The organism is Halochromatium sp. NSM3 (assembly GCF_059621085.1).
This window is the reverse complement of record NZ_JCAQIA010000001.1, coordinates 1-229,489: the sequence shown is the minus strand read 5'-3', so window position 1 is coordinate 229,489 and position 229,489 is coordinate 1. Positions and strand designations below refer to the sequence as shown.

The window sequence follows — 229,489 nt, the reverse complement described above, 5'->3', positions numbered from 1 at the left end:
TACGTGTTAATTCTGCCTCTTCTTGCCTTTTTCCGCAAGGCACGATCAATCGCGCCGAAGAAACGCTGTTAGTGCAAGCCAATAATAATGTAGCGAACGATGCTGTTTTCAGAAAAATTGTATTGAATACGCATAGAAAATATTCGATTACTTTTTTACATTGCGAATATCGACTTCTTCTTGTCTAAGTTTTTTGTGCAGCGGGATTCCAGCTCGCGATAGACAACATCCCAAAGTTGCCCCCGAAAGTCGGAAATCCTGCTATTTGGGACGAGATAATAGTCCCAATAGAAGCGATCAACGACATTATCCCATTGTTCGCGATCGAAGGGATTACCGAAAAGGTCGCAAATGCTGTATCCAAGCGCGGTGGCAGTCTCGTACAGAGTCATGCGGTCGTGGCCATAGGCGGTATAGGACGAGAGGCCATATTCGACGGAGACGATCGGCTTGAACTTGGCCAGAGTCTGAGCGGCACCGAGCAGAATGTCGATCTCGGCGCCTTCGGTGTCGATTTTGATGTAGTCAAGGCGTTCGCCGATATGCTCACCGAGGGCGTCGAGCGTTGTGACATCGACGGCGATGGTCTCGAGCCGTTTGCCAGCGGGATCGTTGTAGAGGCGCTCGCGCAGACCGGATTCCTCGGGAGCGGTCTGGTTGACGACGAAGTCCATCCGCCCGCTCTCGCTGGAGAGCGCGTAGGGCAGCACACGAACACCGGGCGCGCGCCCGAACTCGCGTTGCAGCGCATCGCGCTGCTCAGTCAAGGGCTCGAAGATAACGACCTGACGGCAGCGAAGTTCGTTGACGAAGACGCGGGCATGGCGCCCGGCATGTCCGCCGATGTCCAGCACACAGCTCTCGGAACCAAGAAAACAGCGATAGCCTTGTTCAAGGACGCATTCCCAATCGAACGCGAAGGGCCGGATGGCGCGCTCCTCGAACCCAATGATCACATCCAAGGGCAGCATTTGCTGGGGCTCCAGGGCTAGGGCTGAGTTTGACCGTTGCGCCGTTCTGCGCTGACGAAGTCGCGGCGCTGTTGGTTCGGGCACGCCGATGTTAACGGTGCGGGTTCAGGGTTTCCACCCCTTGACGGTCATCGAATGTTCATCAATCGGACATCTCACCGTGATGATGTACCGAACGGCGCGGCTTAGGCTGTATGGTGCTCATCACGCCAGGCATGGCGAGCCCACGTCTGCTTTCTCGATCGATCACCGGAGTCTATTCCAGCCATGAACCGATACATTTATGCTAACGCTTGTTCACAAGCGCCAACACATGCACGCTCATGTCTGAGCGAGGGTGTATCTACTAGCCCTTTTAAGGTGTGTCGCTCTGTACAGTACTATTTTGGGATAGCCTGAGCAGTTACGCGCCCGCTCGCCAAGAGGCGGCTCGCGGGCTTTGCATGCCAGAGGAAGCTCGTGCTCCCCTCAGTGCTGATTGTCGATCGCCTCAGGGATCCCGGTAGGCTCACCGGTTGGCACCATCCAGTGCACGTTCAGCGGCGGACGTACTGTGGCATCGCGGCCATGGATGAAGCTCTGCTCGCGCACGATGGTGCGATAAGCCTTGTTCAGGGTCATGGCGCGTCCTGGCGAAGGATAAAGTAGCACAGCCAGGTCTTGGTGCAGTGCCTCCACCGAGGCGGGCCGCAGGCTGCCATCAAGGTTGAAAAAGCGCGCACGGATCTCGGCATTGGCGCGAAACTCGTCGCCGGCACCGTTCTCGCGCAGATAGCGCGTGTACTCGTACTCACCGTCGGCGGTCAGGGGCTCGGGAATACCGCGCAGCCCATGCTGCGACCAATGGAACCACCCTTGCTGCGAATGACTCGCATCGAGCTTGCGCGGGAAGGCGAAGGTGGTATCGGTGGTGCCGCCAAGGATGCCGTGGCAACCGATGCAAAAGGCGGTCTCCTCGTAGGTCTGCGGCCGCAACTGACCATCCGCGTCCTCGATGAAGCCCTGATAGACCCAACCCTGACCGTTGCTCATGCCGTGCTCCAGATCGCCGGCAAGCTGGCGCAGGCGGTCCGGGAACGCCCATTTCTCGACCTCGTCGGCATGCACGATGCCGTCGAGTGCCGAGTAGTCGACCCAGCGCAGCTTCTTGCCGTAGCGCAGCTCCTTCATGCGTGGGGTCAGCGCGGTATCACCATTGGTATCGGTGCCGACGTAGCGCACGCTATGCAGAAACGAAGTCCCCTCTGGATAGAGCCCGGCCGCGAGATGGATCTCGCCACTCTCAAGCAGGGTCTTGCCGCGACCGACATAGGACATGGCGCGGCCCTCGCGCGGCGCCCAGTCGTAGGTAACCTGGGTCGCGGTGCCGAGCTGGCCATCCTTGTCCAGATCCACCCCCAGCGCGACCTCGTCGGTCGGCTCGATGGCGACGTCGTTGCGCATGATCAGCGCCTCGACGATGGCCAGGTTGAGCGTATAGATGTCGCGATCGTATTGACCGGCGTCATCCTGACGTAGCGACTCGGGAAGGCGGATCAGGACGTCGTCGGTCGAGCCATTGGTCGGCCAGAAGGTGCCGAGAAAAGGATAGTAGCCAAAGGCCCGCCAGCCGGTATCGGTACCGCTCGGGTCGCGATCGAAGCCCTCGGCGTCGAAATCGAACCAACAATCCGGGGTGTAGCCGCTCCAGCGGCCATCGCCGTCATAGTCCCATTCAGCGGGCAGGTTGCGCAGCCGGTCGGCCAGGATCAGATTGCCATCGGCATCGCGATAATTGTCGACGTTGATATAGGCGTGCATCTCTTCGTCGCTGATTGCGGCGACCTCCGCGCTCCGATCAACGAAGAGATTTGTCCAACGATTCATTTCGGCATAGGCCGCGAAGTCGTAGGCGAGCTGCAGATCGTCGTCGTTCGAGTAGTTCGGGGCATCGCTGGCCTGATGGCAGCTGTAGCAGGGATTATGTACTTCGCCATCAAGATCGATAGTGTTGGTGTAGCACTGCGACGGGATATAGGCAGCCTTGTTGACTAGGCTGCGACTCAGCAGGTCACTAGCGAGGACAGGACTCGGCATCGCTAGGCTCAGGATTAGGCCGGCGCCAAGCGCGCTCGCGGTATGGGCTCGATGGCCAAGCGGGTACATGCGTGCTCTCCAAGGATCGCAATAGCGGAACGGAAAGAAAAAAGGGCCTCGTGTGTGCGAGGCCCTGATCGTGGATATAGCCTGATTTGGTTCGTGCACCGACGCACTGTGCTCCCTTGTGCTGATCACTGTGCTTGATCAGCACCCGGGAGCGAGTTCCGGAAGGGCCGTTCAGGGATTGGTCGGGAACGCCGGCATCGGGCCGATGTAGCCGTTATAGGCGCGTCCCTCGTCCTCCTCCATCAGCATGTCCTGGTCACTCTCGCCATAGGGGTGCTGCACGACGCTCGAGATGTAGGCGAAGCCGTTGATGTCGGGATAGAAGTACGGGGAGGTCGTCTCCGAACCATAAGGCGTGGTCTGGATGCGGGTCAGCCGCTCGGTGTTCAGGTTGTAGGCCCAAATCACATCGTTCTGATGCCCGCTGCCGGTATCTTCGCCAATGATCAACGTTGCATAGCCGGGGATGAAGGTGATGTTGTCCGGATTTGCGATTGCATTCAGGTCACAACTGTTGTTTACGAACGGACCATCCTCGGCGTAGGCCGGGATCGGGCTGTTAGGATCATCGGCCTGGGTCATGCGGCCCGAGACCAGGCCATACATGTTGGTCGCAACATAGTCGTCGGTCAGGTCCAAGGCGTAGACGGTGCCACAGTGGTTGAACGGCAGGCGGATGTGGTTCGGGCCACCCACATCATAGGAATCCCGTGGCTCTCCCCCGCGCATGAAGTCCTCCATGCCCTGATTGACTTCGCTCATCGCGATGTAGAGGGTGTTGGTCTCCGGGTTGTGGGTAATGCCCTCCATCTTGCGGAACTCGGTGGTCGCACCAAGCATGGCCGCGTAGCGGCGAGTCTCGAGCCGCGAGGCAGCGACCTCCATACCGTCGCGCAACATCAGGCACTCGTGGCCCCAAGTGGTATTGACCGAGCTGTAGCCAGCCGGGCACTGGTCGTTGACCGGGTCGACGGCATCGAAGATCTGATCGAAGGTGATGCGCGAATCGATCAGGCTCTTGACCTGGCTTGCCGTCGCTGGACCCATGTTGATCCACTCGATATTGGCGCTGCCGCCGTTCTCAGTTCCGGTCTGGACCCACTTGGCGGCATACAGGGTGCCGCTGCTGAGATCGCCGGCATTATCGGCCACGAAGCGCCAGAGGCCGACATTGGTGCCATCGTCAGAAATATAGACGGTCCGCTGATCGGGCATCACGTAACCGAGTTCGACCGCAGACCGACCCATCGCGTAATGCTTAGCGATGGCGACATTCTCGGCAAAGGTGCCGGCACCCATGTTGTCATCAGTGATGGCGACCTCGGTCACGAAACCGACGTTATACGGAGTCGGGTCGGTTGGGCTGGTGAAACCGCGCACGAAGCGATTCCAGTCGCTCTGGTTCAGTTCACCCGTGGCCGGATCCCAGAGGCGTGCATTCGGCTCGTACTCCTCACTGCCCAGGTGGGTATTCCAAGGCGTGACGCTGCCAGCGCAGTGCTGCCAGAACAGACCGAGTGGGGTCGCGTCGATGGGCTTGGTGTCAAGCGGTTGCAGCAGGCCGCTGATCGGATCTTGATCAAGCTCGGTGACGTAGACGGCGCCAGGCTCGTACTCGAACCCGGAGACCGCGAACAGCTTGTCGCCGTGCGGGATCAGTGACGAGAAGTCATTATCGATCGAAATCTTGAGCGAGCCATCCTCCATGATGAGCGGATCGCCGTTCATACCGAAGACCTGACCAAAAGTGCCGGTACCGATCTGATCGCCGCTGCGCGCGATGGTATGGAAGCCAATGGCGTAGCTATCCGCGCCGATTCGGACCTCATCAGAGGCGAGGATAGCGCGCTTCTCGGCGTCGGTTTTCGGCACCGGGACGCTAGCGAAGCAAAGCTCCTCGGCGCTTGCCGACAACTCATCGTTGGCTTCGGCTTTGGCCGCATCTGCAGCGCCAGAGGTACCCGTGACACCAGCCAGCAGTGCAGTCGCGGCATTCATGTCGTAACGGCTGCAGAGCGCTTCGGCGGTTGCCGTGAAATACTCCGCGACCTCACCGCGATTCGCAATGACATCCGCGTCAACGCCCGTCGCGCCGTTCAGAATATCAAGCGCAATCGCGGCCAAAGTCGTCTGCCGTCCCCCCTCGTTCAAGCCCGAGTTATTGGTGCCGTTCAGCAGATCCAGGTAGAACGCACGTCCCGTCTCATCGGCATTGCGGCCAAATGCCTGCTGATAGAGCCCATTGATGAGATCAGCTTGATTCAAGGCGCCATAACGCTCTTGAAACTCGGGAGAGTTGCCAAAAGCATCGATGACCGTGTCGAGGTTACCCCCCATCTGGGTCAGAATGTTGGCCCAGTATTTCAGACCTTCCGGGTCTGCTGGCCGGCCATAATAGGCAATGAAGGCGTCTTGAATTTCGGATTCATAGGAGCTGTTATGGCCGTCTGCCATTGCAGCGGAGAAACCGGTCGCAAGCGTTGCGGCGCTGGTCAGGAGCGCGAGGTGTTTTATCTTGAAGATCATCGGTGGCTACCTTTTGATCAAGGGTGGCTAGTAGAAGCCCTTCAAGAGTACGCATCAATGATGACGATAAGGTTGCGCTCCTGTGACGATCCGTTATCGCTCTGCGCTACCATCCGTGTGCGGCTAATCCCTGCCGTCTATACCCATGCCATGACCGAATCATAGGCGGCGAGGGTTTTGGCCACGGTGTGCTCCCAGGAAAAGTGCCGTGCTCGCTGCAGACCGGCCGCAATAGCATGCTGGCGCAGTGGCTCATCCTCGACGAAACGACGCAGGCCGGTGTTGATCGCCGAGACATCTAGCGGGTCCACCAAGAGGGCCGCGTCACCGGCAATCTCGGGCAGCGCGGAGACCGCCGAGGTTAGCACCGGCACTCCGCTGGCCATGGCCTCGAGGATCGGGATGCCGAAACCCTCGTACAGCGATGGCAACGCAAAACCAAAAGCACCCGCATAGAGCGCTGGCAGCTCGGCCTCCGCCACATAACCAAGCCGACGCAGCAGCGCGCGCCGCTGCAGAGGTTCCGCCTCGGCCTGCAGCGCATCACCCCAGCCATGGCCGCCCACCAACACCAACGGATAGCGGGCCTGAAGACTGGCGGGCAAGCCAGCGAACGCCTGCACCAGCGCGCGCAGATTCTTACGCGGCTCCGGAGTCGCAACCGCAAGCAAATAGCTGCCATGGGACAACTGATAGCGCCGCAATACCGCCGCAGTCTCATCAGGGCCGCGCGGATGGAAGCGTGCATCGACCCCGTTGGGTGTTACTCGGATACGCTCCGGTGCTACCCCGAGCTGTTCAATCAGCTCATTGCACACGAACGCCGACACCGTCAGCAGCAAATCCGCGCGCGCGAGCGTTTGCGGCATGCCGCTTTCCATGATGCGGCGCGTCTCGGGCTTGAGGGTCTGCGGATAGTGGAGCCAAGCCAGATCATGAATGGTGGCCACGCTGGGACCAGCGAAGGGACGCAGCACGAAATTTGGCTCGTGATACAGACTGCCCGACGGCGGGCGCAGACTGAGCCGCCGCCAGTGCCGAGAGGCTGATCCGGGGGCATAAGGGATCAACAAACCTCGCACGCGCGCATAGCCCGGGATGGTATGTAAGAGTCGGCGGATCGATGCTGGGGCCAGAGGTCGCTTGGCGGCGCCCTCCGTCAAGAGACGGCCGCTTGCCACTCGCTCTAGCCGCAGCTCAGGCCGTTGCTGGGTGATACCGCGATAGAGCGCCCAGCCATAGGTGCCGATCCCGCTTTGTGGACCGAGTAGGGCCTCGGCGCCGAAAATCAGACGATTCAGCATGGGGGTCGCAACATCTTAACAACCACCGGCTGACAGTCCAGATAGTGAGCTAAAACTGGAATCAGCAATCATTCGCGAGTCGCCGTATTTCCTCGCCAAGCCCATACTGCGGTGAGAAGCCTAAATTGGCACCAATCGCGCTGGCGTCGTACCAGGCATCGGCTGTGAGCTTCCGCAGCGTCTCCGGGGTCAGCGGCATCGGGCGCCCACTGCTGCGTTCGATGACTGCGCCCAGCCGAGCTGCGGCCCGCAGCACAGATAAGGGTACCGTCCAGCTCGGAATCGGCCGGCCGAGGGCGAGGCAGGTTTGCTCGTAGATCCAGCGGGTGGAATAGGCCATGCCATCGGTCACCAGAAACAGTCGGCCAACCGCGTTGGGGTGCTCCGCTGCGAGCAACGCCGCAGTGACCACATCCTCTACATGGATCGCGCTGCGGTGGTTGATGCGCCGAGGCCAGGGTGGGAATCGGTGCCTGGCGACGGCGGCAACGATCCGCGCTACATTGCCGTCGATTCCCGGCCCGTAGACCATCGGCAGGCGTAAGATAGAAACGGCGAAGTCATCCCTGTTCACCGCTAGCAAACGCTGTTCGGCGGCAAGCTTGGCACGGCCGTACTCGGACGTCGGCGCTGCGGGCTTGGTTTCGTCGACCGACCCGGAGCGAGCATCGGTCGTCTCTCCCATGGCCTTGACGCTGCTGACGAACAGGAGCCGCTTGACCGATGCGTTCAGGGCCGCGTCGAGGAGATAGGCCGTGCCCTCGGCGGTGACGTCTTGATGCGTCGTCGAGTGCTCGGTCAGGCTGAAGCGGTCGCCGCTGATCGCGGATGGACTGGCGAGATGGAAGATCCCATCAACGCCCTGGAGCACCCGAGCCAAGGTCTCCGGTTGGCACAGGTCGCCTTGGAGAAGCCGGACATTCGTTTCCGGCCACAGGCATGCTGCCCGCCCGGGGTCGCGCGTGAGGACGCTGACGTGGGCGCCAGCACCGATCAGGGTGCGCACCAGGTAACGACCGATCCGCCCGGTTCCGCCGGTCACCAGCACTGGCATACCAGCCCAAGGCTGTGTTGCTGGACGTTCGGGGATCACCGCTTTGTCGCCTTTTTCCATGCCCACCGAAACGGCTGCAGGACGAGCCACAGACCGAAATGGAGCCAGATGCCCGCGTAGATGAGCAGTCGGAACGGCTGGACATAGTCTCGGGCTTGGAATTTACGAAAGAAGCGACTCATGCCCCGGTGCTTGTGCCAGGCCACGGACAGCCCATGGCCGACGCTGCAGGTGCCTTTGTAATGTATGACATCGGCATCGGGCACGAAGTAGATCGCCCAGCCGGCCTGAACGAAGCGCACGAACCAGTCGAGGTCTTCGCAGTGGAGGAAGTAGCCTTCGTCCAGAGGTCCGACCTCTGCGAGCGCGCTTCGGCGCACCAACATGAAGGCGCCTGAGATGGCATCCACCCGCGTCGGCTGCAGTGGGAGCGCTTGATCGAGGATTTCGACACCGAGTCTGGACGCTAACCCTGGCCAGAGCCGGTGCAGGCCGGTGAAACGCAGCAAGGCAATCCAAGGATTGGGAATGACCCGCCGACTCGCGACCTGCTCCGAGCCGTCTGGGTTGCGCGTGACGCAGCCGGCCATGCCGACATCTGGTTGTTCTTCCATGAATTGCAGCATCCGTTCTAGGGTATGGGGTCCGACGAGACAGTCTGGATTCAAGAACAATAGATAGGGCGCCACGGCCTGCTCCAAGGCTCGATTATTGGCGCGCGCGAACCCCAGGTTCGCGCGGTTGCGAATGATGCCAAGGCGCAGATCATGGTCGCAGCGCTCCTCGAGGCGTAACAGGCTGTCATCGCTGGAGCCGTTGTCGCTGACCAACACTTGCACCGAGTCGTAGGACGTCAGCACGGCCTCGACGGCCTTGGCCAACAGCGAGCCGGCATTGAAGTTGACGATGATCACGCTGAGTTGCGTGCCAACGCCCTCATGCTGGGGAGAGGGCGGACGGCTCATACCGGCTCGGCCTCCGATTCACCTAGACCGACGATGGCGGCGAGTGCCTTGCGGGCCGTAGCGAAGCCGAACTGTTGCTCCATGACCGCCAGACCGCCTTCGGAGAGGCGATGCCAGAGGGCTGAGTCCCTGTATCCATCAAGTAACGCCGAGGCGAACTCCGCCGGCGTTGCCGCGATCAGGGCCGACTCGCGATGCACCAGGGCCATGCCCTCGGCGGCCTCCGGGGTCGCCACCACTGGCAGCCCCGAGGCGAGGCTGATGCTGATCTTGCCCTTGACGCCAGCGCCATAGCGAAGCGGCGCCAGCGCGAGCCGGCAGCCATCGAGATAGGGCTCCAGATCCGGCACATGCCCGAGCACCCGCACATTCGCCGAGGCCAAGGCGCGCACCCGTGGCGGTGGGTCGGCACCGATGATCGAGCAGTGCAAGGCCGGTTCTTCCAGCAGCACCAACGGCAGCACCTCGCGACAGAACCAGAGGATGGCATCGGTATTCGGCGGGTGGGCGAAGGCGCCGACGAAGAGCAGACCAGCCCGCGCGCTGAAGCCGCGTTGGCGTCCGCGCAGGGCGTGGATATTCGAGAGCACCCGCACATCGACCCCCGGCAGCTCATGCGCGAGCAGGTCTCGCTCATAAGGGCTGACGACCAGCCCCAGATCAGCCCGCCGGATCAGGTCCAGCTCTTGATGCTTGCGCCGCTCGGCGGCGGCGCGCGCCGAGGCGCTTCCGGTCAAGGTCGCTAGGCGCGCCTCGCGTAGGAAGTGCAGATCGACGGTGTCATAGAGCAGCTGCGCCCGTGGGCAATGCCGCCGCACCGGCTCCAGCAGCCGGCTGCCCGCCTCGATCCGACTCAGGATGACTAGGTCATGGAGGCTGCCCCAAGCCCTGAGATAGCCGCTCAGGGACTTGACGTAGGGACGATAGAGCACCTCGATCCCACGCTGCTGCAACCTCGAGACATAGGGTTCGGGCGCTTCTAGGTTAAGCGCAGCGAAGGTAGGCTTGAAGCCGAGTTCCTGCAATAGGGTCAGCAGGTTGGCCATCCGCAGCGAGCCGGATTCCCGGTCTGGGGTCAGCATGTAGGTGTCGACGATCAGCGCGCGGCGGCGTACATAGCGTTCCTTCTGCAACTCCAGCGCCTCGCCGCGCGCGCCATGGGCGCTCAAGACCTCGCGCCAACGCTGCTCGAACACCTGCTGGTGGGCGCGCTGATAGCGTTTGAGGCCCGTGGTCTCATGCTCATCGGTGCCACAGCTGCTGCCTTCGAGATGGACCACCCAGGCCAACGGATGATAATAGACACGGGCACCGCTGGCCCGCACCCGAAAGGCCAAATCCGCGTCTTCGTAGTAGGCGGGTGCGAAGGCTTCGTCAAAGCCGCCGAGACGCAGGAACAACTCGCGACGGATGGCTAGGGCGGCTCCGGAGACGTAGTCGACTTCACGCAGGTAGCTGTACTCGGGTCGGCCAGGGTCGTCGAGGTGGCCATAGTTCCAAGCCGAGCCATCGCGGAACAGGATGGCGCCGGCCTCTTGCTGACGACCGCTCGGGTAGATGAGACGGCTGCCGATGATGCCGGCCTCGGGCAGGGCCGCGAAACCGTCGACCAGCGCGTCGAGCCAGCCGGGTTGGACCAGGGTGTCGTTATTGAGAAACACCAGGAGCGGGGCCTCCGCCGCCGCCGCGCCACAGTTACAGGTGCCGACGAACCCGAGGTTGCGAGGATTGCGCAGCACCGTCAGCCCGCTCGCGCGAGCAAGCTCTTCGGCGGTCTCGTCGCTGGAGGCGTCATCGACGACGATGACTTGGAAGCCGACCCTGGTCGCATGTGACTGTAGCGCGCTCAGACAGCGGTAGGTGTGCGCATAGCCGTTGTAGACGGGGATGATGATCGATACCGCTGGCGGCACGCCGGGCTGAAAGACCAGTGGGCGGTAGGGTAACGGCACCGCCGGCAGAACCGGCCGCGCACAAATTCTAGCCGGGGTCGTGCGCAGCCGCCGCCTCATCTTGCCGAGCAGCGTTGGCCAGCCTTCGGTGGCCAACACCTGCCGTGCGCGCGACCAGTAACGCCCCCAATGCGCGACCAGGCTATCGCCCATGATAGTAACCCAGTACCTCGTCAACGGTACCGGTCTTGGTAATTCGCCCGTGCTCGAGCAGCAGGGCCTTATTGCACAGTTGGCGCAGCAAGGGCGGGTTGTGAGCCGCTAGGACCAGGATCGAGGCCTCCTCGGAAAAGCGCGTGATCCGCGCCTGGGCTTTTTCAATGAAGGCGGCATCACCGGTGCCTAGCCCCTCGTCGACGAGCAGGATGTCGGGGCGAATCGAGGTGCATACCGAGAAGGCGAGGCGCATGCGCATGCCGGTCGAGTAGGTGCGCATGGGCAGGCCCAGGAACGAGCCCAGGCCGGAAAAGTCGGCGATCTCGTCGACCTTGTCGTCGATCTCGCGGCGCGTGAGGCCCAGGTACAGTCCGCGCAGGACGATGTTCTCGTAGCCGGTGCTGTCCATGTCCATGCCGAGGGTGATATTGAACATCGGCACCGGCGTGCCTTCGATCTGGACGGAACCCGTGCCCGGTTCGTAGATACCGGCCAGCACGCGCAGCAGAGTGCTCTTACCCGCGCCGTTGTGGCCGATCAAGGCGAGGCGGTCGCCATGCTCGAGCCGTAGATCGATCTGGTCCAGGGCGCGGATACCGGTCACTGCTCGCGCGCGACCCTCGGCGACCACCTCGCCGCCGGTTCCGCTGTCGGCGCCACCACCGAAGAGGGTGCTCTTCAAGGAGCCGCGCGCGGCGTCGTAGATGGGAAACAGCACCGTGACGGCGCTTAGTTCGATGAATGCCACTGTTTAGACCCAATACGGGATGCGCCAGCGGTAGACCGCGAAGAAGGCGAAGGCCACCGCCCAGCCGACCAAGGTGACCGCGAGCGCAACGAGCAGGTTTTCCAGACTCGGTGGTTGGCCGAGTAGCGGCGCGCGCACCAGCTCGAGAAAATGGTAGAACGGATTGCCGGAGAGCAGCAGAGGGCGCCCTGGTAGCATGCCCGGCTCCCAGATGATCGGGGTTAGGAAGAAGATCAGCTGCATGCTGCTTTGCAGCATCAGCGGGATGTCCCGAAAGCGTGCACTCAGCAGGCCGAGCAACAGACCGACCCAGAGCCCGTTGACGAGCAGCAGCAACAAGCCCGGCACGGCCAGCAGCGTCACCCAGCCGAAGCCGATGCCGAACCAGATGGCCAGGCCGATGAAGATCCAGATATTGTGGAAGAAGATGATCAGATTTTCCCAGACCATCCGCAACACATACACTGACAGCGGCGCCGTGAGCTGCTTGATCATGCCCCCGGAGCGCAGAAAGACCCGCGCGCCATCAAGGATGGTCGTGGACATGAAACTCCAGACCAGGAAACCTGCAGCCAGGTAGGTGATATAGGAATCCAGGGCGCGACCGAAAATCTTGCCATAGACCAGCCCCAGCGCGCCGATGAAGATCCCCATCGAGAGCGTGATCCAGAACGGGCCGATCTTGGAACGACGGTAGCGCTGGCGAATATCATGGAGGCCGAGCACGCCCCAGAGTTCGACGTGGCGGAAGCCCTCGCGCAGATCCCGCGCGGCGCGTTCGCGATTGTGCGCGTTGAAGCCTTGTCGGAACTGGGCGATGAGCCAATGCTGCTGTCTCTTCACGAATGCTCCTGCGGAAGCCAGCCGCGTATTCTAGCCATGTTCATTTCCTTTCTCTATCCGTTTCCGCTGCGCGGGCTGCGTGCACCTTTCCTCTGGGTGGCCTTCAAGCAGATGGGCGATCTCGGTGCGGATCAGGTGGCCTTCATCGCCAGCGATGACTATTTCGTCGATCCTGAGCACTATCGGCGCATGGGCCGCTTCGACTGCCATGCGCCGGTGAATCCCGAACTCGGGTTTCGTGTCCCAACCCATGCCGAAGCCGATGGCTTCGCCAGGGGGCTGATCCCGGATCAGCTCTATCAGCGGCTGAAGGCTCGGTGTCTTTCCGATACCCTGGTCTGGCGTCATCTGATCACCGAGGTTGACGACGCACTCGTGGATCTGATCTGCCAGCAGGTCGAGAGGCTGAGCTGCCACGAACCCTGCGAGGCGCTGCTGACCTGGTGCAACTATGCTAGCCTGAGCGAGGCAGCCACGCGCCTCGGCCTGCCGCTGTTGCATGGCGAACTCGGCCCCTTGCGCACGCCCTGGTACCGACCGCTTGGCTACTTGGATTTCAACGGCGTCAACGGTCACACTGAGGCGGCCGCTCGCTGGCGGGCGAGTGCGCCCTTGGCGAATGCGTTTGCCGATATTCCCGCGCTGCGCGCCGCCTTGCGGCTTTATCCGCTGCCGGACCCAACACCGGCGGCTATCGACGCGCGGCTGGGTATCCCGCTGCAGGTCGAGGATGATTCGAATGTTCTGGCCTATGGCAACGGCTTCGATATGTGGCTGCTGATTCAGTACGCGCGGGAAAGGTATGAACGCGGAGATCTCTTGATCCGACCCCATCCGGGCGCGCATCTGTCTCCAGGCGGGGATCTTCGTATCGATGATTCACCGGATTCGGCGGCCTTCGTCAGTCGCTGTGAACGGCTGCTGACACTGAACTCCAGCGTCGCCGTCGAGGCGATGCTGATGGAGCGACCGGTAAGCATCCTCGGCGATTCACCGGCCCGCCACCTTGCTGGTCATGGCCTCGGCGATGCGCGAGTGGCGACGTTGGCCGAGCTAGAATTTCTATTGCTGAATTATTTCGTGCCCTATAAGCTGCTGTTCGATGCCGAGTATCTGCGTTGGCGGCTGAGGCGACCCTCGGAAGCGGCGATTCGCGCGCGCCATCTGCAAACCATGAATGCCTTGCCGTCATCCACATTGGATAGCCTCCACCATCAGGGCGATCGTATCAAGCTACTCTAATATTCAAGAATTTCTATATGGAGCTGCATCCCATGCCAAGCCAGCAAGCCATCGAGCAAATTCAGTCCATGTACATCGCCTACTATGGGCGTCCAGGCGATCCGGCTGGAGTCACTTATTGGGCCGAACAATGGGACGCGGTTGGCGGCAATCTGGATGCCATCGTCGACGCCTTCGGCTACTCGGACGAGTACCTACAACGCTACGGCACGATATCCGATGCAGCGTTGATCGATGCCTTCTATCAGCAGACGTTCAACAGGGCAGCTGATGACGCCGGTTTAGACTTCTATCTTGGTGAACTCGCCAACGGCCGTATGACGCTGGCCAGCATTGCGAAGAATATCTGGGATGGGGCCACGGGCGCGGATGCTCAGATCGTCTCCAACAAGCTTCTCGCAGCCGAAGCCTTTACCGCTCGGCTCGAAATCGAAGGTCGGCTCTACACGTTCGAGAGCATTGATGCGGCGGTGGCAGCGCTGGGCTTGATTGGCCCAACACCTGATAGCTTGAACCAGGGTCAAATCGCCTTGAATGCCTTGGTCGATGCGCTGCCGCAAGAGATTGAGCCACCCGCTGCCATTGAGCCGACCGACTTGGAGCAGTACCATCTTGAACTCATCAATCAGATGCGGGCCGCGCCAGCAGAGGATGCCTCCCGCTTGGGCATCGAATTGAACGAAGGTCTTCCCGAGGGCACCCTCTCCGCAGCACCACGCCAGCCCTTGGCATTCAATCCAGCACTCACCGAGGCCGCGCGCGAGCATTCAGGCTGGATGCTGGAGACCGATCGTTTCAGCCACACCGGCGCGGGCAACTCGACGGCGGGGGATCGTATCGAGACCGCTGGCTACACCGATTGGCAAACTTATGGGGAGAATATTGCCTGGAAAGGCAGTGCCGCCCCGTTGGACGATACCGGCCTGCTTTCCAATTGGGTACTGGAATTGCACGATGCGCTGTTTATCGATGAGGGCATCGCTGGTCGTGGCCATCGGGTCAATTATCTGAATCCGGAGTTCCGCGAGATCGGTGTTGGCATTCTGACAGGGGACTTCCAAAGCTATCATGCGATGATGTTGGTGAACGATTATGCCAGTCGCCAATCTACCCAGGATTTTCTCACTGGTGTAATCTATCAGGACTTGGACGGTGATGCCTTCTACACCCCTGGTGAGGGGGTCGATGAGGTGTTAATCCGAGCGATCGGTGCCGATGGCCTTTATGAAGCCTACTCAATGCGTTCGGGTGGCTATCAGCTTGAGCTGCCATCAGGTGACTATACGGTGCAGTTTCTCACCCCAGAGGGTGCGGCAATCTGGGAGACCGAGGTCACCCTAGCTGGCGTTAACGAAAAGCTGGATTGGATACTTTAAGGGATTCTATCGGAATCATCTTGTAGAACAGAGACAACATACTTAGGGTGAGAGGCCCTTTTGCAGTCGGATGTCTTTGCAACCAATGACCCTGTTTCATGCTAGAAAACGCCTCGTGACGCTGATCGCAGCGCTTGGCCTCACCGGCTCGATGCTCGCCTGCGACGCTGTTCCATCCACGGATGCGCGTTTGGCAAACGCGCTGGCGACTTCAGCACCATCGCCGACACCACCACCAAGCGCCCCAACTAAGCAGGGCTTGGCGAACCCCGCATCGGTGAACTGCACCAAGCTTGGCGGGACGCTGGACATTCGTACGCGCCCCGATGGCGGCCAGTATGGTGTCTGTGTGTTCGAGGACAATCGCCAGTGCGAGGAATGGGCATTGCTGCGCGGCGACTGTCCTGAAGGTGGCATCAAGATCACCGGCTACGAGAGCGATGCCCAAATCTACTGCGCAATCACCGGTGGCGAGGTCGACAGGCAGGCTGGCATCTGTCTAAGCGCGCACGGCAAGCGATGCGGGCTGGACGAGCACTTCGCCGGTCGCTGCCCAGGGGCCTGACAGCCGTCTTGAGCATGATGCGCGGGTGAAAGAGCGCCATGGCGCCGCGCACCATCAGCTCCCCCTCGAGACGGGTGCCAACCATAACCAACTGACCAGGATAAACTACACTACCTGAGCGGGGGCGATTCTAGACGATTTCAAACGAGGGGATCTGGTATGAGCAGCATCAAACCTTGGGCGGCAGCGGTGGTTTTTATTTCGTGCCAGATCCTGCTGTGCTGTTGGCCGCCTACAGCCAGTGCCGATTTGTGTACGCCACGGCAGTTTGATGCGCAGGAGCGCGAGGTGATGCGCGCCTATATCGCTTACTACGGACGCGCGGCCGACGCCGGTGGTCTAGCCTATTGGGCTGAACAACTGGCAGCAGGCGGTGGCGATCTCTCCGTGATCATTGAGCCCTTCGGGGCCTCTGCGGAATTCAATGATCGCTACGCCATGCTGGATAACCGGTCGCTGATCGAGAATCTCTACCGTCAACTCTTCGGGCGTGACCCCGACGCGGCTGGATTGGCGTTCTATACCGAAGAACTCGCAGCAGGGCGAATGACCCTGCAGACGATCGCGCTCAACATCATCTACGGTGTGCAAGGCGACGATGTCGCGGTGGTTGCCAACCGTCTGGCCGCCTCAGAGTACTTTGTCTCTTGCCTAGAGCAAGGCGTTTTCGACTATCCAACGATTCCGGTGGCCGTCAGCGTGCTCAGTGCCGTGAGCAGTGCGCCCGAGAGTCTTGCCGACGCTCGGGCTGGAATCGATGGCCTCGCCGATGTTGCGGGTAACCAGCCACCTTACGCGGGACCGCTCTCGTTCGTTGCCAATGAAGGCATCCTGTACGTCGAGGCTCAACTGATTGGCTTCGATCCAGATAACGACATCGTCAGCTTCCAGCTCTTGTCTCCGGCCAATGGTGCAGGCTATACAGATGCCTATGTCGGCAGCCAATCGGGGCGTCTCTACCTCACGCTCGATGGCAGCTCGGAGACGGTTGAGGTCCGCTATAACGTCTCCGACGGCCAACTCTTCAGTGAACCGGCGAGCCTCGTTATCCGCATTTCCGCCGCGACTGAGGACAAGGGCACCGGGGCCGAAGAGGTGGATGCGGCGACCTATGCGAGCTTCAACATCGTGCGCCCTTGGGGTCACTTGCTCGGCGCACCGGGATCGGAGCCGACGATCCCGCGTGCCGTTGACCTGAGCGCAAACTTTCCCATCCCGGGCAATCAGGGAGGGCAGGGCAGTTGCGTCGGCTGGGCCACAGGCTACGCGATCAAAAGCTACTTCGAGAAACGCGAGATCGGCTGGGATCTCAGCCGCCGCGAGCATGTGTTTAGCCCAGCGTTCATCTTTAATGCCATCGCGCTACCCGGATGTGAGGGATCCTATCCGCACGAGGCACTCAGCCGGCTCTCGACGGTCGGTGCAGCCACCATGGACAAGATGCCCTACACCGATCAGGAGTGCCGTACGCAACCCAGCGCCGAGGCACTGCGCCAGGCCAACAACTTCCGCATCCAATCGTGGGGAACGCTGCGCACAGTGGCCGACATGAAAGCGCAGCTCGCGAATCGGCGGCCGGTCTTGCTCGGCATCGAGACTTACCCGTCCTTGAACACGCTCAGTGGTCCAGATGCCGTCTACAATAATTTCTCGGGCAACCCCCAAGGCGGACATGCGGTAGCCATCACGGGCTACGACGATGACCGCTATGGTGGAGCCTTCCGCGTGATCAACTCCTGGGGTACAAACTGGGGCGACGGCGGTTACTTCTGGCTTCCCTACAGCGCCGTTTCAGACCCGCGTGTATTCATGGCTGCATACAGCGTCGAAGATAGACCCAATGACGAGTCGCCGCTCGATCCGGTCGATCCACCACCACCCCCACCAGCGCTCGATTTGCCCAATCTCGAGGTTCTGACCTGGTCGGCGAACTATGATCCACGTCCTGGAGGAGCGGGAACGCTGGAGTTTGAAATCGCTAACACCGGCACTAGGGTCGCGCCTGCGGGGGCCTACGTCAATCTGATGCTCTCTCTTGACGAGCGGATTACCGGCGACGATATCTTTGTCATCTATGAGCCCATCCCCTTTGATTTGCAGCCAGGCGGATCGGCTTACCGAGACGCTGCGAATGCATTGCAGTTCCAGTTTCCAGATACCCTAGCCCCAGGCACTTACCTCATGGCTGTTTGGGTCGATGATTTAGACAGCGTCATCGAATCGAATGAAGACGACAATGTCTCTTTCGGCGACCAAGTGCAGATCGAGAGTTCGCTACCAGACCTCGTCATCGATAGCTGGTATGCGGAGTGGCAGTTCGGCGCCGGTAGCCTGACTTACGAGATCGTGAATCAGGGGGCCGGTACCGCCAGCGGCGGCTGGGACGTCAACTTGATGCTGAGCGCCGACGATGTGCTCGGTAACGGTGACGATCTCTACCTCGCTTACGAGACCACACCCTTCCCGCTCGCACCGGGCGAGTCTGTGTATCGCGATGGGAGCAGCCCGCTCAATTTTTCCGTCGACTGGGTAGCGCCAGGCCGCTACTTGATGGCCTTGTGGGTGGATGATTTGAACAGCGTTGCCGAATCCAATGAGCGCAACAATGAGTCGTGGGGCTGGGAGGCCGTCTCTTTTGGTATGCAGGGACAAGCGTTAGGGAGTTCGCCGAGCGAACCAAGCCGACAGTACAATGCCCGTCGGCTGCCAGAGAACGCCCAAGTCTATCGTGTCAGCATCCATCCCGATGCCAATGGGTCGCCGGAAATGCAGGTGCTTGGACAAGCGAGCGAGAAGAAGATTAGCGGCCCACAGCGCGGAACAGGTGAGATCTTGCCGAGCAAGACCAACGCCGCTGCCAATCCGCGCCTGTTCCCGGTACATCAAGCAACACCAATGTCCCTGGAAGAAGCAAAGTGAAAGGACGCTCCGTCGTCCTATCCTCCTCTCGCCCCAAACAATTCTTAAGAAGGTTAACTGGGGCAGGCGACACTTATCCTGAAATGAGGGATCACCGCGCAGAGAATAACCCGACTGATGAATAATAAACCTGACATCGCCGAGACCCTCGGACGCTTCCATCAGTCGATGCCACGCCTGGTGGGTAGGATCAAGAACCGCTTCGGCACGACCGCGTCCCAACGTCCATCAGGGCCAACCTTATTGGAATTCCGCGATCGAGCGAGCTACGAGCAGTATCGGTCCCGCAGCGCCGATATGATCGCTGAGCGTCAGCGTGTGACCGAAGCCTGCAAGCAAGCCGGCGAGCGTTTTCATATCCACGGCTATTGCGATCCCTGCGAACAATTCGTCGACTTGCGCGTCGATTACCAGGGCACGCCAAACGCGAGGGCGAGCGGACAACCGAACTGGCGTGAACGCCTCGTTTGTCCCTGTGGGCTCAATAACCGGATGCGAGCGGCCATCCATGTCTTTCGCCATCATTGTCGCCCGCGAGTAGATGATCCGATCTATATCACCAAGCAGGTGACGCCGCTGTATCGGTGGTTGGCCAAGCATTACGCCAACGTCAGCGGCAGTGAATATCTCGGCAAAACGATCCCATTTGGGACTCAGCGCGAGGATGCTGTTCGCAACGAGACCTTGACCGCGCTCTCGTTCCCGATCGAGACCTTTCAATACATCCTGTCATTCGATGTGCTCGAGCATGTGCCGGGCTATCAACAGGCCCTCGCTGAACTGCATCGGGTGCTGCGTGCCGACGGTGTGCTGTTGTTTTCCGCGCCGTTCATCTCCGCCCATGCTGAGACCACGATCAGAGCCCGTCTCGATGCCCAGGGGGAGATTGAGCACCTGTTAGCGCCGGAATACCATGGCGATCCCTTGAGCGATGCCGGCTGCCTATGTTTCTATCATTTCGGCTGGGATCTGCTCGACACCTGTCGTGCTGTCGGCTTTCGCGACGCCTATGTGGTCGCGCTCTGGTCGCGTAAATTTGGCTATTTGGGGCCGGAACAACTCTTGTTCATCGCACGCAAGTAGTACGAGCACGACATCGACCCGTTCAGAGCGACAATGCGCTTGCCCCGCCGTTCTCGACGAAGCGCCAAATGCGGTCGGCTTGCAGGTTTTGATGCTCGGTCACGTTGCCAGATGGCCATTCGATGCGAACGCGCTCGATGTGCGGGTGCGGACCCAGGCCGACGTGCAGGCGCCGGAAGTCTTGGACTCGCCCGTGGCTGCCGTTGTCCATGATGCGAACCTGGCTGACGCCGCCGGCGGTGATGACGACCCGAGCACCGATGCCGTTGCGATTCGACTCAGTTCCAACCAGATCCATCTGTACCCAATGGTTGGCGTTGCCCCGATTGCGAAAGAGTTGATCCGGTCCATTCGCGAAGGGTGGGAGTTCGTGGCCGTTGCGCACGAATAGATCGAGGAAGCCATCGAGATCGTAATCCGCGACCGCGACGGATTCGCCGAGCCCGACGCTGCTGCCAGCCGCGCCCCCAGCGAATGGTACGCGGCGGAAGCGGCGATTGCCGAGGTTCTCAAGCAGGATATTGGAACGATTCCCCAGATAGTCGCTGCAGACGAGATAAAGGTCGATATCCATATCATTGTCGAAGTCGCCACTGGCACCGGCGAGACAGTTGTCGCCCTCAATGTCTAGTGCGCGTGCTGGGCCGAACCCTTGACCCAGCCTGTTCCACTGCACGAACTGCGGCAGGGCGCGCAGCGAGGGATCGAAGCCCTCGACCTCCAGATCCTCGATGGAAGCATCGCCACGAAGCTCCAGGTTGACGGAATTCCAGCGCGTTGCGCGCAGCTCCACGCGCCATTCCCGTGCATCCTTGTCGTAGCCTAGGAAGAGACCGGCCTCGCCCTCGGTCAGACCCGCGACCGCTGGGTCTTGCGCAGAGAGCTGAACGGGCATCTCGGCGGGTGGGTGTCCGGTCTCTCCAATAAAGAGTTGACCCTTGTCCCACCAGTGGCGTCCGCGTGGATAGGGCTGGACGCTAAGTTGGTCAGGGCCGCGAAAACGGAGCAGGACGTTGCGATCGGCATCGGCTTGTAGCCGCGCAGATATAAGGTCTGGACCGGGTTGCGCAACGCTCGGCGCAATGAAGCCTCGTACGTACACAAGATCAAGCGCCAGATCATTGTCGAGATCGGCGATCAGCAGGTCAGCGACCGAGTGACCAGGCAGTTCGGTCAGACCCAACTCGGCACTAACGTCAATCAGCTCACCCTCGCGCGCCTCGTGAACGAACAGCGCATGCGGAGGGCCCGTGACCAGATGTTGGATGCCCGGCTCTCCCAACTGGCTCAGATTGGCGATTTCCGAGGCGTGCAGGAATTCCAAAGGCTGTCGCGGATACTGCTCTTGCTCTGGATCCCAGCGAAACAACGACGGCGGTGCGTCCGGACGGGCAGCCGCAGTGATGATCAGGTCCAACCAACCATCGGCGTCCAGATCGAGCCACAAGGGTGAGCGCGTGCGCATACGCCCGGCGTCGACACCAAACTGAGCTGCACTATCTCGCAGCATGCCGTCGTCATTCAGATACAGCGCATTGGGATCCTCGGCTTCGCCTCGACCGGCACCGGAGACCTGGATGAGATCTTCATCGCCATCATTGTCGAAATCGGCCCAGGCGGCAGCATGTCGATCCGAATAACGGATGGGAGAGACCTGCGCTTCGGTTTGATCGACGAGCCGCCCATCCCCCAAGTTGATTAACAGGCGTTGAGGGCTATGGCCGCTCGCCCAAAGATCGGGGCGCCCATCGCCATTAGCATCGCCCCAGGCTGCGCCATAGCTTTGGCCTTGGTAAGGCGGAATAACTACTTCCGTGGTTGCATCCTCGAACCAAATAGGATTAGGCCCTCTATCTTGCTCGGGAACATCGATCGTCAGAAAGGCGAGCGCAATACCTATTAACAGGACAGAGGCGAAGAGCCATGTCCCGAGACGAGCCTGGAATTGGATCATTGTCGTCCAGGTCGCTCTTCGACTGGCACCTCAGGCTCACCGATAGCCAAAGGAGCGAAAGTCGTCGGCATAGAGCGTTTCCGCAAGAGCGCGCGTCTCTGAGGTGAAATATGCCTGATAGGCTCCACGCTTACTCGGATTAGTGTGCGGTAGATGCGGAGGGTCGATGCGCAGATGCTCGGCTACCTCTGCCATGTCATCAGCGAGGGCTTCAAAGCGACAAACCTTGTCCAAAGGCTCATCTTGTGAGCTTTCTAGGAACTGAGCTTGGGAGCCCGTCGAACGGGTACAGTTGCGGCGATCTTTGTCGAAATAGGCAGAGTTCAGAAACTCACTGAGATCCTTACACTCCTTTGCTGGAGCAACACCTGGGTGATCCCATTCCTGATAGAAGTAAAAGGCCGATACCAGTCGGTCGAGTGGATGCCGGACAATCGCAAACTTATAGTAGCTATTCCAGATGTCCGAACCGACGATCGTTTTGACTTGGCTAGCAGGGGAGTGCTTGTGCAGCTTAAACCGCTGCCCATAGATGGCTTGAATCTGTTCGCCGTAGTGAGTACCGCCGAGTTCAATATCATTCCAGCCGGTGTACTCACTGAGCCAGGAAGTGACAGAGGTTCCCGCCGTCTTAGGCACATGCAGGAAGATGAACTTGAGGCTGTGATTGATGATCATCGGAGCTGTGTAACATCAAACCCCATGCTTATTACATAAGGTCTCAAAGCGTCTCTTAGCCTGTGAGTAAATCTTCTCATTCTCCCGCTGTGCCCAGCTGACCTCGTTGAGCAATCCCTGTTCACGGAGATAAGCAGTTGCATTCTCATATTCGCTGGCCCGATTGAGTCGAAGCTCAGAAACTTTTTTTAGGATTTCATCCTCACATTCGTGCTGAAATATCTTGAAAAACAAGGCGACACTCGCTTCGAATTCCTCGGTAATTCCAATATAATCCAGGTCATTAACATTAAGACCACCGAGCATATAAGGGTATATATCACGATATTTCGGCATCATTGCAAACTCTTCCAATCTGATGCCGTCGGGAAGTCGCTCGTTTCGGCTATTACCGATATTTCGAAGGTAGTGAAAATAATGAGAAACAATTCGCTCCGTGGGGTTACGAAGCATAGTCGCGAACCGAATCTTCTGATTTAACCCTTGATATTTTGATAATACGAAGTGACCAAAAACGATTTTAGTCTTTTGATTTAGCCCACGGGATCGAAGTTCTTGCAATCGTTGTCGTCTGCGAAAAACATGCTCTGGTCGATTCGACATTGGGATGTCGTCATAATCAGTAGCCAACGTTTCTTTGTACGCTTCCTCGAGCAAGAATCGTAGTGTTGTTCCGCCAGCTTTCAGCATGTGCAGAAAGGCTATCATCTCCCGTTTCGCTCATGGGAGCAGATCAAGCCGGAGGTTCCCATCCCCAATAGTATAGGTCTTGCCGTTGAGTTGAAACGACCGACCCTCAAGTGCTTGCTCAAGTACAGCATCAGAGAATTCGATTGTACTTATGCAACGAACAGTCACATTTTCGTCATCGATATTTGATATCGAGATTTCAGAGTAGTAACAGCTAGCCGCTTTTTCCGTGGTCTTGAATAAGACGTGTTTATAGGAAGCAAAATTCCTAGCAAGCTCTCCAGTAGCGGTTAGCGCGGGGCCAATGGTCTCTGGATCACTACTGACGGGGCTGACTAATTCTACGAGAACTTCCGCCGGTATCTCCGGCCAACTACTCGGGAGCTTTTCAATTTCCGTGATGTAGTAACGCGCAACCTCGAGGCGGTTCGTTACTGTCTCGGCATCTTCGTTTACTGCACCAAAGACAACGTCCAAGGCGATCGTCTGTAGACTGGCTTTGTCAGAAGCGAGCTGATCAAGGTAAAAATTAAGACCTTCAGGCTCTACACGACGGCCAAAAAGCTGATCAAATAGACCTGTGACAAGTTCTTCGTTAGACAAGGCGCCATAGCGCTCTTGGAACTCTTGTGATTCGCCAAAAGCCTGAATAATAGCTGTGAGGTCACCCCCAGCAGCATCAAGCTGTTGACTCCAAAATGCGAGGCCAGCGGGATCGGCCGGTCTTCCGTAATATGCAAGATAAGCTTTTAATACGAGGTCTTCGCTTTGAGAGAAAGGGCGTGTGTCGGCGCTAAACGCTAAGTGTGCACCAAACAGGATTGGGATTAAAAGGAGAGATGATAGCAGAATATTGCGAAAAAGCATTAAATTTTAGCCAGTGGAATAGGACGATGGTGCGTTAGATCGTTGATCAAGAGACATCACCGCTATGCGGCCATCACAAGTCTATGGAGAGTGAAGCTTGGTAAACCTATAAAGTATGGTCTCCAGTCAGTTCCTGTAATGTTTTCTCCAATGCATCAATGTTAATCTCGGCTGAATCTGGACCGGAAACACTGTCAATCCAACGCTGCTGTGATTTCTCTAACCACTCCTTACGTAAAGAAGAGATTAAAGGTTCCTTGACTTCCTCGAACGTTTTTTCCTGAGCCGGAATTTTTTCAACAAGTTGAATAAGATGGACACCGTATTCGGTGACCACTGGATTGCTAATTTCTCCTACAGCCTGTAGGTTAAATGCAACCTGTTCGAAAGCTGGTACCATTCGACCTTTGGCAAAAGGATCTAGCAATCCACCTTGATTTGCGGTAGATGGGTCATCGGAGCGTTGTTCTGCGATATTAGAGAATATAGCTCCCTCTTCGAGTTCTTCAAGTAGTTTTTCCGCCTCCTTTAGCGCAGAATCTAAAGAATCTTTATTATTATTCGTTTTGAGGAGGATGTGTCTAACCTGAACGGTTTCAGATTTCCAAAATTTTTCGGGATTTGCGTGATAACGCTCCTCGGCTAGTTTCTCGAAATTTGGTGATTCTTGCAGAAGTTTATGCCGCTGAGATTCGATTGCAGCCTCCGCAAGAACCGACTCCTCCGCCCTCTTAAGCCTTAGGCGGACAATGTTGTCGTTATTCAGGCCTTCGCTCAACGCAAGATTAGCTAGCACCTTACGGCGATACAACTCATTGATTAGATCGGTAATGTACTTCGTGCTACCCGTTCCTTGGGAGCTATGTTGAGGTTTATTTGCCTTGAACTCAGACTCCACATCTTCCTTAGTAATGACGACCTTTGCTTGTTTGCTTTCGATCAAAAAAGATTCGGAAGCATAACTGTTAGCAAGGATGCAGCACGCTAAGAGAAATATAATTTTTCTAAACGCTTTACTAGACATTTTAGAATCCAAATACATCCACATTGAAAGCCTTTATTGCGGTTACAGACCGTCAAGCTACCAGGCATTCATATACATACGGCAGTCAATAGTGCGATTACAATCTTCTGCAGACACTTCATTGCCTTGAAAATTTGTTGTTGAGCCCGTCGCCTTGAATTTAAGGTAGAGACTCTCATAACTACCACTAGCACCAGTAGTATCGAGGAACTTGCATCCAGGATTATCTATCCCAGGAAACTGAATAGGTCCGGAAAAAGCGATGCTTTTGGTTGGTTGCAAATAAAAGCACTTTGGCTCTAATGGGTTCATATTGCGACTGAGTTCCTCATCGGGACGATCTGACAACCCAAATATATAGGAGCCAAATTCATCCAGGGTTTCTGCAGTTCTTAGCCTCACGGTCGGCTTGATTGGTTTACCATTGTTAGTACGAAGTCGCGACATATAGGTGATATTCCCTTGAAGTGAAGCCGTCCAATCGCATTGAGGCTTCACATCTACTAACGGATAAGATTCAGGTCCACAGCCCCAGTGGCTCTCCCCATCATCGTTAGGCGGCGAAAAAATCGCTATTGTATAATTTTCTCTGTCTGGGTGGAACAATGGTTCGGATACACGACCGGCCAATTCATCTTCCAGGGTATACCAAGCCCCATTCCAAGTTTGGCCAAAACAATCAGCACCCCCGGCCACAGGATCACATCCACCATTGTTGTTATTTCCATTGCCGTCATCGTTGTTACCCGGCGATATCAACACTGTTAGCTTTGCCTCGGTTCTAGCGTTCTGGCTATCTTTAATCCAAAAGACAAATGTATCCGTTGCAGAATGTGTCAATGTTGAGGGTGGCGAATACACAATCTTTTGTTGCTGTATACGTGCGATCCCCTGTGTTTCGCCAACCGCTTCGACCGAATCAAGTGTTATAGAATCACCCGGATCAAGATCTATTGCAGCAGCCAGTACATCGATTGTTATGCTGGTGCTGCTAGCAGTTGCATTTGCTTGCTGATCACTGATTCTCGGTGGAGTATTTTCTCCAGAATCTCCGCCTTCAGGTACTATCAAAAAGCTATCGGTTTGCCGGATGGCAATGTTCTCTCCATTGAGATTCAGAGTGCGGCCTTTGAGTGCTTGCTCTAGGATTTCATCAGGCACATCAACAGAGCCGTTACACTCAATGGTTGCTCCATTTGCCTCGATACCCGAAACAAGGATTGAAGAATAGGTACAGCTAGCAGCCAGAGAGCCAGACTGATCAAATAGATTAGCAATTTGGGATTTAGCACCGGACGGGGATACCAAGACCAAGGCTGAGATGGCAGAGATAATGGTATTTCGGTGCATGAGTGACTCGTTAAGGATATGAAAAAAGCGGAATATGATGGCTAGATTGCAGAATTAAGTTTGGACGACCTGTGGCCTCCTTCCCTGGAGACCCGGTTTAAGCCTTCATCCGAGGCTAGGCTCCGCTAAAACTTGCTTTACGGAGTCGGCTGGATGATCGTTCGCTGAAACGCGTGCTCCGAAGTAACACCATAGGTGCGAAGCGCATTTCCGACCACTCCATTGTTCAAGGTTTTCATCGAAAATCCGATTGTTGGAAGACCCTCGAAAATGATCCCATTATTGCTTTGGATTGAACCTGCATTTGGAAAGCCGAGGCGCATCCAGCCTGAATCAAATCCGGCCTCGCGATCCACAACATAGTTGTGCTGCGATGAGAACAAGTCATCCGAGCCGAAATTCAAGATCTGTGACTCGTCGCAGATCGAATTTGTTGGGATGGGCGTCACAGGCGGCGGCGAGGGTAGCACCTCCCCAGTCGGCGTAATTGGAGAATTTTCTTCCCGGTCATAGTAGTCGAAATCGACCGTGACACAGGAAACGCCATTCCTGTAGAGCTGCTGAAACGGCGCGACTGGTGCAGAGAATGCGCCGTCATCTACATAGAAGTTTTTGGTTGGAAATGTCACGACCCAAGCGGTCTGGGTCTGTGCAGCACCACCCACTGCATACTCGTTGATCACATCGGTCGCGGAAAATAGGCTACTAACGGCTTTAGCACCTCCCTCGATCTGTCCAGTGAAATCCGCAGAGATTGGTATGCCATTCGCGATCTGAGCCGATATTTCGGGGAAGGCGAAATTAAGGTTCGGCGTTTCCAACTGCGGCTCTGCATTAATGTCTAGGGGGCTCGGATTGTTCAGAACCTCAACAGTGTTCGGGTTGAAGAAGTTTGACAGCATCGAGATTGGCATCCCCCCGGCAACACCTTCATCAACTTTGATTAAGTTGGCGGCTACCTTCAGGATATTTAGAGGCTCACAATACTCAGCCCTAAATGCGTCATTTCCAGTAACAGCAGCACCATTAGGTGTTGTAGTATCGTTACACTGCATCGGCCCAGATCCCAACGCCGTCACCGGGTTGAGAACTGGATTATAGACTCCCGCCAGGTAGGCGCAATTCTGAGTGGGACCGTGAACTGCAAGACTACCCAGCTCGCTCTCATTCGGGTTAGGCGAGGCAACACCCATCTCGATAACTTCGATATAGCCTTCCTGAGCCCGTTCAATCGACGTTGGACCACCATCAGGAGGCAGCACCGACCCACCCGCATAGGCGATGTTCGTCATATCAAGCTGTTTGATATCACGGCCGTCTGCGGTTTGACCGACTACAACGAAGCTTCTCTGCCTGTCGCTTCCAACCCAAGGTGCGGTACAACTCGTGTCTGCGGTTTGGATGTAGGGCGTTTCACCATCAGCGCCCATGGAGACGGTCGCCGTCCAAACATCGTTGGGTGACAGGAAGACGTTGAAGTCGCGAGCGTCTCGGCTGTTCGAACCCTCCCGGAAGCGAATCTTGAATGCGACCACGTAACGATCAGAGGTGTTGACAACGCTGATATTCGTGTCGTAATTATCCCGAACCGTGTAATAAGGAACGAGAGCCACTTCGCCCAGGCCTGTGTCAGAGTGGCTAACAGCAAACGCGGGCGCCGATGCACCTGCCGCCAGTGCAGCCGCGATGGCAACCGCTGTCTTTTGTCGTGTAAAGCTAAGCTTCATTTCAGGTCTCCCTTGTAGGGTTTACGAAACGTGAGAACCGGAGCCGGTGATGCAACGTCTGGCAGGAGCGGGGGCAATCCAACACACGCAGCCCAACGCACGATGAATATAACCTAAGACCGTGATGGCGTACAGCCATAGCCCAGGGCAGCCTATCCATCGATCGCGTTAACGCGACATCAGTCACGCACATACCACCAGTCTCCTTCGGAGGCGATCCATCGCTCTTTCAGGGGCCGGCGGTTGGTGTAGGTGTCGCCAGTGGGCATGGGCGCCTCATATTCCAGCAACACCTTGACTTCCGCCCGGTCTCCAGTCTCCGACACATCCAAGTGCTGGACTTCGGCGCCGAGCCAACGAACGGCACTACCGAATTGGGATTGAAATTCTTGGGGGGTCATTGTGTCACGGTAGCCTGGCGTCTCATATTTGTAGGCTGCGGCAAAATCCCCCTTGGCGAGAGCCGTCCAGCGTGCCTCGACGCGCTCCCAGAGCCGAGCTTCGGGCGTGCCGGCCTCTGGTTTCTCTTGCTGCTTGGCAACCGATTTATGGGGCTTCACAGGGATGGAGTCCTCGCCATCGCTGGCCTGCCGCGCCTTCGCCTGTTTCGGTCCGCTCTCGGCGGCATCGACTGCTGGTTCCTGCTTTTCATCACCGATGGCTGACAAGCTGACCAACAATGCTCCCATCAACGCGGCTATCAAAACAGAGGCGACTTTGAGTTGGCCGTTACTTGTCATATGCAACACTAAGTATGTCAGCTAAGCGGTTGTCGTCAAGACTGATTGTGATGCCCACGGATCACAGAATACAGGTTTTGCCTTACCTTGGGACACCTTTGAAATCTAGCAAGACTGTGCCCGTTTCGCAACTCTATTTTTTTTGCGACGGTTAATGGCGGTATCTGGCCTCAAAAGCAACCAATAGCAAGCCGCAAAAAATGCTTTATCTTTTTGATTTAAAAAGACTTAAGCCGCATCATGATGGCTTGTTGCGGCTGTTGCGCTAAAGTCACAACATTTAGGTTGCGAGCGTTTAGCAGATCGAATCCGACGCAGGGTCGCCAATGCCACCTCAGTCGAGAACTGTTCGCGAATGCGCTCACGGCCATTTTCCGACAGCCGATCCCAAAGGCTGTCATCGGTATAAAGGCACGACATTGCGGCCATGAAGGCCGCTGGCTCATCGGCGACTAGGATGTCGCGTTGGTGCTCTAGCGCCATGCCCTCGATGGAGACGGAGGTTGCGACGACTGGCAGGCCCACAGCGAGACTCTGGTTGACCTTGCCTTTAACGCCGGCGCCATAGCGCAGCGGCGACACCGACAAGCGGCAGCTGGCGAGCAGCGGCTGCAAGTCCGCAACATAACCGAGCATCTCCAAGCCGGCGGCTTCACCGAGGCGGCGCAGTTCCAGGGGCATCCGGCTACCGACAATGTAGGTTCGCGCATCCGGATGGTCCTCGCGGAAGGCGGGCCAGATCTCCCGAGCGTAGAACTCCACGGCATCGATGTTAGGCGGATGCTGGAACCCACCGACGAACAGAATATGTTGCCGTCCCGCAGCTGGGGCCACTTCATCGATCGGATCATGCACGTTGCTCAGGATCTCAACACGAGTGCCAGGCAGTTCGCGGGCGAGTTCACGTGCTTCGATATCACTGACGACCAAGGTTATGTCGCTGCGCTCAGCGATGCTCAATTCCTCGCGATAGGCCAAATCCGCAGCGACGCGCGTGCTCGGATTCTGGTCCAGCTCGGCTTGGCGTCGCAAACGTAGATAGTGGAGATCGATGGTATCGAAGATCAAGCGTGCCTGCGGCGCCACCCGGCGCACCTGATCGACATAGCGGATGGCGATGTAGTGCCGACAGAGCACGATCACATCCTGATGAGCACCTTCAGTGTCCAGATACGCGCTGACGGAGCTGGTGTGGGGCGCTGACTGGACCTCGATGCCGGCCTGACGGAGCTGATCGGCATAGGGCGCTATGGCTTCCAGGTTGTCGGCCATGAAGGTGACCTTGCAGCCGAGTTCTCGGAGTAGCTGCAGCAGCCTCCAGGTTCGCAGCGAGCCGGAATCTTGATCCGGCGTCAGCATGCAGGCCTCGATCCAGAGCACCCGGGGCCCATCCACACGGTCACGCTCGCGTTCCGGGCAAACGCCGTTGTCCAAATGGTGCTGCAGTCGGATGGCCCATTTTTGGCGGAAAAGGTCACGGTTGCGGACCTGATAAGCCTTGAGACCGGCGGATTCATCGGTACCGTGCGAAGCCCCCTCGAAGTGAACGACGGTCGCAGCCGGCTGATAGAGCACGGAGTAGCCGCGATCGCGCAGTGCCAGGCAAAGATCGGTGTCCTCGTAATAGGCGGGCGCGTAGCGCTCGTCGAAACCGCCAAGCTCCCGAAACAGGGCGGTCGGTACCATGAGGCAGGCCGCAGAGCAATAGTCGACCTCGCGCACGTAGTTGAAGCGCGGATCCTCCGGATGCTCGCCACGCCCCCAGTTCCAGGCCGAGCCGTCCTTCCAGACGATCCCGCCGGCCTCTTGCAGGTGGCCATCGGGATAAATCAGCCGCGCGCCGACGGCACCGACGCGCTCGTGTTCGGCGAAGGCGCGGTGCAGGGCGTCGAGACAGCCCTCGAGCAGCAAGGTGTCGTTGTTTAGAAGCAGCAGATACTGCCCCCGCGCCTGCTCGGCGGCCCGGTTGCAACTGCGCAGGAAACCGAGGTTTTCGGCGTTGCGGATCAGGGTCGGGCCTTCGATCGCGGCCAAGGCGTCGGCGGCCGGCTCTGGGGCATGATCATCGATCAGCAGCACCTCGATGCCGAACCCAGGCGGGTGCTCGGCCAGGCTCTTCAGGCAGGTGTACGCAAGCTCGTGCTGACCATAGCTCGGGATGATGATGCTGACCTCGGGGTCGTCGACCACGGGCAGCGCAAGTGGGCGGATATCGTCGTCCACCTGATAGTCGACAGCAAGCCGTGGATCGATGCGGACTGCTCGACCTTGGCGGCGGCGAATCTCGGCAGCTAGCCCCCGCCAACCCTGCTCCGCGAGCAGTCGGCGCGCCAGCGCCAGCCCACGGGGCAGCCGGTTGGGCAGCGCGCGAACTGTCGCGGTCATGGTCCGGCCGTGCTGTACGGTCCAGCGCAGTGGACCGGTCATACGCCAGAAGGTGCTCTGCTGCAGCTCGTCGTTGCGGGCTTGCAACGCATTGATCTTGGATTCGAGGTGCTGAACATGGCGTCGATGGGCGCGGTCGAAGTTGCCAAGAGAGCGTTTCAGCTCGGCGACCTCGGATCGTTGTTGCTCGACATCGGCAAGCTCACGCTCCAACTGGGCGCGCGCTTCGGTCATCCCGCAGATCACGCCATGCTCGTAAAGCACCTGCACCGGCGGTGCCAGGTCAGCTTTATGGTGCGGGGGATAGAACTGGCTTGCGGCAGGTTTGATTGGCTCCACCGCTCCAACCGGCGAGATCGGGGCTAAGTAGCGATCGACATACTCGGTCTCCGGCAGGCCAAGACTTAAGGGCATCACTGGCTCGTTGGCTATCCTCAGCGCATAGGCGCACGGCAAGTGATCGAGCTGTGCAACCATTGCCTGCCCGTCGATCTTGGGTGGCAGCAAGATCGCTTCGGGATAGTCGCGCAACCGCTCGCCGATAGCGCCGATGTCGAGCGCGACAATGGGCAGGCCGGTGCGCATCGCCAGCGAAAGCGTGTAGGAGAAGGTTTCCGGGATCACGGACGCGAACAGGAAGGCGTCCGGGCGCTCGCGTTCGAGGATTGCTGGCAGGTCCGGCTCGGCATATTCGCCATGGACACTCAGGTTGGCTTCCGGCCAGAGGGGGACTCGGCGGCGGATCGCGCCAATGACACGCAAGTCCAACAGCAGGCCCTGACGCGCGGCCTCGATCGCCGCAGCGGAGACCAGGCTAAGGCCCTTGGCATCGGACAGGCTGCCGAGCAAGAGGATCTTGCGCCGCGCCAGGCTGCGCCGCGTCAACGGATAAGGCCCCAACCCCTTGGCCTCTGGATGCGGCCAGGTGACGAGCGGGAGATCGGGTCGATAGCGTTTCATGCGCGCCGCAACATCGGCGCAGGGGGCGATGGCGCGCTCGGCAGCGGCGAGCCAGTCGAGGAATCGCGTGCGCCAGGCGCCGATATCAAGCCCCCAGGGATGCGGCCGTTCGGCGATGCAACGCTCGCACACTGCCGGGTCCGAAGGCTCGCCGCAATAAGTCCCCGAGGCATCGACGAAGTGCAACTGCGGGCAGACCGGCAGATAGTCGTGCAGGGTGACGTCGTATGGCAGTCCAAGAGTCTCGGCAAGTCCCAGAATCCAAGGCGGGAAGCCTTGGACATGATGATAATGCACACGGCTCAGCCCGAGCGCAGCCAGCAGTTCGATCCAAGAATCGGTCTCATCGGCCACTAAGGCCCGATAGATGGCCAGGTCTTCGCCAGCGCGCAGCCACTGTAGGACAGCCATACCGCCGCGTTGCGGCTGTAGTGACAAGACCTCGGCTTGATCGGCCAGCGCTGAGGCAAGCTGCTGCACATGGCGATCGACACCACCTCCCCAGTTGTGGCTGATGAACAGCAAGCGCGGGCGGGTCGAGCCACAGAATCGGGCCAGATCGACGGCACGGCGGAAGGGTCGCGGCGGGTCGCGCTGGAAGAAATCGGCGACGAGCTGGGGATACTCCGGAAAACGCGCGTCGATGAAGCGCTGAGCGGCTTTGCGCCGGGCGGCACCGGTGTCTTGGAACGACACCCCGCCCTGATGACGGACGAAGACATCGGCGCAGAGCAGATTGCGCCAGCCAGCGATACGCCCGCGCATGCAGTAGTCGACTTCTTCGCCGTAACCGGCGCCGAAGCTGTCCTCATCGAAGCCCCCGAGTCCTTCGATGCCGGCGCGCGTCATGTAGAGACAGAAGCCGACGCCGGTCGGCAGCTCGACGATGGCGCCGGCATTATGGCGCCGGAATAAATCATCAAGGGCGGCGGTGTCCAGATCGGACGGCAGCGCGTTCTCCTCGCCGATACGCGGATAGCTGCAAATGGTCGCGTTGTTGGAGAAGGGCGTGACGGTGGCGATGCGGTAGTCCGTTGCGGCACAGGCATGCAGCCGATCGAGCCAATCGTTGGCGACCTCGGTGTCGCTGTTGAGCAAGACCACATCACGTTCGCGGTGCAGCCACATGCCGAGATTGGCGGTGGCGACGAAGCCCCGATTCTCGGGCTGGCGAATCAGTTCGACGCGGGAATCGTCGACGAGCGTGTCGAGATACTGTCGCAGCTCGGCGTCCGGCGAGGCATCGTCGATGACGATGACCTGATGCGGCGTGCGTTGTGGCCAGCCCAACACCGAGTCGATGCAGGCGCGGGTTTCCTCGGCGCCTCGGTAGACCGGGATGATGATATCGACAACGGATTCCATCAGGCTCATTTCTGTACCACGCCAACCACCTGCTCGCCATCGACGACCACGAGCAGGGTAATGTGATGCTCGGCCATCAGCTCGATGGCCATGTGCATGTTGCTATCGACGCCAATGGTCACCGGCTTTGCCGTCATCAGATCGGCGGCGGTGCGACTGAAGAAGGTCTGGCGGTATCGCTGCACCGCGCGCCGCAGATCGCCATCGGTGATGACGCCGACCACCTGGCCGCCCTCGTCGCTGACCAGCGCAACGCCAAGACCGCCATCGGTGACTGCCGCGAGCACCTGATCGGCACTCGCGTGCGGCGCGATGAAGGGCAGCTTGTCGCTGCGCATCTCGTCACGCACGCGCTGCAGCAGGCGCCGGCCAAGACTGCCGCCGGGGTGGAAACGGGCGAAGTGGTGGGCCTGGAAATCGCGCGCCTTCATCAGGGCCACCGCCAACGCATCCCCCATCGCCAAGGTCGCCGTCGTCGAAGCGGTCGGGGCGAGCTGCAGCGGACAGGCCTCGCGCGCGACCCGAACCGAGAGATGCGCGCGACTGTGCTGGGCCAGGGTGGAGCGGCTGTTGCCGGTGATGGCGATGATGCTGTTTCCGTTCTCTTGCAGGAACGGCAGCAACTTGAGCAATTCCTCGGTTTCGCCGGAATGGGAGATGGCGACGAAGAGATCCTCGGGCGTGACCATCCCGAGATCGCCATGGAACGCCTCGCCGGGATGCATGAAGAAGGCCGGCGTGCCGGTGCTGGCCAAGGTCGCGGCGATCTTCTTGCCGATGATGCCGGATTTGCCCATGCCGCAGACGATGACGCGACCTGTCGCCGCGAGGATGGCCTCCACGGCCTGCGTGAAACGCCCATCGAGATTCGCCTCCAGCCCGGCGATCGCCTCGGCCTCAATGCGAAACACCTCGCGCGCGATGGCCGCGTGATCCTGCCTCATCGCCATGGTTTGAGCTGGCGTGGTCTCACACGGCGCGTTTTCATCCGGTGCGGTTTCACCAAGCGTAATCTCACCCGACGCGAACCTGTCGTCAAAAACGCGGATCAAGATTCTTCACCTTCCGCCGAAAGTCACGCGTCACCGCGTCGATGTCGTGATCGCCGGCGATCACTCTAGGCGTGAGCACCACCACCAGTTCGGTGCGGCGGGCAGTTTTGGAGGTCTGCCCGAACAGCGGCCCGATGATCGGCGCGCGGTAGAGCCCGGGAACACCGGATTTACCGCTCGAGGTATCGTCTTGGATGAGGCCGCCGAGGACCACTGCTTGGTTGGAGCGCACGGCCACATTGCTGGTGATGGTGCGATTGCGAAATGAGGGGCCGCGGGGGCCGTCCTCGTTGAGCACCGAGCTGACTTGCTGGTCGATCTGTAGCTGCACCATGCCACCTGGGGTCACTCGGGGTGTCACCGAGAGCAGCACGCCGGTTTGCCGGTATTCGATCTGATTGAGGATGCGGTCGTTATCCGAGAGGCCCTGCTGTGTGGTGGTCAGGATCGGCACCTCATCGCCGACCTCGATCTTGGCTTCCTGGTTGTCCATCACCATCACCGTCGGCGAGGACAGCACGTTGACCAGGTTATCGTCGGCCAGTGCCGAGAGGGTCGCCCTGATGGTGCTCGGCTGCAGCACGACCGACCAGTTGAAGCCGGGGAAGCTCGGCGCGGGCGTCTCGCTGTTGCCCTCGGTGAGGGACGGGCGGCTCTGGTAGCCGTCGACCGCCGGCCCCTTGAAGCGCCACTGCACGCCATACTTGAGGTTGCCGGTGAGCTGGATCTCGACGATGGTCGCCTCCACCAGCACCTGCAGGGGCACGATGTCGAGCTGCTTGAGTGCGTCCAGGATCTTTTTGTAATCGCGCGGGCTGGAGCGCACCAGAAGCGAATTGTTGACGATGTCGGCAACGATGCTCACTTCCGAGGAGAGGGTCACCGTGCTCGCGCTGGAACCACGCGCGGCCGAGCGCATTGATCCGCTGCCGGAGCTGGAATCGCCTTCCCCGATCGATGCCTGCTCGCGCCCCGGCGCGAGACCGCCGACGCTGCGGCTGCTTCCTCCACGACTCGCGCCCTCCTCGGAGAAGAGCGTGGTTAGGATATCGGCCAGGTTTTCGGCATCGCCATGGCGCACACGGTAGACATAGAGGCGCCGGGCCGAGGTTCCGGATGCCTCCGCCAAATCCAAGCGTTTGATCCAATCCTCGATGCGGGCCAGGTAGCTCTGCTGCGGCGAGACCACCAGCAGCGCATTGGCGCTTTCGACGGTGACGAAACGAAACAGCCCTTGCGCCGAGTTGACCGCTTCATCGGCGAGCAGCGTTTCGAGCTGCGTGACCACATCGCCAACCTTGGCATACTCGAGAGTGAAGAAGCCGACCGAGAGACCGGCCATCCAGTCGACGTCGAACATCTGGATGGTGTCCAGCATGCTGCTCATCTCGGGGCTGGTGCCGGCGACGACGATCAGATTTCGGAGCGTGTCGATGCGAACGATGCTGCCTTCGGGCGCGAGTGGCTCGAGGATGTCGGTCATCTCGGCCGCGCCGATGTATTGCAGCGGCACCACCTGGACGCTGTAGCCCTCGGGTAGGGCCCGCGAGGAGCTGCCAAGCTGGGGCACGACGCGTCCTTGCCTGGCGTTATTGACTGGCACCACTTGGTAGCGCCCGCCGCGCTCGATCAGAGCGGCGTTGTTCATCCGTAGCAAGGTCTCGAGCGTGGGGATGAGCAGATCACGGCTCAGGGGGCGGGCCGTGGTCAGGGATGCGGTGCCTTGCACGGATGGGTCCAGCGTGTAGCTGACCTCGAGGACATCGCCGAGGATGATCTTGACGACTTCACGGATGTCGGTGTTATCGAAGTTCAAGGACACATCGGGACCGGAGCCCCGGTCTGCCGAACTCTGGGGGGCGGCAACCGGCCGCACGAAGGTTCCGGTACCGCTCTGCAGCGAGTCCTCGGCGCCAGCGGGGGCATCGTCACCCAGGGAGATCCCGCCGGCGGCGCGCACCTCTCTGCGGGAGCCTGTCAACGGCTCCTCGACGTTGACATGCCCTTCGGCCTTCGAGATCTCCGCCGTTGGATCCCAGACCAGCGACTGGCAGCCCGGGAGCGTGAGTAAGAGCGCAAGGACGACGAGCAGGCGCGGGAGCCACGCGGATCGCGCCCAGGAACGCCTGATGGGATACCGGTGCTGGCTCTGGATGCACATGGAACAGTGGCGAGAGATCATCGGGAGACTGGCGCGGGACCGGCAGCGGATGTTGAATGGTTCCGAGCCGGCGCCCCGCCCCGTTGTTGGACGGGTTGCCTTGACCGTGACGGTGAGGAGGACGGAGGTGACGCAGAATAATCGAGCAAGTCTAACGTTTCCGTCGTCCCTTGTCGTTCCATCAGGATGCGATCGGTCTCGATGCCCGCTACGGTCCAGCCCTGATACTCCTCGCCCAGTCTCAGCCGCACGAGTTCGGGCCGGGCCGGATCCTTCAGCCAGACCGATGCCTCGCTGGGCGACAGGATCAGGGTCGCGCTCACATCGAGCTTCTCCAGCTCGGCGACCTCTTGGGAGAGATCGTCGGCGTTCAGATCGACGGGCTCCTCGGTCGGCGGGCGCCGCTCCGGGAGGAACAGCGGCCGCTCGATGACGGCGAGATACTCGTCCTCGGGCCGCAGCATGGGGATCGCCTGGTTGGGATCGGGCGCGGCCGGCGCGCTGACCAGATCGGAGAGTCCGGCGCCCTCCTCGGCCTCGGGCAGCGGTGTGCGCCAATCCAGCCACTGCAGCAGCAGGCCGGCCGTCAACAGCAGGGCGAGGCCAAGCAGCAGGCGCTTCATCCGGTCGTCCCCAAGAAATAGCCGAAGATGTCGAGTCTCACCGTCAACTGATCCTGCTGATCGGGCCTCGGCGCTCCGCGCACCGTTTGGCGCCCTCGGCGCTGGTTCGAACTCGCTTGCGAGCGGATCGACATCTGGTCGATCAGGAGAAACGGACGCGCGGATTCGACCCGGTAGAGGACATCGAAGAGCTGATCCGTCGTTCCTTGGAGCTGGATGCGCACCCGCACCCGTGGCGGATCGTCTTTTTCATCGCTTGGCAGCACCTGGGCGCTCACCGGGCGCGCACCGGCATTGCGCACCATGTCTTGAACCTCGCTTTGCAGCTGGGCGCCGGCAATGGCCGGGGTATCCGCATCGAAGTAGTAGGCCTTGAAGGCGTCGTTCGACTGCTCCTCCTCGAGTGCCTGGCGCAGCGTGGGCAAGGTGGCCACCAACCGTTGATAGTGCTGCAATCTGTCAAGATCACCTTGGATTCCGCGCTCCAGGGTCTGCATCCGCTCCAGCCAGACCAGGCCGACGAGCGTCGCGAGCGCGAGCGGGACGAGGACGATCGCCGCTAGCACCGCGAGACAGAGCCTGCGTTGGCGCTGGCTAGGGCTGGAGCTGGAACTGGAACTGGAACTGGAACTGGAGGCGAGGCTGCCAGCCGCGCTCATGGGGTCAGCGGCGCTCATGGCGACTCCATCGAGCGATAGTCGAGGGCGATGTGGAACCGCTCATTGCCGCTGGCATCGATCTGCATCACCGGTGAGCGAAAGGTGACGTTGTTGATCCCAAGGCCACGCTCGAGGAGACCGATCAAAGCCGTCGCCTGCGTCGACTCACCCCGGATGTCGACGGCGCCGTCGCGATAATTCAGCGTCTGCACCCAGGTCCCATCCGGCAGCAGCTCGGTGAGTTCGAGCATCAGCTCGGTCATCCGTGGATACTCGCGCTTGCGCTCGAGCACGGCGACGCTGCCGAGGCGGGCACGCTCGAGCGCTTCGCGCACCTCCGACACTTCCTGGGCCTGGGCGCTCAGCCCGCGCAACGCCTGCGTCAGCCGCTGTTGCTCGTGTGCCCGTTGCCAGAGCGGCGTGATCAGCACGGCGGCAAGGAGCGCGACTACCAGCAGGCCCAGCAGCCAGGTCAGTATCCAAGGCAGGCGTCGCGGACGCGGGCGCGCCTCGGACGGCAGCAGGTTGGCCTCGGGCCAGGCACCGGCCCAGGTCAGCTTGGTGACAGGCGTGGGCGCTGAGCGTAGCGATGCGAGCCAGGCGCTCGCGCGCTCGCGCTGACAGAGCGCGAGTTCGACCTCGATTTTACCCCCCTGCCCGAGCAGCGTTGTGACACGTGCGTCGAAGAAGACCTCGGCGGGACTGAACGGGGTCAGCCGATCGAGTTCATAGGTCAAGACCTGGCGCAGATGGTCGCGCACCTGGGTCGGCAAGACCAAGCGCCGCAAGAGCACGACCTCCGCTGGCAGCTCTAGGATCGTCCTGCGCCAGGTTTGTTTGCCACCGGCGTCGATGGCCAGCACGCTATCCGAGGCGTGCGGATCGATCACGCTCAGCAGTTGTCGCTCGCCAATGATGTCGCGAAAGACCTCGGCCGTGTCGCCCCGTGGCGCGATGACGAGATCAGGATGACGCGAGGCCAGCCAGATCCTGGGCCCGCGCGGCAGGCAGTCCAGCCACTGCCGCCGCCAGCGCGCCAGCACGAGGCCAAGGCTCGATGCACTCAGCGAGGGCTGTTTGAGGCGAGAGAGGGCATCGGTTAGGGCCATGCAACGGCACCGTCGTCGGGATTTGAGCCGGAAGTTGAGTCGGGATCCGTGTTCGCCGCCTTGGCGCCGAAACGTTGCCACAGCACCTCGAACGCGGCTGGATTCGCCGGCTCGACATGGATCAACGCCTCCATGGTCGGGCCACCCCCGCCGGAGCGCTGATGCGTGATCTGGAGATGATAACGCGGACCGCCCCGGTCCAGTGGCGCGCGTTGCCCCTCGTCATCGTCGACGAAGAGCCCTTGAAAGCGTTCCTCGACGAGGTGCTGAGCATCCTCGAGCGCATAGCCATGGAGCGCCACTAACACGGGCGCGGCGGCGAAGGCCTCGTCGATCTGGCCTTGCCCCTGCTCAGCCCCTTGACCTGCCGAGAAGGCCGCATAGGGGTTCGCCCTGCTGGATTCGACCGTCAGATAAGGGGCGAGCCTGGCATGGATCGAGGCCGGCATCCCAAGCACCTGGCGCAGCTCTTCGACGCTGCGGAAAGGCCTGTCGCCGGCGCCATAGGGCAAGCCGGCCGAGGCGTAATCAGCGTCCTCGGCCCCGTTGAGACGCGCGAGATCGTTGTCATCGCGCCAGTCGAGAATGGCGTCGGCAAGCTGGTCGCGCTGCAGTTCATCCGGGCGCTCGGGGTCCTGTGCCAGCTCGATCAAGGTCAGCAGTTGGGTTCGCTCAATGGTATTCAGGTCGAATTTGGAGCCTTCGTTGGAGAGGGTGACGATGAAATCCTCCCCGTTGAACCGAAACGGTTGTGCTCGGCCATCCGGAATCCAGGTTATCGCTGCGTCGTCGAAGGTCGTGGCCGGCGTGCTGAGAAGGTCCAGCGCCACCAGATTCAAGATGCCAGACGCATGGGCGCGAAAGCGTGCACGATCGAGCTGGTTCGCGGTCAGCGCGCCCTCGGTGCGCTGGATCTGGGTCAGCGCGAGCGCGATGACCGTGAGCAGCGCGAGTACCCACATGACCAGCACTAGCGCAATTCCACGCGAGTTTGAGCGCGGTGGATGCGATGCTAGCGAATGCGGCTCAGCGATCCTGATCACGAATCACCTGCGGGCCGGGCAGCCTCACCAAGGCCGCTGGCCATTGCTGCTCCGGCGTGCTCAGGGTCAAGCGCACGGCCTCCGGCAGCGCGCGTTGATCGATCCATTCCTCGGACCACTCGCGCTCGAAACCGCCCGACAGCCGGCCGAAATACTCGAGTCGAAAACGCTCGACCTGCGGCAGCAGGACTGTGCGGCCATAGGCGCCTTGGGCAAGGTCACGGTCGAACGGCCCCTGCTCGGCGCTCGAGCCAACGCCCTCCATCAGCGGCTCCCAGATCGGATTCTCAGCGCCGTCGTTCAAGACCTCGTCATGCAGCAGCCAGCGGGTCAGGACCAGGCGCGGATACTCGCCAGCCTCTTCCAGGTTGAGGCGCAGGATATAGAGTCCCGGGATGCCGACATGGTTCGAGAGCGGCGCGACCCATTCCAGCGCCTCGGCCTCACCGGCGAAGACCGACCGCTCGACGCCATCGACGACCAGCGTGAGCGCTTGGGTCTGGCGCAACGCGCGCTCGATGAGGTTGCGCGCGATGCGCAGATCGGCGACCCGCTCCGAGACCGTCTCCACCGCTTCCCAGCTGCGCGAACCCAAGCGCAGCCCGGAGAAGAGCAGCAGCGTGATGAGACTGATCAGCGACAAGGCGATCAGCAGCTCGACCAGGGTGAAGCCGCGCGACGCTCGGGAGCGCATCAAAACGCTTCCCCCAGACGAATCGTTCGCAGGCTCACGCGTCGCGTCCCGCGCACACTCGGCCAGGACGCCACCGCAGTCACCTGATAGGGCTGCAGCGGTGGGGCCTCGCCAAACGCATCCTGGAATGGACCCTGTTGCGGTTGATAGGGTTCGATCGCGATGATCCAATCCATGCCCTGCTCCGGGTCGCCGCTGTAAACGCCTTCTTCCAGCGGCACATCGACACCGACGGCGTTGAGCTTGGCCTCGGCGAGCGCGACCGCGCGGCTGTAGGTCTCGCTGATGGCGGTCGTGGTCATGGCCTTGGAGAAGATCTGCAAGAGTACGCCCATGCTAAGGGCGAGGATCGCGAAGGCGACCAAGACCTCGAGCAGCGAAAAGCCCCGTTGCTGTCGCGGCCTCCGCTGCTGTCGCGGACCAATCCGCCGAACTCGAAGGCCACTCGAACGGTTCATCATTCCGGTTCCCAATCAGCGACCAGGATGCGGCCTGTCAGCCAGTTGACGCCTACCTGGTAGCCACCCTCGCCGCGCTTGAGGATCAGGCGGCCGCCGGAGGAGGTGCCGTCGGGAAAGAAGCGGATACCGCCGATGCGCTCGCTGCGCAACTCATCTCGTGCTGTGACCAACTCGATGTCGATGCCGTCGGGCAAGGCTCCCGTGCGCGCCTGGCCCTCGATCCGATACCGGCCGTTCTCGGTATCGAGCAGCCAGACCGCGTCGGTGCCCTTGGCGATGGCGATCTCGCGCGTCTGGCGCAAGGCGCCGGCGGCGCGACGGGCGCCGGCCTTGAGTTCGACGCCCGGCAGGGCGGCGGTGATCAGCGGCGGCGTGAGCGTGAGCAAGAGACCGCCGATGGCGAGCACGACGATCAGCTCAACCAGGGTGAAGCCCGTGGCAACGGTCTTGCAGACTTTCCAACCCACCAGCGTGCTTGGGCCGCATCGACTCAGGTGCTTTCCCAGCTCTTGATGTCTTGGTTCTCACCCTCGCCACCCTCTTGGCCATCGGCACCCAGCGACCAGATATCATAAGGACCGTTCTGACCTGGCGAGCGGTACTGATAGTCGTTACCCCAGGGGTCTTTCGGCACCTGAGATTTCTTTAGGTAGGGGCCGTTCCAGTTCGGGGTGTTGCCCGGATCGGCGACCAAGGCCTCGAGTCCTTCGTTGGTGCCAGGGTAACGGCCAACCTCCAGCCGATAGAGATCCAGCGTGGCGCCAAGGTCTTCGATCTGCAGCGCAGCGGTCTTGGTCTTGGAGCTGCCGAGGAATTTCATCACCTGCGGTCCGACCAGGCCCGCGAGCAGGCCAAGGATGGCAAGCACGACCAAGAGTTCGACCAGAGTGAAGCCGCGGCTGTTTCGTTGGGACTTTGAGCATCGTGTTGGGAGCATGAGATCAATCTTCATGGTTGAATTGAGAGGGTGCATAGCGTTCGAACAAGTGCAGCGCCGTCGGCCATTCGGTGACGGCATCCGGCCTCCTAAGCGAGCAACTCGGAGACGCAAAGGGTAAAATCTGGCGCCTGTCGCGACTGCAACAGATCCCCGGCGCGTGCCAACCAAGTGTCCCGATAATCCTGCCCATCCGGATCGCGATTGACTTCCACCACGCGATCTTGAAGATTCACGATCCAGACTTCCACGATGCCATGTTGGGCATAGAGTGGCCGCTTGACCGAGCGGTCATAGCTCAGCGAAGAATCCGCGACCTCGATCAACAGCAGCACATCGGCCGCGCGCGGCTTGGCCTGCTTGTAATAGTCCGAGCAGAAACGCAGCAGCATCAAATCCGGCTCGGGCTCGCTGTGGTCATCCAAGACCAGCGGGCTTTGCACCGACACGAGTGCATCCTTGACGCCACTGCGATGGATGAGATGATTGAGTTGGGTCGTCAACCCCGCATGCTCGTCGCCAATGGGTGGCATATCAACCAGTTCCCCAGCGATCAGTTCAATATGATCGTCTTCAGAAAAAATGCCCGCTTCAGCCATCCGGTGATAATCGGCGCGACACAGCCGGTGGCGCTGGCGGTCGAGAATCTGCCGATTCAGCGGCTTTTCCGGGCGAGACAGGGCGATAGCTTCCATCAATGTAGAACGCCTCTCATTGCGTGGTCTGACAAAACCTCACTAAAACACCAGCTCATTGGCGCCGAGGATCGCCATCAGGATGGAGATGATGATACCAGCGACGATGACGCCGAGGCCGATGATCAGCGCCGGCTCGAGCAGGGTCAGCATGCGCTGGACGCTGGTGCGGGTCTCGCGGTCGAAGATGTCGGCGACCTTGGCGAGCATGGCATCCAGGGTACCGGATTCCTCGCCGACACGGATCATCTGCAGCGCGAGCTGCGGCAGCACGCTGCGGCTGGTCAGCGGCTCGGCGAGGCCGCGGCCATGTTTGAGATCTTCGGCAACCTCGTCAAGCCCATCGCCGATCTTGCGGTTGTTGACCACCTCCTTGGCTAGTTTGAGTCCACTGAGCAGCGGCAAGCCGTTCTTGAGCAAGGTGCTTAGCGTGTGGCAGAGGCGCGCGGTCTCCATCTTCCAGATCAGGTCGCCGAACAGCGGCAAGCGCATCACCCGATAATCGAAGCGGCGGCGGTTGTCCGGGTTCTGCAGCCAGCGCTCCATTACCACCGCAACCAGCGCGACCAAGACCAGCAACGCCCACCAATAATCGCGGAACAGATCGCCGGCGCCGACGACGATGCGCGTCGGCGTCGGGAGCGCCGCGCCCATGTCCTCGAACAGCACGGTGAACTGCGGCACCACGAACACCAGCAGCATGATCACCGACAGCCCGGCGATGACAAGCAGGATCATCGGGTAGACCAGTGCCGAGGTCACGGTGCCGCGCAGCTCGGCGCTGCGCTCGAGATAATCGGCCAACCGCCCGAGCACCTGATCCAAGGCGCCGCTGGCCTCGCCGGCGCGCACCATGTTGACGTAGAGCTTGGGGAATTGGCCGCCTTGCGCCTCGAGTGCCGTCGAGAAGGTGGCACCGCCGCGCACCCGCTCCTGCAGGTCGCTGAGCACACGGGTGACGTGCTCCTCCGGGGTCAGCTCGGTGAGCACGCCGAGCGAGCGATCCAGCGTCAGGCCGGATTCGAGCAGGGTCGCGAGCTGGCGGGTGAGGCTCTCGATATCCTTGGCCTGCAGGCCGCGCTGGCGCCGGCGCGCGAGTTGGGCCGTGAGCCCACCGGCCGAGCGTGTCTTCAGCGGCAGTAGCCCTTCAGCCTGCAGGCGGGCGATCAGCGCCCCTTCATCGGCAGCCTCGCGCTCGCCTTCGACCTCCTCGCCATCGAGCCTGACCGCCTTGTAGTAATAGCGTGGCATCCTAGGCCTCAGTCTGTCGGTCCAGAAGGCCGATGCGCCCGCTGATGCGGCCGCTGATATGGCCGGCGGAGGCGGGGGTCCGGGGCTCTGCGGCAAGAGCGCGCAAGGCGCCTAGTTATCCTCAGCGACACGAATCACCTCCTCGACGGTCGTGCGGCCATCGACGGCCTTGCGCAAACCGTCTCGATACATCGTGGCCATCCCTTCCTCGACCGCGATGCGATGGATCTCGCCAGAGGTGGCATGGCTGAGCACCGCTTGGCGGATGCGGTCTGACATCAGCAAGACCTCGGCGATGACCAATCGTCCGCGATAGCCGCTGTGGTTACAGGCCTTGCAGCCGACGGCGCGGTAGAGCTGCAGCGGCTGGTCTTTTTTGAAGCTGCCTGGTTTGAGGGCGGCTGGGGCGGTGGTGGTGGCGCCAGCAGGTTGCTCATCCGTGCGCTCCCGATTGGCAGGCGATCGACGCCAGCCGAACCAGGATCGCATGGAAAAATGCCTTTTGGACGCTTTGCCTTTGGCCTCGCTGTCAAGTCCGCCATCGGCGCCGTCATTAGCGCCAGCCTTGTCGCCGCCATTGGTGCCAGCCGGCGCTCGATCCGCCTCGCGTATTTTGGCAGTCAGCTCGGGCGGTGGCGTATAGGGCTGCCGGCACTCGGGGCAGAGCCGGCGCACCAGGCGCTGGGCGAGGATGCCGTTGATGGTGCTGGTGAGCAGATAGTCCTCCACGCCCATGTCGAGCAGACGGGTCACGCCGCTGGCGGCATTGTTGGTATGCAGGGTCGAGAGCACGACGTGGCCGGTCAGCGCCGACTGCACCGCGATACGCGCGGTCTCGAGGTCGCGCATCTCACCGACCATGATGATGTCCGGGTCCTGGCGGACGATGGCGCGCAGCGCGCCGGCAAAGGTCATACCGATCGCCGACTTGACCGGGATCTGATTGATGCCAGCAACCTGATATTCGACCGGATCCTCGACCGTGAGGATCTTGTTCTCTTGCGTATTGAGCCGGCTCAGCGCGGTGTAGAGAGTGGTGCTCTTGCCGCTGCCAGTCGGGCCGGTGACGAGGAAGATGCCGTAGGGCTGTTCCAGCACCTTGATCAGCCGCTCGCGCGGCGGGCCGTCGAAGCCGAGCGCGTCGAAGTCGAAGCTGACGCTCTCCTTGTCGAGCAGACGCATGACCACGCTCTCGCCGAACATGGTCGGCACGGTCGAGACACGCAGATCGAGTTCACGGCCCTGGATGCGCTGCGGGATGCGCCCGTCCTGCGGCAGCCGGCGCTCGGCGATGTTGAGCTTGGCCATGATCTTGATGCGCGAGATCACTGCGGCGGTGGAGCTGACCGGCGGCGACTCGCCTTCCTTGAGGATGCCGTCGACGCGATAGCGCACCTTGAGCTGATCGGCGAAGGGCTCGATGTGAACGTCGGAAGCGCGCGACTCGACCGCGTGCTGCAGGATCTGATTGACCAGCCGGATTACTGGCGCCTCGCTGGCCAGATCGCGCAGATGCTCGATGTCCTCCTCGCTGAAGTTGCCGAGTTCGGCCTGCACCTCGGCTTCGGCGTCGTCGTCGACCGGCTGCTCGTAGACGCGCTCGAGCGCGGCCTGGATCTCGGTCGGCAGGCCGACCTGCAGGCTGATCTGCTTGCCAGTGGCCATTTGCACGGCCTTGGGGATGAACGCATCGAGTGGGTCGGCGACGGCCAGGGTGAGCCCCTGTTCGGTCTCGGACAGCGGCATGATCCGGGCGTCTTTCAAGAAGCGCAGACTGAGCTGCTCCTCGGCGATCGGCTCGTCCGGATACTGCTCGCCGGTGATCAGTTCCAAGCCCAGCACCTCGGCGCAGGCCGCCGCCATGTCGCGCTCCGAGACCAGCCCCAGGCGCACCAGCATCAGGCGTAGCGGATCACCGCTACCCTCGGTGAGCTTGCGCGCGCGCGCCAGATCGCCCGGCGTGCATTTGCCGCGCCGCTGCAGGGCCGCGATCAACTGTTGTTCCGGCGTTGGCCCCTGCGTCACACTCAAGGCTGAATCCAGATCCAAGTCCGACTCCGGGCTCAACTCGGAATCAAAAAGCGTGTCGGAATCCGGGGCTGAATCCTGAACTGAAACCAGTTTTGATTCGGTGACGTGATCCAATGGCATCGGCTCAGCCGTGACTGCCACTGTCTCGTCGTTCAGCACCAGAGAGGGTTCGCGTCGAAGCGCTTGTCCTTGGTCCATCATCGCGTATCTCTGTGGTCTGGATCAGGTGTTGGCTCGGCTATCGGGCCTTGGCCGGGGGATTGACCGAGGGACTGCACGGGGCACGGCGGCGAGGCCTGCCATTCCGGCACCAATTGGTGCAGCAAGCGCAAGAGCGGTTCGGGCTCGACCCCGTCGACGGCCACGCTAAGACGCTTGAGCGCGGCCTCGACCGCGTCGGCATCGATCCACGCGCGGCGCGCGGCGCGGATCTTCGCATGTTCGGTCGCGAGTAGATCCTCGCGCTCGTAGAAGAGTTCCTCGTAGAGTTTCTCGCCCGGGCGCAGGCCAACGTATTGGATGTGAATATCGTGTCCGGGTTCACGCCCGGCGAGGCGGATCATCTGTTCGGCCAGGTAGCGAATCTTGACCGGCGCGCCCATGTCGAGGACGAAGATCTCGCCGCCGGTGCCGATCAGTGCCGCCTGCATAATCAGCTGGCAGGCCTCGGGGATGGTCATGAAGAAACGCTCGATCTCGGGATGGGTCACGGTCACTGGCCCGCCCTGCTCGATCTGGTGCCGAAACAATGGCACCACGCTGCCGGCGGAGCCGAGCACATTACCGAAGCGCAGGGTGATGAAGCGGGTGCTGGAACGCTGGGCGCGGGCCTGGCAGAGCACCTCTGCGGCACGCTTGCTGGCGCCCATGACATTGGCCGGATTCACCGCCTTGTCGGTCGAGATCAGCACGAAGCGCTCGCAGCCATGGCGATCGGCGCAGTCAGCGACGACCTCGGTGCCGAAGACATTGTTGCGCACCGCAGCGCGCACCTGACCTTCGAGCATAGGCACATGCTTGTAGGCGGCGGCGTGGAAGATGGTTTGCGGGCGCTCGCGCGCGAACAGGTCTTCCAGCGCAACGCGATCGGTGACGTCGACCAGGTAGAGGCCGTAGTCGGGGGCATCGGCGCGGGCCGCGAGTTCGAAGTCGAGCCGGTAGAGGTTCAGCTCGCCATTGTCTGCGAGCACCAGGCGCTTAGGTCGCGCGGCGATGATCTGCCGGCAGAGTTCGGAGCCGATGGAGCCGCCGGCACCGGTCACCAAGATGACGCGATCGGTGAGGCCCGCGTGGATGGCCGCCCAGTCGAGCTGCACCGGATTACGACCGAGTAGGTCGTCAATCGAGACCGGCCGCAACTGATGGATGGTGATGGCACCGGAGAGCACGGTCTTGAGCTGAGGCACGGTGCGAAACGGTTTGCCGGTGCGCTCGCAGAGTTCGACCAGGCGCTGCATCTGGGCATCGCTGGCGGTGGGCACCGCGAGCATGATCAGGTCGATGCCAAGCGACTCGACCAGTGCCGGGATCTGCTCCGAGCGGCCCCTGACCGGGACGCCGTGGATGTCGCCACCTTGCCGGCGCAGCTTGTCGTCGACGAAGGCCACCGGATTATATTGATGGCTGCGATCGCGAAGCATATCGCGCACCAGCATCTCGCCGGCGCGGTCGGCGCCGACCACTAGCACCCGCTCGCCGGGACGCAACCCGAGCTGATGGTCCTTGAGGCGGCGATAGAGCAGCCTGGGGCCGGCCAGGCCGATGAGCTGGAAGACCAGGAATAGCGGCGGCACCGAACGCGGCAGAAATTGGTTGCGGCTGAGCAGGAACAGGATCAGCACGACCAGGAAGCTGGTAACCGTGACGGCCTGAGCGATGCGCGTCAGATCCGGCAGTGAAGCGAAGCGCCAAACGCCGCGATAGAGGCCGAAGGACGAGTAGACCAGCGCGCAGATCAGCATCACCAGCGGCAGCAGCTCCCAGGCGGCGCTCCAGAACGCCGCCGGCACCTCGCCAAGGTTGAAGCGCATCCAATAGGCGCCGATCCAGGCGATCGGCACCCAGAGCAGATCATGCAGGAAGGCGAGGAAGCGGGAGCGCAGCCGCTCGAACCAACGCGTCGTCATCGGCTGGGATCAGGCTCAGGCGCGCGCGAGGCGCTCGGCCAGGCTCACGCGCAGATGGATGAGGACGAAGATCAGCGCCCAGCCGGCGACGAGCCACCATTGCTCGGTGCTGTTGAGGGTGGGCGCGGCGACGGCGGTGGCGGCGGTGGCGGCGATCAGTGCCAACGCCCGGTGCAGGGTGCGGCGATGGCCCCAGCCGACCAGCACCAGGCGCTGATAATGATGGGAGCGGTGTGCCTCCCACGGGCGCTCGCCGTTGATGACGCGACGCAGCAGGGTCCAGGTGGCATCGACGATGAAGGGCGAGAAGATCAGCCAGCCGATCCAGAGCGGAAACAGGCCGGCGCTCGCGCCCCAGAGGCTACAGCCTCCAGCGAGCAGGCCGAGGCTGGAGGCGCCGACATCGCCGAGAAAGAGCCGCGCTGGCGGCCAGTTGCCGGTCAGAAAACCAGCTGCGGCCGCCGCCACGGCGGCGCAGCAGGCGGCGTAGAGGGGATCGCCGGCGCTGTAACCGAGCAACGCCAGCGCGGCGAAACCGATCGCGGCCATGCCGCCGGCGAGTCCGTCCATGCCATCCATGAAGTTATAGAGGTTGATCATCCAGAGACTGTAGAGGAGGGTCAGCGGCAAGGCGAGCAGGAACGGCAGAGGAATGCCGGGTCCCGGCAGGCCGAGCTGATCCCAGCGCAGACCGCCGAGCCAGAGCAGGACCGCAGCCAGCAGATGCGCCAGCAGTCGCAGCCGACGCGAGACACCAGCGCGATCATCCCAGAACGAGACGACGGCGACCAGCAGCAGCGCGGCGCCGAGCCAGGGTAGGGGGGGTGACAGCATTGCCGCCGGGCTGTCGGCGAGGGAGGAATGCACTGCCGTCACGCTGCCGCCGGGGCGTGCGATGAGTACCGCGAGCAGCAGTCCAGTCAACAACCCTCCCAGCAACCCTCCCAAGAGCGCGATACCGCCCGTGCGCGGGATCGGGCTGTCGTGCAATGAGCGCTCGTTGGGATGATCGAGCACATGCAGCAGTGGCAGGCGAGCGCGCACGAGCAGCGCGGTCAGGGCCGCGCTGAGGAGAAAGGCGGCGAGGGCCACGGCAGCCAGTGGGAGCAGGCCGGCGCCAGTCCCAGCGCTGGTGGCGGCCATCACGCTCCGGGGCGCATCAGCTTTGCTTCGACTGAAGCGCGCTGCTCGGCATCGAGCAGCAGCTCAATGAGCTGCAGCGCGAAGTCCATCGCCGTGCCCGGACCGCGCGAGGTGACGACCTTGCCGTCGATGACCACGGGCTGCTCCAGCAGCGTGATCTCGGGATAGCGTGCCGCGTCGATGGCGCCGGGGAAGCTGGTCGCCGAACGGCCGTCGAGCAGGCCGGTGCTGGCGAGCACTGCGGGCGCCGCGCAGATGGCCGCGCTCCAGCGATCGGCAGCGGCCTGGCGGGCGAGCAGATCGTGGATGCGGGTATCGCGGTCGAGGTTGGTGGCGCCCGGTTGGCCGCCGGGCAGCACGACCAGATCGAAGTCGTCCTCGGCCACCTCGTCGAGATCGACGTCGGCGACCAGGACGGTGCCTCGGCTACAGGTCACCGGCCCCGGATCGAGGGCGGCGGTGACGACCTCGAGGTCGGCCCGGCGCAGCAGGTCGATCAGGGTGACGGCCTCCAGCTCTTCGCAGCCAGGGGCCAGTGGGATGAGCACGCGTGGCATCGTTTACCTCCGGATGATAACGATTTGCTCAGGGTTTCGACTATTATGAGCCAGCTGGAGGCATTTGCGCTGACGCGATTTTCGACGAGCAGGCGCCGGCAACATCCGGCGCAGCCCATCACGCGCACGCTCGATCAGGCCCACACGGCCCGCCGCAACCAAGGCGCTGAGCAGCAGCGCCACACCCAAAGGCCAAGCGAAGAGTTCACCGACCGGGCGAAAGGTCTGCTGATCCGATTCGACTGGCTCCAGTTCATCGAGCAGCCCGTAGATCCCCTGCAGCTCGCGTACATCGCGCGCGCGGAAATAGCGCCCGCCGGTCTGCTCGGCGATGGCCGAAAGCGTTGCCTCGTCGATCGGATTGCGGCCCATGCTCAGGCCGAAGGCGCCAAATCCAGCGCGCGGGTCGGAGCCAACACCGATGGTATAGATGCGCACCCCGGCCTCATCGGCGAGTTCAGCCGCCTTCAGCGGCGCGATACTGCCCGCAGTATTGGCGCCATCGGTCAACAGCACCAGCACGCGCTCCTCGGTCGGCTGATCGCGCAAGCGCTTGAGCGCGAGCCCGATCGCATCACCCATCGCGGTCTCGCGGCCGGCCAGCCCAACGGCCGATTCGAACAGCAGCGTGCGCGCGGTCGCGCGATCGAAGGTCAGGGGCGTCTGCACATAGGCCTGCTGGCCGAACAGGATGAGTCCCACGCGGTCGCCCTCGCGCCGCTCGATGAAATCGCCGGCAACGGCCTTCACCGCCGTCAGCCGATCCACCACGCGGCCGCCGATCACCATGTCCTCCTCGGTCATCGAGCCCGAGATATCGACCGCCAGCATCAGATCGCGGCCAGCCATCGGCAGGGGCACCGGCTCGCCCAGCCATTGCGGGCGCGCGGCGGCAAGCACCAATAGCAGCCAGGCGAGTACCGCGAGCAGTAGCGGCCAGCGTCGAGGCACTGAAGCGATCTCAGGCTGATCGGCGCTCAACAGCTGATAGAACGGCACCCGCAAGGCCGCCATGTTCTCCGGCTCGGCGCGCGGTAGAGCGAGCCGCAGCAGCCAAGGCAACGGTAGCGCCAGCAGCATCCAGGGCCAGGCGAACTCGATGTCGATCCCCGGCGTCAAACCCGTTATCCAGCCATCCATCCGTCTCGCCTCCGGTGGCCATGCGTCCCGTCGGTCTTGGCTGAATGCATCATCGTCCGCTGCCCATGCCTATCCATCAGCGAGTCGCCCCATCAGCTATTCCTCCGCAGCCAATCACGCGCGACTGCCAACAGTGCTTGTTCGTCGATATCGGCGATCTCCGGTGCATAGGCGCCCTCGGCCAACGCCCGGCCGGCGCCCCGGGCGAAGCGTCCATCACCGCCGCTGCAATCGAGAAAGGCGACCCAGGCATCACCCGTTAGCGCGGCCACCTCGGCACGCGGATAGCGGCTCAGGGCCACTCGCTTCAGCAGCGCCGAGACCGCCGCAATCAACGCCGGCCCCCGCAGCCCGCGAGTCTGAAGACGTTCGAGTTCGCCTAGGATGCGCCGACGTCGGCGCCACTGTCTGTATCGACGCCAACCGAGCCGCCCCAGCCAAAGCGCCCACGCCACTAGCAGCGCGAAGAGCAGCCACCAGCCCGGCGCCGGCGGCCAAAAACCTGGCTCGGCAGGCAGATGGATATCGCGCAGATCGAGGCTCTCGCCGATGCTCGTGGGCTGATCCGCCCCTGGCGCCGAAGCAAGTACAGGAGGTTGCACTGGTTGCTCTGGCTGCAACGACTGCACTGCAGCGGGGACTGGCGCATCGCTTTGCGCTGATGTCGACATCAGGCTTCCCCGAGCGGTCGACGCGCCGGCTCGACCTGATCGCCGAAGACGCCTCCCCGCCCCTTGCCGCCACGGCTCGCGAGCAACTCGCTCAGGCGCTCGAGCGGATCATCGGTCGTTAGGCACTGCAGCAGGCCAATGCCGTTCTCGACCGTCAGCTCGCGCACGCGTTGATGATGTTGAGCCAGCGTCCGGGCATAACGTTCGCGCTCGCCGCGCGAGCGGGTATCGAGCACCGCCCGTCGCCGCCCGTCACTGATCCCGTAGCGACCCGGCGGCGGCGGGGCCAGCTCGAGCGGATCAAGCAACTGAATCGCATTGAGATCGCTGTGCTGGGCTAGGCGGCTGAGGTGATGCTTGCTGTCGGCATCGGCGCTGTAGAAATCCGAGAGCAGAAACACCAGGCTACCAGGCCGTGCGACCCGGCGCAGCCGCATCAGCGCTGCGGTCAGACCGCTGTTGCTGTTCTTATCTTCATCCACCTGCTTGCTAGCCGCTTGGCTAGCCTGCTGGGCAACAGCTTGAGCTGCCCTTTGAGCATTGGGCGACGGAGTTTGAGCAACGGTTAGCGAACCCGTGCGAGCAGCAGTTCGGCCGGCGCTCGGAAACAGGGGCTCGCCACCAAGCAGGTCGCGATCAGCACCTGGCTTGCCAAGCGCCATTTCTGGAGCGCCGGCCTGCACCAAGGCGCGGATCAAGCGCATCTGGCTGCGGCGCCCGCCGGCTGGTGACAGCTCTTGGTGCTGCCCCCTAGAGCCGTCATCGCTAAACAGCAGCGCGCCGATGCGATCGCCGTGCCCGATCGCGGACCAGCCAATCAAGGCCGCGAGGCGCGCCGCCTGTACCGACTTGAACACCCCCTGGGAAGCGAAGAACAGGCTCGCGCCAAAATCGACCAGCACCACCACTGGCCGCTCACGCTCCTCATCGAAGACCTTCACATGCGCATGGCCGCTGCGCGCGGTGATGCGCCAATCCATGTTGCGAATGTCATCGCCCGGCTGATAGTGGCGCGACTCGCGATAGTCCATCCCGCGACCATGGAAGCGTGAGCGATGCGCGCCAGCCAAGGCCGAGCGCGCGCCCGTCACGCGCGCCAGGCGCAACCGTTCCCCGGAGGCGCGCAAGGCCACCAGTTCGTCGGCATCGACGCAGTAGAGACGCTCGTCGGCGCTGAGACTCATCACCACTCCAAGCCAACCTCAAACCATCGGCACCTGACGGATCAACCGCGCGACCAGCGCATCCGGCGTTAGCCCCTCGGTCTCAGCGGCATAGCTGAGCAGGATGCGATGGCGCAGCACATCGTAGGCGACCGCATGGCAGTCATCGGGCGTCACATAGTCACCGCCGCGCAGCCAGGCGCGCGCGCGGGCACAGCGATCCAGCGCGATGGTCGCGCGCGGGCTGGCGCCATAGTCGACCATGCGCGCGAGGCCCTGGTCGTAGGGTGCCGGGTTGCGGGTCGCCAGCACCAACTGCACCAGGTATTCCTCAAGATTGTCGGCCATGTGCAGGTTCATCACCTCGGCGCGCGCCGCGAAGACCTGCTCGCGGCTGATCACCGGCGGCGGTTCGGCCTGCTGGCGCAACTGCCCGCGCGCCTCGGCGCGGGCGATCGCGAGGATGCGGCGTTCGGTCTTCGGGTCCGGATAGTCGACTCGCGCCTGCATCAGGAACCGATCAAGCTGCGCCTCCGGCAGCGGATAGGTGCCCTCCTGCTCGATCGGATTCTGGGTCGCCATCACCAGGAACGGCTCCGGCAGCGGATAGGTGCGCCCGCCCACCGTGATCTGGCGCTCACCCATGGCCTCGAGCAGGGCCGACTGGACCTTGGCCGGTGCCCGGTTGACCTCATCGGCGAGCACCAGGTTATGGAACAACGGCCCGCGCTGGAACTGGAACTCGCCGGTCTCGGGCCGATAGATATCGGTGCCGGTGAGATCGCCCGGCAGCAGGTCCGGGGTGAACTGCACGCGCTGGAAATCGCCCTCGATGCGCCGCGCCAGCTCCTTGATCGCGGTGGTCTTGGCCAATCCCGGCGCGCCCTCGACCAGCAGATGACCATCGGCCAACAGCGCGATCAGCAAGCGCTCGATCAACCCCTCCTGGCCAACAATGCGCTCGCCTAGGTCGGCCCGGACCTGTGCAAACGCCTGCTGCGCCGCACTGCCTGCCGCCGATGCCCCATCGCTCATCGCCATCACCTGTTCTTCTGTTGCACAATCGAGTCGAGACCTGTCGGCAAGTAAGGATACGGGTTCAGCCCTTACCAGCAACCGAACCGAAGATTACCAACCGTTAAGATTTCGCCGTGCCCAAGGCAATTTCATCGGCGCCAAGGGTGGCGGTGATACCATCGACGCGCCCGAACGACTTGGAGCTTGACCATGGCGCCTGTTGACCCCCGCTGCGACCTCATCTACGCCATCGAACGCTGGAGCGAAGGCTATTTCGAGATCGGCCCCGGTGGCCATCTCTGCGCCCGGCCGCAGCCCGGCTCGGCGACACGCATCGACCTGGTCCAGCTCGCCGACAAGCTGCGCGATGCCGGACTCTCATTGCCGGTGCTGGTGCGCTTCGACGACATCCTGCGCCACCGCGTGCATCGGCTTCAAGGCGCCTTCGCCGCCGCCATCGCCGCGCACGGCTATCAAGGCACCTATCGGCCGGTCTACCCGATCAAGGTCAACCAGCAGCATAGTGTGGTGCGGGCCTTACTCAGCGCTGGCGGGCTTGGGCTCGAGGCCGGCAGCAAGCCGGAGTTGATGGCGGTACTGGCGCTGGTGCCGCCCGGCCAACCCGTCATCTGCAACGGCTACAAGGATCGCGAATACATCCGCCTGGCGCTGATCGGCCACCGCCTCGGACTCGAGGTCTATATCGTCATCGAAAAGCCCTCGGAGCTTGATCTGGTGTTGGAAGAGGCCGAACGGCTCGGGGTCGAGCCGGCCATCGGCGTGCGCATTCGCCTCGCCGCTGCGGCCGCTGGCAACTGGCAGAATAGCGGCGGCGACAAGGCCAAGTTTGGGCTCTCGGCGAGCCAGCTGCTAGCGTTGGTCGAGCGCCTGCGCACCGCCGATCGTCTGCACTGGCTGCGGCTGCTGCACGCGCACCTGGGCTCGCAGATCCCGAGCCTCGACGACATCTGCGCCGGCGTCGCCGAGCTAGGCCAGTTCTACGCCTCGCTGCATGCACTTGGCGCCCAGCCGCGCATCCTCGATCTCGGCGGTGGGCTCGGGGTCGACTACGAGGGCAGCCACACCCGCGCCTTCTGCTCGATGAACTACCGCGCCGAGGACTACGCCGAGGCCATCGTCACCACCCTGGCCAGGCTCTGCGCCGAACGGGCACTACCCGAGCCGGACCTGATCACCGAATCCGGCCGGGCGCTGACCGCCCATCATGCGGTACTGATCACCGATGTCGCTGATCGCGAGCGGGCGAGCGATGGCGTTCCAACCAACGGAACGCGCCTGTCGCTCGATCCGGCTTCATCGGCCGCGCCAACGGCGTCGCCCCCTCCGCCTAAACAGGACCATGATCCCCGCTCGCATCACGCGAACAGCGCACGGCAAGCAGCATCAGAAGCCGAACTAGAGCGCCTAGAGTGCGCGCTGCGCGAGGCCACCGAGGCCCCGGTCCTGGCCGTCTACGAGGAGGCCGCAGCCGCAGTCCAAAGGCTGCGCCAACGTTTCGCTGCCGGTCAGCTCGGCCAGCTCGGGTTGACCGCGCGCGCGCGCGCCGATGAGCTGTTCATCGCCTGCTGCCGCACCCTGCGCCCGCGCCTCTCGCACGCCAATCGCCGCCAGCGCGCGGTGCTCGAGCAGATCGACGCCCTGCTCGCCGACAAGCTATTCTGCAACTTCTCGCTGTTCCAGTCGCTGCCCGATGTCTGGGCCATCGATCAGATCTTCCCGATATGCCCGTTGCAGCGGCTCGACGAGGCACCGACCGAGCGCGGTGTAATCCATGACCTCACCTGCGACTCCGACGGCTGCATCGCGCACTATGTCGATCAAGACGGCATCGAGGCCAGCCTGCCGGTGCATACCTTCGATCCGCAACAGGAGACCTACCTGCTCGGCTTCTTCCTGGTCGGTGCCTATCAGGAGATCCTAGGCGACATGCACAACCTGTTCGGCGACACCGATGCGGTCGCGATCGAACTCGATCCCCAGCAACCCGAGGGCTGGCGCCTGCTCGAACTCGAGCATGGTGATTCGGCCGATGAACTCTTGGCCACGGTTCACTTCGAGCCGCGCGCGCTACTGGCCCAGTATCGCCGTCGCCTCGACAGCGCCGCGCTCGAGCGCGAGACGCGCGAACAGCTCTACTCCGAACTCAAGGCCGGGCTCTACGGCTACACCTATCTCGGGCGGCTGTAGTCAGCGAGATGCTGCCGTCAGTGTAAGGCGGTAGGGAGCTGGAGAGGGCAGCAGCCACTCGAGCAGCCGGATGATGCACAAGACGGCGCCGACCACCCGGAGGAGCTGGCAGTAGATCGCGGCGTGCGCTCGCCTGCTACAATTGTGGCACATGACCACTGGAGCCACAGCCATGAGCACATCGATCCGAATCGACGATCAGTTGTATGAAACCGCCAAGGTGCGCGCTAAAGCGGAGATGCGCTCCATCCCCCAACAAGTCGCCTATTGGGCCAAGATCGGTCGCGCAGCGCTCGATAACCCCGATCTGCCCATTGAGTTCGTGCGCGACACCTTGCAAGCCATGGAAGAAGAATCCGAGCGATTCGAACTACCAGACGCGCAAGACTGATGCAGATCAGGCTGCAACAGCGCCCATCCTTCAAACGGGTCTACAAAAAGCTCCACGCCAACCAGCGCGCTGCTGTCCACGCGGCCATTCGCGACATCCTCACCAATCCCCCCCTCGGTGAAGAGAAGCAGGGAGACCTCGCTGGTGTCAGGGTATTCAAATTCGACTGCGTCAATCAGCCGTTCCTACTGGCCTACTTGGCGAGTGAAACGACGCGCACCTTGCTCGCCATCGGCCCCCATGAAAACTTCTACCGAGACCTGAAGTGCTAGCCCATGCGCCCATTGGCCTACGCGCCCGTTGGCCTCAGAAGCAAGGCCTGCAACTGCTCGGGCGACTCAAGCAATGGGTTGTGGCCGACACTGGGTAAAAGATGCAACCGCAGCGCTGGCCGCCAGCGCCCGATTTCGCGCGCCAGCGTGCTGAACTTGCAATCCTCGGCGCCGGCGATCCAGTGCAGCTCGCCGGAATATTGGATGATCGTCTCGCGCATGGCTGGCATCTCGGCCAGCCCATGCACACGCAACGAGGCCGCGAGCCCTACTACAGGTTGGCTCAAGCGCTGTTCGCGTTGCCGTGCCAAGCGCGACGCTGGCACCGACGCCTGCGTTGCGAACAGCGGAAGGGCTTCCCAAGCATCGACGAAGGCAGCAATGCCTTGTTGCTTGAGCCGTTCGATCCAGCCTCGATCGGAGGCCCGGCGGCTCGCACGCGCCTGCGGATCGGCCAAACCGGGATGCGCGGATAGAATGATTGCGGTACGGAAACGCTCTGGCGCCAGTCGCAACAAGCCGAGCGCCAAACGACCACCGAGCGAATAGCCGACGATGCGATCGATCGAGGCCGGCAGAGCCGCGAGTAACCGGTGCAGTGCCTCATCGAAGGCACCGTCGGGCGCGACGCTGCCGCCATGTCCCGGCAGATCGACGGCCAAGGCTGGCTCCGTCTTCGGCCAGCAGTCGAGCCAATCCTCGGCCAGTCCGGTGAAGCCATGCAGCAACAGAGTGCGTGGCGACTTCTCGGCTGCGCGGGGACCATGAATCCCACGGAAGCCGTGGTCGGCTAGTGTAGAAAGCATTGCAGAGTGCGTCGCGGTATCAGCCTCAGTCGATTGCATCGGCATCTGCTCGCCTCGGTCGGCCTGTGGGATCCGTGATCTCCCCCGTGGTCTCGCCGGGCGCTTCCCAACTCGCGGGCAAAAAACCGCTTCCCGGCCGATCCGGCAACCGCATACGCCCCACCTTGATGACCGGTGCCGCGCCCAGATCGACTGCAAGCCAATCGCTGGTGGCAAGCCCGTGCGCGAGCGGCGAGCCGGTGGCGGCCGCGAGTTGAGCACTGCTCCAGAGTCCAGCGGCGGATTCGATCAGACTGGTGATCACCACCTCTAGGCCCACGGCCTGTGCCCGCCGCGCCAACGCCAAGGTCGGGCGCAGGCCACCGATGACCGCCGGTTTCAGCACTAGGCGGCGCAGCGGCAATCGCTCTGGAGCAAGCCGCCAGCCGCGCATTGGCAAGGATTCGTCAAACGCAAGCGCGATAGGAGTCCGCGCCTGCAAGGCGCGGAGCTGGGCATCCGTGGCGTCGGCGCAAGGCTCCTCAAAAGATTCGATCAGGCTCGCGACCGGCAGCAGATCGTCTAGCAGCTTGCGTGCTGTTGTCAGGCTCCAAGCACGGTTCGCATCCAGCCGCAATCGCGCACCGATTGGCAGCCGCGCGCAGAGACGCTGGATCGCTGCTAGCTCCCGATCGATGGGCGCCACCCCGACCTTGATCTTCAACACTCGAAAGCCTTCCGTCAGCGCCTGATTCAGCGCTTGGTCAAGCACTGCGGGAGGCACGTTGGCAACCGTGCCGAGAGCCGCGTTCAACTCGATCTCCAGGTTCGGCTTCAGCCCCGACGTTCTCAACCCATCCGTCTTCAGCTTTGGGCCTGAGATCAAACCCTGATGCCTCGAAGCCGACTGCTCGGGCTTATTCAGCATCGCCAGCGGCTTAGACAAGCTTAAGGCAACGCAATCTAGCCCATTGATCAGGGACTCACGCAGCGGAAGACCACAAAGACGCGCCGAAAGGTCCAGCAAGGCCACCTCCAGCGCGGCATCAGCGGCCGGCGTCGCCGATGGAATAGCGCCCTCGAGCACCTCGAGCTGTGTCTTCAGTGTGGAGCGGCTGTGATCCCTCAGCCAAATGGACAAACGCGCTGCAGCAGCCGTTGGCGTTTCGGTCCCAGCCTCCGGCAGCGGCGCGCAATCGCCATAGCCGTGGCACCCCTCGCAGCTCGCGCGCACCAGCCAACCCTCGCGCGCGTGGCGAATGCCATGCGCCGTGCGCCAAGGCCGGCGTAACGGCAGCCGATAAGGTGTTAGCCTGAGCTGCAACAGCATTGCTTTACGCAGTTAGATTGCTTCACGCAGTCAAATGGGACGCTGATCATCGCCCCCGTTCTAAAGGGGCCGCCGCCAAAGGCGTCGTTAGGCCCTGAGCAGCAATCCCACCCCGAGTAGTAGCGTCAGTACCAGCTGATACTGACCGGTGCGAGCCAACAGCTGATTCAGCGCGCGCCCCTCGCTGCGCCAGAGCTGGCGGATCAGCAGCGCGGCCAGCGGCAGTGCGAGTAGCAGTGGCCAGCCCTGCAGCGGCAGACTGCCCAGCATCAGCAGCGGGACCGGAATCAACAGCAACACCGCGTAGACGACGCGCGCCGCCGGCCGGCCAAGCAGATGGCAAAGGGTGCGCCGACCAGCGATGCGATCGGTCTCGAAATCGCGATAGTTGTTGAGCAGCAGCACCGCCGCAGCCGGCAGCCCGAGCGCGATGCCGAGGGTGATGGCCTGCGATGAGAGCGTCAACGTCTGCAGATAATAGGTACCGCCGACGGCGGCAACGCCGAAGAACGCGAGCACGAACAGCTCCCCATAGGGGCCATAGGCAATCGGCTTGGGACCGCTGGTGTAGGCATAGCCGGACGCGATCGCGGCAACACCGAGCGCGAAGATCGGCCAGCCACCGCGTAGCACCAGCAGCAGCCCGAGCAGAAAGCTGGTCAGGAACACCAGATGCGCGGCGCGTTTGACCTGCGCCGTGGTAAACCAGCCCTGCGCTGCGGCGCGTGGCGGTCCGAGTCGATCTGCGGTATCGGTGCCACGCTCGAAGTCGGCGGCATCGTTGTGCAGATTGGTGCCGATCTGGATACCAGCCGCCGCGAGCAGCGTCGCCAGCGCAGTGAAAAATGCCAACTGTCCGCTCTGGGCCACCGCCAGGAACAACCCCGCCAGCACCGGCGAGAGCGCCAGCGGCAGGGTGCGCGGCCGCGCCGCCTCGATCCAGCGACGCAATCGCTGGCTGGGGCTCGATGCACCGCTGGATGGCGCGGATTCGAGACTGATCGGGTCCATAGCGAATGCCTGCGGAGATCGAATCTGTTAGGGACGCCGCCGAAACGGACCAAAGTCCGGCGCGCGCTTTTCGAGAAAGGCATCGCGTCCCTCTTGCGCCTCGGCGGTCTGATAGAAGAGCCCGGTCGCGTTCCCGGCCAGCTCTTGGATGCCGGCTAGGCCATCGCTGTCGGCATTGAACGCGGCCTTGAGCAGACGCAACGCGGTCGGCGAGTGACGCAGCATCCGTCGACACCAGTCGATCGTGGTCGCCTCCAGCTCGGCGAGGGGCACCACCGTATTGACCAGCCCCATCCGCAGCGCCTCCTGGGCATCGTACTGACGGCACAGGAACCAGACCTCCTTGGCGCGCTTGAGGCCAATGGTGCGCGCCATCTGCCCAGCGCCGAAGCCGGCATCGAAGCTGCCGACCTTGGGCCCAGTCTGGCCAAAGCGGGCGTTCTCGGCGGCGATGGTCAGATCGCAGATCAGGTGCAGCACATGGCCGCCACCGATCGCGTAGCCGGCCACCATCGCCACCACCGGCTTCGGCAGCGTGCGGATCTGGCGCTGCAGCTCGAGGACGTTCAGATGCTCGGTGCCGGCCGCATCGCGGTAGCCGCCCTCGCCGCGGATGCGCTGATCACCACCGGAGCAGAACGCCAGCTCGCCGGCACCGGTGAGGATGATGACGCCCACCTCGGGGTCCAGATGGGCGCGATGGAAGGCATCGATCAGCTCGAGCACGGTCTCCGGGCGGAACGCATTGCGCACCTCGGGGCGATTGATGGTGAGCTTGGCGATGCCCTCGGCGCGATGCATCAGGATGTCCTGATAGCCGGGTTCGGTCTCCGCCGCCCAGGCGATCGGCCGGCGCTGTTCTTGCTCGTCGTTCATGCGTTATCTCTTGGTCAAGGCGCGCGATTGACGCCTCCGTGTCAACGATCCACGAAGGCCCGGGGTTTCTTGCACATCTGAACCGGTGCCGCGCTCGATTTGGTTGGCTGGCGCCTTGCCGGACAGGGCACCAAGCATCAGTCAGGCGCTTTGGGGAATGCGGCTGTTCGTACCTGCTCCCAGAAGGCCAGGTGCGCACGGCGACTGGCCTCGGGGTCGATCAGGCATTCGATCAGACCCGGTCCGAGCCCGACCTCGCCCAGGGCGCGCTCCAATTCATCGCCATTCTCGACCCGCCAGTGCCGCAAACCACCGAGCGCGGCCAGCGCTTGGAGGTCGAGCGCTTGCGGCGTCTGCCAGAGTCGCTCGTAATCGGGCAGTTCGCGCTGCGGCAGATAGTCGAAGATATGGCCGCCGCCATTATTCAGCACCAGCAGCGGACGGTCGAGCCGCGCCGCCAACAAGAGCCCGCTGAGATCGTGGCAGAGCGAAAGATCCCCCGCCAGCCCCCAGCACGGCAGCCCCGCCTGATTGAGTCCGGCCAGGGTCGAGAGATAGCCATCGATCCCACTCGCCCCGCGATTGCCGAGCAGTGTCACCTTCCGCCCGCCAGCGCGCCACCAGGTATCGAGCTGGCGGATCGGCATCGAATTGGCGCAGAACAGGGCCTCGCCGTCGGGGATCGCGGCTTTCAGTGCCTGGATCACCCGCACCTCGCTCCAGGGCCATGTCGGCGCCTGCTCAGCTTGATCAGCGCCAGCCTGTGCCGCCCTAATCACGTGGGCCGACTGTCCCGGTTGAGCCTCTTGATGCGCTTGTGCGAGGCTGGCGTCAACGAGTCGCCAAGCATGCTGCTCGGCAGCACGCCAACGCGCTAGCCAATCGTTGCGGGGCTTGACCAAACCCTGGACGCGAAGCGCATCGCAGACCGCTGCGGCCGGGTATTCGAGCTGGAGCAGCGCATCATGGCTCGGGTCGGACCAGACGCCGGCTTCGGAGACCAGGATCGATGGCACGCCCTCGAGCCATTGGCCGAGCACCTTCGAGACCGGCGCGCGCCCAATGCTCAGCACCCAGTCCGGGCGCAGCGCGCGCGCCACGTCTGGGTTGCGCAAGAAGGCATCATAGGCGCTGATGCGAGTCTCGGCGAGCGCGCCGCCGCGTAGCCCGGAGAGCGGATCGACGAGCACGGGCAGCGCCAGGGCTTTGGCGCAACACCAGAGCGCTTGCGACAGACTCGGCTGCGTGGCCATGCTGATTGGCGTGCGCGGCTCCGCGCCGGGGCCGCAAAGGATCAGGCCTCGGCCGGCCGGCCAATCGAGGAGCTTAACCTGCATTTTAACCGTGCCGAGGCCTGCCTGAGGCATCGGCTCAATAGTGTCGTTCGCCCTAACGCCCGGACCCGAGGCCCCAGGATCGCGGGGCTGTACCGTCGCTTCTGCTTGAGGATTCGATTGAGCGGCGATCACCCATTCAGCCAACGGCTCGGCGCAATCCGCCTCTGGCACCAACGGTTCGTCGAACGGCAGATTCAGATGCACCGGCTCCGGTCGCGTGCTGCTGCTGACCAGCGCCACGCGACGGCCCAGCGCGTACTGCGCCTTGAGCGCCGCTGGCGCCGCTTGGGGCAAGCCGGGATCATGGAAGGCGCGCACGAAGGCCCCGAAGAGCCGCGTCTGATCGATGGTCTGATTGGCCCCCCAGCCGTGCAGCCGTGGCGGGCGATCCGCCGACAGCAACAACAATGGCAACCCGGCCTCGGAAGCTTCGATCACGGCTGGATACCAATGCGCTGGCGCACTGCCCGAGGTTGCGAGCAGCGCCACCGGGCGCAGGGTCGCGCGCGCCAGTCCAAGCGCGAAAAAGGCGGCGCTGCGCTCGTCCAGGATCGGAGTCAAACGAAGCCGACCAGCGGCCTCGAGGCGCTGCGCGGCGATCAGCAGCGGCGTCGAGCGCGCGCCCGGCGAGAGCACCAGTTGCTCCAGCCCTGCCGCGACCATCCCCTCGAGCAACGCATAGGCCCAGCGCAGGTTGAGGCAGCCGGCCGACATATTCGATACCGCATGCGCGGCTGGCGCATCGCTCGGACTGGCGGCTGCGGCCGCCGCCGTGCTAGAGGAATCCGCCGTGCTGGAGATAGCCGCATCCGTTGGGATTGGCGGTTGCCGCGCTGACTGGCTCATGCGTACTGCAATGCACTGAGCATGGCGCGCAGCTTGGCCTCGGTCTCATCCCACTCGGTCGCGGGCTCGGAGCCGGCGACGATGCCCGCGCCCGCGTAGAGTTCGGCGCGGTTGCCACAGATGCGCGCGCAGCGCAGCAGCACCCACAGCTCACCACTGAGATCGGGCTCCAAGGTGCCAGCGGCACCGGTGTACCAGCCGCGCTCGAACGGCTCGCCCTGCCTTAGCCAAGCGCTCGCGCCATGTCGAGGTTGGCCGTTGGTCGCTGGTGTGGGATGCAGACGTTCGGCCAACTCGAAAATATCGACCCCAGCCTCGGCACGGGCGCGGATCGGGCTCCAAAGATGCTGGGCATTGCTCAGCTGCATCAGCTGCGGCTCAGCCGGAGCCCGGATGTCGCTACAACAAGGCTGCAATGCCTCGCGGATCGCATCGATCACGAACCGATGCTCACGCAGATTCTTGTCCGATGCCCGCAACGCCTTGCCAAGGGCCGCATCGGTGGCGGTATCCTCGTCGCGATCTGCGGTGCCGGCAATCGCATCGACCTCGAGCGAGCGGCCCTGCTGTCTGAGCAGACGCTCCGGCGTCGCGGCGATGAAGCTCGAGCCATGCCGACGCAGGTTGACAACCTGACAGGAGGGAAACAAACAGCTCAGCGCACCGAGCAGCCGATCGACATCGAAACCGCAGGTACCGGTCACATCCAGGCGCCGCGACAGCACCACCTTCTGCAGTGAGCCGTCGTCGATCGCCCGCAGCGCCGCACCGACCAGCTCCGCCCAACCCGACTGATCCGGTTCGGCGAACTCGCGGCTGAGACGCGCCGCCATGCGCGGCCCTTCGACCGGGCGATAGAGCGATGGCACCAGCGCATCGAGGGCCGCGCCCCAGCGCTCCAGCAGGGCCTCGGGCGTGCTCGGGCGGGGCGCCGAGAGCACCAGCGCGGCCGTGCCCTCGCTGGCCCGCACACCGATCTCGGGCACCCAGAGCAGCGCATTCGGCAGATGATCCTCGATCATCGGCGACGGATCGGGGCTGGCCGCGAAACCGAGCATGGCAAAGGCCTCGAAGCCGGTCTCGTCGGGATCGGCCCGATACCAGCGGGCACGCAGTGCTCGCCCCGAAGCGGCCAGATGGCGCAGCCGATCAGCGCCTTCCGCGCGCCATTCGGCGGCCGTGCCATAGCCGGTGCGCAGCTCGTCCCGGTGCACATGTCGAAATTGGAACTGCGCCCCGGCGAGCTGCGGCAGCGAGCTGGGCACCCGCGGGAGCGCGAGCAGCAGCGAGACCAGACCCTGCCCCGTATCCTCGCCCGCATCCTCACCGGCACCTCGCGCCGAGGCGAGCGGCAGGCTCTCGATGCCCTCGGCGAGCCTGGCCTTCAGTTGCTCGAGCACTTGCCGTGGAGCGAGCACGTCAACGCGCGTCCTGAGGTTGGGCACGGCTTGGCATGAGCCGCCATGCCGCGTTGGCCGGGGCAAGCTGGCGCTGGAACCAGAACCGCGTGCGGCGCAACGCCTGCCGCCCTGGCCTCAACCCTGCTCCGCCCAAAAGGCATCCAGCGCCGCGACGCAATCGGCGGTGCGCTCCCAGTGCGGAATACCCAGCGTCGGCTCGATGCGCACCGCTTTCCAGTTCGGAAGACTAGCGACGACCGAGGGCAGCAGATCGAAGCCAACATTGGCATCGCGATCATAAAGCACGAGCACCGGCACCTGGATCTTGTCGTACAGCGTCTCGGTCGCGTCTCGGGTAAATAGCTGACCGGCGAGGAAACGATAGGGCGCATGCCGCGCGCCGGGCTGGTGCGAGGTCGCATAGGCGTAATCGACCATCGCCTCCGGCGGCTCGCCCACATAGCTGCGCTGCAAGAAGTAGCGGATGCTCGCACGCTTGGTGAGCAACTGATACAGCCCCTGGCCGAGTCCGGGCAGGGTGAAGACCCCATGCATCGCCCGGCCGACGCCGCCGGAGGGCAGCTTGCGCGCGCTAAAGCCGGTCGGCGAGAGCAGGGTCAGGCTCAGGAAGCGCTCGCTGGCGCTCAGCGCGGCGCGCGCGGCAAATTCGCTGCTGAGCGAGAAGGCGATCACATGCGCCGGCTTCTGCACCACGTTGGTCAAGAAGGCGTTGATCGCGTTGGCATAGAGTTCCGGCGAGTAGGGCCGATCGCTGCGGTCGGAGAAGCCGAAGCCGGGCAGCTCGGGCACATAGACCCGGCGAGTGGCGCAATAGTGATCGTAGAGCGGCTTCATCTCGAAGGCGCTCGGGGCGGCGTTGATGCTGTGCAGCAGCACCAAGGGCTGGCCGTCCTCGGGCCCGCCGACGTAATAACTGATCTCTTTCAGATGCGAGGTTGCAAAGCAATCGCGCGTGGCCTCCAAGGCCTCGGGCAGTTCGACCTGCCGGCGCATCGGTGCCTCGTCGCCCCTTCTGTGCTGGCCGAAGCCGTCATCGACACGCGCTCCCGTGACTACGGACATGGGATTCACCTAATACTTTAGAGTAGCGGAAGTTTCCAGAAGCAGCCCTTCAAGGCCGGTTCGACCAAGCGTGCCGGGCGCGGATTCAGTCGCGTGCGAACGGCGCCGATCCCTCATCGGCGACCTCGACCAAGACCTCATTGCGGCGCAAGAACCCAGGCACGAAGGGGGCATTGTAGCGCGCGAAGATCGGCGCGCCGATGATTGTTGCGCCGCTCGCCGCGAGCGCCTCCAAGAGCGCGGCCTCCTGCTCACGGTAACGCGCCTCGTCCCAACCGCCGCGATAGCGCCGGACGGCCATCAATCGCGTCGGTAGCCGCTGTAGCGAGACCCGCTCGTCGACCGGCGCCGGCAGGTAGGACAGTGGATATTCCTTCGGCATGACGAACTGGACTCGCCAGGCCCGCTCCGCCGCTGTCGCTGTGAGCGCGGATGCAGACGCCTCATCCAGCGGCTGCTGATTGACTGGCGCCATCATCGGCAGGTTGCGCTCGCCGCGATTGCCCCCCTGGATGTAGCCGACGAGCGGCTCGAAGGCATGCTTGCTGGCGTGCTCGAAGTCGGCGCTGACCTGGACCTGGGCGACAGTGAAGGGTGGGTAGCGGCGCAGCTCGAAACCCTCGCCCTCGGCGACGACCTCGAAATCGGGCTCTGGCAATGAGACGAGCGCAATGGCTATCATCACCAACGGGATCAGGGCCGCGATCGCGATCAGCACTTTGCGTGTCATGTCAAGCTTCAAACCGGTCTGTCAACGAGCTGACCGGCGATTCAACCATGCCGAGGGCGCGCGTGCGTTGTCCACCGTCAAACGGGCGCGGGCCGCGCGCCTGCTGATCGGTGCGCGAGACAAAAAAACGGCCGCTGCAACGGAGGGGTTCCGTCGAGGCGGCCGAAGAGGCTTGCTGCCCAGAAACAGGTGTGATTCGTGCCGGTTATTGATCTTGCGGTGTAGTCGCGATGATCCCCTCATCGCGCGCCATGCGGGTCTTGGACGAGGCTCGATCATCATGTGAGACCAAACCGATCAAAAAGCCTCCGCTCAGCAAAGCAAGAAGCAAACCACTGACCGTCAACGCATCGAAACTCATAATGACTACCTCCGTTTCTTGCATTTGAAGAGATGCTCGACGTCCTTGTCGCGGACCCCGGCGCTTAGCAGTGAGTATCGCCGCAGCCAACGTCCAGCGTATTTCAGCATATACTTATGCTGTTACAGTGTGTAACAACAAGCCCCAGAGAACACCCCGGAATTGGCCATGAACAGCGACGACCTAAGCGCGAAGACGCAGGTACTCGTCGTGGACGACGATGCCTCGCTGCGCGAATTGCTCCAGGACTATCTGCAGCGCGAAGGCTTCAAGGTCAGCGGTGTTGCAGATGGCGTCGCCATGTTCGCGTGGCTCGGTGAGCGCGAGCCGGACATCATCATCCTCGACCTGATGCTCCCCGGCGATGATGGCCTGACCCTCGCCCGGCGTCTGCGTCAAAAGACCCAGGTGCCGATCATCATGCTCTCGGCGCGCGGCGATGAGATCGATCGTATCGTGGGTCTCGAGGTCGGCGCCGATGACTACCTGGCCAAGCCTTTTAACCCGCGCGAGCTGCTCGCGCGCATTCGCGCCGTGTTACGCCGCCCCGCCCACAACGGCAGCGATGGCGCGGGCGCCAGCCAGGTCAGCTTTGGACCCTATCGCCTCGAGCTGGCCAGCCGCCGGCTGATCCGTGACGGCGAGAGCGTGGCCCTCACCGGCAGTGAATTCGATCTCTTGCGCATCTTCGTCGAGTATCCCAATCGGGTGCTCGACCGCGATCGCTTGCTCGATCTGCTCAAGGGCTACGAGCGCAACCCGTTCGACCGCAGCATTGATGTTCAGGTCGCTCGCTTGCGGGCCAAGATCGAGCCAGAGAAGAAGACCCCCTGCTATATCCGCACCGTGTGGGGTCGCGGTTACATCTTCACGCCTGCGGGCGAAATCTAAGCCCTGGTGATGCGCCTGCGTCTGCCGCTCGGCTCGCTCTTCACGCGCGTGCTGCTGACCTTGGTGCTGAGCTTCGGCAGCTTTGCGCTGATCACCTTCGGCTCCGCGCTCTACTACGTGCTCTACCCGGTGGTGCAGCGCTCCACCGCCGATCTGGCCGCCTTCATGGAACTCTCCGCGCGCACCCTGGCCCTGCTTCCGGAACCGGCGCAACAGGATTATCAAGCCAAACTGCTTGATGAGTATCAGGTACGGCTGCTGAGCGGCTTGGAGCCGCCGCAGGGGCTCGACGACTATTTCTATCCCTATGTCTTCCGCTTGAGCCAGGCGCTGAGCCGGCGCATGGAGCAACCGGTCCACATGAAGAGCAACCTGATCGACGGTCGTCGCTGGTTCTGGGTCGATCTGCAGACCGCCTCGGGGACCGTCTGGGCCGGCATCCCGCGCGATCGCATCGGTACCCGCCCAATGATCGGCGTGGTCGTCATCTGCGCGCTCGCGGTCTTGCTGGTGCTACTCACCGCCACCATCCTGGCCAGACGCGTCACCGCTCCGCTGACGCGACTCTCGCAGGCCGCCGAGGAGGTCGCCAAGGGCCGCTCGCCGCAGCCCTTGGCCGAAAGCGGCCCGCGCGAGCTGGCCAACCTGGCGCGCCAGTTCAACGAGACCAGTCAGCAGGTGCGAGAGTTGCTGGCCGACCGCACCGTGCTCCTCGCGGGTATCTCGCATGATCTGCGCACCCCGCTGACCCGGCTGCGGCTCGCGCTCGAGATGCTGCCCGAGGAGACCGATCCCGCGCTCCGTGCCCGCATGCAACGCGATATCGAGGAGATGAGCGCGCAGATCGGTCAGGCCGTCGAACTCGGCGGCACGCTTGGCGCCGGCGAGCGCCACCGCGAAGACCTGACACAGCTCATCGGCGAGGTGGTCGGAAGCCGACCACGCATCCTGTGGCGCCCGCTCGGTCGCTGTATGCACTCGGTCAACGCGCAGGCACTCAGGCGTATCCTCGGCAATCTGATCGAGAACGCATTGCGCTACAGCAACGGCACCGTCGAGATCCGTCTCGACTGCCGCCACCAGACACCGGCGTTGTTCGTGCTTGATCGTGGCCCCGGCATCCCGGACGACGAGCGCGAGGCCGTATTCCGACCCTTCTACCGGCTCGAACGCTCACGCAACCGCAACACCGGTGGTTCCGGGCTCGGCCTCGCGGTCGCGCGCCAGCTCGCCATTGCCAATGAGATGGAGATCGAACTCGCGAATCGCGACGACGGCGGCCTGATCGCCAGCATTCGGCTGCCCATGCCCCACGCTGGCGACGACACCGAGGCTGTGCACTAACGCGGGCGATCGTCGTTCACGCGGTCGTTCACGCGGGGCACCGGATCGCACCGCCCGATGCGCCACGGCGCTGGAGGGACATCGTTCCCGGCTCAGGGTCGGCGACATCCACAGTTGACGCACCGAGCCACGACACCTAGATTCAGCGAGGCGTGCGTGCTAGTTCATGAGCACACGCAAGCCCCCGATCCGATCGAGCGCCCCTCCAGAGGCGTCCGCCAGAGGAGTTGAGACCAATGCTACAAGCGGGTGACCAGGCCCCCGAGTTCTCCCTGCCCGATGCCGACATGGAGCGCGTCAAGAGCGCCGATCTGTTGCGCGAGTGCAGCCTCGTGCTCTGCTTCTATCCCAAGGACGACACCCCGGGCTGCACCATGGAGGCGCTCGAGTTCACCGATCTACAGCCCGAGTTCGAGGCCTGTGGTGCTACCATCGTCGGCATCAGCCGCGACACCTGCGCCAGCCACGGCGCCTTTCGCGACAAATACGGCCTCACCATGCGCCTGCTCGCCGACACCGATGGTGAGGTCTGCCAAGCCTATGGCGTGCTCCGCGAGAAGGAGAAAAATGGCCAACGCCTACTAGGCATTGCCCGCACCACCTTCATCATCGACCGCGACGGCATCATTCAATATGCCCTCTATGATGTGGTGCCCAAGGGGCACGCACGGCGGATGTTGGAATTGGTCCAGAATACTTTGGCGCCTTAATCAGCGACGAGTGATTAGCCACCGCCCAATGCCAACAGCCACCACCGCCGCATTCGAGCTGCTATTTGGCCGCAGACCCAAGGCCGAAGAGCAGCATGCAATCCCTGCCGCCCTCGCCGAAGAGATCACCCGCAACGCCCCCCTGATGGATGCACTGCTGCAGCTACGCCGAGCACAGCGGAGCAGCGAGCATTCAACACTCGGGATACTGATGCAAACGCCGACCTCGATCGCGTTACAGCACTGCGAGCGTCTCGACGAGGCCGCCTATGAGGCGGCCTATGCAACAGCTCTCGAAGACGAGGCTGCCCTCATCATCGGCCAGCGCGAGTATTTGCCACAGCACAAGGCGCGCTTTCGCGAACTCTTCAATGCGTGCACCTGGCTGCTAGCTAGCCGCTCCAACCCAACCCTCTTGGAATTCGGGGCATCAGAGTTCTCGGCCTTCTACAAGCAGCTCATCCCATCGCTGAGGCTCCATCTCTCGGATCGACCGACGCCTCCGGATTATATCGGCTTCACCGAAGAGGTTTGCCGCAAGCGATTAGGCTGTGATGCCTATTTCGCGATCGACCTCGAGCAGCCAGACAGTCTTTTGGGCAACTCCGGCATGCCTCGGCAAGGTTACGACTGCGTCGTCCTTGCCGAGGTGCTCGAGCATCTGGTAGTCAATCCGGTCGAGCTTCTCCGCGCGCTCCTCGCGCTCCTCAAGCGAGGCGGCGTTCTCTACCTCACGACGCCGAACCTGTTTCGCGCTGAGAATCGGGAGAAATGGTTGGCACTGGAGAATCCCGAGCAGGTTTTCCCAGCTGCAGACGGAAATTGGGATCGACATCACCATCACCGTGAGTATGGTGCAGCCGAGCTCCTACGGTTCACACAAGAAGCGGGCGGTCAGGTGATTGCTTTTTACTACTCCGACTGTTGGGACCAACATCCCGGCCTTGCCGAGGACGAACGCGGTAATCTGGTTTTCCTGATCAGTCCAGCCTAAAGAGCGCCACCCCCGAAACGTCCAGCGCCGCATGCACAACCAGCAGCTCACCGATTATGGGCAAGGCGCCATTCTCTACGACTTCCTGCACTGTCGAGGCGGTGCCGAGCAACTGACTCTCGATCTACTTGACACCTTTCCTGGCGCCGATCTCTGGGTCGGCTACCGCGATCATCGGTGGTTTCCGGATCAGCGCCTTGCAGGCGGACGCCTGCATAACCTTCAGCTTCCGGCGCGCTTTCCGGGTGGCCGCACCCTGCTCGGCTTGCTCGGCTTTCGCTTCGCGACTCGCCGTCTCCGCCACTCCCCATGGGCCATCTTCAGCGGCTCCACCACCGTGGAGGCCGTGCATCATCGGCGCCAAGGTCATAACCTCTATTACTGTCACACCTTACCCCGTTTCGCCTATGATCTTCGCGCCTATTACGAGGCCCGGCTGCCACTTTGGGCTCGGCCTGCGCTCCGCGCCGTGGCCGCCGTGATGCGCTACCGCTATCAAAAAGCACTGGGAAAGATGGATCTCGTCATCGTCAATTCAGAGAATGTTCGCGGCCGTCTGCAGCGCTACCTCGGCCAGGATGCCCGCGTCATCCACCCCCCGTGCGATGTTCATGGTTTTGGCTGGCGCGGACAGGCGGACTATTACCTCTCAACGGCGCGTCTGGAGCCCTACAAGCGCGTCGATCTGCTGATCGAGGCCTTTCGGTATCTCCCGCAACATCAACTCCGAATCGCCTCGGGCGGCAGCGACGCGCGTCGTCTCCGGCGACTCGCGGCCGGCACCAGTAACATCACCTTCACCGGCTGGCTCGACGAGCATGCATTGCGTGACCTGGTGGGCAACTGCATTGCCACCTTGTACATTGCCGAGGATGAGGACTTCGGCATGTCACCGGTGGAATCGATGGCTGCGGGCAAACCCGTCATCGGCGTCGCCGAGGGAGGGCTTTTGGAAACCGTGATCGACGGCACGACGGGACTCTTGATCGCAGCTCGACCCGATCCAGACAAGATCATCCAGGCGGTTTGCGCACTGGACGCTGAGCGCGCGCGCGCCATGCGCCATGCCTGTGAGCGACGCGCCCAAGACTTCACCAAGGAGGCATTCGCCAAGCGCATGCGCCAGGCCGTGGCCGAGGTCATGGATGCCTGAGCCGCGCGCCACCCAAAAAGGGGCTGGGGACAGATGCCAAGAACACCGACCCCTTCGCGTTCTACAGGTCTACCGAACCTATTTCCCCGATCCACAAGGTGGACTCCAGGAAGCGATTCGCCAAGGCTGCCTGGCGACCCGTCCCTTTGGCATCCAGCATCGCATCTTCACGCTGAGCCCCGCCGCAACCCCACAGATCATCCGCCGGCCGGAGGGTCTGGTTTATCGGGCACACCAACTCATCGAGATCACCTCCTCGGGGTTCTCCCTCTCGGCGTTGGCGCCTTTTCGCGCGCTCGTGGAATGGGCGGATATCATCCATTATCACTTTCCTTGGCCGTTTGCCGACCTGCTCGATCTGATCGGGCAGGTGCGCAAGCCTAAACTCGTCACCTATCACTCCGACATCGTGCGCCAGCAGGGGCTCCTGCTGCTCTATCGGCCCTTGATGAGTCGCTTCCTGAAGGGCGCGGACCGGATCATCGCAACCTCTCCGGCCTATGCGGACTCGAGTAAGATCCTGCAGGCCTATCGCGACAAGCTCGAGATCATTCCTCTCGGTCTTGATGAGCACGCCTATCCCGAGCCAACCCCATCGCAAGCCAAGGCGACGGAAGCGGAATGCGGCCGCGATTACTTCCTCTTCATCGGCGTGCTGCGCTACTACAAGGGCCTCGATACCCTCATCCAGGCGGTGCGCGGTACCTCCTTACGCGTCGTCATCGTCGGCGACGGACCCGAGGGGCCTAGACTGCGGCAACTCGCTCGCGAAGACCCCCTTCTCAATGTCCATTTCACCGGCATCGTCAGTGATGCGGCAAAGGTCGCGTTAATCCGTCACTGTCGAGCCATCATCTTTCCTTCCAACGCTCGCTCCGAGGCCTTCGGCATCACGCTGGTGGAGGGCGCCATGCTTGGGCGCCCGCTGATCTGTACCGAACTCGGTACCGGCACGACCTACATCAACCGCCACAACGAAACCGGCCTCGTCGTCAGACCGAACGACGCCGAGGCGCTGCGCAAGGCCATGCAAAGACTTCACGACGACCGCGCGCTGGCCGATCAGCTCGGTCGAGCTGGACGTCAGCGCTTCGAACAGCTGTTCTCGGCGCAGGCGCTCGGTTCTCGTCTCGCTGAGCTGTACCAGCGTCTGGCGCGGGCACACAGGACGCACTAGCGCTGGATGCGATCAGACGAAACGGGGTCAGACAGAATCAGGCAGTGTCCGGCAGCCGCAGCCGAGCCACCGGCTCACCACCGATCAAATGTGACTGCAGGATTTCTTCCAGATCCTCATTGTCCACATAGGTATACCAAATCCCTTCGGGATAAACGACGGCCACCGGCCCCTCGCCGCAGCGGTTCAGACAGCCGGCGGTGTTGATGCGTACCCCACCCGGACCCGCAATCTCCAGCTCCTTGCTGCGCTTCTTCAAGAAGTCGCGCGACGCCTGGGCGTTACACTGTGCACAACACTGACTGCCGTCGGCTCGCTCATTGACGCACATGAACAGATGATGTTTGTAATAGGACACAATCAGAGGCTCCATGATCGAAGTGATTGGCCAGCACCGCCGGCAACAAGCCTAGAGCGTGCGGCCCGAACGCCAACATCGCAACGCACGCTCATCCAAGACGCCGATCGACCATGAGGGACAGATCCGACCCCCAGGTCGCCACCCTGCTCAGCTTAGCCGACCAATGCGTGAAGTGTGGTTACTGCTTGCCGCAGTGTCCAACCTTCGCGCTCGCGCACGATGAAGGCGAATCACCGCGCGGGCGCATCGCGCTGATCCAGGGCTGGCTCGGCGGTGAGATCGACGATGGGCCAAGGCTCGCGCGGCATCTGAACAATTGCCTCGAATGCCGCGCCTGCGAGCCGAGCTGCCCCTCCTTGGTGCGCTACGGCGCCCTGATGGATGGCGCGCGCGCATTGCGGGAACAGCGCCGCCCGCGCTGGCGACGCTGGCTGCGACGCGCGGCGCTCGGTCTGCTGACCCGGCCCGATGGCCTACGACTCGTCGCCATGCTCGGTATCGGCTACCGCTGGCTGCACCTACCGAGGCGATGGGTCGATGGCCTCGGCAGGGTCTGGCCGGGCATCCGCGTACTCGATCCCCTCGCGCGCGCGCTGCGCTGGCCAAGACCGCCCGCTTCGTTCGGGTCCGTCCAGGCCGCGCCAGCCCGAACCGCATCCGCTCAGCCTGCGTCCGCCCGATTCGCATCTATCCAGGCCAAGATCGATGCAACCAGTCACCGGCCGATTCTGTTCTGCGGTTGTGTCGCTCGCCTGACCGACCAGCCCTTGGAGGCGGCCGCGCAACGGTTGCTCGCGCGTCTTGGCCATCCGCTCGAGGTGCCCAGCGACCAGGTCTGCTGTGGCGCCATCCATCGCCACAACGGCTATCCCCAGCAAGCCGATCAGCGCCTCGCGGTCAACGCACGCTGTTTTGATAATCGCGTCATCATCGGGCTCGCTAGCGCCTGCGTCGCCGAGCTGCGCGAGCACGGTGGGTTCAACGCCATCGAGGTCTGCCGCTTCTTGGTCGATCAGCCTTGGCCAGCGGGGTTGCGGCTGCGGCCCTTATCGGCCACGATCGCCGTGCACGAGCCCTGTTCGCACCGCAATCAGCTACGCGATCAGGGCGTCATCTATCAATTATTGCAACGCATCCCTGCGGCCACCCTGACCCCGCTCCCCGGCAACGACACTTGCTGCGGCGCCGCTGGAACCTATCTTACTGAGCATCCAGAGACCGCGCTCGCCCTAGCCGCGCCCAAGATCGACGCCTTGCGACAACTCGCGCCAGACTATCTGGTCACGACCAACACCGGCTGCGCCTTGCATCTGGCCGCGCGTCTCCGTGATGCTGGCCTCGCGATCCCGGTCTTGCACCCGATTCAGCTCATCGAGCAACAACTCCCCATCGACGCCTAAGGAGCATCCACTCTCTATGAACACCCGTGATTACAGCCCCATCGATCATGCCCTGATCGGCATGGACCAAACCCTGCGCACGCTGTTCGGCCGCCCAGCCGTGACCGAGCGGACCAACCCCGGAAAAGCCCAGCCCGAGGTCGATCTCACCGACCAGGAGCGCCGACACATCGGCCGCCTGATGCGGATCAATCATACCGGGGAGGTCTGCGCGCAGGCGCTCTATCAAGGTCAGGCCCTGACCGCGCGCGACGCCGCCGTGCGCGAGCGGCTCGAGCGCTCGGCCCAAGAGGAAAACGATCATCTCGCCTGGTGCGAGGAGCGTATCAAGGAACTCGATGGCCGCAAGAGTCTGCTGAACCCACTCTGGTACGCGGGTTCATTCGCGATGGGCAGTGCCGCTGGTCTCGCTGGCGATCAATGGAGCCTCGGCTTCGTGGTCGAGACCGAGCGCCAAGTCGAGGATCACCTCGACGAGCATATCACCCAGGTTCCGGCCGATGATCACCGCACCCGCGCGATCCTCGAGCAGATGAAGCTCGACGAGGCCCATCATGCCCAAGTCGCTCAGGTCGCCGGCGGTGCCGAACTCCCCGAGCCGGTCAAGCTCGCGATGCGCGCGGTCTCCAAACTGATGACGCACGGCACCTATTGGGTCTGAGCCTCTGAGCCGATCCGCTCACTAGGGCATCTTCCAGGTCTCGATCTCGCGCGAGAGATTGCGCCCGTAGAAGATCTCCATCATCTCGCGCCGCACCAAGCGCTCGATCCGCTCTTGTTCCTTGTCCGAGAGGTCCGCAGCGGTGACGCAAAATAGATAGTCACTCAAGTCGAAGTGGTTGACGACCATCTTGGTGTGGAACAGATTCTCCTGATAGACGTTCACGTCGATCATCTGGAAGCGATCCTTGGTGTCGCGCGAGAGATAGTTCTGGATCGAGCTGATGTTGTGGTCGATAAAGTGCTTGCGCCCGCCGATGTCACGGGTGAAGCCCCGCACGCGGTAGTCCATGATGACGATATCCGACTCGAGCGCGTGGATCAGATAATTCAGCGCCTTCAGCGGCGAGATCAGACCGCAGGTCGAGACGTCGATATCGGCGCGGAAGGTGCTGATGCCGCTATGCGGATTGCTCTCCGGATAGGTGTGGACGGTGATGTGGCTCTTGTCCAGATGGCCCACCACGGCTTCCGGAAAGGGTCCGGGCGTGGCGGCATTCGAGACATCCTCCTCGCGCACCGCTTCTTCGGCGATCAACATGGTCACCGAGGCGCCTTGTGGCTCGTAGTCCTCGCGCGCGATATTGAGCACATTGGCGCCGATGATGTTGGCAACATCGGTCAGAATGCCGGTCAGGCGCTCGGCATTGTAGGCCTCGTCGATGTAGTCCAGATAGGCCTGACGCTGATCCGCCGTGCTGGCGTAGCAGACATCGTAGATGTTGAAGCTCAAGGATTTGGTGAGGTTGTTGAACCCCTGTAGCTTCAAGCGTTTATGCATCTTCGGCATGACTTAACCCTCCAGCGGCGGGCGCGAAAGGCGCGATTCTAACCCCTCAGCCATCCGCTTCGCGTAATTCATAATCGTGTGTCACGGTCGCGGTCGCGCCGAGCATGATCGATGCCGAGCAATACTTGGTGGCGCTCAGCTCGATCGCGCGCGCGACGCGGCGCTCGCTCAGCCCCCGACCCGTGACGATAAAGTGGGCGTGAATTCTGGTAAACACCTTGGGATCGGTCTCGCTGCGTTCGGCGCTGAGTTCGACCACGCAATCGGTGACCTCTTGGCGCGCCTTGCGCAGGATCAGCAAGACATCGAACTGCGTGCATCCGCCCATGCCGAGCAAGAGCATCTCCATCGGTCGCGGCCCAAGGTGATGTCCACCCGCCTCGGGCGGTCCATCCATCATCACCCGATGGCCACTGCCAGACTCACCCTCCATCGCAGCCCCATCGACCCATTTGACACGTGCCTTCATCCGTCCTCCCCTTCGATCGTTCAGACGCGTTGTGCGCGGTCCAGATTCATGCTGGCGAAGCCTAGCACGGATCATGCCTTGGCCAAGACTTGCTAGACTCAATCACCCACTGTCGACACGATGCGCGAGCCCATGCCGAGTCAGCCGCCCCAAGAACCATCCTGGATCAAGCCGTTTTTGAGCTATTGCCACACCAAGCACTATGACAAACACGTCGACTTCATTCGCAACGGGCAGCCCGCAGAGAGCCTGTACTACCTGATCAGTGGCTCTGTCACCGCCCTGCTCGAAGACGACCATCGCCATGAACTCACCTTGGCCTATATCAACAAGGGAGAATTCATCGGCGAGATGGGCCTGTTCCAGCCCATGACCACGCGCAGCGTCATCGTGCGCACCCGCGAGCCCTGCACCATTGCCGAGATCGGCTACTCACGCCTCCAACAGTTGCTCCACCGCGAACTGCGCGAGCACGCGCTTGGGCTGCTGTTCGCGATCGGCGAACAGCTCGCGCAGCGGCTGCGCCAAACCAGCCGCCAAGTCGGCGATCTCGCCTTCTTGGATGTCACCGGCCGGATCGCCGGCGCTCTGCTCGAACTCTGCAAACAGCCAGACGCCATGACCCATCCGGACGGGATGCAGATTCGGATCACGCGCCAAGATCTGGGCCGCATGGTCGGCTGCTCGCGCGAGATGGCCGGTCGGGTCCTGAAGGCGCTCGAGGAAAAGGGACATATCAGCGTGGCCGGCAAGACCATCGTCGTCTTCGGCACCCGCTGAGCCAGGACAGGGGCTCGAAAGCGCCTCAAGCCGGGCGCGGCCCAGGCCGAAGCCCACCTCAGGCCGGGGCGAAGAGCCTGCCGAGGGTCTGCCCCGGATCGGCGGTGCGCATCAAAGACTCGCCGACCAGGAACCCATGCACGCCCTGCTCGCGCATGAGCGCGACATCGGCGCGGGCGTGGATGCCGCTCTCGGTGATCAGCAGCCGCTCCGAGGGCACTTGCGCGCGCAGGTTCAGGGTGGTCCGCAGGTCGACCTCGAAGCTGCGCAGATCGCGGTTGTTGATGCCCAACAGGCGACCCGGCAGCGCCAACGCGCGCTCTAGCTCCCGCGCATCGTGGACCTCGGTGAGCACGTCGAGTCCAAGTTCCGCAGCCAATGCGCCGAGTTCGGCCAGGGCCGCGTCCTCGAGACAGGCAGCGATCAGCAGGATGCAGTCGGCGCCCATCGCCCGTGCCTCGATCACCTGATAGGGATCGACGATGAAGTCCTTGCGAATCACCGGCAGCGCGCAGGCCGATCGCGCCGCGCTCAGATGCGCGTCATCGCCCTGGAAGAAATCGCGATCGGTCAACACCGACAGACAGCAGGCACCGCCGGCGGCATAGGAGCGCGCCAGCCAGGCCGGATCGAAGTCTGCCCGGATCAGCCCCTTGCTCGGACTCGCGCGCTTGATCTCGGCGATCACCGCCGCATCGCCGGCAGCGACTCGGCGCTGCAAGGCGGCGGCAAAGCCACGCGGCGGATCGGCCTCGGCCAGGCGTGCCTCGAGGGCGGAACGCGGCAGCCGTTGCTTGCGTTCGGCGACCTCCTCGCGCTTGCGCGCAACGATGCGCTTGAGGATATCGGGCGTCGCGTTCATAGGGTCTTGGCCAGCGCAATCAGGGCATCGAAGCGCTGGCGGGCGGCACCGCTGGCGATGACCGCATCGGCCAAACGCACCGCCTCGGCGAGCGAGTCCGTGATATCGGCCGCGTAGATCGCTGCCCCGGCATTGAGCACGACGATATCGCGCGCGGCTCCGGGCTGGTTGTCCAGCACCTCCATCAACAGCGCCAGACTCTGCGCCGGATCCTCGACGCGGATCGCGTCCAGGCTCGACCGGCTCAGGCCAACATCCTCGGGCGCGAGACTATAGCGGCTGATGGCGCCATCCTTCAGCTCGGCGATATCGGTGCGCTCGGCCACGCTGATCTCATCGAGACCATCGCGCGCGTGCACTACCAGCACATGCCTCGAACCCAGGCGTTGCAGGACCTCGGCCAAGGGTATCAACAAGGTCTCGGAGAACACCCCGAGCACCTGGTGTCGCACGCCCGCCGGATTCGTCAATGGCCCGAGCACGTTGAAGATCGAGCGGATACCCAGCTCACGGCGCGGCCCGATCGCGTGCTTCATCGCGCCATGATGCGCCGGCGCGAACATGAACCCGACACCGACCTCGCGCACACAACGCGCCACCTGCTGCGGCGTCAGATCCAAGCGCAGCCCGGCGGCCTCGAGTACATCCGCCGCGCCCGACTTCGACGACACCGAGCGGTTACCGTGCTTGGCGACATGGCAGCCCGCTGCGGCGGCCACGAAGATGCTGGTGGTCGAGACATTGAAGGTGCCGGAGGCATCACCGCCGGTGCCAACGATGTCGACCGTCGGTGCGAGCCCCGCGAGATCGACACCGGTCGCCAAGCCACGCATCACTTGCGCCGCAGCGGTGATCTCGGTCACCGTCTCGCCCTTGAGCCGTAACGCCACCAGGAAGCCCGCCACCTGCGCCGGTGTCGCTTCGCCGGTCATGATGGCGTTCATGGTCGCGGTCATCATCTCATCGTCGAGATCATGGCCATCGACGACCCGGGCGATCGCCTGTTTGATCGACATCGTCAAGGATCTCCTCGTCGGGGACAAGCAGGTTGCCTAGGGTAAACCATGCGCCTACTTGCCAATACAGAATTCGCTGAAGATACGCCCGAGCAGTGCGTCCGAGCTGACCTCGCCGGTGATCTCGGCAAAGGCCTGTTGCGCCATGCGCAGATCATCGGCAACCAGCTCCGGCGGTGCCGTCGCGCGCCAAGCCGCGCGCGCTTCCAGCAAGCGGTCGAGCCCGTTGCGCAGAGCCTCGACATGGCGGCGACGTGCCGAGAATTCGCCGGCGCTCGCGCCTTGATAGCCGGCAACCGCCTTGAGATGGCGGCGCAGCGCATCGAGACCGGCACCGGTCAGGGCCGAGCAGCCGATCTCGGTCTGGCCCTCGGCCGTGGTCGTCGTCCCCGCCGGGCGTGCGCTGCGATCGATCTTATTGCGCAGGATCGTCACTGGCACCCGCAGGTCCAAGCCGAGTTGGTCAAGATGCGCCCGCGCCGTGCCCTGCTCGGAGGGCGCGGTATCGTCGATCAGCACCAGCAGATGATCGGCCTGCTCGATCTGCGCGCGCGCGCGCCGAATGCCCTCCTGCTCGACCGGATCGCTCGACGGGCGCAGGCCGGCCGTGTCCACCAACCGCAAGGGAAGACCGTCGATTTGGATCTCGGCGCGCAGCAGATCGCGAGTGGTGCCTGGAATCTCGGTGACGATCGCCGCATCGGTGCCGGCGAGGGCATTCAGCAGGCTGGATTTGCCGGCATTGGGCGCACCGGCGATCACCACCAACAGCCCATCACGGATCAGCTCGCCTTGATGGGTGCTCGCCAGCAAGGTCTCGCAGGCCTCGATCAGCGTCGCGAAGTCGGCCTCGCCGACCCCAAGATCATCGAGATCCTCGTCGGGAAAGTCCAGCCCGGCCTCGATCAGCGCGCGCAGGCGGGTCAAGTGCTCGACCAGCGCCTCGACGCGGCGCGAGAAGACACCCTGCAAACTGCGGCTGGCGAGGCGAGCCTGGGTCTCGGTGGCGGCCTGGATCAGATCCGCAATGGCCTCGGCCTGAGCCAGATCGAGCTTGCCGTTGAGAAAGGCGCGCTGGCTGAACTCGCCAGGTCGGGCTGGGCGCGCGCCCAGCTCCAGCACCCGCGCGAGCAGAAGATCGAGCACGCGCGCGCCGCCATGTCCCTGGAGTTCCAGCAGATCCTCGCCGGTGAAGGAGCCGGGGGCTGGAAACCAAAGCGCGAGCCCTTGGTCGATCACCTCGCCATGGGCATCGACGAAGCCGCGAAGTACCGCCCGGCGTGGCTTCGGCAGGGTACCGACCAGCGCCCGACCAATCCCGCCGGCGGCGGGCCCGGAGAGTCGAACGATGCCGACCGCACCAGCACCTGGCGCAGTCGCGATCGCGGCGATGGTCTCGCCCGTCATTTCCCCTTCTTGGCGCCGCCCCCACCATGCGCAGCGGCCTGCTCGACCTTGCGGGTGATGTACCACTGCTGCGTGATCGAGAGCAGATTGTTCACCGTCCAGTAGAGCACCAGGCCGGACGGGAAGAAGGCGAAGAACACCGTGAACACGAACGGCAGCGCCATGAAGATCTTGGCCTGCATCGGGTCCGGCGGCGGCGGGTTCAGCTTCTGCTGCACGAACATGGACACGCCCATGATCAGCGGCAGGATATAGAAGGGGTCGGGCTCGGTCAGGTTATCGAGCCAGAGGATGAAGGGCGCATGGCGCAGCTCAACGCTCTCGAGCAGCACCCAGTAGAGCGCGATGAAGACCGGGATCTGCACCAGGATCGGCAGACAGCCGCCGAGCGGATTGATCTTCTCCTTCTTGTACAGCTCCATGAAGGCCTGGTTCAGCTTCTCCTTGTCATCGCCATAGCGATCCTTCAGGGCCTGAATGCGCGGCGTCATCTTGCGCATGTTGGCCATTGACTTATAGCTGGTCTCGGAGAGCTTGTAGAACGCACCCTTGATCATGATCGTCAGGATGATGATCGCCCAGCCCCAGTTGCCAACGATCGAGTGGATCGCGTTCAGCAGCCAGAAGATCGGCTGCGCAAGGATGGTCAGCCAGCCGTAGTCGACCGCCAGATCCAAGCCCGGCGCGATCTCGGCCAGCCGATCCTGGAGCTTGGGCCCGGCGAAGAGCTGACTCTCGAAGGTATGGCTGGCACCGGCCGGGATGCTGAACGCGGGCGAGTAGGCACCGATGATGTAGCGGCTGTCATTGTCCACGACCTTGGTGTAGAAGGTCTGCTCGACGCCGGTTGGGGGAATCCAGGCCGCCATGAAGTAATGCTGGATCATCGCCACCCAGCCATCGGTGATGGTCGCGTCCAGCGACCGCTTGCTCATGTCACCGAAGGATTCCTTTTTATACTTCACCTCCGGGCCATAGTAGACACCGCCGGTATAGGTATGGATGAAGCTCGACTTGTTCGGGTCGTAGAGTTCGGTGCGTTTCAGCTGTTCGTAGTCGCGCACCGAGATCGGCGTATCACTCTGGTTGATCACCTCTTGGCTCGCGTGGATCAAGTAGCGTCCGCGCTCGAAGCGGTAACGCTTGACCACCCGCAGCCCGTTCTCGCTCTCCCAGAACAGCTCGACCCGCAGCTCGTTGTCGCCCTCGGCCAGGCTGTAGCGCGTGCTCTGCGGGGTGAACACCGCGTCATGGGTCGGCAGTTCGCTGTTCGGCCCACCGAGCAGCCCCGATTGGACGATGAACAGATTCGGCGTCGTCGGCTTCAGCAACTGGAACGGCTGCGTCGGATCATCGGCCTCCTGCTTGTAGTCGAGCAGATGGAGCGATTGGATAGTGCCACCACGCGCCGAGATCTCGGCGTGCAGCACATCGGTCTCGACGATGATCGGCTCCGCGCCCAGGGCATCATGGCCACCGGCGCTTGAGGCACCGGGCGCGGCACTGATGGTCGGCGCTTCAACGGCCGGCGCATCCGGTGCATCGGCGGGTGGTCCGGAATCCGGACTGTCGGACGTCGAGCCGGCGGAGGACGTCTCCGTCATCTGCGGTTCGGCAGCCGACGGCGTTCCGTAATCCTCGACCCAGGCCTGGTAGATCAGGAACAGGACGAAGGCGAGGGCCAGGATCAAGATCAGGCGCATGTTTTCCATGAGGGGGCGTCGACCTGCGCTAGCGGTTGGTGGAGGGGTGAGAGTCAGGGGTCGGCGACGATGCGCGCGCGGGTGGCACCGGATCGACGCCCCCCGGATGCCAAGGATGGCAGCGCAGCAATCGCCGGCAGCCCATCCAGGTGCCGCGCAGCACCCCATGCTGCTCGATCGCCTCGAGGGCGTATTGCGAGCAGGTGGGGTAGAAACGGCAATGATTGCCGAGCAGCGGGCTCAGGAAGAGCTGATATCCGCGCAGCAATCCGCGAGCGAGGCGGCGAGCGATCATCGTGCTAACTCCTGCCAATGCTTCGCGAGCGAGGCTCTTAGGGTGGTGTTGTCGGCATCCACGGCTGCGCGGCGACAGAGGACCACCAGATCAATACAAGGCAGATTGGCCCGGGCATGGCGGAAACTGTCACGAATCACGCGCTTGATCCGGTTGCGGGCGACGGCGCGCGGCGCACTGCGCTTGGAGATCGCCAAGCCAAGCCGAGCGGTCGGGGTCGGTTCATCGCCGGCCGCCCGATCGCAGGCGCACACCAGGACGGTGAAGTAGCGGTCCGCAGAACGTCGCGCGCCGGCGAAGACGCGGTCATAGCCTCTGGAGTCCAGCAAGCGCGCCGAGCGCGGGAAGGCGAACGACGGCCCGCGTGACGACTGCGGTGCCTGATCATGATCCGTCTCGGCTCGCGCCTGCCGGCTCGACAAGGCTAGGGCGTCAACCGCGCACGGCCCTTGGCACGGCGTGCCTGCAACACCTTGCGGCCATTGCGCGTGGCATTGCGCGCTCGGAACCCGTGTGTACGGGCACGCTTCAGGCGGCTAGGTTTGAAGGTCTGTTTCACGAGAGGTTCTCCACGGATAGGACCCGCCAGAGCGGGATCGGCCAAAGATGGTCAAGGTTGTTGTTCGGTGCTCGTTGAGGCTCACAAAGACGTCGGTCAGGATCGCGATCGACGCGGGGAGCGATCGACAACGGTCGAACCGAGCCCGACCTCAACCCGCAATGGGCATCGGCGAGTGAGCGTCAGTTGGAACTATCGTCGACCAATCGGGGCGCAGCAGGGTCAGCCATACGCTCCCGCAGAGCAAGACCGCCCATCTTAGAACGCACCAAGAGTTGGGTCAACGCCTAAGCGCGCGTTCAGCGTCACCGGCGGTCCTGGGATCGCTGTGGATAACCGCACCCTCGAAGACTAGACTGAGGCGTCAAAGTCGCAGCCCGAGCGACCCCTAACCACATAATCACACCCACGATCAACAAGAGGATCGGCCGATGCCGAAGCTCTGGGACCAGTGTACGAGCCTGCTGAAACAGGATCTCACTGACTCTGAATTCAACACCTGGATCATGCCGCTGCAAGCCAGCGAGGAGGAAGGACGACTCCGGCTGTTCGCCCCGAATCGGTTCGTCAAGGAATGGGTGAAGCAGCATTACGAAAAACAGATCGCCACCCTCTGCCTGGGGGTCAGCGAGGGTCGCATCGAGCATGTCAGCTTCGAGATCGGCGCCTTGCGTCAACGCCCGGGCAACGACGCGCGCCGCGTTGACACCCGCGCCAACGCGGCGGATGCCGATTCGACGCTCGAGAAACGGCGCCTTGATGCCGGCCTCAACCAGACCTTCAACTTCGAGTCCTTTGTCGAGGGCAAGTCGAATCAGATCGCGCGCGCGGCATCGATTCAGATCGGGTGCAACCCGGGCACGGCTTACAACCCGCTCTTCGTTTACGGTGGGGTCGGGCTCGGCAAGACGCATCTGATGCATGCCATCGGTAACGCCATCATCGAGGCCAACCGCGAGGCCCATGTCATCTACGTCCACTCCGAGCGCTTCGTCTCGGATATGATCCGCGCGCTGCAGCACAACGAGATCGACAAATTCAAGCGGCTCTACCGGCGCGTCAATGTGCTCCTGATCGATGATGTGCAGTTCTTCGCCGGCAAGGATCGCTCACAAGAAGAGTTCTTCTACACCTTCAACGCCCTGTTCGAGGCCCAGCAACAGATCGTGCTTTCGAGCGACCGTTTCCCGAAAGAGGTCAGCGGCCTCGAGGAGCGCTTACGCTCGCGTTTCGGTTGGGGGCTCACGGTCGCTATCGAGCCGCCGGACCTCGAGACCCGTGTCGCCATCCTTAACAGTAAGGCGACTATGCTGCAGATGGCGCTGCCGGATGATGTCGCGTTCTTCGTCGCCAAGCGGGTACGCTCTAACATCCGCGAACTCGAGGGCGCCTTGCGTCGCCTTGCTGCCAACTCACGCTTCCTCGGTATCCCGATCACGGTCGACTTCGCCAAGGACGCGCTGCGCGACATGCTGGTGGCGCAGGACAAGCAGGTCTCGATCGAGAACATCCAGAAGGCCGTCGCCGCGCATTACAAGATCCGCGTTAGCGATCTGCTCTCCTCGAGCCGTTCCCGCTCGGTCGCGCGCCCGCGGCAGGTCGCCATGACCCTGGCCAAGGAACTGACCAAACACAGCCTGCCAGAGATCGGCAAGGCCTTCGGTGGGCGGGATCACAGCACCGTGATTCATGCCGCACGCAAGGTGGTCGAGCTACGCGCGGGCGACACCATGATCGAGGAAGACTATAAGATCCTGCTGAGAACCCTACAGAATTGATCCTGGATAACCCGCACAGGGTTCGTTGGATAGTCAAGATGAAGAGTCATTGCTCATGAAGATTTCGGTTGATCGGTCTGTTTTGCTTCCGGCTTTATCGGTCGTCGGTGGCGTCGTCGAACGGCGTCAAACCTTACCGATTCTCGGTAACCTCTTGCTCACCGCCGAGGACGGCTTGGTACGCATGAAGGGCACGGATCTCGAGATCGAGATCAGCAGCGCCGCTGTGGCCGAGGTCGAGGAGGCCGGCGCCGTGACCCTGCCCGCGCGCAAGCTGATCGATATCTGTCGCTCCTTGCCAGAGGACGCGCGCATTCAGATCAAGGCGCACAGTGAACGCGCCACCCTCACCTCCGGGCGTAGCCGTTTCATGCTGAGTACCTTGCCGGCGGCGGATTTCCCGGCCATGGAGGTGCCGCCGGCGCAGATCGGGTTACAGATGGAACGCGAAACCCTGCACCGACTCCTCGAGAAGACCTCCTTTGCCATGGCGCAGCAGGATGTTCGCTACTACCTCAATGGTGTCTTGCTCGAGTTGTCGGCGGAGCGCGCGGTCGCCGTCGCCACCGATGGTCATCGCCTGGCCAAGGTCGTGGCGGCCTTGGACGGCGATGGCGAAGGTCTCGGTGCCGAGCCGAAGCAGGTCATCGTGCCTGCTAAAACCGTGTTGGAGTTGAAGCGACTGCTGGGCACGGCTCAGGAGCAGGTGCGGATCGAATTATCGGAGCGAACGCTGAAGGTCGAGCTTGGCAAGACGCTGGTGGTCTCAAAGCTGGTCGAAGGGCAGTATCCCGATTACAACCGTGTCATCCCGGCCGATCTCCAGCAGCACGCCACCATCGATCGCGATCGGCTCAAGGGCGCGCTGCAACGCACGGCCATCCTCTCGAACGAGAAATACAAGGGCGTGCGCGTGACCTTCGAGCCCGGGCGCCTAGGGTTGCAAACCCAGAACCCAGAGAAGGAAGAGGCCGAGGACGAGATCGAGATCGAGTATGAAGGCGAGTCGGTCTCGGTTGGTTTCAACGTCGCCTATGTGCTCGATGTCCTCTCGGCCGTGGATGCCTCGACGGTGGAGATCCGCTTCCGCAATGCCGAGAGCAGCGCAGTCTGGCAGGGTCTTGGGGCCGAGGATGAGGTCTTCGTCATCATGCCCATGCGGCTCTAAGCCCAGGCGCGCTCCCAGCGTCGCGGCCGAGGATCTCCGACGTCCCCTATGCGGTTGGATCGCGTCCACATCCAACGCTTCAGGAATCTGCACGCGGTCGACATCGAGTTCCCCGAAGCGTTGAGCTGGATCGTCGGCCCCAACGCGGCCGGCAAAACGGCCTTGCTCGAGGCGATCTACTGTCTCGGTCGCGGGCGCAGTTTTCGCGGCCGACGCTTCGGAAGTCTGATCGAGCAGGGTTTCAGCGCCTCTCAGGTCCAGGGCTGGGTCCGCGACGCAGCGGGGTCAACGCGCATCGATTGGTCGAGCAACACCGATGAACGCGCGCAGCAGCAGCGTTCGGATATCGCGCTTCCGGTGCGACTCATCTGCGAGTGGACGCACGCGCTCGTCGATGGCGAGCCCTCCCTGCGCCGGCGTTTCGTGGATTGGAATCTCGCTCTTTGGGATCGCTCGGCCGTGGCGCTGTTCTCCCGCTATCGTCGGCTCGCAGCGCAACGCAATGCCTGGTTGCGGTCCGGGGCCGCTGGGCCGCCGGTCTGGGACGGGGCCTACGCCGAGGCGCTGGCGGCGGTCTTCGATCGGCGCGCGCGCTTCTTCGCGGCCTTGGTCGCGGCCTTTCATCGCGTGAGCGCCGAGGCGGATTGGTTGACCGAGATCGAGCCTCGCTGGGAAGGACTGGGCGCCGATCCCAGTGCATTGCTCGCGCGCCTGGAGCGGATGCGCTCGGCCGATCGCGACCGAGGCTTCACCTATCTTGGCGCTTCGCGGGCTGATTTTTCGTTTCGACGTCAGGGCGCGCCTTGGCTGGCCTCGCGTGGACAGGCCAAGGTCGCCGGGATCATGATCCAGCTCGCCGCCGAGGCGGTCGTCTCCGCAGCCGACGGGCGCTCCGCCGTCTGGCTGGTGGATGATCTCGATGCCGAGCTGTCCCCGGAATGGAGTGCCCGGCTCCTGGCCTTGCTCAGATGCCAACCTGGCCAGATCCTCATCACCGCCCTCACCGGTAAGACGATGGTCGACGCCGCTCGCTCGGCGGAGGGTGCCATGTTCCACGTGGAACATGGCACCGTGGAACGCGCTGCGGTTCGGGTATCCTGAAGCTGCATGACAGGCCTGATCATTGATGATGACCCTGCCAGCATCGAACTGATCGCCAACCTCTTTCGAGGTCAGTACGAGGTGCTGTTCGCACTCGATGGCGAAAAGGCCCTCACGCTTGCCGCCCGCACCATCCCCGATCTGATCCTGCTCGATGTGATGCTGCCCGGCATGGATGGCTTCACCATTTGCGCACGCCTCAAGGCCGATCCCTTGGCCATGGCCATCCCGGTGCTCTTCATCACCGGACGCGATGACAGCGCCGCCGAGACGCGCGGTCTCGAGCTTGGTGCCATGGACTAAATCACCAAACCGATCAACCCGCTGGTGTTGAAGATTCGGGTGCGCAACCAGATCGAACTCAAGCAGGCGCGCGATCGCCTCTCCATGCTCGCCACCACTGATGGCCTCACCGGGATCGCCAATCGACGCCGCTTCGACGAGGTCCTGGCGCATGAGCATGCCCGCCATGCGAGCGCCGGCATCAAGCTCGGGCTGATCATGCTCGACATCGATCACTTCAAGCGCTTCAATGACAGCTACGGACATGTGCTTGGCGATGACTGCCTGTGCGCCGTCGCGCACAGGTTGCGCGCTGCGCTCAAGCGCACGACCGATCTGGTCGCCCGCTATGGGGGCGAGGAGTTCGCCTGTATCCTGATCAATGTGCCGCCGGCGGCGGACGCGCTCGCGTTTGCCGAGAGATTGCGGGAACAGGTCGCCGCATTGGCCATTCCACACGCCCTCTCGCCAACGGCGGCGCATGTGACGATCAGTCTGGGCATCATCACCGCCTGCTGCACTCGGACCACGACCCCCTCCTTGTTGCTCACTCAGGCCGATGAACAGCTTTATCGCGCCAAGACCAGCGGTCGCAATCGCAGTTGCTTGGCCCAGGATCTGAACTGTTGACGGCAGCAGCGTTGCTTGGGATGAACCCTGGGGAAACCGCCAACGCGGGCGCCGGCGAGCCATCTGCGCTTCTCTGCGTGCGAGCGGCCAGTAGGTCTGTCGAGCGGTCGGCTGCTCGTTCAGCCAAGGCGTTGCCGAGCCTCGGCCTCGGACTATTTGCGCTCATCCTGTCGTGGATGGGCGCACCTTCGCCGACGCAAGCGCAGGCCGAACTCCCGGCAATGCCTGGTTCGTTGTCCCCGCCGATCCTTCAGGGCGGGCCTGCGAGCGAGGATCAGGAGGCCCTATGTGATCGCGGTGAATCGCCGTTACCGCCGCGCGCTCGCCGACAGTATCAGCGCCAATCAGGCACTGGCGAGCCAGAGCCGCTTTCAGTCCATGGTGACCGAGCTGTCGACTGATTTCATCAGTGCAGATCTCGCCTCCATCGACGCCAAGATCAATCACTTTCTCGCCTGCGTCGGCACCTTCTTCGAGGTCGATCGCAGCTACCTGTTCCGTTTCTCCGAGGATCTGACGCGCATCCACAATACCCATGAATGGTGCGCCTCGGGCATCAAGTCGTTCCTGCAACGCAACATCGTTGAGACCGACGCCATGCCGTGGTGGAAGCGCCAAATGCTCACCAGCGATTACGTGATGATCCCCGACGTCGATCAATTGCCCCCCGAGGCCGCCGCCGAGCAACGCGCTGAGAGCGCCACCGAGGCCAAGACCCGCTTCCTGGCCCCTGGCCAACATGAGCCACGAGATCCGAACGCCGATGAACGCGGTGATCGGGATGGCGCAACTGGCGCTGCATGCGTCGCCGCGACCCGAGGTTTGCACGCGCTTGCTGCATATCGAGCAGGCCGGTCGCTCGCTGCTGCAGATCATCAACGACATCCTGGATCTGTCGAAGATCGAATCCGGCAAGCTCGAACTCGAGACGCGCCCGTTTCGACTCGCCGAGGTGCTCGCCTATCTCCGGTCGGTACTCGCCATCGCCGCCGCCGAGCGCACGAACCGGGTACGCGTCGAGGCCGATCCGGCGATTCCCACCTATCTCGTGGGCGATGCGCTGCGTCTCGGCAGGCCCTGCTCAACCTCGCTGGCAACGCGGTGAAATTCACCGAGCATGGGGTGATCTAGGTCCGTGTGCGGCTGCTCGATTGCTGGGCCGATAGTGTGCGCTTGGGGTTCTGGGTCATCGACTCTAGCATCGGCATCGATGTCGCGCAGTTGCCGATGCTCTATGACCCGTTCTGGCAGGCCGACAGCTCGACCACTCGCCGCTATGGCGGCAGCGGTCTCGGCCTGCCCATCACCAAACAACTGATCGCCCTCATGGGTGGGGAGATCCAGGTCCGAGGCCGCGCTCGGCGCGGCACCTGCTTTGATTTCGAGATCGATTTTCCAACCCTCGACAGCGCCGAATCGGCGCGCCTCGCCGAGGAGGAGGCGCATCACCACAGACCGCTCGGCGAGCGCGAGCGTGCCCCGTTCCAGGGGCGTCATCTGCTGCTGGTCGAGGATAATGATCTGAATCGCGAGCTGACGAGCGCGCTGCTCGGCGAACTCGGTCTTCGGCCCGAGATCGCGGTGAACGGCCGCGAGGCGGTGAACAAGGTCATTGCCGGACACTTCGATCTGATCCTGATGGATATCTAGATGCCCGAGATGGACGGTTTCGAGGCGGCGCGCGCCATCCGTCGGCATGAGGCGGCACTCGCGCGGGAAGCATCGCAGCGAGATGCGCCGCAACGGGACGCGCCGCGAGCGGCACAGGTGCCGATCATCTCACCGCGCATGCCACCGCCAATGATCGTGGGCGCAGCCTTGCCGCTGGCATGGACGATCATCTGCCGAAGCCGATCGACAGTCACCAGCTCTGGCAAGCCCTGCGGCGCTGGTTGCCGCCAGCGCCGGCGGCATTGCCGCCCACGGCAGCCGGCCCTGCATCCGCCAGCCCATCCGCCAGTGCATCTGCCGCCACTGCATCCCCCAATGATCATCAGCCTTCGCTCGCACGGCCCGAGCCTCTCCATGAGGGCGAGCCCGGAGGCTTAAGCCAGCCCGAGGAGCAGACTCTTCAAGGGCTCTCCGTCGAACCGCCTCTGTTACCGCCACTGTTCGATCACGCCGCCGCTCATCAGCTCGAAGTCGAGCTTGCTCAATCCGCACCCATGCCGCGTATCGATGCCTTGCTCGCCCACCTGAGCATCCGTCTGGAGTCCGCGCTACAGGTCACGCAGTCCTTCAGATCGGAGGATGCCGCAACACGCGAGGGGCCCACTCGGCCGCAGCCCTCGACGAGGGGTGAGTCGACCAAGACGCAAGGCTTGGACCGGCTGATGGTCTTGTACGGTCAGATCCAATGCAATAGCTTCAGCGCGCGTGAAACGCTCGCCGACCTGCAAGTCCAGCTCGGCGACGATGTGGGTCTGCCGTATCAAGCGTCCAGGATCGCGGCGTTACAACAGGCCCTGGAGCGGCTCGATTATGTGGATGCTGAGGTCTTGATCGAGGCATTGGTCGCCGATCGGCATGCTTGATGCCCGATCCGCTCTCAATGCCTGTTCCACGTGGAACATGATGAGGTCAGGCATGCGCCGTTTTGCGCCGAGACCTCCTCCAGTGTATAGAGCGCTTTACGCTGACTGAGTCAAAGTATGTTCCACGTGGAACATGAGCCTGAACCGACCGCCTCGAACGCCAGATCCCCCCGTTGATCGAGCCGCCGATGAGGCCCCCAGAATAGGCGTCATCCGTGTATAATCAACCAGTTCTGGCGACTTTGCCCCCCTCGTGAGGTCGCCAGTCCAAACGCCGCCGATCGCTCAGTCCAGCCGAATTTACCACAGGGGCGCGAGCGCCCTGATCCGCCTGCCCTTCCCTGAGACTTCCGGCCCGCCGGCGTCGATGTCCACGCCTTTGCATAGGCATGGCCCTATTCGATAGCACCATAGATTGACTCGCGTATGAGCTACGATTCCTCCAACATCAAGGTTCTTCGAGGCCTTGATGCCGTCCGCAAGCGTCCCGGGATGTATATCGGCGATACCGATGACGGAACCGGGCTCCACCACATGGTCTTCGAGGTGGTCGATAACGCCATCGACGAAGCCCTGGCCGGCCACTGCACCGAGATCCTGGTCACCGTGCATGCCGATGGCGCCGTCTCCGTGATCGACAACGGTCGCGGTATCCCGGTCGATATCCATCCCGAGGAGAACCGCTCGGCCGCCGAGGTCATCATGACCGTGCTGCACGCCGGCGGAAAATTCGACGACAATTCCTACAAGGTCTCCGGCGGTCTCCATGGCGTCGGCGTCTCGGTGGTCAACGCCCTCTCCGAGTATCTGCGCCTGCGCATCCGCCGCGATGGCATGGCCTACGAACAGGAGTTCGCACTCGGCGTGCCGTCCTATCCGCTGAAAGAATGCGGCCCCTCGGAGACCACCGGCACCGAGGTCTATTTCAAGCCCTCTCCCACCATCTTCAACGATCTTGAATTCCACTACGAGATCCTCGCCAAGCGCCTGCGCGAACTCTCGTTCCTGAACTCCGGCGTCCGCATCCGGCTCAAGGATGAGCGCACCGACCGCGAGACGGTGTTCGAGTACCAAGGAGGCATTCGCGCCTTTGTCGAACATCTGAACCAGAACAAATCGCCGATTCATCCCAGCGTCTTCTACTTCACCGCCGAGCGCAGTGAGGTCATTGCCGAGATCGCCTTGCAGTGGAACGATGCCTACCAGGAAACCATCTTCTGCTACACCAACACGATCCCGCAGAAGGATGGCGGCACCCATCTCGCCGGTTTCCGGGCCGGATTGACACGGACCCTGAATCAATACATCGAGCGCCAACAGCTCGTTAAGAACCAGAAGACGCGCCCGGTCGGTGACGATGCGCGCGAGGGTCTGACAGCGGTGGTCTCGGTCAAGGTACCCGACCCCAAGTTCTCCTCGCAGACCAAGGACAAACTGGTGTCCTCCGATGTCAAGCCGGTGGTCGAGGCGCTCCTGAACCAGTATCTGGATATGTTCCTCGAGGAGAACCCGGCCGAGGCCAAGGTCATCGCCAACAAGATGCTCGAGGCCGCGCGCGCGCGCGAAGCCGCTCGCAAGGCGCGCGACATGACCCGGCGCAAGGGTGTGCTCGACATTGCCGGGCTGCCCGGCAAGCTCGCTGACTGCCAAGAAAAAGACCCCGCGCGCTCGGAGCTGTTCATCGTCGAGGGCGACTCGGCCGGGGGCTCGGCCAAACAGGGGCGCGATCGCGCCTTCCAAGCCATCCTGCCGTTGAAAGGTAAGATTCTCAATGTCGAGAAGGCCCGGTTCGACAAGATGTTGTCCTCGGCCGAGGTCGGCACCCTGATCACCGCGCTCGGCTGCGGCATCGGTCGCGAGGACTACAACCCGGACAAGCTCCGTTACCACCGCATCATCATCATGACCGATGCCGATGTCGACGGCGCGCACATCCGCACCCTGCTGCTGACCTTTTTCTATCGGCAGATGCCGGAGCTGGTCGACCGCGGCTATGTCTACATCGCCCAGCCGCCACTCTACAAGGTCAAGCGTGGTAAGCAGGAAGACTATCTGCTCGATGATGCCGAGATGAGCGCCTCACTGCTGCGTGCCGCGCTCGATAACGCCGCCCTCTATTGCGAGCCGGAGGTGCCACCGATCAGCGCCCTGGGCCTCGAGTCGCTGATGAGCGATTACCAGGTGTTTCGCGCCATGCTCGCGCGCATGGCCACGCGTTACGATGTCACCTTTCTCGGTGAACTCCTGAACATGCCGCGCCTGACCCCAGAGATGCGTCAGGATCTGGAGCAGTTAGCTGCCTGGAGCGCCGCGCTCGAACAGCGGCTCCGCGCGCAAGCGGGGCCCGCCATCGACTATCGAGTCAAGGTCCGCGAGGCCGAGTTCGATTTGCCGGCGGGGCTGTCGGTGATCCGGCTCGTGTACGGGATTCCCGAGACCCGCGATCTCGGTCTGGACTTCTTCGACTCCGCAGACTATCGGCGGATCGCGACCTTGGCGGAAAAACTCGAGGGGCTGATCAAGCCTGGCGCCCGCGTGGCGCGCGGCGAGCGCGGCCGGGAGCTGCTGACGTTCGGCGAGGCCTACGACTGGCTGCTCGCCGAAGGCCGTCGCGGCTACCATATCCAGCGCTACAAGGGTCTCGGCGAGATGAACCCCGAGCAATTATGGGAAACGACCATGGACCCAGAGAGTCGCCGCCTGCTGCGCGTCACCATCGAGGACGCGGTGGCGGCGGATCAGATCTTCACCACACTGATGGGTGAACATGTCGAGCCGCGCCGCGACTTCATCGAGCGGCATGCGCTCGATGCCGCCAATATCGATATCTAGCTAGAGGACTGCTCGGCCCGAGCGCCCCGCCCTTGCGTGGCGAGGGCCGAGCCAACGGCGCTCTCGACCAAGGTTTGGGTCGTGGTTCTGATCCACTGCTCGGCCTGCCGGTTGATCTCTTGGGCGCTGAGGCCCTGGGTCTCGATCGGCGGGCCGATCACCACATCAATGGTGCCGGCACGCTTGCGCAGTGGCCGCCGTCCCCAAAAACATCCGGCATTGTGCGCAATCGGCACGACCGGCGCGCCCGTGCGCTCCGCTAGGAGTGCTCCGCCGAGCCCGAAGCGTTTGGTCGCGCCCAGAGTCACGCGCGTGCCTTCGGGAAAGATCACCAGACAATGCCCGCGCGCGAGTCGCTCGGCGCCAACCGCGAGTAGTTGCTTCATGGCCTGTCGGCCGGCGGAGCGATCGATCGCGATCGGGTCGAACAGCGATAAGGCCCAGCCGAAGAACGGGATGCGCAACAGCTCCTGCTTCATCACCCAGGTCTGGGGCATCGGCAGGATGTGACCCAGCGCGATGGTCTCCCAGGCCGATTGATGGTTGCTCAGGATGATCTGCCCGCGACCTGCAAGCAGATGTACCCGTCCGCGTACCCGATGATCGATGCCACAGAGGCGGCGCAAGGCCCAAAGCACCATGCGCTGCCAATGCAGACCGATCGAGGTCAGCCGTGGTCGTGAGAGAGCGGGAGCGAGTAGCCGCATCAGCGTGCCGTAGCCGACTACGCTGAGCCAGAGGAATGCCTCGAAAAGGATGGCTCGGAAGCGATCCATCGATGCTTAAGGTCAGGAATGGTCGAGCAAGCCGTCCACGGCTGCGGCGAGATCATCAAAGATCGCGATATCGGCAAACGCCGACGGCAGATGCCGCTCCGTATCCGCCCCCTTGCCGGTGCGCACCAGGATGGGCCGGGCGCCGACGCTCGCGGCGGCGTTCAGATCGCGCCGGGAATCGCCGATCACCGGAGCGTCGTTCAGGGAAATCCCCGTCCGTCGACGGATCTCCCGCAGTAAACCCGACTTGGGTTTGCGGCAATCACACCCCTCATCGGGGGCATGTTGACAGAACGCGATCACCTCGACGCGTCCGCCCACCGCGTTCAGCCGTGAGCGCAGCGCCTGATGAATGGCGTTGAGGTCATCCAGATTGCAGAGGCCGCGCGCGATCGCCGACTGATTGGTCGCGATCGCCACAGTGACCCCGGCATTGTTCAAGCGCGCGATCGCCTCCAGGCTGCCCGGAATCGGCTTCCATTCGCGCTCGGACTTGATGTACTCCTTGGAGTCATAATTGATCACGCCATCGCGATCCAGGACCACCAACTTCATTGCACCTCCCGGTTCCGCATCATCTCAGGATGTCTGCAACAAGGAAATATCGGCAACGCCGAGGAACAGGGTCTCCAAGCGCTTCAGGATCGCAAGACGGTTCGCCCTGAGATCGGGCTCCTCGGCCATCACCATCACCTGCTCGAAGAAATCATCGAGCGCCTGCCGCAGCCCCGCTAGTTCGCTCAGGGCCGAGTCATAGTCTTGCTGTTCGAGTAATGCCCGCACCCGCTTCATCATCGCGTCGACCGCAGTGACCATCGCACGCTCGGCCTCATCCTGCAATAGGTTCGGATCGATCCGCTCGCCGAGTTCGGCGAGCGGAGCCTTGCGCAGGATATTACGCGTGCGCTTGTTGGCCGCCGCCAGTGCCGCTGCTTCCGGACGCCCCCTGAAGCCCTGAACCGCATGGATGCGCCGATCGATATCCAGCGGCTGCGTCAACCCAAGCGCCAGCACGGCGGCGATCACGTCGGCATCGGCCGAGCGGTTGTTCTCCGCATCCGCGTAATAGCGTTTCAGCCGGTCGATGCTGTACTGCAAGACCTCATCAATGCAGCCCGCCGCGTCGATCGAGGTGGGATAGCCGGCTGCGGCACGCTCCAATAAGGTCCGCAGATCCAGCGCGAGCGGTGTCTCGATCAGCAGCCGCAGGACCGCGATCGCCGCCCGCCGCAGTCCATAGGGGTCCTTGACGCCGGTTGGACGCTGGCCAATCGCGAAGATCCCGACCAAGGTATCGACCCGATCGGCGATCGCGATCGCACGCGCCAGGTCTGTTTCCGGCAGACGATCACCCGCGTGCTTCGGCCAGTAATGCTGCTCGATCGCCTCGGCGATCACGGCGGGCTCACCCGCGCGTTGCGCGTAATAGCGGCCCATCACCCCTTGCAGACTGCCGAATTCGCCCACCATCTGGGTCACCAGATCGGCCTTGGCCAGGCGCGCGGCGCGGTGCGTCTCATCGACATCGGCGCCGATCTCGCCGGCGATCCAGGCACTGAGCGCGGCGACCCGCTCGGTCTTCTCCAAGAGGGTGCCGAGCTGGTGTTGGAAGACGATGCCCTGCAGCGCGGCGACCCGCTTGGCCAGCGGCGTCTTGAGATCCTGTTCCCAAAAGAACTTGGCATCGGCGAAGCGCGGGCGAATCACACGCTCGTTACCGGCCCGCACCTGCTCCGGCTCGCGGCTCTCGATATTGCTGACGGTGATGAAGCAGGGTAGCAACCGGCCCTCGCCATCCAGCACCGGGAAATACTTCTGGTTGGCCTGCATGGTTTCGATCAAGACCTCGGGCGGCACCTCGAGGAAATCCGCATCGAATCGACCCAGCAAGGCAACCGGCCATTCGCAGAGCGCCGTGACCTCATTGAGCACCGAGTCATCGATCATGGCCTCACCACCGGCCTCGGCCGCGAGCGCCTCGACCTGCTCGCGGATCGAGCGGCGTCGGGTCGCGAGATCGGGCTCGACGCGAGCATTGCGCAGGGCTGCGAGATAGTCGCCCGGAGAGGCCAGGCTGATCGCCTCGGGATGATGGAAGCGATGACCATGGGTCAGCCGATCGATCGCGAGCCCAAGTACCCGACCCGGCACCAGCGCTTCGCCGAGCAAGACGCAGACCCAGTGCACCGGGCGCACGAATTCGACACTGCGATCGCCCCAGCGCATCCGCTTCGGGATCGGCAATGTCGCCAGCGCCTGCTCGATCAAGCCTGGCAGAAGCGTCGCTGCCAGCTCCCCAGTGACCTGATGGCGGTAGCACAGCCAAGCACCCTTGGGTGTCTCCTCGCGCTCGAGGGCCTCGACCTCGACGCCACAGGACTGGGCGAAGCCGAGCGCGGCCTTGGTCGCGCTCCCCTGCTGATCGAAGGCCGCCTTCACGGCAGGTCCGCGCCGCATTACTTGTTCATCAGGCTGCGCCGTGGCGACCGCCTCGATCATCACCGCCAGCCGGCGTGGACTGGCGAAGGCGCGCGCCCCGCTGTGGGCGAGTCTGGCCTCATCGAGCTGTTTTTGCAGCGCTTCGCGAAACGCCTCGGACAAGCCCGCAAGCGCGGCTGGTGGCAACTCTTCGGTGCCGATCTCGATCAACAGATCGGCGACTGCGGCAGGGCTCATGCGGCCTCCTGGCGGTGAGTGGCGGCCGAAGCCATCGGGAAACCGAGCGCCTCGCGGCTCTGGTAGTAGGCCTCGGCCACGGCGCGCGCGAGCGTGCGCACCCGCAAGATGAAGCGCTGCCGCTCGGTCACCGAGATGGCCCCGCGCGCGTCCAGCAAATTAAAGGTATGCGAGGCCTTCAACACCTGCTCATAGGCCGGCAATGGCAATCCAGCCTCGACCAGGGCCTGGCTTTGTCGCTCGCAGCCATCGAAGGCCGCGAACAGGGCGGCGACATCGGCTTGCTCGAAGTTATAGGCCGACTGCTCGCGCTCGTTTTGCAGGAAGACATCGCCATAGGAGACCGGCCCAGTAGCCGAGTCGGTCCAACGCAGGTCGTAGACGCTCTCGACGCCTTGCAGATACATCGCGATGCGCTCGAGCCCATAGGTGATCTCGCCGGTCACCGGGCGGCATTCGAGCCCGCCGACCTGTTGGAAATAGGTGAACTGGGTCACCTCCATTCCATTCAGCCAGACCTCCCAGCCCAACCCCCAGGCACCGAGCGTCGGCGACTCCCAGTTGTCCTCGACGAAGCGGATATCGTGGACCAAGGGGTCAATGCCCAGCTCGCGCAGCGAGTCCAGATACAGCGCTTGGATGCCATCCGGCGAGGGCTTCATCACCACCTGATACTGATAGTAATGCTGCAACCGGTTCGGATTCTCGCCATAGCGGCCATCGGTCGGTCGCCGCGAGGGTTGCACGTAGGCCGCGTTCCAAGGCTCGGGGCCGATCGAGCGCAAGAAGGTGCCCGGGTGAAAGGTTCCGGCGCCCACCTCCATATCATAAGGTTGCAGGATCACGCAGCCTTGTCGACTCCAGTACCGCTCGAGCCTGAAGATGAGCTCTTGAAAACTGATGAGATCGCCCGTCTGAGTGCTCAACGCGGACTCCAGAATGTGCTAAAACCGCACAGTATAGCGATGACCGGCACCTGCGGACCACCACCTGCGTCGTCCTCATCCGCCCGTCCCTGCCGGTATAATCCGCGCCCATCAAGGCTGCGCCCGCAGCGACCGCATCGGCATTCCCTTATGGAAACCAACCAACGCCAGGCGCGCTCCCAAGCGATCAAGCGGACATCCCTAGTCGGCGCGATCGCCAATCTGCTCCTCTCCGCGCTCAAGCTCACGGTCGGATGGTTCGGACACTCGCAGGCGCTGATCGCCGACGGTATCCACTCATTGTCCGATCTTCTCTCTGATCTCCTAGTCTGGTTCGCCGGTCACAAGGCTGGTAAGGCCCCGGATGCCGAGCATCCCTATGGCCATGGCCGCTTCGAGACAGTCGCCACACTCGTTCTTGGCTTCCTGCTGCTGGCGGTCGCCATCGGCATCATCTGGGATGCCGGCCAGCGCCTGTTCAAACCCGAGGCGCTGCTGCATCCCGAACCGATCGTGTTCTATGCCGCAGCACTCTCGATTGTGATCAAGGAAGCGCTGTTTTGGTACACCCGTGCTTACGGCTTGCGCGTGCGCTCCGATCTGCTGCTCGCTAATGCCTGGCACCATCGCTCTGATGCCATCTCCTCGGTCATCGTGATGATCGGCGTTGCCGGCACCCTCGCCGGCCTCCCCGATTTGGATGCCATCGCCTCGGTGCTGGTCGCGGTGATGATCGCCAAGATCGCCTGGGATCTGGGAACCAGCGCCACCCGCGAACTCGTCGATACTGGCCTCGGTCCCGAGCGTCTGCGCGAGATCAGCCGGATCATCCGCCGCAGCACCGGCGTGCGCGACGTCCACATGCTGCGCACCCGCACCCTCGGTGGCAACACCTCGGCCGATGTCCATGTCCTGGTCGACCCCGACATCAGCGTCTCCGAAGGTCATGCGATTAGCGTCCTGGTGCAAGAGCGGCTGATGGAGACCATCGATCGCATGTCCGATGTCATCGTTCACATCGATCCGGAAGACGACGAAAGCGCGGCCCCGACCAAGGGCTTGCCAATGCGCACCGAGATTCTCGAGCGCCTCGACCAGCGCTGGAAGCAGATTCCCGAAGCGCTGACCCGCAAGCGCGTCCTGCTGCATTACCTAGATGGCGCGATCACGGTCGATCTCTTCTTCCCGCTGCGCACCTTCAGCGATGAGGCCGCCACGCGGCAGCTGCATCAACGCTTGCGCGCGGCCCTCGAGGATGATTCCGACATCGCCGAGGTGCGCCTCTATTTCGGTTGATGGCCGTCCATGTTCGGCGGATGCCGTCCCATGCCCCCTTTCGGTGCAACATGACTCGAGGTATGGTCTATTTGTGTGCGCTCGCGTGGCTGCCGAGGCCGCTGCACACCGGTCGGTTCGGCGCGACCGCCGTTTGCCAGGACAGTGGCACATAACCTGCTAATCACAGTAACGAGCACACACCGGGGCGATGACCGATCGATCAGCGATTCGGAGACCGACGCCGCCCAACCTTCCATTCACAAACCCAAGACCAAATAGCGGGAGATTTCGCAGATGTCCGCCACTGACGTGTTGAAGACGATTAAAGACGAGGACGTGAAATTCGTGGACCTTCGGTTCACGGATACGCGCGGCAAGGAGCAGCACGTCTCGCTGCCGGCCCGCATCATCGACGAGGCACTGTTCCAGGATGGCAAGATGTTCGACGGCTCCTCGATCGCCGGCTGGAAGGGCATTGAGGCCTCGGACATGGTCCTGATGCCAGAGGCCTCGACTGCGGTGCTCGACCCATTCTCCGACGAGAAGACCCTGATCGTGCGCTGCGACATCCTTGAGCCCGCCACCATGCAGGGCTACGAGCGTGATCCGCGCTCGGTGGCCAAGCGTGCCGAGGCCTATCTGGCTTCCACCGGCATCGCCGACACCGCCTTCTTCGGCCCCGAGCCAGAATTCTTCGTCCTCGACGACGTGCGTTGGGGCGTCAGCATGGCCGGCGCCTTCTACAAGGTCGATTCCGAGGAGGCCGAGTGGAACTCCGAGCGCGTCTTCGAGGACGGCAACATGGGTCACCGTCCCGGTGTCAAGGGCGGCTACTTCCCGGTGCCACCGGTGGACTCGCTCAACGATCTGCGCGCCGCCATGTGCCTGGCGATGGAAGAGATGGGGGTGCCGGTCGAGGTGCATCACCACGAGGTCGCCACCGCTGGCCAGTGCGAGATCGGCACCCGCTTCGATACCCTGGTCAAGCGTGCCGACATGAACCAGATCCTCAAATACTGCGTGCAGAATGTCGCTCATGCCTATGGCAAGACGGCCACCTTTATGCCTAAGCCGTTGGTCGGCGACAATGGCAACGGCATGCACGTCCATCAGTCGCTCGGCAAGGATGGCCAGAACATCTTCGCCGGCGACAAGTACGGCGGCCTGTCCGATACCGCGCTCTACTACATCGGCGGCATCATCAAGCACGCGCGTGCGCTGAATGCCTTCACCAACGCCTCCACCAACTCCTACAAGCGCTTGGTGCCTGGCTTCGAGGCGCCGGTGATGCTGGCCTATTCGGCCAAGAACCGCTCGGCCTCGATCCGCATCCCGCATGATGCCAATCCCAAGGCCACGCGCATCGAGGTCCGCTTCCCGGATAGCACGGGCAACCCGTACCTGTCGTTCTCGGCGATGATGTTGGCCGGCCTCGATGGCATCCAGAACAAGATCCATCCCGGCGATGCCATGGATAAGGACCTCTACGATCTTCCTCCGGAAGAAGAGAAGTCCATCCCACAGGTCTGCTACTCGCTCGATCAGGCCTTGCAAGCGCTCGATGCCGATCGCGAGTTCCTCACCGTCGGCGGCGTCTTCACCGATGATGTGATCGATAGCTATATCGCGCTCAAGATGTCCGAGGTCACCCAGTTGCGGATGAGCACGCATCCGGTCGAGTTTGATCTCTACTACAGCCTCTAATCGACACACCAGGCGCTGACGATTCGCGGAAATCGCCGCGCCCTGCCACGGGCAAGGATGCCCGTCTCTTCCTCCGCACTCCGCACTCCATCCATGACACCCAGCCGCACCAGCACACCGGAGCCCGCTTCGGCCCGTGTCCTGCCTTTCTCCTCGTCGTCCTTGCTCACCCGCAACCAATAGCGCTCGATCATCGGCGAGGCGCGCCTTGTCCAAGCCTGGTGCATCCCAGCGCACCCAGCAAGGGCGCTAAGCACTAAACTAGTGCGACTGATCGAGCGGATCAGCGCGGGCCGCGCGCCTGCCCCCTGATCCTAACAGGCGTCCTTCATCTGGCTCGGTGCTTGCTTAATCGATGGAAATGGCTGATCCAGCGGGTTTTAGGTCAGGCGCCCTCGTGAGACTGATGAACGACATCGATAGCGGACTCAGCCGGCTTGGCACCATGATCCTCGACAATCTGAGCACGGCCGTGCTGCTGTTCGATCGCGATCTGCGACTGCGCTATATCAATGCCGCCGGCGAGAACCTGCTCGCCGTCAGCGCCAAGACCGTGCTCGGCGAGGCCGCAGGGCATCTGGTGCCCTGCCCTAGCGACTCGGTCGAGAACCGGCTGCGCGAGGCCTTCGAGACGCGACAACCCTTTACCGAGCGTGAGGTCGAGGTCAAGCGACCCGACCAACAGTGCATCCGCGTCAATTGCACCGTGCTGCCCCTCCTCGCCCGCGACGAGCCCTACGATCTACTGATGGAGATGCAACAGGTCGACCGCCAGCTCAGGATCGCGCGCGAGGAATACCTGATCTCACAACATCACGCGACCCAGGCGCTACTGCGTGGGCTCGCGCACGAGATCAAGAACCCGCTCGGCGGATTGCGCGGCGCCGCGCAGCTCCTCGAGCGCGAGTTGCCCAACCCAGGCTTGCGCGAATACACCCGCATCATCATCGATGAGGCCGATCGTCTGCAGGCGCTGCTGAATCGCATGCTGGGGCCGAACCATCTGCCGCAGCTGGGCTCGATCAATATCCATCATGTGATCGAGCATGTGCGCGGCCTGCTCAGCGCCGAATTCCCGTCCGGACCCAAGATCATCCGCGACTATGACCCGAGCATCCCGAACCTCGAGGCCGATACCGATCGGCTGATCCAGGCCCTCCTCAACATTGCCCGCAACGCCGCTCACGCTGCCGGTCAGCACGGCCATGTGACGCTAAGAACGCGGGTGCTGAGGCAATTCACTATCGGCAGCATCCGCCACCGGCTAGTGCTGGTGATCGACATTGAGGACGATGGCCCCGGCATCCCCGAGGAACTGATGGATCGCATCTTCTTTCCGATGGTCTCGGGGCGCTCCGGCGGCACCGGGCTCGGGCTGGCGATCGCCCAAGAGCTGGTCAATCAGCACCAAGGCCTGATTGAATGCGAGAGTCGGCCCGGTTGCACCCTCTTCCTTGTCTATCTTCCGTTGGAGCCGACCCATGAGTAGAGTACCCAGGATCTGGGTCATCGACGACGACCGCTCGATCCGGTGGGTGCTCGAGCGCGCGTTGCGCCAGGCCGAGATGGATGTCACCAGCTTCTCCAACGGAGTGGGTGTCATGGACGCGCTCGAGCGCGAGATGCCCGATGTGATCCTGACGGACATTCGCATGCCCGGCATCGATGGCCTCGAGCTGCTCGAGCAGGTCACGAGCCGCTACCCGACGCTGCCGGTCATCATCATGACCGCGCATTCCGACCTCAACAGCGCCGTTTCCGCCTTCCATGGCGGCGCCTTTGAATACCTGCCCAAGCCCTTCGACATCGACGAAGCGGTCGATCAGGTCCAACGCGCCTGCCGCCGCCAAAGCGAGGCTGCCGCCGAACCGGTGCCGCTGCCGCATAGCCCGGACATCCTTGGCGAAGCGCCCTCAATGCAAGAGGTCTTTCGCGCCATCGGGCGCCTAGCCCGCTCCAACATCACCGTGCTCATCAACGGCGAATCCGGCACCGGCAAGGAACTCGTCGCCCACGCCCTGCATCGCCACAGCCCGCGCTCGCAAGCGCCCTTCATCGCCCTCAACATGGCCGCGATCCCGCGCGACCTGATGGAATCCGAACTCTTCGGCCACGAGCGCGGCGCCTTCACCGGTGCCCAGACCCGGCGCGAAGGCCGTTTCGAGCAGGCCGATGGCGGCACCCTCTTCCTTGATGAGATCGGCGATATGCCGGCCGAATTACAGACCCGTCTCCTGCGCGTGCTCGCCGACGGCGAGTTCTATCGCGTCGGCGGCCTAACGCCGATCAAGGTTGATGTGCGCATCATCGCTGCCACCCATCAAAACCTGCGCGAGCTGGTGGCCAAAGGCAGCTTTCGCGATGATCTCTTTCACCGCCTCAACGTCATCCGCATCCAACTGCCGGCGTTGCGCGACCGGCGCGAGGACATCGGCCTGCTCATGCGCCACTTCCTGGCCCAGGCCGCGAAGGAACTCGGCTGCGAGGCCAAGATATTGGCCGATGATGCGCTCGAGCGCCTCGAGCGCCTGGAATGGCCTGGCAATGTGCGCCAACTCGAGAACACCGCGCGCTGGCTCACGGTGATGGCCTCGACCAAGCAGATCCATGTCAGCGATCTGCCGCCCGACCTCGAGGGCATCGCCGCCGCCGAGCAAGCCGACGAACAATGGGAGGGTGCCCTGCGCGCCTGGACGCGGCGGCGGCTGCAGCAAGGCGAGCGCGGCATCCTCGACTCGGCCATGCCGACGTTCGAACGCATCCTCATCGAATCCGCGCTCGAGCACACCGGCGGGCGCCGCCAAGAGGCCGCCAAACTCCTTGGCTGGGGGCGCAACACCCTGACCCGCAAGATCAAGGATTTGGGCATGGAAGGCGAAGAGCCAGAGCTTGCTGAGGACGAGGAGCCCGAGGTGTAGGACTGTTGAGCGGCTATAACATCGAGCGCGGAGCGGGTGGGAATCGGGCCGGAGATGCCCCATCTCCGGGGCATTCGAGCGGCCGTTCAGTCCGTCCCGCTTCCTCGCCATCCAACCGTCTAGGACTTACCCAGTGGACAGCAGTAGCATTCGCCTCCCCGGTTCCGAACTCGCCGAAATCAGCTTCGTCGACGGCACCCTACGCATCGACTTCGCGCGTGCCTATATCATCAAGACCATGACCGGCTCGGACGAAAAGACCCTGTGGTGGCAAGCCGGCGCGCTCATTCTCGACAACGCCGAGCTGCTGGCGCCGCTTCCCGAACGAGGGGCCAAGCCAGAGTCCGAGCCTGGGTCCGAGCCAGTGCTCATCTGCGACGGTGGCGATATCGACGAGAACGTCTACACCTACCGCGACATGATCCCGATCCCGCTCGAAAGCCGTGGCCATTGTCGCTGTGACCTCAGGCTGCGCGGCGGCGACGCGCGTATCAGCGCCCAAGGCGAGACCATCCGCTTGGAGATGCGGGCCACGCCCAGGTACATCGAGCACATTCGGCCAACGAGGCCTTGATGGCTGGTTCTTCCTACGGAGACCATGGCGCGGGGTTATACTTGACAGTGATAAGGTTGCTGGTCACCGCCTAAATCCAGAAAGGTTCGCACCCATGAAAATATTCAAGGCAAGAAAGCTGTCGAAATTCGCGGCGATACTACTCTGGTGCTGGGCATCCGCTCCGAGCGCGAGTGATCTTACCGAGATCATCATTCCCGTCGAAGTGTGCCTGCTTTCATTCGCGGATGCGCCCGAACTAGACAGTACCTTCGATGCCGAGGGGGTTGACGAACTCTTTGATGCCGTTAATCTAGTTTGGCGGCAGGCGTCCATTCAATGGCGAGTCCACTCCATCAAACGAGAACGGGTCGGCCGCGAAAATTTCCCGGCGGAGGCTCTAAACGACGAGCGGCGTGAATTTCGAGATCGACTCGCTTCGGTTGCCCCAGCTCCCGGAAACGACGTTCAATGGCAAGTGTGCATGTTTAAACACTTTCCCATGCCAGCGAGCGCTGTCTACGTGCCGGAGAAGGGCGCTGTCTTTTATGCCGAACTGAATAAGCATGGAAATCACGAACCCGTCATATTGGCGCATGAACTTGGCCATAGTTTGGGTTTGCGTCACGTGGATGCAAACAACAATCTGATGTACGCGGGTAGAGGAAGGGATCCAGATCTCACGCGGAACCTGGATGATACACAGATTGCCCTGGCGCGGAAGATCGCATTATATGAGCCGTTTTCGGGCTATAAAACAAATTTTGCCGGCCAGCGGCGGGCGGTTGCCGGAACTCCCAACCGTCCCGACGAGATGCGGCGGCGTGCATTGGTCCGATGACTGCGACGTTTCAGTTTTAGCAATAACGACGATATTGCCTTCTATGATGTTCCTCCCGCCGCCCACCGTGCTTTTCGACTAATCGATACTAATGGCGACGGAATTCTTACAAGGTCCGAACTTGGGGATTTCGTCAAACAAGCGCCGGGGTGGCTGGAATGATGAATTATTATCCACACGGCCCGCCTCGTCTAATCGCACCTTCTCCTTTTTCCTAAGGAGTAGCGGATGGAATCCATGAGGATATTATGGCGTTCAGTGGTTTTTTTGGAGTTGTGTTAAATCCATGAAAGAGAATAAGATGCGCATTGAATCGGCGCGAGCGCACATGAAGGCGGAGCGTTACGACGAGGCAATCGAAATCTACGAGTCCGTCCTCAAGGACAACCCCGAGGCTGGTGCCGCCTATATCGGGATCGGGAACGTTCATCTTAGGAAAGGAGATTACGCGGAAGCCGAGAATTACTTCAATGGGGCGCTTCATGTCAGTAAAAAGCCAGCGCCAGCCCTAGTGATGCTAGCCACGGCCGCCGAGAAGCAAGGTGACCACGAGCGCGCGCTCACGCTCAATAAGGATGCCCTCCAAGCCGACCCAAACTTCCTGCGCGCACACATGAACATCAGTCGCCTGCATGCCCAGGCGAAGCACTACACCGAGGCCGAGAAACACCTCAAGGAGGCCTTGAGATGCAACCCTCAGTTTCAAGCAGCGAGATTAATGCTCGCCAATGTCATGCAAAAGCAGGGGTGCGCGGAGACCGCGCTGGAAACCCTGGAACAGGATATGTCCATCCGTCAGCCTGATGTCGCGCAAGGATCACTGCTGCGGGGTAAATTGCTACTGCGCCTTGGCAAACACGAGGAAGCCGCGCGGGCCTTTGCGGAATGTCTCAAGGCCCGGCCAGAAGATGCCAAGGTTCAAATGCATCATGGTCATGCTCTGCTTGAGGGCGGCCAATACGATTTGGCCATCAAGGCACTTCAAGGAGCAATTGATCTGGACCCTAGGTTGACCTCCGCAAATTTGCTCCTAGCTCGCGCCCATCTGGCTAGGGGTAGTCATGACAAGGCCCGAGAACTCCTGTCACCGATGACCTTGGGAGCCCAGCGGCTTTCATTGGTCCATTTTTTGTTAGCCGAAGTATTTAATGCCCAGGGCCACCATCGCCAGGCGGTGGAAGAGTTTGAGGCTGGGCTTCTCCATGCTGAACGGCTTGTCGAACGGCATCCGGAGCTGCGCGACCTGCGGGACATGGACCTGCCGTATAATGAAAAAATACAGCAATATCAGGCGCTGCTCGCGAAAATTCGCGAGTCGAATCCAAGTATCGATGAATAACAAAATGCCCTTGTGTAAGTAAAGCGCTATTGCATTGAAGTAATAGACTATTAGTCTAGGCCGATGCCCCAGGCCTGCCGAACAGGGTCCAGGCACCGGGAGGCTCTCATGGAAGAAAGCCAGCAAAAGGAAGTGTTCCGACTACGCGGGTGGTTCCGATGAAAAACATTCATTTGCCTGTGCGGATATATTGTCTTGGCTTCACTGTCAGCGAGGAATATTCGAGCAAGCTTACCTCGGGGGAGATCTCGGAGCTTTTCGTGGGCGTCAATCGCTTGTGGCACGCGGCAAGGCTTTGCTGGAAAATACAGGCGATTCAATCGCTATCAATAGATGATGGTGGTCGACGAGAATTCTCGAGGATTAGCTCACGCATCCAGCTGCGCCAGCATTTGCTGAATATATCTCCGTCTCTGCCACCGGTTGTGGCTTGTAGACTTTGGCAAGTCTGCCTTGTACGGAACATGCCGATCAAAGCTGGAGGTGTCTACCTACCGGAGACGGGCACGGTTTTTTGTAGCGAGGAAGCGCCCTCCGGAGATCTAAATTCGGCTGTGCTCGCTCACGAACTCGGGCATTCACTCGGACTTCACCACACGACGACTTCTGGCAGCCTGATGAATCCAAAAGCACTCAAAGGCATACACGCCGAACTCCAGGCAAATATCCCGGTTGAGCGAGACTGCTCCGACAATCTCCTCACCGATACCGAGATCGCGGCGGTACAGAGTGCCACCGAGAAAGGCCCAATAACTGGTCGCGAACATCATCTAATAAAGACCGACGAAATCGACTAAGAGGCCTTAAAACGGAGCCTTGGCCGAGATAGTCAGTGTTTGCGCGGGATTCACGGACATTCCGATGAGGCCCCCAAGCACGCCAATATCACTTTCGCCTCGCGCCCGAGGCTGTTCGCCAATCCTCCCTTAACCCAGAACCTCGATGGCTGAATCATTCTCTTTCCCTAGCGACCTGAATGAAGTCCCGCTTTCCATGGAGCAAGAAACATGGTGGCACCTGTATCGTCAAGATCCCGAGGACATCGCTCTCACGAAAACACTGCTATTCTTGATTAAGGGAACACTAACTGCGGATGACGTGCATGAGGCACTCCAGCGGATCATGGAGCGACATCAGGTATTGGCGGTTAGTATTACGGATGCTGGGGAAAAACCGACGGCACGAAAGCGTTCCCTGGTTCGGCTGCCAATCTCCGACGAGATCGACCTAACGGATCTACCAGAAGATGAGCAATTTACGGAACTCGAGTGGTCGATAATGGATGCTCGCGAGGAACCATTATCCCTGGACAATCCGCCGCTCTTGCGCTACGAGCTATTTAGGCTTTCAGAGGAACGAGTGGCTGTCATTCTACACGTGCCGGCCATCGTTTTTGATACCGTTTCCGAAAAGCTTATCAGGCAAGAGCTTGCTCGGATTTTTACTCATTCCGGAGATGACCCCCTGGATTTAGAGGCCCCGCCTATTCAGTATACTCAGTATTGCCTTTGGCAACAACAGCAGATAAAAAAAGGCCGTTGGCGCGATACGATTGAATATTGGAGGGCGGTTCTGGTTCCACCGCCAATCCCCTTAAACCTCGGCATCGACCGAACGCAAGCCATTAACGCGAGTGGATTGACGGTTAAAAAACAAATACAGTTGGGGAGCGAGCTACAAGGGAGTATTCAGGAAGTAGCGGCAGCCCTATCTATTCCTCGCGAAGCCATTTTTCTTACCACCTTTATTATTTTGCTGCATATTTATAGTGGGCAACGGGATATTACCCTTGGTATAACAGCCAAGGGCCGGCGGTATCCAGGGCTTCAGAATCTGATAGGAGCGTTCGAAAAGACACTCCCATTGCGGACCCAGTTGGATCATCATCAAAGCCTTAAGCAATTGATAACGCAAGTGGCTAAAATCCAGGAAGAAGCACTGGACCACCAGGATATCGCGTTAGAAAAACTGTCGCGGGATCGGGATGGAACCTGGGGGCACCCGCTGCCTGTATGGCATCTGATTTTATTCCAGTATATTACCGAATCCCCAGGCCCAATCCACACGCCAGGCCCCATCCACGCGATTGAGTCCTTTGGACTGGGCTCCGGCGTTTCCAACGCACATCTTACATGCAGTGTTGACGACCACGACGCTCGTCTAGCGCTGATCATGGAGTATCGGATTGATCTCCTTGAGGATTTAGCCGTCGATAGCCTTTTGGACAACTTTTTGCAATTGCTGCAAGCCTTGGTGTCCGATACCAGTCAGGAAATAGCAAGCCTTCCGGGAGCCCTGAGCGCTAAGCAAAGCCGGGCTTTAGCCGCTAGCCTGCCAGAACCGATTACTTCATTCACTGGATTTGGTCGCCACCCTCTCGAATCGAGTATACCGGCGCGGTTCCAGTTGATTTGCCGCCAATTCCCAGAGCAAGCAGCTGTCCGAAGTGAATCCCAGTGCTGGACATACCGACAACTTGCCGAGCGAGCTAATCAGCTGAGTCATTGGGTTATCGAGGTCTACAGTATGGATCGCCATGTCCGTATTGCGTTGCTTCTGGACCAGGGGCCCCAACTAGTGGCAGCCATGTTTGGAGTGCTAGGCGCTGGAATGTCTTACGTGCCCCTGGATAGCGGATCACCAGAAAGCCGCTTGCGGGCAATCGTAAAGGATGCTGCCATAAGTGGCATCATGACTAACAACAGGCATCTTGCACTTGCTCAAGGACTTCTTCCCGAGGCGGGCTGTATTTTTAATATCGACGAGGTTCCAGCCGGCATGGCGATCAGTCATCCTGGCATTGCTATTGCGCCCGATACCCCGGCCTACCTGATCTATACTTCTGGCTCGACTGGAAAACCCAAGGGCATCGTGCAAACCCATCGGAATGTGTTGCATTACATCAGCGCCTATACCGACCACCTGCGCCTATATTCAGGCGATTCACTGACACAATTATCCCCGCCTAGTTTCGATGCTGCGGTCATCGATATCCATGGAGCGCTGCTCAACGGCGCCACCCTTTGTTCAATCAATCTCAAGCAAGAAAGTTTTCATAACCTCGCCCTTCGCATGGAACGTGAAAATATCAGTGTTTTCCATTCAACGGCCACGGTTTTCTGTTTCTTCATGGAAAGCCTGCCCGAAGGAACTCGGTTCCCTCAAGTGAGAATGGTCGTGCTTGGCGGCGAAACCGTTACAAGCCGCCATTTTGAGCTTTTTCGCGCTCATTTTGATCCAGATTGTATTTTTGTGAACCTCTATGGCTCGACCGAGTCCTCGCTCAGCCTTCTCAATGTCATTAAAAATAACGAAGAGTTATCCCCTGGCGCTACCATTGCCCTGGGAAGACCTGTTATCGAAACCGAGATTGTCCTCTTGGATGAGGATGGGCAGCCGACACCGGTTTATGGGGAGATTGGTATTCGCAGTCTATACCTAACTCCTGGATATTGGCGGCAAGATACGTTGAGCTCGGCTATCTTTGTTGACGATATCGAGCAAGGCTCGCGTTTATATCGAACCGGAGATATGGGTCGGAGACTAGCGGACGGCAATATCCTTTACTGTGGTCGGAAGGATTTTCAAGTTAAGATTAGAGGTTATCGGGTTGAACTCGGCGACGTCGAGACCACAATCGCCTCTCACCCCGATGTGAAGAATTGCGCGGTAATCACCTCTGCCGACGCGGTGGAGGAGCTGAGTATAATCGCCTATTATGTCGCCTCTCCTATTACCCTTGGAAGTAAGGATATTGAATTGTTTCTTAGTGAGAGATTGCCTAGTTACATGCTCCCGGCAACCTATATAAAGGTGGGAGCAATGCCGCTTACGCCAACTGGCAAAATTGACCGCCAGCGCCTCGCTAAATTAATGCTCATGAGTGATTCGAATTAACTGCGGAGATAGGCATCGTACCAGAATGAACGAGATTGAGGACGAGTACGGCCTTTCCCCCCTGCAGCAGGGCATGCTATTCCATACGCTCAGGGATGATGGCGTCGGAATGTACATTAGCCAAGCAGTTTCTCGCCACGAAAGACTTGATGCTGATGCCTATCGGCAGGCATGGCAATTAATAATCGATAGGCACCCGATCCTTCGTACCTCTTTTCATTGGGACGACCCGGAAAATCCCCGCCAACGGGTACATAATCGGATAAAGGCTCCATTTGAAATCCATGACTGGCGCGGCCTCTCGCCCAGTGAGCAAAATAGTCGCCTAAGGACTGCCCAACGTGAGGCACGTGAACAAGGGTTTGACCTAACTCGGCCGACTCAGATAAAGGTTGCCCTCATCCAGGTTAGCCAGACCCGCTGGTTTGTCCTCAATACCCACCATCATATTATTCTGGACGGTTGGTCGGGAGGATTGCTAGCTGCCGAGATTGGAAAAACCTATGAAGCGCTAAGGCGCGGCCGTGGAACGCATTTGCCACCGACTCGACCGTTCGGAGACTACATCCGTTGGATCGAGAACCAAGATCTTCAGAAGGCGGAACAGTTCTGGCGGCGCCATCTTGAGGCAATTACAGCCCCGACCCCCCTGCCGGCCGAATGCGAACTTGGCGCCAATGCGCGGATAAAAATGCATGTTGAATCCTGGTCGATCAAATTCGAACAGGAGGTTGTGGTTGCTTTGGATAAACTTGCGCGTGACAGCAGGATAACATTAAACACTGTTATTCAGGGAGCTTGGGCATTAATGCTGAGCCGGTACAGTGGAGAAAGCACGGTTGTTTTTGGTTCTCTTATAGCGGGGCGGCCACCCTCGCTAGAGGGTGTTGAATCCATCGTCGGCATGTTTCTTAATACGGTGCCTTTTCGGGTGGACGTTAGACCGGAGCAGCAACTTCAAGCGTGGTTGCAGAGCCTACATGCAACACAGGGGGAACTGCAAGAATTCGGTTACAGCCCATTGATTAGCGTGCAGCAATGGAGTGGCGCGCGCGGTGGCATGCCGCTTTTTCGCAGCATTGTCGCGCGCAAGGATATTACCCAGAGCGGCATGTCCAGTGGTGCCACGAGATCCCGCGCGGTTAGAGGCGGAGCCTCCGAGCAATCGACGTTCCAGCAAAATTATCCACTGCTCCTCAATATTACCGCCAGCGGCGGGATCGAACTTAAGTTGACCTATGACGCCCGGCGGTTTCAAACCAAGGATATTGCCAGGCTCATGGAGCAATTGCGCACCCTTTTGACCAACATGTCAATTGTGGGGCCTGAGCAAAGGCTCGCCCGGCTCGAACTACTCTCGCCCGCCGAACGGCTTCACGTACTCAGTCAGCAAAACGATACCAAAACTGCGGACATTGTTCCCCGCTGCATCCATGAGCTGGTCGAAAAGACAGCGATACTCAATCCACGCGTGATTGCGGTGCGCGGCCGTGGCGAAGAGATAAGCTACGAAATACTCCATCAACGTGCCTGCTACGTTGCCCGCCATTTGCAGTCCCAAGGCGTTGGAAAGGGGGCGACAGTCGGCATTTATCTCGATCATCCCGTGGATTGCTCGGTAGTCTTGCTCGCCACTCTCATGAGTGGAGCAACCTATCTCGTGCTCGATTCCCGCCTTGCGGCCTCGGCGGTGCGGACGGTATCAGTCAATATAGGGATCGATCGTTGGCTAACCCAGCGTGATTTAATCAGTTCCCTGCCCACGGAGGCTACTGATGGAACCGATTGCCTTGATGAACTCAAGGAATCCTGGCAACAGGGTTCGATAACCGGCCTGGAACAATCCCCGACCCCGAGCGATCTTGCCGCCGTTATCCTCAAGGACCAGAACCACGACTCACCTCTGGCGGTCGAGGTTACTCACCTTGGCTTGATCAACCGCAGCCTCATGGCGCCTGATCATCCTCAGCCTGGAGAGGTTATTGGCATCAGTGCGCCATTACATACGGGAGAAGGCCAGCGCGAACTCATCTCCTGCTGGGCTTGGGGTGCCTCCGCCGCGTTACTTCCGCCTGTTGAAAGTGGTGATGTCGAGACACTGCTCACAGCGCTTCGCGCGGAGTCGGTGGACAGGTTCACGCTGACGCCGACCTTACTCGCCGCCTCTCTCGATACGCCCAATTTCGCCACTTTGGCGGCCAACGTTAAGCACTGGACCTGTACAGGCGAGGCACTTTTCCCCGAACTCTGTCGTGAATTCGCCAGGCACCTGCCCAACGCGACGCTGAGCAATCTATTTTCCAGCGTTGAAAGCGGCCCCGCGATCCGTTGGTCGTTTGCCGACAAACCTAGCGACACACCGATGGTGCGTCTGGGCAAGCCGACACCGAATACGCGCGCTTACATCATCGACGAGCTAGGCAAGCCATGTCCAATCGGCGTGCCTGGGCGGCTCCTTATCGGAGGCGATGGACTCGCCAGCGGTTACCGCAATCGGGCGGAGCTGAATGCTCGACGATTCCAAGCCGATCCTTTCCAGCAGCAAGCGGATGCGCGGATTTTTGCAACCAATGACTGGGTTCGGCGTTGGAGCGATGGAAACATCGAGTATCTTGGTCCAGTAGACTCGGATCTGATCGCGCAAGCGGTCGAGCAGCTCAAGATACCCAGCATCGAGCGAACCCTGCAACGTCACCCTCAAGTCCGGCATGCTTCGGTTTTGGTGCGAGAAGGGAACATATTAACGGCCTTCCTTGTCCCTGGCGCGACCAATCCAAATCTTGCCAAACTTCGACAAGATCTAGCCCGTCAGTTTCCACCAGGCAGCATTCCCACGCGGTTTGTCGTGATGGATTCAGCAATCCTGACCGTGACCGGCAAGCTCAATCGTCGGGCCTTGCTTGACATTGCCGATCGGGGCGTCGAGCTAGATCCAGTCGAGGTCGAGATTCAGCAACCACGCTCGGAGTTGGAGAAAATTATTGCCAGGGTCTGGCGCGACGTCCTGCGTCTCGAAAACATCTCCATCGACGATAACTTCTTCGAATTAGGTGGGCACTCGCTTAACGCCACTAAAGCCACCGCGCGTCTCACCAAACAACTTCAATCCGACATTCCTCTCAAAAGTATCTTTGAAGCGCCAACGATCGCGAGCTTGGCGGCCTGGATCCAAAGTGATCGCCATGCCGAGGAGCTGCCATTTTCAATCGAAGCAGCCGAGAGGGGTAATGAGGCTCCCCTGACCTTTACCCAGCAACAACTGTGGGTGCTTGGCCAACTATTTCCTAACCAGCCGACCTACACGATACCGAGCAGCATGCTTTTTACTGGGCGGATCAATGTTGATGCCCTTAAACTGTCTATTCTCGCCTTGATCGCGCGTCACGAAATCCTTCGGACGACTTTCGTTTCTCGCAATGGCGAGCCCCTGCAGGTGGTCAATCCACCTCCCAGGGATATTACCATCGAGATTTTGGATGTTTCGTCCCGTCCCCAGGAAGAGCGGATGACCCAAGCGCGCTCACATGGGGCGCGACTTGGTAAAAAGCCCTGGGATTTCGAGCGGGGGCCATTAGTCAGATCACAGTTAGTCAAGCTCTCCGACGAGGAATATGTGCTCAACACGGCGTTTCATCACATCATCGCCGATGGGCCGTCCATGGGGATTTACTGCGCCGAACTGAGCAAGTTCTATGATGCTCACCTGAAGGGCAAGCCACCCAGACTGCAAAAGCTCCCACTTCAATTTTCGGATTATGCGGTATGGGAGCGCGAGAATATTCAGGGTGAGCTGTTCCAAAGGCAGCTTGAATACTGGAAAAAAAACCTTGCGGGTGCTCCCTTACTGGAGATTCCAACGGATTTCGCGCGTCCAGCGGTTCATGGGTTCCTAGGGAAGAAAGTCAAGTTCGTTATTGATAGGAAAACGGTTGCGGCTCTTCGAGAAATCGGGAGGCGGGAGAATGCAACCATGTTTATGTGTCTACTCGCGATTTATCAACTTTTGCTGCACAGATATAGCAATCAGGACGATGTTCTTATTGGTACCGGGATGACCAACCGAATACGAGTCGAACTCGAACGTCTCATAGGGTTGTTTGTCAATACCGTTCCCCTTCGAACGGATTTCTCGAATGAACCATCATTCCGTGAGGCCTTGCGTCGCGCTCGTGATGTCTGTCGTGGTGCTTTTTCCAATATGGATCTTCCCTTCGAGGAGACAATCGCTCAAATTCAGCCCAACCGCGACCTAAGCAGACAGGGTTCGCCCATTTTCCAATTCATGCTCATCCACAACCCCGCTGGTCATGCGCGGCAGCAAGCCGGTGTCGAGTCAGGTTTCCGTCCAGGAGATCCACACAACGACACGGGTCATGCAAATTTCGACCTGTTACTCTCGACCAGCGAAACCCTCGAGGGGCAAGTCAAGATTACACTGGTCTACGATACCGAGTTGTTCCGCGCCGAGACGATCGATCGGATGATCGGGCATTTCAAACTCTTGTTCAGGCGGGTGGTTGAAGAGCCAGACCTCCCTGTCTCCCACTACCAAATCATGGACGAGAGCGAGATACAAGATGTCTTGGCATACTCGACGGCGATGCCGGTCATCGCTGAAACACGATGCGTTCATGAGTTGATTAGCGAAAAAGCAAGGCTAATGCCAGAACACCCGGCATTGTTCCTCGATGGTGTTGGCTTGACTTATCAGGAGCTGGATGCGCGTTCCAATCAGTTCGCTCGACACTTGCAATATCAGGGTGTCGAACATGAAACGCTTGTTGGTCTCTGTCTGAATCGCGGACTTTCTATGATGGTCGGATTGCTTGGTATCCTGAAGGCTGGTGGCGCCGTCGTGCCAATGGATCCAGCCTATCCAGCGGAACGTCTTCGGCACATTCTTCGCGATACCGCTTGCCCAGTTCTAGTAACCAACCAAGACTTCGATCGAGACGTCCTAGAGCACGATCGGTCGCTAAAGCTTGTCGATATCACATCCGAACCGATCTTGAGTGAATCCGCCAAGCCCATCAAGAATCAGGTATCCCCTCATCACCTCGCGTACGTGATCTACACATCGGGTTCCACGGGACTGCCGAAAGGCGTGATGGTTGAGCATCGCAACCTGACAGGCATCATTCTGGCCCAGGTGAAGGCATTCGGCATCAATCAGGAAAGCCGAGTGCTACAAATGCTCTCGTTGAGCTTTGACGCGGCGCTGGGCGAGATCTTTCGCGCGCTCGTGGGCGGCGCGACACTCTACCTCGGTCATAAGGAGGAATTGCTTCCCGGGCCAGCATTGGTGGAGATTTTGCAGCGCGAGGCGATCACCACCGTCGCCATGTCGCCAACGGCACTCGCCGCCATGCCCCCTGTCCATGATGAACTGCCCATGCTGCGGACACTGACGGTAGGCGGGGAAGCCTGTCCACCAAGCGTGGCCAAGCGCTGGGGTCAAGGTCGTCGCCTGATCAATGCCTACGGGCCAACGGAGACAACCATCGGAGCGACTCTGGCGAGTGAGTGGGATTTGGAATCGAAGCCACCTCTAGGAAGGCCGCTTGATGGCGTACGCCTCTATGTGCTGGATCAACATATGCAGCCAACGCCAGTGGGCATACCTGGCGAGCTTTACATCGGTGGCGTTGGTGTTGCGCGTGGGTATCTCAATCGCCCGGATCTAACCGCCGAGCGTTTTCTACCCGATCCTTTCCGGAATGACCCAGACGCTCGAATCTACCGCACGGGAGACCTGGCCCGATGGCTTCCCAATGGGATACTGGATTTTATTGGCCGTGCCGATGAACAAGTCAAGATACGTGGATTCCGGATCGAGCTTGGGGAGATAGAAGCAACGCTTATCCAGCATCCTCTTATCGCGCAATGCGCCGTGATAGTCCATGAATCCAAGGGCGCCAAACGGTTGGCTGCTTATGTCGTCTTCCAATCCGGGAACACCCTCGCCGTTTCCGAACTCAGAAGCTTCTTGAAGGATCGGTTGCCGGATTACATGATTCCCGCCGTATTCACTCCCTTGCCCGCACTACCACTAACCAATAGTGGGAAGGCCGACAAACAAAATCTACCCCAACCTGATCTCGGCGAGCTAGGGGCCAGGACCGTTTATGCCGAACCCAGAACCGATCTCGAATGTTTTCTCGCCAAACTATGGGCATCGTTACTCGGATTACCACGGGTTGGGCTTGATGATAATTTCTTCGAGCTTGGTGGGGATTCAATTTCCGCCATTCGCGTGGTCGCCCGCGCCTCCGAGGAAAGCCATAAGCTCACAGCGAAGGACATTTTCATGTTTCAAACAGTACGGGAATTGGCGGGACATCTGGCAACGCAAGTGGAATTAAGGTAGCCAGGACCAAACCTCGACCTGGAGGAATCGAGCGAGAGAGCGAGTAAAAGCCTCCCCGGCAAGCATCTCCCGGCCCTCGATTTTGGCATGGCCGGTCATGCCGGTTTTCAATTCTCCTTCTCGGTTATCGATGAACCCAACAACCTTGACAATATTTCCGAAGTCGGACTCCGATGATATTGGAAAGATAGTAACAACCTCTCCCTCCAGAACCCGATGAGGATAGGCGAGAAGCTTGACGCGGATCGTATCCCCCAGCGCCACGACATCCAGATCCGTCTCTGGAATATCAATCTCCATTTTGACGCGGCGTTGGTCCTCTATCTCGACGAAGAGATCTCCGCTATCCAGGTATCGTTTCCGAAGGTTCCGCAAATCCATGGTGATGATTCGGCCGTCAAAGGGCATGCGCATTAACGTGCGTTCAAGCACATCCTGATAGTAGGCGAGATCACGCCGCAGTCGTCCTAGCTCGGCCTCGAGCGCTTCGATTGCATATGGATTCACCTGCCTTTTTAGCGCCTCCAGTTCAGCCTTCTTCTCCCTGACTTCCTGACGCGCTAGATCCATACCCTGGCGCGCCTCTTCAAAGGCGGTGAAGGAGATGGCGTTTTTCTCGTAGATACGGCCTAGCCTTTCCAACTCGGCTTCGCTATAAGTTAATCGAATGTTCGCCGTTTCTAGGGCTTCTTTTGCCTGGGTTATTTGTTCCGGAATGGGCGTTGACCCTAGCACGCCAATCTCCGCCTCGATTTTACGGATCTCCGACCGTGTGACATCAATATCGCGATGTTGTTTAAGATTCGACATCTCGGCAATGAGTGCGCCCTTAAGAACAAATTCACCGCCGTCAAAATAAACGTGTTCCACAACGCCTGGGTATTCCGCGTATATCGCTTGCGCGCGCTCCGGCTTCACTAACACTGGCCCGCCTGCTTCATACTGGTAAGGCAAGCAAAGAAAACCCACGAGGACGAGAAGCACCAGAGAGCGTCTCCAGGGAGCGAAACGCCGGAATTGAACCAATCGAGATTCGCGAGAGCCTTTTTCCGATGGTTTTTTGCTGTCGCCCTCGGCGCTCCGAGAGGCGTTGCGAACAGGCTTGGTGCCATGCCCCTTGGCGTCGGATACTTCCGGTAATAGTCTTCGGCGCAGATTAATGAACACATAGCTTGCCACTAGCACGGACACGACCACCCCGAGACCACCGTAATTGAGTTCTAACCAGGTGGCCATCGTGTAGGTCAAAAACCCTACCAATCCGACCATGAAGAGCGTGGATGCCAAGCCGTAAAGGAGAAGTTGGTTGTTGTCCTCGACATAGCGAGCAACCACGCCCGGTGGCTTTTTTATACGGTAACGTAGAGCCCTGAAGGCCTTTTCCCTCAGCCGTGGATTATTGAAATAAGTGCTGAGCCACATGTACCCCGCGCCGCCCATGATCGGATTCGCAACAAAGAGAAGCGAGATCATCGACAGCAGCGCGAATGCCAAACCAAAAAGTGACAGCAGGTTTCCTTGAGACCGCGTGACCAGCCAGAGCGTCAATCCGGCGGGAATAAGCACGAAGCGCACCAGTATTGGTGCCGCCGCGACCCATAGCCTGGCGCTCCGGCTTGCTTGTTCGGATAAGTCAATTCGGATATTAAAACGCGGCAGGACGCCAAGAATAAGCCTCAGGCCGAAGCTGGGCGTGGCCAAGCCGAAGTAGCGCGCGACGCCACCCCGTGTCACTTGAGTCGCTAGGTTTGTCGTGAACAGCGAGAAGAGGACATGTTCAAGCAGGCCGGTATTGATCGAAATCCGCTCAAGATCACTAGTAAAGGTCCGCCAGTTAAAGGCTATTTCGGCCACGCCAACAAGAAACAATAATGGAACCAACAAGACCAAGTGGCGGGTGAACCCAAACCAAGAGACAAGCGGATCCAATATTGGCGCCGGATGAAACCAAGACCAGTGATTGCGGAATCCCGAGCGGTCTTGTTCGGATTTAGGAAGATCCTTCCTTGCTTTCCCTAGCCCTTCCGGCTGAGTATCCGCTTTTGTTTCCGCTTGCGTTTCGGATTTGGATTCAAGGGGATTGTTTTGATGATCTTGTCGTGAAAGCCCTGGATTATCCAATCGGTCAATGAAGTTTTTGAGATCGGTAACGGTTAAGTTGGCGTTGAAGCGCGCGTTGTAACGCGCGACAAGCACGGCCTCTTGGTAAGGCTCTTGGAGAGCATTGAGTAAAAATCGTTCTCGATGGTCGAGCCTGTCGACATCAAACGCACCCTCCCCTCGAACCAGGCTCTTATTGTCCGACTCGGAACCGATGGGTCTGGACATCTGACTGTTGTGTTATCGGCGGCTCGGCGAATAGATCATGATGATTCAAGCTGTCTGCCATCAGCCATGCCCATATGGCTAGCTTGCGGGGAAGCATCCTCGAGCCGTTCCACAAATTGATCAAAGCGCTCGAAGCCTTTGTATTCACATTGTAAATAGGAATAGCCACGGTCGCGCTCCAATTGTGCTTGCTCTAACGAGTGCAAATAACCGAGATAACCCTCATCGAGGGTCCAGCCTAGCTGTTGATAAATAGTCTGGATACTCTCGGCTAGGCGAGAGGTTAGTTTGTGGTAGCTAATCCGAACCTGCTGGCTGCGATCGATATATTCCTCGCATAAGTCCACTAATAGATGGCTATCGGTCCGCATGCGCTTGATTAAGGCCTGCTCCCAGCCCGGGATGGTAATCGGGTCAATACCCGTTTTGCTTTGGGTGGAGGCACGCATGAGCAGCATCAGGGAGTTCATGAATTCACGAGATGGTCGAGCAGCCAAGATGAACCTTGACAGCGGATAGCGTTCCATCAAGTGCCGTATTTTATTGTGACTAGTTACTTCCTTGGATAGGAAATGGATATCGCCTCCTCCCCTTAGATACATCACCTTCTTGATGACCTTTTGATGAATATCAAGCATCCTGCGTTGCGACCGTGCCGGTAATGTTGAATAACCATCGATCTGGGTCAGCAAATCGGGGTACGGAAACCGAAGGAAAAGAAAAAAATGATGGACAAGCCGTTCCTCATAAAAAATACCATCTTCTTCCCAGTCCAGAAGCGTATTCGGATGCATCCGGGCAGCGGCTTGGCCCGCCTTCGTGTCTGGCCAGTAGCTCGTCTGGTTCAATCGCCGCTCAAGGCCAAGCCAATGGATCGGTTTTTGCAGGCAAATGAAGGGATAACGCCATTCGATATGGCGGATCGCGAAAAAGCGTTTTTCATCGGCGGCGAGGGTGCGATGTAGAAAGGTTGTTCCGCTCCGTGGTTGACCGATAATAAAAACAGCGCGTACTTGAAGTTGGCGATAACCTGGGTAGAGCAGTTCATCTAAATACCAGAGCACCGTCCAAACTGGCGTCAGCAGGGCATGGCGCAGGAGAAAGCGTGCTTGCTTAATCCGCGCGCCAAGACCAATTCTCGGGTTCGGATCCATGAATACCCTAAGCCACAGTAAAAAATATGATCGCCAAAAGGGAAATGGAGCAAGAATCAAGCCTGCTAGAATGGCAATTAGTACAAGATAATCCATGATTTAGTGATCGCGGGCTGGGCCGTTGGTATACATTCAGTCGGATATTATCGCAAAAAAAAACCCCACAGCCTTAACAGTGGGGTTCGTGGACAGCGCAAGGCGCTGTCGGAGTGGGTTTTTGCGTTACAAGCGGCTCGAGCCAACGATTTCGTGCGCGATATCGACGACGCGATTCGCCATGTCCATGTATTCCTGGCGATAGTTGGCGAGCAGGCCATCCTGCGAGGCCCAGTAATCCTTACCGCTGACGCCGTGCTCATGCTCGTAATCGATGAACTGCTTCTGCATTCCGAGCATCTTATCGATCAGATCCTGCTTCTCTTGCTTCAAGGCGGCGATGTCGGTCATGGTGTTCTCCCCTGCAGGGCTCGTTAATTGCTTGATTCTGTTGCCGAAGGTTTAATATATCATGGAGCATCGATCAACGGTCAAGCAACGCCTGAATGTTCGCCCTGAATGTTTCATGTGATCCTCTACCAGCCGGAGATCCCGCCCAATACCGGCAACGTCATCCGGCTCTGCGCCAACACCGGCGCCAGCCTGCATCTGATTGAGCCCCTGGGCTTCGAGCTGGACGACCGCCGGCTGCGCCGTGCCGGGCTGGACTACCACGAGTGGGTCGGCGTGCGGGTCCATGCCAGCCTTGGGGCCTGTCAGCAGGCGCTGGCACAACCACGGCTGTTCACGCTGAGCACGCACAGCCGCCAGACCTACACCGAGACCCGCTTCATGCCTGGTGATGCCTTCCTGTTCGGGCCGGAAACGCGTGGACTGCCCGCCGAGCTGCGCGAATCAGTGCCGCCTCGGCAGCAGCTCCGTTTGCCCATGCGCCCCAACAACCGCAGTCTCAACCTCTCGAACACGGTGGCGATCGTCGTTTACGAGGCGTGGCGGCAAAACGGTTTTCGCTAACCCCGGAGATCCGATCCGATCCGGCCCGATCAGTCGATTTCGGGCCGATTCGAGCGCTCTAGCAACTGACGGGTTGCGGCCTCTGGAGTCTGGCCCTCGTAGAGCACCGCATGTACCTGCTCCGAGATCGGCATCTCGATGCGATGCTCGCGCGCGATCCGATGCACCGCCCGCGCCGTCACCACGCCCTCGACCTCTTGGCCGATCGCCGCTAAGGCCGCGCTTGCCGTCTCGCCACGCGCCAAGGCCAGGCCCAGGCGTCGGTTACGGGATTGATCATCGGTGCAGGTCAGTACCAGATCGCCGAGTCCGCCCAGGCCCATGAAGGTCTCGCGCCGGGCGCCGAGCGCCGCGCCAAGGCGAATCAGCTCCGCCAGACCTCTGGTGATCAACGCGGCACGGGTATTGGCGCCAAAGCCGAGCCCATCGGCGATGCCGGTAGCGATGGCCAGCACATTCTTGGCCGCGCCACCCACCTGGACCCCGATCAGATCATCATGGGTATAGGCGCGAAACCGCTCGGAGCGCACCCAAGCGGCGCACTGCTCGGCAAAGTCCATGCTCGAGGCGGCCAGGGTCACCGCCGTCGGCAGCCCGCGCGCGACCTCCCCGGCAAAGCTCGGGCCGGAGAGCACCGCAAGGGCACGTTGACCCGTGCGCTCCAGCACCAGCTCGTGCAGCAGGTGCCCGCTCTCGGGATCGAAGCCCTTGGTGGCCCAGAGGATGCCCATGTTGGCCGGGAGCACAGGCGCCAACGCGCCCAGCACATCGCCAAAGAACTGGCTCGGCACGGCGATCAGGACACCGCTCGCGCCAGCCAGCGCCTGTTCGAGCGATGCCGTTGGGCTGATCCCATCGGGCAGCTCGATACCGGGCAGGAAAGTCCGGTTCTCGCGCGCGCTCAGCAGTGCCGCGACCTGTTCCGGGTCATGGCTCCAGAGCGGTATCTGGTGGCCATTGCGCGCCATCAGCACCGCCAGCGCGGTGCCCCAGGAACCCGCTCCGATGACAGCGATGCGTGCCATTGAAGCTAGTGAGTCGTCTCGCCCGCAGCCGGGCCTTCAGCGCCGCCCGGAGGCTGCTGGTCCTGTTGGGCCTGCTGCTCCGCCTGCTTCTGCGCATAGATCGAGTCGAAGCTCACATGCTGCAGCACCAGATGCGGAAAACCGCCCTTGGCCACCAGATCCGAGACCGCCTGACGCGCATAGGGGAACAGCAAGCTGGGGCAGTACACATAGAACAGCGGCCCCAGCTCCTCCTTGGCGAAACCGGCCACGCTGACGATCCCGGCCTGCTGAATCTCGATCAGATAGGCGGTCTGCTCGCCGACCTTGGTGGTCACGGTCACCGTGAGCACCACCTCATGGGTATCCTCGGAGAGTGCCGCGAGCTTGATGTCCAGATGCAGCGAGGTCTCCGGCTTCCATTCCTGGCGGAAGATCTCGGGCGCATTCGGCGCTTCGTAGGAGAGATCCTTGATATAGAGACTGCGCAGCGCAAACTGTCGCTCGTTCTGGGGCTGCTGATTCTCGGCCATGCGGGACTCCGGAGTCGGTTAACGTTTCTTGCGGGTCAACGGTAGATTGGCGCTTTCCCAGGCCATGATGCCGCCCTTGAGGTTGTAGACCTCGTTGAAACCCGCCTTGCGCAGCAGATGGCAGGCGGCCTGGGACTGCGAGCCCGAGCGGCAATTGACGATCACCGGTCCCTCCTTGAACCGCGTCAATGACCCGGTCTGCTTGCTGAAGCCGTTCATCGGCACATTCACGGCATTGATGATATGGCCCTTGGCAAAATCGGCGGCCGGGCGGACATCGATCACCGCCGCGTCGCGCTGATTGATCATCAGGGTCGCGGCGCCCGGATCGACCGAGCCCTTCTCGCCGACGATCAACGCATAGGTGAGCAGGCCGAGGATGACGCCGAGGGCGCCGAAGAGCACCCAGTGGTTTCCAATGAATTCGAGCAGCATAGGGATAATCGGAGCGTCGCGGTACGCTGAAGTCAACCCACAAGTATAAGAGCCAGCGCGCTCGCCGTCACGCCCTCAAGGTGTGCGACTGCAAAACACCTCGCGCATCATCACGATCAGGCGCAAGGTGCGCGCGTCGCCCACCCGATAGAATACCCGGTTCGCATCCTTGCGCGCGGCGAGGATGCCCTTATCGCGCAGGATCGCCAGATGTTGTGAGATATTGCTCTGCGAGGTGCCGACATGCTCGACGATGTGCTGCACGCTGACCTCCTCGTCACCCAGGGTGCAGAGGATCTTCAGCCGCAACGGATGCGACATCGCCTTCAGCGAGCGCGACGCGCGTTCGATATCGGCGTCGTCGGCGAAAAGCGCGAGTTCGGAGAAGTCGTAACCATGCTCCGCTCCGGCCTCGTTGCTTGGCGCTCGCCCGGACGCTTGCCGCTCGGATTCCTGCTGCCTGGACTGCTGCTGCTCGGGATCGGCCGATGATTCCGCGCTCGGCAACCGCTGTTCTCCTACCATGACGTCTGCCCCAATATCAACGTTTCATCAATCGATGATAAACCTTTCCGGAAGGCTGACAAGCCCTCGCTGTCTGGCCGGTTTTCGCGCCGCAGCGCGCCCTCTGCTCGCTGCGGGCTCTCTGCTCGCTGCGGTGGCGGTGGGCTGGATGGGCGGTGCGCTCACGGCATCCGGCCAAACATCCGGTCAAGGTCAAGCATCCACCAAGCCGCCATCCACCCAACAGCAGCCCGCGCCCCAAGGGCTCGAGGCGGTGGCCGAGCACGAGGCGGCGCTCGAGCAAGTGCAGGAACGTCTGCGGGACTTGCGAGAACGCATCGACGACAACCTGCGTTACCGCGACGCCCTGTTCGAGGAGCTGCGCCAATTCGAGCGCGACATCGACGACCTCAGCCGCGCCAATCGCGAACTGGAGGCCCTGGTCAGCGCGCAGCAGGCGGCACTGGTGGCCACCGCCGCCCGCCTGCAAGCGCTGCGCGCCGATCTCGAGCACGCGCGAACCACGCTGGCCGATCTCGTGCGCGCCGCCTATGGGATGGGTCACGGGGACCAGATTCGCCTGCTGCTGGGCCAAGAAGATCCGCGTCGAGCCGAACGCCTCTTCGGCTATTATCAGATCGTCGCGGCCGCGCGGGCGGCACGGGTCGAAGAGATTCGCGACCTCGAGCAAGGCCTGCGGCGGCTCGAGCAGCAGGAGCGAGAAGACACCGCCCGGCTCGCGCGGCTGGCCTCGCGTCAAGACCGCACCCGCCAGCGTCTGAGCCGTGCGCTCGGCGCGCGCGCGGCCGTCCTCGCCGATCTCGAACAGCTCATCGCCGATGAGCAGACCCAGGCCTCGGCCCTGAGCGCCGATGCCGAGGCGCTGCGCGCGCTGATCGCGCGCCTCAAACGCAGCGCCGAGATCGCCGCCGAAGTCGAACTCGCGCCCGCCTCGATCGCCGATCGGCGCGGGCGCCTGGCCTGGCCCCTGCGGCCCGCCCGCATCCTGCGCGGCTTCGGTGAAGGCCGCGCGCGCGGCGCCCTGCATGCCGACGGCGTCCTGCTCGCGGCTGAATCCGGCACCGAGGTTCGCGCCGTCCATTACGGCCGCGTGGTGTACGCCGATTGGCTGCGCGGCTTCGGCATGTTATTGGTGATCGACCATGGGGGTGGCTACATGACCCTGTACGGGCATAATCGCACCCTGATGAAAGAGGTTGGCGAATGGGTCGAATCGGGTGATCTCATCGCGCTGGCCGGCAGCAGTGGTGGCGCCGAGCACAACGCGCTGTACTTCGCGATCCGCCACCAGGGCCAGGCCATCGATCCCGGCCGGTGGTGCCGATCCACGCCGGTGGATGCCACGCCGGCTGACGCCACTTCGGGCTGATGCCGCTCCAACTGCCACCCAATCGGTACCCAATCGCCCTTGGGCAACGCTCCCCTGGGAACACGCGACCCAGATCGCCCTCAATCGTTCAGGTAACTTCAGCACACAACAGCCGGGCTTCGGCTCCAAGCCCGCAGGATGAATCCATGACCAATCGCCAGCCCGCCCTTCTCGCTCTCCTTCTCTGTGGCCTGCTGCCCGCTGCCTGGGCGCAGGACGACGCAGCGCAATCCGGCGCGGGGCAACCCGACGCCGAGCCGGCGCCGGTGGTGCAGCCGCCACCACCTGGCTTCAAGCCTACCGGCACCCGCCCGGAGCCGAGCGTCGAGGAGGTGCAAAAGGCGCTGGAGTCGGCCGAGGGCAAGGACGACGACGCGCCCGAAGGCCTGCCGCTCGATGAATTGCGCGTGTTCGCCGAGGTCTTCGGCCGCATCAAGAGCGACTACGTCGAACAGGTCGAGGACCGCGACCTCCTCGCCAGCGCCATTCGCGGCATGCTCGCCGGGCTCGATCCCCACTCCGCTTATCTCGATCCCGACCAGTACAAGGATCTACAGACCGGCACCACCGGCGAATTCGGCGGCCTCGGCATCGAGGTCGGCATGGAAGATGGGTTCGTCAAGGTCATCGCCCCCATCGACGACACCCCCGCCCAGCGCGCCGGCATCCAGGCCGGCGATCTGATCGTGCGCATCGACGGCAAACCCGTCAAAGGCATGAGCCTCGGCGACGCCGTCAAGCTGATGCGCGGCAAGCCCGGCAGCGCCATCAAGCTCACCCTGATGCGCGATGGCGAGGCCAAGCCGCTGCGCGTCGAACTCGAGCGCGCGATCATCAAGGTCGCCTCGGTCAAGCAGCGCATTCTCGAGCCCGGCTTCGGCTATCTGCGCGTGGCCAACTTCCAATCCCGCACCACCGAGGATCTGCTCGAGGCCATCGAGACGCTCAAGCAGGACAACGACGGCCCCCTCAAGGGCGTCATCCTCGACCTGCGCAACAACCCCGGCGGCATGCTCAACACCGCAGTCGGCGTCAGCGACGCCTTTCTCGAGCAGGGCCTGATCGTCTACACGGAAGGTCGCCTCGAGGAGGCCAAACTCGAATTCCGCGCCGGCCCCGACGATGTGCTCGAGGGCGCGCCGCTCATCGTGTTGGTCAATGGCGGCAGCGCCTCGGCCTCCGAGATCGTCGCCGGTGCCCTGCAGGACCAGCGCCGAGCGCTGATCATGGGCAACGAAACCTTCGGCAAGGGCTCGGTGCAGACCATCATCCCGGTCGATGAGCGCACCGCGCTCAAGCTCACCACCGCGCGTTACTACACCCCTGCCGGACGCTCGATCCAGGCGCTCGGCATCGTGCCGGATATCATCCTCGAGCGCGGCAGCCTCACCCTGGACGCGGACGCCGAGGTCGCGCCGCTCAAGGAAGCCAACCTGATCCGCCATCTGGAAGACGCCAACGATCTCGAGGTTGAGGCTGAGGATTCAGCCGATAACGACGCGAGTGGCGACGGGGCTGGCACTGACGGGGCTGGCAGCGACGAGACCGCCGCCAGCAAAGGCAAGGATCGCGAAAAGCCCTCGCTCGCGGCCGAGGATTATCAGCTCTCCGAGGCCCTCAACGTGCTCAAGGGGTTGGTGATCCTCGGTCAGACGCCGGCCGCAGCCGAGTCCAAGGCCGTCAATACCTCGTCAGAGCCTGTCCGCAAGTAACTTGAGCGTTTGGCTCAAGGGCGATCAGCGCGTTGTGGCCGCAAGCATACAGATTGTTCAGGTTATCTGCGGACGGCCCCCAGCCGGCCCAGCATGCCGTCTGGGAGTGACAACGGAGTTCTGCGATGAACGATTTCCATGTCATCGAGCCGCTGTGGTTGTTGGCGCTGATTCCGCTCGGGCTGCTGCTCTGGTGGGCCTGGCGGACTGATGCCGGGGCCTCGGCCTGGCGGCGGATCGTCGATGCGCGGTTGCTTGCGGTGTTGCAGGTGGGCGGTGACGAGCCCGCACGCAAGTGGCCGCTGCTGTTACTGGCCGCAGGCTGGTTGCTCGCGGTGATCGCGCTGGCCAATCCAACCTTCGAGCGCGAGCCGGTGCCGGCCTTCCGCAGCGATGCCGCGCGGGTGGTGGTGCTGGACCTGTCGCGCTCGATGCTGGCCGAGGATCTGACCCCGTCGCGCCTGGAGCGAGCGCGCTACAAGGTCGCTGATATCCTAAGCCGCAGCGCCGATGGTCAGGTCGGGCTCGTCGCCTTCGCCGGCGAGGCCTTTGCGGTCTCGCCGCTGACCGACGATGCCGAGACCATTCGCGCCATGCTTGAGGCGCTGAGCCCACGGATCATGCCGGTTCAGGGCAGCCGGCCGGATCGCGGGATCGCTCTCGGGCTGGATCTGCTGCGCCAGGCCGCAGCCCGGAGTGGCGAGGTCATCCTGCTCACCGATGATGCCGGTGGGGTGCGGGCCATTGAGGCCGCCGAACGGCTGCGTGAGGCCGGCCATGCGCTTGGCGTGATCGGTGTCGGTACCGCCGAGGGCGCGCAGGTGCCTGGCGTGACGAGCGCCGATGGACCCGTGATCACTCGGCTCGATATCGCCGCGCTGGAGCAACTGGCCACGGCGGGTGCGGGCCGTTATGCCACCCTCGGCAACAGCGGCAGCGATCTGGATCAGGTGTTGATCGATCCCGACGCCCGTCCGCGAGCGCTCGCCGAGCGCGACCCGATGCTCGCCGAGCGCTGGCGTGAGCTGGGTCCCTGGATCGCGGTGCTCTTAGTGCCCTTGGCGGCGCTTGCCTTCCGCCGCAGCTGGCTGGCGATGCTGCTGCTCACGCTCACGCCCGGCGCGCTAATGCTGCCACAACCGGCGCTGGCGTTCGGCTGGGCGGATCTCTGGCAGCGCCCGGAGCAACAGGCGGCGCGGGCGTTGGCGGCGAATGATTTTGAACGCGCGCGCGAGCTGGCGACGCACTCGGGGCGGGCTGGCAGCGCTGCGTACCGGCTCGGCGAGTATGCGGAAGCGGCGGCCCGTTTCGGCACGGATGATCGCGCCGTTGCGCATTACAATCGCGGCAATGCATTGGCGCGTGGCGGCGAGCTGGAAGCAGCCTTGGCCGCCTATGATGAAGCCCTCGCGCGCGATCCTGGGCTCGAGGACGCTCGCTATAATCGAGCCCAGGTCGAGGCCGCGCTGCGCTCGCAAGCGCAGCAGTCTCGGCCGCAGCAGGATCAAGGCGATGAGTTGCAGAAGGACGACGGGGAGTCGCAAGCGGCCGAGGCCGAGCAACAGCGGTCGGACGATGCTGGGGGCAATGCCGGCGGTGATGCGAGCGGTGAGGCCGGCGCGGATGAGAACGGCGAACAGCAAGATGGACAGCCGGCATCGGACGAGCAACCGGGAGAAGAGCCCAGAGAAGACCTGGAAGAAGACCCGACGGACGACCCCGGAGAAGGCGCGGGCTCGGCTGCTCAATCCTCGGCCGATCAGCAGCAGAGCGCCACCGGTTTCGCTGATCGCGCTGAACGACTTGGTGATCAGCGCGATGAGCCAATGGATGACCGCGATCAACGGACTGCGGCCGATGTGGCTTCTGCGGCGTTAGAACCCCAGGAGCGCGAGGCACGCCAAGCGGCGGATCAATGGCTGCGGCGCATCCCCGATGATCCGGCCGAGCTGTTACGCCGGAAATTCCTCTATCAATATCAGACGCGCCGGAATGGCGCTGATCAGCCTTCTAGCGAGACGTCTTGGTGATTGCGATGAGCTTTGCTTTCGTCTCTCGACATGACCGCACCGCTCCTGAGGTCGCGCCAATCGTGGTACTCGCGCCACTCGCATCCATCGCGACGCGTGGCTGGGGCCTGTTTGTGCTTCTCGGTCTGCTGATGCTGCTGCCGGGCTCGGGTCTGGCCGCCGAAGCACGCGCCTCTCTCAATCAGACCCAGGTCTACGAGGGCGATCGGGTGCTGTTGACGATCGAGGTCGCTGGCGGGGGTTCTGGTGGGGGCGTTGGGCGCTTGTCGGGCGAGGAGCCGGATCTTGACCCCTTGGACGAGGATTTCGAGGTCGCTGGCGTCAACACCTCCCAGCAGACCCAGATCATCAATGGGCAGCGCTCGGACAAGACCAGCTGGCGGATCGCGCTGCTGCCGAAACGGCTGGGCCAGCTGGAGATTCCGTCGATCCAGGTCGGCTCGGCAGCCACCGAGCCGCTGAGCCTGCAGGTCGATGCGGTGCCCGAGGGCGGGCTGGGCGCGCCCGGCGATCAGGTCTGGCTCGAGGTTGCGTTGGGCGCTGATGCCGATGGGGCGGCTGATACCGGGCCGGCTGATGCCCGGCCGGATACCTTAGTGGTTCAGCAGCAGATGCCGCTGGTGGTGCGCGCTTACAGCGCGCGGCCGCTGATCGATTATGCGATCCAGATGCCAACGCTCGAGGGCGCGGTGCTGACGCGGATCGGCCGGGATCAAGGCCGCTTGACTACACGCGGCGGGCAGCAGTATCGGGTCATCGAGCGCCGCTACACCTTAAGCCCGGAGCGCAGCGGAACCCTGCGTATCCCGCCGATCCTCTTCGAGGCCGAACTCAAAACCGAGCGCGCGCAAGGTCCGGACGCGCTCGCCAGACGAGATCTGCCGGATCTGTTCGATGACCCAATGTTCGAACGGATGCTCGGTGGTCTGCGGTTTGGGCCCACCGGCTCGCTCTTCGAGCGCGGTGAGCCAGCGCGCGCGCAGAGCGAAGCCCTAGTGCTCGAGGTCGCGGCCCGTGCCGAGGACTTCAGCGGTGAGCACTGGCTGCCCGCGACGGCGCTTGAGATGAAGGATTCTTGGAATCCCGCCGATGGTGGCAAGACGCCGGCACTCAGGCTCGGCGAGCCGGTGACCCGAACTCTAACCCTGATCGCCAGGGGGTTGGCCGGGAATCAGATCCCGGAGATCGAGATCCCGACGCCGGCCGGCTTTCGGCTCTATCCGGGTCAGACCCAGACCGAGACGCACAGCGATGGCGAGACCCTGATCGGCATCAGTCACCAGCCGTTGACCTTGATCCCGACGCGCGGTGGGGATGTCGAGCTGCCGCGCATCGAGGTGCCCTGGTGGCATACCGAGGCTGGCGAGGAACGCATCGCAACAGTGCCGGCGCTGGCGTTGACTGTGGCCGGCTCGGTTGCCGATGCTGAAATGCTCGAGGGGGCAGCGGCGGCCGGCGTGGACACTGGAGCGGACGAGGCCCAGGCTGATAGTGGTGGTGCTACTGGGGCCGGTGAGGATGCTGGCGCGGGCGTTGAGTCGGATACTGGGTCGGATGTCGGCATGGACACTGGGTTCTGGACGTTCAAAAGGCTCTGGGGTCTGCTGTTCGCTGCATTGATTGCGCTCGGCGCCGGCTTGCTCTGGCGACATCGGCGTTGGCTGCACGGGCGCTGGCTTCACGGAGGTTGGCTGCGTCGGCATTCGACGCCAGTGCCAGCGGTGCTGAAGGCTGAAATGCACAGCCGTGCGCCGAATCAGGAGCGACGCGCGCGCGCTGCCGTGCAGCGTGCTTGCGAGCGCGATGATCCGCGCGCGGCCGCCACGGCATTGCTCGCCTGGGCGGCTCTGATCTGGCCGGATGCGCCGCCGAGCGGCCTCCGCGCCTTGGCGGAGCGTGCCGAACGGGGCGGGCCGGCGATCCGGGCGCTGGAGCGCCGCCTCTACGGCGCTCCCGATGGTCAGGCGGATTGGCAAGGCGAGACCTTGTGGCTGGCGGTCAAGGATGGCTTGAGCGCCCAGCCGGCGTCTGCTCCATCCTCGGAAGATTCGCTCGCGCCGCTCTATCCGCGCTAACGTCCAAAGCGCGTCGCCATGCCGGGCGATGGAGGCGATGGGGCGCTTGTGTCCTGATCAGCCTAAGTAAGAGACGATTGGCTGGCCGGTACGGACGCTCGCGCTGTTCGCGCATGGAGGATGACGGCTCGGCCCTGAAGCCGAGTAGGATGAGTGTGGTATGGTGGATGGTTCATCGCATTCGGATGACACATCACGGTCCACATCGACCGCATGACCGAGCGCTGAACGCGCTGCATCCTTACTCTCCAGAGGCTCTGGGTGACCTGCATAACCTCCGCCGTCGAACTCGCTGACTACTGCAATCGTCTCCTGGGGGTCGAGCGTTTCAGCGACTATTGCCCGAATGGACTGCAGATCGAAGGCGATCGGCCGCTGCGGCGTTTGGTGACGGGCGTGAGCGCGAGTCAGCGCTTGATCGATGCCGCGCTCGCGGCCGAGGCCGATGCACTCCTGGTGCATCATGGCTTCTTCTGGAAGTCCGAGGCAGCGCCTCTGATCGGGTTCAAAGGACGCCGGATCAGAACACTGATGCGCGCCGGGCTAAGCCTGCTCGCCTATCATCTGCCCTTGGATGCGCACCCAGAACTCGGCAATAATCGGCAACTGGCAGATCTGCTCGGGCTGCTGGACGCACACCCCAGCGCCGGCGCGGATGATCTTCTCTGGTGTGGCAACTTGGCCGAACCGCTGTCAGGCGCTGCGCTTGTCGAGCGCGTCACCCGCGCCCTGGGGCGCGAACCTTTGCATGTGGCCGTGGTCAACCATCCGTTGAGCCGGATTGCCTGGTGTACCGGCGCCGCGCAGGGTGCGATCGAGCGGGCCGCAGCGCTGGGCGTCGATGGCTACCTGAGCGGGGAGATCTCGGAACAGACTGTGCATCTCGCGCGCGAGCTGGGCATCGACTATCTTGCCATCGGTCATCATGCCAGCGAGCGCTATGGGGTCCAGGCCCTGGGCGCGCACTTGGCCGCTCACTTTGGCCTCGAGCATCAGTACATCGAGATCGAGAACCCTGTCTAATGGTCATCATGCCCACACTTACCGCAAGATTCCGCCACAAACCCATGCTGCGCACTGGTTTTTTGACCTTTGTCGTGGTTCATCGCCGAGCACTCGGCTCTAATACGGGCTGGTTATAGGCGTTGTAAAACCCTGATCAGTCGGGGGCTTTCTTGACCTGGGTTGGCCGCTTCATGGAGAATGCGCGGTCGGTTATGCAAAGCTTAGCGATATTCTCATTTTCATCATCAGACTGTTCGACCGTCTCGTTGCGCGGGAGGTCGTTCATCGAGCCTAGCGAGGGGTCGACAAACGCATGAACGAACAAGGCACGGATAAGGGCCGCAGGCGCATCCTCGTCGCCGCAACGAGCGCAGTCGGTGCTGTCGGCGTCGGCTTTGTGGCCGTCCCTTTCATCGCCTCCATGAATCCGAGCGCAAAGGCGCGGGCTGCGGGCGCTCCAGTCGAGGCAAACGTGAGTAAGCTGGAGCCAGGGGCGCTGCTACGCGTCAAGTTCCGCGGTCAGCCGATCTGGGTGGTGCATCGCACCGACAAGATGCTCGAATCGTTACCAACGCTGGAATCCAAATTGGTTGATCCGAGTTCGGAACTCGCGACTCAGCAGCCCGAGTACTGCCAGAACCCAGAGCGGGCTATCAATCCACGCTACTTCGTGGTGATCGGTATCTGTACCCACCTGGGTTGCTCGCCGACCTATCGCCCAGAGGTGGCGCCGGACGATCTTGGCCCGGACTGGAAGGGCGGTTGGTTCTGTCCTTGCCACGGGTCGAAGTTTGACCTGGCGGGGCGGGTCTACAAGGGGGTTCCGGCACCGACGAATCTCGTCATCCCGAAACACACTTATTTGAACGAATCCACCATCCTCATCGGTGAGGATGAAGAAGGAGCCGCCTGATGAGCGTTGAGACGGTCGATACAGCGCCGAGAGGGTTTCTCGGTTGGCTGGATAAACGTTTTCCGGTCATGGCCGTGTGGAATGACCACATGGCCCAATACTATGCGCCGAAAAATATGGGGCTTTGGTCGATCTTCGGCTCGTTGGCCCTGGTGGTGCTGATCATTCAGATCGTCAGCGGTCTGTGGCTGGCGATGTCCTACAAGCCCTCGGCGGCGGAAGCCTTCGCGTCAGTCGAGTACATCATGCGTGATGTCAACTGGGGCTGGCTCCTGAGGTACATCCACTCCACAGGGTCGTCGTTCTTCTTCATCCTTGTCTATCTGCACATGTTCCGCGGGCTGATGTGGGGTTCCTATAAAAACCCTCGCGAGCTGCTCTGGATCATCGGTGTGGTGATTTATCTGGCGATGATGGCGACGGCCTTCTTTGGCTACCTGCTGCCTTGGGGGCAGATGTCGTATTGGGGCGCGCAGGTCATCGTCAACCTGTTCGCGGCGGTGCCGGAGATCGGCGGTGACCTCTCGACCTGGGTGCGTGGTGACTTCGTCATCTCCGACGTCACACTCAACCGGTTCTTCGCCTTCCACTTCGTGATTCCGTTCCTGCTCGTAGGGCTGGTGTTCATCCACATCGTCGCGCTGCATCGGGTGGGTTCCACCAATCCCGATGGCATCGAGATCAAGAAGGGGCCGAAGGGTAACCAGTGGGATCCCAATCAGCCTGCCGATGGCATCCCTTTCCATCCTTACTACACGGTAAAAGACATCACCGGCCTCGTCGTCTTCCTGGCGATCTTCTCGGCTGTTGTCTTCTATGCACCAGATCTCGGTGGGCTTTTCCTCGAAGCGCCGAACTTCCAGCCGGCTGATCCGCTGAAGACGCCCGTGCATATCGCGCCGGTGTGGTACTTCACGCCCTACTACGCAATGTTGCGCGCGGTGCCGCCGATCGGGGGCTCGCAATTCCCAGGTGTCGTCGTGATGTTCGGCGCGATTCTGATCATGTTCCTGCTGCCGTGGCTCGATCGCAGCCCGGTGCGCTCGATGCGCTACAAAGGGGTGCTCTCGCGCTTCTTCCTCGCCGTGTTCGCGGTGTCGTTCGTGGTGCTGGCGTATCTAGGTCTGATGCCCTCGACCGACCTCTATACCCTGCTGGCACAGATCTTCACTGTCCTGTACTTCGCATTCTTCCTACTGATGCCGATCTACACCAAGCTCGAAAAGACGAAGCCGGTTCCGGAGAGGGTGACGTCATGAAACACGCAATCCTTGCACTCGCCCTCTTGTTGGCCCCGCTGGCGGTGATGGCCGCTGGTGGCCATGGTCCAAAGCTCCAAGATGCCAACATTGATCTCAGGGATCAGGCGTCCATGCAGCGCGGAGCCAAGTACTTTGTCAATTACTGTCAGGGTTGTCACTCGCTGAAATACATGCGGTATCAGCGCATGGCCCAGGATCTGGGTATCCCCGAGGATGAACTGCGCGAGAATCTTCTGTTCGGCGATGCCAAGCCGACCGATATGATGACCACTGCGCTCAAGTCCGCCGATGGCGAGGCCTGGTTCGGTACCGCGATCCCGGATCTGACGCTCGTCACCCGCTGGCGCTCGCCGGATTGGGTCTACAGCTACCTGAAGTCCTACTACGTCGATGACAGTCGCCCCTACGGTGTCAACAACCTGGTCTTCCCGGATGTTGGCATGCCGCATCCGTTCGCCCATCTGCAGGGCATCCAGGCACCGGTCCATGCCGGTGGTCATGGCGAGGGAGACGGTGGGCATGTGGTCGGCGTGAAACTGGTCGAGCCCGGTCAACTGACCCCGGCCGAGTACGATGTGATGGTTCGGGATCTGACCAACTTCCTGACCTATGCCGGCGAGCCTTATAAGCTCGAGCGTCGCCAGCTCGGCCTCTATGTGCTGCTGTTCCTTGGTCTGATGTTCATCCTGGCCTTCTACATGAAGCGCGAGTTCTGGAAGGATATCCACTGATCGGCGCCCTGTCGGTGGGGTATGTGCCCCGCCGACGCTCGGCAGTCACCCAAGATGGGCGGTCGGCAGCGAGGCGCTGCCGACCGCTTTTGCGTTGGGATCGTGCCGAACGGACCCAGTGCCGGCTTCCGTTGACCCTGAGAGACGCAATTCGGTGTATGCTTGCGGATTGGCGTCAGGCTCCGGGGAGAGCGGGCGCTGCCCTTGGGATCTATCCCATCACCATTTGTAGCCTGCCTCTGCGTTCCCCGTTGCGCGGTGGTAAGCTCTTCGTCAGGAAACAGAGCCAGTGGCTGGCAACAGACGATCGACCATGACGCTCTTCTCTGATCCGACCTGCCCTTATTGTCATCGCGTGCGGATGGTGATCGCCGAGAAGCGCATCAACATTGAGATCGTCGATGTCGATGCCAAGGCCCTGCCCGATGAACTGATGGAGTTTAATCCTTATGGCACGGTTCCGACCCTGGTCGATCGTGACCTGAGATTGTACGAATCGCTCATCGTGATGGAGTATCTGGATGAGCGTTTCCCGCATCCGCCATTGCTCCCGGTCGACCCGGTTGGGCGTGCGAATGCGCGCTTGTTCATCTATCGGATCGATCGTGATTGGTACGATCGGATGCGCATGATCCGCACCGCCGATGCCGCAACGGCGCGTCAGGCGCGTCAAGAATTGGTCGACAGCCTGGTCGCGGTGGCGCCGATCTTTGCGGCGAACCGCTTCTTCATGAGCGATGAGTTCTCGCTGGTCGATTGCTGCGTCGCGCCGCTGTTGTGGCGCCTGCCGATCCTCGAGCTTGAACTCCCCGCAGCGGCAAGCCCGGTCACTGAGTATGCCGCGCGCATGTTTGAATGGCCGTCGTTCCGCGTTAGCCTGACCGAGGCGGAGCGCGAAATGGTGACCGATCTGGCCTAGACTGCTCGGAGCAACCGATGACCTCGAATCGCCCCTACCTCATCCGCGCCCTCTATGAGTGGATCGCCGATAATGACATGACACCCCATCTGCTGGTGGATGCGAAGCGCCCGGATGTGGTGGTTCCGCGTGACTATGTCGCTGACGGGCGCATCGTGCTCAATGTAGCCGCGAGCGCCGTCCAAGGTCTGGTGCTTGGCAACGAGGCCATCCTCTTCTCGGCCCGCTTTGGTGGCCGTCCGTTCCCGGTCGAGCTGCCGATTGCTGCGGTTGTCGGCATCTACGCGCGCGAGAATGGTCAGGGCATGCTGTTCGCTGAAGAAGACGGCAGTGACCCCGCATCCGCCGATGATGAGGCGAAGAAAGGCTCTGGCGAGGGTGATGCGGGCCGGGGGCCCTCCGACGGCTCGGATGACAAGGCCAAGCGCCCAGCGCTGCGCGTGGTCAAATAGCGGCGCTGGAGCCAAGGCCTTGGCCTGTTAGCTAGGCCGATTGGCTCGACCCGCTGGCTCAAGCGTCATCACTGACCTCGGGGAGCCCGAGGCTCAGATCAACCAGATGGAGCCCGAGCAGCACCAGATAGCCGGTGCGTCGGCCTATCCCCTCCTCGCTGAACTCGAACCGATAGACGCGGCGAATGCGCAGCCCTTGGGTGCGCCAACGCAGCCCGAACCGGCGCAGTGCAACGGCTTGATCGAGCAGCTGTACACCGCGCTCCCGGCAGGCGTTCTGCGCGAGGCCGACCGCCATCTCGCGGTCGCGCGAGGCATCGAGCCAGAACCAGCCCACCAAGCACATCAACACAAGGGCGAGTAGCTGATCGATCACACGGGGCTCCTCGGTACGCTCGCCAGCCGGTCACTGGTCAAACGACGACCGGCTTGGATCAGGTCGGGGGATCATAGGCCAAGCCCCGGGACGGGTGCCAGTCGAGCTGGAAGCCGTCCTGGCTGTTGAGGGGCGCTGGTGACGCGACAGGCCGCGCCCGCCCGGTATATCATGCGCCTCCGATGCGCAGCCCCGACCCCTGTATCCGTGAGCAGTCAAACGCCCGAAGAACCGATCCGCGACACCCAGATTGGGTCCACGCAGCTGACCTTGTTAGGGACCGCGCATGTCTCGCGGGCCAGCACCGACAAGGTCGCTGAACTGCTCGGCGAGGGCGGGCTGGAGGTGGATGCGGTCGCGGTCGAACTCTGTCGCAGCCGCGCCGACTCGCTGACGAACCCCGACGCGCTCGCGGGCCTCGATCTGTTCGCTGTCATCCGTCAGAAACGGGTCTACATGGTCGCCGCAAGTCTGGCCTTGGGTGCTTATCAACAACGCATCGCGGACCAGTTCGGGATCGAGCCCGGGGCCGAGCAGCGCATGGCCCTGCGTTTGGCCGAGGCGCGTGGAGTCCCGGTGCTGCTGATCGACCGCGAGATCGGTATCACCCTGCGCCGGGCCGCGCACGCCCTTGGCTTCTGGCAGCGCCTGAACCTCTTCAGCGGACTGCTCGCCGGGCTGCTCACGCGCGAGAAGGTCACCGAGGACGAGGTCGAACAGCTCAAGCAAGGTGACATCCTCGAGACCGCCTTCGCCGAGTTTGCGCAGGATCGCGCGCGCCTGTTCGCGCCGCTGATCGCCGAGCGCGACCGCTACATGGCGGCCCGCTTGCGGCAAGAGGCGGAGCAACACGGATACCAGCGCATCCTCGCCGTGGTCGGCGCCGGGCACTTGAAGGGGCTCTCGGAGCAGCTTGCGAATGATCCGGCGGCGCCAGCCGAGACCATCGCCGCGCTCAATCAGGCGCCGCCGCCATCGCGCTTCTGGCGGGTCTTCCCTTGGCTCTTAGCAGTGTTGATCCTGGCCGTCTTTGCCTATGGTTTCACCCGCAGCGCCGAACTCGGCTGGCACATGGTCGCCGATTGGGTGCTGATCAACGGCGGCCTCTCGGCATTGGGCGCCGCGCTCGCCGGCGCGCATCCGCTCACGGTGCTGGGCGCCTTCTGCGCGGCGCCCTTGACCTCGCTCAATCCCACCATCGGCGCTGGCATGGTCACCGGTGCCATTGAACTCTCGCTGAGGCGTCCTGCGGTCGGTGACTTCGGCAGCCTCCGCAACGATGTCACCAGTCCGCGCGGCTGGTGGCGGAACCGGGTCTCGCGGGTGCTGCTGGTCTTCATCTTCAGCACGCTGGGCTCGGCGGCGGGCACCTACCTGGCCGGATTTAGGCTGATCGATCGCCTGATCACCTAAGTTTCAGAACACACAGCAGGTCAGCTTGAAGGGCACGTCCTCAGACGACTGCACCGGCCGGCCGGCCGTGCTCGCCTGCATGAAGCGCAGACTGAAGCGGTTTTTGTGGCCGCTGACCTCGGGATAGACGGCCCAATCCAGCCCGATGCCGACCCGGATCAGTTGGGCCGGAACCTGAAGGTCCAGCGCCTCCTGAAAAAAGCCTTCGGGCGCGACCAGTTGCCTCGGGGTGGCGCTGGTGCGGGCCAGCGACAGCACGAGCCGGATGGCCTCGCTGACGGGCTGGATCTCATCGGTCCAGCTGGCCATGCGCGCGCGGCGCTGCTCGATCGGCTGGGTCAGGAAGTGATGATAGAGGGGCACATCGAAGCTGCAGGCGCCGCCCGGGATGCTGTTGCGCTGCGCGATCGCCTTGAGGAAATCATCATCGCGCGCCTTGCTGCCGATCTGCCCGGGAATGTCGTGGATACTGGCGGCGGCCCGCTCCAGACCATCGACGACCTCTTTCAGCGCGCCTTGATCAACGCCCGGCTGATGGCGGACCCGCGCGAGCGTCGAGAGGTTGCGATCGATCTCCTTGAGCAGCTCGGTCTTGATATCGGCGCGGGCGGTGATCGCAACGATATCGAGCAGTCCGTCCAGGGCGGCGCGGGTACTCCAATGCGCTGATTGAGCAACGAAGTAGTCGACCTTCTCGAACAGATGCTCGAGCCGCAGAAAGGTGCGGATGCGTTCGTTCAGCGGATGCTCGAAGATCATTTCTTGAGACACGATGAGGGCTTCCTCGGGCGCTTCCGATAGCGGGTTGGGGCAAGGCTTTGGCACACCAATTCTGCGGCATCGCCGGTATCGGGTAAAGGAACCACATGCGCTCATCCTGGCTGCCGTGGCCTCGCGGCCGATGATAGACTGACGGGCTATTCCATAATAGCTAATGGTCCCACCCTGTCTCGGGACCGCGAATCGAGGGAGTCACATGGCCGGTCATAGTAAATGGGCCAACATCAAGCACCGCAAGGCCGCGCAGGACAAGAAGCGCGGCAAGATTTGGACCAAGCTGATCCGTGAGGTCACGGTCTCGGCGCGCGAAGGCGGCGCCGACCCTGGCTCGAATCCGCGGCTGCGCCTGGCGATGGACAAGGCCTTTGGCGCTAATATGCCACGCGATACCGTCGATCGGGCGATCAAGCGCGGCGCCGGCGCCGATGATGGCGACAACTACGAGGAGATCCGCTACGAAGGCTATGCGCCCGGCGGTGTCGCGGTGATGGTGGATTGCATGACCGACAATCGCAACCGCACCGCCTCCGAGGTGCGCCATGCGTTCAGCAAGTATGGCGGCAATCTGGGCACCGATGGCTCGGTGGCCTATCTATTCTCGAAGCAGGGCGTGGTCAGCTTCCAGCCCGGTACTGATGAAGACGCGGTGATGGAGGCCGCGCTCGAGGCCGGGGCCGAGGATGTGGTGGTGAACGATGACGGCTCGCTCGATGTGATCACCGCTCCCGAGGAGTTCAGTGCGGTCTGCGACGCACTGGCCGCAGGCGGCTTCGATACCAGTGTCTCCGAGGTCAGCTTCAACGCCGCGACCCAGATCGAACTCGATGCCGAGGGCGCCGAAAAGCTGCTGAAGATGGTCGACGCGCTCGAGGATCTCGACGACGTGCAAGAGGTCTACAATAACGCCGACATTCCCGATGACATCATGGCCGCGCTCGACAACTGAGCAGCAGCGGGCCATCAGCCGTTCAGCCCATGTCACAGCCGCCGCTTCGCCATCGCGTGCTCGGCATCGATCCCGGCTCGCGCAACACCGGCTATGGCGTGATCGATACCGATGGTCAGCGCAGCACCTGTATCGCGCGCGGTTGCGTGCGGGTCGGCCAGCATGCCTGGCCGGATCGGCTGGGGCTGATCTTCGATCAGGTCGCGGCCCTGGTCGCCGAGCATCGCCCGCATGAGATGGCGGTCGAGCAGTTGATCTTCGCCCGCGATGCGACTGCGGCGCTGAAGATCGGTCAAGCGCGCGGCGCGGTGCTCTGCGCCGGCCTCAAGGGCGGGGTGGTGGTGCACGAATACAGCCCGAAATCGGTCAAACTCGCGGTGGTTGGCACCGGTAATGCCGAAAAGAGTCAGGTTCAACATATGGTGCGTGTGCTTTTGTCGCTCAGCGATCAACCGGGTGAGGACGAGGCCGATGCGCTCGCCATCGCGCTCTGCCATGCCCACTCGATGGGCATCCCGCAGCGCAAGCGGGCGGCGGCGAGCTGGCGCGATTTCCGGCCATGATTGGGCGCCTGCGCGGCGAGATCATCGCCAAACATCCGCCACAGGTGCTGATCGACTGTGGCGGCGTGGGCTACGAGGTCGAGGCGCCGATGTCGACCTTCTACGATCTGCCGGCGGTCGGTGAGTCAGTGACGCTGGTGACCCATCTGCTGATCCGCGATGACGCGCATGTACTCTATGGGTTTCGCAGCGAGCACGATCGCGCCCTGTTTCGCGCCTTGCTGCGTGTGACCGGCGTCGGCGCGAAGATGGCGCTAGCGATCCTCTCCGGGATGGATGCGGCGCGCTTTGCCCAATGCGTCGAGCAAGAGGACATCGCGATGCTGAGCCGGCTGCCCGGCATCGGCAAGAAGACCGCGCAGCGGCTGGTGATGGAGATGAAGGATCGCATCGCCGAGCTCGGTGACCCGCCCGCGCCGGGTGCCGGGGCGCCAGCGGCGGCCACGGCGATGCCGATGACGGCGCCGGATGATCCGCTCACCGACGCCATCGGCGCGCTGATCGCGCTCGGCTATAAGCCGCCGGATGCGAACCGCATGGCGCGCGCAGCGGATGACGGTGCCAAGACCTCCGAAGAGATCATCCGTGCCGCACTGAAATCGGTGAGCCCGAGCTGAATGCCCCCGGGTCTTCAGATCCTATGTGCTATGGTGTCGGCCCCGCCCTTCCAGTGAGCCTTCGTCGCGCGTCTTGACAGTGACCGAGCCCGATCGCCTCATTAGCCCTGCGGCTGCCAGCGATGACGGCGCGCTGGATCGCGCCATCCGCCCGCGACGCCTCGCCGATTATGTCGGCCAGCCGGCGGTCTGTGAACAGATGGAGATCTTCATCGGCGCCGCGCGCGGCCGGGGCGAGGCGCTCGACCACACCCTGATCTTCGGCCCGCCGGGGCTCGGCAAGACCACCCTTTCGCACATCATCGCGCACGAGATGCAGGTCAACCTGCGCCAGACCTCGGGACCGGTGCTGGAAAAGCCGGGCGATCTTGCGGCGCTGCTGACCAACCTCGAGTCCGGCGATGTGCTCTTCGTCGACGAGATTCATCGCCTCAGCCCGGTGGTCGAGGAGGTGCTCTATCCGGCGATGGAAGACTTCCAGCTCGACATCATGATTGGGGACGGTCCGGCGGCACGCTCGATCAAGCTCGATCTGCCGCCGTTCACGCTGGTCGGTGCGACCACCCGCGCTGGGTTGCTGACCTCGCCGCTGCGTGATCGCTTCGGCATCGTGCAGCGACTCGAGTATTACTCTGATGAGGACTTAGCGCGCATCGTGCGCCGCTCAGCCGAGATCCTGGCGATCAAGACCGATGCCGATGGCGCCGCCGAGATCGCGCGGCGCTCGCGCGGCACGCCACGGATCGCCAATCGGCTGCTGCGCCGGGTGCGCGATTTTGCCCAGGTGCGCGCCGATGGCGAGATCAGCCGTGAGGTGGCTGACCAAGCGCTGGCGATGCTCAAGGTCGATGCGCGCGGCTTCGATCACATGGACCGACGACTGCTGAGCGCGGTGATCGAGAAGTTCGATGGCGGGCCGGTCGGGGTCGAGAGTCTGGCCGCCGCGATCGGCGAGGAGCGTGGCACCATCGAAGACGTGCTCGAGCCGTTCCTGATCCAGCAGGGCTATCTGATGCGCACCCCGCGCGGGCGCATGGCGACCAAGACCGCCTATCAGCACTTTGGCTTATCACCACCGCAGCCGGACTTGCTCGATGTGGGCGACGATAGTCGAGTGAGCGGCAAGACCTGAAGGTCGAACACATGAGTGGCTTTGTAAGCTGATTTAAATGGCCCTTCGACGAATGAGGTAGATGACCGATGTCGATGACCGCTGAACTCTATGACTTAGACTATTCGGCGTGGGCAAAGCAACAGATTGAGCTGTTGCATCGAGGGCGTTTCGCGGATTTGGATCTTGCGCACTTGATACAGGAACTTAACGAGATGGGACGCAGCGAGCGCAATGAACTCGAGAACCGACTGGTCGTTCTACTCGCCCATTTATTGAAGTGGCAATTCCAATACGGCGAGCTTTCTGATCGCTGGAAGGAATTCAAGGGTGACAGCTGGCGTTCGACCATCATCGAACAGCGCGACCGCATTCAGCGACGGTTGGACAAGTCCCCTGGCTTGAAGCCCGCCTTACCGGGGCTGATCGATGAAGCCTATCAGGATGCATGCCGGCTGGCCGCAAAAGAAACAGGCCGATCACGTGATCGCTTTCCAGCGCAGTGCCCTTACACGACGGAGCAACTCTTGGATGACGGCTTCTATCCCGGCGAAGGTTGAACACAATGAGCGGATTGGCAGCGGGTTTCTACCGCATCAGCGTTGGAGACGACCGAATCGGGCTGTCCGCCAGCGCTGAGGCACCGGCCGTCGCCATGGCGACGAGGGTGGTCGATGATCCGCTCATCGATACCATGGGTGCGCTAACCGCGCTCGGCTACACGCCAGAGGATGCCAATCGCATGGCGCGCCGGCGCGCCGAATATGTCGGTCAGCCGTCGGTCTGCGAGCAGATGGCGATCTTCATCGGCGCCGCGCGCGGTCGTGGCGAGGCGCTCGATTAAGCTCGATCTGCTGCGGTGATCACCACCTTGTGGCTCGCGGCCCGCCAACTCAGGATCTCATTCGTAAGGTATGCCTATCACCATGGAACCCGCTCATCGTATCGACACTTGCCTGCAAACACTGTCCGCTCTGCTCGACGAGGCCGCCAACATCGACGGCCTGACACCCCTGGACCTAGCCGCCGAGCGCATACTGCTCGAGCAGTTGCGCGAACAACAGGATCGCCCGCTGCGCGTTGCGATCATCGGCGAGTTCAGTACCGGCAAGTCCACCTTTATCAACGCCGTCCTCGGTCAGGATCTGCTGCCAGCCCGGTACCTGCCAACCACACGGCAGCTCATGTGCATCTGCCACGGCGAAAGCCCGGGGCAAGTCTCCGTGGCGGTAAACGCTAATCTCGCGGAGACCCAAACCGCTGACAGCGCGGACGATGCCCCGACAGTTTGGACGTCTGAAACCGCTGCCTCGCTACGCGAAACCGCGCCGCCCCAGCCCCTGTCACAGCAGGCGATTTTGGATCTCGCGGAAACCAGCCAGCCGCTGCAGATCAGGCTGCCGATCCCCGTACCCTGGTCGAATTTCCACATCTACGACACACCGGGCGTCAACGACGCGACCAGCATGGCCGAGTCCGTGATTTTCGACCTGATGGACCAGGTCGATGTGGTGATCATGATGTTGCGCGCTCAGCAAGCACTCACGGCGTCGGAATCCGACTTCCTCAGCCACCTCGTGCGCCATAAGGATCTCGATAAGTTCTTCTTCAGCATCAATTTCTGCGACAGCAAGGCGGCTAGCGAAGCTGCTTCCGTGCGCGCTTATGTGGTTGAAACGCTGGGCGAGCTGCGCAATTGGCCGATGCAGTCCTTAACTGAGCGCATCTTTCTGTGCAGTGCCCGTCAGAGCCTAAACGCTGCTCTCGGCAAGGCCGATCCGACGGCGAGCGATCACCCGAACGAGCATATGCGCCTGCTCACGGCTGTCCACGACTATGCTGCGATACGCAAACAGGTGCTGCTGCGAGAGGCTGCTGACAGCCTGTTGCGCACCGTCGCGGAGTCCGCAGCGAACAAGCTGAGCGCGGCTTTGGAGGTTGTGGATGATCAGGACACGAGCCAAGGGCAGGCGCTGATCGAGATCAACCAGGCCATTACCGACTTCCGGGTGGCGATCCGCGAGGAAGAGTTGGCCCTGCAACGGCGGATCGGTGACCGCAAGACGGCATTGCTGCACGATGTCGATAGCGCTTTCGATGACATCGAGCAGGTCTTGCAAGACTGGGTCGCGAGTGCACCCCTTAACATGCTCGCCGGCGATGGCCCGAGCAAGCGCCTGCGAATGACTGTGGAAGAACGGTTGACTCCCTTACTGGACGCCTTTCGCGAGGATCTGAGCGGCGCTTTCACCGATCTCGATCAGCGTATCCTGCCAATGGCAGCGCGCGCTAGCGCACGCATCGATGGTGTTCGTCAGGGCTTCGACCTCGGACCGTTGTTAGCGGGTACAAGCCTGGCGACGGCAGGCTATCTCGTGGTCAGCGCGGCCTTACCCTGGGTGCTCGGCGCAACCGGTGTCTTTGCTGTGACTGCTGGGCTTGCCAGCCTCATCCCCGGCGTCGGTGTTACCGTTGGTGCGCTGCTTGGCGCTGGAGTCGGCGCCGCAGCCAGCAATGCGCCGCAGATGTTGCGGGGAGCAGCAGGAGGCGTTGCGAGCGGCTACGGTTGGCTCCGCGACTGCATCCGCAACTGGCAGGAGCAGCAAAGTCGGTCCGCCTATGCTCAGCAGCTCGCTACGCTGCTCGATGGCTTGCGTCCTGAAGTCAAATCGCGCCTCGATCAGGCCATCGATCCCGAGCGGATCATCTACGATGCGCTCAATGCTCGGTTCCCCGAGGCCCTGATGCTAGAAGAGCGCCGCCTGCTCGCCACGCGGCTAGAACGCGACCAGCTCCGTGCGGCTCGGCAGCGCATTGAGGCCCTGCGCGTCGGCTTCATCGCGGCCATCCCGCCGGGGAGGACGTCCCATGACTGATTTAATGAGCTTCGAACAACGCAAACAGCAGCTGCAGGGGCACTATGACCGACTGATTGGTTTGGTTCAAACTGGTGAGGTGTTGCCTGAGCCAGCGCCGGATCTGGCCTTGCTGCGGGCCGCTCGGGACGCACTCGACGGCGACTTGCGGCTCCGGGTGCTGCTCATCGGGGATTTTAGTACGGGCAAAAGCAGCTTTATTAACCGCTTTCTGCTCAAGCAAGATCTGTTGCCGGCTTGGTCCACGCCGACCACCACCTTGCCAACCCGCATCCGCCATGGCCAGCAGCTGCGCGCCGTCCGCTATCAGCGATCAGCGCGGGAGGACGTGGACCTGGAGGAAGAGGTTGTCACCGAGAACATCGCCGAGACCCTCAAGGTGTGGGTCTCGACTACGGAGAATAGCGCGACCAACAGCAGCTCCCCGGTTTTTGTAGAGGCCCCGACGCTGACCACCGGGCTCGAGATCGTTGACGCACCGGGGCTCAACGATCCCAACCCTGAGCGCATGAAACTGACGCTCGACTACCTGAATCAGGCCGATGGCGTCCTGTTCTTCATCAACGCCATGCGGCCTTGGACGCGTTATGAGGAGACTGTCTTCGAGGGCGAGGTACTGAGCCGTGAGCTGCTTGGAAGGCTCTATATCGTTGTCAATTACTGGGATCAGATCGAGACCTCGCAACGCGATGAAGTGTTGGAGTACATCGATCAGCGGGTTCATGCATCGCTGGCCAAGGGCGCCGCAGCTAAAGCTGCCGATCACCCCATCCCGATTCTGCCCGTATCGGCCAAGACTGGCGAGAATGCGGCACTCATCCAGGAGCAGGTCTGGGACGTCCTTAGTGCCCGCAAGTCGAAAGAGGTGCTGGCGTTGCGGGTTTGCCGCTTCAACCAAGAGCAGGCCAAATACGCGAAGATTCTGGATGACCGCCTCGGGCTGCTCGGGCTCGATGCACAGGGCCAGGCTCGGCGACGGACCCAGCTGCAGCAGGAGATCAAGGACTATGAGCAGCAGCGCGAGACCTTTCTCAACAACCTTCAACGCCTGTTGGTGCTGGATTTTCAGCACTATCACGCGCAGTTCCAGCGCCTGTTTGAGGGCATGAAAGACGCTGTCATGGATCTGGAAAAAGACGCCTTGGCCTTGTGCTCCGCCAAAGAGCTTAACGACTTCTTGCCCCAACGCCTCAGTCGTCTGCAGAAGCAGACTGCTCGCAAGCTGGAGGCCATGGACGCGGCCTTCCTCGAGCGCCTTCGTGCAACTATTGAAGGCCAGAAGGCCAATATTGGCGTTCTGCCGAGCAACGCCTTGACCATGGAAGAGTACGTGCTCCGCTGGCAAGGGCTCGATGGTGGGCCTCTGGCGGAGAGTGCGCCTATTGCCATGGGTGGAATGGGACTCGCTGGGCTGCTGGTTGGCGCTGGCACTGCTTGGCAGACCGCGACCGTGGCCACCGCAACACCGGGTGCGTTTGCAGCGATCGGCGCCTTCTTTACTGGCGCTCCGGCCGCGGCGGCCTCCAGCTTCATGCTCTTTGGCGTGCCGGCGATTGCAATCGGTGCTCTGATGCTCGGGGGCGCCTATCTGATGAAAGCGAAAGGAAATGATGGTCTTAGGAAACAGGTTCGTGCCGCGTGCATGCAGTTGACCGAGACGATCGATGATGAGCAATGGAAGACGCTCGATCAACTCAAGGCCCATCAGTCTCAACGCATCTCGCAAATCTGCGCCGATGTCGACGACGATATCGCGCGAGCGTTGCAGGAGCGGCTCACGGAGCTTGAAGCGATTCAGCGGATCGAGGATCAGGGGGCCGCACTCAAGGTGCTGCGCGACCAGATCACTGGATTAGAACTGCGGGTGAACGGATGAGTCAGTCCAACAAGGTTGAGGTGCTGCGCTACGATCAGCGGGTCGTCGCTGCGAAGAAGATTGAGAATGTGCTTGGAGGGCACCATGCCTCGGTGACCGAGATCACCGGGCGCATCCGGCATCTGGCCGAAGCTCCCCTCAGCGTGGTGGTGCTGGGCGAGTTCAGCGCCGGCAAGTCGAGCTTTCTGAACCGCCTGCTGGCAACCGACGCCTTGCCGATGGCCATCTTGCCCAAGACCGCAACCCTGACCCGGCTCGTCCATGCCAACCAGGACGAGATCGGCCGGGTTGAGATCGACCGTCGAGGGACGCTGGGCATTGAGACCGAGGTCATCAGCCATCAGGATTTTGCCGAGCTACAACGCGCGGCGAAGGTGCATGACATCCATGTGGCGCAGGATCTTGGACGTATCCGCGAGGTGCGGGTGTTTCTCGACGACCCACTGCTGACCAAGCTACAACTGGTCGATACCCCGGGCTTCAATCATGATCAGGCCATGGATGAGCGCACCCTCGGCATCCTGGATCGCGCGGATATCGTGCTCTGGATCACCGACGCGGTGCAGCCGGCCAAGCAAACCGAGTTCGAGAAACTGCGTTTGTTGAAGGCACGCGGTAAGCGTATCTGGCTGATCGTCAACAAGGCGGATATCAATGTGACGGATGCGGAGACCTGGGAAGAGTCTCGGCACAGCCTGGAAACCTACTTCAACGACATCGGCTTCCTCGATTTCTTCGAGGCCAAGACCATTGAGCTGATCTCCTGCCGCGAGACGGGGTCGTTCTGGGATGACAAGTTCGTGCAGACCAAGGCCCGTCTGGGAAACGAGATCTTCAATCTGGACGTGCTCTGGTCCCACCGGCTGGTCAGCGATGAGTGGGAGCGGCTTAGGCAGACCTTAGAGGATGAGGCGGAACGCTATCAGGAACTCGAGCGGCAATGTGATGCAATGCAGGCCCTAACCCAGACCCAATCGCGCGCGGACCGCAGTCGGGCAGCCCTTTTAAGGTGCATAAAAACAACATTTAAGATCAGCCGGTTACGATATCAGAGTGGATCTTACAGCCATCGAATCCAGCGATCTCCTACAAGCACTTCGAAGAAAAATCAGGGGCTTGCAGCTGGACACATTTCGCCACCTTAAAAGGGCTGCGCAGTCGGGCTAAATTGAGAGCGGCGCTGGCGGAACAGATGATGGATTTGCGTGATGCGTTAGAGAAGCATAGCGAAACTGGGCGGAAAGCGGCAAAGCAGGGTACCGCGTCCATGATAGCCTTCGTCATGGAATATACCCGCGAAATGCTCGAGCAGGCGTTTCAAAATCTGGCCCGTGCTTATGATCAGTTCCTCAAAGAGTGGTACACCCAGCACCTGACTGAATCAATCCAGTTGCTTGAGATCATCCAGAACACATTACCCCAAGCGCATGGAGCCCTGCGTGCCGATGTGCTGACGCTGAAGAATTATCATCGCCTGCTGCAGGAGCAGCTGGCGCACACTAGTGATCATTTTTGCGGGTATGACCTGCCTGCACTAGATCGGACGGTGGAACTGCTCGATCACCTCAGTATCCAGTTTGAACCGTTCAATTGGCGATTTTGCTTGACCATCGACCAGGATGGCGTGTTGCCGGCCGGAATCTCCGGGACGGTGATGACCTTATCCAAGTACCGTGAGCGCCAACTGCGAGCAGCACTGGAACGGGATTTCTACTCTGACGTGGAACGCCTCGTTTGCGATCCGGCCTATCTGGAACTGCTGGCAAACCTGAAAGAACTGTGCAGCGGGGCCAGCGAGCGCCAGACGGCGGCCCTGACGATCTGGAGGGATCATGGAGCCAGCTCTGAATCTGACTGAACAGGATCGTCTGTGCTTCATGCAGGCGCTCAACGCGGTCGCTTATCGTACGACTAACCCCGGTTCCGTCTGGCTGGAACTACTTCGCCAGTTCCGCGATCTGTTGGGGGTTTTCGAAGACGACTATCAGTTTCAAGCCGGCGTGCCTGGTATTGCCGAAAAGGTCAATCAGATCGCCAACTCACGGGCACGCCTTTATTTTCTGCGCATCATTCACGATATACATCTGAGTGAAGTAGCGAAAGGTCGGCGCTGGTCTGGGAATAAGGATGCCTCAATCGCTAAATTCGAACACTTCTACAGTGAACTCGTCGAAGCCATTCAGCTTTACTAATCGAGGCGCTGCCGTATCTTCGTGAGCCGGAGGGGTGGACTGCTAGCGACCAGGGTCGCTACCAGAGCCAATGCCATTTTCGACGCTTATCGGCGGCACGATAGAGTCCTTTGCGGGTGGTGCCGGCCTGTTTCGCCATGGAGTCGATCAAGTCGAGGCTGAAGGGGGCCTTTGGGCAATCGACCGTCACCTTGCAGAGCCGCTGCGGATCTCGGCGCTCCCACTGTTCATGCGATGTTCCGCGCCCTGGTGTTGGCGCAAAGCCCAGGGTTTTGAGTGCGCGCTTGACCTCCGCGCAGGTCAGCGGAGGCCAACGGCTCACGGGCGCTGTGATGAGATCGTGAGCGGCATGCCGCGGATGAAGTCGTGCACCGAGCGGCGCAACAGGACGCTCGCGATGTGGAGATGGGCGAGATAATATTTAACGCGCTGTCGAAGGGGCGCCTTGCGCGGGATGAGCTGATCGAAGTAGGCGCGGTCGACCGTGAAGGCTTCTTCGACATACTGGTCGATCTGGGCATCGAGTTTATTGCGCGCCTCTTCGCAGGTTTCGCCTTGAGCGGCAAGACAGAGATCGATACAAACAGCGACCCAAAGCCTTGGTCCTTGGTGTTCTGCGTAGCAGCGCAGGCGGAGTTGGTTAGGAAACATGAGGATAGCTGTCGGGTGCTCGGGCGATGGTTGACTGGCAATAGTCTAGTTTCTGAGTCCTGGCGTCGGTTGGCGAGACAGTGACGCTGGTTACGTCAGCCAGGACCGACAGGGGCGACCGATCGTTCGGCTCGCCGGAAGCCGGTCTCTAGCGACCAACGCTAGGCGCACCAAGCGGACCAGGCGCACCAAGCGCGGCGATCGGAATCGCCGTCACGCTCGCCGAGAGCGCTGCCGGCGTCTGCTTCAGGCAGAGTACCGCACTGTGACCGCATGCGGGCTCCAGCGGTTCGACGAGGCTGAAGCTACGGCTGGCATGCTGGCTTGGGGTCGCGGTCTTCTTGATCTCGATCGGATAGAGCCGTTGATCCCTTTCGATGAGGAGATCGATCTCGCAGCCATCACGATCCCGATAGAAGAACAGTTGCACTGACTTGCCATTGTGCCAATAGCTCTTCACCGACGGCATAGGTCTCGAGGATCGCGCCTGACATGGCGCCGGCCTCGCTCCGACGGTACGCGATTACGCAAGCCATGGCTTTCGTGGCTAATCCAGGTAGACTTGTCGGCTGTTCTGACTCTCGTCCGAGCGCCGATACTGGCGCCCCCTCAACAGCTGTGCCTCGATCCGTTCCTATGTCCTCGCAGGCCCCCACATTTGAATGGTCCGTCCGTATCTACTATGAAGATACCGATGCCGGTGGCGTCGTCTATCACGCGCGCTATCTGCACTTTCTCGAACGCGCGCGCACCGAATGGCTGCGCGCGCTCGGCTTCGAGCAGACGCGGCTTCGCGGCGAACAAGGCATCCTCTTCGCCGTGCGCGGGATGAGGGTGGATTTCGTGCGTCCAGCGCGCTTGGATCAAGCCCTGCGGGTGACGCTGAGCCTCGCCGCGCAGCGCCGTGCGAGCCTCGATTTCGACCAGCGGATTCTCGACGCCGACGATGGTCATCTCTGCTGCCGAGCCCAGGTCAATATCGCCTGTCTCGATGCCGAGCGCCTACGTCCAACGCGCATCCCGGCGGGCTTGCTGAGCGCGCTCGGTTCGCCCTCGGATCGACCCGCCAACGGAGACATTGCCCATGGGCGCTGAGCTGTCACTGATCGACCTAGTCGCGCAAGCGGGCCTCGTCGTCAAGCTGGTGCTGCTGGTGCTCGTGCTCGCCTCGGTCCTGTCCTGGGCGGCGATTTTCGATCGCTCGCGGGTACTGAATCGGGCGCGCTCGAGCGCTAATGCCTTCGAGCAACAGTTCTGGTCCGGTGGCGACCTCAGCGCGCTCTATCGCGAACTCGGCCAGGAGGACGCGCGCCTGAGCGGGCTGCCGGTGATCTTTCGCAACGGCTTCAAGGAGTATGTGCGCCTGCGCAAGGTCACGCCGGACGATACCGCCGGCCTGATCCAAGGCGCCGAGCGCGCGATGCGGGTCGCGCTGAGCCGCGAGATGGATCGGCTCGAATCCAATCTCCCGTTTCTCGCCACGGTCGGCTCCACCAGCCCCTACATTGGTCTCTTCGGCACGGTCTGGGGCACCATGAACGCCTTCCAAGCGCTCGGCAACATGCAGCAGACGACACTGGCCTTGGTCGGGCCGGGCATGTCCGAAGCCCTGATCACCACCGCCGTCGGTCTGCTGGCGGCGATTCCGGCGGTGGTGGCCTACAATCGCTATGCCAGTCAGGTCGAGCGCCTGCACAATCGCTACGAGGAATTCATGGAAGAGTTCTCGATTCTCTTGCAGCGGCAAGGACGGGGCTGAGTCCTGATGTCGCGCGTCAACGGGCGAGGACCATGACGAGTAGAGTGCGTCGCCAGCGGCGCCGGCCCATGGCCGAGATCAACGTCGTGCCCTACATCGACGTAATGTTGGTGCTGTTGGTGATCTTCTTGGTGACCGCGCCGTTGATCACCCAGGGCGTCAGGGTCGACCTGCCCGAGGCCGATGCCCAACCGCAAGCCGGCGAGGGCGCACCGCCGGTGATCATCCATATCGATCGCTTCGGTGATACCTATCTCGATCTGGGCGATGCCGAACCGCTGCCGGTCGACCAACAACGGCTCTACGAGCGTTTGCGCGCCGAGCGCGCGCGTGACGCGACGCTCGCCGTGGTCGTGCGCGCCGATGCGACGGTCGACTACGGCATCGTGGTCGATGCCATGGTGGCCGTTCAGGCCGCTGGTGTGCCCAGTGTCGGTCTGGTGACCCAGCCGCCGATTTCCGGCTCGGACGAGGAACGCCGCTGATCGGCCGACTATGTGGGAGATCCTGCAGCGCTTCCCGCGAGCCTATCTCTGGTCGATCCTGCTGCACCTGGTGCTGCTGGTGCTGATGGTGGTCGGCATCGATTGGCGGGTCCAGAATGATCGCGTCGGCGCCTTCGAGCAGATGATCCAGGCACGGATGGGGCAGTCGTCCGAGCTCGCCGAGCGGATCGCGGCGCTGCAGGCAGACTCCGCGCCCGCGCCCGAAGCACCGGCACCGCTGCCAGAACCAGCGCCGGAGTTGGAGCCGCTAGAGCCCGAGTTGCTGCAAGAGCCGGAGCCGGAAATATCGCAGGCGCAGCGTCGAGCTGAAGCGGCCGCCCGCCGCGAGGCCGAGCGCCAGGCCGAGCAGGAACGGCAGCGCGAAGCCGAAGAAGCGGCCCGCCGCGAGGCGGAACAGGAACGACAGCGTGAAGCCGAGGAAGCCGCACGACGCGAAGCTGAGCGCCAAGCCGAGCTGGAGCGACAGCGCGAAGCGGAGGAGGAAGTCCGCCGCGAAGCTGAACGCGAGGCCGAGCAGGAACGGCAGCGCCAAGCGGAAGCAGAGGAGCGCCGCCGAGCCGAGGAAGCCGCACGACGCGAAGCTGAGCGCCAAGCCGAGCTGAAGCGACAGCGCGAAGCGGAGGAGGAAGTCCGCCGCGAAGCTGAACGCGAGGCCGAGCAGGAACGGCAGCGCCAAGCGGAAGCAGAGGCGCGCCGCCGAGCCGAGGAAGCCGCGCGGCGTGAAGCTGAGCGCCAAGCCGAGCTGAAGCGACAGCGCGAAGCCGAAGAGGCGGCCCGCCGCGAGGCGCAACAGGAACGGCAGCGCAAAGCCGAGGAAGCCGCCCGTCGCCAGGCCGAACGCCAGGCCGAGCTGGAACGTGAGCGCGAGGAACTGCGCCGCCAGCGCGAGGCCGAACAGGCCCAGGCGCGCGAGCGGCAGATGCTCGAGGCCCTAGAGGCCGAGGAACGAGCCCTGCGGCAAGGTGACGGGGGCACTGGTCGCGCGAGCGCTCGCCAGGGCGCGGCCTCGGCAGCGGAGATCACGAACCGCTGGGCGCCCCTGATCACCAATCAAGTGCGACAATACTGGGTGCGACCCCAGGGACAGCGCCAGGATTTGGAAACCACGGTGAATCTGCAGCTCGAGCCGGGCGGTGCGGTCATTCCCGGCAGCGTTCGCGTCGTGGAGAGTAGCGGTAAGGCCGCGTTCGACCAATCCGTGGTCGCCGCCATCTATCGGGCCTCACCGCTGCCGGTTCCAGAGGGCGATGAGTTCGAGCTGTTCCGCGACTTCAATCTTGTCTTTCGGCCTTGAGCCGGCAATCCGGGGGAGACGATATGATGCAACGCCCAAGCCATGTGCTGATACCGATGCTCGCCTGTGTGCTCATGCTGGCGATCGGCCAGGCTCAGGCCAAACTCACCATCGAGGTGACCGGTGGCGTCGAGGGCGCGCAACCGATCGCGGTGGTGCCCTTCGGCGATCGCGATGGCGCGCGCCCTGGAGTCGATATCGCCAGCGTCATCAGCGCCGATCTCAGCCGGAGCGGTCGCTTCCGCGCATTGCCGCCGCGCGAGATGCTGAGCCGGCCGCAGCGCGAGGACGAGATCGACGCGCGCGAGTGGCAACTGCTGGGCATGAACAACCTGGTGATCGGTGAGATCAGCCCGGCCGAGAGCGGCGGCTACAGCCTGCGCTGGAGCCTGTTCGATGTCTTCAGCGGCAACGAGATCGCCTCCAATGCGCTGCGCTCGAGCGAGCGCGGGCTGCGCCATGCCGCGCATCGGATTGCCGATCAGATCTATGAGGCTTTGACCGGCGAGCGCGGCGTTTTCGCGACCCGGCTCGCCTATGTCACCTCCGGCCCTCGCGGCAGTGATTCGCGGGTCACGCTGCGGGTGTCGGATGCCGATGGCTACAATCCGCAAACCATCGTCGATTCGGCCGAGCCGATCATGTCGCCGGCCTGGTCGCCGGATGCACAGCGGCTCGCCTATGTCTCGTTCGAAGGTAGCAAACCGAGCATCTTCATCCAGGAATTGGCCAGCGGGCGGCGCGAGCGCGTGACCAGTTTTGAGGGGATCAATGGCTCGCCGGCGTTCTCGCCGGACGGGCGTCGGCTGGCGATGACTCTGTCGAAGGACGGCAATCCAGACATCTATGTGATGGAGCTGGCGAGCAAGCAGTTGACGCGTCTCACCGATCACTATGCGATCGATACCGAACCGGCCTGGTCGCCGGATGGCCGCCAGATCGTCTTTACCTCGGATCGAGGCGGGCGACCTCAGATCTATCAGGTGTCGGCGAGCGGTGGTCCGGCGCAGCGGGTGACCTTTGAAGGCGATTACAACGCCGCCGCAAGCTACTCGCCGGATGGTCGGTCATTGGTGATGGTGTCGCGTGTCAACGGCCAGTTTCATATTCTGGTCACCGATGCAAACGGCGGCGGCTCGCGGCGATTGGTGAGCAATGGCGCGCTCGATGAGTCGCCGAGTTTCGCGCCCAACGGCAGCATGGTAATTTATGCGAGCCAAAACAATGGCCGTGGCGTGTTGTCAGTGACACCAATCGCGGGCGGCTCGGGCCAACGCCTGTCGCAAGAATCAGGCGAGGTGCGCGAGCCGGCTTGGTCGCCGCTGTTACCCTAATCATGCGGAAAACCCCTGAGCACGCGAGGACCGGCCCTGATGCCCGACGCCTTTACTCCCACCACCATCGTAGGGTCTGCATGATCGATCGACCGCTTTCGTTGTTGCTCGTCGCTGCGAGCTTGGTGCTCAGTGCCTGTGCAACGTCGAGGCCACCGCTGCCGGAGACGCCGAGCGCCGAGGATCTGGATGCCTCCAGGGATGGCGCGGGCGCCTGGGCGGACGCGGCCGAGGAGCGCGAGCGCTCGCCGCTCGATGACCCCGCGAGTCCGCTCTTTCGGAAGGTGATCTATTTCGACTATGACGCCACAACGATCCAGCCGCAGTATGCGGATCTGCTGCGCGCGCATGCCGATTACCTCTACAAGACCCCGGAGGCCGAGGTCAGGCTCGAGGGCCACACCGATGAGCGTGGCACGCGCGAGTACAACCTAGCCCTGGGTGAACGGCGTAGCCAGGCGGTGCAGCGCTTCCTGATGGCCGAGGGTGCGCCCAGCGAGCGGCTGAGCAGCCTCAGTTATGGGGAGGAGCGCCCGGCCAATCCGGGGCGCACTGAAAGTGCTTGGCGCGAGAATCGCCGCGTCGAGCTGGTCTACTGAGAGGCAGACTCTGATGCGGCAATCTCGTCCTTTCCTGGCGTCGATGTCACTGGTGCTGGTGCTGACGATCCTGACCACGGCACTGAATCCGGCGCTGGCCGTCGATCCCGCCGTCGAGGCGCGTCTGTCCCGGCTCGAGCGGATGCTGAACGAGCGCTCGCTCTCCGAGCTGTTATTGCAGCTCCAGCAGCTCCAGCAGGAGGTGCAGGAGCTGCGCGGCCAAGTCGAGACCCAGCAGTATCTGCTACGGCAGGCAGGGATCGGCGGGTCGTCGTTTGAGTCCCAATTTGAGCCCCAGCCTGAGTCCCGGACGCCCGCGTCGAGCCGCTTCGGCGCCGACGAGCGCGACAGCAGCCGCTTACCCATCCCCAGCTCGCTCTCGTTCGACCCGGCCGCCGATGGTGGGGCGGAGCCCGCCTTTGTCCTGCCCGGGCAAGAAGCGGCTACACCTGAGGGCGAGCAGGTACGCCCGGTAGACCCCGGCATGCTGGGGCTGCCAGCCCCGGAGACCTCCAGCGGGGGTGAACGCGATCAGTATCGCGAGGCCTTCGAGCTGCTCAAGGCGCGCGACTATGCGGCGGCTCGTAGCGCTTTCAGCGACATGGTCGAGCGTTATCCGCAGGGGCAGTTCGCCGATAACGGCCGCTATTGGTTGGGCGAAATCGGTTATGTGACCCAGGACTACCCGGCCGCCCAGAGTGCGTTCAGCCGGCTGGTCACCGACTATCCGCAAAGCCCAAAGGTTCCGGCGGCGATGCTCAAGCTCGGCTACGTGTCCTATGAACAGGATGAGTTCGATGCTGCGCGCCGCGTGCTCGAGGAGGTGGTGAGGCGTTTTCCGGAGACCACCGAGGCGCGCCTTGCGCAAGGGCGGCTGGATCGCATGCAACGTGAACGGCCATGAACCCTGAACCTTGCAGAGCGTCTGTTTGATGTCGCTGCTTTACTGACTTCGAGAACCTCCCATGGATATCGCTCAAGCCAACGACGCGTTCGCCATTCCCGGCGTGCTCGAGATTTGCGCCGGTGATGGCGGTTTTCCGCTGATCACCGTCGATAATGCGTTCGCCAGTGCGTCGATCTGCGCGCACGGGGGGCAGGTGCTGTCCTACTGCCCAGTGAATACCCGTGATGATCTGCTGTTCCTCAGCCGTCAGGCTCAATTCCAACCCGACAAGGCGATCAAGGGCGGCATTCCGGTCTGCTGGCCCTGGTTCGGGCCTGATCCCGAGCAGCGCGGTCGCCCCGCTCATGGCTTCGTGCGCACCCGCGCCTGGCAGCTCTTGTTGACCGAGACGCGGGTCGATGGCAGTACCCGGGTTCGACTGGGAACGCGCGATGATGACAAGACCCTCGGCGATTGGCCGCATGCGTTTTCATTGGAGATTGAGGTCGCCATTGGCGAGACTCTGGACGTGGCGCTGATCACGCACAACACGGGTGAAGCCGCATTCAGCGTGACGCAGGCGCTGCATACCTATTTCAACGTGGGCGATCTACGCCAGGTTCAGGTGCTCGGCCTCGCCGGTCATGATTACCTCGACAAGCTGGCCGATGGCGCGCGGGTCACCCAGTCCGGGCCGATCAACATCGACGGACCCCTTGATCGGATCTATCTGCAGACCACGGAGACGCTGATGATCGATGACCCGAGCCTCGGGCGCAGTATCCATATTGAGCGCGAAGGCAGCCATTCGGCGGTGGTCTGGAACCCGTGGATCGAGCAAGCGCGGGCGATGGGGGATTTCGGCGACGATGAATATCTGCGCATGATCTGTGTCGAGACGACGAACGCGGCCGAGGATGCGGTCTCGATCGCGCCTGGTGATCAGTATCAGCTGGCCTCCAGCTACCGTATCCATCCACACTAAGCCTTGAACGCGTCGCCTTGGGCGACAGAGTCCGACACCGATGCGAGAGATCCAAGAGAGCGCGAACGACAGCCATTGGCAACACTGGTTGGACTGGGCGGTGGAGCAGGGCATCGAGGTGCCTCGGGATGAGGCATTCACGGCGGCGCGCGCGCGGGTCTGGGAGGGGAGTGAATTCGTTGCCCTGACCGCTGCTCGCCACCCGCGCAGCCTTGCCGAATTGCTCGAGACCGGCGAGCTGCGCCGCTCCTCCAGCGCCGAGTACATGAGCGAACAGTTGCGCACGGCGCTCGCCGAGGTGACTGATGAAGAGCGCCTGCAGCGGGTATTGCGCCACTTCCGGCGCCAGCAGATGCTGCGCATCGTCTTTCGTGACCTGGCCGGCTGGGCCGAGCTGGACGAGACCCTCGAGAACCTGACGGCCCTCGCCGATAGCTGTATCCGCGAGAGTCTGTGCCTGCTCGAGCCCTGGACGCGCGCTGAACTGGGCGTGCCCCAGGATGGCCACGGTCGGCCACAGTCGCTGCTGGTGCTGGGCATGGGGAAACTCGGCGCGCGCGAGCTGAACCTGTCCTCCGATATCGACCTGATCTTCGCCTTCCCGAGCGCCGGTCGGGTGGTGGGCGGCCCGCGCGAGCTGAGCGTGGAGCAATTCTTCGCCCGCATCTGTCAGCGCCTGGTCAAATCCCTGAACGCCAAGACCGTCGATGGCTTCGTGTTTCGGGTCGATACCCGGCTGCGGCCGTTCGGCGACGCCGGTCCGCTGGCGATGAGCTTCGATGCGATGGAGGGCTACTACCATTCACAGGCCCGTGAATGGGAGCGCTATGCGATGATCAAGGCCCGGGTCGTGGCCGGAGCGCCCGAGGATCAGGCCGATCTCGAAGCGATGTTGCGGCCCTTCGTCTATCGCCGGTATCTGGATTTCGGCGCCATCGCTTCGCTGCGCAACCTCAAGGGTCTGATCGACCGCGAACTCAGACGCAAGGGCATGGCCGACAATATCAAGCTCGGCCCCGGCGGTATCCGCGAGATCGAGTTCATCGGCCAATCGTTTCAATTGATCCGTGGTGGCCGCGAGCCGGAACTGCAGGTGCGCCCCATCCAGCAGGTGCTGGCCCTGCTCGGCGACAAGGGCCTGCTGGAGCCCGACACGGTGACCGAGCTGAGCGCCGCCTATCGTTTCCTGCGCCTGACCGAGAATCGCCTGCAGGCCTGGCGCGACGAACAGACGCATTCGCTGCCGAGCGCCGCCCCGGCGCGTGAGCGCTTGGCCCGCTCGATGGGCTATGCCGACTGGAGCGCGTTCGAGGTGGATCTCGACGCCCATCGCGCGCGCGTGCAACGGCATTTCGATGAGGTCTTCGCCGACCCCGATGAAGCGCCGCAGACCGCGACCTCGGTGGCCTGCCTCTGGGAGCGGGCGCCGGAACAGGACGAAGCGCTCACGCTGTTGGAAGCGGCCGGCTTCGAGGAGGCCGAGTCGGCCTGGCGAGCGATCCTCGATTTCCACGAGACCGCCGACCGCCGGGGCCTGTCGAACCGCGGACTCGCCCGCTTGGGTCTGGTCATGCCGCGCTTGCTCGAGGAGGTCTCCACCTGCGGCGCACCCGACCGCACCCTCGGTCGCGTGCTCAAGGTGCTGGAGGCCGTTCTGGGTCGGACCGCCTATCTGGATCTCCTCGCCGAGCATCCCGATGCCCTGCATCAACTGGTGCGGCTCAGCGCCAAGAGCCCCTGGTTCGGCGAGCGCACCGCCCGCCAGCCACTGCTACTCGATGAGTTGCTCGATCCCCGCCGGCTGTTCGAGCCCCTGCATCGGGCCGCGCTCGAGCAGGAACTCGATCAGCTCCTCTCCGGCGTCGAGGCGAGCGATCTCGAGCAGCGCATGGAGCGCCTGCGGCAATTCGCCGAAGGCAACCGCTTGCGCGTCGCGGCGGCCGATGTCACCGGCGCCATCCCGCTGATGGTGGTGAGCGACTATCTCACCGAGATCGCCGAGGTCACGACCGCGCGCAGCTTGGAGATTGCCTGGCACGACTTAGTCGAACGCCACGGCAGCCCACCCGGGACCGATCGCGCGGCTCCGGGCTTCAGCGTCCTCGGCTACGGCAAGGTCGGCGGCATCGAACTCGGCTACAACTCCGATCTCGATCTGGTGTTCGTCTACGACGAGACGACCGCTGGCACCATGACCGAGGGCCCCAAGCCGGTGGCCAGCGAGCAATTCTATGTGCGCCTTGGTCAGCGGCTGATCCATGTGATGACCACGCCGACCTATTCCGGCGTGCTCTATGAGGTCGACATGCGCCTGCGCCCGGATGGCAATAAGGGCCGGATCGCGCGCTCGCTGGCGTCCTTTGCCGATTATCAGGTCGAGAGCGCTTGGACCTGGGAACATCAAGCCCTGGTGCGGGCGCGGCCCATCGCCGGCGATCCGCGCCTGGGCGAGCGCTTCGGGCGCGTGCGCGCCGAGATCCTACAACGCACGCGCGAACCGGAACCTCTACGCGAGGAGGTCCACACCATGCGCGCGAAGATGCGCGCGAATCTGGATAAGACGCAGGCGGGGTGGTTTGACCTCAAACAGGGTGCAGGAGGTATTGCCGACATCGAATTTATGGTCCAATACGCGGTTCTGCGCTGGGCCCGTGAGCATCCTGATCTCACGCGCTGGACCGATAACATCCGGTTGCTCGAGACGCTGATCCGGTTGGGCCTATTGGCGGAAGCGGTTGGCGCCGATTTGACCTCGGCCTATAAGGCCCTGCGCGCCGCCTATCATCGCCACGCGCTGCAGGATACCGCCGGCTTGGTCGAGGAAGCTCGGCTTGGCCCGGAACGAGCGTCCGTGGTCGCCATTTGGCGGCAGTTGATGGAGTCATAGCGCTGACCCTAACGCTGGCTGCGGCCAACCCTCGGTCTCATAACGCCCGCACCCTGCGGGCCTTTGGAAGCGGAGTTTCACAACAATGACGATGCACGATCGTGATGGTCTCATTTGGCACGACGGTAAGGTTGTGCCCTGGCGTGAGGCCCAAGTGCATGTACTCACCCATACGCTGCATTACGGGATGGGCGTGTTCGAGGGTGTTCGCGCCTATGAAACCGCCTGCGGTCCGGCGATCTTTCGTCTGCAAGATCATACGCAGCGTCTGTTCAACTCCGCACACATCCTCGGCATGAAGATGCCCTATGACCGCAAGACCCTTGATGAGGCGCAATGTATCGCCGTGCGTGAAAACGGCCTGCGCTCGGCCTATATCCGGCCGATGTGTTTCTATGGCTCCGAGGGCATGGGCTTGCGCGCCGATAATCTGCGCGTTCACTGCATCGTAGCCGCCTGGGACTGGGGCTCGTACCTCGGCGAAGACAACATCAAGAATGGCATTCGCGTGCGAGTCTCGTCATTCACGCGCCATCATGTCAATGCCACCATGTGCCGCGCTAAGGCGAATGGCAATTACATGAACTCGATGATGGCCCTGCAGGAAGCGATCCGTGATGGCTATGACGAGGCCTTGCTGCTCGACGCCGAAGGCTATGTGACCGAGGGCAGTGGCGAGAATGTCTTCCTGGTGCGCGATGGGGTGCTCTATACGCCCGAGTTGACCTCGGCGCTGGACGGCATTACCCGACGCACCATCATGACCCTTGCCGATCAGATCGGGCTTGCAGTCGTGACCAAGCGCATCACGCGCGATGAGGTCTATATCGCCGATGAGGCCTTCTTCACCGGCACCGCAGCCGAGGTGACGCCGATTCGCTCGGTCGATGGTCGTGAGATCGGCTCCGGCACCTGCGGACCCATTACCGAGCAGCTGCAATCGATGTACTTCGACGTTGTGCAAGGCCATAGCGAAGCCCATACCGAGTGGCTCACCTACCTCTGAGCCAGGGCGCTGAATAGAGATTGATTCCAATGCAAGAACAGATCGTCGATCCTGCCCTCGACACCGCCGGTGTCAAGCCACCGCCAGCGGATACCAAAGCGCGCCTGGTCGCCCTGAAAGACCTGCCGTTGAGCTGTCCGTTACCCGGCGATGAGGTCTGGAATATGCACCCTCGGGTCTATCTGTCGATTGATGAGGAACCGTCGGGCGAACTCGTCTGTCCTTATTGCGGCACCCGCTATCGGCTCCAGCGAGAGTGAGAGGATAAGAAGCGGCCCGAGGGCGATGCCGCCGCCGGGCCGTGACGCTTCAGGTCAACCACTTACCGATGAGATGAGCGGCCATCGCCACTAGGGTGCAGAGCACTACGCCCCAAAGGATATCGATCACGACGATCTTCAATGGCCAGTTCGGCAGCGTGGCGCGATTGGTGAGTTCATAGGTGGCATAAGTAAAAAAGCCGAAGCCAGCGGCCAAGAGAAGGGTCTTGCGCAGCGAGTCGGCGGCCAATCCAGGCGCGACGGCGAAGATCAGGATGCCGGCGATATAGATCAGGTAGAAGATGATGGCGGCCACCCAATCCACCCGATCAGCGAGGAGATGCCCCAGATGATCGCGATAGAGCGTGCGCGCGACGACGCCGAGCCAGAGTATGTCGATGAGAAAGAAGACGGGCAGGGTCAGTAGGTAGAGCTTGAGATAGAACAGCATGCGGAGTGCTCCTCGCGATGGGTTTAACAGTCACCAACCAAAGCCTGTGATTCCAAAACCGGTGACCCTAAAATCTGATCCCAAAATCTGTGATCAGTGACGTATAAAGGGATCTTCCTGGCTGGTTTTACTTGACTTTTTCTCGGTTGTGTTTAGATTGATACCGGTGAGCAAGAACAGACCGTCGGAACAGGATATCCAACAGCATCCACCATGCAACCGGCCTTGCTCATCGTCTTGGCCATTGCGCCACTTGATGTCTGCGCCACGCTCGAGATCGGCACCAGCGCTCGCCGCTTTGAGTCGACACGCGCAGACTGATCAACTCGGTTACGCAACACCCGGCACGGGCCTCGCGCGTGCTGGGCTTAGTAGTTTCAGATTCATCCGCCCCGGAGGCGATTAGTGGAATATCAACATCTTTCAGCTGAAGAGCTGCAAAGCCAGATTCAACAAACCAGACAAAAAGAAGCACAACTCAAGCAGGCGCTCAGCGAACGCTGGGAAGCTGAAAAGCTCGAGCTTGCGCAAGAGATCCTTGCCATGATCAAGGAGCGCGGTCACGAGATCGACGATATCCTCGATCAGCTCACACCACGCCGCCGGCGCGGAGCAGCCGCGAAGAAAACCGGGAAATCCGGCTCTGGTCGTTATACGAGCTACGTTGACCCGGACAATCCCAACAACGTCTATTCACGCGGTGTCCTGCCGGGCTGGATGAAGGAAAAGATGGCTGCGCTGGGGCTGGACCCAAGCGATAAAGACGATCGTTATTCCTTCAAGACCAATCACCTGCGGCCCATCAAAGCCCAGGACTAGCGCGTCTGCGGCGATCTGCGGCGGGGGAGGGACGCCCCGCCACGCGCTTGCAACCTCTGCTCGGCGCGCTCGCTCAAGAGAGCGATCAGCGCCTCATCCTCCCCCACGAGCGGCGAGATGCGGATCTCCAACCCGGGAAACCGCTCCCGCGCCTGCTCGCAGATCAGCTCGACATCGCCATTGCGGCCCGCATGGCGCCCAGGTCCGATGAACTGCATCCCAATCACCACCCGAGCCTGCGCGTGCTCCTTACCGATCGCCTCCAGCGCCTCGGCGAGCAGGGCGCCGTTGAACGCATAATCCGCCCCGGGGCGCCGCTCCATCGCCGCCTCGCCGAGCTGATAATCACCGCGCGCTAGGCTCTTCAAGCGACCCGCCAGCCAGTGCCGCACCGCTGACACCTCTGGGATCGGCGAGCCATGATCGACTAGGAGCGCCTGGATGCGCGTTTCCGTACCCGTTCCCGTGTTGAGGTGATGCATCGCCGTGCGAATCGAGCGATCGAGGATCTCCGCCAGACGTGGCTCGCCGCGTGGCAGCGGGCAGAGTTCATCGGCGACCTCGACCCGAACCTGCATGCCGGCTTCAGCGACCCGCGCGACCGTCTCCGGAATCAACCTCGTCAAGGCCCGGCTCGGACCGAAGAACAGTGGCACGGCGAGAAAGTCCCGCGTCCCGGCAGCGGCCTGACGCAGGAGAAAAGGCTCGAGCGTGTCGGCGGGTCGCCCATCGAGTGCCTGCGCGGGCACCTTCGAGGAATGCGCCAGCGAGACCGGATGCACCGGCTGGCCGAGCCGCCGCGCGAGGGCGTCGCTGAGGCGTCGCAGTGCCAGGGTCGTATCGGCCCGGCTTGAACCGTTGTCGACGAGCATGATGGTCGTCATCCGTGGCTAGGCTCCTCATGGTGATGAAGACAGCGCGATGAAGGCCGTGCGATCAAACAGCGCGCGATTTTCACGCCTGTTGCGGATGCGCCAAACGTGTACTGCTGGGCGTCAGTTGGCTCAACCACCATCGATCACGCGATCGACCGATTGATTTGGGCTAGGGGCTGCCTCTGCAAGGCTGGTCATCCTTATCGTGCAGCATGTCGCGAATGAAGCTCTGGTCGATCTTCAGCACGGCTGTGGGCAGCTGGCGAAAATAGGTCAGCGATGAATAGCCGGTGCCAAAATGGCTAGCGAACGCCGTCGAGACTGACAACGGGCTCTTCGCCGACCACCTCCGCCGTGTGGGTGACGTGTTTCGGCACCACCACCAAGTCACCGGCCTCGAGCACCGATTCTCGGCCTTGCATGGTGACGCGAAAGCGGCCCGAGAGCACGGCATCGATCTTGTCCTCAGCGTGATCATGGGGGGGGAAGAACATCCCGGGCGAATACACGAAGCGGGAGACGCGATAACCGCGCCGTTCGAGCTTGTGCCGTAACGCAAGCTCGCTCAAGGGGCCATCGTGATCAGCGTGCCAGTGTTCGATTTGCATGTCGTTCTACTCATCGCATCATCCTCTCATCAGTGTAGTGTACATGCGGGATTCGGCGCGGGCAGCATGCACCGAGCAACGCCGTCGAGTACCCTAATGGCGGCTTGAGCGGGAAACGCACGCTCATCGAGACCGGTCTTGATGGGCCATGGGGCTTGATGCCTGTGTCATCCTGCGCAACGTTTGTCCGAGTCAATCGCGAGGAGATGCAATGAAGGCGATACAGATGCGTGAGCCGGGCACGCCGGATGTCTTGGCCCTGGTCGAGCTACCGCGCCCGGAGATTCAATCGGCCACCGAGGTGTTGGTGCGCTTGGAAGCGGCTGGGGTGAACCCGGTGGATACCAAGATTCGCGCGCGCGGCACCCTGATTCCGGACACCCTAACAGCGGTGCTTGGCTGCGATGGCGCCGGTGTGGTCGAGGCCGTCGGTGAGGACGTGACGCGGTTCCAACCCGGCGATGCGGTCTGGTTCTGCCACGGTGGCCTGGGCGGGCCGCACGGTAATGATGCCGAATACATCGTGGTCGATGAGGCCATCGCCCAGCCCAAGCCCACCGCGTTGGATTTCGCCGAGGCCGCAGCCGCGCCGCTGGTGCTGATCACGGCCTGGGAGGCGCTCTTCGACCGCGCTGGCCTGCATGAAGGCCAGCGCGTGCTGATCCATGGCGGCGCCGGCGGCGTCGGTCATGTCGCGATTCAGCTCGCCCGGATCGCCGGCGCGCGCGTCGCCACCACCATCAGCAGCGCCGAAAAGGCTAGCTTCGTCCACGAGCTAGGCGCCGAGTACGCGATCAACTACCGCGAGGAATCGCTGCGCGACGTGCTCGCGGACTGGACCCAAGGCGAGGGCGTGGATGTTGCGCTGGATACCGTCGGGCCGGCCGTGTTCCGCGAGACGATCCCCCTGATGGCGGTCTATGGCGATCTGGTCAGCATCCTCGATCCGGGCCCGGATCTGGATCTCAAGGAGGTCCGCAACCGCAATCTGCGTATCAGCCTGGAGCTGATGCTCACGCCCCAGCTCAAGGGCCTGTCCGCCGCGCTCGCGCACCAAGGCGAGATCCTGCGTCGCTGCGGCGAATACATTGACGCCGGTGAGCTGCGTATCCATGTCGCCGAACGCTTCCCGCTCGCGCAGGCGGCCGCCGCCCATCGTCGGCTCGAGGCCGGCGGCGCAATCGGTAAGCTCGTGCTGACCATGAGCTGACCGATGCGCCCGCCGACCACAACGCCGACCACAACGCAGGTCATGCGTCCGCGCTTTGTCCAGCCGCCCCAGGTCGCCGCGTGAGTGCGGTGCGCGTTGCGCTGGTGGCCGATACCCATGGGTATCTGGACCCTCGGATTGCCGCACTCGTCACCCACTGCGACAGTGCCTTGCATGCCGGCGACATCGGCAACGCCCATGTACTGGCGCAACTGCAGCCACGCGGCGGGCGCGTCTATGCGGTGTTGGGCAATAATGATGTCGCGCGCAAATGGCCAGAGGACCAGCGCGAGCTGCTGGTCAGCATCCCCTGGGAGGCCCATGTGGCACTGCCCGGCGGTGAGCTGGTGCTGGTACACGGTCATCGCCTGCCGGCGGCCCGGCGCCATGAGCGCTTGCGCGCGCGCTATCCGCACGCGCGCGCGATCTGCTATGGCCACAGCCATGTGCTGGCCGATGATCGTGAGGAGCTGCCCTGGGTCTTGAATCCCGGCGCCGCCGGTCGCGTACGCACGGCCGGCGGTCCCTCCTGCCTGGTGCTGACCGCGAGCGCCGATGGCTGGCAGTTGGAGCAGCATCGCTTCGTGCAGCGCAGTCCGCGCCGGCGCGCCTTGGACCCGGCGGCCGAGCGCGCACGCCGGCGCGCGCCGGCGGTCAATCAGTGAGCCCGCCTCGGCGTTGATCCGAGCATCATCAGCGAGGAATCGAGATCAATCAGGAATCGAGTCACCCGATGTCAGCGCAAGTCCCATTCGAACCGATGCGTCCGCCGAAGTCACTGCTGCGACAGGTCGGGCGGGCGATCGCGGAGTTCGAGATGATCCGCGACGGCGATCGCATCCTGCTCGGGGTCTCGGGCGGTAAGGATTCGCTCTCGCTGCTTGAGGTGTTGCGCCATCTGCGCGGCTATGCCCCGGTGCGTTTTGAACTCGCCGTGCTCACCATCGACCCCGAGGTGCCGGGCTTCGATCCCGCGCCGCTCACCGAGTGGTACGACCAACGCGGCCTGCCTTGGCACTATGAGCGGCAACCGATCATGGAGCAGGCGCGCGAGCACATGGATGGCGACTCCTTCTGCGCCTATTGTGCGCGCATGAAGCGCGGCATCATGTACCGGCTTTGTCGCGCCCATGGCTACAACGTGCTTGCGCTCGGCCAGCATCTCGACGACCTGGCCGAGAGTCTGATGATGTCGATGTTCCATGGCGGCCAGCTGCGTACCATGAAGGCGCATTACCGCAACGATGCCGGAGATGTGCGGATCATTCGGCCGTTGGTCTACTGCCGTGAGCGGCAGATGCGTGATTTCGCTAGCAACGCTGGCCTGCCGGTGGTGCCGGACAGCTGCCCGGCCTGCTTTCAGATGCCGACCCGGCGCGAGCACATGAAAGACTTGCTAGCGCGCGAGGAGGCCGGTCATCCGCCGCTGTTCGCGAACCTGTTGCGCGCGATGCGTCCTCTGCTGCGCGAAGGACCCATCGACTGAATCGGACTCGAATTCGGCCCATCGGGCGCAAAAAACCCGTCATTTTGGACTAGGCTTAGCGCAACGCCGCCGAGGTACGTAGTCTTCCGCCCCGGCGCCTGGTAAGTCGACCACGATGGCCGGGAGAGCCCGACATGAGCCTAGCCGAGCAGACCGCGCTCGCGATCTCCGCGCAACCGGTCTTGACCAATACCGAGGAGTGCGTGGTGTTCGCGCTCTCCAGCCAGACCTATGCGGTTGCCGCCGGGCAATTGCGGACCTGCCTATCACTGCCCCGCCTGACGGCGCTCGACGACACGGCCGATTATCTCGTGGGCGCGTTCGATCTGCGTGGCGAGCTGGTCCCGGTGGTCAGCCCCGCAGTGCTGATTGGCGCCCCGCTCAAGCCCGCAGCGACGGGCGATCTGCTGATCCTGGTCGACGCCGGTGACTATCCCGTGGCGTTGCATGCCGATGCCGTGCTCGGCCTTGAGCTGGTGCGCTCGCAAGACTGGGATCGCGCTGATCGGGTGCGGACCCTGTCGACCGTGCGGATTGTCCTGAGTGGCGGTCGCGCGCGGCTCATCGACCCCACGCTGATTGGGTTGGTCTCGGAGGCCCTTGGCCCTGAGTCCGCCGAGGCCAGACTGAAGGCGTTTGAACAGCAGCTCGATGCGGCAGACCTCTCCCTCTTGGAGGCGCGCGCCGAGCGTTACCGCGCGCTCGGTCCAGCCAGACGCGTCATGGGGCAACCCCTGGGACGATGCAGAGACGTCTGATTCGGCGTTCTGGTCGTTCGCCCCGACGCGCGCCTCCCGCGCCTCCAGATCCTTGGGCTTGACAGCCGAGACTGCGTGGCGACCCGATTGAGCCGCGATCTCCTCAGCCGCGCCAGCGCTCCAGAATGGCCAGGCAGCGTTGGCTCAAATCTTGGGCGCGCGCGCTGCTGTCGGCCTCGGTATAGGCGCGCAGCTCCGGTGCATTGCCCGACGGGCGCAGATGCAGGATGTCGCCATCGGCGAGGGTCATGCGGATACCATCGGTATGGTCGACCGAGGTGACCGGTCCGAATTCGGCGGCGAACACCGCCTCGAGCGCGGCGCGGTCGGCGTCGGCATCGCCGGTCTGGAAGGCCGCCAAGCGCTCGGCGCTCAGTTCGCTCGGGAAGTCCTTGAGCCGGTCACTGTCAGTGAAACGCAGTGGGAGCGACTGGGCCAGGGCCGAGAGCGGCTGCTTGCTGGCGCGTGCGGCGCCGATCAGGGTGACCGCGACGATCACCGCGTCGCGCGTCGGCAATGCCGGCAGCACCTGGCCCTGGCGCTCGATATCGGAAGCGGTCAGAAAGCCACCATTGGCTTCATAACCGACCACAGGCGCGATGCCGCGTGCCGAGAGCGCCTGCATGCCGGCGATCACATAGGGCGAGCCGATGCGGGTGCGCTCCACCCGAGCGAACCAGCCGCCGCGCTCCAAGGCGGTGTTGGAGCTGATCGGCGTCACCACCGCAGCGGCGCCCAAGGCCTGGGCACAGAGCACCCCGGCGATATCGCCTCGCAGCCATTCGCCATGCTCGTCGCCGATCAATGGTCGGTCGCCATCACCATCGGTCGAGACCAGCGCATCGAAGCGTCCCGTCGCTGCCCAGTCGCGGGCCAGCGCGATGTCCTCGGGGCGGATCGCCTCGGTGTCCACCGGCAGGAAGGTCTCGGAGAAGCCGAGACGCTCGACCTCGGCGCCCAGCCCGGCGAGTACGCGAAACAGCGCGTCGCGCGCGACGCTCGAGTGTTCATAGAGGCCAATGCGCAGACCGGCGAGCCAGTCAGGCGGAAAGAAGTCCAAATAACGCGCGACGTAGGCCTCGAGCGCGCTTGATTCCTCGGGCGGTAGCGCGGCGTGGCTCGGGTCGATGAAGCCGTCGTTGGCATCGAAGAGCCCCGCCGGCAGCTCGATCGACTGAGCGCGAATCCCTTCCTCGTCTTCCTTGAGGATCTCACCGCTGGGGAGGTTGAACTTGATGCCGTTGCGATCATCCGGGATGTGGCTGCCGGTGACCATCATCGTCGGCCAGGCTTGGGTGATCCCGTAGGCGGCCAGCGCGGGTGTCGGGATGCGGCCGAGGTAGCGTGGCCGGCAACCGCTGTCGGCCACGGCCTTGGCGCAGGCGCCGATGATGCGCGGCGTACTGGCGCGGAAATCACCGGCGAGCCCGACCTCGGCGCCGGCCGCGAGCGCACCGTTTCCGAGCAGGTAACGCAAGAAGCCTTGCGCATAGGCGTAACAGACCAGGTCACTCATGTCCTCGACCCGGCCCCGGGCGCCGCTGGTCCCGAACTTGACACCGCTTTTCGCCATCAGATCGCCGATACGCATGGCTTGCTCTCCTGATTGCATCAAACTTGCCTTGAATCCCCTTGAATTCCTGCATTCTATACGCTCTCGAGCGACTGTCGCGGGTTTCGCGCCCGTCTCGCGGGCTTTCAGCCGCCACTTTCTCGCCTGTGGCAACCGTGCTATGGTCGCCGCGTCCCTCCATCCCTGAAGCCACGTCAAGATGAGGAGTCCCACCACCATGACCCATAAAGATCGTTTCCTCTCGTTCGCCTCCGCGCTTGCCCTCTCTCTGAGCCTGGGTGGCGCCGCCGTTGCCCAGGAAGAAGCAAAGCAGTCCGCCGAGCCAGCCGAACCGGCTGCGGAAGCCGCAGCCCCCAAGCAAACCGAGGCACAGGCGCCGGCCAACCCTGCCTCGCGGATGCCGGAGGCGCCCACGGCCGAGTCGATGGAAGCCATGCGCGCCGAGATGCAACAACGCTATGAAGCCGCAATGGAGGAACGGGCCAAGCGCATCGAGGAGATGCGCGAGAAGGCCGAGCAGCGTCGCCAAGAGATGCTCGAGCGCTACGAGGCCTATCGCGAGACCATCGAGGCGATGAGCGATGAGCAGAAGGAGGCCATCGCCGCGCTCTTCGGTGGTGCCAACCAGCCCGAGGCCCGGCCGATGCCACCCATGGGCATGGGTCCAGGGCGCAGCCAGCAGCCTTGGGGCGGTTATGGTCAAGGCTATCCGGGCTACGGCGGTCATCATGGCGGCCATCACGGCATGCATCCAAATTGCGACAACATGGGGCCCGGCTGCGGGCGCATGCACCAGATGCCGCCGATGATGATGCGCGACATGCCGGCAATGCCCGAGATGCGCGAAACGCCACCGATGCCTGAGCAGTCGGCCGCGCCAAGCGCTGGCCCGGCCGCTGGCGCTAACTGATCGGCCTCGGCTAGGCGATGTCGGCCAACGGCTCATCGGACTCCCCGATGGCCGTTGGCCGTTTCAGCCCTCTCCCTGGGAGCCCGGCATGACTCTGATTCGTAATCTGCTCGCGGTGATCGGCGGGCTCGCCTTGGCGACGCTGCTGATTGCCACACTCTGGTTGGGGCCGAAGTTGGCCGACTTCGATCCGGAGTTCGTCCCCGTCTATTCGAACTTCGTCGCGACCCTGTTCGAGACGGGCGATCCTGGTGGCGCCATGATGTGGTCGGTGCCGGTGGAAGAAGGACTCAGCACCGACGAGGTCGTCGAGTCACTGAAGAGCCTCGCGACCACCAACAACCTGCTCTTCGTCGGCGAGTCACCCTTTTATCAGCAGGTCGAGGCGGTGACCGGCGAGGATTATCGCTACGTCAACTTCTTGTCATTCTGTGATGCACAGGTCGGCAAGATGATGCTCGAGTATCGCAATCACTACAGTGGCTTCATGCCCTGCCGGATTGCCGTGGTCGAGGATCGCGACGGCAAGCTCTGGCTCTATTCGATGAACCTGGACTTCATGATCCACGGCGGTAAAGAACTGCCGGCGGAACTCAAGCAGGCGGCCATCGATGTGCGCGATACCTTGCGCACGATCATTCAAGGGGCCGCAGCCGGCGAGTTTTGAGGCCGGGGCGCCACCGCGAGCCAGTCCGAGATCTGGTCCTGAGCCTGCTCCAAGCCGAGGCGACTGACAGCGGAAAACGCGATCACCTCGACCGGCACCGACGCCGCCGACAGTGCCTTGCGGACCTCGGTCAAACTGCGCGCGATCGCGCCGCGCTTGAGTTTGTCCGCCTTGGTCAGCAACAGCAACAGCGGTAGATCAGCGGCGATTCCCCAGGCGATCATCTGCTGATCGATGTCGGTGAGTGGATGGCGGATATCCATCACCACCACCAGCCCTTTCAGCGAGTCGCGATGCTCCAGGTAGCGTTCCATCAACAGCTGCCAGCGTTGCTTGATCGACAACGAGACCTTCGCGAACCCATAGCCGGGCAGGTCCACGAGCCGGCGCTCGTCATCCAGGCGAAAGAAGATCAACTGCTGCGTGCGCCCGGGCGTCTTACTGGTGCGCGCCAGCCCGCGTTGATGACAGAGGGCATTGATGGCGCTCGACTTACCGGCATTGGAGCGGCCGGCGACAGCCACTTCATAGCCGCTATCGTCCGGGGTTGCCGCCAGATCCGGTGCGGCGCTGAGGAAGGCCGCGCGCTGGAAGAAAGGATGGGTGGCCGGTTCGTTCACGCGTCGCGCACCCAGTGGCCGCTGCGCCCGCCGCGTTTTTCGAGCAGGCGCACAGCGTCGATGATCATGCCGCGATCCACCGCCTTACACATGTCGTAGATGGTCAGCAGTGCGATCTGCACCGCGCAGAGGGCCTCCATCTCGACGCCGGTGCGGCCGTTTGTCGCCACCGTCACGCGACAGATCACCGTCGGTTCGCTGCCGCTCCCGGTCTCATCGATGATCTCGAAGTCGCAGTCGACCTTGGTCAGCGCCAATGGATGGCAGAGCGGCACCAGATCGGCGGTCCGCTTAGCGCCCATGATGCCGGCGATGCGCGCGATGCCGAGCACGTCGCCCTTGGCATGGTCACCTTGCTGGATCTGGTGCAGCGTTTGTGGCTGCATGCGGATGCGCCCCTCGGCCACAGCCAGGCGCTCGGTGTCGGGCTTGGCGCCGACGTCGACCATCCGCGCCTCGCCAGCCCGATTGAAATGCGTCAGTGTGCTCATGGTGCCTCACGCGCATTGGGGTCGAGGGCGGAACAAAGCACGGCTCCCGTGGGCAATCGGATCACGAATCGGATCACGGGGAGCCTCATTTTGCAGGCTTGAGAATCTGGAGGCTGAGGTCGGAATCGAACCGGCGTCCACGGCTTTGCAGGCCGCTGCATAACCACTCTGCCACTCAGCCAGACCGCTTAGTTTAAGTGGAGTTGGGCACTTTGTCACCCCATGCGTGCGCTTTCGGCTTGGTCGGCACGGCCCGAGCGCGTTAACATGGACGGCTTCTCGCCCTCGTAGCTCAGCAGGATAGAGCAACCGCCTCCTAAGCGGTAGGTCACAGGTTCGAATCCTGTCGAGGGCGCCATGCTTGAGGAGACACGCTGCTTCACCGTCAGCGATCCCAGATCGATGCGCACGGACAGCGTGGGCGAGATCCGCAAGGCGCACGCGGCCGCCAGAGCGCCAAGGCTCGGTCAACGAACGTTTTTCGCGCTATTCTCAGCATTTGCGAAACCCGAACTTGAGCCCGTCCCGAGGTACCATCGCGATGCCTGATCTGCTGCAATCCGCCCTCACCGCCATCCCCGAGGACTTCTTCCACCGGCTCGAGGAGCGGATGTGCGCTTGCACCGCCATCGCCCACGAGCAAGCGGTCCGCACGCCACCGGAGGTCCCCGCGCATCGCATGCGCTTGGGCACCACGCGTTACTTCGAGCGCGGCGAGGCCTTCCGCCTCAGCGCCGAGGATATCGGCATGCGCTATCGTTTCGAGCAGGTCAACACGCATGCCTTCGCGTTGGCCATGAGCGGCCACTTCCTCATCACCCATGCCAAGGTCGATCACTGGGGTGACCCGATCGAGCAAAAGGAGTACAAGCAGGCTCTAGCGCGTCACAATCCCAGCAACGGCGATCAGCTCGCGCTGTGGGACGATTGTGACCCGGATGCCGGCATCCTTGCCATCATCATCGTGCTCTACGCGCGCCCCGGCACCGGGCAGGACGAGACCCTGCCGATGCGCCTCGGCTTCGGCATCCCCACGCGCGATCTCAAGGGCTGGCATCTGCTCAAGACGCTCGATCAGATCTACGCCGCCTATGCCGACCAGGCCCAGCAGCCAGTCGACCGCGCCCGGCCCGTGCTCAAGCAGCACCAAGACCAGGCCGGGCGGGCTTCCAATCACTGAACACAGGAGTAAGGGTAACGACCATGGGCGCACGCACCCCAGGCTTTCAGGCGACCCAACTGACGCAGGCACGGCTCGCCCGGGGACTCACACGCATTGCCCTGGCTACCGCCGTGAAGCGCTCGGCCCCGACGGTGAGCAAATGGGAATCGGGCCAGCAGACGCCCGACCCGGTCGCCCTCGAGGCGCTGGCGAAGGTGCTGCGCGTGCCGCGCGACTACTTCCTCAACCGCCCCTTCGAGACCGGCGAGCGTCCGCGCTTCTTTCGCTCCATGGCCAACGCCACCCAGCGCTCGCGCGAGCGCATCACCCAGCACCTGCTCTGGCTGCAGCGCATCAGCCATGACCTGCAGGGCTGGATCGAGCTGCCCGTGCCGGCGGTGCCGGACCTCGGTGGCGAAGATGTCCAGCGCCTGCAGGAGTGCGACATCGAGGAGGCCGCCGCGCGCGTGCGCGAGCAATGGGGGCTGTGGCGCGCGCCGATCCCGGACCTGCTGCTGGTGATGGAGAATGCCGGCATCGTTGTCGGGCGCTGTGCCTTCGCGGCGCCGTCCATCGATGGTGTCTCGCACTGGTCGCTGGCCGATGACCGCCCCTATGTGCTGCTCTCCGCTGACAAGCGCACCGCCGTGCGCTCGCGCTTCGATGCCGCCCACGAGCTTGGCCATCTGGTGCTGCATCGCCAGGTCGATCAGAGCGCGCTCACTCATCGAGACGAGTTCAAGGAACTCGAAAACCAAGCCCACCGCTTCGCCAGCGCCTTCCTCATGCCCGCCGACGGCTTCGTCAACGAGCTGCCCGAGATCTCGCTCGAAGCCTTCCGCACCCTCAAGCCGCGCTGGGGGGTGTCGATCGGTGCCATGATCTACCGCTGCAAGGATCTCGGGCTGATCACCGAGGAGCACGCCGGGCGGCTGTTCAAATACATCAGCGCCCGTGGCTGGGTGCGCGCCGAGCCCGAGGACGAGCGCCTGACGCTCGAGCAACCGCGCCTGATGGAGCGTTCCATCCGCCTGCTGCTGACCCAGGGCGGCTTCAGCGTCGAGCAGCTCCTTGCCCAGCTGCGCCTGCATCCGAAGGATATCGAGGCCTTGGCCGGCCTGCCGGCGGGCCTGCTCTCCCATCGGCGCGAGCAGGTGCGGATGCTGCCGATGCCCAAGCTCAAGGCGGGGGCGGTGAATGCCGGAGCCGCGCAGGAAGCGCGCGCTGAGGTGGTGGCGTTTCCGGGGCGGGGGCGTGACACCTGAGTCGAGCGGCTGTCGTTGCGCGCGCTGCTAACCAGCGCCGCGCGTCTCCAAGGCGATCTCGCAGTCCTTCTGGATCGCCGCCTGCGTCAGCGCTTCGTATTCGCCCTTCAGGCGCGCCAGTTCCTGCTGCTGATCATTGCCAACGTCTCTTCAAGCCGGCACATTCCTTGGTCGAGGGATAAAGCGATGTTGGATGCGAACCAAGATAAAGCCAGCTACTGGAACTATTGGGGAAAGGCCAGCAAGGAAGGCGCATTCCACCTGCTGCCTTATCATGCGCTCGATGTCGCCGCCTGCGCGCACGTCTATCTCGAACAGCACCATCCTTTGCGCGCACGTCTCAGCCAGTTGCTCGGGATCGACGAGGAAAGCCTGGTTCGATGGACCACTTTCATGCTCGCCCTCCACGACGTCGGCAAGTTTGGCTATCGCTTCCAATGCCTGCGATCGGTCTTTCCGGGGATCGCGTCGGAGCTGCCGTCGGCAACGGGCTATACCGTGTGCCACGATACCCTTGGACTTATACTCTGGGACACTGTTTTGCGGGAAGCCGTTGTCGATCGGCTCGTCCCGGAAGCATCCGGCCGACGCACAATAAGAACGGCATTGGGTTATTGGATGGCGGCCGGCGCCGGGCACCACGGGCAGCCGCCCTCGAGCACCTGGAGAAATCACAGAGACAAGTGGCTCAAAGACCAGTTCACGCAGCGCGACTGCGAAGCCGCATTGGCCTTCTGCGATGACGTTGGAACGCTGCTGCTTGAGGACGCGCCGTTGCGGGTCGATGACCCAAAGGCCTTTGAGCATGCGCTTAAACTGGGCTCTTGGTGGCTGGCGGGCATTGGGGTGCTCTGCGATTGGCTTGGCTCCAATGCCGAACTGTTCACCTATCGACAAGAAGCGATGTCGCTCGAAACCTATTGGGACGAGCACGCCAAACCCGCCGCTGAGCGTGCACTCGCGCAAAGCGGCGTGCTGCCGCTCAGCGTGACGGCCAAGTCCCAGCAAGTGCTGTTTCCCTATCTCGCTGCCGCTCAGCCAACACCGCTGCAACAGCTTTGCGCCGAACTTGAGCTATCGGACAGTCCACAGCTCTTGATCCTTGAGGATCTCACCGGATCGGGCAAGACCGAGGCCAGCCTCACACTGGCGCATCGTCTGCAAGCAGCCGGCGCTGCGGACGGCCTCTACCTCGCACTGCCGACCATGGCCACCTCCAACGCCATGCATCGACGCATCATCGACAACCAAATCTACCAGCGCTTGTTCGATGAAGAGCCCGGGCTCGTGCTGACCCATGGCGCCTCGCGCCTCGTGCAAGCATCCGCCGCGCGTGACGGGGTGCTGCCCGATGCCCCAGGCGAACGCGACTACGACCAGGCTGAAACTAGCGCGGCCAATCTGCGCGCGGCCTGGATCGGAGATCACCGCAAGAAGGCGTTGCTGGCCGACCTCGGCGTGGGCACGATCGACCAGGCCCTGCTTGGCGTGCTGCCAAGCCGGCATCAGTCCCTGCGCCTGCTTGGGCTTTCGCGCAAGGTGCTCATTGTCGATGAGGTGCATGCCTACGATGCCTATATGCAGGAGCTGTTAGCTGCGCTCCTGAGGTTCCAGGCATATATTGGCGGCCATGTGATCCTGCTATCCGCCACGCTACCGCGCCAGATGCGTCAGGCGCTCGCCAATGCATTCCGCGCCGGTCGCCACGCGGAGCCGGTATCACTCGAACAGGATGCATACCCCCTGTTGACGCAGATCACGACCACGGTGAGCTGCGAGCTTCCAGTCGCCAGCTCCGAGCGTGCACGCCGAGAAGTGGCGGTCGCTTGTATCGACGAGACCACCGTAGCACTCGAGGTACTGCTTGAGGCACACCGGCAAAACCGATGCGGATGCTGGATACGTAACAGCGTCGACGATGCCATCGAAGCCTGGCAACAACTGCGCGCCGCAGGCGTTCCCGAAGACCGCTTGCAGCTTTTCCATGCACGTTTCGCCCTCGGTGATCGGCTCGCTATCGAGCGTCAGGTGCTCGCGCACTTTGGTCCGCAAAGCAGTTCCACGCAGCGGCAAGGCCAGATCCTGATCGCCACCCAGGTCGTTGAGCAATCGCTCGATCTCGACTTCGACGTCATGGTGTCCGACCTGGCGCCGATCGATTTGATCATCCAACGCGCAGGCCGGCTTCAACGCCATCGCCGCGACGCCAACGGTGACCTGGCAGATCAGGAGCCGCGCCCCGCTCCCTGCCTCTACCTGGTGACTCCGGCGGCGACCGCCGATGCCGATGGTGTTCCCCGCGCCTGCGGGGATGAACCGGTCGCACTCGACAACCAGGAGAGCAGCTTTGTCGTGTTCCCCGCGCCTGCGGGGATGAACCGGTTTGCCAGGTGGCACTGATATTGCCATCAGAGTGTTCCCCGCGCCTGCGGGGATGAACCGGTGTCACGGGCTGAGACGGACGGGACCACGGAGTGTTCCCCGCGCCTGCGGGGATGAACCGGTATAACATCGTGCACAAAAGCTTTACGGGTAGTGTTCCCCGCGCCTGCGGGGATGAACCGTTTCCTGAGTATCGAAACGGTCTATCAAACCGGTGTTCCCCGCGCCTGCGGGGATGAACCGTGTAGCTAGCTTTTTGGCTTCGCCAATCGTTAGTGTTCCCCGCGCCTGCGGGGATGAACCTCACCGGCTCGGCAGTGCAGTGGTTGCGCGATGGGTGTTCCCCGCGCCTGCGGGGATGAACCGCATTGAAAGCGAGTGGCACGGCGTGGCAGCAAGTGTTCCCCGCGCCTGCGGGGATGAACCGGCGTCGAGTTCGGCCCGTTCGGCAAGCGGCAGGTGTTCCCCGCGCCTGCGGGGATGAACCGGCATCGTCAGCGCAAATGTCCATAGTGGGCATGTGTTCCCCGCGCCTGCGGGGATGAACCGCACCTGGATCAACTCCATTTGCCGAGCAACCTGTGTTCCCCGCGCCTGCGGAGATGAACCGCCGTCGATCAGGCGGCCTTCGGCGAAGTGATCGTGTTCCCCGCGCCTGCGGGGATGAACCGGCCGCGCGTCTACAGACCGGCGTCGACTTCGCGTGTTCCCCGCGCCTGCGGGGATGAACCGACCCTGCCCCAGCCGGCACCTCGCGCCGATACGTGTTCCCCGCGCCTGCGGGGATGAACCGATCAGCGCAAAAACAGGAGCGCCTAGAACGCTGTGTTCCCCGCGCCTGCGGGGATGAACCGTATTTGAAAAGATGGAGGCTGAGGTCGGAATCGTGTTCCCCGCGCCTGCGGGGATGAACCCGTTGAGTTCTCTATAGGCTGAACGCCTGGATAGTGTTCCCCGCGCCTGCGGGGATGAACCGTCCAGCACGGTAGCGCTCGATCGCGGTCTGGTGTGTTCCCCGCGCCTGCGGGGATGAACCGACTCCGGCGCGCTTCTGAACCTCGTCATCGACGTGTTCCCCGCGCCTGCGGGGATGAACCGATTTTGAGGAGCGCCTAGTTGCGCTCGACGCCGTGTTCCCCGCGCCTGCGGGGATGAACCGTTGGCCGAGGAGCGTAAGCGGCGTGAGCAGGCGTGTTCCCCGCGCCTGCAGGGATGAACCGAGACCCGGCAACGCTGGGCGAGCGCCCCCGACGTGTTCCCCGCGCCTGCGGGGATGAACCGGTCATGTCGGACGTGCTCACCGAATCCCGAGCGTGTTCCCCGCGCCTGCGGGGATGAACCGGTTGCATCCGAAAGTGTTAACGTGAGCGTGGAGCCGCGCGGCGGCCTGACCCCGGTTACGAGGCAGACTGATGAAGACAGCGAGAGCGACCAAAGCCACTGACGACAGCGGCGAGCAGAGCAGGCGTATCGCCCAGGCCCAAGTCTGGGCCGGGGCCGAGGCACCCACCATCTGGTTGCTCGGTAAGACCCAAGCCGGCAAGACCAGCATTGTCGCTGAAATCGTTGGCCGGGCGCATGACCAGATCGGCAACGGCTTCGTGCCGATGACCAAGGATGTGCGTCTGTATGCCTTCCCCGAGGAGCGTCCGGTGCTGCGCTTTCTCGATACTCGGGGCCTGAGTGATGTCGCCGATGATGATCCGGCGACCGATCTTCAACACGCCTGCACCCAGGCGCAAGTGATTATGGTGGTGGCGCGGGTCGACGACCTGGCGCTGGAAGACGTGCTCGCGGTCCTCAAGCCGCTGCGCGCCCAGCATCCTGACTGGCCGCTGCTGGTCGCGCAAACCTGCCTGCATCATGGCTATCGTCGTCACGACCGCCACCTGCTGCCCTATCCCTTCACCGGCGACGACAGCGATTGGGCGCTGCCCGGTCTGCCCGATGAACTCCGGCAGTCCATGCTGGCGCAGCGGCAACTGTTCGCCGATCTGCCCGGTCATCATCCACCGTTGTTCGTGCCGCTGGATTTCACGCGCCCGGAACAGGCGCTGCCTCCCAGCGACTATGGCGCCCAGCGCCTGTGGGAAGTGCTGGAGCAGGTCTTGCCGGAAACCGTGATGCGCCTGCGCGCGTCCGTCAGCTTGTCGCAAGCCGAGCAGGTGCGCACCAAGGTGATGCTGCCCTGGACGATGGCGGCGGTGGCGGCGAATGCAGTGCCAGCGCCGATCATCGGCGGTTTGGGCTCGGCCAGTCTGCAAGCCACCATGGTCAATCAGATCGCCCGCCGCTATGGGCAACCGGCAACGCGCGATCAATGGAGCGAGTTGGTCGCCGCGCTGGGCACCGGCTTCGTGCTCGGCTTCGGCGGCCGGTGGCTTGTTCAGCAGGGGCTGAAGCTCGGGCTGGGCTGGGGTACTGCGGTGGTCGCCGCCTGGACCTTCGCCATCACCTGGGCGATCGGCGAGGCGGCGCTGTATTACTTCAGCGAGCGCGCGGCGGGGCGTGAACCGGATCATGAGGTGCTGCGCGAGCGTTACCAGCAGGCCTTGCGGGATGCGCGTCTGCGTTACGAAGAGCGCAAGGACAAGGAGCAAGGGCGTTGAAGAAGCCGTTGAACGGGTTGAAACAGACTGCTCACAGTCTTCGCCCCTATTGGCGCGAGCTACTGGTGATCGTTCTGGTGCCGGCGCCCTTCGTGCTGGTGCTGCCGCTGGGGCTGGCGTTTCTCTGGCAACAGGGCTGGTTCTGGTATTGGCCGATCAGCCTCGTGGCGCTGACCCTGATCCCGCTGGTGTTGGTGCGACATGGCTGGGGACCGCGCGCGCGGGAGGTCCGCGCGCATGAGAGACGCGCGCATGAGATCAGGGTTGCGCCCGGCGATCCGCATGCCGCACCGGGCGAGCAACAGGCGCGCGCCGCGCTCGAGCAGATCGTCGCCGGGGCCACGGCGGAGGATCTGCAGACAGCGGAGAGGATTCGCGATCTGCTGTTGCGCACCGTCAACGCCGTTGCCATCGCCTATACGCCGGAAGGCGAACCTGTGGGCGATCCGGCGAACGAACAGCTCGCCTCGGGGCTCTCGAAAGCCGCGCTGCGCTTCACGCTGGCGGAAGTGTTGCTGATGAACGAGGAGCTTGCGCGTGCGTTGCGCGAGACCCTGACCCGGAATTTCCCGGTGATGCGCCACATCAAGGTCGATTTGATGCTGGATGTCTATCAAACCGGCAACAGTACCCTACCGCCGCTGCTGGGACTGGCGCGGGCGTTGCGCTGGGTCAATCCCCTCTCGGCCGTCCTCTACGAGGTGCGGGGGCTGGCCGTCTCCAAGGCCGTGGACGTGCTCGGCGCGGCGGCCAAGGCGCGGGTCGCAGCGATTCTCGCGCGCGAGGTCGGCGAGGTGTTCATCCGCCTCTATGCCGGCCATTATCGACGCCGCGCCGATGAGCTGCTCGCGACCGCACCGCCAGCCAAGTCGCCGCAAGCACCGTCGCCCTTGACCATCGTGCTGGCCGGCCAGCGCAATGTGGGCAAGTCCAGCCTGCTGAACGCGTTGCTGGGTGTCGCTCAGGTGCCGATTGGTGTGACGCGGCCCTCGGAGGCCTTTGCCCATTATCATCTCCAACAGCCCACCGCCGGCGATTTGGTGTTGGTGGACAGTCCGGGGTTGGAGCAGATGCCGCGCGAATCCTGGCTTAAACAGGTCTGCGAGAGCGACCTGATCCTCTGGGTCACGGCGGCCAACCGCGCCGATCGCGCCGCCGATCAGCGCGGGCTGGCCGCCCTGCGTGCGCTGACCGCCAGCGATCCGCGCCTGAGCGCGATCCCGCTGGTGCTGGTCGCGACCCATGCCGACCGGCTCGATCCACCGCTGGAGTGGTCCCCGCCTTATGACCCAACGATGGGTGTGCGACCGAAGGAGGCCACGATGCGCGCGGCTTTGGACGCCGCCGCGCAAGCCCTGTCGATCCCGACCGCGCGGAGCGTGATTGTTGCCGTACCGCCCGACGAGCCGCCGTGGAATCTGGATGGCTTATGGACGACCATCGCCGCAGCCTTGCCCGCCGCTCGGCACAAGCAGCTCGAGCGCGGTCTGAGCGAGGAGGGCTGGTTCAAACGGGTCGTTGACGGTGTGCGCACCGTGCCGGGCGCCCTGCGCCAGGTGGGCGCGTTGATCAACCGTTGACCTGTTTTGCCTTGCGTCGGCCAGAGGCGGCAAGGCGGCGAACCCATGAACAGTTGCTGGACGCGTTCTACAGAGTGCGTCCAGCGAGCCTGATTATTCAGCCATCGTCGTTGTTTGGAGCGCCAAGATCCACCGATTGAATCGTTGGCGCCTCGGGTGCGGGCAAGCGCCGTGGCGCCGTGGGCGCTCGATCCTCCACCGCCTGCCGGGGTTCGGGGCCCTGTGCTTCGGCGGCAGCGGTCTCTGCTGCATCGACAGTGTCGGCACTTGTTCCGCTCAGCGCCTCGGTGGTTTCTGTATGAGGTGCGCTGCGCTCTTGCTCTTGCCGATCTTGGCGCTCCTGCGATGACGGTGCGTTGACTGGCTCGCCGCGACTGACGCTCGTCTCGGGCTGGCTTTCGGACTGGCGTTCAGCCTTGGCCACGCGATTGCGTCTTTCTTGCGCGCGTTGCTGGCGAATACGCTCGGCATAGTCGCCATAATCCGGGCCGTTGCCAATCACCGTGACGCGGGTGCCGATGTCGGCATGGGCGAATAGGCTCGAGGCGACCTCGTCCGGGAGTCGAATGCAGCCATGCGAGGCCGGCTGGCCCGGTTGCGGGATCGCGCCCGCGTGCATGCCGATGCCGTCATAGGTCATGCGCATGAAGTAGGGCATGCGAGCGCCGACGAATTTGCCGCCTTTGGGGATCGGATCGCGAGAATGGGCGTTGCTCTTGTGCAGCCCTCCGCTCGCGTTGTAGATGCGACCGTAGAGGTTGGAACGCTTCTTTGCGACCTTCTCGATGACCTCGAACTCGCCACTGGGCGTTGGATGGGCCGAGACTCCGGAGGCGATGGTCGTCCAGCCCACCTGCTCCTGGCCGTCATAGAAGCGTGCCCGTTGCTCGTTGGTGTCGATCACCACGCGGCTGATGCTGCGTCCCCTGCCATCCCACTCGTAGAGCTGCCCGGGTTCCGGAACCTCTTGGGGCTCGGGAATCGTTTCCTGCGCCACCTCGATCTCTTCGACCTCGTTGAGGTCGACATCGTCGGGCAGTTGCGCGCTGGTTTTGGTGGCCGACTGCGAGGGAAACTGGGCGCAGCCTCCTAGCAGGAGAACGAGGCCCAAGGCGACCAGCGATACCCAGAGTGAGTGGCCGATGCGTGTGCGGTGTGTGGTTCGAATATGCATGACTCGAGGTGACATTCACGGAGTCCAACAGTTGCCAGTTCCGGTCATGGTAGCGCATTGAACTCCATTGGACTTGAGGCCGGGCGCACGAAAACCCGCTAACGTCGCCCAAAATGATGAGGATAGCCTGTTCCGGCGCCTTCGTAGAGTCCTAATTCTGCATGCATTTTATGGGTTTGTGGAGATCCACGTTGTATGATAAATATAAAAATTCTCTTATTCTGTGATCGGCCATCAGGGCTCGATCACAGCCAGCGAGCCAAAACCACCGAGCCTAACCACTCAAGAGGACCCCTAAGATGTCGAGTAAGCCCGCTTCTGAATCCCGATTCGGCGCCGCGCCGCGCATGCTAGCCGTGCTGGGCCTGTTGCTGGGCCTGGAGCTGCCGCTTGCGGCCCAAGCGCATTTCCTCGAGCTGATTCCATCTACCGAGATCCTAACCGCCGAGACCGGCCCGGCACTGACGCTGGCACTGAGCTTCACCCATCCGATGGAGCGCGGGCCGGTGATGGCGATGGACAAGCCGGCGCGCTTCGGCGTGCTGACAGCGGAGGAGGGGACCGAGGATCTATTGCAACGGCTGCAGGCCGTCGAGCGCGACGGCCAGCGTGCCTACAGTGCCGAGTATCGGGTGTCGGGGCCCGGCGACTATCTCTTCTTCGTCGAGCCGGCGCCGTATTGGGAGCCCGCCGAGGGGGTGATGATCGTCCATTACACCAAGACCGTCGTCGATGCCTTCGGCGCCGAAGAGGGCTGGGATCGGATGGTCGGCTTCCCGGTCGAGATCGAGCCGTTGGTGCGTCCCTATGGGCTCTGGGCCGGCAACCTGTTCACCGGCGTCGTGACCCGCGATGGCGAGCCGGTGCCCTTTGCCACAGTCGAGGTGGAATGGCGCAACGATGGCTCGGTTGAGCCACCGGCGGCGCCTTTCGTGACCCAGGTGCTGAAGGCGGATGCCAACGGCGTCTTCAGCTATGCGATGCCCCGCGCCGGCTGGTGGGGCTTCGCCGCCCTGCTCGAGGGCGACGAGACCATGACCAACCCCGATGGTGAACAGGTGCCGGTCGAGCAGGGCGCGTTGCTCTGGGTGCGCGCGCGAGAGATGTGAGCCGATCCGTCTCGCGGCCAGCGTGGTCGCACATCCCTATAGCCGAACGCATGCGCCCGCGCAGCCTCGATGAGGTGGTCGGCCAGCAGCACCTGCTCGCGCCGGGGCGAGCGCTGCGCGAGGCCATTGACGCAGATCGGCCGCATTCGGCGATCTTCTGGGGGCCGCCTGGCACCGGCAAAACGACCTTGGCGCGGCTGATCGCGGCGACGTCGAACAGCCGGTTCCTGAGTCTCTCGGCGGTGTTGGCCGGCGTCAAGGAGATCCGCGCAGCGGTCGATCAGGCGCGCCAGGTTCGGGCTACTGAGCAGCGCGGCACCATCCTGTTCATCGATGAAGTGCATCGCTTCAACAAGGCGCAGCAGGATGCTTTCTTACCGCATGTCGAGGATGGCACCCTGGTCTTTATCGGCGCGACCACCGAAAACCCCTCGTTCGCGCTCAACAACGCGCTGCTCTCGCGGGCGCGCGTCTATCTGCTGAAGCCGCTGGAGCGGGTCGATTTAGAGCGGCTGGCGGATCGTGCGCTGAACGATACCGAGCGCGGTCTGGCTCCTGCTTCGACTCAGGACGCCATTGAAGGGGCCGGCGAAGCAGGGGCCAACGGGGCCGCCGATGCGGGTGCTAGGACCGAGGCTGCGGATTCGACCGACAGCGGCCAGGGTCGCATCCTGATCGATGCCGAGGCACGGCGCTTGCTTGCCGAGGCCGCCGATGGGGATGCGCGACGATTGCTGAATTTGCTGGAGCTGGCGGTCGATCTAAGCGCGCCGGTCGTCTCTGAACGCCAGCCTGAAGCCGGGCCACAATCGGAGCCAGGAGCGGAGTCCGCGCCCAGGCTTGAACCCATCCGTCGCATCAGTATCGAGACCTTGCGTCAAATCACCGAGGACGGCGTGCGCCGCTTCGACAAGGGCGGCGATGCCTTCTACGATCAGATCTCGGCGCTGCACAAATCAGTGCGGGGCTCGGCGCCCGATGCCGCCCTCTACTGGCTGGCGCGCATGATCGATGGCGGTTGCGATCCGCTCTATCTCGCGCGTCGATTGGTGCGCATGGCGAGCGAGGACATCGGCAATGCCGATCCGCGCGCACTCGCGATCGCAATGGATGCCTGGGATGCGCAGCAGCGCCTCGGCAGCCCCGAGGGCGAATTGGCACTGGCGCAGGCGGTGCTCTATCTGGCTAGCGCGGCGAAGAGCAACGCCGTCTATCGGGCTTGGAACAGCGCGCTCGAGGACGCGCGCAAGCAAGGCTCACTGGAGGTGCCGGTGCATCTGCGCAACGCGCCCACTCGCTTGATGAAGGAACTCGGCCATGGCCATGCCTATCGCTACGCCCATGACGAGCCCGACGCCTATGCCGCCGGCGAGCGGTATTTCCCGGATGGCATGGCGCCACGGCGCTACTATCAGCCGGTCGAGCGCGGGCTCGAGATTCGGATCAAGGAAAAGCTCGAACGGCTCGCTGCGCTCGATCGCGCCGCCGCCACCAGGCCTCGATGAGGCAACAGGAGATCCGCTCGGCGCCGCGTCGGAATGCTCACAGACCGGCGGGTAGGATAAAGGGCGCCGCCACGCGAAAGGGCAGTTCCTGATCGAATGACCTCGACTGTTGCTGCGCCTCCTTGATTTGCTCGATGGAGAGAAGCTTAGCGACCCGGTCGCGGTCGATGACGGCCTCCCGATGGCCGCGCGCCGCAGCGATATTGCACCAAGCATAGGCATCAACCAGGTCTTTGTCGGCGCCGATCCCGTGACTCAACATGGCTCCCACGCGGTACATCGCCATCGTCTCGCCTTGCATGGCCGCGCGGCGATACCAGGCGAGCGCCTGTTCGTAATCCTGAATCACCCCGCTCCCGTTCTCGTGCAGCACACCAAGCATCAACTGCGCCCTGGCGTGGTCGTCCTCGGCGGCTTGTCGGAGCCATTTCGCGGCCTCGGGGAGCGTGGAGCCGCCTTCGCGATAGGTCGAACGACGCAAAAGCTCGAGGCCTTTGCGGTAGTTGCGCTCGGCTTGATCAAGGGTCTCCACCTCGGGATCCGCGTCAGTATCGAGTATTTCCGCCTCGGAATCCGCATCAGCGAGCGCCTCGTTCCACCCTTGCTCGACGAATGCATGCTCGGAGGTGGCAGGTTGATAGCGGACCACCAGGATGACAGCGACGCCCATCGATAAGAGCGCGAAGCCACTGAAGCCCCAGGAATAGATCGTGGATAGATCTCGGGCCGGGAATCGCAAACGACAGTCGCGACAGCGAAAGAACCGACTCAGCAGAGGAAGACTCTTGCGGCTCGGGTCCGACGCCTTTTTATGGGAGCGGCGAACATGGCTGCTGCCGCATTGAGGGCATTTGACTATGGGCATGGACGGAATACACAAAGGGTTCGGGGCCGCGACGCGCAAGCTCCGTGTCGCCAATTGACATTCCGAGAATCGAAAACACGCTCAAGATTAGCTGGGATCATAAGGATTGGTCAACGCGGCGTGTTTTACCATCACCGATACCGTCGAGGCGAGAACCCGTCCCAGGTCAGGGATCTTGGTCGGCTCTGCCGATTCAGGTAAGATTCCGCCTCGGATTTGGTCGAGCGCAGTGGTACGCGAATGATGCAACTCTTGGCGATCGCCGGCGGCGGGGCGCTCGGTGCCGTGGCGCGTTTCGGTGTCTCGACCGGCGTTTACCGGCTGTTCGGTCGCGACTTCCCCTGGGGCACCCTGGCGGTGAACGGACTCGGCTCGTTCGCGATGGGTCTGCTGTTCGTGCTCTTCCTGGAACGCGGCCTGATGGCGCCCGAGCTGCGCGCGGCGGTGCTCGTCGGCTTTCTCGGTTCGTTCACCACCTTCTCGACCTTCTCGCTGGAGACGCTGACGCTGGTGGAGCAGGGCGAGACGATACGCGTGTTGCTCAATGTCGCCGGCAGTCTGCTGCTCTGTCTCGGGGCCTGCTGGGCCGGCATCATCAGCGCGAGGCTGCTATGACCAAGTCTGACCCAGATTGCGAGCATGGCCTGATCTCGGCGACCATGGTCCGGGTCTATCTGACGGAATCGGATCACGGCCTGAAGCCACTGCTGAAATGCCTACACGACGAACTCGGCGTGTTGGGCGCGACGGTAACCCGCGGTGTGGCCGGCTTCGGTGCCTCCGGCGTGGTGCATAGCGCAGGCTTGGTCGACCTGTCGACCAATCTGCCACTCATTCTTGAATTCTTTGACCGGCCGGATCGCGCCCGAATGGCGATCGAGCGCATCAGGGATTTTGTTGAGCCTGGCCATGTGGTCTCATGGCCGGTTAGCGTCGACGGTGATGACCGAGCTTCGTCTTTGACAACTGAATAGAATGCAACATGCTTGACCCCAAACTCCTCCGCAGCGAGCTTGATCAGATCGCCGCCCAGCTCGCGCGTCGCGGCTTCACCCTCGATGTCGCCCGCATCGATGCCCTCGAGACCCGCCGCAAGGCGCTGCAGGGCGAGGTGCAGGAGCTGCAGAACCAGCGCAACGTGAAATCCAAGGCGATCGGCAAGGCCAAAGCCGCCGGCGAGGACATCGAGCCGATCAAGGCCGAGGTCGCTGCCTTTGCCGATCGACTGAAGGCGATGGATGCCGAACTCGAGGGGCTTCAGCAGGAGCTGCGGGAGATCGCGCTCGGCATCCCCAACCTGCCGGATGTCAGCGTGCCCGATGGTGCCGATGAGAGCGCCAACCGCGTCGAGCGGACCTGGGGCGAGCCGCGCGCCTTCGACTTCGAGCCCAAGGATCATGTCGACCTCGGCGTGCCGGCCGGCTGGATCGATTTCGACGCCGCCGCCAAGCTCACCGCCTCGCGCTTCGCCGTGCTCAATGGTCCGATGGCGCGGCTGCATCGGGCGCTGATCCAGTTCATGCTCGACCTGCACACCGAGGAACACGGCTACAGCGAGACCTATGTGCCCTACTTGGTCAACGCCGACAGCCTGCGCGGTACTGGTCAGTTGCCGAAGTTCGAGGAAGACCTGTTCCGAGTGCCGGGACCGGAGCGCGACTTCTATCTGATCCCGACCGCCGAGGTGCCGGTCACCAACCTGGTGCGCGACCTGATCTGCGATGCCGCCAGCCTGCCACGCCAATGGGTCGCGCACACGCCCTGCTTCCGCAGCGAGGCCGGCTCCTACGGTAAGGACACCCGCGGCATGATCCGTCAGCATCAGTTCGAGAAGGTCGAGCTGGTGCAGGCGGTGCGTCCGGAAGACTCATTCGCCGCACTGGAAGCGCTCACTGGCCATGCCGAGACGGTGCTGCAGCGGCTTGGGCTGCCCTATCAGGTGGTCACCCTCTGCACTGGCGATCTCGGCTTCTCGGCGGTGAAGACCTACGATCTCGAGGTCTGGCTGCCCGGCCAGCAGCGTTACCGGGAGATCTCCTCCTGCTCCTGCTTCGGCGATTTCCAGGCGCGGCGGCTACAGGCGCGCTGGCGCAATCCCGAGACCAACAAGCCCGAGCTGCTGCATACGCTCAATGGCTCCGGGCTCGCGGTCGGGCGCACGCTAGTCGCGGTGCTGGAGAACTACCAGCAGGCAGACGGCAGCATCGAGGTGCCCGAGGCACTTCAGCCTTATATGCGCGGCCTGACGGCCCTCGAGCCGGCTCGCTGATCCGCGTCTGCTGATGTGCGATGTGTGTTTGCGATTCGAGATCCGTGAGCCGTGAGCCGCTGACGCAGACGATATCCACATGCTTAACCGGAGCGGTGCTATGAAAGAGGCCATACCAACCCCGTCATCAACCTCCAACGCTCAGGTCATCTACATCCTCTACCTGGTCAGCCTGGTCGTTGGCGTCACCGGGGTCGTCGGCGTCATCATGGCCTATGTGTATCGCGGCGAGGCGCCGGACTGGCTCCGGAGCCACTATCAATTCCAGATTCGCACCTTCTGGATTGGGCTGCTCTATGTCGTCCTAGGGATGCTGCTCAGCATGGCGCTGATCGGGTTCCTGCTGCTCTTGTTCTGGGTGATCTGGCTCATCGTACGCTGCGTCAAGGGCCTGCAGCAGCTTGAGCGCCGCGAGCCGATCGCCGATGTTGAGACCTGGCTGTGGCCCAAATAATGCGCGCTGCTCGAGGCAAGGCTGAAACGCGAGCGTCAACGGTTAGTGGCGACCCCCTGCGCCTCTGATGCCAAGCGGTATCGGTGCAATCACAAGCCGCTTGGCGGAACGCATGGCGCTGATCCAGCCCTTCCACGTGATGGAGGTGCTGGCCAAGGCGCAGGCGCTGGAGCAGGCCGGCCGGGATCTGATCCATCTCGAGATCGGCGAGCCGGATTTCCCGACCCCGGAGCCGATCGTCGCCCGCGCACAAGCAGCCTTGCAGGCTGGCCAGACGCGCTACACCGCCGCGCAAGGCCTGCCGGAATTGCGTGCGCTGATTGCGGCTCAGTATCCGCTCGCAGCGCGGCCGAGTCCGGAACGGGTGGCGTTGGTGCCGGGCTCCTCCGCAGCCCTCTTGGTCAGCTTTGCGCTGCTGCTCGATCCTGGCGATGAGGTGCTGCTGGCTGATCCGGGCTATCCGTGCAATGCCAACTTCATCCAGCTGTTCGGCGGTGTGCCGGTGCGCATCCCCAGTGGTCCGGAGACCGGCTATCAGCTCACGCCCGAAGCGATCCGCACGCACTGGAGCGAGCGCACCCGCGCAGTGCTGCTCGGCTCGCCGGCGAATCCGACCGGTAGCCTGATCGCACCCGAGCAGATGAGTGCCATTGTCGATGAGGTGCGTCGGCTCGGCGGCACCCTGATCGTCGACGAGATCTATCATGGCCTGGTCTACGACACCTCTGTGCGCAGCGCACTCCACGACGGCGACGACCTCTTCGTGATCAACAGCTTCTCGAAGTTCTACGGTATGACCGGCTGGCGGCTCGGCTGGATGGTGGCACCCGATGCCTATGGCGGTGCGGTCACTCGGCTGTGTCAGAATCTCTTCATCTCGGCGCCGACTGTCTCCCAATATGCGGCGCTAGCGGCCTTCGAGCCCGCGACTCTGGCCGAGTTGGAGCGGCGACGTCAGGCGTTCCAGCAGCGCCGCGACTTCCTTGTGCCGGCGCTGCGCGATCTTGGTTTCCAGATCCCGTTGCAGCCGGCCGGCGCCTTCTATATCTACGCCGACGTCAGTGGCCTCACCGACGACAGCCAGCGCTTCGCCGACCAGGTGCTGGAGCAGACTGGAGTCGCGATCACGCCCGGGCGGGATTTCGGTGACTACCGTCAGCGTGAGCATGTGCGCCTTTCCTATGCGGCGCCGCTGGTGCGGTTGGAAGAGGCGGTAGAACGCCTGCGCCGGTGGTTCGAGCGCTGCTAACTGACTGCGACCCGGCTCAACCCGTTCGGCGGCGCATGCGGTAGTTTGAGCCTAGAAACGGCAGTTGAACGGCCTCCAGCCCCTCAGGTCGCACTTGTTTGTCGCTGCTCTCGAGCGAGACAAATTCGATCCTTCCCCTCGCTCTTGGCCTGATACATGGCGTCATCGGCCAAGCGTATCAGCGTCTCCGGATCTTCGGCGTCCTCCGGCCAGAGGGCGAGCCCGATACTGGCGCCGACGCGCATCTCATTCCAGGACAGGGCCCCGATGTGCCCCCGCAGCTTTTCGGCAGCCTTCTGGGCCGCGGCCAGATCCTCGACCTCCGAGAGTAGGACGACGAACTCGTCGCCACCTTGGCGGGCGGCAAGATCGGAGGCACGGCAGTTCGATGTCAGCACCCGAGCCACATCGATGAGCACTTGGTCGCCGGCCTTGTGCCCGTAACGATCATTGATGGCCTTGAAGCCGTCGAGATCCATATACAGGAGCGCAAAGCGGCGGTCGTGGCGCTTCGCGCGCTCGGCTTCCTGCAACAGGCGCTCTTCGAAGGTGACGCGATTGGCCAGGCCCGTGAGGTGGTCGAAGCGGGCCAAGGCCTCGAGATTTGCACGATGGCGGCGGCGCTCGGAGGCCACGATCAGCCAGGCCCAGGTGCCGATGGCGAGCAGCACCAGGACGGGGACGCCGATGATGACGGCCTGCAAGATCGCGTCGCGGCGCCAGCTGTTGATCAGGGCTTGCGGCACATGGGAGACCAGTACCCGGCGATAGCCCGAGCCGGACAGCGTCTCGGCCCGCAGACCACTGCGCTTGAAGCAGCCTTTGAGTCCATTCAGCGGGTAATAATTCTCGAACGTGAACAGCCCTTCGGGTACGTAGATCGTCCCGCTGGGCTGCTGATTGATCCGTGCCCAGACCGCATGATACAGCTGCCCCATGCGAGCATTTGAGCGCTCGGGGAACATAAAGCCCCAGCTCGTGGACGGCTCGGGCGTGACCAGCCAATAACCATTGTTGTTGAGCATCATCGGCTGACCGACGCTGACCGCACCCGCAGCTTTGAACTGATCGAGCATGGTCTGCGCCATCACGTTGATCAGCACAATGCCGCGCTTGTTTTCCTCGGCATCGACCACCGGGGTGCCGACCCGGATCATGGGCTTGTGGAGCTGCTCGATCTTGCCATGCTCGATATTGAGGTCCAAGGGCGAGACGTAAATCCGTCCAGGCTCAAGCGCCATGGTTTCGCGGAAATAGTAGCGGCTTGACTTGTCTTGCAGCGCGGCGTCGGGAACGATGGCTGGGTTGCCGTCATTGTGATTGATCCTGACGATCTCCTGACCGTGGTCGTTCAGGAAGCGGATCTGGTCGTAATCGGCGGCGTTGCGTGCGAGCGCGAGGTACTCTGCGGCCATCGCCAAGCGCGCTTGCTGTCGGTCTTCCAGCAGCAGATGGCTTAGCTCGTTCTGTTGCGCGAGCACGCAGAGATCCGTTGCGACGGCCTGCAGCCCGGTCTTGACAACCTCGCGTTGCAGATCGACGGCGAAACGCTCGCTGCGCTCAACGGCCTCCATGCGCGCTGAGATTGACCACAGCACATAGCCGCTGAGCGCGCCGATCGGGACCAGCGCCAACAGCGGGAAGATGAGCAGGAATGCGCGCCAGGGCGCGGTCTCGGTGTGCATCTGCGGATGTTAGCCGAAACCCAGCGCAGGTGCCTTTGCTTCCGCTTGCTGCTGATACCACTACTGTTGCTGCTGCTGCGGAAGCAGGCATGCGAGTTCGATCAACGTCAGCGGGGCCGAGCCCTCGGCCTTGTTGTTGGCGATGACGAAGACCGGGCGTTGTTGCCCCAATGCGACCATGATCGCTTGCGCGACCTGAGTTCGACTGTCGGGCTCGCGCAGCCGGTCGAAGGGCTGGATCAAGGAAGCGGGGATTAAGATCGACCGGGCGTCCACGCGCGGCGCGCCGGTAGCGGTCGGTGATCAAGGCCGGCACCTGCTCGGCCCAGTGCCGCAGCCGCGCGGCTTCCAGCGGTGCGTAGAAGCCACTATCGACGCCAACGCTGCGCAACAGCGGGTGTTGGGCATAGGCCGGAAGTCCCTGCCGCGACAGATTGGCCTTGCCAGTCGGGACGCCGTAGATCAGCCCAGACCAGCCGGGAAAGGACCAGGACGAGGTGTCGAGATAGAGTCCGTTGTCGAGGGCATCGGCCAGCGCTGCGGCTATGCTGCGGATGTCCGCGCTTGGCGTCGCAGCCGGAATGGCAGCTGGTGCTGCTGTGGGCGATGGCTTCGAAGGCGCCGCTGAACCAGCTGGAGCGCGGCCCGAATCCGCTCTCGAGTCAGCTGGCGGCGCTGACAGCCGCGCCTGCACCTTATTGCCCAGCGCTGGCGGATCGTCCTTGGCTGTCTCGCCGTTCTTTGCTTCGGCTGTCGTCTCGACCGCCGAGGATCGGTCCAGCCACTCCAGCAGGCTCAGTTGCTCCATCAACGCCGTGCGAGCAGCAGCAACTGACCGTCGCGCAGCACCTGCGCGCTGTAGAGCCCGTCGGCCGCGCGCAGCGCCTGCTTCAGCTCATCGAGCCGGCCGATGGCGCGCTGGTTGACCTGCACAATTAGGTCTCCTTCGCGCAGTCCATTCTGCCAGGCCGGGCTGCCGGGGCGCAGTGGCCCGACCATGACCACCTGCGTGCGGCTGCGGTTGCCGCGCCGAATCGCCTCGCCGATCAGCGCGCCTTCGAGCGTTGGACTCAGCGTCTCGCCATGCACGAAGTCGGCATAGGGGTCTTCGATCACGACGTGCAGCCGGCGCGCCTTGCCGTTGCGCAGGATCTCCAGCTCGATCTCGCTGCCGGGGCGCAACAGGCCAACGCGCGAGCGCAGGTCACCCGCGCTGGCGATCAGCCGCCCGTCGACGCCGGTGACGATGTCGCCCGGCTTCAGCCCGGCCTCAGCGGCCGGGGAGTCCGATTGTACCGTCGCGATCACGGCGCCACGGAACAGGTCGAGATCGAGCGCCGAGGCGATCTCCGGGGTCAGATCCTGCGCGCCGGCGCCGAACAGACCGCGTCGCACACTACCATGCTCGAGGATCTGCTCAGCGACGACCCGTACCATATTGGTCGGGATCGCAAAGCCGATGCCGACGTTGCCGCCACCGGGGGCGAGGATGGCAGTGTTGATGCCGACCAGCTCGCCACGCAGGTTGACCAGCGGCCCGCCCGAGTTGCCCGGATTGATCGAGGCGTCGGTCTGGATGAAGCTCTCGTAGCCCTCGATGCCGAGCCCGGTGCGCCCGAGCGCGCTGACGATGCCGGAGGTGACTGTGTGCGCGAGTCCGAACGGGCTGCCGATGGCGACGACGAAGTCGCCGACCAGTAGCGCATCGGAGTCGGCGAGCGGGATCGCGGTCAGCTCATCGGCCGCAACCCGCAGCACGGCGATATCGGTCTCCGAGTCCGAGCCGACCAACTCGGCCTCGAGCCGGCGACCGTCGTCGAAGGTGACGCGAATGGCATCGGCGGCGCGCACCACATGATGATTGGTGAGGATGATCCCACGCTCGGCGTCGATCACCACGCCCGAGCCCAGGCTCTGGCTCTCGCGATTGCGTTGATGACCGGGGATATCGAAGAAGCGGCGGAAGAACGGATCGCGTAGCAGCGGATGCTCGGTGGCCGCGATCTCGGTGACGGTCGAGACGTTGACCACGCCGGGCACGGCCTCAGCAAGCATGGGCGCTAGCGACGGCACCGGCTCGCCATCGACCGCAGCGGGCAGCACGGCCAGCGCCAGCGATGTCGTCAGCGCCAGCCAGGTGGCGAGCAGCACGCTGGCGCAGGAGGGCACGAGCGGGTGGAGGATCTGCGCGGCGAGGGCGCGAGGGTTGAATACAGGCATCGTCGTTTGCAACAGCGTCTGCGGTTGGTGGCGTCAATGGGGGCAGCGGGCATGGCCGGCTGTGTCAGCATGCCGTCTTAGGACAATCGTACAATACCGGATCATGTTGATCGAAGGATTCAACCCCATGCCCCTCTTCACTCGTTTTCTCGGCATCGAATGCCCGTCGCGGCTCGAGCGTGCTGGCGGTGGCGCGGCGGCTGAGGACGCAGGTCGGGCGGCGAGCGAAAACCGCTCCGCAAGCGTCCAGGTTCAGCCCGCGATATCCAACGGTACCGAGGTCAAGCTCTACTTCGGCATCCATAAGCACATGCACCAGCCCTATTACGACACCACCAACCCAGACGACTGGGATGGGGAGAAGGATGAGATCTTCGGCTCGCGCGGTGGCAATTACACCGATGTCGTCCCGGCTGCGGTGCGGCAGTACAGGGATGGCGGTCTGGCGCCGACAACGGCGATCCGCAGTTCATGAAGTGGTTCAGCCGCTACGATCAGCCCTACTCGCCGGATCTGAACTCCTGTGCCGTGCTCACCGCCTTTCAGGATCTGGTACACACGCTCGAGGACAGCGCGCCCGAGCATCCGGCGCTAGCCGAGGCGGTGCGCCTGCTGCTGACCGCAGAAACGAGCTGCTACTGGTACTGGACCGGGCAGTCGGAGTGGGATCAGCAGGTGACCAACGCGGCCAACCTGGGCCACAGTCGACTCAAGGCCGAACTCGATGCGCTGGTCGCCGCCGGTCGCGATCGGCGCCGCGTTGATCGCCCATGACTTCACCGTGCAACTGCCCGTTGGCGCGGGCGATATCCGTTACTACATCGAAGCCGAGGATCAGTGCGGCAATGTCACGCGCGGGAGTCTGGAGCGGATCTATTTGGCCTGAGTTGACCCAAAGCAGGTCACCACCAGTGTGCGCTGATGGCTGTGTGTGCGGTGCTCCCACAGAAACAGCCCTTGCCAGGTGCCCAGCGCGAGCCGGCCCTGGCGAATCGGTATCGTCAGCCCCGAGCCGGTCAGGACGCTGCGGATATGCGCCGACATGTCATCGGGGCCTTCCTGATCATGGGCGTAGTGCGGGTCGCCATCGGGAATCTGGCGCTGCAGATGCCCTTCCAGATCGCGCAGCACCGTCGGATCGGCATTCTCGGTGATCAGCAGCGAGGCGCTGGTGTGCTGGCAAAAGACCTGGCAGAGACCAGTCTGGATGCCCGAGGTGTTGATGATCTCGGCCACGCGGTCGTCGACCTTGATGGGACCGCGCGCGCGAGTCGATATGGAGAAGGTCGCCTGGTGAATCTGCATCCTGTGGTGCGAACCTCTTATCCGGTGCCCAGATCGTCCTGCGTGTGTCGCCTTGAGAAGGGTGCCAGGGCGCGCCGCCGCTACCGCTCACAATGGCCGCGCACCCTAACACGAGGCCGCACAAAGCATCCGCGACTCGCGCAAGGACGGGGCGGCTCAGTGTTCGGCCGATTGATACTTCTCGCAGCCGCTCTTTTCTTTGACCGCATCCATGAACACCGCATTGTACCAAGGCACCTGTTTTTTACAGATGTGGTAAAGATTCACTGAATTGGCGTGCCCCTTAACGAAAAGGGCGCCGCCGATGACAACGATGGCGAACAAAAACAATAGGAACATGTGCTTCATCAATGCTTCTCCTCAGGTCATGGCCGAGCGGCCGGATGTGTCCGATCTTTCTGGTGGCCTAAGGAAACCTAGGGTAGCTAGGGTTGAAGGGTTGGTCAACGCTGAACCAAGGGCGACCACGCACGCTGCCGGGTATGTCGGGCTGTCTTGGCCGCCTCGCGATTCAAACGAGATGCGCGCCGATAGTGGTGGGGTCTTCTGGGAACCGGTACTGAGTCTGAGTGCTCAAGCGGTTTTCAGCGAGACCAGAGACTCGGTCACCTCGCGTTGATCGGCGACCAAGGTATTCTCCCGGGCGAGTGTCTTGCCTGCGCGCTTGGCCTCGTCGAAGAGGTTGATCTCGTTGATGATCGTCCAACGCGGCTCGATGATCGCCCGGAACTCATCCAGATCCGTCTTCCACGACGGCGCGACCACTTTGAAGTGCGGCACCTGCGCCTGCGCGGCGGGATCGTTGACCATCGTCTTCAGCGCCGCCGGAATGCAGGTCACGAGCGCTTGTGAGCCTGGCGGCGCCGGTAGCTGCCGGAGGAGATCCTGATTCTCTTCTGCAGAGAGGTAGTACACCAAGCCCTCCATCACGTAGAGCACAGGTGCATCCGGGTCGAGACCTCGCATGACCAACTGCGGTCGGAGTTCGTCCAGCGAGGTCGCCAGATCCAAGGGCACACGTTCGAGGTGGCGCGTGCGCACTGTGGTCTCCGGCCGGAGGTGTTTCGGGGCCTGCTCGATGAGGCGTTGCTTGATGCGCGACATGGCCGGTACATCGACCTCGAACCAAGCGACCTCGGGCAGCTTCAGGCGATAAGGCCTGGTGTCCATGCCGGCGCCGAGGAGCACGACCTGCCGAAGACCGGCACTACCCTCGCAAGCGTGCTGGATGGCGGCGTCGATGGCCATGCAGCGAACGGTGACATGGCTGATGAGACCCTGTTGGTACTGGCCACTGGCTTCCTTGACGTGACGGATGCGGGCAACCCAGTCGTCGCCGGCCAGCCAAGCCGCCAACGGCTCCTCGAACTCGACGCTCGCGTCCTGCGCATCCACGGCACGAATCGCCGCAACCGTGCGGCTCGACTCCGTGCTCACCTTGTCCATCTCCTCGTCGTGCCAGAGCGTTTGCGAGGCACGCGCGGTGTCGGCCTGAGCGTCGCGCTGATCGATGCTATCTGTGCTATCTGTCATGAGCGTTGCCCGGCGGTCGAGAAATGGTGGGCCGTGTAGGATTCGAACCTACGACCAAGGGATTATGAGTCCCCTGCTCTAACCGCTGAGCTAACGGCCCCGGGAGCGGGGTGCGGCAACTTGGGGGTTGCCGCAGGCGCGCGTCCCTGCGCGGTTGGCGAGGTAAGCCAATCGATCAATATCAGTCGGCGTCGAGGAAGCTGCGCAACTTCTCGGAGCGGGTGGGATGGCGCAGCTTGCGCAGGGCCTTGGCCTCGATCTGGCGAATGCGCTCGCGGGTGACGTCAAATTGCTTGCCGACCTCTTCCAGGGTGTGGTCGGTGTTCATATCGATGCCAAAGCGCATGCGTAGCACCTTGGCCTCGCGTGAGGTGAGGCTGGCGAGCATGTTCTGGGTGGCCTCACGTAGACCTTCCGAAGTGGCCGAGTCGACCGGCGAGATCACCGCCGCGTCTTCGATGAAGTCGCCGAGGTGGCTGTCCTCGTCGTCGCCGATCGGGGTCTCCATCGAGATCGGCTCCTTGGCGATCTTGAGCACCTTGCGCACCTTGTCCTCGGGCATCTCCATGCGCTCGGCGAGTTCTTCCGGCGTTGCTTCGCGGCCCATCTCCTGCACCATCTGGCGGCTGATCCGATTCAGCTTGTTGATGGTCTCGATCATGTGCACCGGGATGCGGATGGTGCGCGCCTGATCGGCGATCGAGCGCGTGATGGCCTGGCGAATCCACCAGGTGGCATAGGTCGAGAATTTGTAACCACGGCGGTATTCGAATTTGTCGACCGCCTTCATCAGGCCGATGTTGCCCTCTTGGATCAGATCCAGGAACTGAAGCCCGCGATTGGTGTACTTCTTCGCGATCGAGATCACCAGGCGCAGGTTGGCCTCGACCATCTCCTTCTTGGCGCGGCGGGCCTTGGCCTCGCCGATCGACATCTTGCGGTTGGTCTCCTTGATCTCGCCGATGGTCAGCAGATTGGTGCGCTCGATCTCCTGCAACCGGCGCTGGGCGCGCCGAACCTCGTCGGCATAGTTGGCGAGGCGCTTGGTCCAAGCGGCATTGCCCTGCATCTGCGTCTCGATCCAGTCGCTATTGGTCTCGTTCTCCGGGAAGGAGTCGATGAACGCCTTGCGCGGCATGCCGGCACCATCGACGCACAGGCCCATGATCTGGCGCTCTTGCGAGCGAATGCGCTCGATGGTCTCGCGCAGCATCTCGACGAGGCGATTGAAGATGCCGGCGACGAGCTTGAACTGCAGGAAATCCTCCGAGACCTGGGCGAGGGCGGCCTGGGTCTCGGGATGCTCGCGCCCATGCTGTTCGAGCAAGTCGGCGAAGGCCTGATAATGGGTGCGCAGCTCGCCGACGCGACGTGCGACCTCTTCCGGGTCCGGCCCGGTATCGACGGTCTCTTCGTCGTCCTCGTCGTCGTCATCAGCGGTCGAGCCATTCTTGATCACGGGCTCGGGCACCGCGTCATCATCATCGCGGAAGCCGCTGATGACCTCGGCAAGGCGCATCTCGCCTTGCTCGGCCTTGGCGAACAGATCGAGCAGCTCTTGCACGGTGCGCGGATAGACCGAGAGCGCGGCCAACACCTGGTTGAGACCTTCCTCGATGCGCTTGGCGATGCGCAGCTCGCCTTCGCGCGTGAGGAGTTCGACGGTACCCATCTCGCGCATGTACATGCGCACGGGGTCGGTGGTGCGGCCAAACTCGCTGTCGACCGAGGCCAGCGCGGCGGCGGCGGCCTCGGCGGCCTCGTCGTCGGCGACGGCGGAGTCGTTGCTGAGCTGATCGATCTCGGCCGGCGCACTCTCATGGACGGTGATGCCCATATCGTTGATCATGCGCACGATGTCTTCGATCTGATCTGCCTCGACGATGCCGGGCGGCAGGTGGTCGTTGACCTCGGTGTAGGTCAAAAACCCCTGTTCTTTACCTTTAGCGATCAGCTGCTTGAGCTGGGACGACTGCTGCTTTTCTTGATCCATGCAGATACCCGTACTGCGAAGTCGAGATGTCAGGGAGGTGCGACGCAACACACCAGTGTACCAATAGATGCCTGAACCGTCTAGTTTTTGGTTTGTTGCGATACCGCATGGGCTGCGGGGTTCAGGCTCCGCCGCAACTGTGTACGCTCCTCGGCCGTGAGACCCTCGATGCTGGCTTTAGACAATAGACGTTGGCGCAAGATCAACAGTCCATCGCGATTCAGGCGCCGGATGGCGCCGGCGAGTTCTTCTCCCTTGCCTTCCGTCGGGATATGGGCGAGCAGCACGGAATTCGAGAGCCGGTCGACGATGGAAGCTTGGTCGCTCTCGCGCCAATGCTCGCGGAGCGCTGCGGATGAGATGTCCGGTCGCGCGCCGATCACCTCGAGCAGCTCCACGAGCAGCCGCACGCCGGGGCTGTCGATCTCGCGCCAGTCGCCTGGCTCGGCGAGCGCGTGCGGTGCGAGTGCTGGGTCGTCTAGCAGCAGCGCGATGGCGCGTCGCATCGGATTGAGCTGGAGCCGCCCCTGGGTCCGACCTTGAGCCCGATCCTGCATCCGCCCTTGTGTCCGCGAGGACACTGGGCGTGGGGCTTGGCGCGCGCTGCTTGCCACGCCGGTGAGCCGGGCGAGGCGCTGCTCGAGCAGATCACGGAAGGTGCCGACGGGAACCTTATTTAACAAGGGGCGGGCGGCGGCATCCAGGCTCGCTCGGCCTTCGTCGCTGCCGAGGTCGCGCTCGGCGGTTAAGTGCTCGAACAGGAAGTCGGAGAGCAACGTCGCCTGCTCCATGCGTTGTTCAAAAGGGCCTGAACCTTCCTGGCGAATCAGGCTGTCCGGATCCTCGCCCTCGGGCAAGAACAGGAAGCGAATTGGCGTCTGGCCGGTCGCCTGCGGCAACGCGATCTCGAGTGCCTTCCAGGCGGCATCGCGCCCGGCACGGTCACCATCGAAACAGAACACCAGCTCGGGTGCGGCGCTGCGCAGGAGTCGGGTCAGGTGCTCGGGCGTGGTGGCCGTGCCGAGGGTTGCCACCGCGTAGGGGACGCCGAACTGCGCGAGCGCGATCACATCCATGTAGCCCTCGACGACGAGCAGGCGTGGCGGCTGCCGGCTGGCCTGCTGAGCCTCGAACAGGCCGTAGAGTTCGCGGCCCTTGTGGAAGACCAGGTTCTCGGGCGAATTCAGATACTTTGGCTCGCCATCCTCAAGGACGCGGCCGCCGAAGCCGATGACTCGGCCGCGCCGATCGCGGATCGGGAACATGACGCGATTGCGAAAGCGGTCATAGCGCCGCCCGTCGCGCTCGATGACCAGACCGGCGCGCTCGAGCACGGTCTGGGAGTCGGGATGTTGACCAAGCTGCTTCAGGAGGAAATCCCAACCCGGGGGCGCGAAGCCAAGACCGAAACGGGCCGCGACCTCGCCGCTGAGGCCACGGCCGCGCAGATAGTCCACCGCGCGACGTGCCTGTGGATGCTCACGCAACTGATGTCGAAACAGGGCGGCGGCCTGCTCAAGGATCTGGTAGAGGGGTTTTGGGTCGGGGGCGGCCGGTGCCGCATCGGCTTCGGTTGGCAGCTCCAAGCCTGCATACTGCGCCAATTCCTCGACCGCCTCGCGGAACGTGAGCCGATCATGCTCGATAAGGAAGTCGATGGCGTTGCCATGCGCGCCGCAGCCGAAGCAGTGGTAGGTCTGGCGACTAGGAGTAACGACGAAGGAGGGCGTCTTCTCGGTGTGGAAGGGGCAAAGCCCTTTCAGCAGGCCACCCGCCTTCTTCAGCTGCACGCGCGCGCCGACGATCTCGGCGATCTCGATGCGCTCGAGGAGGCGTTCTCTGAAGTCTGACGGAAACTTGCCGGCCATTGTCTCCCACGCCTGATGCAGGCGTGGCGGCCGTCGGCGCGGCGCCTTAGCCCGCGAGCCTTGCCTTCACCGCGCCGCTGACGGCGGCCATATCGGCGCGCCCTTGGATCTTGGGCTTGAGCACACTCATGACCTTGCCCATGTCCTGCATGCCGGCGGCGCCGGTGTCGGCGATGGCGCTGGTGATCAGCGCGTCGATCTCGTCGTCGTTCAGCGCGGCGGGCATGTAGTCCTGACAGATCTGGATCTCGAAGCGTTCCTTTTCGGCGAGATCCTCGCGCCCGGCCTCGCTGTACTGCGCGACCGAGTCGCGCCGCTGCTTGAGCATCTTGTCGAGCACCGCGAGCACTTGGGTGTCGTCGAGTTCGGTGCGCTCATCGACCTCGCGCTGCTTGATGGCGGCATGGATGAGCCGAATCACCCCGAGACGGGCCTTGTCGCCGGACTTCATCGCCGCCTTCATGTCGGCCTGTAAGCGCGCTTTCAACATCGGGTTTTCTGTTCCTTGAAAGATCGGAGATCAGAACGTGCGTTCCCAGCGCCGCGCCTCGCGCGAGAGCTTCTTGTGGTGGCGCTTCACGGCAGCGGCTTTCTTGCGCTTGCGCTCGCTGGTCGGCTTTTCATAGAACTCGCGGCGACGCACCTCGGCGAGGACGCCGGCCTTTTCACACGAGCGTTTGAAGCGACGCAGGGCCACCTCGAAGGGTTCATTGTCTTTGACGCGGACGCTGGGCATGTAGACTCCCGTTGGCGATGTCCAGTGGGTGGGATCAATCGGTTACACTACGGATAATCCACCAGCATAGCCGGTGAATGCCGACTGATGCAACCAGCAATCTTTCAGGAGCTGACCCGGATGCGTGTGCTTGGTATTGAGACCTCCTGCGACGAGACCGGTGTCGCGCTCTACGACGGCGGCGCCGGGCTGCTGGCGCACGCGGTCTACAGCCAGATCGAGCTGCATGCCGAATACGGCGGCGTGGTGCCAGAGCTGGCCTCGCGTGATCACATCCGTAAGCTGCTGCCGCTGATCGAGCAGGTGCTGGACGAGGCTGGCCTGACAGCGGCCGACATCGAGGGCATCGCCTACACGGCGGGGCCGGGGCTGGTTGGGGCGCTGCTGGTCGGCGCCGCGCTTGGGCGCAGCCTGGCCTGGGCCTGGGACGTACCGGCGGTGGCGGTGCATCACATGGAAGGGCATCTGCTCGCACCGTTGCTGGAAGATCCGGCGCCGGCCTTCCCATTCGTCGCCTTGCTGGTCTCGGGTGGGCATACGCAGCTCGTCGATGTGCAAGCCATCGGTCGCTATCGCATCCTCGGCGAGTCGGTGGATGATGCCGCTGGCGAGGCCTTTGACAAGACCGCGAAGATCCTCGGCCTGCCGTATCCGGGCGGTCCCGCACTCGCCCGGCTCGCCGAGCAGGGCGACCCGACGCGTTATCGGTTTCCACGGCCGATGACCGATCGGCCCGGGCTGGATTTCAGCTTCAGCGGGCTGAAGACCTTTGCGCTCAATGCCTGGCGGCAGGTGCAAGCCGAGCGCGAGGATCTCGAACAGGCGCGCGCCGATATCGCGCGCGCGTTCGAGGAGGCGGTGGTCGATACATTGCTGATCAAGTGTCGGCGCGCGGTTGAGGCCGCCGGCGCGGAGCGCCTGATCATGGCTGGCGGGGTGAGTGCCAATCGGCGCCTGCGCGCGCGCATGGATGAGCAGATGGGCGCACGCGGGGTCGCGGTCTTCTATCCGCGCGCGGCGCTGTGCACCGATAACGGCGCGATGATCGCCTTGGCGGGGCATGAACGCTTGGCGGCCGGTCAGCATGAGGCGTTGAGCTTTGGTGCTCGCCCGCGTTGGGCGCTCGAGGCGCTGTCTCCGGTCGCCGACGAGGGTTAGCGTATCCTGTCAGGTCGCGTCGCTCTTACTCTGACTCGCGCCTCTCGGTGCCGATACGGTCTTCAGTGCCACTGAGCAGATTGCGGATATTGCTGCGATGACGCCAGGACAGCAGCAGCGTCATCAGGGTCTGCATGCCGACGAGCACCCAGGTGCCGCTGTTGGCGTGCAAAGGCCAGAGCAGCCAGATCAGCAGCGGCGCGGCGGCCATCGAGACGAGCGCCGAGGCCGAGGACACCTTGAGCACCTTGGCGACGAAGAGCCAGATCGCGGCAACCGCAGCGCCGAGTGATAGCAAGAGTCCGAATTGCACGCCAAGCGCAGTGGCCACGCCCTTGCCGCCCTTGAAGCCGAAGAAGACCGGATAGAGGTGGCCGAGGAAGGCCGCCAGCCCCACGGCGGCGAGCAACCAGGCGCTGGCATCCACCAGGCCCATGGCGCCGAGCAGATGCGCGGCGAACATCGGCAGAAAGCCCTTGAGGCTGTCGCCGAACAGGGTGATCGCGGCTGCCTTGCGCGCCTTGGGGCCACCGATACGCAGCACATTGGTCGCGCCCGGGTTGCCCGAGCCCTGGGTGCGTGGATCGGCAAGGCCCATGGCGCGACAGACGAGGACCGCGCTCGAGATCGAGCCGAGCAGGTAGGCGCAGGCAACCAGGGCGGTGTTGGCGAAGAGGAGTAGGTCCATGGGCGGCTATTGGACGGGCTGGGATGGCATTGGTCAAGCGCCATTGTCTGTGACGGGATGGTTGCAAATACTGGCCGGGGCGCCATGATGCCTGTCAACGAAGGCTTGGCGCTGGAGAGTGCGCGCAACAGCGGAGACACGACAGGCATGGATATCGTATTCATCAAGGGGCTACGGGTCGACACCATCATCGGCATCTACGACTGGGAGAAGGCGATTCGCCAGCCTGTGGTGCTCGATGTCGAGATGGGGGCCGACGTGCGGCGTGGCGCCGCCAGCGATCGCATCAAAGACGCGCTCGACTACAAGGCCGTCTCCAAACGACTCAAGGAGTTCATCGGCGAATCCCGCTTCGAGCTGGTCGAGACCCTAGCCGAGCGCTGCGCGGCGATCATCCTGGACGAGTTCGCGGTGCCTTGGGTGCGGCTGAGTCTGAACAAGATTGGCGCGGTGAGTGATGCCGAAGGGGTCGGCGTCATCATCGAGCGCGAGCCGCGCGGGCAGCCATCGGAAGCGACGGGCTCGCGGGGCGACGCCGCGAACGACAGCTCGGAGCAGGCGAATGCCGAGCGCGGATCAGCCGGCTGAGCGATCGATGAAGGCCGTCGGTCCAGCACGGCGCTGCTGGATCAGCCTCGGCAGCAACCGCGAGCGCGAGTCCTCGATCCGGGGCGGCGTGCAGGGGCTGCGGCAAGCCTTCGGTGCGCTCATCCTATCGCCGGTCTACGAGACCGAGGCGGAGGGCTTCGTTGGCGATCCCTTCCTGAATCTGGTTGCGGGGATCGAGACGACGCTGACGGTGGGCGAGATTCGGGCGATCCTGCGCCGCATCGAGGCCGACCATGGCCGCGAGCGCAGTGGTGAACCATTCGCCCCACGCACGCTCGATCTGGATCTGCTGACCTTCGGCGATCGCAGCGGCGAGTTCGACGGCTATCGCATCCCGCGCGATGAGATCCTGCGTTATGCGTTCGTGCTCGGACCGCTCGCCGATGTGGCACCCGAGGAACGGCATCCGACCGCTGGGCGCTGCTATGCGGTGCTCTGGGAACAACTCCTGGCGCGGCTTCGAGCCGAGCAGCGTTTGGGCCAGCCTCAAGCCATGGCGATCCGCGATCCAGCAGACGAGTCGGCCAAGCAGCATTGGTCGCCACTACACCGCTTCAAGCTGACTCTCGGTAGTCCCTGAGTCGATGAGGCTTCGAGTCCGCTGGTCCGTGATCCATGCGCAAGCCCGCCTCATCCTCGGGCCGCCCGCAGCCGCTCCAGGCGCAGCCGATGGCGCCCATCGAACAGCCGCCGAGCGCCGATCCAGACGGCGGCGACACTGCCGAGCCCGGTGCCGCTGGCGATCAGGAACATGATCAGCAGCTGATACTTGGCCGCTTCCATCGGCGGGCTGCCGGCGAGGATCTGGCCGGTCATCATCCCCGGCAGGCTGACGATGCCGGCCGTGGCCATGGCGTTGGTGATCGGGATCAGGCCGGCGCGCAGGGCGTCGCGACGGATATCGGCGATCGCCTCGCTCCAGGTCGCGCCGAGCAGTAGCTGCGCCTCGATACGGTTGCGACCTTCCCAGGTCTGTCGGGTCAGGCCATCGAGGGCGACGGCGATGCCGTTCATGGTGTTGCCAAGCAGCATGCCAAGCAGCGGAATCAGATATTGCGGCTGATACCAGGGCGTGACGCCAATGATCACCGTCAGCGCCAGCACCGTGATGCTGAACGAGGACAAAAACATCGACAGCGCGCCGATCCCATAGCCCCAAGCGCCGCGAAAGCGCCGCCGCTGTCGCGCCATCACCTCCCAGCCCGCGACCGACAGCATCATCAGCGCCAGCAGTCCAATGAACAGTGGGTCGGTGGACGCGAACAAGACCTTCAGCACGAGACCAAGCAGGGCCAGTTGCACCGTGCTACGGGCGGCGGCGATCAGGATGCGTCGCTCGATGCCGAGATGCAGGCGCCAGGAGAGCGCGGCCAATAGCAGCACCAGGCCGGAGGCCAGGGCCAGATCGAAGGGACTCAGCGAGATCAGGTCCATGATCCAGCCCCCTCGATGGCGTGGTTGAGGGCGTGTCGGAGTGACTGGCGCATCAGGGGCGTGATCGGTGGCTTTGGCATTCGCATCAGGCAGAGGATTCCGCTTGCAAGCGACCGGCCTCGATCACGAAACAGCGCCCGCCAGCGGCCTGTGCCAGGCGCTGGCGCTGATCCGGATCATGACTGGCCCAGAGCACGGCCGCGCGCCGCTGGCGGCGATAGTCATCGATCAGCTGCTCAGCCTGTGCGCGATTGCTCGGGTCCAGGTTGGCGGTGGCCTCGTCGAGCAGCAGCACCTCTGGGCCGTTGACCAGCAGCCGTGCCAAGGCAAGACGTTGGCGCTCGCCGGTCGAGAGCCGCTGCACGTCCCAGTCGAGCACATCGGGCTGGAAGCCGAGCCGCGCGAGTAAACGCGGCAGTCCCGTGATTCCGGATTGGTCGCCCTTGACCTGAGCGACTTCATCAGGAGAACCGCCCTGCGTCGGTGTGGCATCGACAGCGGCGGCCATCGCTGCGGAAGAACGAGCGACAGGATCAGCGGAAGAGCGGGCGACAGGAGCAACAGGAGGACGAGCAGCGCCAGCTGGCGTTGCCATCGCCGACGCTTGGGTTGGTTCAGCAGGCGAGATGGCGAAATGCGCGCCAACGTGATCGGCCCACCAGCCGCTCTCGGCGGGCAGCAGGCCGACGCGCCGGCGCCACTCGGGGGCGGGGATCAGCGAGCGTGGCTGCGCGTCGATCAGTACCTCGCCCTGACTCGGGTCCAAGTCGGCGATGGCGCGCAGCAGCAGGCTCTTGCCGGCGCCCGAGGGGCCGGAGATGAAGACCAGCTCGCCAGCGCCGATCTCAAGCTCGATCGGCGCGAGGAGCTTTGGCTGCAGGCGTGCGAGCGTCAGCGCGGCCATCAGCGGCGCCGGTAGATCAGGTCATGGACCTGATGGCCGAGGCGTTGACCACGGCGCTCGAACTTGGTGATCGGCCGCTGCGCCGGTCGCGCGCTGAACTGGCCCGGCCCGGCGCTGTTCTCGAACAGCTCGGGGGCGCCGTCGAGCATCGCCAGCATCCAGTCGGCGTAGGGCGTCCAGTCGGTGGCCAGATGGAAGGTGCCGCCAGGCCGCAGCACCCGCGCCACTGCGGCGACAAATCCAGGCTGTACGATGCGCCGCTTGTGATGGCGTTTCTTCGGCCAAGGATCGGGGAAGAACAGTTGCACTCGATCCAGGCTGGCGCTTGGCAGGCCAGTCTCGAGCAGGTCCGCAGCATCGGCGCGCAGCACGCGCACGTTAGTCAGCCCCTGCTGCTCGAGCGCGAGCAGCAGATGACCGACACCAGGGCGGTGTACCTCGAGGCCGATGAAGTCGCGCTCCGGGGCGGCGGCGGCCATCGCCGCCAGTGATTCGCCGTTGCCGAAGCCGATCTCGAGCGTGATCGCTCGCGCGGTGGCAAACAGCGCCTGCGGATCGAGCGCCTCACCGGGCTGCCAGTCGACGCCAAAGCGTGGCCAGAGTTCGCGAAAGGCGCGCTCCTGGCCGGCTGTCAGCCGACCCTCGCGCAGCACGAAGCTGCGAATCGGTTGCCTCCCCTGCTCGCGCGACGACACACGGGCTGGATCAGCGGCATGAGTGCTCGCATCCGGGTGACTCAGGATCAGGATCTTGGTCATCGCTCTAGCCTACTGTCTCGAGTCGCTGTGCCGCTGGTGCTAAGGTATCGATCTTCATGGACCAACCGGGAGCCCCACATGTCCAATCTCGCCGTGTCGTCATCCATCACCGTCGACGATTACCTGGCTGGCGAGGCCGAGTCGCCGATCAAGCACGAATACATGGACGGTGAGGTCTTTGCGATGGGCGGCGCCTCGGATGCCCACGTGACGATCTCGCTCAGTCTCGCCAGCTTATTACGCGCCCATCTGCGCGGGGGCCCGTGCCGAGTCTACATCACCGACATGAAGCTCCAGGTGGAGCAGGCCAACGCCTTCTTCTATCCCGATGTCTTCGTCACCTGCGCGGCAGCCGATGCGGCGGAGCCATTGATCAAGCGCTCGCCGACGGTCATCATTGAGGTCTTGTCGAAGTCGACCGAGGGCTATGACCGTGGCGATAAGTTCGCGCGCTACCGCCTGCTCGATAGCCTACAAGAGTATGTCCTGATCGATTCGCGTCGGCATGTGATCGAGGTCTTTCGCCGTCATGCCGATGGCTGGCTGCTGCAGCCGGTGACCGAGGACGGTCGGCTGCAGCTGCAGGCCCTAGATTTCGACTGCACGATGGACGCGATCTACGAGGATGTGACCCTGGAGCCGGTGGGCGACGAGTCAGACGGCGAGCCCTTGACCAAGGTGGTCTGATTATCAGAAGAACGTCCCTTCGATCGGCGAGGAGGCCGAGGCGAAGCGCTTCGCCGGCATGCGCCCGGCCCGATAGGCCTCGCGGCCGGCCTCGATGCCCTTGCGCATGGCGCTGGCCATCAGCACCGGGTCCTTGGCGGCGGCGATGGCGGTATTCATCAGCACGCCAGCGCAGCCGAGTTCCATCGCCACCGCAGCATCGGAAGCGGTGCCAACGCCGGCGTCGACGAGGATCGGAACCTTGGCGTTCTCGACGATGGTAAGGATGTTGAGCCGGTTGCGGATGCCGAGCCCAGAGCCGATGGGTGCGGCCAGCGGCATCACCGCCACGCAGCCGATCTCCTCGAGCTGCTTGGCGATGATCGGGTCATCGTTGGTGTAGACCATCACCTTGAAGCCATCGGCGACCAAGACCTTGGCCGCCTCGATGGTTTGCAGCACATCCGGGAACAGCGTTTTCTCGTCGCCGAGCACCTCGAGCTTGACCAGATTGTGGCCGTCGAGCAGCTCGCGCGCGAGCCGGCAGGTGCGTACCGCACTGTCGACATCGTAGCAGCCGGCGGTGTTGGGCAGGATGGTGTAGCGCGACGGTGGCAGCACCTCGAGCAGATTGGGCTCATCGGCCGACTGGCCGATATTGGCGCGGCGCACCGCGATGGTGACGATCTCGGCGCCGCTGGCCTCGATGGCGCGCGCGGTCTCGTCCATGTCTTTGTACTTGCCGGTGCCGACCAACAGGCGCGAGTGGTACTCGCGGCCGGCGATGGAGAAACTGTCTGAGTGATTGGGCGATGCGGTCATAGCGAGCTGAACAGTCAGTGAGGAATTAGGGTCGACGATAGCGGATTGGGCGGCGCTTGCGCGCTGCGGATTGTCTTGCTCCGCTCAGCCACCGCCGACGGCATGGATGATCTCGACCTGATCACCGGCCTGAAGTTCATGCTCGGGGAAGCGGCCGCGCGGCACCAGCTCGCGGTTGATCTCGACGGCGAGTCGGCGCTCGGCGAGGCCGAGCTGCTCGAGCAGGCCGGACATGCGCATGGCGTCGGGAATCGTCTTGGGCTCGCCGTTGACGTAAATCTGCATCGGCTGATGTCTCCTGATGAACGAATACGGGTGATTGCATGCGAGGCGCTTCGCTGCATCCTGATTGGTGAGTCGCGTGCGATACACTAGACTGCGGCGCCGACGCAAAGAAACCAGCATCTGATGGGGAGGCACCACCAGTGAATCAATGGTCAGCGGATCTGATTTCAGTCGAGCATGCAGTCACGCTCGATGGGCTCTTTCATCAACGCCTGAATCGGTCTCCAGACCGTCCCGCGTACCAATGGTTCGATCGCAGTGCCGAAGCCTGGCGTCGCATGACCTGGCGCGAGACCGCCGAGCAGGTCGCGCGCTGGCGCGCGGCCCTCAGTGGCGAGACCCTGAATCCCGGCGATCGCGTCGCGGTGCTTCTGCGCAACGGCCCGGAATGGGTGATCTTCGATCAGGCTGCGCTCTCGCTGGGACTGGTCAGCGTGCCGCTGTATACCGATGATCGCGCCGAGAACGCGGCGCATATCCTCCAGGACGCCGATTGTAAGGTGCTGCTGATCCAGGATGCTAGCCGCTGGAAGCGTCTGGCGCCGGCACTCGGCGAGGCGCGCTACCCGCAGCGGGTGGTGATCCTCGACGACAGCGAACAGTCGCGCCGGGTCGCCACCTATGACGAACGCGCGGTGATCGCCGCGCGCTGGCTGCCGGAGCGCGGCGAGCCCTGGGCGCAACGCGTCGCCGACCCGCATTCGCTCGCGACCATCGTCTACACCTCCGGCACCACCGGCCGGCCGAAGGGCGTGATGCTGAGCCATTTCAATATCTTGGCGAATGCCCACGCGAGCGTGACCATGCTCGATGTCTACCAGGAAGACCTCTTCCTGTCGTTCCTGCCGCTCTCGCACATGCTCGAGCGCATGGGCAGCTATTACCTGCCGATGATGACCGGCTCCACCGTCGCCTACGCACGTTCGATCACGCAGCTCGGCGAGGATCTGCAAACCATTCGTCCAAGCGTGATCATCGCCGTGCCGCGCGTGTTCGAGCGCGTCTATCAGCGCATCCAGGATCAGCTTGAAGGACGCCCCAAGCCGCTGCGCGCGCTGTTCAAGCTCGCGGTCTACGTCGGCTGGATGGTCTTCGAGCGCCGCCAGGGGCGTCGTGGCTGGCATCCGCTGCTGTTGCTCTGGCCCTTGCTGCGGCGCAAGGTCGCGCGACCGGTGTTGGAGCGGCTCGGCGGGCGTCTGCGCGCGGCGGTGAGCGGCGGCGCGCCCATGCCGTTCGAGGTGGCGCGTCTATTTATCGGGTTGGAGCTGCCTTTGGTGCAGGGCTATGGGCTCACCGAAACCAGCCCGGTGGTGGCGGTGAATCCGCTCGAGGACAACCGGCCCGACAGCGTCGGCATCCCACTGCGCGGCATCCAGGTGCGCATCGGCGCCGACGACGAGCTGCAGGTGAAAGGCCCCTGCAATATGCTCGGTTACTGGAATCATCATGCGGCGACCGCGCATATGTTCACCGCCGATGGCTGGCTACGAACGGGCGATCAAGCGCGCATCGAGCATCGCCATGTCTACATCACCGGTCGCATCAAGGACATCTTGGTGCTCTCCAACGGTGAGAAGGTGCCGCCAGCAGATATGGAGATGACCCTCGGACTGGACCCGCTATTCGATCAGGTGTTGATCGTCGGCGAAGGGCGCTCTTATCTGACCGCGCTGCTGGTGATGAACCCTGATCTCTGGCCGGGCTTGGCGCGCGACTATGGCCTGGACCCGGAGCACGCGGAGAGCCTGTCGCATCCGCCGCTGCTGCGCGACCTGGTGAAGCGCATCCGCGACGCACTAGCCGACTTCCCGGGCTACGCGAAGGTGCGCCGGGTGGCGCTGACGCGCGAGCCCTGGTCGATCGAGAACGGCCTGCTGACGCCGACCATGAAGGTCAAGCGCAACCAGGTGTTTGCACATTATCGCGACGCGGTCGAGCGGATGTATGCCGAGCATCTTTAGAATGGGCTCTGGCCGCTTGCCCTAGTCGAGCACTGGCTCTAGAATCGACCGCCCAAGCGGGCGTAGTTCAATGGTAGAACAGGGGCTTCCCAAGCCTCCAATGTGGGTTCGATTCCCATCGCCCGCTCCACTTCCCTAGCGATCATGCAGCCACTCTATCAAGCCGCTGACCGTATCGAGGCGCAGCTGCTCCAGGATCTCCTCGCTCGGCACCAGATCGAGGCTCGTGTCTTCGGCGATTATCTCAGCGGTGCCGCCGGCGAGCTGCCGGTCGACATCTATCCCAGCGTCTGGGTGCTCGAGGATCGCGATCTGCCGCGCGCCCAGGGGCTGCTCGAAGACTGGCTGAGCGAACATCAACGCCGCGCCGAGGCCAGCGCTTGGGTCTGCCGCAGCTGCGGCGAGCTGGTCGACGGCAGCTTCGATCTCTGCTGGCGGTGCGGCACCGAACACTAAAAGGACGCCTGCTGATGCCCACCTGGATCAAGCGACTCACCGGTCTTATCCTTGCGCTGCTGTTGCTGGCGCTTGGCGCTGCGCTCTTGGCGCCAAGCCTGATCGATCAGCAGCAACTGCGGCGCGATCTCGAGACCGAGATCGCGCAGTCGCTGGGGTACCCGACCCGGATCAAGGCCATCGGTCGGCTGCGCCTGTTGCCGACCCCGAGCATCCGGCTCGATGGTGTTCGACTCTTGGAGACCGCCGACGTTGGCGCTCCGGTGTGGATTGCGATCGATTCCCTGCGTTTGGATACCGCGCTCTGGCCCTTACTCAGTGGCCGGCTGGTTCTCGCCGAGGTCTTGATCGATCGGCCACGGATGCACCTGCCATTGGCGTCTGGTCAGCAGCTCGCTACTGTGAGCGAAGCGATGGCGAGCGAACCGCCGGTGAGCCGAACGACGACGCGCCAAGTGGCGGCGATGCCAGCGCCTGTTGTGCAACCCGTATCAGCGATATGGCATGCGCTTGGCGTCTCCGAGTCGAGTGCATCAGAGACGCGCGCGCCAGGGGCGAGCAGCACAGTCGTAGCAAGCACCCCAGCACTGCCACCGATTCGCCGCCTGATCATCCGCGATGGTCAGTTGAGCGGGCCCGTTGAAAGTCCGGATGCGTCCGCGCTGCCAGGGCCCGCGATACCAGGGCTCGCAATGCCACGGATCGACGGCCTCAATCTGACCGCCGGCCCGCTGGCGCCTGGACAAAGTGGTCAACTGAACGCGACCTTCACCCTGACTGGCGAGCAGCCGGCGTTCTCGCTGCCGGGCCAGGCCGAGGCCGAGATCACGCTCGCCGACCCGCTGACCGAGGTCAGACTGCAGCCGCTGCGACTGCGCCTGGGCGCCGCCGCTGGCGGGCAAGGCCTGCCGGTTCAGGTCGATACCGAGGTCCTGATCGATCTGCTGAACGCTCGCGTCCTGTTCGATCCGTTCGAGCTGCGCGCCGATGGGCCGCGAGTCGACGGTGCCGCCGAACTCTATTCAACGCCTGCCGGGTTGGCCGTGGATGCACAGATGCAAGTGCTGCCCTTCGATCTACGCCGCTGGCTACGCAAGCAGGCGGCGATCGCATTACCAGGCGCCGCTGACAGCCTGAGCCAGGTCGGCGGGCAGTTCGAGCTGAGCCTGCGAGGAGCGGAGCTGGTCATCGATCATGCGGCGTTCATGCTGGATCAGATCCCGGTGACGCTCAGCGGGCGGGCGCTCGCGGATGCACTCGAGCTGGAGGCGAACGCGGATGTCTATGGCGGTCAGCTCGAGGCCCGCTTGATTGCATCCCAGCCCTCGGGCGGCGCGCTAGAGCCGACAGAGGAGATGGGAGCGGCGACAGGAGCAGAGGCCGGAACGGCTCCTGTTGTTCATCTGGCAATGAACGCGAGCGCGGTCGATGTGGCAGCCCTACTGGCCGATCTGCGGCTGGATGGACGCGCACAAGCGCCGCTGACGGGCCTCGCCGAGATCGAACTGGATCTGGTCGGGCGCGGCACCGATCCGCAAGCGATGCTCGACACCCTCGGCGGCGAGGCCGCTGTCGTGGTGCGCGATGGCGCCGTGACCATGGTCGATCTCGGGCAGTTGATCATGGGCACCGTGGGGGCCATGGGTGTCTCGCGCGAGGAGACCGAGAACCTGACCCGATTCAGCGTCCTCAGCCTGACGGCCAGGGGCGCGGATGGCCGCTTCCGCAGTGACGATATCCAGTTGCGCTCGAATCTGCTCCATATCGATGGCAGCGGTCAGCTCGAACTGCCGACACAGCAGATCGCCTTGGACCTGCAGGCGGTGATGACCAAGCCGCCCAAGGGGCGCGGCATCAAGGAGCTGGAAGGCATCCCGATCCCGATCAGCGCCAAGGGTCCTTGGTCCGATCCGCGCTGGGAGGTGGATATCAACACCGCGCTCGGTCAGGCCGCGCGGCGCGCCTTGCGCGAGGATAGCGATCTGCTCGAGACGCTCGAGGAGCGCACCGGCATCAAGGGCCTCGGCGACGGACTGCGCCAGATCCTGCCAGGGCTGCTCGGGCAGTGACGTGCGCCCGCTCCGTGCCGCCGAGGTCGGCTCGCTCACCGGCGTCCCTTCCGGCCGCTGTTCCGGCCTCGCCGCAGACGCCCACCACGGTGTTCGCCGACGACTTCGCGCGTCGCCTGCTCGCCTGGTTCGATCGCCACGGTCGCCACGATCTGCCCTGGCAGCGCGAGGCGACGCCCTATCGGGTCTGGGTCTCGGAGATCATGCTGCAACAGACCCAGGTGGCGGTGGTGGTGCCCTATTTCGAGCGTTTTATGGCACGCTTCCCGGATGTGGCCTCACTGGCCGCAGCCGAACTCGACGAGGTGCTGCATCGCTGGTCCGGGCTCGGTTATTACGCCCGCGCGCGGCATCTACATCGCGCCGCGCGCATCATCGTCGCCGACCATCATGGACGCGTCCCGGAACGAATCGAGGCGCTGGAGGCCCTGCCCGGGATCGGTCGCTCCACCGCCGGCGCTATCCTCTCGCTGGCGCTCGGGCAGCATCATCCGATCCTCGACGGCAACTGTAAGCGGGTGCTGGCGCGTTGCTTCGCGGTCTCGGGCTGGCTGGGCAGCAGCGCCGTGCTGGCCAGGCTCTGGGCGCTCGCCGAGGCGTTGACGCCGGCGGCGCGCGTCGGCGCCTTCAATCAGGCGATGATGGATCTCGGCGCGACTCTTTGTACACGCGCTAAACCGGCCTGCCATGCTTGTCCCTTGGCCGAGCATTGCCAAGCGTTGGCGCTAGATGCGGTCGGCGCCTATCCGGCCCCGAAGCCGCGCAAGCAGGCACCGCTGCGCGCGGTGCAACTGCTGCTGATTCGCGACCCCGGTGCTCGGCTGCTCTTGCAGCGGCGGCCGCCGGCCGGGATCTGGGGTGGACTTTGGACGCCACCCGAGATCGACCTCGAGGAGACGGCCGAGGCATGGTGTCGCGCGCGCCTGGATGCCTCGGTGCTGCACCTTGAAAAGCGCCCATCGCGCCGACATACCTTCAGCCACTTCCAGCTCGAGATGCGCCCGGTCCAGGTACGGCTCGCAACGGAGCCGACGCGGGTCGCTGACGAGGCCGCGATGACCTGGATCGAGCCGGCCGCGCCGGGCGATCTTGGGTTGCCGGCGCCGATCACTCGTCTGCTCGCCGAGCTGGGAGCCGAGACCGACATTGCACGACAGGAGGAGCCCGGATGAGCCGTATGGTCAATTGTGTGAAGCTCGGCCGCGAGGCCGAAGGGCTGGATCGGCCGCCGTATCCCGGCGCGCTGGGGCAGCGACTCTTCGAGAACGTCTCCAAACCAGCGTGGGCCGATTGGCTCAAGCATCAGACCATGCTCATCAACGAGAATCGTCTGAGCCCGATGGACCCGAAGGCGCGCGCCTTCCTCGAAGAACAGATGGAGAAGTATTTCTTCGGCGAAGGCGCGGCGATGCCGGAGGGCTACGTGCCGCCGAAGCAATAGGCAGCGACCGCGCGCGCGGCTCTCTCAGGCGAAGACGATCGTCTTGTTGCCGTACAACAGCACGCGGTCTTCGAGGTGATAACGCAGGCCGCGCGCCAGCACCGTCTTCTCGACATCCTTGCCAAGTCGGACCATGTCCTCGACCGTGTTGTGATGGCCAACCCGCACCACGTCTTGGTCGATGATCGGCCCGGCATCGAGTTCGCTGGTCACGTAATGGCAGGTCGCGCCGATCAGCTTCACCCCGCGCGCGGAGGCCTGATGATAGGGCCGGGCGCCGACGAACGAGGGCAGGAAGCTGTGATGGATGTTGATGATCCGCCCCGGATAACGCGCGCAGAGATCGGGCGGCAGGATCTGCATGTAGCGCGCCAGCACCACCAGATCGGCTTCGGCCTCCTGGATCGCCGCATTGACGGCGGCGAAGTGCGCGGCCTTGTCGGCCGGATCGACCGGCAGATGTCGATAGGCGATCCCGTGCCAACTGACATAGTCACGCAGATCGGCGTGGTTGGAGATCACGCAGGGAATATCGAAGTCGAGTTCACCGCTGCGCCAGCGGTAGAGCAGGTCGGAGAGGCAGTGCGCCTGCTTGCTGGCCAAGAGCACCACGCGGCGGTTGATGCCCGTGTCGGTGAGGTACCAGTGCATCGCGAACCGTGTGGCGATGGGCTCAAACAACGCGCGCAAGCGCTCCTCGCCGAACGGCAGCGAGGTGGCGCGGACCACATAGCGCATGAAGAACCACTGGCTCTCCGGGTCCGAGTAATGATGCGCCTCGGTGATCCAGCCGCCATGCTGGGCGATGAAATCGCTGACGGCGGCAACGATGCCCACTTGGTCGGGGCAGGACACGATCAGTCGGAAGGAACGCTCCATCGTTTGGGCTCACCTCGTTAAGGTCGTTAAGCGGTCGTTAATCGATATTGCCAAGATGCGCTGCGGCTCAGGCCTGTCTCGAGGCGCTCGTCTGGCGCGTGCGCTCAAAAGAATCGGCCGGGAACCCTTTGTCGGCGAACTCGGCCAGCCACTGCTGGACCTCGGCCTCGGGCGGCTCGGGTTCGCGTGAGAGCACCCAGCCGCGGCGGCGCGACGGCTGCCCGACCAGGGCATACTCGTACTCATCGCCGAGCCCGATCACCCAATAATGGTCCCAGAGCACATGCACGCCGTAGAGCATGCGGAAGCTGATCTCGAAGCGCGCGTTGCTGCCGCGATCGACCACCCGCGCGATGCCTTTTGCGGTACCGATGCCACCATCGGCATGGGTGCAGCGATTGGTGACATAAACGACGCCGTCGTCACCGAGCCGATAATCGGCCTGTACGTCCTGGGTGCAGCGGCGCTGGGTGAAGTAGGGCAGTCTAGCGATCTCGTACCAGCGGCCCATGTAGCGCTTGAGATCGAGATAGGGCACCGTGCTCGGGGCGGTGAGATGGACCCTGGGCTTGCGCAAGCGCGTGCTGACCGTAACCTGGGCGTCGACGTCCTCGCGGTGGCGGCTGCCGGGGGGGGCGGTGTAGATCTCCTCAGCCCAGTCGGAAAACTCTTGAGCACTGCGGTTGCCGCCCCGCTGGGCGGTCTCTGGCTTGGTCGATCGACGGGCGCTGCGGCGCCCGCCGGTCAAGCCGTTACGCACCTTCGGTGGTGGGCGGTCCGTCATGATGGAATCCTGGGAGCGTGGCGGCTTCGGTTTGATGGTGTCTGAGATGCGGTCATGCGAATCCTAGCGGCAGCGCCGGGTGGCGGGGTGGGCACAAGTCATGGCTTGGAGTGAACAGCGGGCGCAGGGAGGGGCTCCGGCCCCTGGTTGCTCAGGACTCGATCCGTGAGTGCCTCAGCCTTAAGCAAAGGTTAGGCCCAAAGGCATCTTAGCCAACCGGTGGTGGATGAAAGGCGCGGGATTCTACCTGGCCGCGCGTTCTGGCGCTGGGGCATCAGTAATCGGGCTCCAAGGCCGGGCGAGCAACGGTTTGTCATTCCGCCACCAAGCGCATGGCGATATGGGCGCTATCACAGGCATAATTCAGCGTTTAGAGACCAAGGTGCGGACAAGCGCGCACCACGAAAGAGCATGCAATACGATACAGACGATCTTCGCATTCGCGCCATCAAACAGGTCATCGCCCCGAAAGACCTGCACGCCGAGTATCCCATCACCCCTGCGGCGGCCACCACGGTCCATGAGACGCGCAAGGCCATCCAACGCATCCTGCACGGCGAGGACGATCGCTTATTGATCGTGGTTGGCCCCTGCTCGGTGCATGATCCGGCCGCAGCGCTCGAGTATGCCCAGCGTCTGAGCGAGGTCCGCGATCAGGTCCGCGATCAGTTGCTGATCGTGATGCGGGTCTACTTCGAGAAGCCGCGCACCACGGTCGGCTGGAAGGGTCTGATCAACGATCCGTACCTCGACGGCAGCTTCGAGATCAACAAGGGCCTGGGCCTGGCGCGCCAGTTGCTCATCGACCTCAACGCCCAGGGCATGCCGGCCGGCACCGAGTTCCTGGACCTGATCAGCCCGCAATACATCGCCGATCTGGTCAGTTGGGGCGCGATCGGCGCGCGTACGACCGAGAGCCAAGGTCACCGCGAGCTGGCCTCGGGCCTGTCCTGTCCGGTCGGCTTTAAAAATGCCACCGATGGCAGCGTCAAGGTGGCGATCGATGCGATCCATGCCGCCGCGCGCCCGCATGTGTTCATGTCGCTGACCAAGGACGGGCACTCGGCGATCTTCACCACCACCGGCAACGAGGATACCCACATCATCCTGCGCGGCGGCAGCCGGCCGAATTACGACACCGAGAGCGTCGACATCGCGGCGACCGCGATCCAGGATTCGGGGCTGGTGCCGAAGATCATGATCGACTTCAGCCATGCCAACAGCCGCAAACAGCCAGACAAGCAGGTGCGGGTCGCCGAGGATGTCGCCGGACAGATCGCGCGCGGCGATGGGCGTATTTACGGCGCCATGATCGAAAGCCATCTCGTCGGTGGTCGCCAAAACCTCACCGTCGCCGGCGAGCTGGTCTATGGCCAGAGCATCACCGATGCCTGTCTGGACTGGGAGCAGACGGCGCCCATGCTGCTGCGCTTGGCGGAGGCCGCCGAGCGGCGTCGCGCCTGCTGCTGCTGATGTTTGGCGCTGACGCCTACCGCTGATGGCCGCCGGCTGACCTCCAGCCTCGGGGAGTGGGTGCGCTACTTCTCGTCGAAGCCCGCCATGTGATACCAACGGCGGGCCTCCTCGGGGTCCTTCTCGACGCCGCGGCCCTCCTCGTACATCATCGCCAAGGTGGTCTGGGAGCCGGCCAGTCCTTGCTCCGCCGCCTTCTTGAACCAGGCCACGGCCTTGCTCGCGTCTTGATCGATGCACTCGCCTTCCATGTACATGAACCCAAGCCCGTGCTGGGCGACGCCGAGCCCGGCCTCGGCTGCGGCGCGCATGTATTTGAAGGCTTGCATGGGATTCTCGAGCATGCCCAGCCCGTTCTGCGCCATGATCGCAACGCGATACTGCGCTTCCGGATCGCCGGCCTCGGCGAGCGGCCCCAGCAGGCCCACCGCACGCGAGAATTGCTTGGATTCAAACGCGGCGATGCCGCTGCTGAGATCCATGTCCTGGTTGGTGAAGGTTTCGCTCATCGGGAGACCTCGTCGGTTTGGAGTGTGCGGGATGGCGGTATTGAGGCGCCGCAATTCGGATTTCAGACAGCCTCTTAGCCGTGATTCATCGGCAGCGCCACGCGCGCTTGCCATAGGCTGAGCAGATCCTCGCTCGCGGCGCCCAAGGCGATGCGTTTATCGAGTGTGAGGGCGGCTTCTGGCGCGTTGCCGCCGGGCGCGTACAATCGGGTCGCGGCGCCCGCCTCCTCGGCAATCAGGCGGCCGGCGGCGTGGTCCCAGAGTCCTTGCCCGCCGTGCAGATAGAGCTGGAAACGGCCGGCGCCGAGCCAACACCATTCCAGCGCGACTGCGCCCAGATTGCGCTGCGAGCGGAAGGAATCAGCACCGAACAGATCCGCCACGCGCGCTTTTGGTAACCGCTTGAAGTCGATCATCGCGAGACAGTCGCCAAGACGCTCGCCGGGGCTGTAGGGTCTGATGGGCTGGCCATCGAGCCGGGCGCCTTGGCCGCGCCGCGCGCTGAAGCATTCGTCGCGTACCGGGTCCAGCACCAGCCCAAGCTCGACCCGGCCGGCCCGCAGCAGGGCCAGCGAGATGCAAAATCCTGGGAAACCACAGGTGAAGTTGCTGGTGCCGTCGAGCGGGTCCAAGCACCAAAGGGCGGCGTCCTGGTCGGCGAGCAGGAGCTGTTGCTCGGCGCTGGACATCTCCTCGCCGAGCAGCGGGATCATCGGCCAGCGTTCGGCGAGCGCCGTCACCAAGCGCTGCTGCACGGCGAGATCGGCGTCGGTGACCAGGCTGCCATCGGCCTTCTCGCGGGCATCTGGATGGGCGAAGCGGGGCATGAGTTCATCGCGCGCAATCTCGCGCAGGAGTGCGCTCAGCGTGGGAATATCGGGGTGTGCGTCGGCTGACATGCGGGTTAGCTCGGCTGTTTGGGCGGTCTCCGAGGAGGACAGATGCACGCGATTCGTCGCAAATCAATCGGGCCGGAGTCGAAATCCATGGTCGAGACGGATCTGATGGCGGCGAACGGCCGGGCGCATTCACCGCCACGGGCATCGCGGTCGAGATCGCAGCCGGCATCGCCACCGGTCCGGCTGCGGGCGCGGCGTGGGTGGTCTAGCCATGTCGCCCAAGCCCTGCTGTTCGCGTTACTGCTGTGGGCGTTGCCGGGCGCCTTGGAGCGGCCATCGGAGCTTGAGCAGCAGTATGCCGCAGCGGCGGCGATCCAAGTCCCGGACGCGGTGCGTTTCGATGCCGCGCGTGCGGCCCTCGACGCCGGCGAGCAGGAGACCTTCGAGCAGTTGACGGCGACGCTCGCAGGCCATCCGCTGCAAGCCGAGCTGCTGCGCGCCGAGTTGCACAAGCGCATCGGTCGCGCCGAGGCGTCCGAGGTGCGGGCCTTCCTGGAACGCTACCCGGGCAGCGTTCCGGCCGAGCGTATCCGGCACCAATGGCTGGCGCGGCTCGCGCGCGAGGGGCGCTGGACGGACTACCTCGAGGACTACGTCGATGATGGCTCGACGCAGCGCGAATGCTGGTATCGACGCGCCCTCCTTGCGACTGAGCGTGAGGTTGGGCGCGAAGCCGGGCGCATGACCGGACGCGTGATCGGGCACGCAGCCGGTCGTGAGGCCAAGGCCTTCGCGGGATTGGCCGAGCTGTATCTGACCGCGCGCTCGCTGCCGGCGGCGTGCGATCCGCTGTTCGCCGCCTGGTACGCCGCCGGCGGGCTCGAGAGCGACCTGGTCTGGGCGCGCGTCGAACGCGCCTTGGCGCACGACAACGCCGGCGTCGCGGCCTATCAGGCACGCTATCTGCCCAGCGCACAGCAGCCCTGGCTCGAGCGGTTGGTGGACGTGCATCGACGCCCGGAACAGTTGCTCGAGGCACCACTCACCGCCGCGCGGATTCCGGACGCGACGCGCCGCCAGCATATCCTGGTGCATGGCCTGCAACGGCTCGCCGAGCGCGCGCCGGAGTGGGCCGAGCTGCTCAGAGCCTCGATCGCGGCGGCCGAGACCCTCCCACCGGCGCTCGCCGAGCGCGCCGACGCTGCCGTCGGCCAGGCGCTGGTGCGGGCCGGGGACGCGCGCGGGCTGGATGCGCTGGCGCGCCTCGAACCGCGTGATGACAATATCGATCTGCAGCTCGCGCGGCTGCAAACGGCCCTGCGCGCCCGCGCCTGGTCGCGGCTCGCCGCCTGGTCGCGCGGATTGCCGGCGACGGCCGACGAACTTGGGAAATGGCGCTACTGGCGCGGTCAGGCCCTGATGCGGGTCGCGACTAGCGCGGCCGAACGCGCGGCGGCCGCGCATGCCTTCGCCTCCACAGCCGGGGAGCGCAGCCTGTGGGGCTTTCTCTCGGCGGAACTGATCGGGCGCCCGTTGGCCCTAGATCACCAGCCGATCCCGGTCGCCGCCGATGCGGTCGAGGCGCTCCTCGCCTCGGAGACGATCGCGCCTATTCAGGCCTTGCAAGTGCTCGGCCGCGATGAGGATGTGGCCCGCGAATGGCGCGCGCTCACGCGCTCGATGTCGCGCGAGCAACGGCTGGCGGCGGCGGCCGCTGCGGCCCGGCTCGGGCTGGTGAACGAGTCGATCCTGACCCTGGCGCGCGCCGCCTACTGGGACGATCTGGAGCTGCGTTTCCCGCTCGCCCATCGGTCGCTGGTGCATGAGGCCGCCGCCGAGCAGGGGCTGCCGTTGGACTGGGTCTACGCGGTCATTCGTCAGGAAAGCGCCTTCGCGCCCGGCGCCGCCTCGCATGCTGGCGCCATCGGCCTGATGCAATTGATGCCGGCCACCGCACGTGAGGTCGCGAGCAAGACTGGCCGCCCGCCCCCGGAGCGACCGGATCTGATCGACCCGGCATTGAACATCGCACTCGGCACGACCTACCTGGCCGAGATGCAGCATCGCTTCAATGGTCATCCGCTGGTCGCTAGCGCCGCTTACAATGCCGGCCCAACGGCGGTGCGCCGCTGGCTGCCGGAGGCGCCGATACCGGGTGCCCTCTGGATGACCGAGATCCCCTATGCCGAGACGCGCCAATACGCGCGTCGCGTCCTGACCTATCGCGTCATCTATCGGCACCGGCTCGGGCTGGAGCCGTTGCGGGTCGGCGCCTTGCTGCGTCCGGTGCCTTGACGCAGCCCTGGTCCGTGACCAGACCCGTGCCCCGGCCCCTGTCCTGAGCGGGAGACGCTGATCGATCCTTCACGGCTCTGTTATCCTGAACCCCCACGGGGTCTTACCCTCGTCGCCACGCGCTCTTTTCCCACTTCCCCCTGCTAACTGCTCCCCTCTATCGCTGCAGCCTCATGCGTTTTTCTCTCCTCATCGCCGTCGTGCTGAGCCTGTCGGCCCTCGTTCCCGCACCCGCCACCGCTGGCGACGCGGCCGATGCCATGGCCCAGGCGATGGCGCGGATGATGGAGGCGATGGGACTCTTCGATAGCGATGGCGATGCGCCCGCCTCGTCCATGCCCTCGATGATGCCGGGCATGAGCCCGTTCGGTGGTGGCCAGATGCCCTGGAGCCAGATGCCAGGCTACAACAGCTTCGCCGATCCGATCACCGCCTTCGGCATGCACGGCATGACGGACGCCCTCGCCGCGAACGGAGGCTGGCCGTGGGCCAGCAGCGGCAGCCGACTGGATGGGATTTGGGAGGGGCGCGACGGTGGGCTGATGATCCTGCGCCAACCGCGCTTTCGGTTGCATGCGGCTCAGGGTGGGCATATCGAGGGCCTGTTCCAGCGCCGTGGTGAGCGCATCGCCTTCTACGAGCCCACCACCGAGAGTGTGCGCGCCTATGAGCTGGCCGAACAGCAAGGGCGTTTGGTGATGCGCGATGCCGCTGGCAACACCTATCTCTATCGGCGGCTTTGGCTCGAGGCACCGAGCTGGGATCTGCCCCGGAGCGGCAGCGGGAACTGAACTCAGCCGACGAGCAAGCCGAGGCCGACCAGGATCAGCAGGCCCGCGAAGAGGCGTTTCAAGGTCGCGGTGGGCAGATGATGCGCTAGGCGCGCGCCGAGAGAGGCGCACGGCATGCTGGTGCTGACGATGGCGAGCGCCGCCGGCCAGTAGACGAAGCCGAGGCTGTGTGCGAGCAGGCCGCTCTGCTGCCAGCCCGAGAGCACGAAGCCCAGTGTGCCGGCGGCTGCGATCGGCACGCCGCAGGCGCTGGCGGTGCCGATGGCGTGGCGCATGGCGACCCCGTGACGGGCGAGAAAGGGCACCACCAGAATCCCTCCGCCGACGCCGAGCAGGGCGGACAAGGTTCCGAAGCCAAGGCCGGCGCCGAGCAGTCGTGTCGATCCCGGTCGCAGACGCGGGCGCGGCGTAGCCGGGCGCAAGAGCATGCGCAGCCCGGCATAGAGCAGGAAGCCGGCGAACAGACGCTGCAACCAGAGTGGGGCGATCCAGGCGCCGGCGAACGCCCCGAAACCGGCGCCGAGCAAGAGCCCGGTGCCAAGCCAACGAAACAGGCTCCAGTCGACGGCGCCGCGCCGATGATGGGAATAGGCCGAGATCGAGCCGGTGGCGATAATGGTCGCCAAGGAGGTCGCGACGGCTTGATGCGGCGCCCAGTCGCCGTGCAACGGCAGCCAGGCGAAGAGGGCGAGCAGCGCCGGCACGATGATCGCCCCGCCACCGACCCCGAACAGCCCGGCGAGGAGGCCGGCGAGCGCGCCAGTGGCCACGTAAGCGATGAGAGCGAGGGGAGTCAATGGTGCTCGGTGCGTGTCGGTTTGAGGGGGTGAGGCATGAGGGTCGATTCGATGATGAGCGCGTGTTTGGGCGATGAGTGCCGCAGATGAGCGGGAGCGAGAGGACGAAGGCAACGAGACAGGCTGGCGATCTCATCTCGACCGGCCTAGACGGCTTGGACCGTGTGCTCGATGGTCTGCGCCTGGGCGACAATGTCGTCTGGCGCGTGGATGATATCGAGGATTATCGCCACTTTGTTCCGCCCTTCGTCACCGCTGCTGCGGCCCAGGGGCGTGCGGTCATCTATGTCCGCTTCGGGCGCCATGCGCCGCTGATCGCGCCGGGGCCCTCGGTGCGGCGCGTGCGCGTCGATGCCCTGCAGGGCTTCGAGGCCTTCACGCGCCATGTCTATCAGCTGATCGCCGATCACGGCCAGGGCGCGTTTTACGTCTTCGATTGCCTGTCCGATCTGCTCTCGGCCTGGGCCACCGATCTAATGGTCGGCAACCTGTTTCGGGTGGTCTGCCCCTATCTATACGAACTCGACACCGTTGCCTACTTCGGGCTGCTGTCGCAGGCGCATTCGCACCGCACCATGGCGCGCATCCGCGACACCACTCAGGTGCTGATCGATGTGCGCCATGCCGACAACGCGCGCTATCTGCAGCCGGTCAAGGTCAGCGGCCGGCAATCGCCGACCATGTTCCTGCCGCACACCCACCACAACGGCGACTTCACGCCCGTTGCCGACAGCACAGCGGCGACGCGCTTGCAGGCGGCGTTGCTGCGGCGCGACAGCGAAAGCGCCTGTCAGATGGATTATTGGGACCGGCTGTTTCTGGAAGCCTCGGAACTCGCCGCGCGCGAGGCGCCGCGCGCACAACGCGCGCAGGTGCTCGACCGGCTCTATCGGGTGCTCATCAGCCGCGACGAGCAGGTGCTTGACCTGGCCCGGCGGCATCTCGATCTGCAGGATCTGGTCGCCATCCGCGGGCGCATGATCGGCAGCGGCTTTATCGGCGGCAAGGCCGTCGGCATGTTGCTCGCGCGGCGTATCCTCGAGCGCGATGATCCGGCGTTCTGGGCGCCCATTCTGGAACCGCATGATTCCTTCTACCTCGGTTCCGATGTCTACTACTCCTACCTGGTACACAACGGCTGGTGGACGCGCTTGATGCGCCAGCGCACGCCGGAGGGTTATTTCGCGGAGGCGGAGACCCTGCACGCCGATCTGCGGCAAGGCGAATTGCCCGAGGAGGTGCGCCTGGATCTCGAGCGCATGCTCGATCACTTTGGGCAGTATCCGATCCTGGTGCGCTCGAGCAGCCTGCTGGAAGACGGCTTCGGCAACGCCTTCGCCGGCAAGTACGAGAGTGTCTTCTGCGTCAACCAGGGCTCGCCGGACCAGCGCCTCGAGCAGTTGGAGGCGGCGATCCGCCAGGTGTTCGCCAGCACCATGAGCAACGATGCCCTAGTCTACCGCCGCCAGCGTGGTCTGGAGGCGCGCGAGGAGCCGATGGCGCTGCTGCTGCAGCGGGTCAACGGGCGCTATCACGGGCGCTATTATCTGCCCGATTGCGCCGGGGTCGGGGTCTCGCGCAACCTCTTCGTCTGGGAGCCCGATCTGGATCCGGCGGCGGGCATGCTGCGGCTGGTGGTGGGCCTGGGAACCCGTGCCGTGGACCGCATCGAGGGCGACCACGCGCGCGTCGTCGCGCTCGATCAGCCACGCCGGCAGCCGTTTCGCGATTCCAATGATCCAGGGCAGTTCTCCCAGCACGATGTCGATGTGCTGGACATCAGCGATAACCGGCTGCGGACGCTCTCGGTGCGCGAACTCGCGGTGCTGGCGCCGCACTGGCCCCTGTCCTGGTGCGCCGAACTCGACCGCGAGGCGAGCGAACGGGCGCGGGCGCGCGGTGGCGCGCCAGTCTGGCGCGTGACCTTCACACCCCTGCTCGAGCGCACCGCTTTCGGCGCGGTGCTGCGGCGCATGCTGCAAACGCTGGAGGCGGCCTACGCCTACCCGGTCGATATCGAGTTCACCGCGCACCTGGCCGCAGATGGCACGCCGAGCTTCAGTCTCGTGCAGTGCCGCCCGTTGCAAACCCTGGGGCCGACACAACGGGTGGAGTTGCCCGAGACGGTTGCCGAGCAGCGGTTGTTCTTCGCCACTTGCGGGCATTTCATGGGCGGGAATATCGATCGGCCGATCAGCCGCGTGATCCGCGTCGATGGCCGCCGCTATGGGGCCTTGTCCCGGACGCAAAAGTACGCGGTCGGGCGGCTCGTCGGTGACGTCAACCGCGCCCTCGCCGAGCGCGACGAGTGCCCGACCTTGCTGATCGGCCCGGGCCGTTGGGGGACCAGCAGCCCCGAGCTGGGGGTGCCGATCCGCTTTGCCGACATCAACCGCATGGCGGTGATCGCCGAGGTCGCCGAGATCGGCGCCGGCATGACCCCCGATCTGTCCTTCGGCTCGCACTTCTTCCAGGACCTGGTCGAGTCCGGCATCGCCTATGTCGCCCTGTTTCCGCGCCTACCCGGTCATCACTACCATCCAGACTGGCTCGAGCGCCTGCCCGCTGCGACACGCATCGCCGCGCCCGCCGAGACCGATCCCGAGGTGGCGGCGAGCGTCAGCGTGGTCGACGTGCGCGCCACCGGCCTGCGCCTGAGCGCCGATGTGGTGCAGCAGCGCTTGCTGTGCTATCAGCCGGTCGAGCCGTAAATCACTCCCCTCAGATCAGCCCCATCGCCACCATCGCGCGGCCGACCTTCAGGAAGCCGGCGATATTGGCGCCCACCACATAGTTGCCCGGCTGGCCGAACTGGTCGGCGATCTCGAAGCAGGTACTGTGGATGCTGGTCATAATCTCGCGCAGGCGGGCCTCGGTGTACTCGAAGGACCAGGAATCGCGGCTGGCGTTCTGCTGCATTTCCAGGGCGCTGGTGGCGACCCCGCCGGCGTTCGCCGCCTTGCCTGGAGCGAAGGCGACACCGGCCTCGAAGAAGCGCTGGATGGCCTCGGGCGTGGTCGGCATGTTGGCGCCCTCGGCGACCGCGATGCAGCCATTGGCCACCAACGTGCGCGCATCCTTGTCGGTGAGTTCGTTCTGGGTCGCGCAGGGCAGCGCGAGCGCGCAGGGAATGTCCCAGATGCTGCCGTTCTCGGTATACAGGCTGTCCGGCTTGCGCTCGGCATAGACCTTGATGCGGCGGCGTTCGATCTCCTTGATCTCCTTGAGCAGTTCCAGATCGATGCCGCCCTCGTCGAGGATCACGCCGTTGGAGTCAGAGCAGGCGATGACCTGGCCGCCGAGTTCCTGGATCTTCTCGATGGCGTGGATGGCGACATTGCCGGAACCGGAGACGACGCAGGTCTTGCCGTCGAGCGCGTCGGCGCGCACCTTCAGCATCTCCTCGAGGAAGAACACCACCCCGTAGCCGGTCGCCTCGGTGCGCGCGCGGCTGCCGCCCCAGTCCAAGCCCTTGCCGGTCAGGACGCCCGATTCATAGCGGTTGGTGATGCGCTTGTATTGGCCGAACAGATAACCGATCTCGCGTTGACCGACGCCGATATCGCCGGCCGGGACATCGGTGTTCTCGCCGAGATAGCGGTACAGCTCGGTCATCAGGCTCTGGCAGAAGCGCATGATCTCGGCGTCGGAACGACCCTTGGGATCGAAGTCGCTGCCGCCCTTGCCGCCGCCGATCGGCAGGCCGGTCAAGGCGTTTTTGAAGATCTGCTCGAAGCCGAGGAACTTGATGATGCCGAGATACACCGAGGGGTGAAAGCGCATCCCGCCCTTGTAAGGCCCGAGCGCACTGTTGAACTCGACGCGAAAGGCGCGGTTGATGTGGACGACGCCCTGATCGTCCTGCCAGGGCACGCGGAAGATGATTTGGCGCTCGGGTTCGCAGATGCGCTGGATGATCTTGTGTTCGGCGAACTCGGGGTATTTCACCAGCACCGGGCCGAGCGATTCGAGCACCTCGCGCACGGCCTGGTGGAACTCGGTCTCGCCGGGGTTGCGGTGCAGGACATCCTGATAAATGGGTTCGAGTTTTTCGTCTAGACCTACTGCCATGCTGTCATCTCTCCAGATACGTCGGGTCGAGCCCGGATGCCGGGCGGTGACCTCTATGTGCCGCGCCGGAGCCGAGCCGGGGCGCTGGATCAAGCCCAGATAGACGTTCATAATGCATGATTTTCACCGTTCGGGGTGCCGATGCCCCTGCTTGAGCCTTAGGGACAGTGTGGATGAGCGCGAAAACAGTCTGTATTCTCGGCGGTACCGGTTTCGTCGGGCAGCACCTGCTCGGCCGTCTCGGTCGGGCCGGCTGGCATTGCCTGGTACCGACGCGGCGGCCGCATCGCCACCGCGATCTGAAGCTGCTCGAGCAGCTGACCCTAGAGCCCGTCACGGCCTTGGATCGGGTCACGCTCGATGAACTCCTGCCGGGCTGCACGGCGGTCGTGAACCTGATCGGCATCCTCAACGAGGACGGCCGCTCGACCTTCGAGCGGGTGCATGTCGAGCTGGTGCGCGAGCTGACTGCAGCGGCCGCCGCAGCCGGTGTGCCACGCCTGATCCAGATGAGCGCGTTGAACGCCGACGCCGCGCGCGGTGCCAGCGCCTATCTGCGCTCCAAGGGCGCGGGCGAGGAGCTGGCGCATCGGGCCGAGGGCTTGCAGGTCACCAGCGTGCGCCCATCGGTGATCTTCGGTCGCGGCGACAGCTTCTTCAATCGCTTCGCGTCCTTATTGGAGCTGGCGCCGGGAATCTTCCCGCTGGCCTGCCCGCAGGCGCGCTTCGCACCGGTGTGGGTGGGCGATGTCTGCGAGGCTATCGCCCGCGCGTTGGATGATCCGCAAACCATCGGCCAGCGTTACGACCTCTGTGGCCCCCGGGTCTTCAGTCTCGAGGAATTAGTGGAACAGACCGCGCATTGGATCGACCGGCGGCGTCTGCTGATCGGCCTCAACGATCGCGCCTCGCGCTGGCAGGCCCAGTTGTTCGAGCGCCTGCCCAGCAAGCCGTTCACGATGGACAATTACCAGTCGATGCAGATCCCGAGTACCTGCGGCAAGCACGCTGGATTGCTCGAGCTGGGTATCCATCCGAGCGACATCGAGACCATCGTGCCGACCTATCTGCGCTGAGGCCGAGGCCGCTTCGGCGCGCTTGGGCGCGCACGGCGGTGCTCGCACTCAGAGCCGGTCACTCAGGTCGCGGACCGCGAAGCCGCTGAGTTCGAGGTTGTCGAGCCCCGTCGAGAGTCCCAGCACCTGGAAGCGCTCGCCCATCAGGCTCGGCAACAGCAGCTGCTTGGCGCCGGCGGTCAGCGCCAGCATCGCCATCGGGTTCTGGGCGCCGGCCTCGGCGATCAGAGCATCGATGCCGCAGCCGATGAGGAAGTTGGCTTGGGTCGTATAGCCGGCGAGCCGCAGCCCGGCGGCGCGGCCGGCCGCCGCTAGGGCGCTGAAATCGACATGCGCGGTGATATCCTGCAGGCCCAGATCGCGATAGGGATCGCTGTGCGCGCGATGGCGACTGTGACACATCAGGGTGCCCTGGTCACGCTCATCGAGGTAGAACTCGGCGCGCGGGTAGCCATAGTCGATCACCAGCAGCAGGCCGGCGGTGAGCCGGGCGCTAAGGGCCTGGACCCAGGGCGCGAGCCGCAGGTTGACCTCGGAGCGATAGCCCGGCCGGGTGGCGACACCGGCGGCGTGCAGCGTGGCGACGGCCTCGCGCAACGCGGGCGCGGCGGGTTCCGCGAGCACCTCGATGAAACGCTCGCCCTCGCTGCCGACGCAGATCTCCTGGATCTGGCCGTGTGCGCCGATCTGGAAACGATGCACCGGCATCGCGTCTAGCACCTCGTTGGCGAGGATGACGCCCTGGAACGATGCCGGCAGGCGTTCGAGCCAGTGGCAACGCGCGAACAGCTCGGGCACACGGTCGCTGAGGGTGCGACGCTGCCGCTCGGCCAAATCTGGGCTCGGCTCCAGGATCAGATAGCGCCTCGGCAGTGGTCCGTCTGCGGCCAGGGCGGTCAGGATCTCGGCCGCGAGGGCGCCGCTGCCGGCGCCGAATTCGAGCAGGTCGCCGCCGTCTTCGGTCCTGGATTCGAGGGCGCGCAAGCCCTCGCGGCAGGCGACGGCGAGCGCGCGCCCGAACAGCGGCGAGATCTCCGGGGCGGTGACAAAATCACCCGTCGCCCCCAGCTTCGGGGCGCCGGCGACGTAATAGCCGAGCCCCGGCGCGTAGAGCGCCAGGTCCATGAAGCGGTCGAACGCCAGCCGACCGCCGGCGGCGTCGATCTCGCGGCGGATCAGGGCTTCGAGGGCCGCGCGTTGGGTGTGGGCCGGATCGGAAACGTCCATCATCATCTCAAGACAGTCATCATCACTCATTTACGGGACCGCCGGAGACGCCTTGTGACCGCTCAAACGACTTCGCCCTCAACCCCCCCGACATCCGCCTCGCTCAGCGGCAAGGTCGCGCTGATCACTGGCGCGGCGCAGCGCATCGGCGCGTGCATTGCACGCCTGTTACACGCCGAGGGCGCCGATCTGGCGCTGCACTATTATCGCTCGCGCGAGGCCGCCGAAGCCTTGCAGAAGGAACTACAGGCTCAGCGCCAGGGCTCGGTGCAGTTAGTGCAAGCGAATCTTTGCGACATCCCGCGCCTGCCGGCACTACTCGACGAGGTCGAAGCCTATCATGGGCGCCTGGATCTGCTGGTCAACAATGCCTCCAGCTTCTACCCGACGCCGGTCGACGACGCCACCGAGGCACAATGGGACGAGCTGCTAGGCTCCAATCTGAAGGGGCCCTTTTTTCTCGCCCGCGCCGCCGCCCGGCTGCTGCGCGCGAGCCATGGGGCCGTGGTTAATCTGGTCGATATCCACGCCCAGCGCCCGCTCAAGGCGCATCCGATCTATTCGATCGCCAAGGCTGGTAATGCGATGATGGTGAAGACACTGGCGCGCGAGCTTGGCCCCGAGGTGCGGGTTAACGGCGTCTCGCCCGGCGCCATCCTCTGGCCGGAGCAGGGGCTGTCCGACGCGGCCAAGGATGAGATCCTTGGG

The 229,489-nt window shown here is 63.0% G+C and carries 212 protein-coding genes, 4 tRNA genes, 4 pseudogenes and 1 CRISPR repeat array; of the genes and pseudogenes, 110 read left to right on the top strand and 110 right to left on the bottom strand.

Annotated features, from left to right (window positions below):
* Positions 1-155: 155 nt before the first annotated feature.
* The 9 genes from AC54T3_RS01100 to AC54T3_RS01060 all read right to left on the bottom strand — a co-directional run bounded on the left by AC54T3_RS01100 (position 156) and on the right by AC54T3_RS01060 (position 12,664).
* On the bottom strand, positions 156-854 hold the full coding sequence (locus tag AC54T3_RS01100; protein WP_496621628.1) for an FkbM family methyltransferase: 699 nt from the start codon (positions 852-854) through the stop codon (positions 156-158).
* Positions 855-1,439: 585 nt separating this feature from the next.
* Positions 1,440-3,116 (bottom strand): Aq_1262 family (lipo)protein, encoded by a 1,677-nt coding sequence (locus tag AC54T3_RS01095; protein WP_496621627.1) that lies wholly within the window; start codon positions 3,114-3,116, stop codon positions 1,440-1,442.
* A 171-nt stretch (positions 3,117-3,287) separates the two neighbouring features.
* Positions 3,288-5,642: an alkaline phosphatase PhoX gene (locus AC54T3_RS01090; RefSeq protein WP_496621626.1), complete on the bottom strand. Its 2,355-nt coding sequence runs from the start codon at positions 5,640-5,642 to the stop codon at positions 3,288-3,290.
* A gap of 137 nt (positions 5,643-5,779) precedes the next feature.
* Complete coding sequence (locus AC54T3_RS01085) at positions 5,780-6,946, bottom strand: glycosyltransferase family 4 protein (protein WP_496621625.1); 1,167 nt, start codon at positions 6,944-6,946, stop codon at positions 5,780-5,782.
* Positions 6,947-7,007: 61 nt separating this feature from the next.
* Positions 7,008-8,039, bottom strand: a complete 1,032-nt coding sequence (locus AC54T3_RS01080) for an NAD-dependent epimerase/dehydratase family protein (protein WP_496621624.1) — start codon at positions 8,037-8,039, stop codon at positions 7,008-7,010.
* Positions 8,036-8,965: a glycosyltransferase family 2 protein gene (locus AC54T3_RS01075; protein ID WP_496621623.1), complete on the bottom strand. Its 930-nt coding sequence runs from the start codon at positions 8,963-8,965 to the stop codon at positions 8,036-8,038. The genes AC54T3_RS01080 and AC54T3_RS01075 overlap by 4 nt, the downstream gene beginning before the upstream one ends.
* Positions 8,962-11,070, bottom strand: coding sequence for a glycosyltransferase (locus AC54T3_RS01070; protein WP_496621622.1), 2,109 nt, complete (start codon positions 11,068-11,070; stop codon positions 8,962-8,964). Before AC54T3_RS01070 ends, AC54T3_RS01075 begins: the two co-directional genes overlap by 4 nt.
* A complete protein-coding gene (locus AC54T3_RS01065) occupies positions 11,060-11,821 on the bottom strand; it encodes an ABC transporter ATP-binding protein (RefSeq protein ID WP_496621621.1) in 762 nt (253 codons plus the stop codon). The genes AC54T3_RS01070 and AC54T3_RS01065 overlap by 11 nt, the downstream gene beginning before the upstream one ends.
* A 3-nt stretch (positions 11,822-11,824) precedes the next feature.
* Positions 11,825-12,664 carry an ABC transporter permease gene (locus AC54T3_RS01060; protein ID WP_496621620.1) on the bottom strand — a complete coding sequence of 280 codons (840 nt, stop codon included), beginning with the start codon at positions 12,662-12,664 and terminating at the stop codon, positions 11,825-11,827.
* 36 nt (positions 12,665-12,700) lie between these two features.
* Between AC54T3_RS01060 and AC54T3_RS01055 the strand changes: the two genes are divergently transcribed.
* The 5 genes from AC54T3_RS01055 to AC54T3_RS01035 all read left to right on the top strand — a co-directional run bounded on the left by AC54T3_RS01055 (position 12,701) and on the right by AC54T3_RS01035 (position 19,849).
* Positions 12,701-13,906: a GT99 family glycosyltransferase N-terminal domain-containing protein gene (locus tag AC54T3_RS01055; RefSeq protein WP_496621619.1), complete on the top strand. Its 1,206-nt coding sequence runs from the start codon at positions 12,701-12,703 to the stop codon at positions 13,904-13,906.
* A 17-nt stretch (positions 13,907-13,923) separates the two neighbouring features.
* Complete coding sequence (locus AC54T3_RS01050) at positions 13,924-15,282, top strand: DUF4214 domain-containing protein (RefSeq protein WP_496621618.1); 1,359 nt, start codon at positions 13,924-13,926, stop codon at positions 15,280-15,282.
* Positions 15,283-15,352: 70 nt separating this feature from the next.
* Positions 15,353-15,847 carry a putative hemolysin gene (locus AC54T3_RS01045; RefSeq protein ID WP_496621617.1) on the top strand — a complete coding sequence of 165 codons (495 nt, stop codon included), beginning with the start codon at positions 15,353-15,355 and terminating at the stop codon, positions 15,845-15,847.
* 159 nt (positions 15,848-16,006) lie between these two features.
* Positions 16,007-18,766 (top strand): C1 family peptidase, encoded by a 2,760-nt coding sequence (locus AC54T3_RS01040; RefSeq protein ID WP_496621616.1) that lies wholly within the window; start codon positions 16,007-16,009, stop codon positions 18,764-18,766.
* A gap of 117 nt (positions 18,767-18,883) precedes the next feature.
* On the top strand, positions 18,884-19,849 hold the full coding sequence (locus AC54T3_RS01035; protein ID WP_496621615.1) for a class I SAM-dependent methyltransferase: 966 nt from the start codon (positions 18,884-18,886) through the stop codon (positions 19,847-19,849).
* 22 nt (positions 19,850-19,871) lie between these two features.
* On the opposite strand, the gene AC54T3_RS01030 is transcribed toward AC54T3_RS01035, so the two are convergent.
* From AC54T3_RS01030 to AC54T3_RS00890, 29 genes are all read right to left on the bottom strand, one after another.
* On the bottom strand, positions 19,872-21,803 hold the full coding sequence (locus AC54T3_RS01030; RefSeq protein ID WP_496621614.1) for a CRTAC1 family protein: 1,932 nt from the start codon (positions 21,801-21,803) through the stop codon (positions 19,872-19,874).
* A gap of 36 nt (positions 21,804-21,839) precedes the next feature.
* Positions 21,840-22,481: a sulfotransferase family 2 domain-containing protein gene (locus AC54T3_RS01025; protein WP_496621613.1), complete on the bottom strand. Its 642-nt coding sequence runs from the start codon at positions 22,479-22,481 to the stop codon at positions 21,840-21,842.
* A gap of 15 nt (positions 22,482-22,496) precedes the next feature.
* Entirely contained in the window at positions 22,497-23,189 is a 693-nt protein-coding gene (locus tag AC54T3_RS01020) for a hypothetical protein (protein ID WP_496621612.1), read from the bottom strand.
* Between the two features lie 12 nt (positions 23,190-23,201).
* The gene (locus tag AC54T3_RS01015) at positions 23,202-24,038 is read right to left on the bottom strand and encodes a DUF4214 domain-containing protein (RefSeq protein ID WP_496621611.1); all 837 of its coding nucleotides are present in this window, start codon (positions 24,036-24,038) and stop codon (positions 23,202-23,204) included.
* Between the two features lie 106 nt (positions 24,039-24,144).
* Positions 24,145-25,062, bottom strand: a complete 918-nt coding sequence (locus AC54T3_RS01010; RefSeq protein WP_496621610.1) for a peptidylprolyl isomerase — start codon at positions 25,060-25,062, stop codon at positions 24,145-24,147.
* 57 nt (positions 25,063-25,119) lie between these two features.
* Positions 25,120-26,412, bottom strand: a complete 1,293-nt coding sequence (locus tag AC54T3_RS01005) for an Ig-like domain-containing protein (RefSeq protein WP_496621609.1) — start codon at positions 26,410-26,412, stop codon at positions 25,120-25,122.
* Positions 26,413-26,549: 137 nt separating this feature from the next.
* Entirely contained in the window at positions 26,550-28,139 is a 1,590-nt protein-coding gene (locus tag AC54T3_RS01000; protein WP_496621608.1) for a hypothetical protein, read from the bottom strand.
* Between the two features lie 179 nt (positions 28,140-28,318).
* Positions 28,319-28,879, bottom strand: a complete 561-nt coding sequence (locus AC54T3_RS00995; protein WP_496621607.1) for a hypothetical protein — start codon at positions 28,877-28,879, stop codon at positions 28,319-28,321.
* A gap of 228 nt (positions 28,880-29,107) precedes the next feature.
* Complete coding sequence (locus AC54T3_RS00990) at positions 29,108-33,589, bottom strand: glycosyltransferase (protein WP_496621606.1); 4,482 nt, start codon at positions 33,587-33,589, stop codon at positions 29,108-29,110.
* A gap of 5 nt (positions 33,590-33,594) precedes the next feature.
* Positions 33,595-34,539, bottom strand: a complete 945-nt coding sequence (locus AC54T3_RS00985; RefSeq protein WP_496621605.1) for a KpsF/GutQ family sugar-phosphate isomerase — start codon at positions 34,537-34,539, stop codon at positions 33,595-33,597.
* A gap of 85 nt (positions 34,540-34,624) precedes the next feature.
* Positions 34,625-36,622, bottom strand: a complete 1,998-nt coding sequence (gene gspD, locus AC54T3_RS00980; RefSeq protein ID WP_496621604.1) for a type II secretion system secretin GspD — start codon at positions 36,620-36,622, stop codon at positions 34,625-34,627.
* Positions 36,623-36,819: 197 nt separating this feature from the next.
* A complete protein-coding gene (locus tag AC54T3_RS00975; RefSeq protein ID WP_496621603.1) occupies positions 36,820-37,425 on the bottom strand; it encodes a hypothetical protein in 606 nt (201 codons plus the stop codon).
* Complete coding sequence (gene gspM / locus AC54T3_RS00970; protein ID WP_496621602.1) at positions 37,422-38,102, bottom strand: type II secretion system protein GspM; 681 nt, start codon at positions 38,100-38,102, stop codon at positions 37,422-37,424. The genes AC54T3_RS00975 and gspM overlap by 4 nt, the downstream gene beginning before the upstream one ends.
* Positions 38,099-39,193, bottom strand: coding sequence for a PilN domain-containing protein (locus AC54T3_RS00965; protein WP_496621601.1), 1,095 nt, complete (start codon positions 39,191-39,193; stop codon positions 38,099-38,101). The genes gspM and AC54T3_RS00965 overlap by 4 nt, the downstream gene beginning before the upstream one ends.
* Positions 39,184-40,155 carry a type II secretion system minor pseudopilin gene (locus AC54T3_RS00960; RefSeq protein WP_496621600.1) on the bottom strand — a complete coding sequence of 324 codons (972 nt, stop codon included), beginning with the start codon at positions 40,153-40,155 and terminating at the stop codon, positions 39,184-39,186. Before AC54T3_RS00960 ends, AC54T3_RS00965 begins: the two co-directional genes overlap by 10 nt.
* A 64-nt stretch (positions 40,156-40,219) precedes the next feature.
* Positions 40,220-40,930, bottom strand: coding sequence for a type II secretion system protein GspJ (locus AC54T3_RS00955; RefSeq protein ID WP_496621599.1), 711 nt, complete (start codon positions 40,928-40,930; stop codon positions 40,220-40,222).
* Positions 40,930-41,388: a type IV pilus modification PilV family protein gene (locus tag AC54T3_RS00950; protein WP_496621650.1), complete on the bottom strand. Its 459-nt coding sequence runs from the start codon at positions 41,386-41,388 to the stop codon at positions 40,930-40,932. Before AC54T3_RS00950 ends, AC54T3_RS00955 begins: the two co-directional genes overlap by 1 nt.
* On the bottom strand, positions 41,388-41,858 hold the full coding sequence (locus AC54T3_RS00945) for a GspH/FimT family pseudopilin (RefSeq protein ID WP_496621598.1): 471 nt from the start codon (positions 41,856-41,858) through the stop codon (positions 41,388-41,390). Before AC54T3_RS00945 ends, AC54T3_RS00950 begins: the two co-directional genes overlap by 1 nt.
* A gap of 23 nt (positions 41,859-41,881) precedes the next feature.
* Entirely contained in the window at positions 41,882-42,328 is a 447-nt protein-coding gene (gene gspG, locus AC54T3_RS00940; protein WP_496621597.1) for a type II secretion system major pseudopilin GspG, read from the bottom strand.
* A gap of 89 nt (positions 42,329-42,417) precedes the next feature.
* Entirely contained in the window at positions 42,418-43,023 is a 606-nt protein-coding gene (locus tag AC54T3_RS00935) for a Uma2 family endonuclease (protein WP_496621596.1), read from the bottom strand.
* Positions 43,024-43,065: 42 nt separating this feature from the next.
* Positions 43,066-44,274: a type II secretion system F family protein gene (locus tag AC54T3_RS00930; protein ID WP_496621595.1), complete on the bottom strand. Its 1,209-nt coding sequence runs from the start codon at positions 44,272-44,274 to the stop codon at positions 43,066-43,068.
* Positions 44,275-44,385: 111 nt separating this feature from the next.
* A complete protein-coding gene (locus AC54T3_RS00925; RefSeq protein ID WP_496621648.1) occupies positions 44,386-46,425 on the bottom strand; it encodes a GspE/PulE family protein in 2,040 nt (679 codons plus the stop codon).
* Between the two features lie 77 nt (positions 46,426-46,502).
* The gene (locus AC54T3_RS00920; RefSeq protein WP_496621594.1) at positions 46,503-48,431 is read right to left on the bottom strand and encodes a polysaccharide biosynthesis protein; all 1,929 of its coding nucleotides are present in this window, start codon (positions 48,429-48,431) and stop codon (positions 46,503-46,505) included.
* 15 nt (positions 48,432-48,446) lie between these two features.
* The gene (locus AC54T3_RS00915) at positions 48,447-49,574 is read right to left on the bottom strand and encodes an MraY family glycosyltransferase (protein WP_496621593.1); all 1,128 of its coding nucleotides are present in this window, start codon (positions 49,572-49,574) and stop codon (positions 48,447-48,449) included.
* Entirely contained in the window at positions 49,574-50,131 is a 558-nt protein-coding gene (locus tag AC54T3_RS00910) for a DJ-1 family glyoxalase III (protein WP_496621592.1), read from the bottom strand. Before AC54T3_RS00910 ends, AC54T3_RS00915 begins: the two co-directional genes overlap by 1 nt.
* Positions 50,132-50,134: 3 nt before the next feature.
* Positions 50,135-51,271, bottom strand: coding sequence for a vWA domain-containing protein (locus tag AC54T3_RS00905; RefSeq protein ID WP_496621591.1), 1,137 nt, complete (start codon positions 51,269-51,271; stop codon positions 50,135-50,137).
* Positions 51,272-51,363: 92 nt separating this feature from the next.
* Complete coding sequence (locus tag AC54T3_RS00900) at positions 51,364-51,873, bottom strand: DUF4381 domain-containing protein (RefSeq protein ID WP_496621590.1); 510 nt, start codon at positions 51,871-51,873, stop codon at positions 51,364-51,366.
* Positions 51,874-51,941: 68 nt separating this feature from the next.
* A complete protein-coding gene (locus AC54T3_RS00895; protein ID WP_496621589.1) occupies positions 51,942-53,126 on the bottom strand; it encodes a DUF58 domain-containing protein in 1,185 nt (394 codons plus the stop codon).
* Positions 53,127-53,144: 18 nt separating this feature from the next.
* Positions 53,145-54,140, bottom strand: a complete 996-nt coding sequence (locus AC54T3_RS00890) for an AAA family ATPase (RefSeq protein WP_496621588.1) — start codon at positions 54,138-54,140, stop codon at positions 53,145-53,147.
* Between the two features lie 192 nt (positions 54,141-54,332).
* On the opposite strand from AC54T3_RS00890, the gene speA reads away from it, so the two are divergent.
* From speA to AC54T3_RS00875, 3 genes are all read left to right on the top strand, one after another.
* Positions 54,333-56,330: a biosynthetic arginine decarboxylase gene (gene speA, locus AC54T3_RS00885; protein WP_496621587.1), complete on the top strand. Its 1,998-nt coding sequence runs from the start codon at positions 54,333-54,335 to the stop codon at positions 56,328-56,330.
* Positions 56,331-56,502: 172 nt separating this feature from the next.
* Complete coding sequence (locus AC54T3_RS00880) at positions 56,503-56,721, top strand: TA system antitoxin ParD family protein (RefSeq protein ID WP_496621586.1); 219 nt, start codon at positions 56,503-56,505, stop codon at positions 56,719-56,721.
* Positions 56,721-56,993 carry a type II toxin-antitoxin system RelE/ParE family toxin gene (locus AC54T3_RS00875; protein ID WP_496621585.1) on the top strand — a complete coding sequence of 91 codons (273 nt, stop codon included), beginning with the start codon at positions 56,721-56,723 and terminating at the stop codon, positions 56,991-56,993. The genes AC54T3_RS00880 and AC54T3_RS00875 overlap by 1 nt, the downstream gene beginning before the upstream one ends.
* Positions 56,994-57,010: 17 nt before the next feature.
* Here AC54T3_RS00875 and AC54T3_RS00870 read toward each other — a convergent pair whose 3' ends face one another.
* From AC54T3_RS00870 to AC54T3_RS00830, 9 genes are all read right to left on the bottom strand, one after another.
* Positions 57,011-57,799: an alpha/beta fold hydrolase gene (locus AC54T3_RS00870; protein WP_496621584.1), complete on the bottom strand. Its 789-nt coding sequence runs from the start codon at positions 57,797-57,799 to the stop codon at positions 57,011-57,013.
* Positions 57,800-57,824: 25 nt separating this feature from the next.
* Positions 57,825-59,108, bottom strand: coding sequence for a mandelate racemase/muconate lactonizing enzyme family protein (locus AC54T3_RS00865; RefSeq protein WP_496621583.1), 1,284 nt, complete (start codon positions 59,106-59,108; stop codon positions 57,825-57,827).
* Positions 59,109-59,195: 87 nt separating this feature from the next.
* Positions 59,196-60,119 carry a 1,4-dihydroxy-2-naphthoate octaprenyltransferase gene (gene menA / locus AC54T3_RS00860; RefSeq protein WP_496621582.1) on the bottom strand — a complete coding sequence of 308 codons (924 nt, stop codon included), beginning with the start codon at positions 60,117-60,119 and terminating at the stop codon, positions 59,196-59,198.
* A gap of 27 nt (positions 60,120-60,146) precedes the next feature.
* Positions 60,147-60,995 carry a 1,4-dihydroxy-2-naphthoyl-CoA synthase gene (menB, locus tag AC54T3_RS00855; RefSeq protein ID WP_496621581.1) on the bottom strand — a complete coding sequence of 283 codons (849 nt, stop codon included), beginning with the start codon at positions 60,993-60,995 and terminating at the stop codon, positions 60,147-60,149.
* A 137-nt stretch (positions 60,996-61,132) separates the two neighbouring features.
* Positions 61,133-63,178: a 2-succinyl-5-enolpyruvyl-6-hydroxy-3-cyclohexene-1-carboxylic-acid synthase gene (gene menD, locus AC54T3_RS00850; RefSeq protein ID WP_496621580.1), complete on the bottom strand. Its 2,046-nt coding sequence runs from the start codon at positions 63,176-63,178 to the stop codon at positions 61,133-61,135.
* The gene (locus AC54T3_RS00845) at positions 63,175-64,623 is read right to left on the bottom strand and encodes an isochorismate synthase (protein WP_496621579.1); all 1,449 of its coding nucleotides are present in this window, start codon (positions 64,621-64,623) and stop codon (positions 63,175-63,177) included. The genes menD and AC54T3_RS00845 overlap by 4 nt, the downstream gene beginning before the upstream one ends.
* 90 nt (positions 64,624-64,713) lie before the next feature.
* Positions 64,714-65,661: an alpha/beta fold hydrolase gene (locus tag AC54T3_RS00840; RefSeq protein ID WP_496621578.1), complete on the bottom strand. Its 948-nt coding sequence runs from the start codon at positions 65,659-65,661 to the stop codon at positions 64,714-64,716.
* Between the two features lie 85 nt (positions 65,662-65,746).
* Entirely contained in the window at positions 65,747-66,391 is a 645-nt protein-coding gene (locus tag AC54T3_RS00835; RefSeq protein WP_496621577.1) for an SOUL family heme-binding protein, read from the bottom strand.
* A 205-nt stretch (positions 66,392-66,596) separates the two neighbouring features.
* Positions 66,597-66,752: a hypothetical protein gene (locus AC54T3_RS00830; protein WP_496621576.1), complete on the bottom strand. Its 156-nt coding sequence runs from the start codon at positions 66,750-66,752 to the stop codon at positions 66,597-66,599.
* 168 nt (positions 66,753-66,920) lie between these two features.
* Between AC54T3_RS00830 and AC54T3_RS00825 the strand changes: the two genes are divergently transcribed.
* The 6 genes from AC54T3_RS00825 to AC54T3_RS00800 all read left to right on the top strand — a co-directional run bounded on the left by AC54T3_RS00825 (position 66,921) and on the right by AC54T3_RS00800 (position 73,021).
* A complete protein-coding gene (locus tag AC54T3_RS00825) occupies positions 66,921-67,643 on the top strand; it encodes a response regulator (RefSeq protein ID WP_496621575.1) in 723 nt (240 codons plus the stop codon).
* A gap of 9 nt (positions 67,644-67,652) precedes the next feature.
* Positions 67,653-68,987: an ATP-binding protein gene (locus AC54T3_RS00820; protein ID WP_496621574.1), complete on the top strand. Its 1,335-nt coding sequence runs from the start codon at positions 67,653-67,655 to the stop codon at positions 68,985-68,987.
* 236 nt (positions 68,988-69,223) lie between these two features.
* Complete coding sequence (locus tag AC54T3_RS00815) at positions 69,224-69,697, top strand: peroxiredoxin (RefSeq protein WP_496621573.1); 474 nt, start codon at positions 69,224-69,226, stop codon at positions 69,695-69,697.
* 28 nt (positions 69,698-69,725) lie between these two features.
* Entirely contained in the window at positions 69,726-70,691 is a 966-nt protein-coding gene (locus tag AC54T3_RS00810; RefSeq protein WP_496621572.1) for a methyltransferase domain-containing protein, read from the top strand.
* A 31-nt stretch (positions 70,692-70,722) separates the two neighbouring features.
* Positions 70,723-71,844, top strand: a complete 1,122-nt coding sequence (locus tag AC54T3_RS00805; RefSeq protein WP_496621571.1) for a glycosyltransferase — start codon at positions 70,723-70,725, stop codon at positions 71,842-71,844.
* The gene (locus AC54T3_RS00800; RefSeq protein WP_496621570.1) at positions 71,837-73,021 is read left to right on the top strand and encodes a glycosyltransferase; all 1,185 of its coding nucleotides are present in this window, start codon (positions 71,837-71,839) and stop codon (positions 73,019-73,021) included. Before AC54T3_RS00805 ends, AC54T3_RS00800 begins: the two co-directional genes overlap by 8 nt.
* Positions 73,022-73,058: 37 nt before the next feature.
* Here AC54T3_RS00800 and AC54T3_RS00795 read toward each other — a convergent pair whose 3' ends face one another.
* On the bottom strand, positions 73,059-73,379 hold the full coding sequence (locus tag AC54T3_RS00795) for a (2Fe-2S) ferredoxin domain-containing protein (protein ID WP_496621569.1): 321 nt from the start codon (positions 73,377-73,379) through the stop codon (positions 73,059-73,061).
* 113 nt (positions 73,380-73,492) lie between these two features.
* Between AC54T3_RS00795 and AC54T3_RS00790 the strand changes: the two genes are divergently transcribed.
* Both AC54T3_RS00790 and coq7 read left to right on the top strand, forming a co-directional pair.
* The gene (locus tag AC54T3_RS00790; RefSeq protein WP_496621568.1) at positions 73,493-74,782 is read left to right on the top strand and encodes a (Fe-S)-binding protein; all 1,290 of its coding nucleotides are present in this window, start codon (positions 73,493-73,495) and stop codon (positions 74,780-74,782) included.
* 16 nt (positions 74,783-74,798) lie between these two features.
* Positions 74,799-75,443 (top strand): 2-polyprenyl-3-methyl-6-methoxy-1,4-benzoquinone monooxygenase, encoded by a 645-nt coding sequence (coq7, locus tag AC54T3_RS00785; RefSeq protein ID WP_496621567.1) that lies wholly within the window; start codon positions 74,799-74,801, stop codon positions 75,441-75,443.
* Positions 75,444-75,464: 21 nt separating this feature from the next.
* Here the strand turns inward: coq7 and speD are convergent, their stop codons facing one another.
* Together speD and AC54T3_RS00775 are read right to left on the bottom strand one after the other, a co-directional pair.
* Positions 75,465-76,292, bottom strand: coding sequence for an adenosylmethionine decarboxylase (speD, locus tag AC54T3_RS00780; protein WP_496621566.1), 828 nt, complete (start codon positions 76,290-76,292; stop codon positions 75,465-75,467).
* Between the two features lie 46 nt (positions 76,293-76,338).
* Complete coding sequence (locus AC54T3_RS00775; protein WP_496621565.1) at positions 76,339-76,761, bottom strand: OsmC family protein; 423 nt, start codon at positions 76,759-76,761, stop codon at positions 76,339-76,341.
* A gap of 132 nt (positions 76,762-76,893) precedes the next feature.
* Between AC54T3_RS00775 and crp the strand changes: the two genes are divergently transcribed.
* Complete coding sequence (gene crp, locus AC54T3_RS00770; RefSeq protein ID WP_496621564.1) at positions 76,894-77,541, top strand: cAMP-activated global transcriptional regulator CRP; 648 nt, start codon at positions 76,894-76,896, stop codon at positions 77,539-77,541.
* Between the two features lie 58 nt (positions 77,542-77,599).
* Here crp and trpC read toward each other — a convergent pair whose 3' ends face one another.
* From trpC to rpmH, 7 genes are read right to left on the bottom strand one after another with little or no spacing between them, the layout of a single operon-like run.
* Entirely contained in the window at positions 77,600-78,403 is an 804-nt protein-coding gene (trpC, locus tag AC54T3_RS00765; protein ID WP_496621563.1) for an indole-3-glycerol phosphate synthase TrpC, read from the bottom strand.
* Entirely contained in the window at positions 78,400-79,419 is a 1,020-nt protein-coding gene (gene trpD / locus AC54T3_RS00760) for an anthranilate phosphoribosyltransferase (protein ID WP_496621562.1), read from the bottom strand. The genes trpC and trpD overlap by 4 nt, the downstream gene beginning before the upstream one ends.
* A 54-nt stretch (positions 79,420-79,473) precedes the next feature.
* Positions 79,474-80,826, bottom strand: coding sequence for a tRNA uridine-5-carboxymethylaminomethyl(34) synthesis GTPase MnmE (mnmE, locus tag AC54T3_RS00755; RefSeq protein ID WP_496621561.1), 1,353 nt, complete (start codon positions 80,824-80,826; stop codon positions 79,474-79,476).
* A complete protein-coding gene (gene yidC / locus AC54T3_RS00750; RefSeq protein ID WP_496621560.1) occupies positions 80,823-82,538 on the bottom strand; it encodes a membrane protein insertase YidC in 1,716 nt (571 codons plus the stop codon). Before yidC ends, mnmE begins: the two co-directional genes overlap by 4 nt.
* A gap of 19 nt (positions 82,539-82,557) precedes the next feature.
* Positions 82,558-82,824 carry a membrane protein insertion efficiency factor YidD gene (gene yidD, locus AC54T3_RS00745; protein WP_496621559.1) on the bottom strand — a complete coding sequence of 89 codons (267 nt, stop codon included), beginning with the start codon at positions 82,822-82,824 and terminating at the stop codon, positions 82,558-82,560.
* Complete coding sequence (gene rnpA / locus AC54T3_RS00740) at positions 82,821-83,246, bottom strand: ribonuclease P protein component (RefSeq protein WP_496621558.1); 426 nt, start codon at positions 83,244-83,246, stop codon at positions 82,821-82,823. Before rnpA ends, yidD begins: the two co-directional genes overlap by 4 nt.
* A 2-nt stretch (positions 83,247-83,248) precedes the next feature.
* Positions 83,249-83,383 (bottom strand): 50S ribosomal protein L34, encoded by a 135-nt coding sequence (rpmH, locus tag AC54T3_RS00735; protein ID WP_200243277.1) that lies wholly within the window; start codon positions 83,381-83,383, stop codon positions 83,249-83,251.
* A 431-nt stretch (positions 83,384-83,814) separates the two neighbouring features.
* Between rpmH and dnaA the strand changes: the two genes are divergently transcribed.
* Genes dnaA through AC54T3_RS00710 form a run of 5 tightly spaced genes read left to right on the top strand, consistent with a single transcriptional unit; the run spans position 83,815 to position 88,342 of the window.
* On the top strand, positions 83,815-85,161 hold the full coding sequence (gene dnaA, locus AC54T3_RS00730) for a chromosomal replication initiator protein DnaA (RefSeq protein WP_496621557.1): 1,347 nt from the start codon (positions 83,815-83,817) through the stop codon (positions 85,159-85,161).
* Between the two features lie 55 nt (positions 85,162-85,216).
* Positions 85,217-86,329, top strand: a complete 1,113-nt coding sequence (gene dnaN / locus AC54T3_RS00725; RefSeq protein ID WP_496621556.1) for a DNA polymerase III subunit beta — start codon at positions 85,217-85,219, stop codon at positions 86,327-86,329.
* 48 nt (positions 86,330-86,377) lie between these two features.
* Positions 86,378-87,430, top strand: coding sequence for a DNA replication/repair protein RecF (gene recF / locus AC54T3_RS00720; protein WP_496621555.1), 1,053 nt, complete (start codon positions 86,378-86,380; stop codon positions 87,428-87,430).
* A gap of 6 nt (positions 87,431-87,436) precedes the next feature.
* Complete coding sequence (locus AC54T3_RS00715) at positions 87,437-87,733, top strand: response regulator (RefSeq protein WP_496621554.1); 297 nt, start codon at positions 87,437-87,439, stop codon at positions 87,731-87,733.
* Between the two features lie 24 nt (positions 87,734-87,757).
* Positions 87,758-88,342 carry a GGDEF domain-containing protein gene (locus AC54T3_RS00710; RefSeq protein ID WP_496621553.1) on the top strand — a complete coding sequence of 195 codons (585 nt, stop codon included), beginning with the start codon at positions 87,758-87,760 and terminating at the stop codon, positions 88,340-88,342.
* A 162-nt stretch (positions 88,343-88,504) separates the two neighbouring features.
* Here AC54T3_RS00710 and AC54T3_RS00705 read toward each other — a convergent pair whose 3' ends face one another.
* The gene (locus AC54T3_RS00705) at positions 88,505-89,083 is read right to left on the bottom strand and encodes a hypothetical protein (RefSeq protein WP_496621552.1); all 579 of its coding nucleotides are present in this window, start codon (positions 89,081-89,083) and stop codon (positions 88,505-88,507) included.
* Between the two features lie 22 nt (positions 89,084-89,105).
* On the opposite strand from AC54T3_RS00705, the gene AC54T3_RS00700 reads away from it, so the two are divergent.
* The 4 genes from AC54T3_RS00700 (at position 89,106) to gyrB (ending at position 93,708) form a co-directional block, all read left to right on the top strand.
* Entirely contained in the window at positions 89,106-89,447 is a 342-nt protein-coding gene (locus tag AC54T3_RS00700) for a histidine kinase dimerization/phospho-acceptor domain-containing protein (protein WP_496621551.1), read from the top strand.
* Positions 89,448-89,479: 32 nt separating this feature from the next.
* Entirely contained in the window at positions 89,480-89,992 is a 513-nt protein-coding gene (locus AC54T3_RS00695; RefSeq protein ID WP_496621550.1) for an ATP-binding protein, read from the top strand.
* Between the two features lie 179 nt (positions 89,993-90,171).
* Positions 90,172-90,876 (top strand): hypothetical protein, encoded by a 705-nt coding sequence (locus tag AC54T3_RS00690; RefSeq protein ID WP_496621549.1) that lies wholly within the window; start codon positions 90,172-90,174, stop codon positions 90,874-90,876.
* A 426-nt stretch (positions 90,877-91,302) separates the two neighbouring features.
* Complete coding sequence (gene gyrB / locus AC54T3_RS00685) at positions 91,303-93,708, top strand: DNA topoisomerase (ATP-hydrolyzing) subunit B (protein WP_496621548.1); 2,406 nt, start codon at positions 91,303-91,305, stop codon at positions 93,706-93,708.
* On the opposite strand, the gene AC54T3_RS00680 is transcribed toward gyrB, so the two are convergent.
* The 4 genes from AC54T3_RS00680 to glyQ are packed head-to-tail and all read right to left on the bottom strand — an operon-like array spanning position 93,705 to position 98,086.
* The gene (locus AC54T3_RS00680) at positions 93,705-94,484 is read right to left on the bottom strand and encodes a lysophospholipid acyltransferase family protein (RefSeq protein WP_496621547.1); all 780 of its coding nucleotides are present in this window, start codon (positions 94,482-94,484) and stop codon (positions 93,705-93,707) included. The genes gyrB and AC54T3_RS00680 overlap by 4 nt on opposite strands.
* Before the next feature lie 12 nt (positions 94,485-94,496).
* The gene (gmhB, locus tag AC54T3_RS00675; RefSeq protein WP_496621546.1) at positions 94,497-95,039 is read right to left on the bottom strand and encodes a D-glycero-beta-D-manno-heptose 1,7-bisphosphate 7-phosphatase; all 543 of its coding nucleotides are present in this window, start codon (positions 95,037-95,039) and stop codon (positions 94,497-94,499) included.
* 24 nt (positions 95,040-95,063) lie between these two features.
* Positions 95,064-97,160: a glycine--tRNA ligase subunit beta gene (gene glyS, locus AC54T3_RS00670; RefSeq protein ID WP_496621545.1), complete on the bottom strand. Its 2,097-nt coding sequence runs from the start codon at positions 97,158-97,160 to the stop codon at positions 95,064-95,066.
* Entirely contained in the window at positions 97,157-98,086 is a 930-nt protein-coding gene (glyQ, locus tag AC54T3_RS00665; protein WP_496621544.1) for a glycine--tRNA ligase subunit alpha, read from the bottom strand. Before glyQ ends, glyS begins: the two co-directional genes overlap by 4 nt.
* Positions 98,087-98,236: 150 nt before the next feature.
* On the opposite strand from glyQ, the gene AC54T3_RS00660 reads away from it, so the two are divergent.
* Entirely contained in the window at positions 98,237-99,382 is a 1,146-nt protein-coding gene (locus AC54T3_RS00660; RefSeq protein WP_496621543.1) for a cation diffusion facilitator family transporter, read from the top strand.
* 276 nt (positions 99,383-99,658) lie between these two features.
* A complete protein-coding gene (glnA, locus tag AC54T3_RS00655) occupies positions 99,659-101,068 on the top strand; it encodes a glutamate--ammonia ligase (RefSeq protein ID WP_496621542.1) in 1,410 nt (469 codons plus the stop codon).
* Here the strand turns inward: glnA and AC54T3_RS00650 are convergent.
* Positions 101,065-101,262, bottom strand: coding sequence for a hypothetical protein (locus tag AC54T3_RS00650; RefSeq protein ID WP_496621541.1), 198 nt, complete (start codon positions 101,260-101,262; stop codon positions 101,065-101,067). The genes glnA and AC54T3_RS00650 overlap by 4 nt on opposite strands.
* Before the next feature lie 212 nt (positions 101,263-101,474).
* Between AC54T3_RS00650 and glnL the strand changes: the two genes are divergently transcribed.
* From glnL to AC54T3_RS00605, 9 genes are all read left to right on the top strand, one after another.
* Complete coding sequence (glnL, locus tag AC54T3_RS00645) at positions 101,475-102,557, top strand: nitrogen regulation protein NR(II) (RefSeq protein ID WP_496621540.1); 1,083 nt, start codon at positions 101,475-101,477, stop codon at positions 102,555-102,557.
* On the top strand, positions 102,550-103,986 hold the full coding sequence (gene ntrC, locus AC54T3_RS00640) for a nitrogen regulation protein NR(I) (RefSeq protein ID WP_496621539.1): 1,437 nt from the start codon (positions 102,550-102,552) through the stop codon (positions 103,984-103,986). The genes glnL and ntrC overlap by 8 nt, the downstream gene beginning before the upstream one ends.
* A 133-nt stretch (positions 103,987-104,119) precedes the next feature.
* Positions 104,120-104,560 (top strand): hypothetical protein, encoded by a 441-nt coding sequence (locus AC54T3_RS00635; protein ID WP_496621538.1) that lies wholly within the window; start codon positions 104,120-104,122, stop codon positions 104,558-104,560.
* A 94-nt stretch (positions 104,561-104,654) separates the two neighbouring features.
* Entirely contained in the window at positions 104,655-105,380 is a 726-nt protein-coding gene (locus AC54T3_RS00630) for a matrixin family metalloprotease (RefSeq protein ID WP_496621537.1), read from the top strand.
* Positions 105,381-105,542 (top strand): EF-hand domain-containing protein, encoded by a 162-nt coding sequence (locus tag AC54T3_RS00625; RefSeq protein WP_496621647.1) that lies wholly within the window; start codon positions 105,381-105,383, stop codon positions 105,540-105,542.
* 124 nt (positions 105,543-105,666) lie between these two features.
* Positions 105,667-106,719: a tetratricopeptide repeat protein gene (locus AC54T3_RS00620; protein WP_496621536.1), complete on the top strand. Its 1,053-nt coding sequence runs from the start codon at positions 105,667-105,669 to the stop codon at positions 106,717-106,719.
* Between the two features lie 158 nt (positions 106,720-106,877).
* A complete protein-coding gene (locus AC54T3_RS00615) occupies positions 106,878-107,516 on the top strand; it encodes a matrixin family metalloprotease (protein WP_496621535.1) in 639 nt (212 codons plus the stop codon).
* A 145-nt stretch (positions 107,517-107,661) separates the two neighbouring features.
* Positions 107,662-110,616 (top strand): non-ribosomal peptide synthetase, encoded by a 2,955-nt coding sequence (locus AC54T3_RS00610; RefSeq protein WP_496621534.1) that lies wholly within the window; start codon positions 107,662-107,664, stop codon positions 110,614-110,616.
* 25 nt (positions 110,617-110,641) lie between these two features.
* On the top strand, positions 110,642-116,983 hold the full coding sequence (locus AC54T3_RS00605; protein ID WP_496621533.1) for an amino acid adenylation domain-containing protein: 6,342 nt from the start codon (positions 110,642-110,644) through the stop codon (positions 116,981-116,983).
* Here the strand turns inward: AC54T3_RS00605 and AC54T3_RS00600 are convergent.
* The 3 genes from AC54T3_RS00600 to AC54T3_RS00590 form a co-directional block, all read right to left on the bottom strand.
* Complete coding sequence (locus AC54T3_RS00600; RefSeq protein WP_496621532.1) at positions 116,975-119,311, bottom strand: HlyD family secretion protein; 2,337 nt, start codon at positions 119,309-119,311, stop codon at positions 116,975-116,977. The genes AC54T3_RS00605 and AC54T3_RS00600 overlap by 9 nt on opposite strands.
* A 35-nt stretch (positions 119,312-119,346) precedes the next feature.
* A complete protein-coding gene (locus AC54T3_RS00595) occupies positions 119,347-120,561 on the bottom strand; it encodes a sulfotransferase (RefSeq protein ID WP_496621531.1) in 1,215 nt (404 codons plus the stop codon).
* Positions 120,562-120,687: 126 nt separating this feature from the next.
* On the bottom strand, positions 120,688-120,912 hold the full coding sequence (locus tag AC54T3_RS00590; protein WP_496621530.1) for a hypothetical protein: 225 nt from the start codon (positions 120,910-120,912) through the stop codon (positions 120,688-120,690).
* A gap of 108 nt (positions 120,913-121,020) precedes the next feature.
* Between AC54T3_RS00590 and AC54T3_RS00585 the strand changes: the two genes are divergently transcribed.
* A complete protein-coding gene (locus AC54T3_RS00585; RefSeq protein WP_496621529.1) occupies positions 121,021-121,476 on the top strand; it encodes a tRNA (cytidine(34)-2'-O)-methyltransferase in 456 nt (151 codons plus the stop codon).
* A gap of 29 nt (positions 121,477-121,505) precedes the next feature.
* Here the strand turns inward: AC54T3_RS00585 and AC54T3_RS00580 are convergent, their stop codons facing one another.
* The 4 genes from AC54T3_RS00580 to AC54T3_RS00565 all read right to left on the bottom strand — a co-directional run bounded on the left by AC54T3_RS00580 (position 121,506) and on the right by AC54T3_RS00565 (position 123,799).
* Positions 121,506-122,501 carry an NAD(P)H-dependent glycerol-3-phosphate dehydrogenase gene (locus AC54T3_RS00580; protein ID WP_496621528.1) on the bottom strand — a complete coding sequence of 332 codons (996 nt, stop codon included), beginning with the start codon at positions 122,499-122,501 and terminating at the stop codon, positions 121,506-121,508.
* Between the two features lie 5 nt (positions 122,502-122,506).
* Positions 122,507-123,013 (bottom strand): protein-export chaperone SecB, encoded by a 507-nt coding sequence (gene secB / locus AC54T3_RS00575; RefSeq protein WP_496621527.1) that lies wholly within the window; start codon positions 123,011-123,013, stop codon positions 122,507-122,509.
* Between the two features lie 18 nt (positions 123,014-123,031).
* A complete protein-coding gene (locus tag AC54T3_RS00570) occupies positions 123,032-123,448 on the bottom strand; it encodes a rhodanese-like domain-containing protein (protein WP_496621526.1) in 417 nt (138 codons plus the stop codon).
* A gap of 75 nt (positions 123,449-123,523) precedes the next feature.
* Entirely contained in the window at positions 123,524-123,799 is a 276-nt protein-coding gene (locus AC54T3_RS00565) for an ArsR/SmtB family transcription factor (RefSeq protein ID WP_496621646.1), read from the bottom strand.
* A 208-nt stretch (positions 123,800-124,007) separates the two neighbouring features.
* Here AC54T3_RS00565 and AC54T3_RS00560 point away from each other — a divergent pair, with 208 nt between their 5' ends.
* The 10 genes from AC54T3_RS00560 to AC54T3_RS00515 all read left to right on the top strand — a co-directional run bounded on the left by AC54T3_RS00560 (position 124,008) and on the right by AC54T3_RS00515 (position 136,441).
* Positions 124,008-125,342, top strand: coding sequence for a murein hydrolase activator EnvC family protein (locus AC54T3_RS00560; protein ID WP_496621525.1), 1,335 nt, complete (start codon positions 124,008-124,010; stop codon positions 125,340-125,342).
* Between the two features lie 146 nt (positions 125,343-125,488).
* Positions 125,489-127,054 (top strand): S41 family peptidase, encoded by a 1,566-nt coding sequence (locus tag AC54T3_RS00555; protein ID WP_496621524.1) that lies wholly within the window; start codon positions 125,489-125,491, stop codon positions 127,052-127,054.
* A 125-nt stretch (positions 127,055-127,179) separates the two neighbouring features.
* Positions 127,180-129,084 (top strand): VWA domain-containing protein, encoded by a 1,905-nt coding sequence (locus AC54T3_RS00550; RefSeq protein ID WP_496621523.1) that lies wholly within the window; start codon positions 127,180-127,182, stop codon positions 129,082-129,084.
* Between the two features lie 5 nt (positions 129,085-129,089).
* The gene (locus tag AC54T3_RS00545) at positions 129,090-131,159 is read left to right on the top strand and encodes a BatD family protein (RefSeq protein WP_496621522.1); all 2,070 of its coding nucleotides are present in this window, start codon (positions 129,090-129,092) and stop codon (positions 131,157-131,159) included.
* Between the two features lie 270 nt (positions 131,160-131,429).
* On the top strand, positions 131,430-132,182 hold the full coding sequence (locus AC54T3_RS00540) for a Nif3-like dinuclear metal center hexameric protein (RefSeq protein ID WP_496621645.1): 753 nt from the start codon (positions 131,430-131,432) through the stop codon (positions 132,180-132,182).
* A gap of 295 nt (positions 132,183-132,477) precedes the next feature.
* Complete coding sequence (gene petA / locus AC54T3_RS00535) at positions 132,478-133,077, top strand: ubiquinol-cytochrome c reductase iron-sulfur subunit (protein ID WP_496621521.1); 600 nt, start codon at positions 132,478-132,480, stop codon at positions 133,075-133,077.
* Positions 133,077-134,336, top strand: a complete 1,260-nt coding sequence (locus tag AC54T3_RS00530; RefSeq protein ID WP_496621520.1) for a cytochrome b — start codon at positions 133,077-133,079, stop codon at positions 134,334-134,336. The genes petA and AC54T3_RS00530 overlap by 1 nt, the downstream gene beginning before the upstream one ends.
* Complete coding sequence (locus AC54T3_RS00525; protein WP_496621519.1) at positions 134,333-135,070, top strand: cytochrome c1; 738 nt, start codon at positions 134,333-134,335, stop codon at positions 135,068-135,070. The genes AC54T3_RS00530 and AC54T3_RS00525 overlap by 4 nt, the downstream gene beginning before the upstream one ends.
* A gap of 313 nt (positions 135,071-135,383) precedes the next feature.
* On the top strand, positions 135,384-135,989 hold the full coding sequence (locus tag AC54T3_RS00520) for a glutathione S-transferase N-terminal domain-containing protein (protein WP_496621518.1): 606 nt from the start codon (positions 135,384-135,386) through the stop codon (positions 135,987-135,989).
* A 17-nt stretch (positions 135,990-136,006) separates the two neighbouring features.
* Positions 136,007-136,441, top strand: a complete 435-nt coding sequence (locus AC54T3_RS00515; RefSeq protein WP_496621517.1) for a ClpXP protease specificity-enhancing factor — start codon at positions 136,007-136,009, stop codon at positions 136,439-136,441.
* Positions 136,442-136,499: 58 nt separating this feature from the next.
* On the opposite strand, the gene AC54T3_RS00510 is transcribed toward AC54T3_RS00515, so the two are convergent.
* Complete coding sequence (locus AC54T3_RS00510) at positions 136,500-136,817, bottom strand: DUF3301 domain-containing protein (protein WP_496621516.1); 318 nt, start codon at positions 136,815-136,817, stop codon at positions 136,500-136,502.
* Between the two features lie 207 nt (positions 136,818-137,024).
* Here AC54T3_RS00510 and AC54T3_RS00505 point away from each other — a divergent pair, with 207 nt between their 5' ends.
* Complete coding sequence (locus AC54T3_RS00505; protein WP_496621515.1) at positions 137,025-138,230, top strand: TraB/GumN family protein; 1,206 nt, start codon at positions 137,025-137,027, stop codon at positions 138,228-138,230.
* Positions 138,231-138,233: 3 nt separating this feature from the next.
* Here the strand turns inward: AC54T3_RS00505 and zapD are convergent, their stop codons facing one another.
* The gene (zapD, locus tag AC54T3_RS00500) at positions 138,234-139,001 is read right to left on the bottom strand and encodes a cell division protein ZapD (protein WP_496621514.1); all 768 of its coding nucleotides are present in this window, start codon (positions 138,999-139,001) and stop codon (positions 138,234-138,236) included.
* Between the two features lie 205 nt (positions 139,002-139,206).
* Here zapD and AC54T3_RS00495 point away from each other — a divergent pair, with 205 nt between their 5' ends.
* From AC54T3_RS00495 to AC54T3_RS00445, 11 genes are all read left to right on the top strand, one after another.
* Positions 139,207-139,956: a YebC/PmpR family DNA-binding transcriptional regulator gene (locus AC54T3_RS00495; protein ID WP_496621513.1), complete on the top strand. Its 750-nt coding sequence runs from the start codon at positions 139,207-139,209 to the stop codon at positions 139,954-139,956.
* A 29-nt stretch (positions 139,957-139,985) separates the two neighbouring features.
* Positions 139,986-140,519, top strand: coding sequence for a crossover junction endodeoxyribonuclease RuvC (gene ruvC / locus AC54T3_RS00490; RefSeq protein ID WP_496621512.1), 534 nt, complete (start codon positions 139,986-139,988; stop codon positions 140,517-140,519).
* Positions 140,516-141,136, top strand: a complete 621-nt coding sequence (gene ruvA, locus AC54T3_RS00485) for a Holliday junction branch migration protein RuvA (RefSeq protein WP_496621511.1) — start codon at positions 140,516-140,518, stop codon at positions 141,134-141,136. The genes ruvC and ruvA overlap by 4 nt, the downstream gene beginning before the upstream one ends.
* Positions 141,137-141,215: 79 nt before the next feature.
* Positions 141,216-142,268 carry a Holliday junction branch migration DNA helicase RuvB gene (gene ruvB, locus AC54T3_RS00480; RefSeq protein WP_496621510.1) on the top strand — a complete coding sequence of 351 codons (1,053 nt, stop codon included), beginning with the start codon at positions 141,216-141,218 and terminating at the stop codon, positions 142,266-142,268.
* Positions 142,269-142,342: 74 nt separating this feature from the next.
* Positions 142,343-142,807: a DUF29 domain-containing protein gene (locus tag AC54T3_RS00475; RefSeq protein WP_496621509.1), complete on the top strand. Its 465-nt coding sequence runs from the start codon at positions 142,343-142,345 to the stop codon at positions 142,805-142,807.
* 5 nt (positions 142,808-142,812) lie between these two features.
* A complete protein-coding gene (locus tag AC54T3_RS00470) occupies positions 142,813-143,091 on the top strand; it encodes a hypothetical protein (protein WP_496621508.1) in 279 nt (92 codons plus the stop codon).
* A 70-nt stretch (positions 143,092-143,161) separates the two neighbouring features.
* Positions 143,162-145,123: a dynamin family protein gene (locus AC54T3_RS00465; protein WP_496621507.1), complete on the top strand. Its 1,962-nt coding sequence runs from the start codon at positions 143,162-143,164 to the stop codon at positions 145,121-145,123.
* On the top strand, positions 145,116-146,999 hold the full coding sequence (locus AC54T3_RS00460) for a dynamin family protein (protein ID WP_496621506.1): 1,884 nt from the start codon (positions 145,116-145,118) through the stop codon (positions 146,997-146,999). The genes AC54T3_RS00465 and AC54T3_RS00460 overlap by 8 nt, the downstream gene beginning before the upstream one ends.
* On the top strand, positions 146,996-148,144 hold the full coding sequence (locus AC54T3_RS00455) for a dynamin family protein (RefSeq protein ID WP_496621505.1): 1,149 nt from the start codon (positions 146,996-146,998) through the stop codon (positions 148,142-148,144). The genes AC54T3_RS00460 and AC54T3_RS00455 overlap by 4 nt, the downstream gene beginning before the upstream one ends.
* 47 nt (positions 148,145-148,191) lie before the next feature.
* Positions 148,192-148,857 carry a hypothetical protein gene (locus AC54T3_RS00450; protein ID WP_496621504.1) on the top strand — a complete coding sequence of 222 codons (666 nt, stop codon included), beginning with the start codon at positions 148,192-148,194 and terminating at the stop codon, positions 148,855-148,857.
* A complete protein-coding gene (locus AC54T3_RS00445; protein ID WP_496621503.1) occupies positions 148,832-149,191 on the top strand; it encodes a hypothetical protein in 360 nt (119 codons plus the stop codon). The genes AC54T3_RS00450 and AC54T3_RS00445 overlap by 26 nt, the downstream gene beginning before the upstream one ends.
* A gap of 58 nt (positions 149,192-149,249) precedes the next feature.
* Here the strand turns inward: AC54T3_RS00445 and AC54T3_RS00440 are convergent, their stop codons facing one another.
* The 3 genes from AC54T3_RS00440 to AC54T3_RS00430 form a co-directional block, all read right to left on the bottom strand.
* The gene (locus AC54T3_RS00440) at positions 149,250-149,513 is read right to left on the bottom strand and encodes a type II toxin-antitoxin system HicA family toxin (RefSeq protein WP_496621502.1); all 264 of its coding nucleotides are present in this window, start codon (positions 149,511-149,513) and stop codon (positions 149,250-149,252) included.
* On the bottom strand, positions 149,510-149,842 hold the full coding sequence (locus AC54T3_RS00435; protein WP_322825734.1) for a hypothetical protein: 333 nt from the start codon (positions 149,840-149,842) through the stop codon (positions 149,510-149,512). Before AC54T3_RS00435 ends, AC54T3_RS00440 begins: the two co-directional genes overlap by 4 nt.
* A 148-nt stretch (positions 149,843-149,990) precedes the next feature.
* Positions 149,991-150,311: a DUF4143 domain-containing protein gene (locus tag AC54T3_RS00430; RefSeq protein ID WP_496621501.1), complete on the bottom strand. Its 321-nt coding sequence runs from the start codon at positions 150,309-150,311 to the stop codon at positions 149,991-149,993.
* 167 nt (positions 150,312-150,478) lie between these two features.
* Here AC54T3_RS00430 and ybgC point away from each other — a divergent pair, with 167 nt between their 5' ends.
* The 11 genes from ybgC (at position 150,479) to AC54T3_RS00375 (ending at position 161,358) form a co-directional block, all read left to right on the top strand.
* Positions 150,479-150,937: a tol-pal system-associated acyl-CoA thioesterase gene (gene ybgC / locus AC54T3_RS00425; protein ID WP_496621500.1), complete on the top strand. Its 459-nt coding sequence runs from the start codon at positions 150,479-150,481 to the stop codon at positions 150,935-150,937.
* Positions 150,927-151,601 carry a protein TolQ gene (tolQ, locus tag AC54T3_RS00420; RefSeq protein ID WP_496621499.1) on the top strand — a complete coding sequence of 225 codons (675 nt, stop codon included), beginning with the start codon at positions 150,927-150,929 and terminating at the stop codon, positions 151,599-151,601. The genes ybgC and tolQ overlap by 11 nt, the downstream gene beginning before the upstream one ends.
* 68 nt (positions 151,602-151,669) lie before the next feature.
* Positions 151,670-152,086, top strand: coding sequence for a protein TolR (tolR, locus tag AC54T3_RS00415; RefSeq protein WP_496621498.1), 417 nt, complete (start codon positions 151,670-151,672; stop codon positions 152,084-152,086).
* Between the two features lie 10 nt (positions 152,087-152,096).
* On the top strand, positions 152,097-153,401 hold the full coding sequence (gene tolA / locus AC54T3_RS00410; RefSeq protein WP_496621497.1) for a cell envelope integrity protein TolA: 1,305 nt from the start codon (positions 152,097-152,099) through the stop codon (positions 153,399-153,401).
* Positions 153,402-153,427: 26 nt separating this feature from the next.
* Positions 153,428-154,735 (top strand): Tol-Pal system beta propeller repeat protein TolB, encoded by a 1,308-nt coding sequence (gene tolB / locus AC54T3_RS00405; RefSeq protein WP_496621643.1) that lies wholly within the window; start codon positions 153,428-153,430, stop codon positions 154,733-154,735.
* An 80-nt stretch (positions 154,736-154,815) separates the two neighbouring features.
* A complete protein-coding gene (pal, locus tag AC54T3_RS00400) occupies positions 154,816-155,334 on the top strand; it encodes a peptidoglycan-associated lipoprotein Pal (RefSeq protein ID WP_496621496.1) in 519 nt (172 codons plus the stop codon).
* Positions 155,335-155,347: 13 nt separating this feature from the next.
* A complete protein-coding gene (gene ybgF / locus AC54T3_RS00395) occupies positions 155,348-156,238 on the top strand; it encodes a tol-pal system protein YbgF (protein WP_496621495.1) in 891 nt (296 codons plus the stop codon).
* A gap of 61 nt (positions 156,239-156,299) precedes the next feature.
* A complete protein-coding gene (locus AC54T3_RS00390; RefSeq protein ID WP_496621494.1) occupies positions 156,300-157,205 on the top strand; it encodes a D-hexose-6-phosphate mutarotase in 906 nt (301 codons plus the stop codon).
* Between the two features lie 40 nt (positions 157,206-157,245).
* Entirely contained in the window at positions 157,246-160,092 is a 2,847-nt protein-coding gene (glnE, locus tag AC54T3_RS00385; protein ID WP_496621493.1) for a bifunctional [glutamate--ammonia ligase]-adenylyl-L-tyrosine phosphorylase/[glutamate--ammonia-ligase] adenylyltransferase, read from the top strand.
* 85 nt (positions 160,093-160,177) lie between these two features.
* Positions 160,178-161,098, top strand: coding sequence for a branched-chain amino acid transaminase (locus AC54T3_RS00380; protein WP_496621492.1), 921 nt, complete (start codon positions 160,178-160,180; stop codon positions 161,096-161,098).
* 29 nt (positions 161,099-161,127) lie between these two features.
* On the top strand, positions 161,128-161,358 hold the full coding sequence (locus AC54T3_RS00375; protein ID WP_496621491.1) for a zinc-finger domain-containing protein: 231 nt from the start codon (positions 161,128-161,130) through the stop codon (positions 161,356-161,358).
* A 49-nt stretch (positions 161,359-161,407) separates the two neighbouring features.
* Here the strand turns inward: AC54T3_RS00375 and AC54T3_RS00370 are convergent, their stop codons facing one another.
* Positions 161,408-161,809 (bottom strand): DUF2177 family protein, encoded by a 402-nt coding sequence (locus AC54T3_RS00370; protein ID WP_496621490.1) that lies wholly within the window; start codon positions 161,807-161,809, stop codon positions 161,408-161,410.
* 405 nt (positions 161,810-162,214) lie between these two features.
* Between AC54T3_RS00370 and AC54T3_RS00365 the strand changes: the two genes are divergently transcribed.
* Positions 162,215-162,628 carry an H-NS family nucleoid-associated regulatory protein gene (locus AC54T3_RS00365; RefSeq protein ID WP_495536659.1) on the top strand — a complete coding sequence of 138 codons (414 nt, stop codon included), beginning with the start codon at positions 162,215-162,217 and terminating at the stop codon, positions 162,626-162,628.
* Here the strand turns inward: AC54T3_RS00365 and AC54T3_RS00360 are convergent.
* The 3 genes and pseudogenes from AC54T3_RS00360 to AC54T3_RS00350 form a co-directional block, all read right to left on the bottom strand.
* Positions 162,625-163,512: a sirohydrochlorin chelatase gene (locus tag AC54T3_RS00360; RefSeq protein ID WP_496621489.1), complete on the bottom strand. Its 888-nt coding sequence runs from the start codon at positions 163,510-163,512 to the stop codon at positions 162,625-162,627. The two genes, AC54T3_RS00365 and AC54T3_RS00360, sit on opposite strands and share 4 nt — an antisense overlap.
* Before the next feature lie 184 nt (positions 163,513-163,696).
* Positions 163,697-163,801 (bottom strand): annotated as a pseudogene (locus AC54T3_RS00355) (EAL domain-containing protein); the annotation flags it as partial.
* 4 nt (positions 163,802-163,805) lie between these two features.
* Positions 163,806-164,111 (bottom strand): cupin domain-containing protein, encoded by a 306-nt coding sequence (locus tag AC54T3_RS00350; protein WP_496621488.1) that lies wholly within the window; start codon positions 164,109-164,111, stop codon positions 163,806-163,808.
* Positions 164,112-164,322: 211 nt separating this feature from the next.
* Here AC54T3_RS00350 and AC54T3_RS00345 point away from each other — a divergent pair, with 211 nt between their 5' ends.
* The 4 genes from AC54T3_RS00345 to AC54T3_RS00330 all read left to right on the top strand — a co-directional run bounded on the left by AC54T3_RS00345 (position 164,323) and on the right by AC54T3_RS00330 (position 167,565).
* Positions 164,323-165,321 (top strand): zinc-binding dehydrogenase, encoded by a 999-nt coding sequence (locus tag AC54T3_RS00345; protein ID WP_496621487.1) that lies wholly within the window; start codon positions 164,323-164,325, stop codon positions 165,319-165,321.
* 80 nt (positions 165,322-165,401) lie between these two features.
* Entirely contained in the window at positions 165,402-165,986 is a 585-nt protein-coding gene (locus AC54T3_RS00340) for a metallophosphoesterase family protein (protein ID WP_496621486.1), read from the top strand.
* Between the two features lie 68 nt (positions 165,987-166,054).
* Positions 166,055-166,807, top strand: a complete 753-nt coding sequence (locus AC54T3_RS00335; RefSeq protein WP_496621485.1) for a PP-loop family protein — start codon at positions 166,055-166,057, stop codon at positions 166,805-166,807.
* Positions 166,808-166,941: 134 nt separating this feature from the next.
* Complete coding sequence (locus tag AC54T3_RS00330; RefSeq protein WP_496621484.1) at positions 166,942-167,565, top strand: chemotaxis protein CheW; 624 nt, start codon at positions 166,942-166,944, stop codon at positions 167,563-167,565.
* Between the two features lie 103 nt (positions 167,566-167,668).
* Here the strand turns inward: AC54T3_RS00330 and AC54T3_RS00325 are convergent, their stop codons facing one another.
* Positions 167,669-169,156 (bottom strand): phosphomannomutase, encoded by a 1,488-nt coding sequence (locus AC54T3_RS00325; protein WP_496621483.1) that lies wholly within the window; start codon positions 169,154-169,156, stop codon positions 167,669-167,671.
* Between the two features lie 199 nt (positions 169,157-169,355).
* On the opposite strand from AC54T3_RS00325, the gene AC54T3_RS00320 reads away from it, so the two are divergent.
* Positions 169,356-170,048 carry a hypothetical protein gene (locus tag AC54T3_RS00320; protein WP_496621482.1) on the top strand — a complete coding sequence of 231 codons (693 nt, stop codon included), beginning with the start codon at positions 169,356-169,358 and terminating at the stop codon, positions 170,046-170,048.
* An 88-nt stretch (positions 170,049-170,136) separates the two neighbouring features.
* Positions 170,137-170,715, top strand: coding sequence for a DUF302 domain-containing protein (locus AC54T3_RS00315; RefSeq protein ID WP_496621481.1), 579 nt, complete (start codon positions 170,137-170,139; stop codon positions 170,713-170,715).
* On the opposite strand, the gene yihA is transcribed toward AC54T3_RS00315, so the two are convergent.
* The 3 genes from yihA to AC54T3_RS00300 form a co-directional block, all read right to left on the bottom strand.
* The gene (gene yihA / locus AC54T3_RS00310) at positions 170,688-171,335 is read right to left on the bottom strand and encodes a ribosome biogenesis GTP-binding protein YihA/YsxC (protein ID WP_496621480.1); all 648 of its coding nucleotides are present in this window, start codon (positions 171,333-171,335) and stop codon (positions 170,688-170,690) included. The two genes, AC54T3_RS00315 and yihA, sit on opposite strands and share 28 nt — an antisense overlap.
* Positions 171,332-171,826: a cyclic pyranopterin monophosphate synthase MoaC gene (moaC, locus tag AC54T3_RS00305; RefSeq protein WP_496621479.1), complete on the bottom strand. Its 495-nt coding sequence runs from the start codon at positions 171,824-171,826 to the stop codon at positions 171,332-171,334. The genes yihA and moaC overlap by 4 nt, the downstream gene beginning before the upstream one ends.
* A 107-nt stretch (positions 171,827-171,933) precedes the next feature.
* Positions 171,934-172,007: transfer RNA gene (locus AC54T3_RS00300), tRNA-Cys, on the bottom strand.
* A gap of 100 nt (positions 172,008-172,107) precedes the next feature.
* Between AC54T3_RS00300 and AC54T3_RS00295 the strand changes: the two genes are divergently transcribed.
* The 6 genes and pseudogenes from AC54T3_RS00295 to AC54T3_RS00270 all read left to right on the top strand — a co-directional run bounded on the left by AC54T3_RS00295 (position 172,108) and on the right by AC54T3_RS00270 (position 180,824).
* Positions 172,108-172,184: transfer RNA gene (locus AC54T3_RS00295), tRNA-Arg, on the top strand.
* A 183-nt stretch (positions 172,185-172,367) separates the two neighbouring features.
* Positions 172,368-173,006, top strand: a complete 639-nt coding sequence (locus AC54T3_RS00290) for a hypothetical protein (RefSeq protein WP_496621478.1) — start codon at positions 172,368-172,370, stop codon at positions 173,004-173,006.
* Positions 173,007-173,029: 23 nt separating this feature from the next.
* A complete protein-coding gene (locus AC54T3_RS00285) occupies positions 173,030-174,253 on the top strand; it encodes a helix-turn-helix domain-containing protein (protein WP_496621477.1) in 1,224 nt (407 codons plus the stop codon).
* Positions 174,254-174,439: 186 nt separating this feature from the next.
* A pseudogene (cas3, locus tag AC54T3_RS00280) lies at positions 174,440-176,404 on the top strand (CRISPR-associated helicase Cas3'); the annotation flags it as partial.
* Between the two features lie 139 nt (positions 176,405-176,543).
* Positions 176,544-177,976: a CRISPR direct-repeat array (repeat unit 28 nt; unit sequence GTGTTCCCCGCGCCTGCGGGGATGAACC).
* Positions 177,977-178,047: 71 nt separating this feature from the next.
* On the top strand, positions 178,048-179,244 hold the full coding sequence (locus AC54T3_RS00275; protein ID WP_496621476.1) for a YcjF family protein: 1,197 nt from the start codon (positions 178,048-178,050) through the stop codon (positions 179,242-179,244).
* A complete protein-coding gene (locus tag AC54T3_RS00270) occupies positions 179,241-180,824 on the top strand; it encodes a GTPase family protein (protein WP_496621475.1) in 1,584 nt (527 codons plus the stop codon). The genes AC54T3_RS00275 and AC54T3_RS00270 overlap by 4 nt, the downstream gene beginning before the upstream one ends.
* A gap of 97 nt (positions 180,825-180,921) precedes the next feature.
* On the opposite strand, the gene AC54T3_RS00265 is transcribed toward AC54T3_RS00270, so the two are convergent.
* On the bottom strand, positions 180,922-181,998 hold the full coding sequence (locus AC54T3_RS00265) for a L,D-transpeptidase (protein WP_496621474.1): 1,077 nt from the start codon (positions 181,996-181,998) through the stop codon (positions 180,922-180,924).
* Between the two features lie 299 nt (positions 181,999-182,297).
* Between AC54T3_RS00265 and AC54T3_RS00260 the strand changes: the two genes are divergently transcribed.
* The gene (locus tag AC54T3_RS00260; RefSeq protein WP_496621473.1) at positions 182,298-183,107 is read left to right on the top strand and encodes a DUF4198 domain-containing protein; all 810 of its coding nucleotides are present in this window, start codon (positions 182,298-182,300) and stop codon (positions 183,105-183,107) included.
* Between the two features lie 50 nt (positions 183,108-183,157).
* Positions 183,158-184,612: a replication-associated recombination protein A gene (locus AC54T3_RS00255; RefSeq protein ID WP_496621472.1), complete on the top strand. Its 1,455-nt coding sequence runs from the start codon at positions 183,158-183,160 to the stop codon at positions 184,610-184,612.
* A gap of 37 nt (positions 184,613-184,649) precedes the next feature.
* Here AC54T3_RS00255 and AC54T3_RS00250 read toward each other — a convergent pair whose 3' ends face one another.
* Positions 184,650-185,516, bottom strand: a complete 867-nt coding sequence (locus AC54T3_RS00250; RefSeq protein ID WP_496621471.1) for a tetratricopeptide repeat protein — start codon at positions 185,514-185,516, stop codon at positions 184,650-184,652.
* A gap of 201 nt (positions 185,517-185,717) precedes the next feature.
* On the opposite strand from AC54T3_RS00250, the gene crcB reads away from it, so the two are divergent.
* From crcB to AC54T3_RS00225, 5 genes are all read left to right on the top strand, one after another.
* A complete protein-coding gene (gene crcB, locus AC54T3_RS00245) occupies positions 185,718-186,092 on the top strand; it encodes a fluoride efflux transporter CrcB (protein ID WP_496621470.1) in 375 nt (124 codons plus the stop codon).
* Positions 186,089-186,451 (top strand): DUF190 domain-containing protein, encoded by a 363-nt coding sequence (locus AC54T3_RS00240; protein WP_496621469.1) that lies wholly within the window; start codon positions 186,089-186,091, stop codon positions 186,449-186,451. The genes crcB and AC54T3_RS00240 overlap by 4 nt, the downstream gene beginning before the upstream one ends.
* Before the next feature lie 8 nt (positions 186,452-186,459).
* Positions 186,460-187,746 carry a serine--tRNA ligase gene (serS, locus tag AC54T3_RS00235; RefSeq protein WP_496621468.1) on the top strand — a complete coding sequence of 429 codons (1,287 nt, stop codon included), beginning with the start codon at positions 186,460-186,462 and terminating at the stop codon, positions 187,744-187,746.
* A 100-nt stretch (positions 187,747-187,846) separates the two neighbouring features.
* Positions 187,847-188,200 carry a DUF4870 family protein gene (locus tag AC54T3_RS00230; RefSeq protein WP_496621467.1) on the top strand — a complete coding sequence of 118 codons (354 nt, stop codon included), beginning with the start codon at positions 187,847-187,849 and terminating at the stop codon, positions 188,198-188,200.
* 112 nt (positions 188,201-188,312) lie between these two features.
* Positions 188,313-189,449, top strand: a complete 1,137-nt coding sequence (locus AC54T3_RS00225; protein ID WP_496621466.1) for an aminotransferase class I/II-fold pyridoxal phosphate-dependent enzyme — start codon at positions 188,313-188,315, stop codon at positions 189,447-189,449.
* An 83-nt stretch (positions 189,450-189,532) separates the two neighbouring features.
* Here AC54T3_RS00225 and AC54T3_RS00220 read toward each other — a convergent pair whose 3' ends face one another.
* The 4 genes and pseudogenes from AC54T3_RS00220 to AC54T3_RS00205 form a co-directional block, all read right to left on the bottom strand.
* Complete coding sequence (locus tag AC54T3_RS00220) at positions 189,533-191,134, bottom strand: sensor domain-containing diguanylate cyclase (protein WP_496621465.1); 1,602 nt, start codon at positions 191,132-191,134, stop codon at positions 189,533-189,535.
* A gap of 60 nt (positions 191,135-191,194) precedes the next feature.
* Entirely contained in the window at positions 191,195-191,377 is a 183-nt protein-coding gene (locus AC54T3_RS00215) for a hypothetical protein (RefSeq protein ID WP_496621652.1), read from the bottom strand.
* Between the two features lie 76 nt (positions 191,378-191,453).
* A pseudogene (locus AC54T3_RS00210) lies at positions 191,454-191,942 on the bottom strand (DUF72 domain-containing protein); the annotation flags it as partial.
* A complete protein-coding gene (locus AC54T3_RS00205; RefSeq protein WP_496621464.1) occupies positions 191,942-193,354 on the bottom strand; it encodes a DegQ family serine endoprotease in 1,413 nt (470 codons plus the stop codon). The pseudogene AC54T3_RS00210 and the gene AC54T3_RS00205, both read right to left, overlap by 1 nt.
* A 127-nt stretch (positions 193,355-193,481) precedes the next feature.
* On the opposite strand from AC54T3_RS00205, the gene AC54T3_RS00200 reads away from it, so the two are divergent.
* Genes AC54T3_RS00200 through AC54T3_RS00190 form a run of 3 tightly spaced genes read left to right on the top strand, consistent with a single transcriptional unit; the run spans position 193,482 to position 194,240 of the window.
* Entirely contained in the window at positions 193,482-193,829 is a 348-nt protein-coding gene (locus tag AC54T3_RS00200) for a hypothetical protein (RefSeq protein WP_496621463.1), read from the top strand.
* The gene (locus AC54T3_RS00195) at positions 193,826-194,128 is read left to right on the top strand and encodes a hypothetical protein (protein ID WP_496621462.1); all 303 of its coding nucleotides are present in this window, start codon (positions 193,826-193,828) and stop codon (positions 194,126-194,128) included. Before AC54T3_RS00200 ends, AC54T3_RS00195 begins: the two co-directional genes overlap by 4 nt.
* The gene (locus AC54T3_RS00190) at positions 194,079-194,240 is read left to right on the top strand and encodes a hypothetical protein (RefSeq protein ID WP_496621461.1); all 162 of its coding nucleotides are present in this window, start codon (positions 194,079-194,081) and stop codon (positions 194,238-194,240) included. The genes AC54T3_RS00195 and AC54T3_RS00190 overlap by 50 nt, the downstream gene beginning before the upstream one ends.
* Here the strand turns inward: AC54T3_RS00190 and AC54T3_RS00185 are convergent.
* The 8 genes from AC54T3_RS00185 to rpsU form a co-directional block, all read right to left on the bottom strand.
* Complete coding sequence (locus AC54T3_RS00185) at positions 194,228-194,659, bottom strand: secondary thiamine-phosphate synthase enzyme YjbQ (RefSeq protein ID WP_496621460.1); 432 nt, start codon at positions 194,657-194,659, stop codon at positions 194,228-194,230. The two genes, AC54T3_RS00190 and AC54T3_RS00185, sit on opposite strands and share 13 nt — an antisense overlap.
* A 156-nt stretch (positions 194,660-194,815) precedes the next feature.
* Positions 194,816-195,007 (bottom strand): hypothetical protein, encoded by a 192-nt coding sequence (locus AC54T3_RS00180; RefSeq protein ID WP_496621459.1) that lies wholly within the window; start codon positions 195,005-195,007, stop codon positions 194,816-194,818.
* 225 nt (positions 195,008-195,232) lie between these two features.
* A complete protein-coding gene (locus AC54T3_RS00175) occupies positions 195,233-196,192 on the bottom strand; it encodes a class I SAM-dependent methyltransferase (protein ID WP_496621458.1) in 960 nt (319 codons plus the stop codon).
* A gap of 24 nt (positions 196,193-196,216) precedes the next feature.
* Positions 196,217-196,292, bottom strand: a tRNA-Ile gene (locus AC54T3_RS00170).
* Positions 196,293-196,373: 81 nt separating this feature from the next.
* Positions 196,374-198,185 (bottom strand): RNA polymerase sigma factor RpoD, encoded by a 1,812-nt coding sequence (gene rpoD, locus AC54T3_RS00165; RefSeq protein WP_496621457.1) that lies wholly within the window; start codon positions 198,183-198,185, stop codon positions 196,374-196,376.
* An 80-nt stretch (positions 198,186-198,265) separates the two neighbouring features.
* Positions 198,266-200,053 (bottom strand): DNA primase, encoded by a 1,788-nt coding sequence (dnaG, locus tag AC54T3_RS00160; RefSeq protein WP_496621456.1) that lies wholly within the window; start codon positions 200,051-200,053, stop codon positions 198,266-198,268.
* A 46-nt stretch (positions 200,054-200,099) separates the two neighbouring features.
* Positions 200,100-200,543 (bottom strand): GatB/YqeY domain-containing protein, encoded by a 444-nt coding sequence (locus AC54T3_RS00155; protein WP_496621455.1) that lies wholly within the window; start codon positions 200,541-200,543, stop codon positions 200,100-200,102.
* Positions 200,544-200,573: 30 nt separating this feature from the next.
* The gene (gene rpsU, locus AC54T3_RS00150) at positions 200,574-200,789 is read right to left on the bottom strand and encodes a 30S ribosomal protein S21 (protein ID WP_201245314.1); all 216 of its coding nucleotides are present in this window, start codon (positions 200,787-200,789) and stop codon (positions 200,574-200,576) included.
* 120 nt (positions 200,790-200,909) lie between these two features.
* On the opposite strand from rpsU, the gene tsaD reads away from it, so the two are divergent.
* A complete protein-coding gene (gene tsaD / locus AC54T3_RS00145) occupies positions 200,910-201,947 on the top strand; it encodes a tRNA (adenosine(37)-N6)-threonylcarbamoyltransferase complex transferase subunit TsaD (RefSeq protein WP_496621642.1) in 1,038 nt (345 codons plus the stop codon).
* A 25-nt stretch (positions 201,948-201,972) separates the two neighbouring features.
* Here the strand turns inward: tsaD and plsY are convergent, their stop codons facing one another.
* Entirely contained in the window at positions 201,973-202,635 is a 663-nt protein-coding gene (gene plsY, locus AC54T3_RS00140) for a glycerol-3-phosphate 1-O-acyltransferase PlsY (RefSeq protein WP_496621454.1), read from the bottom strand.
* Between the two features lie 147 nt (positions 202,636-202,782).
* On the opposite strand from plsY, the pseudogene folB reads away from it, so the two are divergent.
* Positions 202,783-203,133 (top strand): annotated as a pseudogene (folB, locus tag AC54T3_RS00135) (dihydroneopterin aldolase); the annotation flags it as partial.
* A gap of 97 nt (positions 203,134-203,230) precedes the next feature.
* Positions 203,231-203,824: a 2-amino-4-hydroxy-6-hydroxymethyldihydropteridine diphosphokinase gene (gene folK, locus AC54T3_RS00130; protein ID WP_496621453.1), complete on the top strand. Its 594-nt coding sequence runs from the start codon at positions 203,231-203,233 to the stop codon at positions 203,822-203,824.
* A 50-nt stretch (positions 203,825-203,874) separates the two neighbouring features.
* On the opposite strand, the gene AC54T3_RS00125 is transcribed toward folK, so the two are convergent.
* The 3 genes from AC54T3_RS00125 to trmB form a co-directional block, all read right to left on the bottom strand.
* Complete coding sequence (locus tag AC54T3_RS00125; RefSeq protein WP_496621452.1) at positions 203,875-204,678, bottom strand: ABC transporter permease; 804 nt, start codon at positions 204,676-204,678, stop codon at positions 203,875-203,877.
* A gap of 85 nt (positions 204,679-204,763) precedes the next feature.
* Positions 204,764-205,582 carry an ABC transporter ATP-binding protein gene (locus tag AC54T3_RS00120; RefSeq protein ID WP_496621451.1) on the bottom strand — a complete coding sequence of 273 codons (819 nt, stop codon included), beginning with the start codon at positions 205,580-205,582 and terminating at the stop codon, positions 204,764-204,766.
* Positions 205,582-206,340, bottom strand: a complete 759-nt coding sequence (gene trmB, locus AC54T3_RS00115) for a tRNA (guanosine(46)-N7)-methyltransferase TrmB (RefSeq protein WP_496621450.1) — start codon at positions 206,338-206,340, stop codon at positions 205,582-205,584. The genes AC54T3_RS00120 and trmB overlap by 1 nt, the downstream gene beginning before the upstream one ends.
* Positions 206,341-206,418: 78 nt before the next feature.
* Between trmB and AC54T3_RS00110 the strand changes: the two genes are divergently transcribed.
* Entirely contained in the window at positions 206,419-207,027 is a 609-nt protein-coding gene (locus AC54T3_RS00110; RefSeq protein WP_496621449.1) for a Uma2 family endonuclease, read from the top strand.
* A 3-nt stretch (positions 207,028-207,030) separates the two neighbouring features.
* On the opposite strand, the gene AC54T3_RS00105 is transcribed toward AC54T3_RS00110, so the two are convergent.
* Positions 207,031-207,828: a thiazole synthase gene (locus AC54T3_RS00105; RefSeq protein ID WP_496621448.1), complete on the bottom strand. Its 798-nt coding sequence runs from the start codon at positions 207,826-207,828 to the stop codon at positions 207,031-207,033.
* Between the two features lie 84 nt (positions 207,829-207,912).
* Positions 207,913-208,113: a sulfur carrier protein ThiS gene (gene thiS / locus AC54T3_RS00100; RefSeq protein WP_496621447.1), complete on the bottom strand. Its 201-nt coding sequence runs from the start codon at positions 208,111-208,113 to the stop codon at positions 207,913-207,915.
* A 140-nt stretch (positions 208,114-208,253) separates the two neighbouring features.
* On the opposite strand from thiS, the gene AC54T3_RS00095 reads away from it, so the two are divergent.
* The 6 genes from AC54T3_RS00095 to AC54T3_RS00070 all read left to right on the top strand — a co-directional run bounded on the left by AC54T3_RS00095 (position 208,254) and on the right by AC54T3_RS00070 (position 214,040).
* Entirely contained in the window at positions 208,254-210,074 is a 1,821-nt protein-coding gene (locus AC54T3_RS00095) for an AMP-dependent synthetase/ligase (protein ID WP_496621446.1), read from the top strand.
* A gap of 56 nt (positions 210,075-210,130) precedes the next feature.
* A tRNA-Gly gene (locus tag AC54T3_RS00090) sits at positions 210,131-210,204 on the top strand.
* Between the two features lie 14 nt (positions 210,205-210,218).
* Positions 210,219-210,530, top strand: coding sequence for a putative signal transducing protein (locus tag AC54T3_RS00085; RefSeq protein ID WP_496621445.1), 312 nt, complete (start codon positions 210,219-210,221; stop codon positions 210,528-210,530).
* Between the two features lie 14 nt (positions 210,531-210,544).
* Entirely contained in the window at positions 210,545-212,599 is a 2,055-nt protein-coding gene (locus AC54T3_RS00080) for an AsmA family protein (protein WP_496621444.1), read from the top strand.
* Positions 212,600-212,688: 89 nt separating this feature from the next.
* Positions 212,689-213,771, top strand: a complete 1,083-nt coding sequence (mutY, locus tag AC54T3_RS00075; RefSeq protein ID WP_496621443.1) for an A/G-specific adenine glycosylase — start codon at positions 212,689-212,691, stop codon at positions 213,769-213,771.
* Positions 213,768-214,040 carry an oxidative damage protection protein gene (locus AC54T3_RS00070; protein ID WP_496621442.1) on the top strand — a complete coding sequence of 91 codons (273 nt, stop codon included), beginning with the start codon at positions 213,768-213,770 and terminating at the stop codon, positions 214,038-214,040. The genes mutY and AC54T3_RS00070 overlap by 4 nt, the downstream gene beginning before the upstream one ends.
* Before the next feature lie 24 nt (positions 214,041-214,064).
* On the opposite strand, the gene purU is transcribed toward AC54T3_RS00070, so the two are convergent.
* Entirely contained in the window at positions 214,065-214,919 is an 855-nt protein-coding gene (gene purU, locus AC54T3_RS00065) for a formyltetrahydrofolate deformylase (protein WP_496621441.1), read from the bottom strand.
* A 67-nt stretch (positions 214,920-214,986) separates the two neighbouring features.
* Positions 214,987-215,703, bottom strand: a complete 717-nt coding sequence (locus AC54T3_RS00060) for a lipocalin family protein (protein ID WP_496621440.1) — start codon at positions 215,701-215,703, stop codon at positions 214,987-214,989.
* Positions 215,704-216,114: 411 nt separating this feature from the next.
* Between AC54T3_RS00060 and AC54T3_RS00055 the strand changes: the two genes are divergently transcribed.
* Positions 216,115-217,176, top strand: a complete 1,062-nt coding sequence (locus AC54T3_RS00055; protein WP_496621439.1) for a 3-deoxy-7-phosphoheptulonate synthase — start codon at positions 216,115-216,117, stop codon at positions 217,174-217,176.
* A 65-nt stretch (positions 217,177-217,241) separates the two neighbouring features.
* Here AC54T3_RS00055 and AC54T3_RS00050 read toward each other — a convergent pair whose 3' ends face one another.
* Both AC54T3_RS00050 and AC54T3_RS00045 read right to left on the bottom strand, forming a co-directional pair.
* Positions 217,242-217,685: a tetratricopeptide repeat protein gene (locus tag AC54T3_RS00050; protein ID WP_496621438.1), complete on the bottom strand. Its 444-nt coding sequence runs from the start codon at positions 217,683-217,685 to the stop codon at positions 217,242-217,244.
* A 74-nt stretch (positions 217,686-217,759) separates the two neighbouring features.
* On the bottom strand, positions 217,760-218,584 hold the full coding sequence (locus AC54T3_RS00045; RefSeq protein ID WP_496621437.1) for an inositol monophosphatase family protein: 825 nt from the start codon (positions 218,582-218,584) through the stop codon (positions 217,760-217,762).
* 87 nt (positions 218,585-218,671) lie between these two features.
* On the opposite strand from AC54T3_RS00045, the gene AC54T3_RS00040 reads away from it, so the two are divergent.
* Positions 218,672-220,819 (top strand): lytic transglycosylase domain-containing protein, encoded by a 2,148-nt coding sequence (locus AC54T3_RS00040; RefSeq protein WP_496621436.1) that lies wholly within the window; start codon positions 218,672-218,674, stop codon positions 220,817-220,819.
* A 173-nt stretch (positions 220,820-220,992) separates the two neighbouring features.
* The gene (locus tag AC54T3_RS00035) at positions 220,993-221,610 is read left to right on the top strand and encodes a hypothetical protein (protein WP_496621435.1); all 618 of its coding nucleotides are present in this window, start codon (positions 220,993-220,995) and stop codon (positions 221,608-221,610) included.
* Positions 221,611-221,612: 2 nt separating this feature from the next.
* Here the strand turns inward: AC54T3_RS00035 and AC54T3_RS00030 are convergent, their stop codons facing one another.
* The gene (locus tag AC54T3_RS00030; RefSeq protein WP_496621434.1) at positions 221,613-222,407 is read right to left on the bottom strand and encodes a sulfite exporter TauE/SafE family protein; all 795 of its coding nucleotides are present in this window, start codon (positions 222,405-222,407) and stop codon (positions 221,613-221,615) included.
* An 86-nt stretch (positions 222,408-222,493) separates the two neighbouring features.
* Here AC54T3_RS00030 and AC54T3_RS00025 point away from each other — a divergent pair, with 86 nt between their 5' ends.
* Positions 222,494-225,118, top strand: coding sequence for a PEP/pyruvate-binding domain-containing protein (locus tag AC54T3_RS00025; RefSeq protein WP_496621433.1), 2,625 nt, complete (start codon positions 222,494-222,496; stop codon positions 225,116-225,118).
* A 10-nt stretch (positions 225,119-225,128) separates the two neighbouring features.
* Here AC54T3_RS00025 and gdhA read toward each other — a convergent pair whose 3' ends face one another.
* Positions 225,129-226,478, bottom strand: coding sequence for an NADP-specific glutamate dehydrogenase (gdhA, locus tag AC54T3_RS00020; RefSeq protein WP_496621432.1), 1,350 nt, complete (start codon positions 226,476-226,478; stop codon positions 225,129-225,131).
* Between the two features lie 173 nt (positions 226,479-226,651).
* On the opposite strand from gdhA, the gene AC54T3_RS00015 reads away from it, so the two are divergent.
* On the top strand, positions 226,652-227,554 hold the full coding sequence (locus tag AC54T3_RS00015; protein ID WP_496621431.1) for a complex I NDUFA9 subunit family protein: 903 nt from the start codon (positions 226,652-226,654) through the stop codon (positions 227,552-227,554).
* 48 nt (positions 227,555-227,602) lie between these two features.
* Here AC54T3_RS00015 and AC54T3_RS00010 read toward each other — a convergent pair whose 3' ends face one another.
* Positions 227,603-228,811, bottom strand: a complete 1,209-nt coding sequence (locus AC54T3_RS00010; protein ID WP_496621430.1) for a class I SAM-dependent methyltransferase — start codon at positions 228,809-228,811, stop codon at positions 227,603-227,605.
* 24 nt (positions 228,812-228,835) lie between these two features.
* Between AC54T3_RS00010 and AC54T3_RS00005 the strand changes: the two genes are divergently transcribed.
* Positions 228,836-229,489, top strand: a 654-nt coding sequence (locus AC54T3_RS00005; protein WP_496621429.1) for an SDR family NAD(P)-dependent oxidoreductase, incomplete at its 3' end; no start/stop codon positions are given.

Coding starts and splice junctions, on each gene's coding strand:
- AC54T3_RS01095 (WP_496621627.1), bottom strand. CDS start 3,116: ATGTACCCGCTTGGCCATCGAGCCCATACCGCGAGCGCGCTTGGCGCC.
- AC54T3_RS01090 (WP_496621626.1), bottom strand. CDS start 5,642: ATGATCTTCAAGATAAAACACCTCGCGCTCCTGACCAGCGCCGCAACG.
- AC54T3_RS01085 (WP_496621625.1), bottom strand. CDS start 6,946: ATGCTGAATCGTCTGATTTTCGGCGCCGAGGCCCTACTCGGTCCACAA.
- AC54T3_RS01075 (WP_496621623.1), bottom strand. CDS start 8,965: ATGAGCCGTCCGCCCTCTCCCCAGCATGAGGGCGTTGGCACGCAACTC.
- AC54T3_RS01070 (WP_496621622.1), bottom strand. CDS start 11,070: ATGGGCGATAGCCTGGTCGCGCATTGGGGGCGTTACTGGTCGCGCGCA.
- AC54T3_RS01055 (WP_496621619.1), top strand. CDS start 12,701: ATGTTCATTTCCTTTCTCTATCCGTTTCCGCTGCGCGGGCTGCGTGCA.
- AC54T3_RS01050 (WP_496621618.1), top strand. CDS start 13,924: ATGGAGCTGCATCCCATGCCAAGCCAGCAAGCCATCGAGCAAATTCAG.
- AC54T3_RS01045 (WP_496621617.1), top strand. CDS start 15,353: ATGTCTTTGCAACCAATGACCCTGTTTCATGCTAGAAAACGCCTCGTG.
- AC54T3_RS01040 (WP_496621616.1), top strand. CDS start 16,007: ATGAGCAGCATCAAACCTTGGGCGGCAGCGGTGGTTTTTATTTCGTGC.
- AC54T3_RS01035 (WP_496621615.1), top strand. CDS start 18,884: ATGAATAATAAACCTGACATCGCCGAGACCCTCGGACGCTTCCATCAG.
- AC54T3_RS01030 (WP_496621614.1), bottom strand. CDS start 21,803: ATGATCCAATTCCAGGCTCGTCTCGGGACATGGCTCTTCGCCTCTGTC.
- AC54T3_RS01025 (WP_496621613.1), bottom strand. CDS start 22,481: ATGATCATCAATCACAGCCTCAAGTTCATCTTCCTGCATGTGCCTAAG.
- AC54T3_RS01020 (WP_496621612.1), bottom strand. CDS start 23,189: ATGATAGCCTTTCTGCACATGCTGAAAGCTGGCGGAACAACACTACGA.
- AC54T3_RS01015 (WP_496621611.1), bottom strand. CDS start 24,038: ATGCTTTTTCGCAATATTCTGCTATCATCTCTCCTTTTAATCCCAATC.
- AC54T3_RS01010 (WP_496621610.1), bottom strand. CDS start 25,062: ATGTCTAGTAAAGCGTTTAGAAAAATTATATTTCTCTTAGCGTGCTGC.
- AC54T3_RS01005 (WP_496621609.1), bottom strand. CDS start 26,412: ATGCACCGAAATACCATTATCTCTGCCATCTCAGCCTTGGTCTTGGTA.
- AC54T3_RS01000 (WP_496621608.1), bottom strand. CDS start 28,139: ATGAAGCTTAGCTTTACACGACAAAAGACAGCGGTTGCCATCGCGGCT.
- AC54T3_RS00995 (WP_496621607.1), bottom strand. CDS start 28,879: ATGACAAGTAACGGCCAACTCAAAGTCGCCTCTGTTTTGATAGCCGCG.
- AC54T3_RS00990 (WP_496621606.1), bottom strand. CDS start 33,589: ATGGAATCCGTTGTCGATATCATCATCCCGGTCTACCGAGGCGCCGAG.
- AC54T3_RS00985 (WP_496621605.1), bottom strand. CDS start 34,539: ATGGCGATGAGGCAGGATCACGCGGCCATCGCGCGCGAGGTGTTTCGC.
- AC54T3_RS00975 (WP_496621603.1), bottom strand. CDS start 37,425: ATGAAGCGCCTGCTGCTTGGCCTCGCCCTGCTGTTGACGGCCGGCCTG.
- gspM (WP_496621602.1), bottom strand. CDS start 38,102: ATGAGCGCCGCTGACCCCATGAGCGCGGCTGGCAGCCTCGCCTCCAGT.
- AC54T3_RS00965 (WP_496621601.1), bottom strand. CDS start 39,193: ATGGCCCTAACCGATGCCCTCTCTCGCCTCAAACAGCCCTCGCTGAGT.
- AC54T3_RS00960 (WP_496621600.1), bottom strand. CDS start 40,155: ATGTGGGTACTCGCGCTGCTCACGGTCATCGCGCTCGCGCTGACCCAG.
- AC54T3_RS00955 (WP_496621599.1), bottom strand. CDS start 40,930: ATGCGCTCCCGAGCGTCGCGCGGCTTCACCCTGGTCGAGCTGCTGATC.
- AC54T3_RS00950 (WP_496621650.1), bottom strand. CDS start 41,388: ATGAACCGTTCGAGTGGCCTTCGAGTTCGGCGGATTGGTCCGCGACAG.
- gspG (WP_496621597.1), bottom strand. CDS start 42,328: ATGCTCCCAACACGATGCTCAAAGTCCCAACGAAACAGCCGCGGCTTC.
- AC54T3_RS00935 (WP_496621596.1), bottom strand. CDS start 43,023: ATGGAAGCTATCGCCCTGTCTCGCCCGGAAAAGCCGCTGAATCGGCAG.
- AC54T3_RS00930 (WP_496621595.1), bottom strand. CDS start 44,274: ATGCCACGCTATTACTACAAGGCGGTCAGGCTCGATGGCGAGGAGGTC.
- AC54T3_RS00925 (WP_496621648.1), bottom strand. CDS start 46,425: ATGCCATTGGATCACGTCACCGAATCAAAACTGGTTTCAGTTCAGGAT.
- AC54T3_RS00920 (WP_496621594.1), bottom strand. CDS start 48,431: ATGACGACGCGTTGGTTCGAGCGGCTGCGCTCCCGCTTCCTCGCCTTC.
- AC54T3_RS00915 (WP_496621593.1), bottom strand. CDS start 49,574: ATGGCCGCCACCAGCGCTGGGACTGGCGCCGGCCTGCTCCCACTGGCT.
- AC54T3_RS00910 (WP_496621592.1), bottom strand. CDS start 50,131: ATGCCACGCGTGCTCATCCCACTGGCCCCTGGCTGCGAAGAGCTGGAG.
- AC54T3_RS00905 (WP_496621591.1), bottom strand. CDS start 51,271: ATGGATGGCTGGATAACGGGTTTGACGCCGGGGATCGACATCGAGTTC.
- AC54T3_RS00895 (WP_496621589.1), bottom strand. CDS start 53,126: ATGAGTCTCAGCGCCGACGAGCGTCTCTACTGCGTCGATGCCGACGAA.
- AC54T3_RS00890 (WP_496621588.1), bottom strand. CDS start 54,140: ATGAGCGATGGGGCATCGGCGGCAGGCAGTGCGGCGCAGCAGGCGTTT.
- speA (WP_496621587.1), top strand. CDS start 54,333: ATGGCGCCTGTTGACCCCCGCTGCGACCTCATCTACGCCATCGAACGC.
- AC54T3_RS00880 (WP_496621586.1), top strand. CDS start 56,503: ATGAGCACATCGATCCGAATCGACGATCAGTTGTATGAAACCGCCAAG.
- AC54T3_RS00875 (WP_496621585.1), top strand. CDS start 56,721: ATGCAGATCAGGCTGCAACAGCGCCCATCCTTCAAACGGGTCTACAAA.
- AC54T3_RS00870 (WP_496621584.1), bottom strand. CDS start 57,799: ATGCTTTCTACACTAGCCGACCACGGCTTCCGTGGGATTCATGGTCCC.
- AC54T3_RS00865 (WP_496621583.1), bottom strand. CDS start 59,108: ATGCTGTTGCAGCTCAGGCTAACACCTTATCGGCTGCCGTTACGCCGG.
- menA (WP_496621582.1), bottom strand. CDS start 60,119: ATGGACCCGATCAGTCTCGAATCCGCGCCATCCAGCGGTGCATCGAGC.
- menB (WP_496621581.1), bottom strand. CDS start 60,995: ATGAACGACGAGCAAGAACAGCGCCGGCCGATCGCCTGGGCGGCGGAG.
- menD (WP_496621580.1), bottom strand. CDS start 63,178: ATGAGCCAGTCAGCGCGGCAACCGCCAATCCCAACGGATGCGGCTATC.
- AC54T3_RS00840 (WP_496621578.1), bottom strand. CDS start 65,661: ATGTCCGTAGTCACGGGAGCGCGTGTCGATGACGGCTTCGGCCAGCAC.
- AC54T3_RS00835 (WP_496621577.1), bottom strand. CDS start 66,391: ATGACACGCAAAGTGCTGATCGCGATCGCGGCCCTGATCCCGTTGGTG.
- AC54T3_RS00830 (WP_496621576.1), bottom strand. CDS start 66,752: ATGAGTTTCGATGCGTTGACGGTCAGTGGTTTGCTTCTTGCTTTGCTG.
- AC54T3_RS00825 (WP_496621575.1), top strand. CDS start 66,921: ATGAACAGCGACGACCTAAGCGCGAAGACGCAGGTACTCGTCGTGGAC.
- AC54T3_RS00820 (WP_496621574.1), top strand. CDS start 67,653: ATGCGCCTGCGTCTGCCGCTCGGCTCGCTCTTCACGCGCGTGCTGCTG.
- AC54T3_RS00815 (WP_496621573.1), top strand. CDS start 69,224: ATGCTACAAGCGGGTGACCAGGCCCCCGAGTTCTCCCTGCCCGATGCC.
- AC54T3_RS00810 (WP_496621572.1), top strand. CDS start 69,726: ATGCCAACAGCCACCACCGCCGCATTCGAGCTGCTATTTGGCCGCAGA.
- AC54T3_RS00805 (WP_496621571.1), top strand. CDS start 70,723: ATGCACAACCAGCAGCTCACCGATTATGGGCAAGGCGCCATTCTCTAC.
- AC54T3_RS00800 (WP_496621570.1), top strand. CDS start 71,837: ATGCCTGAGCCGCGCGCCACCCAAAAAGGGGCTGGGGACAGATGCCAA.
- AC54T3_RS00790 (WP_496621568.1), top strand. CDS start 73,493: ATGAGGGACAGATCCGACCCCCAGGTCGCCACCCTGCTCAGCTTAGCC.
- coq7 (WP_496621567.1), top strand. CDS start 74,799: ATGAACACCCGTGATTACAGCCCCATCGATCATGCCCTGATCGGCATG.
- speD (WP_496621566.1), bottom strand. CDS start 76,292: ATGCCGAAGATGCATAAACGCTTGAAGCTACAGGGGTTCAACAACCTC.
- AC54T3_RS00775 (WP_496621565.1), bottom strand. CDS start 76,761: ATGAAGGCACGTGTCAAATGGGTCGATGGGGCTGCGATGGAGGGTGAG.
- crp (WP_496621564.1), top strand. CDS start 76,894: ATGCCGAGTCAGCCGCCCCAAGAACCATCCTGGATCAAGCCGTTTTTG.
- trpC (WP_496621563.1), bottom strand. CDS start 78,403: ATGAACGCGACGCCCGATATCCTCAAGCGCATCGTTGCGCGCAAGCGC.
- trpD (WP_496621562.1), bottom strand. CDS start 79,419: ATGTCGATCAAACAGGCGATCGCCCGGGTCGTCGATGGCCATGATCTC.
- mnmE (WP_496621561.1), bottom strand. CDS start 80,826: ATGACGGGCGAGACCATCGCCGCGATCGCGACTGCGCCAGGTGCTGGT.
- yidC (WP_496621560.1), bottom strand. CDS start 82,538: ATGGAAAACATGCGCCTGATCTTGATCCTGGCCCTCGCCTTCGTCCTG.
- yidD (WP_496621559.1), bottom strand. CDS start 82,824: ATGATCGCTCGCCGCCTCGCTCGCGGATTGCTGCGCGGATATCAGCTC.
- dnaA (WP_496621557.1), top strand. CDS start 83,815: ATGCCGAAGCTCTGGGACCAGTGTACGAGCCTGCTGAAACAGGATCTC.
- dnaN (WP_496621556.1), top strand. CDS start 85,217: ATGAAGATTTCGGTTGATCGGTCTGTTTTGCTTCCGGCTTTATCGGTC.
- recF (WP_496621555.1), top strand. CDS start 86,378: ATGCGGTTGGATCGCGTCCACATCCAACGCTTCAGGAATCTGCACGCG.
- AC54T3_RS00715 (WP_496621554.1), top strand. CDS start 87,437: ATGACAGGCCTGATCATTGATGATGACCCTGCCAGCATCGAACTGATC.
- AC54T3_RS00705 (WP_496621552.1), bottom strand. CDS start 89,083: ATGTTGGCCAGGGGCCAGGAAGCGGGTCTTGGCCTCGGTGGCGCTCTC.
- AC54T3_RS00700 (WP_496621551.1), top strand. CDS start 89,106: ATGAACGCGGTGATCGGGATGGCGCAACTGGCGCTGCATGCGTCGCCG.
- AC54T3_RS00690 (WP_496621549.1), top strand. CDS start 90,172: ATGGACGATCATCTGCCGAAGCCGATCGACAGTCACCAGCTCTGGCAA.
- gyrB (WP_496621548.1), top strand. CDS start 91,303: ATGAGCTACGATTCCTCCAACATCAAGGTTCTTCGAGGCCTTGATGCC.
- AC54T3_RS00680 (WP_496621547.1), bottom strand. CDS start 94,484: ATGGATCGCTTCCGAGCCATCCTTTTCGAGGCATTCCTCTGGCTCAGC.
- gmhB (WP_496621546.1), bottom strand. CDS start 95,039: ATGAAGTTGGTGGTCCTGGATCGCGATGGCGTGATCAATTATGACTCC.
- glyS (WP_496621545.1), bottom strand. CDS start 97,160: ATGAGCCCTGCCGCAGTCGCCGATCTGTTGATCGAGATCGGCACCGAA.
- AC54T3_RS00660 (WP_496621543.1), top strand. CDS start 98,237: ATGGAAACCAACCAACGCCAGGCGCGCTCCCAAGCGATCAAGCGGACA.
- glnA (WP_496621542.1), top strand. CDS start 99,659: ATGTCCGCCACTGACGTGTTGAAGACGATTAAAGACGAGGACGTGAAA.
- AC54T3_RS00650 (WP_496621541.1), bottom strand. CDS start 101,262: ATGATCGAGCGCTATTGGTTGCGGGTGAGCAAGGACGACGAGGAGAAA.
- glnL (WP_496621540.1), top strand. CDS start 101,475: ATGAACGACATCGATAGCGGACTCAGCCGGCTTGGCACCATGATCCTC.
- ntrC (WP_496621539.1), top strand. CDS start 102,550: ATGAGTAGAGTACCCAGGATCTGGGTCATCGACGACGACCGCTCGATC.
- AC54T3_RS00630 (WP_496621537.1), top strand. CDS start 104,655: ATGAAAATATTCAAGGCAAGAAAGCTGTCGAAATTCGCGGCGATACTA.
- AC54T3_RS00620 (WP_496621536.1), top strand. CDS start 105,667: ATGAAAGAGAATAAGATGCGCATTGAATCGGCGCGAGCGCACATGAAG.
- AC54T3_RS00615 (WP_496621535.1), top strand. CDS start 106,878: ATGAAAAACATTCATTTGCCTGTGCGGATATATTGTCTTGGCTTCACT.
- AC54T3_RS00610 (WP_496621534.1), top strand. CDS start 107,662: ATGGCTGAATCATTCTCTTTCCCTAGCGACCTGAATGAAGTCCCGCTT.
- AC54T3_RS00605 (WP_496621533.1), top strand. CDS start 110,642: ATGAACGAGATTGAGGACGAGTACGGCCTTTCCCCCCTGCAGCAGGGC.
- AC54T3_RS00600 (WP_496621532.1), bottom strand. CDS start 119,311: ATGTCCAGACCCATCGGTTCCGAGTCGGACAATAAGAGCCTGGTTCGA.
- AC54T3_RS00595 (WP_496621531.1), bottom strand. CDS start 120,561: ATGGATTATCTTGTACTAATTGCCATTCTAGCAGGCTTGATTCTTGCT.
- AC54T3_RS00590 (WP_496621530.1), bottom strand. CDS start 120,912: ATGACCGACATCGCCGCCTTGAAGCAAGAGAAGCAGGATCTGATCGAT.
- AC54T3_RS00585 (WP_496621529.1), top strand. CDS start 121,021: ATGTTTCATGTGATCCTCTACCAGCCGGAGATCCCGCCCAATACCGGC.
- AC54T3_RS00580 (WP_496621528.1), bottom strand. CDS start 122,501: ATGGCACGCATCGCTGTCATCGGAGCGGGTTCCTGGGGCACCGCGCTG.
- secB (WP_496621527.1), bottom strand. CDS start 123,013: ATGGCCGAGAATCAGCAGCCCCAGAACGAGCGACAGTTTGCGCTGCGC.
- AC54T3_RS00570 (WP_496621526.1), bottom strand. CDS start 123,448: ATGCTGCTCGAATTCATTGGAAACCACTGGGTGCTCTTCGGCGCCCTC.
- AC54T3_RS00560 (WP_496621525.1), top strand. CDS start 124,008: ATGATAAACCTTTCCGGAAGGCTGACAAGCCCTCGCTGTCTGGCCGGT.
- AC54T3_RS00555 (WP_496621524.1), top strand. CDS start 125,489: ATGACCAATCGCCAGCCCGCCCTTCTCGCTCTCCTTCTCTGTGGCCTG.
- AC54T3_RS00550 (WP_496621523.1), top strand. CDS start 127,180: ATGAACGATTTCCATGTCATCGAGCCGCTGTGGTTGTTGGCGCTGATT.
- AC54T3_RS00545 (WP_496621522.1), top strand. CDS start 129,090: ATGAGCTTTGCTTTCGTCTCTCGACATGACCGCACCGCTCCTGAGGTC.
- petA (WP_496621521.1), top strand. CDS start 132,478: ATGAACGAACAAGGCACGGATAAGGGCCGCAGGCGCATCCTCGTCGCC.
- AC54T3_RS00530 (WP_496621520.1), top strand. CDS start 133,077: ATGAGCGTTGAGACGGTCGATACAGCGCCGAGAGGGTTTCTCGGTTGG.
- AC54T3_RS00525 (WP_496621519.1), top strand. CDS start 134,333: ATGAAACACGCAATCCTTGCACTCGCCCTCTTGTTGGCCCCGCTGGCG.
- AC54T3_RS00520 (WP_496621518.1), top strand. CDS start 135,384: ATGACGCTCTTCTCTGATCCGACCTGCCCTTATTGTCATCGCGTGCGG.
- AC54T3_RS00515 (WP_496621517.1), top strand. CDS start 136,007: ATGACCTCGAATCGCCCCTACCTCATCCGCGCCCTCTATGAGTGGATC.
- AC54T3_RS00495 (WP_496621513.1), top strand. CDS start 139,207: ATGGCCGGTCATAGTAAATGGGCCAACATCAAGCACCGCAAGGCCGCG.
- ruvC (WP_496621512.1), top strand. CDS start 139,986: ATGTCACAGCCGCCGCTTCGCCATCGCGTGCTCGGCATCGATCCCGGC.
- ruvA (WP_496621511.1), top strand. CDS start 140,516: ATGATTGGGCGCCTGCGCGGCGAGATCATCGCCAAACATCCGCCACAG.
- AC54T3_RS00475 (WP_496621509.1), top strand. CDS start 142,343: ATGACCGCTGAACTCTATGACTTAGACTATTCGGCGTGGGCAAAGCAA.
- AC54T3_RS00470 (WP_496621508.1), top strand. CDS start 142,813: ATGAGCGGATTGGCAGCGGGTTTCTACCGCATCAGCGTTGGAGACGAC.
- AC54T3_RS00465 (WP_496621507.1), top strand. CDS start 143,162: ATGCCTATCACCATGGAACCCGCTCATCGTATCGACACTTGCCTGCAA.
- AC54T3_RS00460 (WP_496621506.1), top strand. CDS start 145,116: ATGACTGATTTAATGAGCTTCGAACAACGCAAACAGCAGCTGCAGGGG.
- AC54T3_RS00455 (WP_496621505.1), top strand. CDS start 146,996: ATGAGTCAGTCCAACAAGGTTGAGGTGCTGCGCTACGATCAGCGGGTC.
- AC54T3_RS00450 (WP_496621504.1), top strand. CDS start 148,192: ATGATGGATTTGCGTGATGCGTTAGAGAAGCATAGCGAAACTGGGCGG.
- AC54T3_RS00445 (WP_496621503.1), top strand. CDS start 148,832: ATGGAGCCAGCTCTGAATCTGACTGAACAGGATCGTCTGTGCTTCATG.
- AC54T3_RS00435 (WP_322825734.1), bottom strand. CDS start 149,842: ATGTTTCCTAACCAACTCCGCCTGCGCTGCTACGCAGAACACCAAGGA.
- AC54T3_RS00430 (WP_496621501.1), bottom strand. CDS start 150,311: ATGCCGTCGGTGAAGAGCTATTGGCACAATGGCAAGTCAGTGCAACTG.
- ybgC (WP_496621500.1), top strand. CDS start 150,479: ATGTCCTCGCAGGCCCCCACATTTGAATGGTCCGTCCGTATCTACTAT.
- tolQ (WP_496621499.1), top strand. CDS start 150,927: ATGGGCGCTGAGCTGTCACTGATCGACCTAGTCGCGCAAGCGGGCCTC.
- tolR (WP_496621498.1), top strand. CDS start 151,670: ATGGCCGAGATCAACGTCGTGCCCTACATCGACGTAATGTTGGTGCTG.
- tolA (WP_496621497.1), top strand. CDS start 152,097: ATGTGGGAGATCCTGCAGCGCTTCCCGCGAGCCTATCTCTGGTCGATC.
- tolB (WP_496621643.1), top strand. CDS start 153,428: ATGCAACGCCCAAGCCATGTGCTGATACCGATGCTCGCCTGTGTGCTC.
- pal (WP_496621496.1), top strand. CDS start 154,816: ATGATCGATCGACCGCTTTCGTTGTTGCTCGTCGCTGCGAGCTTGGTG.
- ybgF (WP_496621495.1), top strand. CDS start 155,348: ATGCGGCAATCTCGTCCTTTCCTGGCGTCGATGTCACTGGTGCTGGTG.
- AC54T3_RS00390 (WP_496621494.1), top strand. CDS start 156,300: ATGGATATCGCTCAAGCCAACGACGCGTTCGCCATTCCCGGCGTGCTC.
- glnE (WP_496621493.1), top strand. CDS start 157,246: ATGCGAGAGATCCAAGAGAGCGCGAACGACAGCCATTGGCAACACTGG.
- AC54T3_RS00380 (WP_496621492.1), top strand. CDS start 160,178: ATGACGATGCACGATCGTGATGGTCTCATTTGGCACGACGGTAAGGTT.
- AC54T3_RS00375 (WP_496621491.1), top strand. CDS start 161,128: ATGCAAGAACAGATCGTCGATCCTGCCCTCGACACCGCCGGTGTCAAG.
- AC54T3_RS00370 (WP_496621490.1), bottom strand. CDS start 161,809: ATGCTGTTCTATCTCAAGCTCTACCTACTGACCCTGCCCGTCTTCTTT.
- AC54T3_RS00360 (WP_496621489.1), bottom strand. CDS start 163,512: ATGACGACCATCATGCTCGTCGACAACGGTTCAAGCCGGGCCGATACG.
- AC54T3_RS00350 (WP_496621488.1), bottom strand. CDS start 164,111: ATGCAAATCGAACACTGGCACGCTGATCACGATGGCCCCTTGAGCGAG.
- AC54T3_RS00345 (WP_496621487.1), top strand. CDS start 164,323: ATGAAGGCGATACAGATGCGTGAGCCGGGCACGCCGGATGTCTTGGCC.
- AC54T3_RS00335 (WP_496621485.1), top strand. CDS start 166,055: ATGTCAGCGCAAGTCCCATTCGAACCGATGCGTCCGCCGAAGTCACTG.
- AC54T3_RS00330 (WP_496621484.1), top strand. CDS start 166,942: ATGAGCCTAGCCGAGCAGACCGCGCTCGCGATCTCCGCGCAACCGGTC.
- AC54T3_RS00325 (WP_496621483.1), bottom strand. CDS start 169,156: ATGCGTATCGGCGATCTGATGGCGAAAAGCGGTGTCAAGTTCGGGACC.
- AC54T3_RS00320 (WP_496621482.1), top strand. CDS start 169,356: ATGACCCATAAAGATCGTTTCCTCTCGTTCGCCTCCGCGCTTGCCCTC.
- AC54T3_RS00315 (WP_496621481.1), top strand. CDS start 170,137: ATGACTCTGATTCGTAATCTGCTCGCGGTGATCGGCGGGCTCGCCTTG.
- moaC (WP_496621479.1), bottom strand. CDS start 171,826: ATGAGCACACTGACGCATTTCAATCGGGCTGGCGAGGCGCGGATGGTC.
- AC54T3_RS00290 (WP_496621478.1), top strand. CDS start 172,368: ATGCCTGATCTGCTGCAATCCGCCCTCACCGCCATCCCCGAGGACTTC.
- AC54T3_RS00285 (WP_496621477.1), top strand. CDS start 173,030: ATGGGCGCACGCACCCCAGGCTTTCAGGCGACCCAACTGACGCAGGCA.
- AC54T3_RS00275 (WP_496621476.1), top strand. CDS start 178,048: ATGAAGACAGCGAGAGCGACCAAAGCCACTGACGACAGCGGCGAGCAG.
- AC54T3_RS00265 (WP_496621474.1), bottom strand. CDS start 181,998: ATGCATATTCGAACCACACACCGCACACGCATCGGCCACTCACTCTGG.
- AC54T3_RS00260 (WP_496621473.1), top strand. CDS start 182,298: ATGTCGAGTAAGCCCGCTTCTGAATCCCGATTCGGCGCCGCGCCGCGC.
- AC54T3_RS00255 (WP_496621472.1), top strand. CDS start 183,158: ATGCGCCCGCGCAGCCTCGATGAGGTGGTCGGCCAGCAGCACCTGCTC.
- crcB (WP_496621470.1), top strand. CDS start 185,718: ATGATGCAACTCTTGGCGATCGCCGGCGGCGGGGCGCTCGGTGCCGTG.
- AC54T3_RS00240 (WP_496621469.1), top strand. CDS start 186,089: ATGACCAAGTCTGACCCAGATTGCGAGCATGGCCTGATCTCGGCGACC.
- serS (WP_496621468.1), top strand. CDS start 186,460: ATGCTTGACCCCAAACTCCTCCGCAGCGAGCTTGATCAGATCGCCGCC.
- AC54T3_RS00230 (WP_496621467.1), top strand. CDS start 187,847: ATGAAAGAGGCCATACCAACCCCGTCATCAACCTCCAACGCTCAGGTC.
- AC54T3_RS00225 (WP_496621466.1), top strand. CDS start 188,313: ATGGCGCTGATCCAGCCCTTCCACGTGATGGAGGTGCTGGCCAAGGCG.
- AC54T3_RS00220 (WP_496621465.1), bottom strand. CDS start 191,134: ATGCACACCGAGACCGCGCCCTGGCGCGCATTCCTGCTCATCTTCCCG.
- AC54T3_RS00205 (WP_496621464.1), bottom strand. CDS start 193,354: ATGCCTGTATTCAACCCTCGCGCCCTCGCCGCGCAGATCCTCCACCCG.
- AC54T3_RS00200 (WP_496621463.1), top strand. CDS start 193,482: ATGCCCCTCTTCACTCGTTTTCTCGGCATCGAATGCCCGTCGCGGCTC.
- AC54T3_RS00195 (WP_496621462.1), top strand. CDS start 193,826: ATGAAGTGGTTCAGCCGCTACGATCAGCCCTACTCGCCGGATCTGAAC.
- AC54T3_RS00190 (WP_496621461.1), top strand. CDS start 194,079: ATGCGCTGGTCGCCGCCGGTCGCGATCGGCGCCGCGTTGATCGCCCAT.
- AC54T3_RS00185 (WP_496621460.1), bottom strand. CDS start 194,659: ATGCAGATTCACCAGGCGACCTTCTCCATATCGACTCGCGCGCGCGGT.
- AC54T3_RS00180 (WP_496621459.1), bottom strand. CDS start 195,007: ATGAAGCACATGTTCCTATTGTTTTTGTTCGCCATCGTTGTCATCGGC.
- AC54T3_RS00175 (WP_496621458.1), bottom strand. CDS start 196,192: ATGACAGATAGCACAGATAGCATCGATCAGCGCGACGCTCAGGCCGAC.
- rpoD (WP_496621457.1), bottom strand. CDS start 198,185: ATGGATCAAGAAAAGCAGCAGTCGTCCCAGCTCAAGCAGCTGATCGCT.
- dnaG (WP_496621456.1), bottom strand. CDS start 200,053: ATGGCCGGCAAGTTTCCGTCAGACTTCAGAGAACGCCTCCTCGAGCGC.
- AC54T3_RS00155 (WP_496621455.1), bottom strand. CDS start 200,543: ATGTTGAAAGCGCGCTTACAGGCCGACATGAAGGCGGCGATGAAGTCC.
- rpsU (WP_201245314.1), bottom strand. CDS start 200,789: ATGCCCAGCGTCCGCGTCAAAGACAATGAACCCTTCGAGGTGGCCCTG.
- tsaD (WP_496621642.1), top strand. CDS start 200,910: ATGCGTGTGCTTGGTATTGAGACCTCCTGCGACGAGACCGGTGTCGCG.
- plsY (WP_496621454.1), bottom strand. CDS start 202,635: ATGGACCTACTCCTCTTCGCCAACACCGCCCTGGTTGCCTGCGCCTAC.
- folK (WP_496621453.1), top strand. CDS start 203,231: ATGAAGGCCGTCGGTCCAGCACGGCGCTGCTGGATCAGCCTCGGCAGC.
- AC54T3_RS00125 (WP_496621452.1), bottom strand. CDS start 204,678: ATGGACCTGATCTCGCTGAGTCCCTTCGATCTGGCCCTGGCCTCCGGC.
- AC54T3_RS00120 (WP_496621451.1), bottom strand. CDS start 205,582: ATGGCCGCGCTGACGCTCGCACGCCTGCAGCCAAAGCTCCTCGCGCCG.
- trmB (WP_496621450.1), bottom strand. CDS start 206,340: ATGACCAAGATCCTGATCCTGAGTCACCCGGATGCGAGCACTCATGCC.
- AC54T3_RS00110 (WP_496621449.1), top strand. CDS start 206,419: ATGTCCAATCTCGCCGTGTCGTCATCCATCACCGTCGACGATTACCTG.
- AC54T3_RS00105 (WP_496621448.1), bottom strand. CDS start 207,828: ATGACCGCATCGCCCAATCACTCAGACAGTTTCTCCATCGCCGGCCGC.
- thiS (WP_496621447.1), bottom strand. CDS start 208,113: ATGCAGATTTACGTCAACGGCGAGCCCAAGACGATTCCCGACGCCATG.
- AC54T3_RS00085 (WP_496621445.1), top strand. CDS start 210,219: ATGCAGCCACTCTATCAAGCCGCTGACCGTATCGAGGCGCAGCTGCTC.
- AC54T3_RS00080 (WP_496621444.1), top strand. CDS start 210,545: ATGCCCACCTGGATCAAGCGACTCACCGGTCTTATCCTTGCGCTGCTG.
- AC54T3_RS00070 (WP_496621442.1), top strand. CDS start 213,768: ATGAGCCGTATGGTCAATTGTGTGAAGCTCGGCCGCGAGGCCGAAGGG.
- purU (WP_496621441.1), bottom strand. CDS start 214,919: ATGGAGCGTTCCTTCCGACTGATCGTGTCCTGCCCCGACCAAGTGGGC.
- AC54T3_RS00060 (WP_496621440.1), bottom strand. CDS start 215,703: ATGACGGACCGCCCACCACCGAAGGTGCGTAACGGCTTGACCGGCGGG.
- AC54T3_RS00055 (WP_496621439.1), top strand. CDS start 216,115: ATGCAATACGATACAGACGATCTTCGCATTCGCGCCATCAAACAGGTC.
- AC54T3_RS00050 (WP_496621438.1), bottom strand. CDS start 217,685: ATGAGCGAAACCTTCACCAACCAGGACATGGATCTCAGCAGCGGCATC.
- AC54T3_RS00045 (WP_496621437.1), bottom strand. CDS start 218,584: ATGTCAGCCGACGCACACCCCGATATTCCCACGCTGAGCGCACTCCTG.
- AC54T3_RS00040 (WP_496621436.1), top strand. CDS start 218,672: ATGGTCGAGACGGATCTGATGGCGGCGAACGGCCGGGCGCATTCACCG.
- AC54T3_RS00035 (WP_496621435.1), top strand. CDS start 220,993: ATGCGTTTTTCTCTCCTCATCGCCGTCGTGCTGAGCCTGTCGGCCCTC.
- AC54T3_RS00025 (WP_496621433.1), top strand. CDS start 222,494: ATGAGCGGGAGCGAGAGGACGAAGGCAACGAGACAGGCTGGCGATCTC.
- gdhA (WP_496621432.1), bottom strand. CDS start 226,478: ATGGCAGTAGGTCTAGACGAAAAACTCGAACCCATTTATCAGGATGTC.
- AC54T3_RS00015 (WP_496621431.1), top strand. CDS start 226,652: ATGAGCGCGAAAACAGTCTGTATTCTCGGCGGTACCGGTTTCGTCGGG.
- AC54T3_RS00010 (WP_496621430.1), bottom strand. CDS start 228,811: ATGAGTGATGATGACTGTCTTGAGATGATGATGGACGTTTCCGATCCG.